General features: G+C 56.8%; 241 protein-coding genes, 1 tRNA gene, 2 pseudogenes and 1 riboswitch (1 of these 245 only partly in view). Of the genes and pseudogenes, 120 read left to right on the forward strand and 124 right to left on the reverse strand.

Features of this window, described 5'->3' with window-relative positions; all coding sequences use genetic code 11:
- Positions 1-8 precede the first annotated feature (8 nt).
- From ACR0MP_RS10875 to ACR0MP_RS10900, 6 genes are all read left to right on the forward strand, one after another.
- Positions 9-737, forward strand: a complete 729-nt coding sequence (locus ACR0MP_RS10875; RefSeq protein ID WP_170402672.1) for an ABC transporter ATP-binding protein — start codon at positions 9-11, stop codon at positions 735-737.
- A complete protein-coding gene (locus ACR0MP_RS10880; RefSeq protein ID WP_170402669.1) occupies positions 730-1,437 on the forward strand; it encodes a branched-chain amino acid ABC transporter ATP-binding protein in 708 nt (235 codons plus the stop codon). Before ACR0MP_RS10875 ends, ACR0MP_RS10880 begins: the two co-directional genes overlap by 8 nt.
- A 1-nt stretch (position 1,438) precedes the next feature.
- A complete protein-coding gene (locus ACR0MP_RS10885; protein ID WP_170402666.1) occupies positions 1,439-2,302 on the forward strand; it encodes a branched-chain amino acid ABC transporter permease in 864 nt (287 codons plus the stop codon).
- Positions 2,299-3,327, forward strand: coding sequence for a branched-chain amino acid ABC transporter permease (locus ACR0MP_RS10890; RefSeq protein WP_170402663.1), 1,029 nt, complete (start codon positions 2,299-2,301; stop codon positions 3,325-3,327). The genes ACR0MP_RS10885 and ACR0MP_RS10890 overlap by 4 nt, the downstream gene beginning before the upstream one ends.
- Positions 3,328-3,331: 4 nt before the next feature.
- The gene (gene kce / locus ACR0MP_RS10895; RefSeq protein ID WP_170402660.1) at positions 3,332-4,270 is read left to right on the forward strand and encodes a 3,5-dioxohexanoate:acetyl-CoA acetone transferase; all 939 of its coding nucleotides are present in this window, start codon (positions 3,332-3,334) and stop codon (positions 4,268-4,270) included.
- A gap of 75 nt (positions 4,271-4,345) precedes the next feature.
- On the forward strand, positions 4,346-5,290 hold the full coding sequence (locus ACR0MP_RS10900) for a YHYH protein (protein WP_170402656.1): 945 nt from the start codon (positions 4,346-4,348) through the stop codon (positions 5,288-5,290).
- Between the two features lie 45 nt (positions 5,291-5,335).
- On the opposite strand, the pseudogene ACR0MP_RS10905 reads toward ACR0MP_RS10900, so the two are convergent.
- The 3 genes and pseudogenes from ACR0MP_RS10905 to ACR0MP_RS10915 all read right to left on the reverse strand — a co-directional run.
- Positions 5,336-5,440 (reverse strand): annotated as a pseudogene (locus tag ACR0MP_RS10905) (nuclear transport factor 2 family protein); the annotation flags it as partial.
- Between the two features lie 138 nt (positions 5,441-5,578).
- Positions 5,579-5,755: a hypothetical protein gene (locus tag ACR0MP_RS10910; protein ID WP_170402653.1), complete on the reverse strand. Its 177-nt coding sequence runs from the start codon at positions 5,753-5,755 to the stop codon at positions 5,579-5,581.
- 257 nt (positions 5,756-6,012) lie between these two features.
- A complete protein-coding gene (locus ACR0MP_RS10915) occupies positions 6,013-6,654 on the reverse strand; it encodes a TetR family transcriptional regulator C-terminal domain-containing protein (protein WP_170402650.1) in 642 nt (213 codons plus the stop codon).
- Positions 6,655-6,844: 190 nt separating this feature from the next.
- On the opposite strand from ACR0MP_RS10915, the gene ACR0MP_RS10920 reads away from it, so the two are divergent.
- The 7 genes from ACR0MP_RS10920 (at position 6,845) to ACR0MP_RS10950 (ending at position 15,650) form a co-directional block, all read left to right on the forward strand.
- Complete coding sequence (locus ACR0MP_RS10920) at positions 6,845-7,708, forward strand: ABC transporter permease (RefSeq protein WP_170402647.1); 864 nt, start codon at positions 6,845-6,847, stop codon at positions 7,706-7,708.
- Positions 7,705-8,499, forward strand: a complete 795-nt coding sequence (locus ACR0MP_RS10925) for an ABC transporter permease (protein WP_480886766.1) — start codon at positions 7,705-7,707, stop codon at positions 8,497-8,499. The genes ACR0MP_RS10920 and ACR0MP_RS10925 overlap by 4 nt, the downstream gene beginning before the upstream one ends.
- A 20-nt stretch (positions 8,500-8,519) precedes the next feature.
- Positions 8,520-9,614 carry an ABC transporter ATP-binding protein gene (locus tag ACR0MP_RS10930; protein ID WP_480886767.1) on the forward strand — a complete coding sequence of 365 codons (1,095 nt, stop codon included), beginning with the start codon at positions 8,520-8,522 and terminating at the stop codon, positions 9,612-9,614.
- A 17-nt stretch (positions 9,615-9,631) separates the two neighbouring features.
- Positions 9,632-10,687: an extracellular solute-binding protein gene (locus ACR0MP_RS10935; protein WP_170402638.1), complete on the forward strand. Its 1,056-nt coding sequence runs from the start codon at positions 9,632-9,634 to the stop codon at positions 10,685-10,687.
- Positions 10,688-10,781: 94 nt separating this feature from the next.
- The gene (locus ACR0MP_RS10940) at positions 10,782-12,848 is read left to right on the forward strand and encodes an oxidoreductase (RefSeq protein ID WP_480886768.1); all 2,067 of its coding nucleotides are present in this window, start codon (positions 10,782-10,784) and stop codon (positions 12,846-12,848) included.
- 8 nt (positions 12,849-12,856) lie between these two features.
- Positions 12,857-14,056, forward strand: a complete 1,200-nt coding sequence (locus ACR0MP_RS10945; protein ID WP_480886770.1) for an aromatic ring-hydroxylating oxygenase subunit alpha — start codon at positions 12,857-12,859, stop codon at positions 14,054-14,056.
- 25 nt (positions 14,057-14,081) lie between these two features.
- The gene (locus ACR0MP_RS10950; RefSeq protein WP_170402627.1) at positions 14,082-15,650 is read left to right on the forward strand and encodes a trimethylamine methyltransferase family protein; all 1,569 of its coding nucleotides are present in this window, start codon (positions 14,082-14,084) and stop codon (positions 15,648-15,650) included.
- Between the two features lie 36 nt (positions 15,651-15,686).
- On the opposite strand, the gene ACR0MP_RS10955 is transcribed toward ACR0MP_RS10950, so the two are convergent.
- Positions 15,687-17,081, reverse strand: a complete 1,395-nt coding sequence (locus tag ACR0MP_RS10955) for an aminotransferase (RefSeq protein ID WP_480886772.1) — start codon at positions 17,079-17,081, stop codon at positions 15,687-15,689.
- Positions 17,082-17,271: 190 nt separating this feature from the next.
- On the opposite strand from ACR0MP_RS10955, the gene ACR0MP_RS10960 reads away from it, so the two are divergent.
- Positions 17,272-17,874, forward strand: a complete 603-nt coding sequence (locus ACR0MP_RS10960) for a TetR family transcriptional regulator C-terminal domain-containing protein (RefSeq protein WP_480886901.1) — start codon at positions 17,272-17,274, stop codon at positions 17,872-17,874.
- A 17-nt stretch (positions 17,875-17,891) separates the two neighbouring features.
- On the opposite strand, the gene ACR0MP_RS10965 is transcribed toward ACR0MP_RS10960, so the two are convergent.
- The 8 genes from ACR0MP_RS10965 to ACR0MP_RS11000 all read right to left on the reverse strand — a co-directional run bounded on the left by ACR0MP_RS10965 (position 17,892) and on the right by ACR0MP_RS11000 (position 24,684).
- Positions 17,892-19,703 (reverse strand): BCCT family transporter, encoded by a 1,812-nt coding sequence (locus ACR0MP_RS10965; RefSeq protein WP_480886773.1) that lies wholly within the window; start codon positions 19,701-19,703, stop codon positions 17,892-17,894.
- A 352-nt stretch (positions 19,704-20,055) separates the two neighbouring features.
- Complete coding sequence (locus ACR0MP_RS10970; RefSeq protein WP_170402615.1) at positions 20,056-20,223, reverse strand: hypothetical protein; 168 nt, start codon at positions 20,221-20,223, stop codon at positions 20,056-20,058.
- Between the two features lie 52 nt (positions 20,224-20,275).
- Positions 20,276-20,521, reverse strand: a complete 246-nt coding sequence (locus tag ACR0MP_RS10975; RefSeq protein WP_170402612.1) for a hypothetical protein — start codon at positions 20,519-20,521, stop codon at positions 20,276-20,278.
- 8 nt (positions 20,522-20,529) lie between these two features.
- Positions 20,530-20,781: a transaldolase family protein gene (locus ACR0MP_RS10980; protein ID WP_480761543.1), complete on the reverse strand. Its 252-nt coding sequence runs from the start codon at positions 20,779-20,781 to the stop codon at positions 20,530-20,532.
- A 245-nt stretch (positions 20,782-21,026) separates the two neighbouring features.
- The gene (locus ACR0MP_RS10985; protein ID WP_480886776.1) at positions 21,027-21,698 is read right to left on the reverse strand and encodes a nucleoside/nucleotide kinase family protein; all 672 of its coding nucleotides are present in this window, start codon (positions 21,696-21,698) and stop codon (positions 21,027-21,029) included.
- Complete coding sequence (locus ACR0MP_RS10990; RefSeq protein WP_170402609.1) at positions 21,695-22,477, reverse strand: ATP-binding cassette domain-containing protein; 783 nt, start codon at positions 22,475-22,477, stop codon at positions 21,695-21,697. Before ACR0MP_RS10990 ends, ACR0MP_RS10985 begins: the two co-directional genes overlap by 4 nt.
- The gene (locus tag ACR0MP_RS10995) at positions 22,477-23,547 is read right to left on the reverse strand and encodes an ABC transporter permease (RefSeq protein ID WP_170392953.1); all 1,071 of its coding nucleotides are present in this window, start codon (positions 23,545-23,547) and stop codon (positions 22,477-22,479) included. The genes ACR0MP_RS10990 and ACR0MP_RS10995 overlap by 1 nt, the downstream gene beginning before the upstream one ends.
- Positions 23,548-23,664: 117 nt before the next feature.
- The gene (locus tag ACR0MP_RS11000; RefSeq protein ID WP_170392952.1) at positions 23,665-24,684 is read right to left on the reverse strand and encodes a sugar ABC transporter substrate-binding protein; all 1,020 of its coding nucleotides are present in this window, start codon (positions 24,682-24,684) and stop codon (positions 23,665-23,667) included.
- 186 nt (positions 24,685-24,870) lie between these two features.
- On the opposite strand from ACR0MP_RS11000, the gene ACR0MP_RS11005 reads away from it, so the two are divergent.
- Together ACR0MP_RS11005 and ACR0MP_RS11010 are read left to right on the forward strand one after the other, a co-directional pair.
- A complete protein-coding gene (locus ACR0MP_RS11005; protein ID WP_480886903.1) occupies positions 24,871-26,070 on the forward strand; it encodes an ROK family transcriptional regulator in 1,200 nt (399 codons plus the stop codon).
- Between the two features lie 47 nt (positions 26,071-26,117).
- A complete protein-coding gene (locus ACR0MP_RS11010; RefSeq protein ID WP_170402606.1) occupies positions 26,118-26,387 on the forward strand; it encodes an HlyU family transcriptional regulator in 270 nt (89 codons plus the stop codon).
- Between the two features lie 199 nt (positions 26,388-26,586).
- Here the strand turns inward: ACR0MP_RS11010 and ACR0MP_RS11015 are convergent, their stop codons facing one another.
- Positions 26,587-26,835 (reverse strand): hypothetical protein, encoded by a 249-nt coding sequence (locus ACR0MP_RS11015; protein WP_480886777.1) that lies wholly within the window; start codon positions 26,833-26,835, stop codon positions 26,587-26,589.
- 439 nt (positions 26,836-27,274) lie between these two features.
- Positions 27,275-28,414: an AraC family transcriptional regulator gene (locus tag ACR0MP_RS11020; protein WP_480886779.1), complete on the reverse strand. Its 1,140-nt coding sequence runs from the start codon at positions 28,412-28,414 to the stop codon at positions 27,275-27,277.
- Between ACR0MP_RS11020 and ACR0MP_RS11025 the strand changes: the two genes are divergently transcribed.
- The gene (locus ACR0MP_RS11025) at positions 28,408-29,235 is read left to right on the forward strand and encodes an NmrA family NAD(P)-binding protein (protein ID WP_170402603.1); all 828 of its coding nucleotides are present in this window, start codon (positions 28,408-28,410) and stop codon (positions 29,233-29,235) included. The two genes, ACR0MP_RS11020 and ACR0MP_RS11025, sit on opposite strands and share 7 nt — an antisense overlap.
- A gap of 28 nt (positions 29,236-29,263) precedes the next feature.
- Positions 29,264-29,698, forward strand: coding sequence for a DUF4345 domain-containing protein (locus ACR0MP_RS11030; RefSeq protein WP_170402600.1), 435 nt, complete (start codon positions 29,264-29,266; stop codon positions 29,696-29,698).
- Positions 29,699-29,797: 99 nt separating this feature from the next.
- Here ACR0MP_RS11030 and ACR0MP_RS11035 read toward each other — a convergent pair whose 3' ends face one another.
- Together ACR0MP_RS11035 and ACR0MP_RS11040 are read right to left on the reverse strand one after the other, a co-directional pair.
- Positions 29,798-30,289 carry an ATP-binding protein gene (locus tag ACR0MP_RS11035; protein WP_170402597.1) on the reverse strand — a complete coding sequence of 164 codons (492 nt, stop codon included), beginning with the start codon at positions 30,287-30,289 and terminating at the stop codon, positions 29,798-29,800.
- A 16-nt stretch (positions 30,290-30,305) separates the two neighbouring features.
- The gene (locus ACR0MP_RS11040) at positions 30,306-31,205 is read right to left on the reverse strand and encodes a LysR family transcriptional regulator (RefSeq protein WP_223117795.1); all 900 of its coding nucleotides are present in this window, start codon (positions 31,203-31,205) and stop codon (positions 30,306-30,308) included.
- A 96-nt stretch (positions 31,206-31,301) separates the two neighbouring features.
- Between ACR0MP_RS11040 and ACR0MP_RS11045 the strand changes: the two genes are divergently transcribed.
- Positions 31,302-31,979: a class I SAM-dependent methyltransferase gene (locus ACR0MP_RS11045; protein WP_480893749.1), complete on the forward strand. Its 678-nt coding sequence runs from the start codon at positions 31,302-31,304 to the stop codon at positions 31,977-31,979.
- Between the two features lie 398 nt (positions 31,980-32,377).
- Positions 32,378-32,734, forward strand: a pseudogene (locus ACR0MP_RS11050) (TRAP transporter large permease subunit); the annotation flags it as partial.
- A 438-nt stretch (positions 32,735-33,172) separates the two neighbouring features.
- Here ACR0MP_RS11050 and ureG read toward each other — a convergent pair.
- The 9 genes from ureG to ACR0MP_RS11095 form a co-directional block, all read right to left on the reverse strand.
- Complete coding sequence (gene ureG, locus ACR0MP_RS11055; RefSeq protein WP_170392791.1) at positions 33,173-33,802, reverse strand: urease accessory protein UreG; 630 nt, start codon at positions 33,800-33,802, stop codon at positions 33,173-33,175.
- Positions 33,799-34,452 (reverse strand): urease accessory protein UreF, encoded by a 654-nt coding sequence (locus ACR0MP_RS11060; RefSeq protein WP_480886782.1) that lies wholly within the window; start codon positions 34,450-34,452, stop codon positions 33,799-33,801. Before ACR0MP_RS11060 ends, ureG begins: the two co-directional genes overlap by 4 nt.
- Entirely contained in the window at positions 34,436-34,888 is a 453-nt protein-coding gene (gene ureE, locus ACR0MP_RS11065; RefSeq protein ID WP_170402584.1) for an urease accessory protein UreE, read from the reverse strand. The genes ACR0MP_RS11060 and ureE overlap by 17 nt, the downstream gene beginning before the upstream one ends.
- 28 nt (positions 34,889-34,916) lie before the next feature.
- Positions 34,917-35,141, reverse strand: coding sequence for a hypothetical protein (locus tag ACR0MP_RS11070; protein WP_480886784.1), 225 nt, complete (start codon positions 35,139-35,141; stop codon positions 34,917-34,919).
- Positions 35,142-35,262: 121 nt separating this feature from the next.
- Positions 35,263-36,972 (reverse strand): urease subunit alpha, encoded by a 1,710-nt coding sequence (gene ureC, locus ACR0MP_RS11075; RefSeq protein ID WP_170402581.1) that lies wholly within the window; start codon positions 36,970-36,972, stop codon positions 35,263-35,265.
- Positions 36,972-37,277, reverse strand: coding sequence for an urease subunit beta (locus ACR0MP_RS11080; protein ID WP_170402578.1), 306 nt, complete (start codon positions 37,275-37,277; stop codon positions 36,972-36,974). The genes ureC and ACR0MP_RS11080 overlap by 1 nt, the downstream gene beginning before the upstream one ends.
- Positions 37,274-37,435, reverse strand: a complete 162-nt coding sequence (locus ACR0MP_RS11085) for a peptidase M23 (protein WP_170392785.1) — start codon at positions 37,433-37,435, stop codon at positions 37,274-37,276. Before ACR0MP_RS11085 ends, ACR0MP_RS11080 begins: the two co-directional genes overlap by 4 nt.
- A 14-nt stretch (positions 37,436-37,449) precedes the next feature.
- Complete coding sequence (locus ACR0MP_RS11090) at positions 37,450-37,752, reverse strand: urease subunit gamma (RefSeq protein WP_170402575.1); 303 nt, start codon at positions 37,750-37,752, stop codon at positions 37,450-37,452.
- Between the two features lies 1 nt (position 37,753).
- Positions 37,754-38,521: an urease accessory protein UreD gene (locus ACR0MP_RS11095; RefSeq protein WP_480886785.1), complete on the reverse strand. Its 768-nt coding sequence runs from the start codon at positions 38,519-38,521 to the stop codon at positions 37,754-37,756.
- 443 nt (positions 38,522-38,964) lie between these two features.
- On the opposite strand from ACR0MP_RS11095, the gene urtA reads away from it, so the two are divergent.
- The 7 genes from urtA to ACR0MP_RS11130 all read left to right on the forward strand — a co-directional run bounded on the left by urtA (position 38,965) and on the right by ACR0MP_RS11130 (position 46,184).
- Entirely contained in the window at positions 38,965-40,245 is a 1,281-nt protein-coding gene (gene urtA / locus ACR0MP_RS11100; protein ID WP_170392782.1) for an urea ABC transporter substrate-binding protein, read from the forward strand.
- Positions 40,246-40,308: 63 nt separating this feature from the next.
- Positions 40,309-42,261 carry an urea ABC transporter permease subunit UrtB gene (gene urtB, locus ACR0MP_RS11105; protein ID WP_480886787.1) on the forward strand — a complete coding sequence of 651 codons (1,953 nt, stop codon included), beginning with the start codon at positions 40,309-40,311 and terminating at the stop codon, positions 42,259-42,261.
- 3 nt (positions 42,262-42,264) lie between these two features.
- Positions 42,265-43,494 (forward strand): urea ABC transporter permease subunit UrtC, encoded by a 1,230-nt coding sequence (urtC, locus tag ACR0MP_RS11110; RefSeq protein WP_170402569.1) that lies wholly within the window; start codon positions 42,265-42,267, stop codon positions 43,492-43,494.
- Positions 43,491-44,231 carry an urea ABC transporter ATP-binding protein UrtD gene (urtD, locus tag ACR0MP_RS11115; RefSeq protein WP_170402565.1) on the forward strand — a complete coding sequence of 247 codons (741 nt, stop codon included), beginning with the start codon at positions 43,491-43,493 and terminating at the stop codon, positions 44,229-44,231. Before urtC ends, urtD begins: the two co-directional genes overlap by 4 nt.
- A gap of 3 nt (positions 44,232-44,234) precedes the next feature.
- On the forward strand, positions 44,235-44,930 hold the full coding sequence (gene urtE / locus ACR0MP_RS11120; protein ID WP_480886788.1) for an urea ABC transporter ATP-binding subunit UrtE: 696 nt from the start codon (positions 44,235-44,237) through the stop codon (positions 44,928-44,930).
- A 304-nt stretch (positions 44,931-45,234) separates the two neighbouring features.
- Complete coding sequence (locus ACR0MP_RS11125; RefSeq protein WP_480893751.1) at positions 45,235-45,678, forward strand: hypothetical protein; 444 nt, start codon at positions 45,235-45,237, stop codon at positions 45,676-45,678.
- A gap of 65 nt (positions 45,679-45,743) precedes the next feature.
- Positions 45,744-46,184, forward strand: a complete 441-nt coding sequence (locus tag ACR0MP_RS11130; RefSeq protein ID WP_480886791.1) for a hypothetical protein — start codon at positions 45,744-45,746, stop codon at positions 46,182-46,184.
- A gap of 331 nt (positions 46,185-46,515) precedes the next feature.
- Here ACR0MP_RS11130 and ACR0MP_RS11135 read toward each other — a convergent pair whose 3' ends face one another.
- Genes ACR0MP_RS11135 through ACR0MP_RS11150 form a run of 4 tightly spaced genes read right to left on the reverse strand, consistent with a single transcriptional unit; the run spans position 46,516 to position 52,381 of the window.
- Entirely contained in the window at positions 46,516-48,033 is a 1,518-nt protein-coding gene (locus tag ACR0MP_RS11135) for an ABC transporter permease (protein ID WP_480886792.1), read from the reverse strand.
- Between the two features lie 10 nt (positions 48,034-48,043).
- Positions 48,044-49,093, reverse strand: coding sequence for a quaternary amine ABC transporter ATP-binding protein (locus ACR0MP_RS11140; RefSeq protein WP_170392768.1), 1,050 nt, complete (start codon positions 49,091-49,093; stop codon positions 48,044-48,046).
- 58 nt (positions 49,094-49,151) lie between these two features.
- Positions 49,152-50,120 carry an ABC transporter substrate-binding protein gene (locus tag ACR0MP_RS11145; protein ID WP_170392767.1) on the reverse strand — a complete coding sequence of 323 codons (969 nt, stop codon included), beginning with the start codon at positions 50,118-50,120 and terminating at the stop codon, positions 49,152-49,154.
- 35 nt (positions 50,121-50,155) lie between these two features.
- A complete protein-coding gene (locus tag ACR0MP_RS11150; protein WP_480886794.1) occupies positions 50,156-52,381 on the reverse strand; it encodes a DUF1989 domain-containing protein in 2,226 nt (741 codons plus the stop codon).
- 203 nt (positions 52,382-52,584) lie between these two features.
- Between ACR0MP_RS11150 and ACR0MP_RS11155 the strand changes: the two genes are divergently transcribed.
- Entirely contained in the window at positions 52,585-53,595 is a 1,011-nt protein-coding gene (locus tag ACR0MP_RS11155) for a LacI family DNA-binding transcriptional regulator (RefSeq protein ID WP_170402546.1), read from the forward strand.
- A gap of 737 nt (positions 53,596-54,332) precedes the next feature.
- Here the strand turns inward: ACR0MP_RS11155 and ACR0MP_RS11160 are convergent.
- Positions 54,333-55,181 carry a LysR family transcriptional regulator gene (locus ACR0MP_RS11160; protein WP_170402543.1) on the reverse strand — a complete coding sequence of 283 codons (849 nt, stop codon included), beginning with the start codon at positions 55,179-55,181 and terminating at the stop codon, positions 54,333-54,335.
- An 86-nt stretch (positions 55,182-55,267) separates the two neighbouring features.
- On the opposite strand from ACR0MP_RS11160, the gene ACR0MP_RS11165 reads away from it, so the two are divergent.
- The 4 genes from ACR0MP_RS11165 to ACR0MP_RS11180 all read left to right on the forward strand — a co-directional run bounded on the left by ACR0MP_RS11165 (position 55,268) and on the right by ACR0MP_RS11180 (position 58,654).
- Complete coding sequence (locus ACR0MP_RS11165) at positions 55,268-55,735, forward strand: cytochrome c (RefSeq protein ID WP_170402540.1); 468 nt, start codon at positions 55,268-55,270, stop codon at positions 55,733-55,735.
- A gap of 13 nt (positions 55,736-55,748) precedes the next feature.
- Entirely contained in the window at positions 55,749-56,657 is a 909-nt protein-coding gene (locus ACR0MP_RS11170; protein ID WP_480886796.1) for a c-type cytochrome, read from the forward strand.
- A 158-nt stretch (positions 56,658-56,815) separates the two neighbouring features.
- Positions 56,816-57,697, forward strand: a complete 882-nt coding sequence (locus ACR0MP_RS11175) for a cation diffusion facilitator family transporter (RefSeq protein ID WP_480761513.1) — start codon at positions 56,816-56,818, stop codon at positions 57,695-57,697.
- Positions 57,698-57,856: 159 nt separating this feature from the next.
- The gene (locus ACR0MP_RS11180) at positions 57,857-58,654 is read left to right on the forward strand and encodes a hypothetical protein (protein ID WP_480886797.1); all 798 of its coding nucleotides are present in this window, start codon (positions 57,857-57,859) and stop codon (positions 58,652-58,654) included.
- Between the two features lie 76 nt (positions 58,655-58,730).
- Here the strand turns inward: ACR0MP_RS11180 and ACR0MP_RS11185 are convergent, their stop codons facing one another.
- From ACR0MP_RS11185 to ACR0MP_RS11195, 3 genes are all read right to left on the reverse strand, one after another.
- Entirely contained in the window at positions 58,731-59,378 is a 648-nt protein-coding gene (locus ACR0MP_RS11185; protein WP_480886799.1) for a response regulator, read from the reverse strand.
- Positions 59,375-60,640: a sensor histidine kinase gene (locus ACR0MP_RS11190; RefSeq protein WP_480886801.1), complete on the reverse strand. Its 1,266-nt coding sequence runs from the start codon at positions 60,638-60,640 to the stop codon at positions 59,375-59,377. Before ACR0MP_RS11190 ends, ACR0MP_RS11185 begins: the two co-directional genes overlap by 4 nt.
- A gap of 241 nt (positions 60,641-60,881) precedes the next feature.
- Positions 60,882-61,280 (reverse strand): MerR family DNA-binding protein, encoded by a 399-nt coding sequence (locus ACR0MP_RS11195; RefSeq protein ID WP_480600888.1) that lies wholly within the window; start codon positions 61,278-61,280, stop codon positions 60,882-60,884.
- Positions 61,281-61,379: 99 nt separating this feature from the next.
- On the opposite strand from ACR0MP_RS11195, the gene ACR0MP_RS11200 reads away from it, so the two are divergent.
- A complete protein-coding gene (locus ACR0MP_RS11200) occupies positions 61,380-61,703 on the forward strand; it encodes a hypothetical protein (RefSeq protein ID WP_480886802.1) in 324 nt (107 codons plus the stop codon).
- A 4-nt stretch (positions 61,704-61,707) separates the two neighbouring features.
- The gene (locus tag ACR0MP_RS11205) at positions 61,708-61,959 is read left to right on the forward strand and encodes a GDCCVxC domain-containing (seleno)protein (RefSeq protein ID WP_480886804.1); all 252 of its coding nucleotides are present in this window, start codon (positions 61,708-61,710) and stop codon (positions 61,957-61,959) included.
- Positions 61,960-62,158: 199 nt separating this feature from the next.
- On the opposite strand, the gene mntR is transcribed toward ACR0MP_RS11205, so the two are convergent.
- The gene (gene mntR, locus ACR0MP_RS11210; RefSeq protein ID WP_170565619.1) at positions 62,159-62,611 is read right to left on the reverse strand and encodes a manganese-binding transcriptional regulator MntR; all 453 of its coding nucleotides are present in this window, start codon (positions 62,609-62,611) and stop codon (positions 62,159-62,161) included.
- A gap of 234 nt (positions 62,612-62,845) precedes the next feature.
- Here mntR and ACR0MP_RS11215 point away from each other — a divergent pair, with 234 nt between their 5' ends.
- From ACR0MP_RS11215 to phnE, 4 genes are read left to right on the forward strand one after another with little or no spacing between them, the layout of a single operon-like run.
- Complete coding sequence (locus tag ACR0MP_RS11215; protein ID WP_480893754.1) at positions 62,846-64,582, forward strand: cytochrome c peroxidase; 1,737 nt, start codon at positions 62,846-62,848, stop codon at positions 64,580-64,582.
- Positions 64,582-65,442 (forward strand): phosphate/phosphite/phosphonate ABC transporter substrate-binding protein, encoded by an 861-nt coding sequence (locus ACR0MP_RS11220; RefSeq protein WP_170663588.1) that lies wholly within the window; start codon positions 64,582-64,584, stop codon positions 65,440-65,442. Before ACR0MP_RS11215 ends, ACR0MP_RS11220 begins: the two co-directional genes overlap by 1 nt.
- Positions 65,439-66,209 carry a phosphonate ABC transporter ATP-binding protein gene (locus tag ACR0MP_RS11225; protein ID WP_480814386.1) on the forward strand — a complete coding sequence of 257 codons (771 nt, stop codon included), beginning with the start codon at positions 65,439-65,441 and terminating at the stop codon, positions 66,207-66,209. Before ACR0MP_RS11220 ends, ACR0MP_RS11225 begins: the two co-directional genes overlap by 4 nt.
- Positions 66,209-66,952 (forward strand): phosphonate ABC transporter, permease protein PhnE, encoded by a 744-nt coding sequence (gene phnE / locus ACR0MP_RS11230; protein WP_480761502.1) that lies wholly within the window; start codon positions 66,209-66,211, stop codon positions 66,950-66,952. Before ACR0MP_RS11225 ends, phnE begins: the two co-directional genes overlap by 1 nt.
- A gap of 7 nt (positions 66,953-66,959) precedes the next feature.
- On the opposite strand, the gene ACR0MP_RS11235 is transcribed toward phnE, so the two are convergent.
- Positions 66,960-67,709 carry a transglutaminase-like domain-containing protein gene (locus tag ACR0MP_RS11235; protein ID WP_480886807.1) on the reverse strand — a complete coding sequence of 250 codons (750 nt, stop codon included), beginning with the start codon at positions 67,707-67,709 and terminating at the stop codon, positions 66,960-66,962.
- A gap of 97 nt (positions 67,710-67,806) precedes the next feature.
- Positions 67,807-68,235, reverse strand: coding sequence for a MerR family transcriptional regulator (locus ACR0MP_RS11240; RefSeq protein ID WP_480886808.1), 429 nt, complete (start codon positions 68,233-68,235; stop codon positions 67,807-67,809).
- A gap of 177 nt (positions 68,236-68,412) precedes the next feature.
- On the opposite strand from ACR0MP_RS11240, the gene ACR0MP_RS11245 reads away from it, so the two are divergent.
- The 8 genes from ACR0MP_RS11245 to ACR0MP_RS11280 all read left to right on the forward strand — a co-directional run bounded on the left by ACR0MP_RS11245 (position 68,413) and on the right by ACR0MP_RS11280 (position 74,771).
- Positions 68,413-69,012, forward strand: a complete 600-nt coding sequence (locus tag ACR0MP_RS11245; protein ID WP_480886810.1) for an SCO family protein — start codon at positions 68,413-68,415, stop codon at positions 69,010-69,012.
- Between the two features lie 5 nt (positions 69,013-69,017).
- Positions 69,018-69,440 carry a disulfide bond formation protein B gene (locus tag ACR0MP_RS11250; RefSeq protein WP_480886811.1) on the forward strand — a complete coding sequence of 141 codons (423 nt, stop codon included), beginning with the start codon at positions 69,018-69,020 and terminating at the stop codon, positions 69,438-69,440.
- A complete protein-coding gene (locus tag ACR0MP_RS11255; protein ID WP_170516106.1) occupies positions 69,437-70,096 on the forward strand; it encodes a thioredoxin domain-containing protein in 660 nt (219 codons plus the stop codon). Before ACR0MP_RS11250 ends, ACR0MP_RS11255 begins: the two co-directional genes overlap by 4 nt.
- Before the next feature lie 18 nt (positions 70,097-70,114).
- A complete protein-coding gene (locus ACR0MP_RS11260) occupies positions 70,115-70,594 on the forward strand; it encodes a copper chaperone PCu(A)C (protein ID WP_480886813.1) in 480 nt (159 codons plus the stop codon).
- Positions 70,594-71,220 (forward strand): SCO family protein, encoded by a 627-nt coding sequence (locus ACR0MP_RS11265; protein WP_480886815.1) that lies wholly within the window; start codon positions 70,594-70,596, stop codon positions 71,218-71,220. Before ACR0MP_RS11260 ends, ACR0MP_RS11265 begins: the two co-directional genes overlap by 1 nt.
- The gene (locus tag ACR0MP_RS11270) at positions 71,217-72,584 is read left to right on the forward strand and encodes a peptidoglycan DD-metalloendopeptidase family protein (protein WP_480886816.1); all 1,368 of its coding nucleotides are present in this window, start codon (positions 71,217-71,219) and stop codon (positions 72,582-72,584) included. Before ACR0MP_RS11265 ends, ACR0MP_RS11270 begins: the two co-directional genes overlap by 4 nt.
- Positions 72,585-72,684: 100 nt before the next feature.
- Positions 72,685-72,852: a hypothetical protein gene (locus tag ACR0MP_RS11275; RefSeq protein ID WP_480436033.1), complete on the forward strand. Its 168-nt coding sequence runs from the start codon at positions 72,685-72,687 to the stop codon at positions 72,850-72,852.
- 23 nt (positions 72,853-72,875) lie between these two features.
- On the forward strand, positions 72,876-74,771 hold the full coding sequence (locus ACR0MP_RS11280; RefSeq protein ID WP_480886820.1) for a penicillin acylase family protein: 1,896 nt from the start codon (positions 72,876-72,878) through the stop codon (positions 74,769-74,771).
- A gap of 193 nt (positions 74,772-74,964) precedes the next feature.
- On the opposite strand, the gene ACR0MP_RS11285 is transcribed toward ACR0MP_RS11280, so the two are convergent.
- Complete coding sequence (locus tag ACR0MP_RS11285; protein ID WP_480886821.1) at positions 74,965-77,307, reverse strand: heavy metal translocating P-type ATPase; 2,343 nt, start codon at positions 77,305-77,307, stop codon at positions 74,965-74,967.
- A gap of 186 nt (positions 77,308-77,493) precedes the next feature.
- On the opposite strand from ACR0MP_RS11285, the gene ACR0MP_RS11290 reads away from it, so the two are divergent.
- Positions 77,494-77,766: a hypothetical protein gene (locus ACR0MP_RS11290; RefSeq protein WP_170392939.1), complete on the forward strand. Its 273-nt coding sequence runs from the start codon at positions 77,494-77,496 to the stop codon at positions 77,764-77,766.
- A gap of 41 nt (positions 77,767-77,807) precedes the next feature.
- Here ACR0MP_RS11290 and ACR0MP_RS11295 read toward each other — a convergent pair whose 3' ends face one another.
- Positions 77,808-78,470, reverse strand: a complete 663-nt coding sequence (locus tag ACR0MP_RS11295; protein WP_480886822.1) for a L,D-transpeptidase — start codon at positions 78,468-78,470, stop codon at positions 77,808-77,810.
- 215 nt (positions 78,471-78,685) lie between these two features.
- A riboswitch (cobalamin riboswitch) is annotated at positions 78,686-78,898 on the forward strand.
- 76 nt (positions 78,899-78,974) lie between these two features.
- On the opposite strand from ACR0MP_RS11295, the gene ACR0MP_RS11300 reads away from it, so the two are divergent.
- Complete coding sequence (locus ACR0MP_RS11300; protein WP_170392744.1) at positions 78,975-79,658, forward strand: energy-coupling factor ABC transporter permease; 684 nt, start codon at positions 78,975-78,977, stop codon at positions 79,656-79,658.
- A gap of 105 nt (positions 79,659-79,763) precedes the next feature.
- Here the strand turns inward: ACR0MP_RS11300 and ACR0MP_RS11305 are convergent, their stop codons facing one another.
- The 11 genes from ACR0MP_RS11305 to ACR0MP_RS11355 all read right to left on the reverse strand — a co-directional run bounded on the left by ACR0MP_RS11305 (position 79,764) and on the right by ACR0MP_RS11355 (position 92,572).
- Positions 79,764-80,387, reverse strand: coding sequence for a transglutaminase-like cysteine peptidase (locus ACR0MP_RS11305; RefSeq protein WP_255611833.1), 624 nt, complete (start codon positions 80,385-80,387; stop codon positions 79,764-79,766).
- 504 nt (positions 80,388-80,891) lie between these two features.
- The gene (locus ACR0MP_RS11310) at positions 80,892-82,313 is read right to left on the reverse strand and encodes an AMP-binding protein (RefSeq protein WP_480886824.1); all 1,422 of its coding nucleotides are present in this window, start codon (positions 82,311-82,313) and stop codon (positions 80,892-80,894) included.
- Positions 82,306-83,151 carry a hypothetical protein gene (locus ACR0MP_RS11315; protein ID WP_480886825.1) on the reverse strand — a complete coding sequence of 282 codons (846 nt, stop codon included), beginning with the start codon at positions 83,149-83,151 and terminating at the stop codon, positions 82,306-82,308. Before ACR0MP_RS11315 ends, ACR0MP_RS11310 begins: the two co-directional genes overlap by 8 nt.
- Positions 83,148-84,479 (reverse strand): hypothetical protein, encoded by a 1,332-nt coding sequence (locus ACR0MP_RS11320; protein WP_480886827.1) that lies wholly within the window; start codon positions 84,477-84,479, stop codon positions 83,148-83,150. Before ACR0MP_RS11320 ends, ACR0MP_RS11315 begins: the two co-directional genes overlap by 4 nt.
- On the reverse strand, positions 84,476-85,576 hold the full coding sequence (locus ACR0MP_RS11325; RefSeq protein ID WP_170565315.1) for a DUF3419 family protein: 1,101 nt from the start codon (positions 85,574-85,576) through the stop codon (positions 84,476-84,478). The genes ACR0MP_RS11320 and ACR0MP_RS11325 overlap by 4 nt, the downstream gene beginning before the upstream one ends.
- Entirely contained in the window at positions 85,569-87,845 is a 2,277-nt protein-coding gene (locus ACR0MP_RS11330; protein ID WP_480893756.1) for a PEP/pyruvate-binding domain-containing protein, read from the reverse strand. Before ACR0MP_RS11330 ends, ACR0MP_RS11325 begins: the two co-directional genes overlap by 8 nt.
- Positions 87,829-88,026 carry a hypothetical protein gene (locus tag ACR0MP_RS11335; protein WP_480893758.1) on the reverse strand — a complete coding sequence of 66 codons (198 nt, stop codon included), beginning with the start codon at positions 88,024-88,026 and terminating at the stop codon, positions 87,829-87,831. Before ACR0MP_RS11335 ends, ACR0MP_RS11330 begins: the two co-directional genes overlap by 17 nt.
- Entirely contained in the window at positions 88,023-88,934 is a 912-nt protein-coding gene (locus tag ACR0MP_RS11340) for a UbiA family prenyltransferase (RefSeq protein WP_480886831.1), read from the reverse strand. Before ACR0MP_RS11340 ends, ACR0MP_RS11335 begins: the two co-directional genes overlap by 4 nt.
- Positions 88,931-90,169, reverse strand: a complete 1,239-nt coding sequence (locus tag ACR0MP_RS11345; RefSeq protein WP_480562557.1) for a hydroxymethylglutaryl-CoA reductase — start codon at positions 90,167-90,169, stop codon at positions 88,931-88,933. The genes ACR0MP_RS11340 and ACR0MP_RS11345 overlap by 4 nt, the downstream gene beginning before the upstream one ends.
- A gap of 370 nt (positions 90,170-90,539) precedes the next feature.
- Positions 90,540-91,907, reverse strand: a complete 1,368-nt coding sequence (locus ACR0MP_RS11350) for a sensor histidine kinase (RefSeq protein ID WP_480886833.1) — start codon at positions 91,905-91,907, stop codon at positions 90,540-90,542.
- A complete protein-coding gene (locus ACR0MP_RS11355) occupies positions 91,904-92,572 on the reverse strand; it encodes a response regulator transcription factor (protein WP_170736999.1) in 669 nt (222 codons plus the stop codon). The genes ACR0MP_RS11350 and ACR0MP_RS11355 overlap by 4 nt, the downstream gene beginning before the upstream one ends.
- 139 nt (positions 92,573-92,711) lie before the next feature.
- Between ACR0MP_RS11355 and ACR0MP_RS11360 the strand changes: the two genes are divergently transcribed.
- From ACR0MP_RS11360 to ACR0MP_RS11380, 5 genes are all read left to right on the forward strand, one after another.
- Entirely contained in the window at positions 92,712-93,800 is a 1,089-nt protein-coding gene (locus ACR0MP_RS11360) for a type 2 periplasmic-binding domain-containing protein (RefSeq protein WP_170402506.1), read from the forward strand.
- A 79-nt stretch (positions 93,801-93,879) separates the two neighbouring features.
- Complete coding sequence (locus tag ACR0MP_RS11365) at positions 93,880-95,910, forward strand: tripartite tricarboxylate transporter permease (protein ID WP_170402503.1); 2,031 nt, start codon at positions 93,880-93,882, stop codon at positions 95,908-95,910.
- Positions 95,911-96,002: 92 nt separating this feature from the next.
- The gene (locus ACR0MP_RS11370; RefSeq protein WP_480886836.1) at positions 96,003-97,091 is read left to right on the forward strand and encodes a 4-oxalomesaconate tautomerase; all 1,089 of its coding nucleotides are present in this window, start codon (positions 96,003-96,005) and stop codon (positions 97,089-97,091) included.
- Between the two features lie 51 nt (positions 97,092-97,142).
- Complete coding sequence (locus ACR0MP_RS11375; protein WP_170513062.1) at positions 97,143-97,379, forward strand: hypothetical protein; 237 nt, start codon at positions 97,143-97,145, stop codon at positions 97,377-97,379.
- Complete coding sequence (locus ACR0MP_RS11380; RefSeq protein WP_170402496.1) at positions 97,376-98,356, forward strand: D-2-hydroxyacid dehydrogenase family protein; 981 nt, start codon at positions 97,376-97,378, stop codon at positions 98,354-98,356. The genes ACR0MP_RS11375 and ACR0MP_RS11380 overlap by 4 nt, the downstream gene beginning before the upstream one ends.
- Here the strand turns inward: ACR0MP_RS11380 and ACR0MP_RS11385 are convergent.
- On the reverse strand, positions 98,325-99,389 hold the full coding sequence (locus tag ACR0MP_RS11385; RefSeq protein ID WP_170402494.1) for an AbrB family transcriptional regulator: 1,065 nt from the start codon (positions 99,387-99,389) through the stop codon (positions 98,325-98,327). The two genes, ACR0MP_RS11380 and ACR0MP_RS11385, sit on opposite strands and share 32 nt — an antisense overlap.
- Positions 99,390-99,467: 78 nt before the next feature.
- On the opposite strand from ACR0MP_RS11385, the gene ACR0MP_RS11390 reads away from it, so the two are divergent.
- Genes ACR0MP_RS11390 through tcuB form a run of 3 tightly spaced genes read left to right on the forward strand, consistent with a single transcriptional unit; the run spans position 99,468 to position 102,614 of the window.
- Positions 99,468-100,148 (forward strand): GntR family transcriptional regulator, encoded by a 681-nt coding sequence (locus ACR0MP_RS11390; RefSeq protein WP_170392730.1) that lies wholly within the window; start codon positions 99,468-99,470, stop codon positions 100,146-100,148.
- Positions 100,149-100,159: 11 nt separating this feature from the next.
- Positions 100,160-101,554, forward strand: coding sequence for an FAD-dependent tricarballylate dehydrogenase TcuA (gene tcuA, locus ACR0MP_RS11395; protein WP_170818920.1), 1,395 nt, complete (start codon positions 100,160-100,162; stop codon positions 101,552-101,554).
- Entirely contained in the window at positions 101,544-102,614 is a 1,071-nt protein-coding gene (tcuB, locus tag ACR0MP_RS11400; RefSeq protein ID WP_480886838.1) for a tricarballylate utilization 4Fe-4S protein TcuB, read from the forward strand. Before tcuA ends, tcuB begins: the two co-directional genes overlap by 11 nt.
- 226 nt (positions 102,615-102,840) lie before the next feature.
- Here the strand turns inward: tcuB and ACR0MP_RS11405 are convergent, their stop codons facing one another.
- Positions 102,841-105,933, reverse strand: coding sequence for a hypothetical protein (locus ACR0MP_RS11405; RefSeq protein WP_480886840.1), 3,093 nt, complete (start codon positions 105,931-105,933; stop codon positions 102,841-102,843).
- A 375-nt stretch (positions 105,934-106,308) separates the two neighbouring features.
- Here ACR0MP_RS11405 and ACR0MP_RS11410 point away from each other — a divergent pair, with 375 nt between their 5' ends.
- Both ACR0MP_RS11410 and ACR0MP_RS11415 read left to right on the forward strand, forming a co-directional pair.
- Complete coding sequence (locus ACR0MP_RS11410; RefSeq protein WP_170402481.1) at positions 106,309-106,608, forward strand: hypothetical protein; 300 nt, start codon at positions 106,309-106,311, stop codon at positions 106,606-106,608.
- Complete coding sequence (locus ACR0MP_RS11415) at positions 106,605-107,639, forward strand: hypothetical protein (RefSeq protein ID WP_170402479.1); 1,035 nt, start codon at positions 106,605-106,607, stop codon at positions 107,637-107,639. The genes ACR0MP_RS11410 and ACR0MP_RS11415 overlap by 4 nt, the downstream gene beginning before the upstream one ends.
- Positions 107,640-107,845: 206 nt before the next feature.
- On the opposite strand, the gene ACR0MP_RS11420 is transcribed toward ACR0MP_RS11415, so the two are convergent.
- On the reverse strand, positions 107,846-108,748 hold the full coding sequence (locus ACR0MP_RS11420) for a LysR substrate-binding domain-containing protein (protein ID WP_170402476.1): 903 nt from the start codon (positions 108,746-108,748) through the stop codon (positions 107,846-107,848).
- Between the two features lie 181 nt (positions 108,749-108,929).
- On the opposite strand from ACR0MP_RS11420, the gene ugpB reads away from it, so the two are divergent.
- The 5 genes from ugpB to ACR0MP_RS11445 all read left to right on the forward strand — a co-directional run bounded on the left by ugpB (position 108,930) and on the right by ACR0MP_RS11445 (position 114,046).
- A complete protein-coding gene (gene ugpB / locus ACR0MP_RS11425; RefSeq protein ID WP_480886842.1) occupies positions 108,930-110,240 on the forward strand; it encodes a sn-glycerol-3-phosphate ABC transporter substrate-binding protein UgpB in 1,311 nt (436 codons plus the stop codon).
- Between the two features lie 61 nt (positions 110,241-110,301).
- Entirely contained in the window at positions 110,302-111,183 is an 882-nt protein-coding gene (gene ugpA / locus ACR0MP_RS11430; RefSeq protein WP_155150415.1) for a sn-glycerol-3-phosphate ABC transporter permease UgpA, read from the forward strand.
- 20 nt (positions 111,184-111,203) lie between these two features.
- On the forward strand, positions 111,204-112,040 hold the full coding sequence (gene ugpE / locus ACR0MP_RS11435) for a sn-glycerol-3-phosphate ABC transporter permease UgpE (protein WP_170392936.1): 837 nt from the start codon (positions 111,204-111,206) through the stop codon (positions 112,038-112,040).
- 3 nt (positions 112,041-112,043) lie between these two features.
- Complete coding sequence (gene ugpC, locus ACR0MP_RS11440) at positions 112,044-113,099, forward strand: sn-glycerol-3-phosphate ABC transporter ATP-binding protein UgpC (RefSeq protein WP_170736936.1); 1,056 nt, start codon at positions 112,044-112,046, stop codon at positions 113,097-113,099.
- Positions 113,099-114,046: a glycerophosphodiester phosphodiesterase family protein gene (locus tag ACR0MP_RS11445; RefSeq protein WP_480886844.1), complete on the forward strand. Its 948-nt coding sequence runs from the start codon at positions 113,099-113,101 to the stop codon at positions 114,044-114,046. Before ugpC ends, ACR0MP_RS11445 begins: the two co-directional genes overlap by 1 nt.
- A 592-nt stretch (positions 114,047-114,638) precedes the next feature.
- Here ACR0MP_RS11445 and ACR0MP_RS11450 read toward each other — a convergent pair.
- The 19 genes from ACR0MP_RS11450 to ACR0MP_RS11540 all read right to left on the reverse strand — a co-directional run bounded on the left by ACR0MP_RS11450 (position 114,639) and on the right by ACR0MP_RS11540 (position 135,204).
- On the reverse strand, positions 114,639-115,280 hold the full coding sequence (locus ACR0MP_RS11450; protein WP_480886847.1) for a hypothetical protein: 642 nt from the start codon (positions 115,278-115,280) through the stop codon (positions 114,639-114,641).
- A gap of 66 nt (positions 115,281-115,346) precedes the next feature.
- Complete coding sequence (locus ACR0MP_RS11455) at positions 115,347-116,528, reverse strand: DUF6538 domain-containing protein (RefSeq protein ID WP_480886849.1); 1,182 nt, start codon at positions 116,526-116,528, stop codon at positions 115,347-115,349.
- Between the two features lie 63 nt (positions 116,529-116,591).
- Positions 116,592-116,666 (reverse strand) — tRNA-Phe (locus ACR0MP_RS11460).
- A gap of 79 nt (positions 116,667-116,745) precedes the next feature.
- Positions 116,746-116,928: a DNA gyrase inhibitor YacG gene (locus tag ACR0MP_RS11465; protein WP_170513305.1), complete on the reverse strand. Its 183-nt coding sequence runs from the start codon at positions 116,926-116,928 to the stop codon at positions 116,746-116,748.
- On the reverse strand, positions 116,925-117,947 hold the full coding sequence (locus ACR0MP_RS11470; protein WP_480886851.1) for a ribonuclease E/G: 1,023 nt from the start codon (positions 117,945-117,947) through the stop codon (positions 116,925-116,927). The genes ACR0MP_RS11465 and ACR0MP_RS11470 overlap by 4 nt, the downstream gene beginning before the upstream one ends.
- Complete coding sequence (locus tag ACR0MP_RS11475; RefSeq protein WP_170513311.1) at positions 117,944-118,522, reverse strand: Maf family protein; 579 nt, start codon at positions 118,520-118,522, stop codon at positions 117,944-117,946. The genes ACR0MP_RS11470 and ACR0MP_RS11475 overlap by 4 nt, the downstream gene beginning before the upstream one ends.
- Positions 118,523-118,532: 10 nt before the next feature.
- Positions 118,533-118,751 carry a translation initiation factor IF-1 gene (gene infA, locus ACR0MP_RS11480; RefSeq protein ID WP_005978431.1) on the reverse strand — a complete coding sequence of 73 codons (219 nt, stop codon included), beginning with the start codon at positions 118,749-118,751 and terminating at the stop codon, positions 118,533-118,535.
- Positions 118,752-118,841: 90 nt separating this feature from the next.
- Positions 118,842-119,717: a carbon-nitrogen hydrolase family protein gene (locus ACR0MP_RS11485; protein WP_170392700.1), complete on the reverse strand. Its 876-nt coding sequence runs from the start codon at positions 119,715-119,717 to the stop codon at positions 118,842-118,844.
- 704 nt (positions 119,718-120,421) lie between these two features.
- Complete coding sequence (locus tag ACR0MP_RS11490) at positions 120,422-120,976, reverse strand: DUF333 domain-containing protein (protein ID WP_170402456.1); 555 nt, start codon at positions 120,974-120,976, stop codon at positions 120,422-120,424.
- Positions 120,977-121,062: 86 nt separating this feature from the next.
- Complete coding sequence (locus tag ACR0MP_RS11495; protein ID WP_170508569.1) at positions 121,063-121,407, reverse strand: DUF427 domain-containing protein; 345 nt, start codon at positions 121,405-121,407, stop codon at positions 121,063-121,065.
- Positions 121,408-121,470: 63 nt separating this feature from the next.
- Positions 121,471-123,261 carry an aminopeptidase P family protein gene (locus ACR0MP_RS11500; protein WP_480886853.1) on the reverse strand — a complete coding sequence of 597 codons (1,791 nt, stop codon included), beginning with the start codon at positions 123,259-123,261 and terminating at the stop codon, positions 121,471-121,473.
- A gap of 77 nt (positions 123,262-123,338) precedes the next feature.
- A complete protein-coding gene (locus ACR0MP_RS11505) occupies positions 123,339-124,505 on the reverse strand; it encodes an alpha/beta hydrolase (protein WP_170736941.1) in 1,167 nt (388 codons plus the stop codon).
- Between the two features lie 265 nt (positions 124,506-124,770).
- Positions 124,771-126,648, reverse strand: a complete 1,878-nt coding sequence (gene cobT / locus ACR0MP_RS11510) for a cobaltochelatase subunit CobT (RefSeq protein ID WP_170736943.1) — start codon at positions 126,646-126,648, stop codon at positions 124,771-124,773.
- Positions 126,649-126,769: 121 nt separating this feature from the next.
- Positions 126,770-127,756, reverse strand: coding sequence for a cobaltochelatase subunit CobS (gene cobS, locus ACR0MP_RS11515; protein WP_010437533.1), 987 nt, complete (start codon positions 127,754-127,756; stop codon positions 126,770-126,772).
- Between the two features lie 145 nt (positions 127,757-127,901).
- Positions 127,902-131,249, reverse strand: a complete 3,348-nt coding sequence (locus ACR0MP_RS11520; protein ID WP_170402447.1) for an error-prone DNA polymerase — start codon at positions 131,247-131,249, stop codon at positions 127,902-127,904.
- Positions 131,246-132,721, reverse strand: coding sequence for a Y-family DNA polymerase (locus tag ACR0MP_RS11525; protein ID WP_170402444.1), 1,476 nt, complete (start codon positions 132,719-132,721; stop codon positions 131,246-131,248). Before ACR0MP_RS11525 ends, ACR0MP_RS11520 begins: the two co-directional genes overlap by 4 nt.
- A 101-nt stretch (positions 132,722-132,822) precedes the next feature.
- Complete coding sequence (locus ACR0MP_RS11530) at positions 132,823-133,554, reverse strand: amino acid ABC transporter ATP-binding protein (RefSeq protein ID WP_170402441.1); 732 nt, start codon at positions 133,552-133,554, stop codon at positions 132,823-132,825.
- Positions 133,554-134,387 (reverse strand): amino acid ABC transporter permease, encoded by an 834-nt coding sequence (locus ACR0MP_RS11535; RefSeq protein WP_010437538.1) that lies wholly within the window; start codon positions 134,385-134,387, stop codon positions 133,554-133,556. The genes ACR0MP_RS11530 and ACR0MP_RS11535 overlap by 1 nt, the downstream gene beginning before the upstream one ends.
- Position 134,388: 1 nt before the next feature.
- Positions 134,389-135,204: an ABC transporter substrate-binding protein gene (locus tag ACR0MP_RS11540; protein ID WP_170402438.1), complete on the reverse strand. Its 816-nt coding sequence runs from the start codon at positions 135,202-135,204 to the stop codon at positions 134,389-134,391.
- A 72-nt stretch (positions 135,205-135,276) separates the two neighbouring features.
- On the opposite strand from ACR0MP_RS11540, the gene ACR0MP_RS11545 reads away from it, so the two are divergent.
- On the forward strand, positions 135,277-136,086 hold the full coding sequence (locus ACR0MP_RS11545; RefSeq protein ID WP_480886857.1) for a CHAP domain-containing protein: 810 nt from the start codon (positions 135,277-135,279) through the stop codon (positions 136,084-136,086).
- A gap of 170 nt (positions 136,087-136,256) precedes the next feature.
- On the opposite strand, the gene ACR0MP_RS11550 is transcribed toward ACR0MP_RS11545, so the two are convergent.
- Together ACR0MP_RS11550 and ACR0MP_RS11555 are read right to left on the reverse strand one after the other, a co-directional pair.
- Entirely contained in the window at positions 136,257-136,682 is a 426-nt protein-coding gene (locus ACR0MP_RS11550; RefSeq protein WP_223116959.1) for a GFA family protein, read from the reverse strand.
- Positions 136,683-136,923: 241 nt separating this feature from the next.
- Complete coding sequence (locus tag ACR0MP_RS11555) at positions 136,924-138,315, reverse strand: aminotransferase class III-fold pyridoxal phosphate-dependent enzyme (RefSeq protein ID WP_170402433.1); 1,392 nt, start codon at positions 138,313-138,315, stop codon at positions 136,924-136,926.
- Between the two features lie 221 nt (positions 138,316-138,536).
- Here ACR0MP_RS11555 and ACR0MP_RS11560 point away from each other — a divergent pair, with 221 nt between their 5' ends.
- A complete protein-coding gene (locus ACR0MP_RS11560; protein ID WP_170402431.1) occupies positions 138,537-140,165 on the forward strand; it encodes an acyl-CoA synthetase in 1,629 nt (542 codons plus the stop codon).
- Here ACR0MP_RS11560 and ACR0MP_RS11565 read toward each other — a convergent pair.
- The 6 genes from ACR0MP_RS11565 to ACR0MP_RS11590 form a co-directional block, all read right to left on the reverse strand.
- A complete protein-coding gene (locus ACR0MP_RS11565) occupies positions 140,162-140,494 on the reverse strand; it encodes a DOPA 4,5-dioxygenase family protein (RefSeq protein WP_170402428.1) in 333 nt (110 codons plus the stop codon). The genes ACR0MP_RS11560 and ACR0MP_RS11565 overlap by 4 nt on opposite strands.
- 88 nt (positions 140,495-140,582) lie before the next feature.
- The gene (maiA, locus tag ACR0MP_RS11570) at positions 140,583-141,221 is read right to left on the reverse strand and encodes a maleylacetoacetate isomerase (RefSeq protein ID WP_170402426.1); all 639 of its coding nucleotides are present in this window, start codon (positions 141,219-141,221) and stop codon (positions 140,583-140,585) included.
- Between the two features lie 7 nt (positions 141,222-141,228).
- Positions 141,229-141,771, reverse strand: a complete 543-nt coding sequence (locus tag ACR0MP_RS11575; protein ID WP_170392683.1) for a VOC family protein — start codon at positions 141,769-141,771, stop codon at positions 141,229-141,231.
- 4 nt (positions 141,772-141,775) lie between these two features.
- Positions 141,776-141,973, reverse strand: coding sequence for a DUF2783 domain-containing protein (locus ACR0MP_RS11580; RefSeq protein ID WP_170392682.1), 198 nt, complete (start codon positions 141,971-141,973; stop codon positions 141,776-141,778).
- A 5-nt stretch (positions 141,974-141,978) separates the two neighbouring features.
- Positions 141,979-143,589, reverse strand: a complete 1,611-nt coding sequence (locus ACR0MP_RS11585) for an FAD-dependent oxidoreductase (protein ID WP_480886861.1) — start codon at positions 143,587-143,589, stop codon at positions 141,979-141,981.
- A gap of 134 nt (positions 143,590-143,723) precedes the next feature.
- Entirely contained in the window at positions 143,724-144,674 is a 951-nt protein-coding gene (locus ACR0MP_RS11590; protein WP_480886864.1) for an MBL fold metallo-hydrolase, read from the reverse strand.
- Between the two features lie 52 nt (positions 144,675-144,726).
- Here ACR0MP_RS11590 and ACR0MP_RS11595 point away from each other — a divergent pair, with 52 nt between their 5' ends.
- Positions 144,727-145,290 (forward strand): DUF2585 domain-containing protein, encoded by a 564-nt coding sequence (locus tag ACR0MP_RS11595; RefSeq protein WP_480567474.1) that lies wholly within the window; start codon positions 144,727-144,729, stop codon positions 145,288-145,290.
- Between the two features lie 20 nt (positions 145,291-145,310).
- On the opposite strand, the gene fahA is transcribed toward ACR0MP_RS11595, so the two are convergent.
- Together fahA and ACR0MP_RS11605 are read right to left on the reverse strand one after the other, a co-directional pair.
- Positions 145,311-146,570, reverse strand: coding sequence for a fumarylacetoacetase (fahA, locus tag ACR0MP_RS11600; protein ID WP_480886866.1), 1,260 nt, complete (start codon positions 146,568-146,570; stop codon positions 145,311-145,313).
- Positions 146,571-146,592: 22 nt separating this feature from the next.
- Entirely contained in the window at positions 146,593-147,216 is a 624-nt protein-coding gene (locus ACR0MP_RS11605; RefSeq protein WP_170736950.1) for a LysE family translocator, read from the reverse strand.
- A gap of 65 nt (positions 147,217-147,281) precedes the next feature.
- Between ACR0MP_RS11605 and ACR0MP_RS11610 the strand changes: the two genes are divergently transcribed.
- Together ACR0MP_RS11610 and ACR0MP_RS11615 are read left to right on the forward strand one after the other, a co-directional pair.
- Positions 147,282-147,734 (forward strand): MarR family winged helix-turn-helix transcriptional regulator, encoded by a 453-nt coding sequence (locus ACR0MP_RS11610; RefSeq protein WP_170392676.1) that lies wholly within the window; start codon positions 147,282-147,284, stop codon positions 147,732-147,734.
- 62 nt (positions 147,735-147,796) lie between these two features.
- Positions 147,797-149,032: an adenylate/guanylate cyclase domain-containing protein gene (locus ACR0MP_RS11615; protein ID WP_170392675.1), complete on the forward strand. Its 1,236-nt coding sequence runs from the start codon at positions 147,797-147,799 to the stop codon at positions 149,030-149,032.
- A 132-nt stretch (positions 149,033-149,164) separates the two neighbouring features.
- On the opposite strand, the gene ACR0MP_RS11620 is transcribed toward ACR0MP_RS11615, so the two are convergent.
- Positions 149,165-149,974 (reverse strand): division plane positioning ATPase MipZ, encoded by an 810-nt coding sequence (locus ACR0MP_RS11620; RefSeq protein WP_170402416.1) that lies wholly within the window; start codon positions 149,972-149,974, stop codon positions 149,165-149,167.
- Between the two features lie 218 nt (positions 149,975-150,192).
- On the opposite strand from ACR0MP_RS11620, the gene ACR0MP_RS11625 reads away from it, so the two are divergent.
- From ACR0MP_RS11625 to ACR0MP_RS11635, 3 genes are all read left to right on the forward strand, one after another.
- On the forward strand, positions 150,193-151,080 hold the full coding sequence (locus tag ACR0MP_RS11625; RefSeq protein WP_480886868.1) for an AEC family transporter: 888 nt from the start codon (positions 150,193-150,195) through the stop codon (positions 151,078-151,080).
- 118 nt (positions 151,081-151,198) lie between these two features.
- Positions 151,199-152,788: an MFS transporter gene (locus tag ACR0MP_RS11630; RefSeq protein WP_480886870.1), complete on the forward strand. Its 1,590-nt coding sequence runs from the start codon at positions 151,199-151,201 to the stop codon at positions 152,786-152,788.
- 51 nt (positions 152,789-152,839) lie between these two features.
- A complete protein-coding gene (locus tag ACR0MP_RS11635; RefSeq protein ID WP_480886871.1) occupies positions 152,840-153,391 on the forward strand; it encodes an SOS response-associated peptidase in 552 nt (183 codons plus the stop codon).
- Between the two features lie 211 nt (positions 153,392-153,602).
- Here ACR0MP_RS11635 and rpmE read toward each other — a convergent pair whose 3' ends face one another.
- Together rpmE and rplS are read right to left on the reverse strand one after the other, a co-directional pair.
- Positions 153,603-153,824, reverse strand: coding sequence for a 50S ribosomal protein L31 (rpmE, locus tag ACR0MP_RS11640; protein ID WP_170392669.1), 222 nt, complete (start codon positions 153,822-153,824; stop codon positions 153,603-153,605).
- Between the two features lie 11 nt (positions 153,825-153,835).
- A complete protein-coding gene (gene rplS / locus ACR0MP_RS11645) occupies positions 153,836-154,219 on the reverse strand; it encodes a 50S ribosomal protein L19 (protein ID WP_170328369.1) in 384 nt (127 codons plus the stop codon).
- A 370-nt stretch (positions 154,220-154,589) separates the two neighbouring features.
- Between rplS and ACR0MP_RS11650 the strand changes: the two genes are divergently transcribed.
- Complete coding sequence (locus ACR0MP_RS11650) at positions 154,590-155,390, forward strand: glycoside hydrolase family 25 protein (protein WP_170402409.1); 801 nt, start codon at positions 154,590-154,592, stop codon at positions 155,388-155,390.
- A gap of 2 nt (positions 155,391-155,392) precedes the next feature.
- Here the strand turns inward: ACR0MP_RS11650 and trmD are convergent, their stop codons facing one another.
- The 12 genes from trmD to ACR0MP_RS11710 all read right to left on the reverse strand — a co-directional run bounded on the left by trmD (position 155,393) and on the right by ACR0MP_RS11710 (position 162,851).
- Positions 155,393-156,196, reverse strand: a complete 804-nt coding sequence (trmD, locus tag ACR0MP_RS11655) for a tRNA (guanosine(37)-N1)-methyltransferase TrmD (RefSeq protein WP_170392667.1) — start codon at positions 156,194-156,196, stop codon at positions 155,393-155,395.
- The gene (locus ACR0MP_RS11660) at positions 156,193-157,008 is read right to left on the reverse strand and encodes a hypothetical protein (RefSeq protein ID WP_170425117.1); all 816 of its coding nucleotides are present in this window, start codon (positions 157,006-157,008) and stop codon (positions 156,193-156,195) included. The genes trmD and ACR0MP_RS11660 overlap by 4 nt, the downstream gene beginning before the upstream one ends.
- Positions 157,008-157,511, reverse strand: a complete 504-nt coding sequence (gene rimM / locus ACR0MP_RS11665) for a ribosome maturation factor RimM (RefSeq protein ID WP_170392665.1) — start codon at positions 157,509-157,511, stop codon at positions 157,008-157,010. The genes ACR0MP_RS11660 and rimM overlap by 1 nt, the downstream gene beginning before the upstream one ends.
- Complete coding sequence (locus ACR0MP_RS11670) at positions 157,504-157,650, reverse strand: hypothetical protein (RefSeq protein WP_170392664.1); 147 nt, start codon at positions 157,648-157,650, stop codon at positions 157,504-157,506. Before ACR0MP_RS11670 ends, rimM begins: the two co-directional genes overlap by 8 nt.
- 2 nt (positions 157,651-157,652) lie before the next feature.
- Positions 157,653-158,288 (reverse strand): 5,6-dimethylbenzimidazole synthase, encoded by a 636-nt coding sequence (bluB, locus tag ACR0MP_RS11675; protein ID WP_170402403.1) that lies wholly within the window; start codon positions 158,286-158,288, stop codon positions 157,653-157,655.
- A gap of 12 nt (positions 158,289-158,300) precedes the next feature.
- Positions 158,301-158,690, reverse strand: a complete 390-nt coding sequence (gene rpsP, locus ACR0MP_RS11680; protein ID WP_010437590.1) for a 30S ribosomal protein S16 — start codon at positions 158,688-158,690, stop codon at positions 158,301-158,303.
- 42 nt (positions 158,691-158,732) lie between these two features.
- Positions 158,733-159,029, reverse strand: a complete 297-nt coding sequence (locus tag ACR0MP_RS11685) for a chorismate mutase (RefSeq protein ID WP_170392662.1) — start codon at positions 159,027-159,029, stop codon at positions 158,733-158,735.
- Entirely contained in the window at positions 159,026-159,565 is a 540-nt protein-coding gene (locus tag ACR0MP_RS11690) for a GNAT family N-acetyltransferase (RefSeq protein ID WP_170513361.1), read from the reverse strand. Before ACR0MP_RS11690 ends, ACR0MP_RS11685 begins: the two co-directional genes overlap by 4 nt.
- Complete coding sequence (locus tag ACR0MP_RS11695) at positions 159,562-160,113, reverse strand: GNAT family N-acetyltransferase (RefSeq protein ID WP_170402397.1); 552 nt, start codon at positions 160,111-160,113, stop codon at positions 159,562-159,564. The genes ACR0MP_RS11690 and ACR0MP_RS11695 overlap by 4 nt, the downstream gene beginning before the upstream one ends.
- Positions 160,110-160,622, reverse strand: coding sequence for a GNAT family N-acetyltransferase (locus ACR0MP_RS11700; protein WP_170402394.1), 513 nt, complete (start codon positions 160,620-160,622; stop codon positions 160,110-160,112). Before ACR0MP_RS11700 ends, ACR0MP_RS11695 begins: the two co-directional genes overlap by 4 nt.
- A 41-nt stretch (positions 160,623-160,663) precedes the next feature.
- Positions 160,664-162,172 carry a signal recognition particle protein gene (gene ffh, locus ACR0MP_RS11705; RefSeq protein ID WP_480886875.1) on the reverse strand — a complete coding sequence of 503 codons (1,509 nt, stop codon included), beginning with the start codon at positions 162,170-162,172 and terminating at the stop codon, positions 160,664-160,666.
- Between the two features lie 160 nt (positions 162,173-162,332).
- The gene (locus tag ACR0MP_RS11710) at positions 162,333-162,851 is read right to left on the reverse strand and encodes a hypothetical protein (RefSeq protein WP_170402388.1); all 519 of its coding nucleotides are present in this window, start codon (positions 162,849-162,851) and stop codon (positions 162,333-162,335) included.
- A gap of 89 nt (positions 162,852-162,940) precedes the next feature.
- On the opposite strand from ACR0MP_RS11710, the gene ACR0MP_RS11715 reads away from it, so the two are divergent.
- On the forward strand, positions 162,941-163,471 hold the full coding sequence (locus tag ACR0MP_RS11715; RefSeq protein WP_170402384.1) for a prolyl-tRNA synthetase associated domain-containing protein: 531 nt from the start codon (positions 162,941-162,943) through the stop codon (positions 163,469-163,471).
- Here ACR0MP_RS11715 and ACR0MP_RS11720 read toward each other — a convergent pair whose 3' ends face one another.
- Positions 163,472-164,212, reverse strand: coding sequence for an aspartate/glutamate racemase family protein (locus ACR0MP_RS11720; RefSeq protein ID WP_170402380.1), 741 nt, complete (start codon positions 164,210-164,212; stop codon positions 163,472-163,474).
- 64 nt (positions 164,213-164,276) lie between these two features.
- Positions 164,277-164,858: an NAD(P)H-dependent oxidoreductase gene (locus tag ACR0MP_RS11725; protein ID WP_170402377.1), complete on the reverse strand. Its 582-nt coding sequence runs from the start codon at positions 164,856-164,858 to the stop codon at positions 164,277-164,279.
- 120 nt (positions 164,859-164,978) lie between these two features.
- Between ACR0MP_RS11725 and ACR0MP_RS11730 the strand changes: the two genes are divergently transcribed.
- From ACR0MP_RS11730 to ACR0MP_RS11745, 4 genes are all read left to right on the forward strand, one after another.
- Positions 164,979-165,857 (forward strand): LysR family transcriptional regulator, encoded by an 879-nt coding sequence (locus ACR0MP_RS11730; protein ID WP_480886877.1) that lies wholly within the window; start codon positions 164,979-164,981, stop codon positions 165,855-165,857.
- Positions 165,854-166,765, forward strand: coding sequence for a DMT family transporter (locus tag ACR0MP_RS11735; protein WP_170392652.1), 912 nt, complete (start codon positions 165,854-165,856; stop codon positions 166,763-166,765). Before ACR0MP_RS11730 ends, ACR0MP_RS11735 begins: the two co-directional genes overlap by 4 nt.
- Positions 166,766-166,822: 57 nt before the next feature.
- Entirely contained in the window at positions 166,823-167,101 is a 279-nt protein-coding gene (locus tag ACR0MP_RS11740; RefSeq protein ID WP_170402368.1) for a hypothetical protein, read from the forward strand.
- Positions 167,102-167,182: 81 nt separating this feature from the next.
- Positions 167,183-167,596 carry a universal stress protein gene (locus ACR0MP_RS11745; RefSeq protein WP_480886879.1) on the forward strand — a complete coding sequence of 138 codons (414 nt, stop codon included), beginning with the start codon at positions 167,183-167,185 and terminating at the stop codon, positions 167,594-167,596.
- On the opposite strand, the gene ACR0MP_RS11750 is transcribed toward ACR0MP_RS11745, so the two are convergent.
- Positions 167,593-167,925, reverse strand: coding sequence for an ArsR/SmtB family transcription factor (locus ACR0MP_RS11750; protein ID WP_170392649.1), 333 nt, complete (start codon positions 167,923-167,925; stop codon positions 167,593-167,595). The genes ACR0MP_RS11745 and ACR0MP_RS11750 overlap by 4 nt on opposite strands.
- 231 nt (positions 167,926-168,156) lie before the next feature.
- Here ACR0MP_RS11750 and ACR0MP_RS11755 point away from each other — a divergent pair, with 231 nt between their 5' ends.
- The 5 genes from ACR0MP_RS11755 to ACR0MP_RS11775 all read left to right on the forward strand — a co-directional run bounded on the left by ACR0MP_RS11755 (position 168,157) and on the right by ACR0MP_RS11775 (position 170,727).
- Complete coding sequence (locus ACR0MP_RS11755) at positions 168,157-168,489, forward strand: AtpZ/AtpI family protein (RefSeq protein ID WP_170392648.1); 333 nt, start codon at positions 168,157-168,159, stop codon at positions 168,487-168,489.
- Between the two features lie 2 nt (positions 168,490-168,491).
- Entirely contained in the window at positions 168,492-169,250 is a 759-nt protein-coding gene (locus tag ACR0MP_RS11760) for a F0F1 ATP synthase subunit A (protein WP_170392647.1), read from the forward strand.
- 48 nt (positions 169,251-169,298) lie between these two features.
- A complete protein-coding gene (locus ACR0MP_RS11765; RefSeq protein ID WP_005981269.1) occupies positions 169,299-169,523 on the forward strand; it encodes a F0F1 ATP synthase subunit C in 225 nt (74 codons plus the stop codon).
- 86 nt (positions 169,524-169,609) lie between these two features.
- Entirely contained in the window at positions 169,610-170,161 is a 552-nt protein-coding gene (locus ACR0MP_RS11770) for a F0F1 ATP synthase subunit B' (RefSeq protein ID WP_170402362.1), read from the forward strand.
- Between the two features lie 5 nt (positions 170,162-170,166).
- A complete protein-coding gene (locus ACR0MP_RS11775; RefSeq protein WP_480886881.1) occupies positions 170,167-170,727 on the forward strand; it encodes a F0F1 ATP synthase subunit B in 561 nt (186 codons plus the stop codon).
- Between the two features lie 81 nt (positions 170,728-170,808).
- On the opposite strand, the gene ACR0MP_RS11780 is transcribed toward ACR0MP_RS11775, so the two are convergent.
- Positions 170,809-171,579, reverse strand: a complete 771-nt coding sequence (locus ACR0MP_RS11780; RefSeq protein WP_170392644.1) for a FadR/GntR family transcriptional regulator — start codon at positions 171,577-171,579, stop codon at positions 170,809-170,811.
- Between the two features lie 151 nt (positions 171,580-171,730).
- Between ACR0MP_RS11780 and ACR0MP_RS11785 the strand changes: the two genes are divergently transcribed.
- The 5 genes from ACR0MP_RS11785 to ACR0MP_RS11805 all read left to right on the forward strand — a co-directional run bounded on the left by ACR0MP_RS11785 (position 171,731) and on the right by ACR0MP_RS11805 (position 178,293).
- On the forward strand, positions 171,731-172,924 hold the full coding sequence (locus ACR0MP_RS11785; protein ID WP_480886882.1) for an aminotransferase-like domain-containing protein: 1,194 nt from the start codon (positions 171,731-171,733) through the stop codon (positions 172,922-172,924).
- Positions 172,925-172,969: 45 nt separating this feature from the next.
- Positions 172,970-173,365, forward strand: a complete 396-nt coding sequence (locus tag ACR0MP_RS11790) for a hypothetical protein (RefSeq protein WP_170392642.1) — start codon at positions 172,970-172,972, stop codon at positions 173,363-173,365.
- Between the two features lie 141 nt (positions 173,366-173,506).
- Entirely contained in the window at positions 173,507-176,962 is a 3,456-nt protein-coding gene (locus ACR0MP_RS11795) for a chromosome segregation SMC family protein (protein WP_170402353.1), read from the forward strand.
- Positions 176,963-177,016: 54 nt separating this feature from the next.
- On the forward strand, positions 177,017-177,370 hold the full coding sequence (locus ACR0MP_RS11800) for a hypothetical protein (protein WP_170392640.1): 354 nt from the start codon (positions 177,017-177,019) through the stop codon (positions 177,368-177,370).
- A 125-nt stretch (positions 177,371-177,495) separates the two neighbouring features.
- Positions 177,496-178,293 carry a class II glutamine amidotransferase gene (locus tag ACR0MP_RS11805; RefSeq protein ID WP_480886883.1) on the forward strand — a complete coding sequence of 266 codons (798 nt, stop codon included), beginning with the start codon at positions 177,496-177,498 and terminating at the stop codon, positions 178,291-178,293.
- A 10-nt stretch (positions 178,294-178,303) separates the two neighbouring features.
- On the opposite strand, the gene ACR0MP_RS11810 is transcribed toward ACR0MP_RS11805, so the two are convergent.
- The 3 genes from ACR0MP_RS11810 to cobD are packed head-to-tail and all read right to left on the reverse strand — an operon-like array spanning position 178,304 to position 181,362.
- Positions 178,304-179,467, reverse strand: a complete 1,164-nt coding sequence (locus ACR0MP_RS11810) for a lytic murein transglycosylase (protein WP_480886885.1) — start codon at positions 179,465-179,467, stop codon at positions 178,304-178,306.
- A 12-nt stretch (positions 179,468-179,479) separates the two neighbouring features.
- Positions 179,480-180,400, reverse strand: a complete 921-nt coding sequence (gene cbiB / locus ACR0MP_RS11815) for an adenosylcobinamide-phosphate synthase CbiB (protein WP_170736969.1) — start codon at positions 180,398-180,400, stop codon at positions 179,480-179,482.
- Positions 180,397-181,362: a threonine-phosphate decarboxylase CobD gene (gene cobD, locus ACR0MP_RS11820; RefSeq protein ID WP_480886907.1), complete on the reverse strand. Its 966-nt coding sequence runs from the start codon at positions 181,360-181,362 to the stop codon at positions 180,397-180,399. The genes cbiB and cobD overlap by 4 nt, the downstream gene beginning before the upstream one ends.
- A 181-nt stretch (positions 181,363-181,543) precedes the next feature.
- On the opposite strand from cobD, the gene ACR0MP_RS11825 reads away from it, so the two are divergent.
- Entirely contained in the window at positions 181,544-181,906 is a 363-nt protein-coding gene (locus ACR0MP_RS11825; RefSeq protein ID WP_008756687.1) for a response regulator transcription factor, read from the forward strand.
- Here the strand turns inward: ACR0MP_RS11825 and ACR0MP_RS11830 are convergent.
- Entirely contained in the window at positions 181,888-182,877 is a 990-nt protein-coding gene (locus tag ACR0MP_RS11830) for a glutathione S-transferase family protein (protein ID WP_170392636.1), read from the reverse strand. The two genes, ACR0MP_RS11825 and ACR0MP_RS11830, sit on opposite strands and share 19 nt — an antisense overlap.
- A 212-nt stretch (positions 182,878-183,089) precedes the next feature.
- Here ACR0MP_RS11830 and ACR0MP_RS11835 point away from each other — a divergent pair, with 212 nt between their 5' ends.
- Positions 183,090-183,443, forward strand: coding sequence for a hypothetical protein (locus ACR0MP_RS11835; protein WP_170513411.1), 354 nt, complete (start codon positions 183,090-183,092; stop codon positions 183,441-183,443).
- Between the two features lie 90 nt (positions 183,444-183,533).
- Here ACR0MP_RS11835 and ACR0MP_RS11840 read toward each other — a convergent pair whose 3' ends face one another.
- Both ACR0MP_RS11840 and ACR0MP_RS11845 read right to left on the reverse strand, forming a co-directional pair.
- Positions 183,534-184,232, reverse strand: coding sequence for a fumarylacetoacetate hydrolase family protein (locus ACR0MP_RS11840; RefSeq protein ID WP_170609756.1), 699 nt, complete (start codon positions 184,230-184,232; stop codon positions 183,534-183,536).
- A gap of 30 nt (positions 184,233-184,262) precedes the next feature.
- On the reverse strand, positions 184,263-185,435 hold the full coding sequence (locus tag ACR0MP_RS11845; protein ID WP_480886890.1) for a MalY/PatB family protein: 1,173 nt from the start codon (positions 185,433-185,435) through the stop codon (positions 184,263-184,265).
- Positions 185,436-185,529: 94 nt separating this feature from the next.
- Here ACR0MP_RS11845 and def (ACR0MP_RS11850) point away from each other — a divergent pair, with 94 nt between their 5' ends.
- The 6 genes from def (ACR0MP_RS11850) to speB all read left to right on the forward strand — a co-directional run bounded on the left by def (ACR0MP_RS11850) (position 185,530) and on the right by speB (position 188,842).
- Positions 185,530-186,048, forward strand: a complete 519-nt coding sequence (gene def / locus ACR0MP_RS11850) for a peptide deformylase (RefSeq protein ID WP_170392632.1) — start codon at positions 185,530-185,532, stop codon at positions 186,046-186,048.
- Complete coding sequence (gene def, locus ACR0MP_RS11855) at positions 186,045-186,539, forward strand: peptide deformylase (protein WP_170402334.1); 495 nt, start codon at positions 186,045-186,047, stop codon at positions 186,537-186,539. The genes def (ACR0MP_RS11850) and def (ACR0MP_RS11855) overlap by 4 nt, the downstream gene beginning before the upstream one ends.
- A gap of 23 nt (positions 186,540-186,562) precedes the next feature.
- Positions 186,563-187,477, forward strand: coding sequence for a methionyl-tRNA formyltransferase (gene fmt, locus ACR0MP_RS11860; protein ID WP_480886892.1), 915 nt, complete (start codon positions 186,563-186,565; stop codon positions 187,475-187,477).
- Between the two features lie 6 nt (positions 187,478-187,483).
- A complete protein-coding gene (locus ACR0MP_RS11865) occupies positions 187,484-187,720 on the forward strand; it encodes a hypothetical protein (RefSeq protein ID WP_170392629.1) in 237 nt (78 codons plus the stop codon).
- 1 nt (position 187,721) lies between these two features.
- Positions 187,722-187,958: a GlsB/YeaQ/YmgE family stress response membrane protein gene (locus tag ACR0MP_RS11870; protein ID WP_480886894.1), complete on the forward strand. Its 237-nt coding sequence runs from the start codon at positions 187,722-187,724 to the stop codon at positions 187,956-187,958.
- A 62-nt stretch (positions 187,959-188,020) separates the two neighbouring features.
- Positions 188,021-188,842: an agmatinase gene (gene speB / locus ACR0MP_RS11875; RefSeq protein WP_480886896.1), complete on the forward strand. Its 822-nt coding sequence runs from the start codon at positions 188,021-188,023 to the stop codon at positions 188,840-188,842.
- Here speB and ACR0MP_RS11880 read toward each other — a convergent pair.
- The 7 genes from ACR0MP_RS11880 to ACR0MP_RS11910 form a co-directional block, all read right to left on the reverse strand.
- On the reverse strand, positions 188,839-189,438 hold the full coding sequence (locus ACR0MP_RS11880; protein WP_170392626.1) for a COG3904 family protein: 600 nt from the start codon (positions 189,436-189,438) through the stop codon (positions 188,839-188,841). The two genes, speB and ACR0MP_RS11880, sit on opposite strands and share 4 nt — an antisense overlap.
- 24 nt (positions 189,439-189,462) lie before the next feature.
- On the reverse strand, positions 189,463-190,086 hold the full coding sequence (locus ACR0MP_RS11885) for a trimeric intracellular cation channel family protein (RefSeq protein WP_170392625.1): 624 nt from the start codon (positions 190,084-190,086) through the stop codon (positions 189,463-189,465).
- Positions 190,083-190,550: a ribonuclease HI gene (gene rnhA / locus ACR0MP_RS11890; RefSeq protein WP_170733738.1), complete on the reverse strand. Its 468-nt coding sequence runs from the start codon at positions 190,548-190,550 to the stop codon at positions 190,083-190,085. Before rnhA ends, ACR0MP_RS11885 begins: the two co-directional genes overlap by 4 nt.
- Positions 190,543-191,130: a class I SAM-dependent methyltransferase gene (locus ACR0MP_RS11895; RefSeq protein ID WP_170402322.1), complete on the reverse strand. Its 588-nt coding sequence runs from the start codon at positions 191,128-191,130 to the stop codon at positions 190,543-190,545. The genes rnhA and ACR0MP_RS11895 overlap by 8 nt, the downstream gene beginning before the upstream one ends.
- On the reverse strand, positions 191,127-191,579 hold the full coding sequence (locus ACR0MP_RS11900) for a DUF3429 domain-containing protein (RefSeq protein ID WP_170402319.1): 453 nt from the start codon (positions 191,577-191,579) through the stop codon (positions 191,127-191,129). The genes ACR0MP_RS11895 and ACR0MP_RS11900 overlap by 4 nt, the downstream gene beginning before the upstream one ends.
- The gene (gene ispH / locus ACR0MP_RS11905) at positions 191,576-192,526 is read right to left on the reverse strand and encodes a 4-hydroxy-3-methylbut-2-enyl diphosphate reductase (protein WP_170402316.1); all 951 of its coding nucleotides are present in this window, start codon (positions 192,524-192,526) and stop codon (positions 191,576-191,578) included. Before ispH ends, ACR0MP_RS11900 begins: the two co-directional genes overlap by 4 nt.
- A 202-nt stretch (positions 192,527-192,728) precedes the next feature.
- The gene (locus tag ACR0MP_RS11910) at positions 192,729-193,304 is read right to left on the reverse strand and encodes a LabA-like NYN domain-containing protein (protein WP_039541714.1); all 576 of its coding nucleotides are present in this window, start codon (positions 193,302-193,304) and stop codon (positions 192,729-192,731) included.
- 126 nt (positions 193,305-193,430) lie between these two features.
- On the opposite strand from ACR0MP_RS11910, the gene folK reads away from it, so the two are divergent.
- The 15 genes from folK (at position 193,431) to ACR0MP_RS11985 (ending at position 204,451) form a co-directional block, all read left to right on the forward strand.
- Positions 193,431-194,012, forward strand: a complete 582-nt coding sequence (folK, locus tag ACR0MP_RS11915; protein ID WP_170402313.1) for a 2-amino-4-hydroxy-6-hydroxymethyldihydropteridine diphosphokinase — start codon at positions 193,431-193,433, stop codon at positions 194,010-194,012.
- 94 nt (positions 194,013-194,106) lie between these two features.
- Positions 194,107-194,460 carry a DNA-directed RNA polymerase subunit omega gene (gene rpoZ / locus ACR0MP_RS11920; protein ID WP_010437681.1) on the forward strand — a complete coding sequence of 118 codons (354 nt, stop codon included), beginning with the start codon at positions 194,107-194,109 and terminating at the stop codon, positions 194,458-194,460.
- A gap of 25 nt (positions 194,461-194,485) precedes the next feature.
- Positions 194,486-196,618 (forward strand): RelA/SpoT family protein, encoded by a 2,133-nt coding sequence (locus tag ACR0MP_RS11925; protein ID WP_170402310.1) that lies wholly within the window; start codon positions 194,486-194,488, stop codon positions 196,616-196,618.
- Positions 196,619-196,634: 16 nt separating this feature from the next.
- Positions 196,635-197,333, forward strand: coding sequence for a DUF2062 domain-containing protein (locus tag ACR0MP_RS11930; RefSeq protein WP_170392618.1), 699 nt, complete (start codon positions 196,635-196,637; stop codon positions 197,331-197,333).
- Entirely contained in the window at positions 197,326-198,072 is a 747-nt protein-coding gene (locus tag ACR0MP_RS11935) for a pyridoxine 5'-phosphate synthase (protein ID WP_170392617.1), read from the forward strand. Before ACR0MP_RS11930 ends, ACR0MP_RS11935 begins: the two co-directional genes overlap by 8 nt.
- A complete protein-coding gene (locus ACR0MP_RS11940) occupies positions 198,069-198,692 on the forward strand; it encodes a LysE family translocator (RefSeq protein WP_170425202.1) in 624 nt (207 codons plus the stop codon). The genes ACR0MP_RS11935 and ACR0MP_RS11940 overlap by 4 nt, the downstream gene beginning before the upstream one ends.
- Before the next feature lie 16 nt (positions 198,693-198,708).
- Positions 198,709-199,035 (forward strand): Dabb family protein, encoded by a 327-nt coding sequence (locus tag ACR0MP_RS11945; RefSeq protein ID WP_170392615.1) that lies wholly within the window; start codon positions 198,709-198,711, stop codon positions 199,033-199,035.
- 16 nt (positions 199,036-199,051) lie between these two features.
- Positions 199,052-200,029, forward strand: a complete 978-nt coding sequence (locus ACR0MP_RS11950; protein WP_170402304.1) for an NADPH:quinone reductase — start codon at positions 199,052-199,054, stop codon at positions 200,027-200,029.
- A 1-nt stretch (position 200,030) separates the two neighbouring features.
- Entirely contained in the window at positions 200,031-200,450 is a 420-nt protein-coding gene (gene acpS / locus ACR0MP_RS11955; RefSeq protein ID WP_170392613.1) for a holo-ACP synthase, read from the forward strand.
- 59 nt (positions 200,451-200,509) lie between these two features.
- A complete protein-coding gene (lepB, locus tag ACR0MP_RS11960; protein ID WP_480734721.1) occupies positions 200,510-201,349 on the forward strand; it encodes a signal peptidase I in 840 nt (279 codons plus the stop codon).
- On the forward strand, positions 201,346-202,023 hold the full coding sequence (gene rnc, locus ACR0MP_RS11965) for a ribonuclease III (protein ID WP_170392611.1): 678 nt from the start codon (positions 201,346-201,348) through the stop codon (positions 202,021-202,023). Before lepB ends, rnc begins: the two co-directional genes overlap by 4 nt.
- Positions 202,024-202,042: 19 nt before the next feature.
- A complete protein-coding gene (locus tag ACR0MP_RS11970) occupies positions 202,043-202,555 on the forward strand; it encodes an N-acetyltransferase family protein (RefSeq protein ID WP_480887953.1) in 513 nt (170 codons plus the stop codon).
- Between the two features lie 168 nt (positions 202,556-202,723).
- A complete protein-coding gene (era, locus tag ACR0MP_RS11975; protein ID WP_170392609.1) occupies positions 202,724-203,632 on the forward strand; it encodes a GTPase Era in 909 nt (302 codons plus the stop codon).
- Positions 203,633-203,687: 55 nt separating this feature from the next.
- The gene (locus tag ACR0MP_RS11980) at positions 203,688-204,017 is read left to right on the forward strand and encodes a DUF1491 family protein (RefSeq protein ID WP_170402292.1); all 330 of its coding nucleotides are present in this window, start codon (positions 203,688-203,690) and stop codon (positions 204,015-204,017) included.
- A gap of 110 nt (positions 204,018-204,127) precedes the next feature.
- Positions 204,128-204,451, forward strand: a complete 324-nt coding sequence (locus ACR0MP_RS11985) for a SemiSWEET transporter (RefSeq protein ID WP_480887951.1) — start codon at positions 204,128-204,130, stop codon at positions 204,449-204,451.
- Between the two features lie 9 nt (positions 204,452-204,460).
- Here ACR0MP_RS11985 and ACR0MP_RS11990 read toward each other — a convergent pair whose 3' ends face one another.
- Positions 204,461-204,850, reverse strand: coding sequence for a VOC family protein (locus ACR0MP_RS11990; protein ID WP_170402289.1), 390 nt, complete (start codon positions 204,848-204,850; stop codon positions 204,461-204,463).
- A gap of 168 nt (positions 204,851-205,018) precedes the next feature.
- Between ACR0MP_RS11990 and recO the strand changes: the two genes are divergently transcribed.
- Positions 205,019-205,744 (forward strand): DNA repair protein RecO, encoded by a 726-nt coding sequence (recO, locus tag ACR0MP_RS11995; protein WP_170392605.1) that lies wholly within the window; start codon positions 205,019-205,021, stop codon positions 205,742-205,744.
- Here recO and ACR0MP_RS12000 read toward each other — a convergent pair.
- From ACR0MP_RS12000 to ACR0MP_RS12010, 3 genes are all read right to left on the reverse strand, one after another.
- Entirely contained in the window at positions 205,728-206,120 is a 393-nt protein-coding gene (locus tag ACR0MP_RS12000; RefSeq protein ID WP_170402286.1) for an META domain-containing protein, read from the reverse strand. The two genes, recO and ACR0MP_RS12000, sit on opposite strands and share 17 nt — an antisense overlap.
- A gap of 12 nt (positions 206,121-206,132) precedes the next feature.
- Positions 206,133-206,675: a hypothetical protein gene (locus tag ACR0MP_RS12005; protein WP_170402284.1), complete on the reverse strand. Its 543-nt coding sequence runs from the start codon at positions 206,673-206,675 to the stop codon at positions 206,133-206,135.
- A 216-nt stretch (positions 206,676-206,891) separates the two neighbouring features.
- On the reverse strand, positions 206,892-208,583 hold the full coding sequence (locus ACR0MP_RS12010; protein WP_170609732.1) for an acyl-CoA dehydrogenase family protein: 1,692 nt from the start codon (positions 208,581-208,583) through the stop codon (positions 206,892-206,894).
- Positions 208,584-208,727: 144 nt separating this feature from the next.
- On the opposite strand from ACR0MP_RS12010, the gene ACR0MP_RS12015 reads away from it, so the two are divergent.
- On the forward strand, positions 208,728-209,492 hold the full coding sequence (locus ACR0MP_RS12015) for a sulfite exporter TauE/SafE family protein (protein ID WP_170662871.1): 765 nt from the start codon (positions 208,728-208,730) through the stop codon (positions 209,490-209,492).
- On the opposite strand, the gene ACR0MP_RS12020 is transcribed toward ACR0MP_RS12015, so the two are convergent.
- The 3 genes from ACR0MP_RS12020 to ACR0MP_RS12030 form a co-directional block, all read right to left on the reverse strand.
- The gene (locus tag ACR0MP_RS12020; protein ID WP_255611805.1) at positions 209,489-210,031 is read right to left on the reverse strand and encodes a hypothetical protein; all 543 of its coding nucleotides are present in this window, start codon (positions 210,029-210,031) and stop codon (positions 209,489-209,491) included. The genes ACR0MP_RS12015 and ACR0MP_RS12020 overlap by 4 nt on opposite strands.
- 32 nt (positions 210,032-210,063) lie before the next feature.
- Complete coding sequence (locus ACR0MP_RS12025) at positions 210,064-210,354, reverse strand: hypothetical protein (RefSeq protein ID WP_170392600.1); 291 nt, start codon at positions 210,352-210,354, stop codon at positions 210,064-210,066.
- A 322-nt stretch (positions 210,355-210,676) separates the two neighbouring features.
- On the reverse strand, positions 210,677-212,275 hold the full coding sequence (locus tag ACR0MP_RS12030; RefSeq protein WP_480887950.1) for a phosphoenolpyruvate carboxykinase: 1,599 nt from the start codon (positions 212,273-212,275) through the stop codon (positions 210,677-210,679).
- 344 nt (positions 212,276-212,619) lie between these two features.
- On the opposite strand from ACR0MP_RS12030, the gene ACR0MP_RS12035 reads away from it, so the two are divergent.
- From ACR0MP_RS12035 to ACR0MP_RS12065, 7 genes are read left to right on the forward strand one after another with little or no spacing between them, the layout of a single operon-like run.
- Entirely contained in the window at positions 212,620-213,324 is a 705-nt protein-coding gene (locus tag ACR0MP_RS12035; protein WP_170392598.1) for a response regulator transcription factor, read from the forward strand.
- A gap of 32 nt (positions 213,325-213,356) precedes the next feature.
- Entirely contained in the window at positions 213,357-215,066 is a 1,710-nt protein-coding gene (locus tag ACR0MP_RS12040) for a sensor histidine kinase (RefSeq protein WP_170402267.1), read from the forward strand.
- A 3-nt stretch (positions 215,067-215,069) separates the two neighbouring features.
- Positions 215,070-215,540, forward strand: coding sequence for an HPr kinase/phosphorylase (locus ACR0MP_RS12045; RefSeq protein WP_480887949.1), 471 nt, complete (start codon positions 215,070-215,072; stop codon positions 215,538-215,540).
- On the forward strand, positions 215,537-216,418 hold the full coding sequence (gene rapZ, locus ACR0MP_RS12050; RefSeq protein WP_480454360.1) for an RNase adapter RapZ: 882 nt from the start codon (positions 215,537-215,539) through the stop codon (positions 216,416-216,418). The genes ACR0MP_RS12045 and rapZ overlap by 4 nt, the downstream gene beginning before the upstream one ends.
- Complete coding sequence (locus ACR0MP_RS12055) at positions 216,415-216,807, forward strand: PTS sugar transporter subunit IIA (RefSeq protein WP_170392594.1); 393 nt, start codon at positions 216,415-216,417, stop codon at positions 216,805-216,807. The genes rapZ and ACR0MP_RS12055 overlap by 4 nt, the downstream gene beginning before the upstream one ends.
- A gap of 16 nt (positions 216,808-216,823) precedes the next feature.
- Positions 216,824-217,093 carry an HPr family phosphocarrier protein gene (locus ACR0MP_RS12060; protein ID WP_170392593.1) on the forward strand — a complete coding sequence of 90 codons (270 nt, stop codon included), beginning with the start codon at positions 216,824-216,826 and terminating at the stop codon, positions 217,091-217,093.
- A gap of 34 nt (positions 217,094-217,127) precedes the next feature.
- Positions 217,128-218,027: a lysophospholipid acyltransferase family protein gene (locus ACR0MP_RS12065; RefSeq protein ID WP_480887947.1), complete on the forward strand. Its 900-nt coding sequence runs from the start codon at positions 217,128-217,130 to the stop codon at positions 218,025-218,027.
- 79 nt (positions 218,028-218,106) lie between these two features.
- On the opposite strand, the gene ACR0MP_RS12070 is transcribed toward ACR0MP_RS12065, so the two are convergent.
- Entirely contained in the window at positions 218,107-218,982 is an 876-nt protein-coding gene (locus tag ACR0MP_RS12070) for a 3-hydroxybutyryl-CoA dehydrogenase (protein WP_170392931.1), read from the reverse strand.
- Between the two features lie 163 nt (positions 218,983-219,145).
- Here ACR0MP_RS12070 and ACR0MP_RS12075 point away from each other — a divergent pair, with 163 nt between their 5' ends.
- The gene (locus ACR0MP_RS12075; protein WP_480887945.1) at positions 219,146-219,964 is read left to right on the forward strand and encodes a DUF6473 family protein; all 819 of its coding nucleotides are present in this window, start codon (positions 219,146-219,148) and stop codon (positions 219,962-219,964) included.
- 63 nt (positions 219,965-220,027) lie between these two features.
- Here ACR0MP_RS12075 and ACR0MP_RS12080 read toward each other — a convergent pair whose 3' ends face one another.
- The 3 genes from ACR0MP_RS12080 to ACR0MP_RS12090 form a co-directional block, all read right to left on the reverse strand.
- Positions 220,028-220,957: an electron transfer flavoprotein subunit alpha/FixB family protein gene (locus ACR0MP_RS12080; RefSeq protein ID WP_170402252.1), complete on the reverse strand. Its 930-nt coding sequence runs from the start codon at positions 220,955-220,957 to the stop codon at positions 220,028-220,030.
- Positions 220,957-221,715, reverse strand: coding sequence for an electron transfer flavoprotein subunit beta/FixA family protein (locus ACR0MP_RS12085; protein WP_170392589.1), 759 nt, complete (start codon positions 221,713-221,715; stop codon positions 220,957-220,959). Before ACR0MP_RS12085 ends, ACR0MP_RS12080 begins: the two co-directional genes overlap by 1 nt.
- Before the next feature lie 185 nt (positions 221,716-221,900).
- A protein-coding gene (locus ACR0MP_RS12090) for a cob(I)yrinic acid a,c-diamide adenosyltransferase (protein ID WP_480887943.1) crosses the window boundary here: on the reverse strand, positions 221,901-222,130 show its end. The gene runs 343 nt beyond the window's last position; the window shows 230 of its 573 coding nt (coding positions 344-573); the start codon falls outside the window, past its right edge — the gene reads right to left on this strand; its stop codon occupies positions 221,901-221,903.

Here is a 222,130-nt window from a genome sequence, read left to right on the forward strand (position 1 = left end):
AGAGACGCATGACGACGATCTTGAAACTCCAGGACCTGAGCAAGGCATTTGGCGCAGTCACTGTCGCCGATGCTATGAGCTATGAAGTCCAACAAGGCGAAGCGCTTGGGGTAATCGGCCCCAATGGTGCCGGCAAAACCTCGATGTTCAATCTGATCACTGGGACGCTCAAATCAAATTCCGGGGTGATAGAATTCAGTGGGCAGAACGTTACGAAATGGAGCGCGGCAAAGCGCAGCCATGCTGGTATTGCACGTTCTTTTCAGGTCCCGCAGCCATTTTCGGGAATGACCGTTTTTGAGAACGCGATGATCGCCGCCACGCAATCAGCTGGCATGCGTGGGCATCAGGCAGAACGGTTTTGTCTGGAAGTTCTGGACCAGACAGAGCTGCTGCCCAAGGCAAACGTTCTTGCCGGAAGCTTGACATTGCTGGAACGGAAACGCCTGGAACTGACACGTGCTTTGTGTGCCAAGCCCAAACTGCTGTTGCTCGATGAGATTGCAGGTGGTTTGACCGAAGCCGAGTGCAAGTCACTGGTTCAGACCATCAAAGATATCCATGCCTCTGGCGTTACCATCATTTGGATCGAACATGTCGTTCATGCGCTGCTGGCCGTTGTTGACCGCCTGATCGTTATCGACTTTGGCAAGAAGATCGCCGAGGGAGAGCCGCAGGCAATCATGGAAAGCGCCGAAGTCAAAGAAATCTATCTGGGGATCGAAGCTGATGCCTGATCCGATCCTCCAGACACGCGGTTTGAATTCTTACTATGGTGATTTCCAAGCGCTTTATGAGGTCGATCTGGACGTCGGCGAGGGCGAGGTTCTGGCCATCATCGGTGCGAACGGTGCAGGCAAGACAACCCTGATGCGTTCCATCACCGGGTTGCTTGCGAACCAACCGGAGCAGATCCAATACAGGGGCAGGGACATCAGCTGCCTTCGCGCAGATGAAGTCGCCGAATTAGGTCTGGCGATGGTGCCCGAAGGTCGTCAGCTGTTTCCGTCTTTATCGGTCAAAGAAAACCTAATGATCGGTGCTCAGGTTGGGCGCAAAGGTCCCTGGGATCTGCAAGCTGTCTACGACCTGTTTCCAATCCTGGATGAGCGCAAAGATCAGGCCTCAACATCGCTTTCCGGAGGTCAGCAGCAGATGGTCGCCATCGGGCGCGCGTTGATGGCCAATCCCGATCTGCTCCTCTTCGACGAAATCAGCCTCGGGCTGGCCCCGATCATCATCAAAGACATCTACGAAGCGCTGCCCGGCATCATCGGCGAGGGCATGAGCGCAATCATCGTCGAACAGGACATAACCAAGGCACTGTCGGTTTCAAGCCGGGTCTACTGTCTGCAAGAGGGGCGCGTTTCGCTAGAAAGTGCGTCCGACACCGTTTCGCGCGAAGACATTTCGCGCGCGTATTTCGGGATCGAATAATATGGAATGGCTGAACGCTATCGTGCAGGGAACTTTGCTGGGTGGGCTATACGCGCTGTTTGCCGCAGGTCTGTCGTTGATTTTTGGAGTCATGCGGCTCGTCAATATTGCTCATGGCGATTTGATTGTGCTGGCCGCGTACCTAGGGCTGACCGTGACGACCGCGACGGGGATGCATCCGATGGCCGCATTGGTGATCGTTGTTCCCGCTATGGCGGCAATCGGTTATGCCCTTCAACGCGGCCTGCTGAACCAAACTCTGGGCGACGATATTCTTCCACCGCTGCTTGTGACCTTTGGGCTTAGTGTAATTATCCAGAACGGGTTGCTGGAGGTCTACACCGCTGATCCGCAAGACCTTGATGCTGGTGCACTCGAAACTGCCAGCGTCGCAGTTGGAGGGTTGACGCTTGGCATCCTGCCGCTCTTGACCTTCGGGATCGCTGTTGCGGTGATCTGGGGGCTGCAATGGACTTTCTATCACACCGCACTCGGTCGTGCATTTCGAGCTGTGTCCGATAACCAAGACATCGCACAGCTTATGGGCCTCAATCGTCGGCACATCTTTGGACTGGCCATGGCGCTGGCCCTCGGCGTGACAGCAATCGCCGGTATTCTGCTTGGCATTCGGACAAGCTTTGACCCGTCCATCGGAGGCGGTCGCCTGATTTTTGGCTTTGAGGCTGTCATTATCGGTGGGCTTGGCAACCTTTGGGGCACGCTCATTGGTGGCGTCATTCTTGGTGTCGCGCAAACCATCGGAGCCAAGATTGATCCGGGCTGGCAAGTGCTGGCCGGCCATATTGCTTTCCTTGTCATTCTTGCCGTTCGTCCGAACGGCCTGTTCCCGAGGGTTTCCGGATGAATCTGCAAGAATATTCGGTTTCCCGTTCTTCGAAACCAGCCCGCGTTGCTGCGATCCTGGCCGCGATCAGCTTGCTTGTTTTAATTGCAGCCCCTTGGTGGGCAGGTCGCGCGGACATGCGCCTGATGGGTGAACTTTTCCTCTACCTATCCCTCGCCACCCTTTGGAACCTCATGGCGGGTTACGCTGGTCTCGTGTCGGTCGGTCAGCAGGCCTATGTCGGCATCGGTGGCTATATGCTGTTTGCACTGACGATGCTGGGCGGTTTGCATCCATTGGTTGCCATCGCAGCCGCAGGGGTCCTGGGAGCGTTGATCTCGATCCCGGTCGCCGTCCTGATCTTCAGGCTTCGGGGGGCATATTTTGCAATAGGCACCTGGGTCATCGCTGAAGTCTTCCGGCTGAGCTTCGCGCAAATCTCAGCGCTTGGTGGAGGGTCAGGATCTTCGCTGCCCGTTGCCATCGTGAAATCACTGGCGTCCGGGCGCGCGATGCGTGAGGCGCTGAGCTATTGGCTGGCACTCGGGGCCGCCGTGCTGGTTGTAACCGCCGTGTATCTCTTCCTGCGTTCGCGCCAAGGTTTGGCGTTGACGGCAATTCGGGACAACGAACTGGCCGCCGGTAGCCTTGGCATCGATATCTGGCGAACGAAGTTCATAGTGTACGTCGTCACGTCGGCATTCACGGCGATGATCGGCGCGCTGATCTTCTTGCAAAAGCTGCGCATATCGCCGGATGCGGCGTTCAGCGTCAATGATTGGACTGCCTTCGTCATCTTCATCGTAGTGATCGGCGGCATCGGTACCATCGAAGGACCGATCATCGGCACACTCGTCTTCTTTGCGCTGCGCGAAACGCTGGCCGACCTAGGAATAACTTACCTGATCGTTCTCGGCGTGGTCGCAATTGTCGTCATGCTCAAGGCACCAAAAGGCATCTGGGGCGCGATCCGTAGCCGCTATGATCTGCAACTTTTCCCGCTGGGCTATCGCGTAAAGCGCATCGGGCAATCCAAGGAAAACTGAATCCATGGCTCGTCAGAAAAAAACGATCATCACATGCGCTGTAACAGGAGCAATCCACACGCCCACCATGTCAGAGGCGCTGCCATACACTTATGATGACATCGCGAGGCAGGCGATCGAAGCCGCCGTGGCCGGTGCGTCGATCCTACACCTGCATGCCCGAAACCCTGAGGACGGGTCGCCATCGGTTGAACCTAATGACTTTGCGCCATTCCTGCCGCGCATAAAACAGGCCTCCGACGCGGTTGTGAACCTATCGACCGGTGGATCGCTGACATTATCCATTCAAGACCGGATCAACCCGGCCAAGACTTTCAGCCCCGAGATGTGCTCGATGAATATGGGTTCGATGAACTTCTCGTTTCATCCGCTGGCTCACCGATATGGCGATGACGATTGGAAGTTTGATTGGGAGAAGGACTATGTCGCGAACTCCGATCAGAACATCTTTCGCAATACGTTCCGGGACATTCGCGAGGCGGCGGAAACGCTTGCGCCGCACGACATCAAGTTCGAACATGAATGCTACGATGTGGGCCACTTGTATAACCTGAAATTCTGCATGGATATCGGGCTGTTTAAGGCACCCATTTTCATTCAGTTCATCTTTGGCATTCTCGGGGGCATTGGACCCGAAGTCGACAATCTGATCTTCATGAAACGTACTGCCGACCGGCTGTTCGGTGACGACTATCGGTGGTCGGTCTTGGGAGCAGGTGGAGCACAGATGTCCCTTGCCACGACGGCAAGCCAGATGGGTGGTAACCTTCGGGTCGGTCTTGAAGACAGTCTATTTATCTCTCGTGGAAAACTGGCCGAATGCAACGCTCAGCAAGTCGTTAAAATCCGACGTATTGTAGAAGATTTGGGCAGTCAGGTCGCGACCCCTGATGAAGCAAGGGAAATTCTGGACTTGAAAGGCGGAGACCGCGTCGCTTTCTGAAGGTAGGATGACCAATGACTACTTTCTTCGACCAACATTTTTTTGGAGTTTACGAAAGCCCAAGGAGTTTGAGCCATGCGATTGAAAGTTCTGACATTCAGTGCGCTTCTGACAGGATTTACGGCGGTTCAGGCTCATGCGCAAAACGCAGCTCGGGACATTACCAATCTCTTGCTCAGCAACCGATCAGCAGATTGCGCGGACTATGCTGGCGTGTATTCCGCTTCAGTGGAAGACGTCACCCGCCAGCAACATTTTAACTCCGAACTCGAAATCTCGGCAGATAGTCAGCAGTGTACTCTTAAGACCAATGGCATTCCTAACCATGATTTCAACGGGCCTACAGCCAACTTCGCCAACGATGTAAAGGAATTGTCAGGCACTTTTCGGGTTCCCAGAAATCCAGAAAAAGCCCCCAAACAAACTGCACTGTCGCAACGGAGTTATGATGCCATTTTGTTGAATGGCGTGCCGGTCGATTTGCTCTCGGCCGGGTGTTATCGCCCAAGCGGGCCGCGAGCAGACAAGAATGGCAACGTTTTGGCGGGGTGTCGAGACACGGATCCTTGGCTGCTCGATCCCCCGTCCTACGATCAGTATTTTGGTGTGGATCTTCACAATGCCCACGCCCAGCCCGACGGAAGGTATCATTACCATTCCAATCCAAATGCTCTGTTTTTGGATCACGACCTTGATAAGCCGTCACCAGTTATTGGCTTCGCAGCTGACGGCTTTCCGATCTACGGGACGATATTCAAAGACAGCGATGGCAAAATTAGACCGGCGATCTCTGGCTATGAACTTAAAACCACGCCGAGACCCGCTCCGCCTAAAGGGCCGGGTGGCACTCCGGACGGGACATACATCGACGACTACGAGTTCACCGGGGCTGGCGACCTGGATGAGTGCAATGGCATGATTGTGGATGGTGAGTATGGATACTATGTCACTACAAGCTATCCATGGGTGCTGAACTGTTTGGTCGGACAACCTGACCAGTCATTTGACAAAAGGCGGTGAGTTGTCTTGGCTCTTCCAATCACCGAAAGTCTATTAGAGTCAAGTTTACAAGCTCTCAAAAACTTTGATGGCGCCATCTGATTTGTCTGTGTGGTGATGGGCAATCGTCCAACTGCCCCCAATACGGCGAAATACGTTTGTGGCTCTGTGTGCGACTTCGACCCGTTTGCTTCAAGGGAGGAAAGTCCCTTTTTCTAACCCAACTTCATAAACAAAGTGACCAAATGTGAAGATGATGCGTTCCTTCATTTCAACCATCCCACATTCAAAAAATTCTGCGGCATTCTTCTATGCAATCCAAATAGCATCCAAGCCCACTTCGCTCCTACCATTGGGGCGCATCGCTGTAACGCCATGGCTAAGTAACCATACGCTGCTCATTGGTCTCGGATTCTTGTTGAACACGCTATTCAGCGCCGAACAAATTTCTTCAGACGCAGCAAGAATTTCGTCGTTTTGTGCCATGAACCTTCTCAGAAACTCAATTTGGCTAACCGCCACGTTAGTTGGTTCGAGACGACCGTGTTCCTGAGACCGCTGTTGGTGATGGCAGTTAGGTCAACGTCAAGGCCACGGCCGGAAGATCGTACGCGGCTTTTTTGCTGAATGTTACAGCCTGTTCGAATGAACATTATGTGCCACTTCCATGTATCCATCTCGCTGGTTGAAAGACTTATACTATCCACTTCTAAAGTGGCCAGAAAGAAAGCTTGTCGCAAGTTTTACTCAAACAAAAGGGCCCCTTGTAGGTCAAAGTGTTTCGGGAACATTGCGTGCAGAAATCGAAAAACAATTCTCATTGCTTCGTCGCGATCGAATGAATCCGGGTGGAGTAGGTAATCTGTCCACATGCCTTCCAGCATTGCGAGTGTGCCGTGCGTAGCATCCCTAGCAACTTGATTAGGGTGTTCGGTTCCAGCTTCTTTCGCAATTCGAGCGAAAGCGTTGAAAACCAGATTACGAAGCTTAGCGTCGCGGGTATCTGAAAACGCAGCGATTGCCGCTCTGTTTCGGGCCTCGCCTCGAAACGCGTACCAAATGGAAACATTTTTCTTATTGAGAATGGCTTCACTCAAGTCGCCCCGAACAATCATCTCAATATGTTCTTGTCCGGTTTGCCCAGTCGTTTCCAACAGGTCATAAATTCCATTGTAGTATTGTTCGGATGAATAGCGGGCCGCTTCGTCAACCAAATTGTCTTTACCGCCAAAATGAAGGTGAATCATGCCGCGGGACAGTTCGGCGCGTTGAATGATTTCGCTGACGGAAGTCTCGGAAATCCCTTTTTCTGCAACCGAGTCGAGTACTGCCTCGATCAGGGAAAGGCGGTTTCGCTCGCGTATTTCTTGTCGTCTTCCAGTCATTGGATCAGGCGGCTCTGTTTGTTTTCAGTCTCTTGCGGTGTCTTCTAATGGCCAGTGTGAAATTGGCCATCCCCAGTTGCGAAATTATCAGTTGACACAGCTAGTCCAAAAATTCCAGATTTAAATGGACAATTGTCCATTTTGTGATCGACATTGTCGTGCCACCGAAAACGAAGCTCAGCAGGGAAGCATGGCCGGAGTACTACGAAGTGAAACGGGCAAGGGCCTGGCACTGAGCGCGCCTGCGACGCTCTATGTCGGCCTGCTCGTGGCTGTTCCACTTTGCATTCTTGTCGCCTACAGCTTTTGGACCCAGACCTATGTCGAGATTGACCGCACACTGACCTGGGCGAATTACCAAGAGGCGTTTACCGACCCGCTGGTTCGACATCTGATGGTCCGGTCGGTCGCGATTGCGGGGGCAGTGACATTGGCGACGGTCGGTCTGGCCTATCCGATTGCCTACTTCATCGCATTTCGGACGCAGAAAAAAACCCTCTGGCTATTGCTGATTACCATCCCGTTTTGGAGCAGCTACCTGCTGCGGGTGTTCAGCTGGAAATTGATCCTTGGCTTCAATGGGGTGATGAACTCAGCATTGATTTCGCTGGGGCTGATAGAGGAGCCGCTTACATTCCTGCTCTACAATGAATTCGCCGTTGTCCTTACACTTGCACATGCCTGGGCGCCGTTTGCGATCCTGCCGATTTATGTGTCGCTGCAAAAGATCGACCGCAGCCTCTTGGAGGCCGCAACCGATTTAGGGTGCAGCAAGTTGGAACGGTTTGTGCGCGTAACTTTGCCCCTGACGGCGCCAGGGATCATCGCCGCTTGCTTGATCATATTCATCCCCACGGTTGGCGACTATGTCACGCCAGCCCTGGTCGGCGGTTCGCAGGGAAAAATGGTGGCCAATTTGATCCAGGTTCAGTTTGGCGCGGCCAATAATTGGCCATTGGGTGCAACCCTGTCCCTGCTTGCAATGCTTTCGGTCGGTTGCGTCGCAATCCTGTTTGTGGTGGTCGTCACCGCACTGGGGCGGAGGATCAGATGACCAAGGCTATTCGTATCCCATGGTTGCTTGTTTACGCGAACGCCTATCTGGTGTTTCTGTACCTGCCAGTTCTGCTCTTGCCGCTGTTTTCATTTAATGACGGAACCATCGTGGCTTTCCCGCTAAAGGGGTTCACGTTGAAGTGGTACGCGCAGTTGGGTCAGCAAGACACGTTGCTGCAGGCGATGGTCAATTCGCTGATCGTCGGCAGTGTGACTGCCTTGATGGCGACGTCTCTGGGCCTGTTCGCCGCGCGCGCCTATGTCCGGTACCGTTTCAAAGGACGGGAGTTCTCCGAAGGTCTGGTCATGCTCCCGCTGGTCGTGCCCGGTATCATTGTCGCCAGCTCGATGCTGGTTCTGTTCATCAGTATCGGTTTGAAGCCATCGCTGACAACGGTGATCCTTGGGCATGTGTTCGTGGCACTGCCCTTCTCCGTGTCGATCATGAAATCTGCATTTGACGATTTCGACCAGTCTTTGGAGGAGGCCGCGTTCGACCTTGGTGAAAGCGTCGTGGGTACGTTTCGGCGTGTTACCTTGCCAATCGTCGCGCCCGGCATCATCGCCAGCCTGCTGGTGACGTTCACCGTGTCGTTTGATGAATTTGTCCTGGCCTTTTTCCTATCCGGGAACAGCCCGACATTGCCGGTCTATATCTGGAGCCAGATCCGCTTTCCGGCAAAATTGCCCAACACGTTGGCGCTGGGGTCGCTGCTTTTACTGTCTTCAGTCCTGCTGCTGTTGATTGCCGAATACTTCCGCCGCCGTTCCATCCAATCCTCTGATTGAAGCCAAAGGAAACGAGTAAGATGAGCGAACAGAACATCATCGAAATTCAGGGCGTCGAAAAACGCTTTGGTTCCTTTGTGGCTGTGTCTGATCTGAACCTGACCTTGAAAGAGGGTGAGTTCTTTTCGCTGCTTGGGCCTTCGGGCTGCGGTAAGACAACAGCGTTGCGCATTATTGCAGGTTTTCAAGATCACGAAGAAGGCGAGATCCGAATCGATGGTCGAACGATGGGAGAGGTGCCTGCCAACAAGCGCCCCACCAATATGGTGTTCCAAAGCTACGCGATCTTTCCGCACCTGAATGTCGGCGACAATGTTGGTTTTGGATTACGCAAGACAAAGCTCTCGCGGAAGGAAATCAAAGAACGCGTGGCCGAGGCGCTTGAGATGGTTGAGCTTGGCGGATTGCAGGACCGCAAGGCCAATGAGTTATCCGGTGGTCAGCGGCAACGTGTGGCGCTCGCTCGTGCGCTTGTCATGCGACCGAAGGTTTTGCTGCTGGATGAGCCTTTATCAGCGCTGGACAAAAATCTGCGCGAAGCGATGCAGTTGGAAATGCGCCGTCTGCAGCAGAAGCTTGGAATTACCTTCGTGATGGTCACGCATGATCAATACGAGGCGATGACCATGTCCGATCGGATCGGCGTCATGTTCGCTGGACAGCTCAAGCAAGTGGATAAGCCTGAGGTTCTGTATTCCCAACCTTGTAACCGGGAAGTGGCCTCTTTCATCGGCGGAATGAACTTTCTCGATGCCGAGGTAACGGCAGAGAACCCTGAAGCGCTGGAAGTCAACGTTCAGGGCTTTGGGCAGATGACGATCGGAGTGAACCCAAATGTTCAGGTGCATGACAAAGAACTTCTTGTCGGCGTTCGGCCTGAGCAATTGGAAATCAGTGCGGAAAAACCGGATGGGTACGATGCTCTTGTTCAAGGCGAGGTCTCGGACGTCGCCTTCTATGGTGAGAGCGTCCACTACTATGTGCGCGTCGATCGTCTGAAAGAAAGCATCGCCGTCGCAGTGCCAAACTATTTTCACACAGTCGATCACAACCGCGGCGACACCGTCTGGCTTGGCGTTCAAAGCGCCTCGGTGATCGACTTGGGCAAACGCTAGTCTTTGGGAGGAGACAAATGAGTAAAACAGCATCACTTACGGCAGCAGTAGTTGGCATCTTTACCGCCAGCCAAGCGCTAGCAAATGCCGCTGATCTGACCGTTTTTGACTGGTCCGGATACGAGGATCAGGGCTTCTACGGCGACTATGTCGAAAAGTACGGCGGCGCGCCCAGCTATACTTATTTCGGCAGCGTGGAAGAGGCGTTTACCAAGCTTCAGTCCGGGTTTGAAGCCGATTTGGCTCATCCCTGCACGGACGCTCTGAGAAAATGGGTGGCGGCGGATATGCTCAAGCCGATCGACACCAACAAGCTAGAGAACTGGGACAAGTTGATGCCCAAGATCAAAGAGGTCGACGGCATCACGATTGACGGGCAGACCTACATGGTGCCTTTCGAATGGGGCAACACCGGCCTGATCTATCGCACCGATATGATTTCGGCGGACGATGTTTCACTGCAATTACTTGCCGATCCCGCCTATCAGGGTAAAGTTGCCATTCCAGACGCCGCCTCCAGTGCCTTTGCAATGGCGGCACTGGCAACCGGCGCCTCCAGCTATACCGACATGAGCGACGAGGAATTCCAGAAAGCTGCAGATTATCTGCGCGCGATTCATCCGAACGTACGCTTTTATTGGTCTGACGCCGGCCAACTGGATCAGGCAATTGCCAGCGGTGAGGTCACGTTGGGTTGGGGATGGAACCAATCGGAACTGAACCTGATCTGGAACGAAACGCCAGCGGCCATGATGCGTGATGTGGACAAAGGTATCGCAACTTGGGTCTGCGGTTATGTGCATCTGAAATCTGCAAAACAGTCGGATGAGCAAGTCTATGACATGCTGAACGCGCTCAGCTCTGCCGCAAGCGGTAAATACATCATCGAAAGCTGGGGATACGCACACGCCAACGAGGACGCGTTTGCCCAAGCTGACCCGGAACTGATCGAAACCTACGGGTTCTCGGATGTGGACAGCTTCTTTGAAGGCAGCCTTTTCTTTGACGCTGTTAACCCCGAGTTGGAGGCCAAGATGTTGAAGGAATTCGAGCGCATCAAAGCTGGCTTCTAAAGGCACTCTTACAACACAGCCGGGAATGGTGGGGACGTAGGAAACCTTCCATTCCCACGAAACTAATTCCGATTTTCTTGGAGGAAGCGCGGTAATGTCAGGCGCTGACGGATATTCTGTTCTCTTCGAACCGGTTCAGATCGGGCCAGTAACGGCTCGTAACCGGTTCTACCAAGTGCCCCACTGCAATGGTTTGGGTCATTTGCGACCTCAGGCCGAAGCTGCCATGCGGGCGATGAAAGCCGAGGGCGGTTGGGCGGTTGTATCCACTCAGGAGGCTGAGATTCATCCGACTTCGGATTTGTCTCCTTATTCTGAAAACCGAATTTGGGACGATCAGGATATTCCAGCACTGCGTCTAATAACCGACTCAATTCATGAGAAGGGCTCGCTTGCGGCAATCCAATTGGCGCATAACGGTCACCATGCCCAAAACCACCTGACCCGTGCGCCCTTGCTGGCCCCATCAGAACTTGTCCTGCAGACCCCATACCCGAAACAGGCCAGAGCCATGGACAAGTCGGATATTCGTGAGTTCCGCAAGTGGCATCGCGCTGCGGCTCGTCGCTCGCGCGAAGCCGGGTTCGACATTGTGTATGTCTATGCCGGGCATCACATGACATTGCCTCATCATTTTCTGCTGCCACAGTTCAATGATCGGACGGATGAATATGGAGGTTCGTTGGAGAACCGGGTGCGACTGACCTACGAGCTTCTGGAAGAAACCAAGGAGGAGGTTGGAGACAATTGCGCCATTGCCTTGCGGTTTGCGGTTGATGAAATGCTTGGGTCAGACGGCATGCAAGCGCAGGAAGAAGGCCGTGCTGTAGTCGAATTTCTGGCCGAGCTTCCAGACCTTTGGGATGTTAACGTAGCGGATTGGAGCAACGATTCTGCGACGACCCGGTTCGAGCCCCGCGACGGCTTTCAAACCTCATATATCGAATTTGTGAAACAAGTGACCTCTAAGCCTGTTGTCGGCGTCGGGCGTCTAACGTCTCCGGACTTGATGGCGTCACTGGTCAGGAAGGGTATCCTTGATTTTATCGGCGCGGCGCGACCATCCATCGCTGATCCGTTTCTGCCCAACAAGATCAAGGAAGGTCGCATCGAAGAAATCCGCGAATGCATTGGTTGTAACATCTGTGTTTCATCCGATTCTCTCGGCGTCCCCATACGCTGCACACAAAACCCGACTATGGGCGAAGAGTGGCGGAGGAAATGGCATCCTGAGATCATTGAGCGTCGGGTAGAAGAGGAAGCTGCGCTCGTTGTCGGCAGTGGACCAGCCGGGCTTGAATGCGCCATGCAATTGGCGCGTCGGGGCTACGAGGTAACTCTGGCGGAAGCAAAGCAAGAGCTTGGCGGCCGCGTGTTGCAGGAAGCTAGCCTGATCGGGCTATCCGCCTGGAAGCGCGTGACAGATCACAGAATTTACGACCTGCAACAACGCGGGAACGTTCATCTGTTCACCGACAGCCGACTGTCAGCCAGTGAGGTCGTCGAACTGGGTATTACGAACGTCTTTGTTGCAACGGGCGCAAAATGGCGACGAGACGGGCGCGGAAAATCTGCATTCCACGGTGTGTCAATCGATTCAGGTTCTCAGGTTTTCACTCCGGATGATGTTATGGCCGGGGTCATGCTGCAGGACGGCCCCATTTTGGTCTACGATGATGATCAAGCCTATCTCGGTGGAGTCTTGGCGGATCATTTGGCTCAGGCCGGGCGAGAGGTTTTCTTTGTGACGCCGGCCTCAATAGTTTCGCCGTTTACCGAATTGACGTTGGAGCAGACTAAAGTGCAACGCAGTCTGTTGGAAAAAGGCGTTCACCTAAATCTGTCCCAGACTTTGGTCGATGTCGCGCCAGGTCAGGCGACATTGCAGTGCGTCTACACGGGGCGAGAGAATTTCATTGAATGCGGCTCCGTCGTTCTGGTGACGCAACGAATGCGAGAAACCGCCCTTTACGACAAGCTTTGCGGGTTGAATGAAAGTCCGCTGCGTACGTTGGAATTAATCGGAGATGCCGCGAACCCGGGCTTGATCGCGGACGCTGTATACTCGGGTCACATGGCTGCTCGAAATTTCGAACGTAACGCGGACGACATCGACCGTGAATTCTTCCGCCGGGAAATCGTTTCCCTTGAATCTGCATGAGGTGCGCAATGCCAAAAGATGACTTGCAAGTAATGCGCGACTTGATGGACGCGCAACGGGAGGGGTTCGCCTTGCCTCGACACTTCTATACGTCTCAAGCAGTATACGAGAACGATATCGACGCGTTCTGGAACCGTAACTGGATCTGGGTCGGCCACGTTAGTCAGGTCGTTGAACCGGGCGACTATTTCCTGTTCGACTATGGGCCCGAGTCCATCATTGTCGTTCGGGATCGTGAGGGCGAGGTGCGAGCGCATTTGAACGTATGTCGCCACCGAGGATCGCGGGTTTGCATTGAACAACAAGGCAAGGTGCGCAACTTCATATGCCCTTATCATGCATGGACTTTTGACCTGAACGGCAAGCTACGAAACGGGCGATCGATGGGACAGGACTTTGACCCTAGCCAGTACGGGTTGTTCCCTGTTCAGGTGAAGATTTTTCAGAGCCTGATCTTTGTCTGCGCCACAGAAGATGCTCCGCCGCTGGATGCTGCCCTGGAAAGGCTGACCCCGCTTTCGAAGCCGTTCGATTTTGAAAACCTGAAAGTCGCGCACGAGGCATCATACCCGGTTCCGGCGAACTGGAAACTGGCCCTTGAGAACTACTTGGAATGCTATCACTGCGCGCCGTCCCATCAGGACTATTCGCGTAGCCATTCCCTGAAAGATCCAGCCCAGGTTCTGGAGTTTAGCGGGGCATTGAATGAACGGATGAAAGAAGCCGGAGTGCCCACCGAGGAACTTGATCTGACAGGAGAAAATGCGGACGCGCCGGGCGCAGATGTTTATTGGCGGCGCTACCCTTTGTTCCCCGGCTATGTGACCGGCAGCAAGGATGGAGCGCCTCTGGCGCCGCCTTTGGGCGAACTGAAATCCCACGATGGCGGAGCAACTGATCTGGGGATCGGCACACTGAACTACTTCCTCGTCTATGCAGATCACATGGTCGGGTATCGCTTCGTCCCTCGCGCGCTGCAGGAAACGGATATTCAGATCGTTTGGTACGTACGCGGAGGCGCTGAAGAGGGTCGCGACTATGACAAGGATACTCTGACATGGCTTTGGCATGTCACGTCGCTCGATGACGAGCGGATCATACGACACAATCAGGAAGGCGTGAACTCGCACCATTTCGTCCCAGGGCCGTTGTCCGAGATGGAGTGGAGCATCCCCGGGTTTTATCGCAATTACTTCAGCATGATCTGACACGCTCAGAATTCGGAGAAATACTATGACAGAGTTGACGAAGCGCAGATCAAGACGGCGCGGGGGTGGGCGTGAAGCACGTGCAGCTGTGCGAACCAGCAACGTCGCCTCGCAAGCAATCTGGCCGGGCATTTCGGGTGGGCGGTACAAGCCCCTTTCAGACGCTGACATGTCGCGCATTCATGAAGCCGCTCTTGGCATTCTGGAGCGTACGGGTGTCGGTGATCCAACGCAGGAAGTTCTTGATCTCGTGCTGCCCAAAGGGGCGATGGTGAACGAGCATGGTAGGTTGTGCTTCCCTCGCGCGTTGATGGAAGACCTTTTGGCGAAGGCTGCCAGCGAGTTCTATGTCCACGCACGCGGCTCGCGAGCCGGTAAGGACGACATGCACTGCACCAAGGACAAGGTGTATTACGCAAACTCCGGTACTGCTGTGACAACTTTCGACGCGGAGACTCGCAGTTTCCGGCCATCAACACTCAAGGACATTTACGACTTTACCCGATTGGTTGACCGGCTCGACAACATCCACATGACCGGTGATACGGTTCTGGCAACGGATGTGCCGCAGGACTACGAGCATGACATGAGCATGCTCTACGCCATTCTGGCGGGTAGCGAAAAACCATCTTGCCTGACGTTCCGTACTCGAGAGCACATTCAGGACGCGATTCATCTGTTCGATCTGGCATCAGGCGGGGAGGGCAAATTCTTCGAGAAACCCTCGGTCATTTTTGGCGGTTGTCCCATAGTGTCCCCGCTCCGGTTCGGGCGGGAAAATTTGGAGATCCTGATTGATACAGCGAAGATGGGGCTTGTCTGCGATTTGGCTGTTCCACCGCAAGCTGGGGCGACGTCGCCTGCGCCTCTGGCCGGGACTTTGGCGCAAGCCGTCGCCGAGACTCTATCTTGCGTCGCCATTGCCAACCTGATTAACCCGGGCACCCCCGTTGTCTTTGCAGCTTGGCCGTTTATTACCGATCTGCGCACTGGATCGTTTACAGGCGGCAGTGGTGAGCAGGCGTTGATATCCGCGGCAGCTATCCAAATGGGCAATTTCTACAACCTGCCGACCAGCGTCGGATGTGGTATGACGGATTCCAAAATCCCCGATGCGCAATATGGTCTAGAAAAAGCTCTGACATTCGCTTTGGCGGCTCATGCCGGTGCCAACCGGCTCTGCGAGTTTGGCGGAATGCTCGGCAGCCTGATGGGCTGTAGCTTTGAGTCGATGGTCATCGACAACGAAGCTGCGGGCATGATCTCACGGACGCTTCGCGGGATTGAGGTGAGTGATGAAACGCTTTCAGTCGACGTCATCCATGAATGCGCGATCAATCCCGGACATTTCCTCGGTAATACTCAGACATTGCAGTACATGGAAACCGAGTATGTCTACCCGACACTGATGGACCGCGAGCTGACTGATACTTGGGAGAAAGCGGGTCGTCAGGACATGTTCGAGCGTAGCCGATCCGTAGTGGATGACATTCTGTCCAATCACTACCCGAATTACTTTGGTAGCAAGGCGGACGAAGAGGTTCGGTCCAAGTTCCCGATCAAATTGCCCCGTGATGCAATGCGCGCTGGATAAGCGCTGCTGCAGGTAGGGCAGGCTTCGCGGTTGCTCCTATGTTCTGAATACGCCTTGGCGCGTCAGGTCGTCGGTTGCCAGCCGGATTCCTTTTTCAAGGATGTCAAACATCTCGTTCAACTCGCCCTCCGTGATGATCAGCGGAGGGGAGAACACACACATGTTGATGATGGGCCGCAGGATCAGCCCGTTTTCCTGGCAATGGTGATCAATCATAGCGCCAACCGACTTATCTAGATCCAATAAATTGTTAGCTTCGGCGTCCGCAACGCATTCAACGCATCCAACCAGCCCCACACCGCGGGCATCGCCGACCAGTGGCAAGTCGGCCAGAGCCTGTAGGCGCTCTTCAAAAAGCGGAGTGATTGCGCGGACATGTTCCAGAATGCGGTCGCGCTCCATGATTTCAATAGTTTTCAATCCCGCTGCCGCGCTCACTGGATGGCCCGAATAGGTGAAGCCGTTTGAAAAAGTAGCGTTCCGCCCGTGGTCTCCGCTCACATCTGCAATCAGCCGATCAGAGATGATGCACGCCCCCATAGGTACGTACCCGGACGTCATGCCTTTGGCGCAAGTGATGATGTCGGGTTGAATTCCAAAGACGTCTTCAGAAGCAAACCAGTGTCCAAGCCTCCCAAATCCGGTCACGACCTCGTCTGAAATATACAGGACATCGTATTTCTGGCAGATTTCCAGACAGCGCTGATGATATCCTTGTGGAGGCACAATGACGCCACCAGAGCACAAGATCGGTTCAGCGATGAAAGCAGCGACCTTGTCTGCGCCGGTCTGTAAGATCATGTTTTCCAGATCCGCTATTTTTTCGTCCAGAAAGTCGTCAACCGTCTGATCGGAGCGACGAGTATACGGATTAACATTCGGCAGGAAGCGCGTCAGCTGACTTGCCTGGTCCAGCCAACCTTTGTCACGCTCTTTTCCGGACACCGAGGCCGCCAGATACGTCGATCCGTGATAAGCTTTCTGCCGCGATATCACGATTTTCTTTTCAGGTTTTCCCAGCAGGTTATTGCGAAATTGCACAAACCGCAGAGCGCTATCCACGGCCGTTGAACCTCCTGTTGTAAAGAACACGTGGTTCAGGTCACCCGGGGTTCTCTGGGCAATTTCATGTGCCAACCGGGCCGGAGCCGAGTTGGCATTATTGAACGGCGAAAAATACGCCATCTCTTTCGCCTGCTGCGCCATCGCGTCGGCAATCTCGGTGTTTCCATAGCCCAATTGAATGCACCACATACCAGCAGGGCCGTCTATCAGGCGCTTTCCGTCCTCTGTCACGACGTGAACGCCATGACCGCTTTCGGCAAAGGTCCGTTCGTTTTGGCCCAGATGTGCCATGCCCTCCCACGGGTGCAGAAAGTTCTCGTTGTCCCAACTGCGTATGGATTGAAAGTCGGAGTTCGATAGGGTCATAGGCCACCGTGATGTAATATATATCACAAAATGAACAAGCATTCATTCAATGTCAATCCTTGAACCTCCGCTCTGTTAAATGCGAAAAGATCAAGAAAGCGCACCCCAGCAAAGGACAAGTAAAATTACTCTCGAGCCCGATACTCCAGCAAACGCACGGGAACTCAGCAGGTTGCAGAACCGAAATCAGTTGATCCAATCGGCTGCAGACGCCATCTATAAATACGGAATTCGCGGCACAACCGCGGCAAGAATCCAAGAGTTGTCGGGATTGTCGCAAGGGATGATAAACCTACACTTTGGCTCCAAGGAAAAGCTGCTGCTTGCGGTGGCTGAGGAACTGTCAGTCCGCTACGCGGGGCAGTGGAAGGCCATTGCAATCAATCCAGAGTTAGACCCGGCAGACAAGCTAATCTCTATCATTAAGGCAGATTTCGACCCCTTGGTCCTTAATGCGCGGGACGTTTCGATCTGGTTTTCCTTTCGGGCTGAAGCGCTCTCAAACCCAAACGTTTTTCCTTTCATCGACTCGCGAGACAAAGGTTTCCGCGCGATGATCCTGGAGCTGTTGGAACAAATAAAGGACGAAGGCGAGTACGAGGACATAGACGTCAAACTTGCAACAAACGCGTTGGTTGCTTTGTTGGAAGGGCTTTGGAACGACTACCATTTGCATTCGGATATCTTCAAACCCTCGGAGGCCTTGAAGATCTGCCTGTTTGTGCTGCAGTCGATATTTCCAAAACACTTTAGCAATAGTCGATCCGCGGGTGCAGGTGACTTAAGTGACTAGGAACTAACTTCGGTCAATCACGAATCCGTCTGTGTCTCATGGTGAAATCGACGCAAGTCGTTGATCATTGCTTTGGCCAAAGAGACGCACATAAGCAGTAAAACAACACTGAACGGCAGTGCCCCGATGATCATCGAATTGGTCAATGCCTCTAATCCACCGCCGCCCGCGACCAGCAGAGTTCCAATTACAAGGGTTAGAAGAACACCCCAGAGGATACGATGAAACAGGCCCGTGTCTTCAGACCCGCCGGACATGATCGTGTTCATCACAAGGATGCCAGAGTCGGCGGATGTGACAAGGAAGGTCATGGTTAACAAAATACACATGACTCTCACTACCGCGAGCAGGTCACCCGATATCATTTCCCCCAAGGTGACGAACAGTGTTGCCGTCGTTGATGCCGCAATGATTGATCCATTGGCATCTCCATTCAGTTCCAAATCGATGGCGGCCCCGCCCAGAATGGCCATCCATGCGAAACAAACCAGGGACGGGGTAATGACCGCACCAAGTATAAATTCGCGCACAGTCCGCCCTCTTGAGATACGCGCTAAGAAAAGTCCGACAAAGGGCGAAAACGCGATCCACCATGCCCAATAAAATGTAGTCCATCCGGCCTGCCATCCAAACAACCTTCCGCTTGTACCCGCGTTATAAACTGCAGTCTTGGTCGCATCAGAAAGACCGGCTGTTTCGTTGCTCAAACCCTCAAGAAAGGTTGCTTTTGTTCCCCATGGATCAGTTGCACCCGCAAAGAGTTCGCCGACAAAGGGTGCCGCTTCTGCAGGCAATACTGAGGCAAACTCGACTTCGGAAATCGGTCGAAAAGCTTGGAAGCTCAGAGGGACAAAATTTTTGATATAGTCAACCAGCGCTGTAGCATAGGTCGTCGCCGCAAACACGAATGAGCCATAAGCAATGAATACCACCAGCAATACCAGTGAAAAGAGAAGATTAATATTTGACAAGTATTTGACACCACGCCCGACGCCAGAGACGGCAGAGAGTGTCGACATAATCATAACAACGATCAACGCCGTTATTAGGCCGGCGGTTGACGGGATCATATTGGTTACTTCTTTCTCCACAAGCCAATTCGCTCCGGTAATTAGAAACGCACCATCCACCAATTGAGAAACGCCATAACCGATCGTTACCGCTACGCCGAGTATTGTCGCAACGACTCCGAGTATATCGATCACATGGCCTGCAACACTATTTGAATATTCTCCAAGCAACGGGGTCAGTGCGGTGCGGATTGTCAGCGGCATGCCTCTGGTAGATGCGTAGTAGGCAAGGCTAAGGCCGGTGACGACGTATATTGCCCAGGCGTGAAATCCGGTGTGCAAAAAAGTATAGCGGTAGGCTCCTTCAATCGCGTCTTCGCTTTTGGGCGTGACTTCCCCGGAAATAGTCAGTGGATTGGTTTCCCAAAGGCCAAGTGGTTCAGCGGTTGCATAGACCATTAGGCCCACGCCCAGACCCGCCCCAAACATCATCGAAAACCAAGAGAAGTTAGAAAATTCCGGTTTCTCATCTTCTAAACCCAGCCTCATTCGGCCGGTTGAAGGAATGAGCGCGATAAGGAAAAGGAAAAGTACAAACAATCCAACGGAAAGATTGTAGAATGTATTGAACTCGGACAGAATTCCTGACTTCCAAGATCGCAGTGTATCATTGGCTGATAGTGGCCAAACCAGCGCCCAGAGAACGAGTAGAGAAACCGAGAGTTTGCTTACCAGCGCAATCGGAAGGCAATACCCTTTGTAAAAGCCGGTCCGCCGAGTTCTTATTTTGAGGTCTGTGAAAGGTTCTTGAAGCGCCATGTTTTTCCGGTCTTACATAAATTGACTGCTTTGCTCGCCGCGCTGCCAGTCGCTGGGGTCCAGACTATTTTATTCTCAGCCTGAATAGGAGTGTGGTAGCGGGATCGATAGCTGAGAGGAAAAGCTTTTATTCGCAAACGGCAAAACCTATGCGGTTACTGAAAATTGAATGACCTAGAATCAAAGGTTTTGTCATTTGGCATCCAAAGTCGTTCTACTGGCGATAGCCCCTTCATTTTTTTTGTTATTTCGCTGTGTGATAATCGGTGAAGGCTATTAGTGGAATGCGATTAGATTGTGAACTGACGGGGAGCAGACACGGTAGAATATGGAAGGACAACGCCTGCTGTTGTCAAAGGAAGCCGAGGAGTCGCTTCGCCACTTCTATCACCGCTTCGAGATTTTCAGGTTGTAGCGCTAGATAACCCGTACCGCCTGCCGGGATTGCCCATTTGATCGCAGTATCGACAATTAGGTTGGCCTTTTTTAGGCACCAAGCAAAGCCCGTTTTCAAAGCCATGATCAACCTCTCGATGATCATTTGCAAGCGTGATGAGACGGGATCGTGCTTTTCAACTTCTTTCCTGGGATCTTGCAACGGCTCCCCAAAAAATCACTAATTCCTTCGCAATAGGCGAATCATCGAGCATTTCTGAAGGATTGTTTCCACCACTTCCGTGTCCGTTGGCCGTGGCTCGGCGAAGAGCGGTGTCGAGGCCACCGAAGCGCTTTGCTAAATCAAAGAAGGTCCGGGTCTTTTCGATTTCTGCAGCCACGGATTCTATGCCTGCTTCCCAAATCGCATCAGCTCCGTCCAAAATTAGTATCATCCAATCTGCCAAAAAAACGGAGACACATAGGTCGCGCCGGCCTTTGCTGCTAAAAGAGCCTGTTTTGGTGAAAAACAGAGCGTGATGTTCGTTCTGATGCTATTCCTTTTGAAATGGACGCATGCTTTGAGGTTATCCGGGGTCAGCGGAAGTGCGACAACGGCATTGTCTGCAATCGATGCAAGACGCTCTCCTTCGGCGATCATTCCAGCTGTATCCAATGCCGCGATTTCTGCAGAGACCGACATATGCGTCAGAGTGCAAATTTTTGCAGTGATTTCTCATAAATCGCGGCCGGATCTCGCAATCAGACCTGGATCGGTGGTGACGCCGTCAAGAAGTCCCAAGTCTATCAGGTCTTTGATTTCGCTTACTTCTGCAGTATCCGCAAAAAACTTCATGAGTTTTCCTCATGTGTGTGAACTAATTTTGGTTGCACGTGAATTCACCCAGAGGAGCTGCATCGACGGATGGCGGGGTCCAGGGCGTAAGTTCAGAACGCGTGGTGCGTCCCGAATTCGGTGTAGTTCTGGTTTAATCTTAGGTCGGCATTTCGACTAGCGCTGATGACGAGTTCTGCATTTGGCAGATCGTTCGCTATTGCGCGTTGCAGCGCGGTTTGCGGGTCAAATCCATGGCTGATCCAGCGGTTTTGCAGCCTGTTTTCAAGCTCTTCCAAAGTTGGGCTGACAAAAACCGTTGCAGCATAGACATCCGTTAGGTTTCTCCACGGGTCGCTGTCCATCAGAAGATAGTTACCCTCAACGACGACGACCGGAGTTGCCGGGTGAACCGCAATGGCGTTGGCAATAGCGAGGTCCATTGTGCGATCGAATTTGGGATGAAAGGACTCGTGGCGCGTAAATTGAAGCTCTCTGATTGCAGCGCAAAACCCGACCCCATCGAAAGTCTCTGGCGCGCCTTTTCTCGCCAGCAATCCACGCGTTTCCAGCACGCAGTTGTCCAAATGGTAACCATCCATTGGTACAAGTGTGGCTGACGGAACCGCCGAGCTCTGTTGAGTGTTCAGCGACTGCACAACGGCTTCCGCTAAGGTCGACTTTCCGGATGCGGGGGGGCCGGCGATTGCGATAATCGTCCGGACTCCAACTTGCCGCCGGGAGGAGATCAGGTCGCAAACGCGCTGTACGTCCTGCTCGATCACGCTGCGTCCTCTTTTGGGGGTTCCTTGGCACCGGTCATGAAGGCGACTGCATCGGACATCGTGTAATCCTTGGGATCAATTGTGCAGAGCCTTTTGCCCAACCGATGCACATGAATGCGGTCGGCAACCTCAAAAACATGAGGCATGTTGTGGCTGATCAGGATGATCGGAATGCCACGCGCACGCACGTCCTGGATCAGTTCAAGCACCTTGCGGCTTTCCTTGACGCCCAAAGCAGCCGTCGGTTCGTCCATGATGATAAACTTGGTTGCAAAGGCAGCGGCACGAGCAACGGCAACACCTTGGCGTTGGCCACCAGAGAGAGTCTCAACCGCCTGATTGATCGACTGTACAGTCATCAGCCCAAGCTCGGTCAGTTTTTCACGGGCAAACTTCTCCATCGCTGGACGGTCAAGCTTACGCATGTATTTACCCATGAACCCCTGCTTGCGGATTTCGCGCCCCATGAACATGTTGTCCGCAATCGAAAGGGCAGGAGACATCGCGAGCTGCTGATAGACAATCTCAATCCCCATATTCCGCGCATCGATCGGAGAGGTGAAGTTAACCTTTTTGCCCTCGATCAGAATCTCGCCTTCATCCGGGATTGTGGCGCCGCAGATCGCCTTCACGATGGATGATTTGCCCGCGCCGTTATCTCCGATCACTGCCAGGATTTCCCCCTGGCGCAGTTCAAAGTCGGAATGGTCGATGGCGGTAACGTGGCCATAGCGCTTTACGATCCCGCGGCCTTGGACGACTGGAGTTGAGTCTGACATTAGCCCGATACCTTTCTAATCCACTGGTCGACGGCAACTGCAGCGATAATGAGAAGTCCGATAAGTAAGAAGGTCCATTGTGCGTCTGCGCCCAGAAGCCTAAGCCCCAAAGTGAACACGCCAACAATCAGCGCGCCAAACAGCGATCCCAGGATGGATCCCCGCCCGCCAAACAAAGAGATGCCCCCGATCACAACCGCGGTGATGCTTTCGATATTGGCTAATTGACCGGATGTAGGTGAAACCGACCCGATGCGCCCGATCAAGGCCCAGCCCGCAAAGGCACAGATCAAACCGGATAACATATAAACTGACATCAGCGTTCTGTGCACGTTCACACCGGATAGTTCAGCCGCCTCAGGGTCATCCCCCACTGCATAGACATGCCGGCCCCAGGCCGTGTGTTTGAGCGCGTAAGCCAACACGAAAATCAGTACGAGCATGAATATCACGCCGACCGTAAAGGTCGCGCCACCGATGCTGAATTTGGTGCCAAAGAATTGCAGGAACGGGGCGTTGGCCTCGATATCCTGGCTGCGAATTGTTTCGTTTGCGGAATACAGGAAGTTTGTCGCCAGAACGATCTGCCACATGCCGAGCGTGACAATAAAGGGCGGCAGCTTTACGCGACTGACCAGCCAGCCATTAAGAGCCCCGATCAGCGTTCCCATTGCCAGCCCGCACATCACAGCAATGGGCACGGGGATACCGTAGCGGAAGGTGAACTGACCCATGATGACGGATGAAAACACCATGATCGCACCGACGCTCAAGTCGATGCCGGCGGTCAGAATGACAAGGCTTTGCGCTGCGGCCACGATGCCCACGATCTGAACCTGCTGCAGGATCAGCGTCATCGCAAAGGGTGAGAAGAATTTGGACCCCAGCAGCAGGCCGAAAATTACGATGGCGCCGACCAGAACGATCAACGGCACAAAGGAAGGGTTGACATGGAGAAGATGCTGCAACTTCCCCAGAACACCACGCCGGTGATCTTCAAATTCCGCTACGGTTTCTGACGCGTTGGCGGCGGTTTCGAATTCCTGGGCGTTTTGGTTTGCTTCAGACATCTCTCCCCCTTTTCGTGGCTGGCATCGCGTCCACGAAATCAGTTTACAGGAAGTTTAGGTTTGCTGGTGAAAGGATTGATGAGGCGCTGCGGCGCGCCTCACCTTGTAGGGCTGCCTTTAGCCCCAGCAGAGATCCAGGCCTTCTGCGACAGATAGCGACTCGACCCCATCAACCGGCTGGTCGGTGATGAGTGCCACACCCGTGTCATAGAAGTCTTTGCCGGGTGTGTTTTCGGGCTTCACGCCCTCTTCGGCCCATTTTTTCACGGCCTCAACCCCAAGCGAGGCCATCAATAGCGGGTATTGTTGGCTTGTCGCCCCGATCACACCGGCTTCGACGTTTTGGACGCCGGGGCACCCCCCGTCAACCGAAACGATCAGTACGTCGTTTTCACGCCCGATGGATTTCAGCGCCTCATATGCGCCCGCAGCAGCCGGTTCGTTGATCGTGTGAACAACGTTGATGGATGAATCCTTGGCCAGAAGATTTTCCATCGCGCGGCGCCCGCCTTCTTCATTACCGTCGGTCACGTCACTGCCAACCAGCCGCGCATCGGTTTCGTCACCGATGACATTTGGGTCCGCCAGGTCCACGCCGAACCCGTCGAGGAAACCCTGATTGCGCAGAACGTCCACTGTCGGCTGACTGACGTTCAGATCCAGCGTCGCGATCTTGGCATCGGCTGCGGCGTCGCCCATTTTGGCCTTAGCCCATTGACCGATCAGCAGACCGGCCTTGTAGTTGTCCGTCGCGAATGTCGCGTCCGCCGAGTCAATCGGGCTCAGCGGCGTATCCAGCGCAATGACCAGAACGCCTGCATCTCGCGCCTGTTTAACCGCAGGAACGATCGAGCTGGTGTCGGATGCCGTCAGCAGAATGCCTTTTGCGCCATCGAGAATACATGTCTCGATAGCCTGAACCTGAGTTTCATGGTCGCCATCGACCTTGCCGGCAAACGCCTTGAGCGTCATGCCCAGCTCTTCTGCCTTGGCGGTTGCGCCTTCCTTCATCTTAACGAAAAAGGGGTTGGTGTCGGTCTTGGTAATCAGGCAGACGGTTTCACCAGCCGCTTGCGCGGATGCAGCGGCCAAAGTCAGCGCAGTCGCGGATGCGGCGAGCTTGAGTAGATTTCTCATGTTGTCCTCCCAGAAAACTGTTGTGGCCCCGCGCGGAATAGCGACAAGGCGGGCCTCCATCCTCCAATGAAGGTCCCGTTCAAGAAACCGTGATTCTAGCCTCTGTGTCAATAAATAAATAAAGTTTATTTATTAATTTGCCCACGTATCTTTTCATAAGAAAACAAGGTGTTTATGTTTAAGGTTATGGAAAGAGAGGCGTTGAAAATACTAACCGGCGGGGTAAGCCAAAGCGGTGTTCGTGATCATAACGAACGCCTCATTCTGACGGTTTTACAACGGCATGGACCTGCTGCCGGGGCGGACGTCGCGCGGCTGACGGGCCTGTCACCCCAGACCGTGTCGATCATTCTGCGTAAGCTCGAAAAGGACGAGATTCTCAAACGTGGGACGCCGTTGAAGGGCAAAGTTGGGAAACCTTCGATCCCCATGGAGCTCAATCCCGAAGGCATTCTGTCGGTGGGAATGAAGATCGGTCGCCGCAGCGCCGATCTTCTTTTGATCGACTTCACCGGTAAGCCACGCCAACAGCTCTCGACGACTTATGACTACCCGCTACCCGAAGCAGTGTTCGGGTTTCTGGAGGTAGGATTGGAAGAGCTTCTGGCCAATGAACCCCAGAAACTTCGGGACCGTGTATGCGGGATTGGAATCGGAACACCGTTCGAGCTGTGGAAGTGGCACGACCTTTCTGGGCTTGCGGCTCAGAAATTCAGGTCCTGGAGAAACGTGAACTTCTTTTCCGAGGTGGCCAAGTTCAGCGAACTGCCGGTCTTTGTGGTCAATGATGCTACTGCCGCGTGTCACGCGGAGCACCTCTATGGCCGCGGGGCTGAGTATCGAGACTATTTTTATTTCTTCATAGGCTCAATGATTGGCGGAGGCGTTGCATTGAATGGCACCGTATTTGAGGGCAACCAAGGCAATGCCGGTGCCTTGGGTGCCATGCGAACGACGGGTCCTTTGGGTGAAAGCCAGCAACTGATTGACACTGCATCGCTGTTCCTGCTCGAGGACAGGTTGATAGAAGCGGGTGTTGATCCGGGAATTTTGTGGAAAAAGCCGCAGGACTGGAGCAGCATTTCGCGCTATGTCGAACCATGGATCGGTACCACCGCGCAGGAACTGGCCAAAGCTGCGCTGTCTATTTGCGCGGTCATCGACTTTGAGGCAATTTTTATCGACGGCGCATTCCCATCTGAAATACGGGAGGAGTTGGTCTCACGGGTTCGTCGTTACCTAGTCAACCAAGATAAACGCGGTTTGATTCCTCCGGCTGTAGAAGCTGCGGCTATTGGGGAAAACGCCCGCGGGATTGGGGCGGCAAGCAGCCCGATTTTCCGCCAGTTTCTATTGAACACTAATGCTGGGCTTTCTGGGATGTAGTCGAAATTCATAGGGGTCAAATTTCCCAAGTAGAAAGGAACCGCGTAATGTCAATCTTCTCAAAACTCTTTGGTGGCGGTGAAAAGTCGGAGCTGCAACCGGTCTCGTACAAAGGGTTCGACATCTTCCCCGTTTTGATTGCCGAGGGCGGAAAGTATCGCCTGTCGGCCCGTATCGAAAAAATCATCAACGGAGATCGTAAGACCTATGCGCTGATCCGGGCGGATGTCTTCGAAAGCCGGGATCAGGCCGAGAGCTTTAGCATCACCAAGGCGAAACAGGTGATTGACGAGCAAGGCGAGTGTATTTTCGGTTAAGGGAACTGTTGGCTATCATCCCTTTCCACGAGCGCTACGGCGTCAACGTCAAATCTCTCGGCCTTGCCCTCCATAATGCTGCGAGACATGTTTCCTCCCCAACTCTTGTCCAGACACCAAAGGCCAAACTACGAAACAAGAAGGTCCCGCAGGTGTTTTCTATGCAAAAAAAAGTGCACCTAAAAAAGTGCACCTACCGCTACTGGCAAATTGGCAGTTCTAGCGGCGGCTGCTTGGGCAGGGCCGCCCGCCATTGATTGATGATCGGTTGCAAAGTTCTTTTCGGCCAAAACTTGGGTGCGTCAATCGCCTTCAGACATGCTGCGTTCCAGTAGACGCCCGCGCGCGAAAGCGATTTTCCTTGCTCCACCGCTTTGGCAACCGCGTTAATGTCTTTTGATTCCGGGTAGATATAGAGCGTGGTCGGGTTTCCTTCGACAAGCTCCAAAATCTCTTTTGAAGCGGATTGCGACCAGGTTGTGCAGCCGTTGCTGCGCCCACCGACGTAGTTCACGAGCTTGCCGTAGGGGACATACAGACTTCTGATCGCAGGTGGGTTTAACCCCTTTGGAATAGACCGCAATTGCGATGTTTGCCGCTTTTAAACCGAACCATTCTATAGGCCGGGCTTGCTTGCCTTGCCTGTTTTGACGGTGCCCTTTCCATATGTACTTGTTTCATGGCGCGCAAAAAAGTGAACTCAATCTCTTTTCCTTTGCGTAAGCAAAGCGCACCATTGAAAGAAGAATGTCAAAAGACGGCGGAGTGCAGGAGTTACATCGCTATATGGTACGCGAGATAAATTGCCGCAGGTCGGCTTCGAGCCTGAAGCTGATCTCCTTAAGCACAAAGCTACCAACCTTGCTACAACACGTTTCTGTCTTCGTCTAATTGCCGCCTTGCACCTGGTATTGTAGTCTGCGGACTTTCCCTGGAGGCATGTTAAAAACCCGTTTGAATGCTTTGTTAAAAGAAGGTTCAGATAGGTACCCTATCTCAGCCACGATTTGCGAGATTGGTTGATCGGTAGCAATTAATCGTTCCCGCGCCAGATGCATTCGCCAAGTTGCGAGGTATTGTATTGCCGGCACACCGACGAGCTCGGTAAACCGTGCGGAAAATGCCGATCTGGACATACCTGCAACCTGTGCAAGAGACTCGACTGTCCAGTTTGCTGCGGGTGCGCGATGAATGGAAACAATGGTGCGGCCAATCTGTTGGTCTCTGGCGGCTTTCAGCCAACCTCGATTGGCGTCGGGCGCACTGTTCAACCATCGGCGAATAGCCTCGATGACAACCACATCGGCCAAGCGTGTAATCACTGTTTCACCGCCCGGTCGTAATTCACGCGCCTCTCTTGCAATGAATTGCAAAGTTGCTTGTAGCCAGCTCCCTGCATCCTCTTCCCACGGATCGATTTTCAGCACGTCGGGAAGCAAGGCCATCAACATGCCGCTGGCCGCGTGATCTATCCTGACGAGCCCGTACATGATTCCGGTCTCGGCTCCACCGCCGCCGTGCTCTAGTGTTTCGTAGAGCTCGGTCACCTTGCGTATGGGCAGTTCTTCCAGTTTCAAAAGTGGGGTGTCTTTTGAGCTGGAGAACCCAACTGGCGCGCCATTTGTCATCAGAACCAAGTCGCCTTTCTCGACTTCAAACGGCACATCTTCTCCGACCCTCATAAAGCAACGCCCGTGCGTAATGACCGCAAAGCTCAGTATTTCGGGGAAACCCGGTATAGAAACGCCCCAAGGCGCAGACATGCGCGACTGGCAATAGAATGTACCCGTCAGTTTCAGAAGATGAAGAATTTCCCCGAGCGGATCACCGATTGGCTGCGCCATTGCATGGGGGTCGGGAATATGGGGGTTGATCTGGCTCACTGCACCAGACTGTTCGATATTTCCCCAATTGTCCACAATTTTTGGATGAATGGATAAAAAGTCAGGACAATGCAGACTTCTTCGTCCTTCGTGCTTACCTATTTTGGGGTCATCGACTGATTTTACGGAGATGACCGATGACACAGCAAACCATTCTGGTACTTGGCGCAACAGGTAAAACCGGATCACGTATCGTGACGCGCCTTGAAGACAGGGGCCATGCAGTTCGGCGTGGATCGCGGAATAGCAAAACCCCATTTGATTGGGAAAAACCGCAGACATGGCCCGCAATCCTGGACGGTGTTTCTGCCGCCTATATTTCCTATTTTCCTGACATCGCCTTTCCGGGCGCGGTCGAGCAAGTTGCGGCCTTTTCGGCATTGGCTCGAGAAAAAGGACTGCAGCGACTTGTGCTGTTAACAGGTCGCGGAGAATTTCATGCCGAACGTGCCGAAGGGGTTGTTCGGAACTCCGGTGTGCCCTTTACGATCGTCCGTGCGGCGTGGTTTGCGCAAAACTACTCTGAAGGTGCATTGCTGGAGCCGGTAATGGCCGGTGTGTTGCCCATGCCCGCAGGTGACGTGCGTGAACCGATTATCGACGTGGACGACATTGCCGACGTTGCCGTCGCCGCCTTGACCGAGGAAGGACACACTGGCGAGCTGTATGAAGTTACAGGGCCGCGTCTCATGACATTTGCCGAAATGGCTGCCGAACTTTCACGCGCAATGGGCAGAACCGTGCAATATGTGCCGATTTCGTTTGAAGACTTCCATGCGGAAATCATCAACGCGAGCGGAGAGATGATTGCTGACGTGATTACTGACATAGCGAGGGAAACACTTGATGGTCGCAATGCGAACACTGCGGACGGTGTTCAACGTGCCTTGGGGAGAGCTCCGCGCGATTTCTCTGATTTTGCTGATGAAGCCGCAAAGTCTGGCGCTTGGACACAAGCTGCATGAGTCGGTCTGACGACAAAGGAACACAATCATGACGTTTGACGTAAAACGCAGGCTTGTCTTGGGGTTGGCGGGTCTTGTTGCAGCCACCCTGGGGCTGATCATCACGCTGGCCCCACTGGCCTTTTACTCCAGCTACGGCATTGATATTTCGCCGCAGCCGAACTTGATGAGCGAATTGCGCGCACCTGCTGCCAATCTGGCTGCACTTGGCCTGATCATCCTGTCGGGAGCGCTATACCAAAAGATGGCCCAGACATCAGCTTGGCTTGGAGCCGCCGTGTTCTTCGCCTTTGCCGCGGGGCGCGTGGTCAGCATTATGCTTGATGGACGACCATCGGACAGCATCCTTTCTGCTCTTGGGATAGAGATGGTACTTGGACTGATGTGTTTGTGGGCCGCGAGCAAAGGGCGGCTAACGAAAGCTGGCATGCACCTCATGTCGTCGCGTAAACTTCGGATTTGAGACACAGTGAAAGCTGCCTGAGTGCATTTGGCCATTCACCGATACAGAGTGGGTGGCCAAAATATCTGAGTGACTCCGCGAAATACTGAATGGCTGGCGCTACCGATTGTGAGTTATGACATTAAAACCTTCTTCGGGTGATGGTGCCTCGAAATACCTCGCTAAACGCCAATATTGAGCTTCCGTTGCTGCAAAGGCATGCGCACCTTCACTGTTGCGCTTGTGCAGCCGGCGCAGACAAACCTCATCCGGCAAGTCTAAAAAGTGAAGCTGGTGCGTCGCCGCAGTTTCTTCCAGCAGCTTGCGCATCCAGGCTCTGTTTTCAATTGTGTTCGCCGGAAAGTCGAGAATGACAGAAACCCCGGCCATCAGCAACGATGCGATGTGCCGCTCCATGACCGGCCGCAATTTCAAAGCGCAATTTACATAATCCTGCAGGGAGTTCATCTGGTCGCCGAATAGGACGCTAAGCCATTCATCTTCTGAAATGAGCACCGCCCCGCCGCTATTCGCAAGTCTCGCCGCCAGACCTGATTTTCCTGAGGCGACTTTACCACAAAGCAAGTGAAGCGTTGGTTGGACCTGTGACATAGGGTGAACTCCCGGACTACCTAATGGCCCCTGTGCTCAGTTGATCTGCAAGTTGATCAAACACCAACCTGATCCTTCGCGCAGTATGTAATTCCGAGTGCGTCGCCAGCCAAATCGGGAACTTAAACGGCTCTCGGTCGGGTAGCACGCGCTCCACACCTGGTGTCAAGGCAGCCACGTCATCCGACATTACACTGATGCCAAACCCTTGGCGCACCAGCTCCCAGGATACAATTCCGCTTTGCGAGCCAATCCGGAAACTCTTTCGAGTGACCTTAATGCCCGCCGGATCGAGAAAGCCGATCATCGTGTCAATGTCACCAAACCCCACGAAATCCAACTTCGCGAGCTCGTTTTCATTTTTCGGCCTTCCCAACTGATCAAGGTACGCAGGTGCTGCGTAAAAATGTGCCGTCGCCTCGGCGACAAGCTTTGCGGTCAGATCTGGTTGCGTCGGGCGTACATGTCGGATGGCGATATCAGCCTCACGTCTCTGTATGTCTCGTAAGTCATTGGCAGCTACGACGTCGATCTCAAGACGCGGTGCTGCAAGTCGGATCTTTTTCAGTATAGGCGGCAGCTGATAGGCAGACATCACATCTGACGCGGTGATCCTGACTTGCCCTTCGACAGTTTGCGACTGGCTTGTAGCAGTAAGGGAGATCCTGTGCGCGACATCCGCCATTTCTCTGACATGCAACAAAAGCTCGGCGCCAGCGGTCGTTAAACTAAGCGATTTACCAACTCTTTCGAACAGGGTGATCCCAAGCGCCAATTCCAGCGCCGCAACCTGACGACCGACAGTAGGTTGAGTTTGCTCGAGAACGCGCGCCGCTGCGGAAAACGAGCCTTCCTCAGCTGTCGCAAGAAAGGTCCGTACCTGATTCCAGTCGAAATTGATGGCATTCCAGTTCATGCATTTATGCATAACACTTCTACGAATTATGGCAATTTAATAAATGTGCGTATGGATGTATGGGATGCGACAACAAACTTGAAAGAGAGTAATAAAATGGCTGCTTTGTCCAAAGATGCCGCGTTCTGGAGCAGAATCTCGCGAAAGTATGCGGCGGACCCAATCCGGAACATGGAAGGGTATCTGAACACACTCGAACGTACGAAGTCGCACCTAAAAGCAGAAGACAGTGTACTGGAAATCGGTTGCGGGACGGGTTCAACCGCGCTGTTGCTTGCACCGCATGTCAACCATATCACAGCCTCGGATCTCGCTCCGGGCATGATCGAGATTGCCAACGAGAACCGTGCTAAAGAAGGATTGGAGAATGTCACTTTCAAGGTGGCCGAAGTTCTCGAGCACGATCCTGTTGAAGGTGGTTACGATGCGGTTCTGGCGCATAACCTGCTTCATCTCCTGCCTGATTTGGATCAAGCGCTAGAGCATATTGCCAAATTGACAAAATCCGGTGGTGTTTTCATATCCAAAACGGTGTGCGCGCCTGAGAATGGTGGGTTCAAGTATGCGATGATCAGTCGTGTCGCGATACCTATCATGCAGTTTTTTGGGAAAGCCCCATTTGTGAATTTCGTGTCTATGTCGATGCTTGATAGGAAAATTGAGCGCGCAGGCTTCAATATCCTGTATACTTCCGATCAAGCCTCGATGTTCCAGAGCCGTTATATTGTTGCGCAAAAAAACTTGAAGCAACCCTTCTCGCATCTTCGTTGCTAGGGGGATCTCTACGTCGTAAAGTCTACCACCTGTCAGACTCGAATGTACGAATGTATTTAGAGTTTGTTTCCAATTCACAAAAGCTACTTTGAGTGGCAGATTTATCCGCACAACCGACCATGGGAAGCGCTTTGATCTCGCTCGCGCAGCGAATGGCGGTTTCGGTGGAGCTGCACCGCAGCACTATCTGGCAAGATGAACGGCCGCCATTGGCCGAACCAAGAGTTTTCTAGCCCTTTTAGAATGCCCTTGAGGCGTATACGAAAAACATAAGGTGGTTGTGATGATTTTTTGAGTTTTCTCGGTCGGCCTGAATAATCAACGATCAGCTTTTCGCTCTCAAGCAGACGTAGCGCTGGTTCCCAGCGGATATTAGATGCTCAGGCTACTCTGATGACTACTTGGGTCTCGTCAACTTAATCCTGTTGAACGGTGGTCAGCTCATGGAACCCTCGGGCCTCTTGGTCATCGAGGCACCACTGGTGTTCCCGATTGCGATCGAGCTGGGTATCGATCCAATCCATCTGGGCGTCATCATGCTGGTCAAAATGGAGATCGGGATAATCACGCCTCCGATCGGGTTGAATCTCTTTTTTACCTCGGGCGTTGCCGGAATGCCGATGATGAGCGTAGTCAAAGCAGCCCTTCCGTTCCCGGCCATGCTGTTCGCCGTACTGATCATCGTTACCTATATTCCGTTCCTGTCTACATTCCTGCCCAATACGTTCATGGCACCGGAAATCATAACCCTGTGAAGCGGGATGCGGTGGTGGCATGTATCGTCGGCGTATTTTATTAGGAAAGTAGGATTTGTGTGACGATTGTGGTGATCCAGCGGTGCGACAATGCCAGAATTCTCGTTTAACAGAACGGCCATCACTCAACCTTAGATCGCTTCGCACAACACCGTTTCAGCGACGTTTGGTTTGCTATGGCGCTGCCAGTCATACTATGGTTGCGAATACTTGCCATTTGATGGGCTGGTTACTGATAGCTGGTATACGCAACAAGCGGGTCAAGGAAAGCGTTTTGCTTATGAATTTTGTCTATAATATGGTGGTGAATTTCTTTTTCAGTCAGCCAGTAATCAAAACCAAAATATTAAATCCAGACAAATGCGAAAATGACGTTCGTGTGTTCGGCTTCTCCATACGGCTTTGGGCATCGATGCCTTGGCTTCTTCGTCTCTGGGACTAATTCGCTTCCGAAATTCTTAAACCTCCGCCTTTCACAAGCAGATCCACAATTGCGTCGACCCCGCTTCTGTGACGAAGTGACGAAAACAAGAAGGGCCTTCCTTTACGCATCATTTTCGCATCACGTTCCATAACCTGCAGCGAAGCGCCAACATGCGGTGCAAGGTCGGTCTTGTTGATTACAAGGATGTCTGATTTCGTAATCGCCGGCCCGCCTTTCCTGGGTATTTCTTCGCCTGCAGCGACATCGATCACGTAGATGGTCAGATCCGCCAGTTCCGGGCTGAATGTGGCTGATAGATTGTCGCCTCCGCTTTCAATCAAAACAATATCGAGATCCGGATGACGTGTCTGCATCTCGGCGACGGCGGCCAAATTGATCGAGGCGTCTTCGCGAATTGCTGTATGCGGGCAACCGCCAGTTTCGACGCCGATGATCCTGTCCCGCGGCAGGACCTGCATGCGCATCAGCGCTTCGGCATCTTCCTGCGTATATATGTCGTTAGTAATAACTCCCACCGAACAGACATCGCGCAGCGCTTCAGACAAGGCGGCGGTCAAAGTGGTTTTTCCGGCTCCTACTGGGCCTCCAATACCTACGCGAAGCGGGCCGTTCATACTGGTCATGTGCGGAAAATCCTCGAATATTGTGTTTCGTGCTTCATGGCCGCAATGTCCCCCAAGAACGCGGTAGAGCTTAACTCATCCAGGCTCGCCTTTTTTGCCCTTTCAGCAATCTGGGCGCACAACGGTGTCAGCTGGCGGATCAACCGCTGCGCATCGGTCTGTCCCAGTGGTACAAGGCGCGTCGCACAGGCGACAAGGTTGCTTGCGAATGCTTGCAGAAACATCTTGGTCGTCAGCAGCAAGGGAAGGTTTTGAAGTCTTGCAGCCCGTCCAATTGAGACGGGGTAGTTGAATTGCCCAAGGTCCAATTCCCAGACACCTTTGGTGACATTTCCGAAGGCCTGTCCCAGCAATTCGGTTTCCATGAGCCTTTCGGATGTCGCACAAAAGGCGCGCGCCGCGATATCGACGTTGATCAGTTCTTCTTTGTCATGCGCGTTGAAGGCCGCCACAACGAACACGGCATCATTCCACCCAGAGCCATGTTCCAGCACATCTGAAATCCAGGCTTCAGTATCCCGAGAATTCGCGACAGTTCCCCCGTCAATCGCAGCTTCAAGCCCGTGAGAGTAGGCAAACCCCCCAACAGGATAGGCAGGGGACAACCATTGTGTCAGCGTCAGGATGTCGGCGTCAGTGGGTGTGGCCATGGGTCCTGCCGTGGCCATAGGCCCCGCCTTCGGGGGTGAATGGTTCATTCACCTCTCGCACTTTTGCTCCGATTTTAAGAAGCATATCACGGATGACGTGATCGACTTGGATCAACAGGCGAGTCTTTTCAATCTGACAAGGCGTGTGCCGATTGCCGATATGCCAGGCGATACGTGTCAGGTCCGGTGCTTTTACCTCCAGCAACACTTCCGGTGCTGCCTGTATTTCCACTTCGCGACCGTCGTCCAAAACCAACGCGCCACCGTGGTTCAGTGAGGTCGTTTGCGCGAGATCGATGAGAATCTGTTCGCCGCTTTCGCAGGTAAGAACCTTACGCCGCAAAAAACGGTTGTCGTAGGTCAACGAGAGACAGTCTGCCGGATCGCCATGCGTGTGATCCGAATACTGGCGCGCAGTGCAGAGCAGGGCGGTCATACCATCACCTCCTCTGCAGCGGGAATATTCAGAGCCAGATTGAGTCCGAGAACACTCGGTGCACGATCCGTTCGCGCGTCAGACCGCGGTTTTTCAACTCTTCGTCGTTGAGCGATTGCAGGAATTCGACTTGCCGGACGCGAGATTGAGCTTCGGCTACGCTGATCAGGGCCGAGTAAATTGACGACCCGATGGATACGATTAAACCGGCCAGCGAAAAGCGCGTGTTTGTATGTGTTGCTGAGTGTGCCATTTGGACCCTCGTAAACGTTGGTCCTCCCATGGGTTTTTATATCTGTCATATTGGCCTCACTTAGAAGTGCGTATTTGGTCATTGCTGCCTTGCACGCGCCGCAACGCAGCACATTTTTTGATCAGAATAAAAAATATCGTTGCGCCATCGGCAGCGTTTCGGCGGGTTGGCAAGTCAGCAATTCGCCATCCGCACGCACCTCGTAGGTTTCCGGGTCGACCTCGACATGCGGTGTCGCGTTGTTCAGCAGAAGATCCTGCTTGCCAATTTCTCGTGTGTTTTGGACGGCGACGGTTTGCTTTGCCAATCCCAGTGTATCACCGATCCCATCCGCATGGGCCGCCTGCGAGACAAATGTGATCGCCGAGTTTTCCACTGACCGTCCGTAAGCGCCAAACATCGGCCGACTATAAACCGGCTGCGGTGTAGGGATCGACGCGTTGGGATCGCCCATTTGCGCGCAGGCTATGGTGCCGCCCAGCAGAACCATCTCGGGCTTCACCCCGAAAAAGGCCGGGTTCCAAAGGACGAGGTCGGCGCGTTTGCCTTCCTCGATGCTCCCGATCTCGTGGCTGAGCCCATGGGCAATAGCAGGGTTGATCGTGTATTTGGCAATATAGCGGCGGACGCGAAAGTTGTCGTTCTCACCGGTTTCTTCGGGTAGACGTCCGCGCTGTTTTTTCATTTTGTCAGCGGTTTGCCAGGTGCGGATCAGAACTTCGCCTACGCGCCCCATGGCCTGACTGTCAGAAGCGATGATGCTGAAGGCGCCCATGTCATGCAGGATGTCCTCGGCCGCGATGGTTTCGCGCCGGATGCGGCTCTCGGCAAAGGCCACGTCCTCGGGGATGGACTTGTCGAGGTGATGACAGACCATCAGCATGTCCAGATGCTCTTCGACTGTGTTCACCGTGAAGGGTCGCGTCGGGTTGGTCGAGGACGGCAACACATGGTTCTCGCCACAGATCTTGATGATATCTGGGGCGTGGCCACCACCTGCACCCTCGGTGTGGAAGGCGTGGATTGTACGGCCTTTCATGGCCGCCACAGTGTTTTCGACAAAGCCGGATTCGTTCAGCGTATCGGTGTGGATCATCACCTGAACATCCATCGCGTCGGCCACCGACAGGCAACAGTCGATGGCAGCGGGGGTGGTGCCCCAATCCTCGTGCAGCTTCAGCGCACAGGCCCCGGCCTTAACCTGTTCTTCTAGCGCGGCAGGTAGCGAAGCGTTGCCCTTACCCGCAAAGGCCAGATTCATCGGGAAAGCATCCGCCGCCTGCAACATCCGCCCGATATGCCACGGACCGGGGGTGCAAGTGGTCGCCAAAGTGCCATGTGCCGGCCCGGTGCCACCGCCAAGCATGGTGGTCAGGCCGGAATGCAGCGCATCTTCGATCTGTTGCGGGCAGATGAAGTGAATATGACTGTCGAACCCACCTGCTGTTAAGATACGACCCTCGCCAGCAATGGCCTCGGTTCCGGGTCCTATGACGATGTCGACACCGGGTTGTGTATCGGGGTTTCCCGCCTTGCCGATCTTGGCGATCCGCCCGTCTTTCAGGCCAACGTCGGCCTTGTAGATGCCCGAGTGATCAACGATCAGAGCATTGGTGATGACCGTATCCACAGCGCCTTCGGCGCGCGTGGTCTGAGATTGCCCCATCCCGTCGCGGATTACCTTTCCGCCACCAAACTTGACCTCTTCGCCATAGCTGGCCAGATCACGTTCGACCTCGATCACAAGATCGGTGTCGGCCAGCCGCAGCTTATCCCCGGTGGTGGGACCGAACATCGCGGCGTAGTCTGAGCGCTTGATTTTTGTTGGCATCAGAGTGCCCCCATGACCTTTTGATTGAAGCCGTAGACCCTGCGCGCACCACTGATCGGGATCAGCGAAACTTCGCGGGCCTGCCCCGGTTCGAACCGCACAGCGGTGCCTGGCGCAATGTCCAGGCGCAGGCCACGCGCGGCAGTTCGGTCAAAGTCGAGCGCCGGGTTGGTTTCGGCGAAATGGTAGTGTGAGCCTACTTGAACCGGGCGGTCGCCGGTGTTGGCGACCATCAAAGTGATCGCATCAGTGTCGGGGTTCAGGGTAATTTCACCATCAGCCGGGAACAGCTCCCCGGGGATCATTTGTTCAGCTTTGTGATCAGCGCGACAGCAGCCAGCGCAACAACCGCCAGCCCAACCCCCATCGCCGCATAATCGGTGCCGTGCGCGTGGATATGCGTTCCATTATGGGCGGCTGCCGGGCCAGCGAAGATCAGGGCGGGGAAAAGCATGCGTGTCATATTGGTTTCCTTTTTCAGCGAATGGGGTTGTGGACGGTCACCAGCTTGGTGCCATCTGGAAAGGTGGCTTCGACCTGAACTTCGTGGATCATTTCGGGCACACCTTCCATGCATTGCTCTCGGGTGATCACCTCGGCCCCGGCTTGCATTATGTCAGCAACTGAACGCCCATCGCGTGCACCTTCGACCACGGCATCGGTGATCAGGGCGATCGCCTCGGGGTGGTTCAGTTTGACGCCGCGGTCCAGGCGTTTGCGGGCGACTTCGGCGGCCATGGCGACCAACAGTTTGTCTTTTTCGCGAGGGGTCAGGTTCATGTCAAAGCATCCAGCATCGAGGTAGCGTGTCTTTGTTCAACCGTCGCAAGATCGGCATCAATGTGCCACGGAGGGCAAAGCTGTTTTCGGCAAGAACACGAGCAACCAACAGGTCATTGCGGATCATAGTCGCACCTGCGGTGTCGGGCAGCATCTGACGAATGGCATTCAGATGGCCTTCGGCTGACTCCGATACAAAAACGATCAACGCCATCGCGCCCGCGCCGTTTGCAATATGCGGTTTGGACAGATGTTTGTGCCAATCACCCGAGAACTGGATCGCGTCAAGGAACACTTTTTTCCCTTGGAACCGTATCTCGATCCGATCGTTTAGGCGGATATCGGTCAGCGTCTCGCCCATCGCAATGCGGCCGAAGACCAGCGGCTCTACCATCAGCATCTCGGCATTTGGCGCCATCTCGATTTTCAGGCGTCGCTCCAGAGCGCTGCCATTGAACAGAATAGTCTCTTGCGGCAACCAGTTCAGCCGGGCTTCAGTCTCAACAGTCAGATGATTGGTAATCTGGCCACATTCTTGCGGCTTGGCCTTGTAGGCGCGCTCGCAGGCTTGTGTTGTCAAAGTCAGCGCCGTTCCTTTTGCTGCCTTACCGGAAAGTCGAAATGAGTCGCCTCCGGTTACGCCGCCTGCCGTGTTAAGAAGAACCGCGTCAAGATCAGGTGTGTTGGTTCTGGGGAACAGACATTTATAAGACCCGGACTGGCGAAACTTGTTCAGCACCGTCCTGTCACCCAATTGCTTGGTAATCAAACTGACGGCGCCTGCAGCGCGCGGTGGAATAGCACTGTGCGTGGGCAATATGGCTGCAACGTGGGTAATAGGGCACCTTTGGAGCTTTGATTAGTGCCACTTGTTTCTCTGTTGAAGGGGCGGAACACTAATCTACAGAGTCGAAATCTGCTTAATTCGACATCGCGCGGCTAAATTTTAGACAGCGACCTCGGTCTTGGATGAAAAAATAGGCGGATCGCGCCGATTTTCCGAATTGGGTTAAAGGTAAGTTGCCAAGCTTGCTGCGATGCAGAAACCGTATGGGTGCCACCGCGGAGATGACCCGGGGGTGTGTGACGGCTGCGCGAATTGGACCTCGAACACAACCGCCACACGGAACGCAACAACAGTTGCGGGGATCAGGTAGAAGAAGAGTGTGCCTTTGTGCAAGCCCTCTCTCCCGGCCCCGCCAGGAGGATCACATGAAATCGCTCAAATCCACACTCGCCGGATCGGCAGTATTTGCTGTCATGGCCACCGCCGCCTTGTCGACCGAAGACACTATCAAGGTTGGAGTGCTGCATTCGCTTTCCGGTACGATGGCGATCTCGGAAACGACGTTGAAAGACACCATGCTGATGCTGATTGACCAGCAAAACGCCAAGGGCGGTCTGTTGGGTAAACAGCTTGAAGCTGTCGTGGTCGACCCGGCCTCTGACTGGCCTCTGTTTGCCGAAAAAGCGCGTGAGCTGCTAACCGTCCACGAGGTGGATGTAATCTTTGGCAATTGGACTTCGGTGAGCCGCAAGTCGGTTCTGCCAGTGATCGAGGAACTAAACGGTCTTCTGTTCTATCCGGTCCAGTATGAGGGCGAAGAAAGCTCTAAAAACGTCTTTTATACCGGTGCTGCTCCGAACCAACAGGCCATCCCCGCCACGGACTATTTCCTGGAGGAACTGGGGGTCGAGAAATTCGCTCTGCTCGGCACAGACTATGTCTACCCCAGGACCACCAACAATATCTTGGAAAGCTATCTGAAGCAAAAAGGTATCGCGGAAGCAGATATCTTCGTTAATTACACGCCTTTCGGCCATTCCGACTGGTCCAAGATCGTGGCGGACGTGGTCGCGCTGGGCGCGGATGGTAAAAAAGTCGGTGTGATCTCGACCATCAATGGTGACGCCAATATTGGTTTTTACAAGGAACTGGCAGCGGCTGGTGTTTCGGCAGATGACATTCCGGTCGTGGCCTTCTCGGTCGGTGAGGAAGAACTGTCCGGTTTGGACACCACCAACCTCGTCGGTCACCTCGCCGCTTGGAACTACTTCCAGTCGGCGGATACTGAGGCCAACGCGGAATTTGTGGACACCTGGAAAGCCACCATGGGTGATGAACGTGTGACCAATGACCCGATGGAGGCGCATTACATCGGCTTCAACATGTGGGTAAACGCCGCGACCGAGGCCGGTTCGACCGAAGTCGATGCCGTGCGCGCCGCGATGTATGGGCAGGAATTCCCGAACCTGACCGGAGGCACCGCTGTGATGCTGCCGAACCATCACCTCGCGAAACCGGTTCTGATCGGTGAAATTCAGGAAGACGGTCAGTTCGATATCATCAGCGAAACCGACGTCGTGCCGGGTGACGCCTGGACCGACTTCCTGCCGGAGTCGGCTGTGCTCGTCTCCGATTGGAAAGAGCTGGGTTGCGGTATGTACAACACCGAGACCAAGACCTGCGTTCAGACCCTGTCGAACTACTAACCGACACGCAAGGCGGGTTTGTTTGCCCGCCTTGCTAAAATAAAGACATTCGGGTTTCACCACATGGTACGACTTTTCCTTGCGGGCCTCGCAATCCTGTGCGCCTGCCTGACTGCCAACGCTCAAGAGGTCGGTCTACAACCGATCCTGCAAGAGCATCAGGAGATCATCGCCAAAAGCTCGCGCAAGACGATCAAACCGGCGATTGATGCGATTGCATCAAGCGGCTTGCCTCAGGCGCAAGTGATGCTTGAGACATGGGCAGCCAAGAACATGTGGATGCGCAAGTCGGACGGTCTGTTCTTTTCTGGCCAGAAAGGAGAGGGGCGGTCGTATGAATTGACCGACTTCGATACCGGAGAAGTCGTCGGTACATTTGAGAAATCCGAGCTTAGGCAGCTGAAGCCCAACAGCGGTATCCGCGCGATGATCGGGACCGCTCTGGTCCAGTTTCAATTGACCGATCCGGATCGCGCAAAACGTCTGGCCGCATTGCAATCCATCCAACGTGATCCCGAAAGTGCACTCTTGGAGCCACTTCGCGCTTCGATAGGGGATGAACCCGAAGCAGAGTTGAAGGCGCAAAAGCAGCGGCTGGAACGGTTGCTGACGATTGGTTTTGACGAAGATACCGCAGCCCGCGTGGCGGCGATCAAAGAAATGTCCGGCGATCTGGGCGTAGACGTTCGTGCGGCTCTGAACCCGTTGCTCGTCACTGCCCGCCAAGCCGCTACCGAATTGCCCCAGGACCTGAACGTCGCCGTTATTCTTGAAGCGGGCTCAGACGCCTTAACGTCTGACGAAGCATATGACTTGCTCGTTGCAGGAAACCTGGCCGCACCGCGTGTTTCGGCGGAAGATATCAGATCGGCACTGGCGGCCAATATAGAAGGTGGTCGTGTAGGTGGTACTCCCGTCGCACAGCTGAATTCAGATGCAATGCGCGCGCGTGCGTATAACTCTCTGGCAGAGGCGGGGACTGTGCCAGCCTTGGTCACGAAGGCGGATGTCAACGCCGCAGTTAACACGCATGTATTCTTCGAAACCTACAGTGAGCCATCTGCCGAGGTCACTGAAGCAGCAGAGAAAGCCCTGCAACAGATCGAACTGAAGGTCGGCCTGAGCCAAACACTCGACCTGACGCTGGACGCGATCTCACTGGCGTCGATCTATTTCCTCGCCGCCATCGGTCTGGCCATCACCTTCGGCGTGATGGGCGTGATCAACATGGCCCATGGCGAGTTCATCATGATGGGTGCTTATACCGGCTACGTGGTGCAGCAGATTATCCCTGATCATACGCTTTCGATCATGGTTGCTATTCCAATGGCTTTTGCCGTCACCTTCGCGATGGGCGTCGCTATGGAGCGGTTGGTGATCCGCTGGCTTTACGCTCGCCCGTTAGAGACGTTGCTGGCGACGTTCGGCATCTCAATTGCCCTACAGCAACTGGCCAAGAACATCTTTGGCACGCAGGCGCGCCCGCTGACTGCTCCAGGTTGGTTGGATGGTTCGTGGATGCTGAATGACGTGGTTTCAATCAGCTACATCCGCATTGCGATCTTCGTTCTGGCGCTTATTTTTCTGGGACTTTTCCTCTACATCATCAAGCGGACGAGGCTAGGGCTTGAGATGCGTGCAGTAACGCAGAACTCGCGCATGGCGGCGTCAATGGGGATTAATCCCGGGCGAGTGAATATGCTGACCTTTGGGCTTGGCTCCGGCATTGCCGGCATCGCCGGGGTCGCGATTGGCCTATTCGCCAAGGTCACGTCCGATCTGGGCAGCGACTATATCGTGCAAAGTTTCATGACAGTGGTTGTGGGTGGTGTTGGTAACATCTGGGGCGCGCTTGCAGGTGCGGGCATGATCGGCTTCTTGCAGAAGGGGATCGAGTGGATGAACCCGTCGAACACCCTCGCGGCCCAAACCTACATGATCATCTTCATCATCATTTTCATCCAGTTTCGGCCGCGGGGCATTATCGCCCTCAAGGGTCGCGCGGCGGGGGATTGAGCCATGGAACGCAGCTTTATCGCCAAGAACCCATCCGTGCTGGTCTTTCTTGCCATCCTGTCCCTGTTCACCCTGAGCGTAACCATCCTGTCCGAGGGATTCGGGATCGGTGTAATCTCGACCAGTTTCGTCAAAACGCTGGGCAAAACCCTGTGCCTTTGCCTGATCGCAGTGGCGATGGATCTGGTCTGGGGCTTCACCGGCATCCTGTCACTGGGTCACTTCGCCTTCTTCGGGCTGGGGGGCTACATGATCGGCATGTGGCTGATGTACGAACGCACCCGCCTGATCGTGGTCGACTCGCTGGCACAGGCCGAAATTCCACCGACGTCGTCCGAAGTGGTGGACGCGATTGGAACACAAGTCTTTGGCGTTGTCGGATCGTCGGAGTTTCCGTTGATCTGGGCGTTCTCCCACAGCCTGACCCTGCAACTGATCCTGGTTGTGCTGGTCCCGGGTCTGTTGGCGCTGGTCTTCGGATGGTTGGCTTTCCGGAGCCGTGTCACCGGTGTATACCTATCGATCCTGACACAGGCGATGACGTTGGCACTGGCCCTGTATCTGTTTCAGAACGACAGCGGGTTGCGTGGGAACAACGGCTTGTCCGGCCTGCAGAACCTGCCAGGTGTCACCGCCTCGCAGGACGTGGTGTCGATCTGGTTCCTCTGGGCCTCGGCGCTGGCCTTGGGTCTGGGCTATATGCTGGCAGCCTGGATCGTGTCAGGAAAGTTCGGCTCGGTCATCCGCGGCATTCGCGATAACGAGGCACGGGTGCGCTTCCTTGGCTATTCAGTCGAGGTATTCAAGCTGGCCGTCTTCACCCTGACTGCTTGTATCGCAGCCATTGCCGGCGCGCTTTATTACCCGCAAGCAGGCATCATCAATCCCGAGGAAATGGCCCCTATCGCCTCGATCTATTTGGCCGTCTGGGTCGCCATCGGTGGACGAGGCCGATTGTATGGCGCGGTAATTGGTGCAGCTTTTGTCAGTCTTCTGAGCACGTGGTTCACGGGCGGACAGGCCCCGGATATTCCGCTTGGATTTTACACGATCAAATGGGTCGACTGGTGGCAGGTGCTATTGGGCATAACTTTTGTGTTGGTTACGCTGTTCGCCCCGCAGGGTATCGGAGGATTGTTCGACTTGTGGACCGACAGCCGCCACCCGGACAGGCATGGGGCAAATCTGGGACCGGATGACGGCGCTCTGCGCGAGAAGGAGTCCATCGAATGAGCACTTTGCTTGAGGTTAGCGGCGTTTCGGTCACTTTCGATGGTTTCCGTGCTATCAACAACTTGTCGTTTCAGATCGGCGAGGCCGAGCTTCGCGCCGTGATCGGCCCAAACGGGGCAGGCAAGACCACGTTCATGGACATCATTACAGGTAAAACCCGGCCCGATGAAGGACGTGTCATCTGGGGGGAGAAATCGGTATCTTTGTTGGGGCTGTCCGAGGCAAAGATCGCGCAGGCTGGGATCGGAAGGAAGTTTCAGAAACCCACGGTTTTCGAAGACCAGACCGTGCAGGAAAACCTGTTGATGGCGCTTCAGAACAAACGTGGCTGGCTTCACGTGCTTTTCTATCGAACCTCCACTGAAGATTTGCAAAAAGTTGAAGATCTGGCTGTCGAAATCGGTCTGAATCAGAATCTAAGCCGCAAAGCTGGTGAATTGAGCCACGGTCAAAAGCAGTGGCTGGAAATTGGTATGCTGCTGGCTCAGGAGCCACGACTTTTGCTCGTGGACGAACCTGCCGCTGGCATGACACCGCAGGAGCGCGAACACACCACCGACTTGCTGGTACAAGCCGCCAGAACCCGTGCCGTTGTCGTGGTGGAACACGATATGGAATTTGTCCGACGCCTGAATTGCAAAGTCACGGTTCTACACGAAGGGTCCGCCTTGGCTGAAGGCAGTCTTGATCACGTGACATCTAACCAGGACGTCATCGACGTATATCTAGGGCGCTAAACAATGCTGAAGCTAACAGAACTGACTTTGCATTATGGGCATTCGCAAATCCTCAACGGGATTTCCATGGAAGCCAGACAAGGTGAAGTGACTTGCGTCATGGGGACCAATGGTGTCGGAAAAACCAGCCTTATGAAAGCAATATCAGGTACGCATCCGCGATCGGGCGGCAGTTTGGAACTGGACGGGGAAATTCTGGGCGTCCTGCCTGCTCATCAAATGGCGTGGAAAGGTGTGGCCTATGTCCCACAAGGTCGTGAGATAATTCCTTTGCTCACAGTTCGCGAAAATCTTGAAACGGGGTATGCCTGTCTGCCTGCCAGCGAACATTTCATTCCAGGTGATATATTTGATATGTTCCCGGTCCTCAAACAGATGCAAAACCGTCGCGGAGGTGACCTTTCTGGCGGTCAGCAGCAACAGCTGGCGATTGCACGGGCATTGATAACACGACCACGCCTGCTTCTGTTGGACGAGCCGACCGAAGGTATTCAGCCCAACATCATCCAACAGATAGGCGAAGTCATCCGACACCTCAGAACCACGAGAGGAATAGCAATCATTCTAGTGGAGCAATACTTTGACTTTGCCTATGAACTTGCCGACAGATTTATCGCGTTGCGACGAGGAGAAGTCATAATCAACGGCACCAGGGAAGACGTGACACGCGATGAGTTGCTGCAGGCTGTAACAGTCTAGTGCTGATACTTGAAATTGGTTTCGGAACTGAAGGATGAAATCCAAAATTTTGCTTAGTCTAAGCCCAGGAAATAGTTTGTTCCTCTGAACACGTTCGATTGAAACTGTATTTTCTTCTGAAACCCCGTCGTTCGGTGTCTCCTGCGTAGAAGAGCAAGTGCTTTTGATCAGATGACGGACTTCACATCGCGCTGAAGTGCGACATGGACGCTTTCCCAACTTGCACTGCAATTAGGGCACCTGACTGATAACTACTATAGAGGATCCGGCTACAGCGGTCCTCAGGGTCTGAGTGCAGGATTTTATGCGCGAAAACTATCCGCTGCAGGCCGGCGCAAGAATGGTTAGTGCTGAAATCACAGCGCCCAAATTGATCACGCTTGAACGGGTACGGGAGTTGCATGGGGTCGGCGAGGTTCGGGTGCGAGGTATTCTCGCCCATCTTCGTGGTCAAAACGCGAGCGACCTGTCAAACATGAACGATGTCAGCCATGAGAATCTGGCTGCCGTGCTCGACTTCTGGTCTGGCTTGCAGCATATCAAATCCACTGCAGTCCAGCTGAATATCCATCCGGTCTCGGTTAAGGCACTGATCCGGCATAACGTTCTGGAATCCTATCGTTTTGGAACGTCTCTGCGCTATGTGCCTTCATCCTGGGTACAAACCCTGCTGACTGGGCTTGAAGGCCTACGCATTGCATCCGTCATAGGTTGCTTCTCTCGGAGTACAGCCGACAAAGCAAGGTAGCCCTGGCTCGCCTTGTCGCCGATTGGGCAGCAGGTCGACTGACCAGCGTTTGGCGAGACCCGGACATGGATGGGTTGGCTGGATTTCTGATCGACTGCGATGAGATCTTGGAAAAATCGGAGCGCGTGTTCTCCGGCGATCTGTCGCTTACGGATGAGGCGGCACGCATGAGTATTAGTGTTAGGTCAATCCGGCTATTGCGGGAAGTTGGATACCTTAAGCAGATAGAACTGCGAAACCCGGACATGCAGCACTACCGTTGCTACATCACTGAAGAGAGTATTCAGGCTTTTGAAAATTACTATGTAACGATGGGCCGAATTGCGCGGCAGTTTGAGATAGCAGCGGTCCATTTGGGTCCGACACTGAACCGAAGGGAAATTCAGACGATCACCTGTGAAGCCGGTTTTGTTCGGGTGTACCCGAAAGAGACACTAGATGTTGTTCGGAAACTGACGATGGGGGGAAAGCGTCAAACCAAGCTGAGTGTCTCAACGACTGTTTGAACCAATAAATGCAGGAGGCTGAGCAAAGTTGATGCTCCTTCGCACATGCTCATCAATAATAGTGGTGGGGTTCGCGATCATCGGGCCCGACAAGGTTTTCTGGATCAGCGTTTTTCAGGATGCTACGAGTCGGCGCATTGGATTTGCGTCTAGTCGGTCGCGTGTGAAAAACGATTTCGTGACGGTGGGACCACTTGCCGAGCCACCAGATTTCATCCGGGTCTTTTTTTGAGACGAGGTTCAAACACAGGTGTGATCAGTGCCCGCCACCTACTGGCTTTGAAAACACACTTAGAACTTCAGTCGGATGATCGTGCGTTTGCCACAATTGTTATTTTCTTCCGGCCACAATCCGATCCAAGATTAACGCGCAGAACAAGATTGCCAAACCGGCCAGAATTCCTTGTCCCGCCGCTGCGTATTGCAGTGCCTCTAGCACGTCCTCGCCCAAACCCTTGGCGCCGATCAGCGAGGCGACTACAACCATTGCCAGAGACATCAGGATAGTCTGGTTCACACCTGCCATGATGGTCTTGTGCGCCAAGGGTAGGTCTACCCGCCATAGCAGGTAACGAGGCGTTGCTCCAAAGGCCAACGCGGCTTCCCGCACAGTTTCAGGGACTTGCTGCAGGCCAAGTACGGTAAAGCGGATTACCGGAGGGCTACCGAAAATCATGGTTGCAACTACGCCCGCAGGCTTTCCAGATCCAATAAAAGCCACCACCGGGATCAAGTAGACGAAGGAGGGCATTGACTGCATGAAATCTAGAATGGGCCGCACGATAGCAAAAGCACGTGGGCGACGGGCGCAATAGATACCCAATGGAATGCCCAGCGTGATCGAAATCAGCGCCGCGGCGCCCAACAGGGCGATTGTAGTCATCGCCTTTTCCCAAAAATCCAGCAGGCCTAGATAGGCCAGCGCGGCTCCGGTGAAGATCGCCACACGGGGACCAGCCGACAGGTAAGCCAGCATGATGATCACCAAAGCTACGACCGGCCAGGGGGTATCGACCAGCACAACCTCGATCCAGTCCAGCAGGGTGCGCATCCCATAGGTCAGACCATCAAAGAAGCCGCGCCCGGTTGTCTTGGTCCACTCGAACACCGCTTGCACACCATCGCCTACGTTCAGACGCCAGTCCCGGTTGGTTGGGAAGGTCTTGAGCACAGCCACCGCGTCCGGTTGTGCAAATTTGATCATAGACAGGATCACCACCACAACGGTCAACGCCGTCGCCACAATCAGCCGAGAGATAGACCAGCCGTGGGCTACACTTGGGTCTGAACGCCAGCGCGCGAATTGACCTTCAAGCGTCCAGTTGGCCAGCGAAGCAGCTAAAAACTTGACTGCCAGCAGAAGGGCGATCCCAATGATCAGATACGTGACACCGGTAGAGTCCGCTGTGCGTGCGGCCTCCTGCGCGCCAGCCAGAGCTCCTTCGAGTGATTCCGCCGCGCGTTTCAACGACTCCAACGTGGCCGACCCGGATTGCTCCGCCGCTGCAATCTGCTGTCGACGCAGCTCCAGTGTCTGCTCGATCTGTACCGCCCGCTCGCGGAACTCGCGCCCAAGATCACCAAACAAACCCAGACCGATCTGGATGTAGGCCAGCGTTTCCAGAACCAAAGACCCGAGAAACCACGACCACAGCCCGCGTGCACCAAACCAGATCGGCCCGAGGATTGCTGCAGCTGTGTTTAATGTAAAGCGATAGCCTGGGGCCTGCATCATATAGGCGAAGGTCTTCTGGTAATAGGCGTTCCCCTGACCGACAAAATCTCCTATTAGCCCATTCAGGCGGTCGGCGGTTTCCGGTTGGATCTGTTGCGTATCAACATGTTTCATATCGTTGCCCTTACGCCTGACTGTCCTGAATCGCGCGGATCAAACCCGCACGGTTAATAACACCTACCGTCTTGCCATCCTGCGTCACAGCTACGACTCCATGTCCGTCCACGCAGAGGTTCATCAGGTCGGACAGATCCATATCTGGGTGAGCCTCTTTGGCATCCTCCGGGAGTTCGCCGTGATGCGCCTCGAACTCATCGACCGGTTTCATGACCGCATGGGCGAAGATCATATTGAGTTTCGAAATCCCCGCCACAAAGTCGGCCACATAGTCGTCGGCGGGGTTGAGTATGATCTCTTCCGGCGTGCCGATCTGCACGATGCGCCCGTCCTTCATGATCGCGATGCGGTGGCCGATGCGGATTGCTTCATCCAGGTCGTGGGTGATAAACATCGTGGTTTTGTTCAGCTTGTGACTGAGGTCCATGAACTGATCCTGCAACTGCTTGCGGATTAGCGGGTCTAGGGCCGAGAACGGCTCATCCATCAAAAGGATTTCAGGGTCTGCAGCGATTGCACGGGCCAGTCCCACGCGTTGTTGCATACCGCCTGACAGCTCATGTGCGTATTTGTCTTCCCAACCGTTCAGTTCAACCAGCTCCAGCACCCGGTCCGCTTCTTCCCAGCGGCGTGCTTTCCCGGTTCCGCGAATTTCGAGCGGCATTGCTACATTGTCGCGGACTGTGCGGTGAGGCATCAGGCCAAAGTTCTGGAACACCATCGCAACGCGCCGGTTACGCAGATCGCGCAGACCTTCATCGTTTAGGCCCATCACATCCTCGCCATCCAGATAGATATGGCCGTCAGTGGGCTCCAGCAGACGGTTCACATGACGCACAAGGGTCGATTTACCCGAACCCGACAGGCCCATGACGCAGAACAGCTCGCCCCGTTCGATCTCAAAGCTGGCATCAGCCACGCCGACAACGCAGTTGAAGCGTTCCAGCACCTCAGCCTTGCTCAGGCCCTCGCTGTGGATAGCGTTCAAAGCCTCCTGCGAGCGTGTACCGAAAACTTTCCACACGCCTTTTGCGTCGATTGCTATTTCCGCTGTCATATTGGCCCCATTGGAATTGTGTTGGTTCGCGCCCCCGATAGTCAGGGGCGCATGGGCTTTAGTTGGTCGTCAGTCCCAGCCAACCGTCGACGATATCGCCGTTGGCGGCGATCCATTCGGCTACGACTTCATCCGTGTCACGGCCCTTGACTACGACTTCATAAGTCAGACCGCTTAGCTCTCCCGCATCCATGTCGATATTGGCAAGGAAAGAGGCCGCTGCCGGGTTGCGCTGTTCCAGCGATTTCGAATGCGCTACTGTCACGGTTTTGACCGGTTCACCCGTGCTGACATGGGATTTGTTATACCAATCGGCATCCTGATCGGGCTGAACCATCTTGTAGGTGGCCGCGTCGTGCTCGGGCTCTTCCAGAATGGTCACATCATATAAGGCGTGCACGTAGTGTGGCGCGTAGCAGTAGAAGGCCGCGCCTTTTTTCTGGTCGATCTGATCTTTCAGACGGGAATAGAACACGGTTTCGTCTTCGGTGGTCGGCGTCAGAAATGTCTCGATCCCATAATCTCGCACCCGCACCTTGAACGTGTTAGTCGAGGCCCAGCCCGAGGCACCAACCCAGACCTCACCCATGCCGTCGCCATCGGAGTCAAACAGCTCTTGCGCGACGGGTGTCGCCAGGTCGTAGATCGAACGGATGTTGTGATCTTCGACCATGTAGTTTGGCACGCAAATCCCAGCGCGGCCTTCGTAACTGCCTGAGGACAAACCTACGGTGCCTTTCTGATCGACATATTCATCCGTAAAGGACGACTGGTTCGGCAGCCAAACATCCGGGTGTACGTCGATGTCACCACGACCGCCATCCATGGCGGCAAAGATCACCGCGTTTGCTCCGGGGGCATAGCCAGCTTCTCCACCCAAGCGGGTCTCAATGATCTGGCCGATCACACGGCTCATTATTTTGGCACCGGGCCAGCTGGGCTCGCCCACCATAACCTTTTCTTGTGCCATCGCCGTTGTTGCGCCGAAAGCAAAGGTCAAGGTTGCAATAAGTTTCAGTTTTTTCATGTACTTTCTCCCGTTGCGTTGAGTTGCATGCGCCTTCAGGCGCGCGCCCGCTTACGTTGCGGGTCTATGAATGGAATATCCGAGACGGTGGCGCGCAGGCGTTTCATCCGCCCGTCGAGTTGACCGATCTCAAGTTGAGTGCCGTTTTCCGCGTGTTCGATGGATAACCGTGCCATTGCGATTGCGTGTTCCAGCGTCGGTGATCGGGTGGCAGACGTTACCACTCCTACTTGCCGTTCACCTGTATAGACGGGTGCACCGTGCGCTGGCACATCATCGCATCCGATTAAAAGCCCTTTAAGCGCCCGACGTGGCTCGCGCAGGTTGCGTTCCAGTGCGGCTTTTCCAGTGAATTCGGTTTTTGTCAGATCGACGGCGAAGCCAAGACCAGCCTCAAAGGCATCGACACCCGGCGCAAATTCGGCATTGGCCGCGGCCAGCCCTGCCTCTATCCGGATGATGTCCAGGGCGGCCGAGCCCATTGGCGTGATCCCAAACTCTTCCCCAGCCGCCATCACCGCATCCCAGATCGCAACGGCGTCGGATTTGGAACAGAAGACCTCATACCCCAACTCACCGGTATACCCCGAGCGTGACAGCATAAACGGCGCACCCTCGCGGTCACGTAGCCGCGCGACGGTGACGCCGAACCATTTCAGATGATCCAAGCCTGGCACATGCGGTTGCGTAAAGGCGATCTTGCGTAGCAGTTCGCGCGACTTTGGCCCTTGAATGGCCAGGTTGGGCATTGCTCCACGCAGCGCATGGATCCGCACTTGCAGGCCACGCGCATCGGCCAGTTCTTGCAACGCGCGCCCGCTTTCCTCGGTGCCGCAACACCAACGGAAGATTTCGGGCGCAAGTCGGAACAGGGTGCCATCGTCGATCACCGAGCCGCTCTCGTCACACATCAATGTATAAGACCCGCGCCAGACCGGTAGCTTCGCCACATTGCGCGTGGTGGCCAATTGCATCAGAGCCTCGGCATCCGGGCCGACAATATCGAATTTGCGAAGCCCGCTCATGTCCTGAACAGTCACCGCCTCGCGACAGGCCCAGTATTCACCCAACGTGCCGTGGGCAGGGTAACTGACGGGCGCCCATAGGTCGCGCGCAGGTGCGAAATGCTGGGTTAACGGGGCCAGACGGTCGTGAAAGGCCGACTCCTGACTGATCGACATGGGCGCGTCTTCCTTTTCACGATAGGCAACCGCACGGCGGATGGGCGTTTTGGGGCGGTAGATGCGTACATGCACATCGGTCGGGTTCCAGCCATTGATGGGATCAATGTCGTCCGGGCAGGCGGTCGAGACGCAAACCAGATCCTCAAGCGCGCGCATGGCGACATAGTCACCGGGACGCGAGTAGGATTCCTCGGTTAGTATGTGATGGTTCGTCGGGTCGATCCATGTATTCCAGAAGAAGTTGATTGCAGGCCACGCAGCCCGCTGTGAAACGCCGTAAGGGGCCAAGGCGTTTGACATATTATCCGAACAGTTCAGATGGCCGGGGAACCCTCGCTCTTCATACCCGCGAGCGGTACAGGCTAGTCCGAATGTGTCATGCCGACCGCAGGTATCCTGCACTACGTTCAACAGCGGGCGCATGTCACGATCAAAGAACTTGTCCAGCAAGCCGGGGCCGGGATAGGCACGGCGCACCATCGACCGAGTGGCAGTTGAATCGATCATCCATTCCTGGCCACGATCCAGCCCATCAGTTCGCAGCGCCATGAAGTCAGAACACTGCTGGCCTTCAATGTCGATGATTTGAACAAATTCTCCAGCCTTCAGTTCATAGGCCAGAGCGCTACCGCGTTGCACGGTGAATTCGTCCCGTGTATCACCCAGCAAAGGTGGCAAAGGCGGCCCTTTGACCATTGCTGGTTTGTGCAAGACTGTGATGTTCCCGGTCGCACTGCCTTCAATCAACCCTGTGACCGCGGTTGTACGGATCACCCAGACAGTAACCGTGTGGTCTGCGCGGAGAATCAGCGGCTCGGGTATATGGTCCAGCCTGTGACAGGGAACCTGCCGACTGCCGCCATGCGCCGTAACCCAAGTCAGGAGCTGTGTACTATCAAAATCGTCCCATTTGACGTGCCCGGTTGCTGTCAAACTCAGCGCCGCCAGTCCCGACTTTCCATCATTGGTGAACGCCACAACATCCAGTGCTTGCTTTGGACCAACCCCTTCTATCGAAAGCAAATCACCGTGCTTTACGACCAGTCGAACAGCCTCACGTGCGGTAAGGATGTGCATGCGGGTGTCAGAAGCGTTCTGAAACCCAGGAAACAGGCGGCCAGGGCTGTCAAACCCCGAGTTGGTAAACGCGTGTAAGACGGATGACCCCTGCATATCGCTGCTGAATTCCCAGAATGTAACTAGTTACAGAGGTTGATGAAACTAGTTACATATGTCAACTCTTTACTCAGAAATCCGCGAAATGGACACCAAATCCTACGATGCAAAAAGCCCCAGAGCCTAAAAAACGCGCAAATCTCAGAGATGTAGCAAAGGCTGCGGGCGTGTCTGTCGCGACGGTGTCGCGCGTGTTGAACGAACCGAGTGTGGTTAAGAAAGATACTCTGGAAAAAGTTCAAGCCACCATCGCTGACCTCAAATTTGTCCCAAGTGCGGCCGCGCGCGCGATCAACTCCGGACGCACTAGATTTGTCGGCGCATTGGTCCCAACTCTGGACAACGCAATCTTTGCCCGCTTTCTTGCGGCGCTAGAGCGCAAGCTGTCGGACCACCAATTGTCACTGATCGTAGCAACCACCGAGGCAAATCTGGATATCGAAGCCAAGAAAGCCAAAAGCCTGCTGGATATCGGAGCTGAGGGGCTGATTATCACCGGAGCCACACACAATGCCGCGCTGCTCGATCTGATCGAGCGCACTATGTTGCCAACAATCATTACGTCTTTCTTTGACCCCGAAAACCCGTTGCCGACCATCGGGTATGATAACGCAGCCGCGGCGCAACTTGCATTGCAGCACCTTGCAGATCTCGGACATCGGGACATTGCTGTCGTACATGGCCCGGTTCACGACAATGATCGCACACGAGCTCGCCTTGCAGGCATTACAACCTTTCCCTTCGCTGGAAATCTTTCAACCTTCGAAACCGAGATCAGCCATCAGGGCGGAGTAGACGTTGCAAAACACCTCGGCGGTCTAAACACCAAGCCAGATGCAATTTTATGCCTATCTGACGTCGTTGCGCTTGGGGTTTTGCTTGGTCTTCAAGCGCAAAACATCGGCGTCCCGGACCAGATTTCTATGATGGGCGTTGACGACCTTCCAATTTCGTCCGTGACCGTTCCGCCACTGACAAGCGTGCATCTACCTGTTTCTAAGATGGGTGAACGAGCAGCAGACGCGCTAGCCGATTGGATCGCTACTGATCAGGCGCCCAAATCCGAAGAGCTCGCCACACGACTCGTTGTTCGGGGCTCTACAAAACGAATTTAGACGACCTGGGCATCACGATTTGCGAAACGAACAACGCTATTGATGATGCCGAAGGCCTAGTGCGGGCTCTGATCGCCAGTCGGCACAAACCACGGTGGATGTTAGCGAGAAGCACATTTGCTCATTAGTCGAGACGCAGCGAATACCTGATCAATTCTAAGAAGGGCGCTGACTTACCGGAAAGGCTTTGACTTGCGAATGTTTGTGTCTGTACCCCTCTGAGGAAAAATAACATATAAAATCAGTAAGTTAAGCTCTATCGAATAGCAAAGCTATGTGTCTCCCCACATTCCTGTTGTTTAAGGTCAAGCGAACCTGACCTAACCGTCATAGTTGGACCAGACAAGCGGTGGACGTTCGACATCAGAAGGCGCCCCCAATGTTACACATTAGTTGAATTTGACATTTGCTTCATAAACTAACCCACCGCCCCCAGTTCATGCTCCGACGGACTGTTTGGTTTGATCTGACTTCCCTTTCGGAAAATCAGAGCTGATTTGTAGGTCAGGCAGCGAAGCTGCCTCGGGGGCGAGGCAATGCTATTCGGCAATAGTGCTGCAGCCCACAGACGCAAGCTGAGGACACGGTTTTATCCAATCGGGTTGCCTTAGAGGTCAGCCGCGTCTTTTGCGACGTTCGTAACCGTAATGATCGCGCGCTTCCTGCCGCTGGACGAAACCCTTGAAGGCCTGAAAGCGTACAGTCCGCCTGAGCGAGGGCGCGACTTCCCGTTGTTCTCAGCGGCAGAGTGTTTTGTCGGCTATGCGATCAACCAAAGCTCGTTGTACAATGGCAAACCTCGGAGTGTGTGCTATTTCATCAAGTGTCGCGACCCACAGTGGAACATCAATTCCAGGATCCATCTCGCTCGATAGCTGAAGCCGAGGGTCCGCGTTCCCGATGAACAAGGGCAGAAACGCTCTGCCCACCCCGGATGCAGCCATCTGCTGAAGCACTAAGAAGCTATCCGCTCCGTTCGTCATTTCATCCGCACTGACATGATCGGCCAGCCATTTTGCTGGAAGAGAACGACTCAACGCCCCATCAAGCCGCAACCATTTTCGATTGGTGCCGCCGTCGTCGAAAACTCCAAATGACAGCGTACCTGCGCGCTCCCCAACAAGCCCTTCTTCAAGTTTTATGGAGGGTCTTACGGCGATGTCCGCAGTTAATCTCGACAAATCATGATGGCTGTTGCCGCTCAATAAAGTCAGCTCCAAGCCAGGGTACAACTGGGATATCTCTTTAAGTATCTGGGGCAAGACAAGCTGACAAAGGCTGTCAGTTGACGCGATACGTACGTGACCTACTGGAGACCGGTTTGCTCCTACAAGCGCGCGCTCGACCGATAGCACCGCATCTTCGACGCTTTCCATAGCCGACAGAACTGCTCTGGCCTCGGGCAGGGCGGAGTATCCCGAAGGGCTTTTCTGGAAAATCACACAGCTATTGCGCTCTTCGAATGCGGCTACCCTTCGCAACACAGTCGCATGCGTGACGCCCAGTGCCGCTGCCGCTGCATTGAGTGAGCCGTATTTGCTTACGGCGAGCGCGTACCGAATATCATCCCAGTTTTCGTTGTTCATAAATTAACAAGTGACGACCAATAACAAACAATTACAAGAAAAATTGTTCAAGCTAACATTCGGAGCATTAAACAGGGAGACACATCATGAAGAAGAAGTTCTCAGTATTCGCGGCAGGTCTTTTGTCATTGGCCGCCATTGGCACAGCCATCGCCCAAGAAAGTGAAAACCCGGCTGTGAAAGCTCGTACCTCAATCATGCAACTCTATGCCTTCAACCTTGGTACACTGGGCGGAATGGCTAAGGGAGAGGTCGATTATGACGCCGAGGCCGCAACTCGGGCCGCGAATAATCTTGTTGTACTGACACAAATCGATCAATCCGCGATGTGGCCCCAGGGATCTGACAATGTGTCCGATCCGACCACCCGTGCATTGCCTGCGATCTGGGAGAACTTCCCTGACGTGGGTGCAAAAGGGCAGGCCATGGCAGACGCCGCTGTTGCGATGCAGGCTGCGGCAGGTCAAGATGTTGATGCCCTGAAAGCAGCGATGGGCGATCTGGGCGGAAGCTGTTCGGCATGTCACAAAGCATACAGAGCTCCAAAGAACTGATTGGGCACTAACGGTGCGGCGCTTTCTTTTCTTTGTCGCAATCGTCATTGTGTTGGTCGGGTTGGCCGGTTTGGTGCTGACCCGACCTCAACGAATGGAACAATCACGACTCGACGGTTTGAACCCAGATCTTGCCAGAGGTGAAATCGTGTTCCACGCGGCAGGATGCGCATCCTGTCATTCAGCGCCGGATGCGGTCGGTGAAGACAAGCTCGCGCTGGCTGGTGGTCGCCGGTTTGAGACGGAATTCGGCACGTTCATTGCCCCCAACATTTCCAGTGACCCGGAAACTGGTATCGGATCCTGGTCTGCCCTGGATCTGGCCAATGCCTTGATCCATGGAACCGGACCCGAAGGGCAGCACTATTTCCCAGCGTTTCCCTATACCTCTTACGCCAACATGTCGGCCGAAGACGTGGTTTCGCTACACGCATTCCTCGGCACGCTGCCAGCGGCCGCAACCGAAAGTGTTGCACATGAAGTAGGTTTTCCTTTCAGCGTTCGGCGCGGACTGGGGGGATGGAAGCTCTTGTTCATGTCATCAGGCTGGGTGGTCGAAGGTGATCTGACCGACCAACAAAAACATGGCAGGTATTTGGTCGAGGCGCTGGGTCATTGCGCTGAATGCCATACCCCGCGAAATGGTTTAGGGGGCCTGAAACGAGACCTTTGGCTGACGGGTGCACCAAATCCAAACGGGAAAGGTCGTATCCCCGGCTTAACCTCAGACCAGCTTGATTGGTCAGAGGCAGACATTGCCGAATACTTAAAATCTGGCTTTACACCAGACTATGACAGTGCGGGTGGTGAGATGGTGGACGTCATCGAGAACACCTCACGGCTGACGGATGAGGACCATTTGGCGATTGCAGCCTATCTCAAGGCTGTTCCTGTTTCGTCGACCGGGCTTTCATCCGAATAACAGTCGTTTGGCGCCACGCAGCGGCGACCAGATGCTGTCGCCAATAGGATGCCGTAAGACCTATTCCCTTTTCGCCAAACACCTGTTTTACGTTTTGAACATCGGAGCTCACCAATCACCCGAGTTTCTGTTCATAATTGACTGAGGGTCGCGACCAAATGACACAAAAAATCGCTCTTTGGTCTATCCCGATATCCATTGCGGTACTGGCCCTGAAACTGTTGGCTTGGTGGCTGACAGGTTCGGTGGCTTTGTTGTCAGACGCAATGGAATCAACCGTGAATGTTGTCGCGGCTTTGTTGGCGTATTTCGCAGTTCGGGTTGCCAATAAGCCCCCTGACCAAAACCACCCCTTTGGTCACAAAAAAGCGGAGTATCTTTCAGCCGTGGTTGAGGGCGCGCTGATTGTGTTAGCGGCGTTCTTGATCATCAGAGAAGCTGTACTGGTGCTCCCGAACCCGCATCTTGAGGATGCGCCGCTGCTTGGAATTGCCGTCAATATCGTTGCAACGGGTGTGAACGGTGCATGGGCCTACCTCTTGCTTAGGACAGGTAGGCGCGAGGGATCGCCCGCCTTGGAAGCGAGCTCCCGCCACATTTTTACGGATGTTATGACTTCTGTTGGTGTCGTCGCAGGACTGATACTAGCGCTTGTCACCGGCTGGTTGATCCTTGACCCGATCCTGGCAATTCTTGTTGCGCTGAACATCTTGTGGGAGGGTTGGAAAGTTATTCGGGCATCCGTCGATGGCCTGATGGATGTGAGCCTGTCGGAACATGACTTGCAGACTGTTTCTAATGCAATCGAAGCAAACCTCGGCACAGCCTTAGAGTATCATGACCTAAAAGGGCGCAGATCCGCGAATGTTATCTTTGTAGAGTTTCACCTTGTTGTGGACGGCACAATGCCAGTCAGCGCAGCGCACGATATATGTAACGACATAGAGGAAGAACTAGAGTGTCTGTACCCGGGTTCCGTCTTTGTCATTCACCTCGAACCTGATGACGAGTTGAAAGGCGACGGGGTTAATCCCCACTGAACTGCTCATTTGGTTCTGCAAAGAATCTATTGGTTTGACTGATCTGATTAAGACGTTCGGCTTGAAATTCGTCAGACCTAAGCCCGATGTGGGAAAGTCGGGCCGGTAGTAGCCTGTCTCCAATGTCATGAAGCGTGACGATCAAAATTGGAGGTGAAATTGAAAATTCAAAGAAAGCTGGGTCAACTTCTAAGTACCGCGGCGTTGGCTTCGTTGATTGCCGCGACGCCTTATGTGCCAACCTTTGATGACGATGGCCGCCTACATTTTGAACCGTCATATGCCTTTGCCAAAAGCGGCAAAGGGAAAGACGGGGATGATCGTGACGATGACCGGGATGATGATCGTGACGATGACAGGGATGATGATCGCGACGACGATCGGGATGATAACTCGGGGTCGGGTAATAGCGGCCGTGGTGGCGACCGAGATGATGATCGTGATGACGATAGAGACGATGATGATGACGATAATGACGATGATGACTCCAAACGCTCCAATAAGGGCAGCGGAAAGAAGGATAAGTCTAATTCAGGGGGCAAATCGTCGGGTTCGGCTGGGATAACAAAGGTCGAAACGAACGCCAACGGCATTGAGGTGCGTTACTCGGACGGAACCAAGGAAGAGATCGAAAACGGGCGGTATGAGAGAAAGAATGCTCAGAACCGAACTGTTGAGGAGCGCGCCGCGACCGGCGCTGATGTTTCAAGGCTTCGGTCCTTGGCGAATGGTATCTCAATCGACAATGTACGCTCATCTGGACAAGGTGGCACTGCTGGAAGTCGACCCACGAAAATCGAACGCCAAGGCAACAATATCGAAGTGAATTATGCCAATGGTTGGAAAGAGGAGATCGAGTTTGGGCGTTACGAGTTGAAAGACCCTTACAACCGAACTGTTGTTGAAAGAAACGCAACGGCCTCTGATCGCCGGAGGTTACAGTCGGTCGCCAACTGAGCTGCAATTCCAGTCGATAATCCGTTGGCGGCTTCTTTTTGGTGAGGGGCCGCCACCGTCGCCAAAGAGACCGCAGCTATTCTCCCTTGTTCCAAACATCATGTGCAATGAGCGCGGCCTCTACCCGATTTCGCGCATGAAGCTTGGACAGAACTGCGGTCATGTAGTGCTTCACGGTCTTTTCCTGGAGGTTTAACTCGTCAGCGATTTCACGATTACTCAGTCCTTTGGCCACACGTCTCAGTATTTCTTCCTCACGATGTGTAAGGTCATCTAGAATGCTGCTGTTAACAGACATGCCGGTGTCAGCGTTGATTTGAAGAAGTACCCGCGAGGCCAAGCCAGGAGAAACGAACCCTTCACCTGCGGCGATGCTGCGTAAAGAAGCGGTTAGTTCGCTCGCGGTTACTCCCTTCACAATGTACCCAATCGCACCCGCCTCCAAGGCGTCCGCGACATCGCCGCTGTTCTCTGAGACCGTCAAGATTGCAATGACGGGTGGATTTGCCATTGCCGCGATTTTACGTGTCGCGCTTATCCCGCCACCGGGCATCGAGAGGTCAAGAATAGCTATGTCCGGCTGATGCGTGCCGACCAGCGATACTGCCTCTTCAGCACTGGACCCAGCGGCTAAAACTTCGAAGCCATCTGCTTCATCCAACGTGCGTTGCAAACCATCCCTGAATATCGGGTGATCATCGGCTATTACGACAGATGTAGTCATGATGTGCCTAACTTTCTGGGAAATAGTGTCATAGCTATGGTGGTGCCTTCGCCCGGTCTCGATGCGACGTCGAACCTGCCACCAATACTCTCGACCCGATCTCGCAAGCCCATAAGCCCCTGGCCACCATCGTCTCGCAACGCGGTTTCTTCTGACCTGTCAAATCCTGGTCCGTCGTCTGTGATCTTTACAACTATGCGGTCGTTCTGCGCCTCAGCGATAACAGTGCACTTGGAAGCTGGAGCATATCTAGCGGCATTGGAAAGCGTTTCCTGGAGGAACCGAAAAACGCACAGTTTGTCGGACAATGACAACTCTGGGGCCTGGCTGCCCAGGAATGAAATATCCGGTCGCAACGGGCTGTGTTCGGCGTGATCCTCTACGGCTCTCTTCACAACATCGACGAGTGACAGGCTATCGATATCTGGCGCGGACAGCCCTCGCGAAATTGCACGAATTTCAGCCAGCGATTTTTGCAAAGACTGCTGAATTTCCACTGCCTCTTTAGGCCTTTCCGACTCTTTGGAAAACGCCGCCTCCAGTCTAAGGGCGGCGAGCGACAGGTATTGCGCAGGGCCATCATGTAGCTCAGCTCCAAGATTCTTGAGGAACCGATCTGTTTGCGTGGTATATCTTTCTGACGCCTCGACCACACGCGACCGCAGCAGCGCATTCTGCTCAGCCATCTTCTCACTTTCTTTCAACCGCTGTTTAAGAAGAGACCCCTGTCGTCGAATTGTTTTGTCGCCAATTGCGACAATGGAATACAGAACAATAGTACTTGCCAGAAATGCGGAGCCGACGACCAACCAACTTGTTCGCCTAGCCTTGGCTAAGTCTAACTCAAGCTGGTCAGCTCTTTCGTAGAACTCCGCAACTGCGATGATTTCGCCGGACCAGAGTTCGCGGATGGGGCTGTAAACTTCAAGCAGTGGTATCCCCAATGCCGCCTCGGCGGCGCTCTCGGCATGATCAAGCTCTTCGAAAGAGCCGGAGATATCTCCGCTCCACGCTCGCCTTAAATCATCCGTTGGCTTGAAACGGTTTCCTATGATGTCTGTATCCGAGGCATGCGCAATCACACCGCCTTGCTTCCAGAATTTGTAGGAAACGATACGGTCAAGCATTGGCTGGGTCATGAAAATCTCATCCAGCGCCAGGCTCGCCTGCTCAGAAAGGCGGTCGCCATGTGCCAATTCCTGGCTGAGCGGGGAAACTACGCTTTCCATATACAGCGCTGCGGAGTTGGCGGAGTTTTGCACGACTGCGTTCTGAATTCGATTAGACACCCAGACCCCAACGATTGCGGTAGCAGTACCCATCACGAAGATACTTGCCGCAAGAAAGACTCGCGACAACGACCAATTGCCAATCGTCAGGTCAGTTACTTTCGCTCTCATCGTGAAATCGACTATGAACTACAATCTGTTACCGCACCACAGACCTTGGTCTGAGGTGATCTGGCTAAATCTCAGACCCTGAGTTTCCGCCCAGTGTCCAGAGTCAGATATCATCCATCGTTCGCAGACTTTGCAGCATCGGGCAGTGCACGTTACCACTATCACAATTGGCGGTAAGCTCACTCAAGGCACGCTCCAGACGTCTGAGCTCATCAATCTTGCTTCGAACGCTGGCAATATGCGCCTCGGCCAGCTCTTTCACCGACCGGCAGTCTTCGGCACTTCCTTCTGACAGCTCTAAAAGCGCCTTTGCGTCTGGGAGAGGAAATCCCAGGTCGCGGCACCTCTTCAAAAATCGAAGTCTTCCCACATCGCTTGCTGCATAGAGGCGACGATTGTTCAGAGCTCGCACAGGTCTTGGTACGATACCTTCGCGTTCGTAGTAGCGGATGGTTTCTATGCCAACCCCGGATTGCCGGGAAGCCTCACCTATCGCAATCATGTGAAGTGCCTCCACTTGATCCTGTAGTTACTACAGGAGTTATACGCTCTTAGTACCGGTGCTTCAACACAATCAAATCGAGCATCTCGGGAGCAAAAGATGAAGAAATACGTGAACCTCAGCTACTTGGGATCGGTTTCAGCTCTGGGCGTCGCAACATGCTGTGTTCTTCCAATGGCCATGATGTTGTTAGGCTTGGGCGCCAGTTGGTTGGCAGTATTCGGAAAAATAGCGGCGGCAAGCTACTGTGTTCTCGCCGTCTCAACAGCGCTGGTCGCGGTTTCATGGTCCGTAGCGCATCGAAACGGGACGTTGGCAAATCTGAAATGGTGGCTTTTCGGAAGCACGGCGACTACCGCGTTGGCATGGGTCATCGTGTTCAATGAGGCTCAAATCAACAACTATCTAATCATGCGGATGTGAGACAATGACAAATCAAACTGTGGTGCTCAATAGCATTTTGACCTGCCCTTGGTGTGGGCACGTTGAAACCGAGAAAATGCCAACTGACTCGTGCCAGTGGTTTTATGAATGCAAATCATGCGAGGCAGTTTTGAAACCGTTGGAGGGCGATTGCTGTGTCTTTTGTTCCTACGCAACTGTACCGTGTCCGCCAATTCAGTTGGGGGATAGCTGCTGTAGTAAGGCCACTGCGGCTAAAGGTTTCGATCCCCAATGAAAAAAAATGAGCTAGACCGATTTTTACCTTGGCCGCTTGGGAAAAGATTCAATCACTAAATCCGCTCATTTTTCGCTTTTCAGATGCGACAAGTGTTCGTGCGGGGCTAGTGTAACGGCCCAACAAAGGTTTAAGTGGTCTTAGTCTTTCTAAAACTAAGAGTGTCAGAATTCGCCAGCACAACTAAGGTTTTTAGTTTCTACTTTGTTTCCTCAGTCCGCCCAACGAACCCTTTAAAAACTGCAAGGGTCTCTTCGCTTACATGATGCTCAATACCTTCAGCATCATGCTCTGCGACTTCCTTTGAAACACCCAAGGCGATCAGGAAATCCACGACAATTCGGTGACGCCTTCTACAGGCTTCCGCCAATTGACGCCCGGCATCGGTCAGTTGAAGTGAGCGGTAGGGAATTTGTTCTATGAAACCTTCTCGTTTCAAACGGGCCAAATTCTTCGAAACCGTAGGTTGGGTTACGCCCAACCGCTCGGCTATTTCGACCGGGCGCGCCGTGCCATTCTGATGGATCAACTCCGCAATAAGTTCAACGTAGTCCTCAACCATTTCGCTTTGGTGCGCCTGTCGTACAGCCTCAAACCCGCTCGCCTGGGTATCAATACTACGATCTGAATCTTGCGGTGTCGTTTCAGTCATCGGCTCACGATTAGGTCGTTAATCCAGTCACTAGTGTATGCACCTGAAAGCCGAACTTGACAATGAGCATGCCTTCATCAATAAATTAGACAAGGCTAACTTTAATAGACAGTGCTATTGAAATATCTGATAGCGTCCACACTTCTTTGTGCATTGCCAGTGATCGCGGATGCCACGGCGATTGAAGAATCTCCTTGGGCTCCGCGCGCTGCCGCGTATCGACTGACCTTGTTCATGGGAAATCTAACCCCGGTTCCCTGGGATGAAATTGAGAGGAGTTGGACCTCGCCCGCACCTGGCAGTGGCATTCAGGTCGCTCCATTGTCACGCGTTTCCGACAACGAGGCGCTTGCGATCAACCAAGCTATGCAAGCCGAAGATCTCCAGGCGCTGTTCGAAGCAAGCACAATTGCCATTGCTGAAGGAATCCTGCGCCATCTGGATGTCGCAAAGACCGCGTTGGGTCAGCCTGAAGCGGCACGCGAGGTTGCACAAGCGGCAGCTCTGTTCCGCGCATTCGAAGATGGTATCAAGGCTGCGGATGCGTCGGCGGCTCGCGATCTGGGCCGGGCATGGCTGGTTCTGAGCTCCACCCTTGGCAGCGCAGGAGTACTGGGCAATGGTGCACAAACGGTGGATGTCGACCAATTTGCGGAGGCTCAGGCCATTGTCGCTGCCTATATTCGTGCCAACTATCTGCCATCCGAGTATGCCCAACGCGACAAGTTAACACCGCTGCCTGAAACAGTTGTGCTTTCCGGCGAACAAATCACAATGCCCGCCACGCTGCCGCCAGGGTCGAACATCGGAGATCAGGCGCAGCTGCCGCGGCTGGTTCTTCAGTTTGAAGAGGCGGGTGAGGATGAAGCCAATCTACCGCTGGTGGCCTATGGCGATATGCTGTTCGATAGCCCTGAAATCTTCGGCGGCCCGGCGCGCGAGTTAGGCATCGCCTGCTCGACCTGCCACAACCGCTCCGACGTGAACCGGGATTTCTTCATTCCGGGCCTTTCATCCCATCCGGGTGGGATGGATGTGGACGGATCGTTCTTCAATCCAATGTTCAATGTCCGGACCGATGATCACTTGGACACGCCTTCCATGCGTGGCATCCGCTTTACCGCACCTTATGGCCGCGACGGGCGCGAACCCAGCCTGCGCCGGTTCATCCGAAATGTGATTGTGACCGAATTCGCGGGAAAGGAGCCAACGCCGTTTCAACTGGATGCGCTGGAAGCCTATGTCAAACAGTTCGACTTTCTTCCCAACCCTAAGATCGATCGGTCCGGCAAGCTGACCGATCTGGCGTCAGACGCCGCCAAGCGCGGGGAGGTGCTATTCAACACCAAATTTGCAGGACTTGGTGACAAGTCCTGCGCTTCGTGTCACACGCCTGACCGTCAGTTCCGCGATGGTCTGACCTACGACATCGGCAGCGCTGAACCACCATTCCCCGGCGGCACGGCTTCTGCGTTCGAAACCCCGACGCTGCGCAACGTCAATTTCACTGCACCTTACATGCGTGACGGATCGCTGCCGACGCTGGCCAGCGTTGTTGACTGGTTCAATGATACCAAAAATTTGGGTTTGGACGAAGCACAGCGCGCAGATCTGACGGCCTACGTCGAAGCTGTTGGAGACGGTGAAGACCCCTATCAAGTATTCGAGGGTCGCAACAGCGTATTCCGCTTGTCCTGGGAAGAGCTGACGACATTCGCCAGCACGCTCGATACCCTGCTGCCGATGCAGGATGCCGAAAACATAGCGGTTCTGATCGACACGGTAGCTCCTGATCTGGCGGCGGATGCCAGTGTCATGGTCAATCAGAACGCCAAGCCCGAAATCTACGAATTCGCCGCGATCCTGCGAGCGGTTGGCGATGCCAGCGCCGAAGGAAACTGGACCGAAGCCACCCGCCAGTGGGAACTGTTCAAGGCCATGCAGGCCGAAATTGACGAGAGGATGTTCTGATGTTGTCGCGCCGCAATTTTCTGGTCGCTGCAGCCGCATCTGCAGCCCTGCCCGTAATGGCTGCAACTGACCGGGGGCTGAAGCTGGCCTTCATCCCGCAGGAGAACCCCGAAAAGCTATTGGGTGACATCAACGTCATCACCGGCTGGCTTTCAGAGCAGATGGGCGTCCCGGTCACGGGGTTTGTCACGTTCGACCACGCTGCCGCCGTTGAGGCGCTGCGCAACGGTGATGCCGATATCTCGTTCATGGGAGCGTTGCCCTTTGTGTTGGCCGAAGACCAGATCGGCGCCGTACCGCTGTTGTCTGAGGTATATCGCGGGCAACCCAGCTATTCGGGCCGGGTCTTCGTGCGGCGTGACAGCGGAATCGAAACGCTGGCCGATCTCCGGGGACGTGACATCGCCTTTTCCGATCCGGTCTCGGAATCCGGTTACATCTATCCGCTTGATCTGTTTGTGCGCGCCGGGCTGTTCTCGGGCACGGGCGATGCCGACAGCTTTTTCGGGCAGAAATTCTTTGCCGGTGGTTACCAGCAGGCGATGCAGGCCATGGCCAATGGGCTGGTCGATGCGGCGGGTGCGAGCCAGTATGCCGATCTCTATCTGACCCCGGATCAGCAGGCCGAGGTCAAGGTGCTGGCGGAATCAGAACAAATTCCCAGCCACGCAATCATTGCCCGCCCTGATCTGGACACCGGACTGCAGGCAAAGTTCATTGAAACCATGCTGCGCCTCAACGATAGTGAGAACCGTTACCTACTGGCTTACCTCTATGGCCCGGATGGCTATCTTCCTGCTGATCCGTCGGTTTACGAAGGCGTGCGCGAGACTGCGCGGCGCTATGGGTTTCTGAAATGAACCCTATAGTTTCACTCAACGCGGTATCGCAGCACTTTGCCAGTGCGGCAGCTCTTTCAGATGTTTCGCTGTCGGTGCAGCCCGGTGAAAGCGTCGCGCTACTGGGTCCTTCGGGTGCGGGCAAATCAACGTTGCTGGCGTTGTTGGATGGTCGTTTGAGTGGATGGCAGGGCGAGGCACAGGTGCTGGGCAAGCCACTTTTGGCAACAGGAATTCCATCCCGCGAGGACCGTGCCAATACTGGCTTTGTCTTCCAGGAATTCGCCCTGGTTGATCGGCAGAGTGTTTATCAGAATGTGATGAACGGCCGGATGGGCCGGATGAATATCTGGTCCTCACTCTGGGGTCGGTTCCGGGAAGAGGACCATATGTGCGTGACACGGGCGCTTCAGGATACGGGGCTGTCCGATCTGGCAAGCCGCCGTGCCGATCAGTTGTCGGGTGGACAACGGCAGCGCGTTGCGATTGCCAGATGTCTGGCACAAGAGCCCGAGTTGATCCTTGCGGATGAGCCCGTTAGCAATTTGGATCCTGCTCACGCCGAACGCATTCTGAGCTTGATCACCAGCTCTGCACGTAGCCGCGAAATCGGCGTCATTTTCAGCTCGCATCAGCCCGACCTGTCACGCCGCTTTGCTGAGCGCATCATAGGCCTGCGAGATGGCGTGGTATTGTTCGACAAACCGTCGGCTCAGTTGACCAGCGGGGACATCGATGAACTGTATCACGGTGCCGGTGTCACATCGGGGCTGCGTGTAGTCAGTTGATGGGCCGATCTGTCATTTGGGTCATGCTGGCACTGGCGATCCTATGGTCGCTGACCAGCGGGGATATGGGATTGGGCAAGCTGCCAGGCGCGGGCCCCCGTCTGGCAGAGTTTCTGGGGCGCATGATCCCACCTGACCTGTCCGTTTGGCGCGAGGTTCTGACGGGGCTGGCCGAAACACTGAGGATCGCCATTCTGGGAACACTGTTCGCTGTGATCCTGTCGGCGGGACTGGCCGTTCTGGCCTCTGAAACTATGGTGCCAGCAGCGATCTGGCGTCCCGTCCGTGCCTTGCTTGCGGTTATCCGGTCGATCCCACTGATCCTGGTCGCTATGCTAATGGTGGGCGCTGTTGGGTTGGGCCCGCTTCCCGGTATACTGGCAATCACATTTCACGCGACCGGCATGTTGGCAAAGTTCTATGCGGAAGCCATCGACAATGTTGCCACCGCTCCTGTGGCGGCGCTTGAAAGCGCAGGGGCCAACAGAATTCAACAGTTGCGTTGGGCAATCTGGCCGCAGATGGCGCCTGTAATCGTGCGCGATACCGTATTTCGGTTTGAGCTAAATCTGCGCGAAAGCCTGATACTGGGTATTGTCGGTGCCGGTGGCATCGGGTTGTATGTACAAACCTACGTACGGTCGTTTCAGTATGAAAAGGCTGCGACCGTGACGTTGGCAATCATCGTTTTGGTTTTATTGTCAGAGGCACTGAATACGGCCTTGCAAAAGCGCTTCAGTTGAAGCCCCGCTATGCATTTCCGTGTGTATGCGTGGCGGCCATTCGAGCCTTCAGCTTCCCATTGCGCAGGGAACGTACGCGCGCGTTCATCCAGTGACGGAATACGAAGCGATAAAGCCAACCCCGAATGCTGCCGAAACTTTGCGCATGATCAGCATAGAACGTATCCGGACTATCAAAAACGCCAAAATCCTTCACGATTCCGGTTTTCTGAATGTACGTGTCACGACCTTCCCATTCGACCTGAGGGGTGCTCAAACAACGGGTACCCGCCCCATAACCGCACAGGCTTTCTGTTTCTGCAAAGTTATGCTGCAAGGCCTCCAGGTATGGCTGATCCAGAATAAATCCTTCGAGGTTGACCCAACGACCGTCTACTTCGACTTCGACCCACGAATGCAAGATTTCTTCTGGCGCCAGCGGATAAATCAATTCGGGGACCACACCCCTCTGCAGCTCTTTGTGGATCATAAAGCCATGCAAACGGCATCGAATACCGCTGCCGCGAAACAGTGCCATCAAAAGAGTGCCCTTGGTATTGCATTGCCCAAAGCCGTTAGCGAGCACCTCTGAAGCCGGGATTTCGTCAGCACGGTTGTAACCAAAGGCAATCTCGTTACGCACGAAATCATAAATAGCGCCAATTCGATCCGAGACAGGCAGATCGGGCCAGCGCCGTTCCTTTATGAGCCCCAAAATTGCGGGTGTTTCAAAATCAAGCAGAGATGTGGCGGTTAGCAACGGGTTTCGGTTCAGCATTTGGTCTCTCGTCGAATCAACTCAGAAAGACTTGTAATTGCTACAGTGACTGTAGCTTCAAGAGGCTATTTCCAGTTCGCAACAACGCTGCCCAGGGTTACGCGCCGATGTCTTTGTGATCAGTAAGACATTCGGAGTGATCGCGTAGAACTTCGAGTACACGACAATCCGAAGTGTTGCCGCCACTGCATTCATGCACCATGCGCTCCAGCTCGGTCCGCAACGCTTCTAGCCGCGCCATTCTTTGCTCAATCTGTTTGAGTTGCCGGCGCGCAATACTGTCGGCTTCATGACATGGGCGATCCGGATCGTCGGACAAATCAAGCAGTTCGCGTATCGCCTCAAGCGAAAACCCCAATTGGCGGGCGTGACGGATAAAAGCCAGGCGATCCAGTTCGGTATGGCCATAACGCCGCTGGCCACCTTCGGTGCGCCCCGGTTCCGGCATAAGTCCGATCTGCTCGTAGTAGCGGATCGTCTGAACCTTGGTTCCGGTCTTTTTTCCAAGCGTTCCGATCGTCAGCATCTGGGTCTCCTTACAAAGCTACAGCTTATGTAGGCTCGGGTCGACGCCGCACAATAGCACCTTCCAGACGTTGGACCTGTGACACCCAGCCGCAGGCTCAAAATCCCCTTTGAACCTCTAGCAGGTAGAGGGTGTACATGCCGTTCTGAACCAAGAATCACAGGCGGACGGCTAACTTTGAAACTGACCGTATTTCAAAAAATCTTATGGGTACTGGCTGGTGTCGCAACGGCGGCATTTGCCTATCTGATGCTGTGGTCAGAATATAGACCTGCGCGGATTGAGGAGGGGTCTGTCCCGTTCGAAGCCAGGTTCGAACTGACAGATCACTCTGGCGTTGTTCGTACTCAGAACGACTTTGCAGGCAAGTGGATGTTGGTGTTTTTCGGGTTCACCAACTGCCCGGACGTATGCCCGACAACACTGTCTGAGGTAGCAGCAGTGCAGGAAGGGCTGGGAAGCCAATCAAACCAAGTGCAACCTATCTTCGTATCCATTGACCCCGAACGCGACACCCCGGCAGTCCTGGCCGAGTATGTACCACTTTTCGATGCGGGGATCATTGGGCTTACAGGCACGCCGGAACAGATTGCGGAGACGTCCAAGACCTTTCCGATTTTCTACGAACGGATCGAACAAGCCACTGCGCCGGACGGTTATACGATGGGGCATACCTCTCATCTGTTTCTGTTCAACAAGGACGCTGGATTCGTTCAGTCCTGGTCATATGGCACGCCAGCAGAAGAAATTCTTGCGGATTTGAAACAAAGACTTTGAGCACCATGTCCCGGTTTTCCAAAGATACACTTCTTGGCCTGGTCTGGGCGATTGCCCTGGTTGCGTCTCTTTCTGTTCTGTTCATTGGAGAGATCCTGGGGCAGACGCCCTGTGTGCTGTGCTGGTTCCAGCGCGCGTTCATGTTCCCATTGGCGATCGTACTGGGGCTTGGCCTGTGGTGGCAGGACCAGAACGTGGGCCGATACGGGATAGCACTGGCATTGGGGGGCGCTGCTGTCGCCTTGTGGCATATGGGCCTGTATGCTGGTCTAATCCCCGAAAAAATCCAACCATGCTCGGCCAGTGGTCCGTCCTGCACGGACGCAAATCAAACTGTTTTGGGCATCCCGATTCCGCTGATGGCGCTCGTTTCATTCGCGCTAATCGGCGTTCTGTGCGCCCTTTCACTCAAGGAGAAACAAGTATGAACAGACGTGGCCTGATTTTGTCCGTTCTCGCATTCGGTGGTGCCGGATTCGGAGCCGCTTCCTGGTACGTGAACCGTCCGGCTGCTTCAGGCAACACCGAGCCTGTTGCACCCGAAATCGCTGAAACACTTATCCGTTCCTACTCGCCTGTTCTCGGCCCAAAGGACGCACCGGTTACAATTGTCGAATTTTTCGATCCGGCTTGTGAAGCCTGCCGTGCCTTTCATCCGGTCGTGAAGGACATCATGGCACAGCATGGAGACGCCGTGCGCGTTGTGATCCGGTACACCCCTTTCCATGGCGAAGGCTCAGAGGAGGCGATCCGCGTGCTTGAAGCGGCACGCATGCAGGGGGTCTTTGAACCGGTACTGGAAGCCGTGTTGCGAGAGCAGCCCAAATGGGCCGCGCATGGTGCGCCTGAGCCTGGTCTTATTATTCGAATTGCAGCAGCGGCGGGACTGGATGCCGAGGCAGCGCAGGCACAAATGCTTGCGCCCCAGACAGTTGGTGTTCTCAATCAGGATCGCGCTGATGTGGAAGCGGTCGGTATACGGCAAACTCCGACATTTTTCGTCAATGGCAAATCTCTGGATCCGTTTGGTGAGGCTGAATTGAGACGCCTGGTCGCTGCAGAAGTTGCAGCACTGCAAAGCTGAGCAGTAGCGAGAGGTACTATGAGACTCACTGCAAAAAATACACTTCTGGCAGGTGTGCTTGCCGCATTCGGCACCACTGCCATTCTATCGGCACCTGTACTGGCAGGGGGCGGCGATGTTGTCGTTGAAGATGCCTGGTCGCGCGCTTCAATTGGCACCAACCGACCTGGCGTCGCTTACATGACGATCCGCAACACCGGCAATGAGGCCGTCACGCTGACGTCTATCCACACCGATCTTGCGATGATGCCCGAGATCCATCAGACATCGACCAATGCAGAGGGCGTCAGTTCCATGGCACCAGCTGGCGAGCTGGAAATTGCGCCGGGTGGTTCCGTAGCGCTTGAGCCGGGCGGGCTCCACGCTATGCTCATGCGGCTGCAACGCCCTATGACCGAAGGCGAGAGTTTTGCGCTGACTCTGATCTTTGCCGATGGCGCAGAAAAGACTGTCAACGTACCGATATTTGGTATTGCTGCGCGAGGCCCTGGGAACTGATGCAACGGCGACGCGTTCTCACATTTGGGGCTGCTGGGCTTGGTGCAATCGGGCTGACACTCTTTGCCGGATGGTGGCAAGTGGATGGGCCGGGAGCGGCTCAATCTGATCGCCTTCGTCCCCTTGCGTTGTCAGACATGAACTTTCGCATGGTTGATCACGAAGGGACCACCGTCACCCCGCAATCGCTCGTCGGACGTGCAACAATGGTGTTCTTCGGCTTTACCTACTGCCCGGATGTTTGCCCGACGACACTTTCGGATATTTCCCTCTGGCTGGATGATCTGGGCAATGACGCGGATGAATTGAACGTCGTGTTCATAACCGTAGACCCTGAAAGAGACACAGTCGAATCTATGGCCGACTATGTCAGCTACTTTCATCCCGCTGTCCGTGGGTGGGTCGGCGTTTCGGACCAAATCGCTCAGGCCGCAGACGATTTTCGCGCCACTTATGAAAAAGTTCCAATGGAAGATGGCGACTATACAATGAACCACACTGCAAGTGTATTTCTGTTTAGCCCCACAGGCGAATTTGTCAGCACCATCGACTATCATGAGCAGAGAGAATTCGCTGTGCCCAAGATCCGTCGTGCTTTGAAAAGTGGAGCGGATAAAACATCATGAACGCACGGTTTCTAGCAACCTCGGCAATCGCGATCAGAAGCGTCTCAATTGCTTCGATCGTGTTCATTGCCTCGAACCGGTCTGAAATGACGGCGCCTGCGCCCACGGTCTTTCCGGTGCCCAAGCTTCCTGCGGAACCGCAGATCACATCGGCTCAGTTGCTGAACGTACCATCAGCAGAACTCGCTCCAAGCCCCGTTTCGTTTCGACCTGCTCAACCGGAACCCATTCAGGCAGAGGAACCTTTGCCACCTGTTGAACCGCCTTCACGGACATGGACGCGCGAACTTGCGTTGGGTGACACGCTCGACAGTTTGCTGTCTAAAGCCGGGATCAACGCAACCGATCGGGCCGAAATCGCACTTGCGCTTGGCGCTGAATATGATTTGCAGCGTTTGCGCCCAGGCCACTCGATAACAGTCGTTACAGCCGCAGCGGATCAACCGCAGAGCGTGGAGCTTGCGGTGGAAGATGGCGTAAGAATCGAGGTGATACTTAGCGAAACGTTGTCCACGCGCGTGGTCTCACCAGAACCCAACACCGTCATTCTGGCCCGCAAAATAGAGATCGAAACTTCGATTTCAAATGCGCTGAGTAGCGCAAAGATCCCGGTTCGTTTTGCGGTGGATCTGGCGCAGATGCTGAGCGGGACAGTGGATTTTCGGAGGGACCTGACAGGTGGTGAAGCTCTCCGTCTTCTCTGGCGCGAAAAGAGCATCGATGGCGAGAGAACAGGCCAGCCAGATCTCATTTTTGCGGCGCTGGAAGTTGATGACCAACTTTATGAAATAGCATGGCCAGATGCCGAAAATGGCCGCGCCACAATCTATGTCGATGGTGAGCTTCTTCGCGTCTTCTCGCAGCCAGTCGAGGGCGCGCGCCTGAGTTCAGTCTTTGGTCGGCGGAAGCACCCGGTCTACGGAAATGTTCGGATGCATACAGGTGTCGATTTTGCTGCCGCACGTGGTACTCCGGTGCATGCGACGGCCCCGGGCCGCGTGTCTTATATTGGTTGGCGCGGGGGGTATGGGCGTGTGGTCGAAATCGCTCATGGATCGGACACGGTCACGCGATACACGCATCTTAGCGCAACCGCCGATGGTCTGACCAAAGGTCAGCGCGTGGAGGCGGGCCAGGTGGTTGGTCGTGTCGGGTCGACCGGCACCGCAACCGGCCCAAATCTTCATTATGAAGTATTGGTCGACGGGCGTCCGACAGACCCGCTATCTGACGATCGACTTGCTGCCGCTGCGAATGACAAGGTAGAAAACGAAGCAGCGCAAAAGCGATTAAGTATTGCACGGGCACAGCTTGAGAAGCAGCTGGGCGATCTCACTGCCAAGAAACGCGAAGCTAACTCGTGAGAGTTCTTTCAGAACGCCTCCAGACGCGCGGCTATCAGTTTGACGGTTTGAACGCCTGAAGTGAACTGCACCGCAAATGAACAAAATCAGAGGATGTAAGATGATGGCAATCGCGGGTGCCTTGGTTGGCGCCGTTTGGGGTGGGGTCCTGGCAAAGCGCCGGAATGGCAACAGCCTTGATATTCTTCAGTATGCTGCAGGATACGCCATCGTTTGTGGCCTGATTGCATTCTTTCTGTCGATCGCAGTTGTGCGTCTGGTGTCCTAGGCTGATCCGATTGGTGGTTGAAATTGAAAGCGCTGCTCAGGATCGTGCTTGGGTTGGTTCTGGCAGCCCTGTTCATCACTACTGTCTGTTTAAGCACGGCTACATATCTCATGCTGGCTTCTCTTCCGGACTATGAGGAAGATTTTAGGTTAGAGGGTTTGAAAGATTCTGTGGACGTCCTGAGGGACTCTATGGCGATCCCACATATCTCGGCTTCATCCCCGTCCGATGCCTATTTTGCACTTGGTTTCGTTCATGCGCAGGATCGATTGGGTCAGATGTTAAGGGAACGGCGGTCCGCTTCGGGCAAAGTGCCGGTTCCGCGATATCGCGATATGGATCCAGTTTTGTCCGAAATGCTGATTGCCTATGCAGCTGGCGTCAATGCCTGGATCGGGGAGGTGTCAAAAGACCGGCGTGGCCGGGGGGCACCAGAACTGTTGTTGTACGATGAAAAGACCATCATGGCCTGGCGGCCAGAGGATAGTCTCAGAATAACTCAACAGTTTCTAGACAATCTGCGGGAGACAGAGAGTGGCGGCGCGTCAATTCCAGGCGACAGACCGAAAACACCTGGATTGATCATGAACACGCCAAAAGCTCGGCTGGGAGCCTGGGCATTGACCAGTGAACGAACGGTTTCCAATTCCCCAATTCTCGCGATCGAGACTAGCGGGCCGCTTTCGCTCCCATCAACCTGGTACATGGCTGATCTTCAATTTCCCTCGGGGGCAGTAGCAGGGGTGACTTTGCCCGGCGTTCCGTTCGTTGTTCTGGGTCGTTCAAATGACGTTGCTTGGGCCTTGGACTCAAATGCCGGGCAACCTGAATTGCAAAACGGCACATCCGAACGGGTAGATAGCGATATCTTTTTAAAAACTCTTTACCGACTGACACAGGTAGTCACCGCAAAAGACGCCGTGAAGTTGATCTCTGAAATGCCTCTGTTCGGGTTGGAGACCGTCGTTATTGACAAAGAAGACGTCATGACCTGGCCGGGCATCTCCGATGAAGATGCAATCCTGCTTCGGCAGCAACGGCTCACAGAACTTGATGCGCGCCAACGCGTTTTTTCAGTTGATGGTGTTATGGCGGTACAACAAGATACCGTTAGTTCAGCAGCGCGTAGCTTGTTGCCTCTGATGGCAGCGGACTTGTGGCGTTCTGCACCCATGATCCCCGCAACCGACGACCCGCTCGATGGAATCCGACAGGATGCCTTGAACCGCTTGGCTGAATGGAACGGTGAAATGGATCGTTTTTCGCCGGAGCCATTGATATTCTGGGCATGGGCGCGTGCTTTGCAACGCCGATTTCTACAGGATGAATTTCCTGCGGCGCGTGATTTGTGGACCAATCCGAATCCATATTTTCTTGCCGCGGTTCTTTCAAATAGAGAAGAGGCCGCGATGTGGTGTGACAATCGCACCTCAACTCGTGTCGAAACCTGCGACGAGTGGATCGTTCTCGCACTCGACGATGCGCTCGTCTGGATAACCGAGCGCTACGGTCCCGACCTTTCTTCGTGGAGCTGGGGATCTGAACACGTTGTGAATCTGGATTGGTCTGCGGTTAGCCCAGCCGGATTCCTCAATGGGTTGTTATCTGTGCGGGAACCGAAGTCCGGAGGACCTTATTCATTGCTCTCGTCTCAATTCGGGATGTCTGACGAAAAACCGTTTGCAACAAATATCGGCACGAATTTTCAGGCCGTCATGTCTGTTTCAGAAGACAAAGGCTTCTTTTTCCTGACACCATCCGGGCAGTCGGGACACCCGCTTTCGCGGTTCTACAAGAACTTGTTTTCTTCATGGATGCGCGGTGATTACAGGATGATGGCAATGGATCTGGCAGTAGCAGAGGGTGGGGCAGTGGGGCGATCCAAACTAACCCCCCTCATTCAGGATGAAGTTGACTGATTAAAGTGCGGCTCCGGGAAGCCAGATCAGTGTCAATGTGCCCTCATCTTCAGGATGAAATGCCATACAAGATCCAAGACTGATTGATACATCGGGCACCACGCCACAGTGATAGATTGTGAAAATCGGCTGTGGGATGCTGATTTCAGTGGGCATCCCACAGCACACGCGATCTTAGGTGCCGCGCGCCTGATTACTGCCCATGCGCCAATTCAGCATTTTCACCTGGCGTTCCAACGGTTTCTGTTCCTGTTGAGTGTATGTTACCCTCCGAGGCTTTCAGAAGCCGCAAGGCGTTAGCCACGACCAGCAAGGACACTCCGACATCTGCGGCGATTGCACCCCACATTGATGCCAATCCAAAACCGGTAAGGGTCACAAACAGTGCTTTGGTCGCAAGTGAGAAGCCGATGTTCTGACGGATGATCGACATGGTTCGACGTGAATGATCGATCAGCCAGGGTACTTTGCCGATGTCATCAGTCATCAGAGCAATGTCTGCAGTCTCAATAGCAGCATCAGATCCAACTGCACCCATCGCAACTGCATAATGTGCCCGAGCCATCGCAGGCGCGTCGTTGACGCCATCGCCGATCATCGCAACCATCTCGTGCTGTTCTGCCAGTTCCTCAATCGCAGCGACTTTGTCCTCCGGCAGAAGTTGGGCCCGGACTTCGTCGATGCCGACTTCGGCTGCTACCGCTCTCGCTGTTTGTTCGTTGTCACCAGTCAGCATGATGATTGACTTCACGCCCTGCGCATGAAGCTGGGCTACGATGCTTCGGGCTTCGGGTCGAATGCGGTCCCGCAGCTCAAGCAAACCGGTTAACCCGTTCTCATCCCCGACAACAACAAGTGTGCTTCCCGCGCTCTCGATTTGGTTGCGCAACTCGGCAGGGATGGACGCGCCAAAGCCTTTCTCGACAGCGAAGCGGTCAGAGCCAAGCCAGATATCTCCACGCTCGGTACGGCCTTCCAGACCACGACCGGGAACGGTTCGGATGTCTTCAGCCGCCGATATCGAAATGTCGGTCTGTTCTGCCTTGGTCAAAATGGCGCGGGCCAGCGGGTGTGAAGACCGAACCTCAAGGCTGGCAGCGCTCGCCAACAGCTCCTGCTCGGATGCGGCGCCCAGCGGATAGACATTGGCCACTTCAGGCTCACCCATGGTGATCGTGCCTGTCTTGTCCATGGCCAGTGCGGTGGTACGCCCGGGGGCCTCGATATATGCGCCGCCCTTAATCAGAACCCCAGCCCGGGCCGAAGCGGTCAAAGCCGCAACGATTGAAACCGGTGTGGAAATTACGAGCGCACAGGGGCAGGCGATAACCAGCAGAACAAGCGCATTGTAAAACCAGAAGCCCCACGATGCGCCAAATGCAAGCGGCGGGATCAGGGCGATGGCCACTGCGACGACCATAACGATGGGCGTATAGATCCGCGCAAATTTTGTAACCCACTGCTCAACCGGCGCGCGGCGCGCATGAGCATCACCGACCATCCGGATGATCTTGGCAAGCACGGTGTCTGACGCTGTTTTCGTCGCACGTATTTTGAGGGTGCCTTCACCATTGATTGTGCCGGCATAGACCTCATCACCCAGCTCTTTGGGAATCAGCGCGCTTTCACCCGTGATTGGAGCCTGGTCAACGGCACCGGCCCCTTCGATGACTTCTCTGTCAAGTGGAATGCGATCCCCACCTCGAACGATGAAGCTGTCACCGACAAAGACATCCGCCGCCGGGACCGTTGCCTCAGAACCGTCAGCACGAACCAGCCGAACCGTCGGGGGGGCCAGATCAAGCAGCGCGGACACCGCGTTCCGAGCACGTCCGACACTCCAGCTTTCCAGATAAAGAGAGAGCGAAAAGAAAAATGCTACAGTTGCCGCTTCAAAAAACTCACCCAGAGCGATGGCACCGGCGACGGCAACAACCATCAAAAGGTTCATATCAGGCGAAAGTCGACGCGCCGAAGACCAGGCCTTAGGGGACACCAGCCAGACGCCAAACAAGATCGCGACTGCGAACAAAGCTGCCTCGGGCAAAGGCATCGGAACCTCACCATGTCCCGAGAACAGCCCGAGCGCACCGCCCATGCCGGTTTCGAAAATGTGCCAGCCAAAACCTGCTGCCCAAAACCCTCCGCTAAGAGTGGTGAACCGCCGCTGACGTGCAATATGCGCCGCCTGGTCCTGGGCGGCATTTCCGTCATCCCATGGTTTGGCGGTCATACCAGTACTCGCAACCAGCAGCATGACATCTTCGTCAGATAACTTGGAAGCACTTTCAAGAAGCGTCATCCGACCGTTGATCACATCAAATGCAAGATGCTCTTCGCCACCTGCTTTCGGGCCGACGACACGGTTCAGGATCGCCACCTCTTCGGCGCAATCAAGGCCAGAGACCTGAAAGCTTCTACCACCTTCAGGAATTGGACCGGCGGGGGCGATGTCGCCACACCCGCCGCTACCGCATGCGTGGTGACCATGTTTGTTTTCGTGGCCATGGTCGTGGCTATGGGTATCGGATGACATGATTGGACCTCAAGAATCTCTATGGTCCTTTGTAAATAGTTCCTACAGTAACTAGAGCTTCAATACCTTTTGTATTCTTTTTATCCGGGTTCTTTGCCTGCGATATTGTTAGTTCATTTCGTCTTGCGGGCCGGCCGTGTGGATGCAATCTAATTGCAGATGACGCAAAAAATTTGGAACAGATCAATGCAGAAACGGATCGCAATTACCATCACGTTAGTCTCGATTACGGCTGGTTGCTCAGCCCAGTTCACCGGGGCCAAAAGCAAAGCACTTGAACCAGGCAACGTGCCAGATTCGGTCGTAGCGCTGGCAGGGCCGGCGCAGGATTTGACCACAGCGCGCCTCCTGCCCGAAGACAATTGCTTTTGGTATGAGCACAGCGGACCCGTCGAGACGACATTGGTACCATTGCGCGCGACGAATGGCGCTCCGATCTGCATTGCGCGCGACGCCTGATCGAAATGAGGGCAGCGACGTCCATGTACGCTGCCCAATATTCATGAGCGGGCTGTGACGCTATCTTCGGCAGAGTATAGGAAAGCGGTCGAGCCGGTTTTCACGTTTGGGTAGAGGTCATTGATATGGGCCATGATCATTCTCACACATCCGGAACTTGCGCGACCGCCGATGCTTCTTGGCTCAGGCGTGCCGTGAATTCTGAGATATGTGTCTCGGTCTCCAACGTATAGATAAAGGGCACGAGAGCCGAGAGCATTATTCGGCCCGGGCTCCATGCCATTCCGGAATTCCGCGTATTCGGGGTTGCGCTCGATCATTGAAGCGGTTGGTGTCCAGTGTGGCCATTCGACCTTTCGGCGGATAACATAGGTGCCGGGCTCGTAAAGGTTCCCGCGCGCGATCGCTACGCCATAGCGCATTGCGGTCCCGCCTTCTTCGATATGGTAGAGATAGCGCGCGACGGCATCCACATGGATGTCACCTGGAACCAAACCATCATTTGCCGCGACGCGTCTTGGTAAAAAACGGTCATGAACACCCCACGGATTTGAGGTCATTGGATCGTAACCAATTGGCGTGACCTGACTGTCCCAATAGGTCTTCTGCGATACGGTTGGCCAGGTTTTGGCGATCAATGGACTGGCCGCAGACGCCGAGAACAGCGCTGTGGTGGATTGAATGAAATGGCGCCTTGTAAGCATAGGTCTCGTCCTGGTTCACAAGTTTAACGTATTTGGATCGCACTATCGCGAATTAATTCGAATCTTAAAGCCTCTAGCAGCTAGAGCTTCAAGAGGTTTCAGGTAACGCTTGGATTACCCAGTTGATCACGTGACCGGTTGCGTGAATCCTGCTTCGGTCGAGTTTACATTGGAATAGGTCGCAAAGACAATTGACACAGGCGAAGCCGCCATTGTAGCGGTGATTTGTTTTCGGTTCCTGATGGCGGAAGCCAAAAGGATTAAAAGGGAATACGGTTCGGTGTTTTCAATGGCGCCAATTCCGTAACTGCCCCCGCAACTGTGAGCGGAGAGCGATGCCAAGACACCACTGGTTCGTAATGGAACCGGGAAGGTTGGCGGAGCGAGCACCCGCGAGTCAGGAGACCTGCCGTAAAGCGCCGGGCTATGCCCAGACTGAACCTGTCGGCCTTACGGTCGATTCAACCTGACAAGCCGCCGGGTGAGGCGGTAGGGAGAAAGAACATGCATATCGAACCGGGCATCGTGAATGGTGCCAAAATCGCGCTTTCCTATGTTACCGCCGCAGGTGCGGCTACTTACGCAGCGAAAGAAACGTTTTCCACATTGCGAGCGAATGGACCTGCATCTTTTGTTATGCGCTCGGTGCTCGCCACCGTTGGGGTTTTCCTTTTCTTCGAAGTCCTGCCGCATTTCCCGGTTGGTGTCTCTGAAGTCCACTTCATCCTGGGGTCGACGCTGTTTCTGCTTCTCGGTGCTGCACCCGCGGCTTTTGGATTGGCAGCTGGTCTCCTGATTCAGGGTGTGTTTTTTGCCCCGTTCGATCTTCCGCAGTACTTCATCAACCTGACCACTCTGCTGGTGCCGCTATTTGCGCTACAAGCACTGGCCAGCCGCATCATCGCACCCGGCACAGCATATGTTGACCTCAAATATGGCCAAGCTCTTGCCCTAAGTGCGACGTATCAGGGAGGAGTAGTCGCATGGGTTGGGTTCTGGGCCTTCTACGGCCAGGGTTTCGGCGCAGAAACCATGGCGTCGGTTCTGTCCTTTGGCGGTGCTTATATGCTGGTAATTGTCATTGAGCCGATTGCTGATCTGGCAGTGCTTGCGGCAGCCAAGGCGATGCGCGGTTTGAACAGTACAGGTCTGGTGACTCCGCGTTTGTACAACGCTGCGAAAGCTTGACCAAAGTTTGAAGCGGTGTCCTAAACTTGGGTTGCCGCGAAACAACCAGTAGCCGCAGGACCAAAATTTTATTGTGGCGCGTCTCGAGGGCGCGCCACATTGTTTTTAGCCGCTAGAAACCTGTACCCAACGATCAGGGTGATTTGGGTCCTGTATTCGTAGGAAAAGATACCTCGTTTCCTTCCACGATTTGATCCTGTTAGTGACATTGTCCAGAATCAAATCGCCTTCACTCGAGCGATAAACCAAAACTGCATGGCCACTGCGATTGGTGTCTAAGACAGTTGCAATAAGTAGCTTCGTAGGATCCAAGCCGTTCTGCATTAGTTCAAACTTCTTTTGCAAAGCGAAATCTTCGCAATCCCCTGACCCCTGCATTGGTAGCGTCCAGTATTCCTTTGTCCCGTATTGGTTTTGATCCGAAACGGCGCGGATCCTCCGATTGACGCGCAAGTTAATCGCTTTAACGATCTGTTTCTCCTGCGCTTCTGGCAGACCAGAAGTACGAGTATTCGCGCACGCCCACGAATAATCTTTGCAGAGTGATTTGGCGCCCGATGGCGCCTGAACCTCTCTATCTAGTTTGATCCAGGGAAGCTCAGAAGCTTGCAATGAAGCGGCGGAGACAAGGTAGCTGCATATGATACAGGCCAACGATAGATAAACTGGTAACCGTTCCGAAAGTTTTTTCTGAGCGGAAGTAGGTTTTGTCATATCTGCTTTCCCCATACTCGTTTCTCCTGGGTATCTGAAGCTACCGAGCCAAGAGAACTCTATTTCAATCTTTTATGTTCATCGACGCATTACAACAGCTTATTCAATTTAAAATGCAGAGCAGCAAAGTTCGCGAGCGCGCAGTTATTAGTCGTGATTGTGTGCGTGAGCTTAATTGAGATTCTTGCAGCAGCATAGAAGAAAGCCGGCTAGTAGTTCTGGGTTAGAAACGCTTGAGGTTTGGGACGGATTTGGATGACGCGTCAAGCCGAACATCTTTGTGCAATGACATGGGTATCAACCGTTCGCCGGGGCGCACCCTAACAGTGTATCTGCGATTATATGTTTCATGCGGCCAGATGTAACTGGCAATTGCAGATTTCCCCTTACCAAGGTGTGCAGGTTTTGATTGGAAATTCTAAAACAATGACTTCGTCGCTACACTCAGTCCTCTGTTAACGCGCACAGCGACGGGAGCGATGAGTTGGGCAGGCTCAGTGGCCTACGAGCCATATTGCGTCAGGTTTCTATTATGCGTGTAAGTTTCGTACGATCGACTTTGGAGGCATGACGCTTGTCCATAGGAATGTGCTTAATCGAAATCACATTTGGAACGTCAAAACCAAGCGCAGATTTAGTCCAATCGTCGATGTGATCCGCGGAACCTTGGACGCAAAGTGTGGGGCCTGCTTTGGTATTGACGAGCGCGCATCGATCTACACCTGGCCATCGCTGTGCCGCGACTTCGATAGCAAAGGGGAAGAGCGTACCTGAAAAGACTTCAATTTCGGACCCGACGCGCCCCCATAACCATAAACGCCCGTCATCATCCAGCGCGCCAGCGTCACCGGTCCGGTGCCAAATGACGTCACCTTCCTTGATTTTGTTGTTCTTTGAGTGGGTCGGGTTCAAATACCCGTCATTCACATGTGCGCCGGCGACCTGAATTTCATTGTCGCGGATGCGGAGCGTGATTTCGGGCACCGGGTATCCCACAAGAAGACCCCTTCCAACAGCCATGTCGCGGTGATCCTTCACCGTGATATCCGCGGCGTCAAGATGGGCAATCGGTTCAGCCTCGGTCGACCCATAGACGCACACAACTGACAGGCTGTGCCGGGTTCTCAACGCCTCGACAAGACTCGGAAACACCGGACCGCCGCCGGTAAACACCGTGTGCAACGGACCGGTATCGTCGGATTGAACCAGTTTTTCACATAGCGATGGTGGGATGAGGGCCCGGGTGATCTGTTGCGTTTGGAGCCAGCTTTCCAACTGCACAGTCGACAGGCGGTCCGGCTTGCTGAACCTCCAGTTGGGTAGAACACTTGTGCGCCCGGCCGCCAGATTGATCAGGGTGAACACCGGAAAGGCCACCAGATCGCGCTCGGCCTTGCGGCTGTCGAGGAGGGGTGCGATGGCATCGTACTGCGCCATCAAAAACGCGTGCGAGCGCGGAATGGCTTTGGGCTGGCCAGTTGTACCAGAGGTAAAGGAAATAAGGGCGATATCGTCCGGTTGTACCTTTTGCGCCACCGGGTTGCTACGGCTTTTACCAGGCGTCAGCAGGGGCAGGGCCCAGAGATCCGGAACCAGAAACTTCAGCAAAGAATACGCACCCGCTGCACAGAACGCTTTTGGCTTCGTTGTTCGGGCGGCGTGGCGCAGACCGGCCAGCCCTAAGGCTGGCTCTGGTAAGACAACGGTTGCGCCAAGGGTCCAAAGCGCAGCCAGACTCGCATATAGGTCCGCGTTGACAGGCATGGCCAACAACACGCGATCACCTGACTGGATACCCTTGTCCTGCCACCGACCTGCCAAGTGCTGAACGCGCGTGTGCAGGGTTTGAAAGGTGATCTCGCGGCCATTGCCGTCCACTATGGCTGTCCGGTCAGGAACCCGTTTAACCGCCGCGGCGAATTGGGACAGCAGGTCAGCCATTCAGCTTCCGTCCAAGCAAAGTATAGCGCCGGAATATTGTCGCGCCTTCCGCTGCACTGCGCTCGGCGGAGGTGTTGTCATCATGGATCAGCGCATGAATGGCGGTTTCGTACCCCATCCTGAACGCCGCCTTGTGAAACCGGTGAGCCAGATGCCGTCCGGCGCCCGGTTCGAGACTTGCATAGGTCTTGAGGATTGCGGATGCCGGATTGGGGCCTTCGGCATAATTGGGAATGCCAAACAGAAACCCGGCCAAGTTCCCGTCATGGCGGCGCGCAAAAAGGATCAGGTCGGGCTTCATCATCGGCACAACTGGCATATACATGGCCAGAAAATCTGCCTCGGCAATCGGCTTGTAGAACGCGTTGTTTGAGAACGCACGGGTTGAAAGTTTGAAGACCTGACGAAACAGGGCCTCGGGGTCTGTTCCATCCCATTCTTCCACGACAAAACCATCGGTTACTGGCGGTGCTGATCCAGCGGCGGTCCGCAACGACACCCGGGCCGAAAAATACCGGCTGATCTCTGTAAATCCCGCCGACTGGAAAACCCTGGGCTCATGAAGTTTGTTGGTAGGCTCCATCAGGAACGGAGCGGACCCGTCGCTATCCGAGACGAACCGGTAACTGTGCCAGGTGTCGCCTGACATCGGCCCGATGATGCGGTTGCGGCCGGCGTCTTTCACCCTCTCGATCCCTTTGCACAGGATTTCGGCACCGGCTTCAGGCGTTTTGCAGGAAAAATCGCCGAAGGTCGCGGCGCGCGCGCCGTCCCAGATCGGACCGTTCAGATAAACGGTCAGCTTTGCATCCGCCGTTCTGATGAACTCTTTGGTCATGAAAAAACTCCGGCAAAGAACCCAGCACTTAGCGATCCAGCAACGATCCAAACGTAGTAAAGCAACGGCGGCGCGAGGGCCAACAGCGTCAGCCTGAGCACCCTATCTTTTTCGAACCAATGTGGTCGGAGCAACGGCGCTGCGGCTGAACAAGCTAATAAGAACAGGGCCAGCACCGTCAGCGGTTCAGCCCAGTTCGACTGTTCAGAATTCTGGGAAACAGCCCAAGTTCGAATGAAATAAAGGACAGCGGCAGCAAGTGGTATAACAACAGGAATGGGACGCAGCGCCATAGCAGTGAGCCCCATAGCTAACCCCATCGCACTGAGCCCAAAAAAGGAAACTGCATCCCATCCCGTTGCATTTCCCACCGCAAGCCAACCAAATCCCAAAAGCCCCAAGGCGGCTATGATATCCAGATCGGGGTACTTACTGTCACAAGGAGAAGCGGTACGCGCCCAGCCATGTGCGGCAAGAACCATGATCGGCAGTACTGTGTTCTGCAATTTTGCGGCGGCCAGCAGCAAAAAAACCGCGACAACATACACACGGGTCGCATGTTTGGTCAGGCCCAGTTTGGTTCCCACCACGCCAAAACTGGCAAGGGCGGCAAAGAACATGGCGGCCAACAGGGCGAGCTCTGCCAAAGAGCTGAAATAGTGGCCGTTTAGGAAAATCAACAAGCCAAGCGGCAGGAAAAGGTTGTCAAACCCGCGCCAGCTTTGTGCTTCGACCAATGTGCCAAAAGCCGCAACCATAAGGCACAACATCATGATGTTAGATGGCGGGAGTTTCGATAAGAACAAGAAGCAGATGATCGCAACCAATAGCGTTACGACAAAAAACACCACGGACCCTTCTAAGCTCTTGTCGCCATCTTCTACCACGTAGCGTTTGGTTCCATACGTAGTCCCGGCAAGCGCAGCGGCTGCATCCGCCAGTGTTAGAACGGCGATTGGCAGGATGTAGAACAGCGTGTTTTCCCCGGCTAGCAGAAAGCATAGCCCAACTGACAGGGCGAGCAGAAAGTCGCCGTAGGACGTACGATCCACACCATGCAAAGTTGCACCCAGACCCGACGAAAAACGAGGCAGGCGCAGCACCAGCATCACCAGGATTGTGGCCGCAATCAGCATGTAAACCGGCCAGCGATCGGGAAACAACCAGGGCAGCAGCAACGCAAAGAGGCCGGTGCTGACATGCATAAGCTTGCGCTGCACTTCGGGTTTCAGGCCCGCTGTATTGGCCAGATTGCGTATGACCATCATTACGCCGACCAGAGCCAGCACCGACCCCGCCGCCAGCAGAATCTGCCCAATAACAGTCACGGTTGAAACTCTTCGACGACGAAATCCGAATAGAAGAATGCCATGTCGCGGGCCTTCTGCTGTGTTTCGATGTCGGTCAGGGTTTCAACCTTGTTTCTGAATTCCGGCGGAACCCTCCGGGGTGCCATCATGTTCCAATAGACTAGTCGGGCATTTGGCTCCGCAGCGGTCAGGATCGACCCGTAAACCTGATGGAAGGTCTCGGGCGACATGTACTCGAAGATGTCGGACAGGTTGAATCCTTTGGCTTTTTCGTCGGTCGACACAAAAGCCTCAAGCGATCCAAGGCGGATGTCGAAACGATCCAACCGGGATCGGATTGTCTCATAATGCTCGGGACGCCACGCCATTGGCAGCGCGTCGCCATGATCGCCTTTGAGAATCCAGTGCAGATAGGGATTTTGCGAGGGATCGGTGGTGACTCCCGCATGACGGATGCGGCGGGAGACATGTTGGGCCGGGCTACCCTCTACATGGTCGAAAAACGCACTGTCCCGGCCCATGCGACCCATGACGAGGCGAGAGAAGAAGATGTTCAGCAAAAGACGCCATCGCACCGTGTTGAACCGCGTGTCGAAGAATGTCAGTCGCTCTTCGGGCGAGCGGGGAACAAACACTGCGTCGATGGTTCGGCGTGAATGCACAAGAGGCAGTAGCCAAGTTCGAAAGATGCGAAAATAGCGCTCGAACTTGCCGACGCCACCGATGCCGTGTTTTTCGACATCCGTGATCAGAGTCCGCCAGAAAGCGCGCGTTTCGGCATCTGTGGCTTCCAAAACCTGGTTCAGCAATGCGCCCCGTCGGGTACTTCGCCGCGAGCCGGTGAGTTCAATGAATTCGGGATGGGTCAGCACTTTATAGGCCGCGATCCTGAGCTTAAGGCAGGCGATCTGGGCCGGTGAAAGATCCAGAACGACAATGCGCGCGGGATCGAGTGTCAGCATTGCCAGCGCATTATCCCCGGCAGAGCAGATGGAGACCAATGTCTTGCCCGCACAATCGCCCAGGGCGGAGGTGAGAACATCCGCGTCTTCCCACAGTTGGGCATAGCGGATATGGTCGAAATCCGCCTTTTTCTCAATCTCACTGCTATCCATCGCACCGCTCCACCGCGCCGCTTGCCCCGTCGACCCGGATCATCTCACCATCTTCGATCCAGTTGGTTGCGCCTTTCAAGCCAACCACGCAGGGGATACCCAGTTCGCGTGCGACAATCGCAGAATGTGACAACAGAGACCCCCGTTCGACGACGATGGCGGATGCGTTCGAGAATACGGCGATCCAGCCCGGATCGGTGTGGCGCGCCACGAGTATATCTCCGGGGTTTAAGGCCTCGGTGCGCGGGTCGCGGATCACGCGCGCGCGCGCCTTGATCTGACCTGCAGAACAACCTGTGCCGTGCTTCATCCGTGCAGTGTCCGCCTCCGCTTCTGCGTTCTCGGACCAAACCGGGGCGATGGCGGGGCCACGGATTTCGATGCGTTCCGGCGGATCTGGGCGTCGGGACGAGGCTTCGACTTCCAGTTTGCGCTGCGCAACGATGCCTTTCAGATCAGGTGACAGGCTATAACCTTCGACTGCTCCGAGAACTTCATGTGTTGTCAGGAAGAATACATCCTTTGGCGATGAAAGCAGGTCACGGGCAGCGAATTCGCGGCCGATGCCCAGAAACACGCGCCGCGCATAACCAAATATGCGCGTGCGTTCAAAGCGCAGGTTTTCACGGTCGCGCACCCGCGCCTTGGTCCAGCCTAAAATCCATTTGGCGAAGTGCCGTTTGAGTGGGTTTGACGGAAACAGAGCCTTCCAGTCCGGTTCATCGCCGTCCTGACGCCCGGAAGGTGGACGTTCAGCGCTGGCTGCAATGGCCAGCAACAGACTGCTCGGGTCATCGCGTAACGGAACGCTTTCCAGCTTGAGCTCTTCCGTACACCGGTCGCCGAACTTCTCAAGATACGCATCAACCTCGGCTTCGATTTGCCGGTGTTCTGACAAAACCGACAGATGTGCATTGGCCTTCAAAGGAGCGGCAAGCCCTGCCTGCCGAACCAACTCTCCCATCCGGGCGATGCGTTGCGCGGGTTCCGCCGAAACGATATCACCTTGCCCGATCATGAGGTCGTTGTGCAGGCTCAACCCGGCCTCGCCCAGCCACTTTTGCAGCAGGTTGCGCGAGCCGCCAAAGGCAATCATGCACAAGAAATCGTTGATCAGCGGGGCATCCCACCGATCCAGCAGAGTGCTTTCAATGCGCCGGTATTCCGCGGCCAGTTGGGTCGCGTTAGAGGCATCCACGTTCAGCCCCGTCTGTAATATGTCGTTCAGCCTGCGGTAAAAATCACGCCGGGTCTGCGGTAGGCGGATGGCCTGCCAGATCAGGCCGCCCGCAACCTTGGCCAGTTTCGCGTACTCCACGACTTTGCGCCAGCCGGTGGTGGGGGGTGGGGCAAGAGCATCCGTGACCTCACGCGGCATCGGTTCAGAAACGCCCATCATCGTTTCCATATAGTCGCGGTTCAGTGAAAACCCGGGCAACAGTGCCAGCGCGCGATACCAGTTGATCAGATTGTAATAGGCGCGCCCGTCCACCCGCCCCAGTAAATTGTCAAACACAGTGGGGTTCAGCGCGACCGTGTGCCGGGACACGCCCAGCAGCCTAACGAAAGCTCGATATACCTGAGAATACACGTGCAGGGCAAACGAATAAGTCAGCGGACTGACGATGCCCGGATAGCTTTCGACGATATTGGAATTGTCGAAAATGGTAAGCGTCTGATCTTCGAGCGGGGCAGGGCGCAGGGCCGTGGTGATCGGGCGGGCCTGCAGAATATGCAGCCCTTGCGCATCAATGGCCCATTCGATGTCCTGAGGAGAAACGAATAGCACCTCGGCCTTTCGGGCGAGGGCTGCGATGGATCGCGCCTCCGAGACGGTCAAATGTGCAGGGGCGTCAGGAGCGCTTTCCGGTACGCCATCTGCATCGATGACCCAGTCTTCTCCGTCCGCTTCCCCCGACACAAGCTGCTCTGCAAGCCCGTCAATCGCTGAGATCACGACCACATCGCGCCGGCCACTGACCGGATCGGCGGAAAAGGCGACACCGGCCGCTTTGGCATCGATCATGCGTTGCACGATGATTGCGGGGGCCTCGGCCTCGCCACCGGATTTGACCGCGCGGTAGGTTTCGACCGTTGATGAGAAACCGGATTGCCAAACCTGCTTGGCCGCCGCGATCACACTCTTGCCGGGAACATTCAGGACCGTTGCGAACTGTCCTGCATGGCTGTGGTCCACGCCATCTTCGGACTGGCCAGAACTGCGTACCGCGTAAGGCCCGGACCCGAGTGTTTCAAGCGCGGTGGACACAGCCAGTCGCAGGCCTTTTTTGCGCGATCGGGCCCGATTGCCCCATACGAAACGCGTCATTTGTGATGACAAAGAATGCGGGCGGGGAAAACCCGTGCTGTGTCAGATGCGACAGGGCTGCCGCTTTGCCTCCAACCACAGAGATGTCATTGGCATCCATTTGGTCGACGATGAAAGTCATGCTACGGCTCCGATCAGGTAGGGTAGGAAACCAGCCGTGGCATAACAGAAAAATACCCACAGACCGGAAACAGTGTCCATCCTGTTCTGTGCTTTCTCAGTGGGTGTCTGACTGTAGTGGAATACAGCAACCCCGCAGGGAACCAGCGCTAGTGCGCCGATCAGGGCGCTTGGCCAGCCAACTCCGGTGGCGTTTCCTGTGCCGGCGAGAAGCGCGTAGGATAACAGAACGCAGCCGATCCAGATAAGTCCTGCTAGGCGCGGACCCCATAGGGAGGAATAGGTGTCGACCCCTTCAATCTCGTTTTCGGGCGCCCACAATTTCCGCCCGATCTCAAGGACGCAGCCATTCACAAAGGACAACGCCAGGAACAGCCATAGTGAGGGTGCCGCGCCGCCTGCCGGCAGCCATTCGAGGCCAGTCAGCAATAGATCGATCAAGGGCATGATTGCCATATGGCTGAGCAGGTACAGAACCGGCCGGGCCTTCAGCCAGGCCGGGACACCGAATTCAATTGTCATCGCAGCGAGCCAGATCCAAACCGCGCCCAACAGCCACAAAACCGACGGGTGCCAGAACCGGGCAACCGCAAGTGCAATTGGAATGGTCAGTAAGCCCAAGCTCAAAACTTCGCCTGGTGAGACCAATCCGCGTGGGATCGGCCTGTCGGGCCGGTAACGTCGGTCATCCTCGGCGTCCTTGAACTCGTCACAGACCCGCATCTGGAAGAACAGCGCCATGGCCAGCACAAAACCGGCGGCAAAGGCAGGCCACTCGGGCAAAGGGCGGTCTGCCAGACGGGCAGACACACAAATGCTGGCCGAGGAAAACACCAGCAGCAGGGGGACGGTTTTCTTAAGCGGAAAGCGCTCGGATTGGTAAATCCAAAATCGGTTCTGAAAGCTCATCTGTGGCGGGCCAGACTCTCATGGGCGCGGGTGAAATGACCGGCAGCAATCGCGGCGACAATGGAGATTTCGCCGCATAAGCACGTGGCCGCAGCAACTTCGGCTAAAGCCGTGCCACACCCGCTGCCCCGTAGACCGAGTATGTTCAGCGCTGCTGCCTGGCTTGGCAAACCGGTTCCGCCGCCGACCGAGCCGACAAGGATATTCGGAAGCGTGACCGAGCAGAATAGATCGCCGCCCCTAGGTTCCATACGCGTGACGCCCATTGCACTTTCGGCAACGCAGGCCGCGTCCTGTCCGGTTGCGATATAGAACGCAGCCAGCCCGTTGGCATAATGCGCCTGTGCGCCAAACTGGCCAGACAAATGTGCGCCCAGATTGGCGACACGGCCATAGTCCAGCATCGCCTCGACCGTCGTTCCCAGTGTCTTTTCGACAATCTCAGCCGGAAGCGTAACCGAGGCGCTGACTTTCCGCCCGCGCCCCGTCACCAACCCCAGCGCCGAGGCCTTTTTGTCGCCCGAGAAATTACCTTCGACATACCAGTTCTCAATCGCAACAGGACAGCTATCCGCGATTGCATGGCAAAGGGCGTCGGTGGCGATGGTCACCATGTTCTGACCTGCAGCATCACCAGTGGTATAGCGGCAAATCAGGAAAACGACGTTGGTGTCAATGAATGGCTCCAGCGATACAAGCTTGCCATGACGGGTCGTCGCTTCGGCCGCAGATTTGAGCCTGTCAACATTGGTCACCACCCAATCCACAAATTGCCCCGCTCTTAGCAGGCTATCGAACACAAAGGCCGGGGTCCGCAGCACGCCTTCGTATAAAACAGCGGTACTGATACCGCCCGACCGAGTGGCGGCGTAGGCGCCCCGGGCATAAGATGCGACCAGCGCTGCCTCGGTTGTTGCGAGGGGGACATGAAAGTCGCCGTTGGCGTTCATTCCGTTCAGGCGTAAGGGGCCAATAACCCCGACTGGAAGCTTAACCGTCCCGATGAAATTCTCGATATTGGCGCCATAGGTTTCGGCATCTTCGATAGCCGCCAAATCTGCAATTTGTGCCTGATCCTTGTCGCTGGCCGTTGGTTTCAACTTTTCCCAGAATCGTGCGACCATCTCCTTGGTCGGCTTGCGAGATGGGCGTAAGGTTGAAAACTCTGCATCGCTTGGCGCCATCTGCTGAGGTATCTGGTCAGCATCAAATCGTGCTTTTATGCGTTGAAGCATTTCCCGGACATGAAACGGAATTACCAATAGCGCGCTCCAATAGATTTTCTGTGCAACGCTGTTGCAACCAAAAACCGCTGCGAGGCAAGTTATCAGTCGTTTGATCGAAATCCAGTCAAATGTTCATCGATCAAGTGTTTGATCCCAAAGGGTCTCGCATTTGTCGCAGTTGAAATTACCGGTAGGCCTGAGGACGATGATCTTGGCACGACACGCATCGCCAATGCGGGCCCCCAACTCGCGCGGGGCCGGCACGTTTAGTGAACATCTCAGTCGCAGCAAAAAGGACGCGGAAAACCTACATTCGCAGCAATTTTAAATAATGTATTTCAATCCTGATAGGGGCCGGATTTGTCAAAAACGAAACAATTTAAAGGATTATCGGAAGCTCAAACGTAACGCTCGCTCCTCTTTCGACCTGGTTGATTAAGACTGATCCTTCGTGGCGCTGGGCAACCGCAGAGACGATTGACAAACCCAGGCCACTGCCTTCGGAATATTCCAACTGGGAGAACCGACTAAATGCAGCTTCGCTTTGGTCGGGCGAAAGGCCAGCGCCGTCATCAGCGACAGTAAGCCCAACGTTTCCGCCGTCAGAACGCAGCACGACTGAAATGCGGCTCAGTTTAGCGCCACCGTGCTTAACAGCATTGTCTAACAGGTTCTTTAGAGCTTCAGTTAGAAACACCCGATCACCTGATACTATGACCGCCGTCTCGGGCATAGTGACATCAAACTCGATGCCTTTTGCAAGAATGTGAACTCCCATTTCTGCGCAGGCTTCTTCGACAACCGAGCGGAAATCAATTTCAACCATTTGATCTTGGTGCGTCGGTTGCCTGAGCCGTTCAAGTGATAGCAGTTGTTCAGCGACTGTTGCTGAGTTCTTTGCCGCTGCGACAAGCTCGATGATGCGTTTATCGCGGTCTTCATCGGTATTCGCATCTCGAAGCGCTTCGGCCATCGACTGAACGGCGGCCGCAGGGTTCCGTAGCTGATGTGCGGCTTCGGATATGAACACCTGATGGGCATTGATACTTTTTTCCACCTGTCCAAAGAGTCGGTTCAAGGTTTTGACGACACCTTGAACTTCGACCGGTACAGGGCGTTTGATCTCACTCAGGTCATCTGGGGAGCGCAGGTCGATTGCGTCCTGTAAATCCAGGAGGGGCCGCAGGCCGCGAGCAACTCCGAACCATACCACAAATGCCAGAGTGGCAAGTAGGATTCCCATGAGAATTCCTGCGCGGATTGACAGCTCATTTGCAAACGCGTTGCGATCCGCCATACGTTGCCAAACTGTGACCGTCGCATCTCCTATCAAATTTTCTATGGTCACACGTTCTGTCAGCTTAAGAACTCGCACCGGCTCGTCGCGATAGAGTGCTTCGAAAAACTGCGGCCTGTTCGCCTCTTGAGCAGACGGGTTCGCGGGTGCCGGAGGGTATGCATAGCCAGTCACGTAGATGCCACCCGGGCCCGTAACATGATAAAAGATCTCTCCGCCCGACGCGTCGCGGATCAAGCTGCGCGTGGTGGGCGAAAGTGCGTCACCTCCTGAAATCGCGACATCTCGTGAAATTGCAAGACCGGCAGATAGCAGGCTGTCGTCGAACAGCTCCTGAGCCGTTTCCTGGGCAATCATAAAGCGCCAAAGCCCAAGAAGGATCGCAAGCAACACCAAGGGTGTCAGGATAAGAATGAAGAGTCGTAGCCTGAGGGAGCCGTGCCTGATCACTTCTGCACCTCAAGAAGGTACCCCAGACCGCGCGCTGTCTTGATCTTAATGCCGAGAGGCTGAAGGCGTTTTCGTAACCGCGACACATGAGGTTCAACGGCTGAGTCATCGACATCGGCCCCAACGCCATAGACATAATCTGTGAGTTGGCTTTTAGGAACAATTCTGCCCCGACGCTCCAACAGGCATTCAAGCACCGCTATTTCCCGCCGTGGTATATCCATGACTTCGCCCTGAACACTAACCTGACGCGATGCGCGGTCGAATTCGAGGCTACCGATGCTCTCCCGCGCTCCGTAGTCAAGTTCTTTGCGCCGAGAAAGTGCTCGGACGCGTGCTTCTAACTCGTCCATTTCGAAGGGTTTGACCAGATAGTCATCTGCGCCCATATCCAAACCGGTCACCCGGTCGCTTGTTTCGGTGCGCGCTGTTAGCAGGATCACGGGCGCACTGTCACCACGTTCGCGAAGCGACCTCAGGATGTCCAACCCTGACCGGCCGGGTAGGTTGATATCCAAAACGATCAAATCCGCGCCTTCTTGTTGAAGGTAAAGGTCGGCCGCATCTCCGTCAGTCAGTATATCTGCCGCATGACCTCGGTCACGAAGGCGATAAGCAATGGCATTGGCGAGTGGCTCATTGTCCTCGACTATGACGATCCGCATCGGGTCTCCCGCAAGTTTCGCGCAAGGTTGGCGCTCCATGATTGCCAGATGGGAGGGGGAATCAACCCCACAGTTCTATTTGCGATCACGGTAGCGCCGGGGGCGATGACGTGATTGTCTGGTCAACAGGGAGGAACCAATGACCATTTCCAACTTCACCCGTCGCGCCGTCGTGGGGCTGATCGCCGCCGCCGGTATCGCTGCACCTGCCGCTGCCGAGGTTGATTTCTCTGGCAAGACCATCGAATGGGTCATCCCGTTCTCGGAAACGGGTGGTTCGGCGAAATGGGCCAACTTCTTTGCGCCGCTTCTGTCCGAAGCTCTTCCGGGTCAACCGACCGTGGTCGTGAAATTTATGCCAGGTGCTGGTTCGACCAAAGGCGCAAACTGGTTCCAGGAACAAAGCCACGATGATGGAACCTTGTTGTTCGGCACTTCCGGTTCAACTCAATTCCCTTATCTGCTGAGCGATCCGCGCGTGCGTTATGAATACAACGACTGGATCCCGGTTATGGCGTCCGGGACGGGTGGTGTCGCCTATCTGAACGCAGAAGATGGTGCCAAGTTTGATGGCTCCGCAAATGCGTTGAAAGACACGAACTTCATCTACGGCTCGCAGGGCGCAACGCGTCTGGATCTCGTGCCGCTGTTGGCATGGCAAATGCTGGGTATGAACGTTGAGCCAGTCTTCGGCATCAAAGGCCGTGGCGATGGTCGTCTGATGTTCGAACGTGGCGAAGCTAACATCGACTATCAGACCTCATCCGGCTATTTGGGTGGATCCGCCCCGCTGGTTGAGGCCGGTCAGGCTGTGCCGATGATGACCTGGGGGGCGCTGGATGCCGATGGAAACATCGTCCGCGACCCGACCTTCCCTGATATTCCAACCTTCAAAGAGGTTTGCGAGGCAACGGATGGTTGTGAAACCAGTGGCGAGGCGTGGGACGCTTGGAAAGCGTTCTTTGTCGCGGGTTTCCCGGTTCAGAAGTTGGCTTTTCTGCCTGGTGATACACCACAGGAAGTGGTCGACGCCTACACCGCAGCGTTTCAGGCTGTGACCGAGCGCGGCGACTTTGCTGATATTTCGTCCAAACGCGTCGGTAAGTACCCGGTATTTGTGGGCGACGGTTCCAAGGCGGCGCTGCAAACCGCGACAAACGTCGACGACAATGCCAAAGGCTACGTTCTGAACTGGCTCAAAGAAGCCTACGGTGTCGAGCTGAACTAAACCCACACACCACAGCGCGCACCCCAATGTCGGGTGCGCGCTTTTTCAAACACAAGACAGTATATGAAAGGCGGCCGCTATGGAGGTTTTCGCCACCGCTCTTCCTGCGCTCAATGATGCGTGGGGTTTGATCCTGCAACCTATCGTACTGGGATATCTTGTTCTCGGTGTCGTTATGGGACTGGCCGTAGGTGTTTTCCCGGGACTTGGCGGTATTGCCGGTTTGTCCCTGTTGCTGCCTTTCATGTTCGGGATGGACCCAATCCTTGGTTTGGCGCTGATGATCGGGATGGTCGCCGTTGTTCCGACCTCTGACACCTTTGCTTCTGTTCTTATGGGGATCCCCGGCAGTTCCGCCTCTCAGGCAACTGTCCTGGACGGCTTCCCAATGGCGAAGAAGGGTGAGGCTGCGCGGGCACTATCTGCCGCGTTCGCTTCATCGCTGTTTGGCGGTTTGGTCGGCGCAACCTTCCTAACAATGTTCATTCTGGTCGCGCGGCCCATCGTTCTGGCGTTTGGTCTACCAGAGATGCTGATGATCACCATCCTCGGCCTTTCCATGGTTGCCATTCTGGCTGGGCGCATCCCCTTAAAGGGCGTCGCAGCTGCTGGGCTTGGGTTGATGGTTGGCACAATTGGTGAGGCGGACGCTGGCGGTTCGCTCCGTATGGCAACCTATGACATTCCGTATCTGACAGATGGTTTGAAGCTGGTCATCGTTGGATTGGGCATCTTTGCCGTTCCCGAAATCGTCTCGCTGCTGCGGCAGGATCGATCGATTGCCAAAGGGGCTTCGCTGGGGGCGGGTTGGCTGGACGGCGTCAAAGACTGGGCCGCGAATATCTGGCTGTCTGTTCGCTGCTCGATCATCGGGGTGGTCGTTGGCGTCATTCCCGGCCTAGGCGGTTCGGTCGTCGACTGGATCGCTTACGGCCATTCGGTTCAATCGACCAAAGATAAAAGCAACTTCGGCAAGGGCGAAGTGCGTGGCGTCATCGGGCCGGAAAGCTCAAACAACGCCAAGGAAGGCGGCGGGCTGGTGCCTACGCTACTGTTCGGCATTCCCGGCTCGGGCTCGATGGCGATCTTCATCGGCGCAGTGGCTCTGTTGGGGTCTGGCGACATCGAGGTCGGTCCAAGCATGCTCAAGGACAATCTCGACATCACCTATTCGATCGTTTGGCTTTTGGCGCTTGCTAACGTCGTGGGCACCATCCTGTGCATCGCGGCTTCCGGAGGCATCGCTAAGCTGACAACGATCCGCTTCACCTATCTGGCACCTTTCCTGTTCATGCTGATCAGCTTTGCAGCCTTCCAGTCCGGTCAGAACTTCGAAGACCTTCTGGCGCTGTTCGTGATCGGCCTGATCGGGATCTTTCTGCGCCGGTTCGATTGGTCGCGCCCTGCCTTTCTTATTGGGTTCGTGCTGTCGAACCCGGTTGAGAAGTTTACCAATCAGGCGTTCCAGATTGCCTCATTCCGGTTCCGCAAAAGCTTCGGTGAGGGCATGGAGTATGTCTTCAGCCCGATCGTGATTGTTCTGATCTTGGTCACTGTGGCTTCGGTCATTTTAGGAATTCGGCAGGCTAAGATGATCATGGCCGAAGGTGAAGTCCAGTCTGGCAGCAAGCGCGCGCCGTTGATCTTCCTGCTGGTGATCATGGCCTACCTAATCGCGGCATTGATCAACGCCAACATGATCCCAGACTACAACATGACCGACAAGATCATCCCGTTGGTGATCGGCAGTGTGTCCTTGTTCTGCTGCGTGATCCTGCTGATCCAGATGATGCGGAGACCCGAGGGTGATGCAATCTTTGCCGATAAGGAAATTGCCGGTGAAGATGCGAGCGCTCCGCATGGGCTTTGGTCGACGTTGGCGTGGTTTGCAGGTCTTATCGCGGCAACGTGGGTTGTTGGTTTCATCCTAGCCCTGATCGGGTTTCTGATTGCCTTCTTCCGCATTCGAGCCGGTTCAAGCTGGCAGATGACGCTGATCCTGACAGCCTGCGGCATCGGTTTCATGTGCATCATGGCAGGCGCTCTGAACCGGGATTTCCCACCGGGACTGTTGCAAGACATGGTGAGCCTGCCATGGCCACTGAAATGAATGCTCCACTGAGGTCCGGCCTGCGAAGCAGACAGGTCGGACAAAGCTGAAAACACAACAGTTTTTGACGGTTTGTAGAGGAGGGGTTCGAGATGACCCAGACAGCAATCCCGTATATTTTTATGCGTGGCGGCACTTCGCGGGGCCCCTATTTTCGTCGCTCTGACCTGCCCGTGGATATGGACACGTTGGCTGATGTGCTGGTCGCTGCCCTAGGGGCTGGGCAGGCGTTTAACATTGACGGAATCGGTGGCGGTACTGCTGTGACGACCAAGGTAGCCATGTTATCTGTCAGCGATGATGAATGGGCCGATATCGATTATTTCTTCGCGCAGGTTTCGGTTGAGGAAAAGCTGGTCGACTTCAAGCCAACTTGTGGAAACATTCTTTCCGGCGTCGCTCCGGCCGCAATTGAAATGGGTTTGTTTCAGCCTCAAGGCGATGAGACCGTGGTCCGGATACGCGCAGTTAATACGGGTGCGCGAGTGGTTGCCAAAGTGCAGACCCCGGGTGGTGAACTGGCCTATGAGGGCGATGCCGAGATTGCCGGAGTTCCTGGGCAATCTGCACCGGTACAACTGAGTTTTATGGGAGTTGTGGGTTCGGCAACGGGTGCATTTCTGCCCACCGGAAATCTGCGCGATACGGTGCAAGGGGTCGAACTGACCTGTATGGATGTCGCGATGCCTATGGCTATGGCCCGCGCCACCGATTTTGGACTAACTGGGTATGAAAGCGCGGAAGAACTGGACGCCAAACGCTCTTTCTTTGCCCAGATGGAGGCAGTTCGGATCGAAGCCGGGGAACTGATGGGTATGGGGGATGTATCGAAATCGGTAACCCCCAAATTCGGGCTGTTGGCACCAGCCAAAGAGGGCGGAACCCTTGCAGTTCGGTATTTCATGCCATGGAAAACTCACCCGACAATGGCCGTTACGGGTGCGCAGTGCATGGCGTCTTGTGCTTTGACGCCCGGAACCGTCGCTGATGGGTTGTTGGACCGACCTAAGGCAAGCCCGGCTGAAGTTGTGCTGGAACACGCTTCTGGGAAGATTGATGTGCTGGTGGACTTCTCGAATGACGGGGACTTCAACGTAAACTCTGCTGGTCTGGTGCGGACTGCGCGAAAGCTTGCAGATGGGCATGTTTACATACCCGGATCTGTGTGGAGCGGCAGTTGAAACTGGGATCTCCGTTATGTATACTAAGGTATACAATATGAAGGTGCCACGATGAACAATTATTCTGAATGCCTCGATATTGCGCGTCAGGAACTCAGGCTGGCGCAGTCGGTCCTGCGGCGGGATATTGCAGAATACCCGACGCCGATCGCCGGGTGCGATGAGCAGTTCAACCATTTGCTGGATCAAAGCGAGCGGGTCCGCAATGCGCTTGCAGCACTCGATACGCTGCATTTTGTGCCGACGCCAAGAAAACTGAACACCGGGCAGGGTTTGGAAAGTCGATGAAGGTTCACATTCTGGATGATTGGTTTGATACTCTGCAGGGCTTGCCTTGTTTTGGAAAGCTATCCGACCATGAAGTGAAGATCTGGACAGATCATGTCGAGGATACCGATGAATTGGCAGCACGGTTGCAGAAGGCCGAAGCGTTGGTTCTGTTTCGCGAACGCACCAAAGTTACCCGCGAGTTGATCGAAAAGCTGCCGAACCTGAGATTGATAAGTCAGCGCAGCGTGTATCCGCACGTTGATGTGCAGGCATGCTCGGACAACGGTGTTCTGCTGTGTTCGAACATGCATGGTGGAACGCCTTCATATGCTGCAGCCGAACTCACTTGGGCGCTGATCATGGCTGGGATGCGCGATTTACCGGCGCAGATGGCCTCGGTCAAAGCGGGGCGGTGGCAGGCCGGAGTTGGCAAGACGCTGAGAGGGCGGCAGCTGGGACTGTACGGCTATGGCCGTATCGCACGCGTTGTCGCGGGCTACGCCGAGGCATTTGGAATGAATGTAGTCTGGTGGTCCTCAGATGAAGGCCGGGTTCGGGCGCAGGCAGATGGTGTTCAGGTCGCCGCGAACCGCGAAGCTTTCTTTGCCAACAGCGATGTTGTCTCGATCCATGTTCGCCTAAAGCCAGGCACAAACGGCATCATTACTGCGTCAGACTTCGCGCACATGAAGCCGGGATCACTGTTTGTGAATACATCTCGTGCTGGCCTTATTGCAAAAGGGGCATTGCTTGGGGCGCTGAATGCCGGTCATCCCGGGAAGGCCGCAATCGATGTCTTCGATTCCGAACCCCTCAATGATCCGAAAGACCCCTTGCTTTCGCATCCAAATCTGATTGCGACGCCGCATATCGGCTTTGTGACCGAGGATGAGTTCGATCTGCAATTTTCGGACATTTTCGATCAAGTGAACGCCTATGCTGCAGGCGCTCCGGTTCACATGATCAACCCCGAGGTTTGGACCAGCGCAGGATAAGGTTGGCCGCTATCGGCGCACCGATGATTACCAACACGATCCTTGTCAGATGATGCGTGATCACAAAGCCCAGATCCGCGCCTGAGACGATGGCCAGAACTGTCATTTCTGCCTGCCCGCCGGGGGCAAAGGCTAAAAATGCCTCGACCGGTTGGCCCAGCCCCAAGGTGGTGACAACGGCAGTGAAAGCGGCCGCCAGAACGGCGAGGACAATGACATAGGCGAAGCCCGCCGCCACCACACGGCGTAGTTCGACCCATGTGACACCTACGAATTTCACGCCGATACCGCAGCCGATAAAGAACTGAGCTGCAAGGATGGCCTCGCGAGGCGGTCGGGTGTGAATGAAGTCGCCCAGTGACAACGCAGCCGTCAGGATCATTGGCCCTAGAATCGACGCTCCGAACAAGCCGATCCGCTCACCGCCTTTCCAGCCGACAAAGGCAGCAAGAACCATCAGCGCCAATTCATGTATCGGCAGGTTGCGCGCGGGCTCTCCGATTGGGTTGGTGAGTTGGGCGTCGTAAAACACCGTAAGAAACAGAGGGGCCAGCGTTACAACAATCAGAACGCGGGTTCCGTGGATCAGGGACAGCGTTCGCGGGTTAGCGCCAGCCTCGGCCCCGAAGATGATCATATCCTGCAATCCGCCGGGCATGGCTGCGTAAAACGCGGTCGTGGTATCAAAGCCCCAGACCTTGCGGAAGAATGGCACTCCGACCAGCGCGATCAGCAGGATAAAGAACGGGATCAGTGCAATCGACGCTGCCATCTTCGGCAGTTCTGCAAATAGGGCTGGGGTAATCGAAGCCCCTACAGCCACGCCGAGTATGGTGCGCGCCGCAATCGAGACCTGACCAAAGCCTTCCATTGGAGCATGAGCCAGAGCCGCGATCAGACACGCGCTCATCGGGCCGAACAGAAAAGGCAATGGCAGATCCAACGCCCAGAATAGCCCTGTGCCAAGAAGTGCCAAGCCCAGTGTTAGGGCCCGCTTCGCTAGGAGAGAAGGTGTTTTGTTCTGGGTGGGCAAAGTGCAGCTTCCGACTATATTGACTCACTATGTATCCAAATGTATACAATTGGACTCAAGAAGACAAGTGAGCACGCGATGACCATTCAGGACGACCCCTTACAGCCTGGCCCGCAAGGCAATTCGGCGTATCAACGCCTGTTGGATGAGATTCGCGAGGGCACCCTTCTGCCCGGCGAGCGCCTGCGCGAGATTGAGCTGTCTGAACGGTTGGGTGTCAGCCGAACACCGGTGCGCGAGGCGATCCGGCAGCTGGAGACCGACGGCCTGGTCACGCATGTACCGCGGCAGGGCGCGACCGTCCGCAGTCTGGATTACGCCGAGGTGATGGAACTCTATGAGATGCGCGCAGTGCTCGAGGGCACTGCGGCCCGTCTAGCAGCGCGTGCGGCGTCGGATGTCGAATTGGACGAGTTGGACGTTTTGAATGATCGCTTGGCCGAGGCTGGCACAGGTCCAGACGCGGCTCGGATCAACCGGATATTTCATGCCACACTTTTGGATGCAGCCAAGAACCGTTTTCTCGCGAAATCCATGTTGTCCTTGCAGAAGGCGCTGCTGATCCTTGGGCCGTCGCAATTGTTGGACGGAGATCGGGCCGAAGCGGCAGTCGCTGAACATCGGCGTATCATGGCCGCGCTGAAGGCACGTGATGGCGCGGCGGCCGAGACAGAAATGCGCGGGCATATTCAGGCCGCACAACGAATGCGTATCCGGGCGTTGCAGGAACGCGATCGGACAACCGACGAAAATCACTAGGTAGACAGGATATGGCCACCCAAAAGGAAGCTTACGATATCGCTGTGATCGGTGGCGGGAACGCTGCTTTATGCGCCGCGATAACCGCCGCCGAAGCCGGTGCCCGCGTTCTGATACTGGAAACCGCGCCAAAACCCTATCGCGGAGGAAACTCGCGCCATACGCGCAATTTTCGCTGCATGCATGGTGGCCCTTTGGGCCCGTTGATCGAAGAGTATAGCGAAGACGAATATCTCGCGGACTTGATGAAGGTCACCGGCGGCAAAACTGACGAGCATCTGGCCCGCCTTGCGATCCGCACTTCCGAGGAATGCCTGCCATGGATGGAAGAGCACGGTGTCAGGTTTCAACCCTCTCTTTCCGGAACACTTTCTTTGGCACGGACAAATGCCTTTTTTATGGGAGGCGGGAAGTCTCTGGTGAATGCTTATTACCGAACTGCGGCGGGTTTGGGTATCGATGTTTTGTATGAAGCCGCCGTCACGCATTTGGAGCTGAACGGGGATCGGATCGAATGGGTCGACTATACCTATGAAGGTCAAAACCACCGGATAATGCCAAAGGCAGTCATCGTCGCCTCGGGCGGGTTTCAGGCCGATACGGATTGGCTGACCCGTGCATGGGGTGAGCCTGCAAAAAACTTTCTGATCCGAGGCACTCCTTATAACCGAGGCGTGGTCCTGGCTGATCTTCTGGATCAAGGCGTCGAGAGTGTTGGCGACCCGACCCAATGCCACGCCGTTGCTATCGATGGGCGTGCACCGAAATTTGACGGTGGTATTGTCACCCGTCTGGATTGTGTGCCGTTTTCGATCGTCGTGAACAAGGATGCCGAGCGCTTCTACGATGAGGGCGAGGATGTCTGGCCCAAGCGCTATGCAATCTGGGGGCGCTTGGTGGCAGCCCAACCAGATCAAGTTGGCTATGTGATCATCGACGCCAATTCGTTGAATCTGTTCATGCCGTCGGTGTTTCCACCGCTGAAGGCAGATACGTTGGAAGAACTGGCCGGGATGATGGGCCTGCCTGCCGAAAAGTTGACCGCAACAATCGCTGAATTCAACGCCGCCTGCGGAGACACCAGCGCCTTTCATCCGACAGAGCTGGACGGCGTTTCAACATCTGGCTTGAACCCGCCCAAGACCAACTGGGCGCGTCCGATCACCGAGCCGCCATTTTACGGTTATTCGCTGCGTACGGGCGTAACCTTCACCTATTTGGGCCTCAAAGTCGACGACGCCGCGCAATGTTCGAGCGCCGACGGCAAGATCAAAAACATGTGGGCGGCTGGCGAAACCATGGCGGGCTCGATCCTTGGGCAAGGCTATCTAGCCGGTTTCGGCATGACCATCGGAACCGTCTTTGGACGCATCGCAGGACGTGAGGCCGCCGCTTATGCAAATTGAATTGATACAGGAAGCCCGCCGTCAGGCTGAAATTTGCAACGCCTGCCGCTATTGCGAGGGCTATTGCTCGGTCTTTCCGTCGCTTCATGCGGAACGCGCGTTCTCGGATGGGGACATCACGCAACTGGCCAACCTGTGCCACAACTGCCGCGGCTGCTACTACGCCTGCCAGTACACAGTCCCGCACGAGTTCGACCTGAATTTGCCGAAGGCTCTGGCCGAGGTGCGGAGGGACAGCTGGGAAAGCTTCGCATGGCCGCAGCCGTTGGCGCGCCGATTTCACACCCATGGCGGGGCGATTGCGCTGGCACTTGTGGTCGGATTTGCCCTGTTGTTCTGGGCAATTCGCGCGATAGGTTCCAGCGGAGGGGACGGGTTTTATGCCGTTCTGTCGCATAATGCGATTGTTGCGATTTTTGCTCCGGCATTCTTGCTGCCACTCTTTAGCATTGCCATCAGCCTAAGGCGCTATTGGGCCGAGGTGGGGGGAAAACCCATCAAAATGGCGGACCTGCTGGCCGCCTTCAAACGAGCGGGTAAAATGCAGGATCTTGCCGCAGGTCATGGTGAAGGCTGTAATTTTGAAGACGAAGACCGGTTCAGTCAGGCGCGACGTCATATTCACCACGCGATCATGTATGGCTTCCTGCTTTGCTTCGCGTCGACCTCGATTGCAACGGTTATGCATTATGGCTTTGGAATGCATGCGCCGTACGGGTTCTGGTCTTTGCCCAAACTATTCGGAATCTCCGGCGGTGTGTTGTTGACAGTGGGTTGCTGCGCCATGGCAATTCTCAAGCAAAGGTCCGATCGCAATCTCGGTGATGCTTCGGCATGGGGCGGCGATATCGGTTTCATCCTGTTGCTGGGATTCGTCGGTTTTAGCGGACTTGCTCTTTACGCTTTCGGATCAACGGCTTTGATGCCCGCGTTGCTTGCTATTCATCTTGGATCGGTCCTGACATTCTTCCTGCTAACGCCCTACACCAAGATGGCCCACGGTTTCTATCGGCTTGCTGCTCTTATCAAAGATGCGCAACGGAAAAGAGATAGTTACTAGGCTGCGGCGACCCTGTCGCCCCTTGGGAAGCGGTAGAAAAGTATACTTAAATCGCAGCTTGAGGTCTGACTTTGGGATCAGACAGGGCGGTCCCACCTTGGTGTCGTTGAAGCAAATTGCCCTCCTGTATGTAGAGCGCAATCACGATCATGATTCAGCCTAGCGACCGGCACCTCTAGATCGCGCAGCCCGGGCCGATAATGGCCCGGGCCACCCCCAGTTTGCTTTAGCTGGCCAGGCCGCAGGAGGAAGAGTCGCTGTTGTTGGTGGTGTCTGTTTCCGTCACACCATCGGCCGGATTGGCATTGACGGTGATCTTGAAGGGGATCTGCTCGCCACCTTTGACCTCGTCCGGGAATTCGAGCGATAGCGTGGTCTCATCCCCGTTTGGCCCCAGTGCTGGTGTCGGCAGATCGACCACCACGCCGCTCTGGAAGAAATCGACCCGCGTGGTCGAAGGCCCGGCAGCCCCTGCACCAATGTTACGCACGATGATCCTCAACTTGCGCGGCTCCTCACAATACCAAGCCGGGAAGGGCGGCGGGCCGGGCGGGAAGGGCTGCACCGGGATCAGGTCCGGCTTGTCCTCGGGTGGGGGCGGCGGCGGAGGTGGCGGTGGCGGGGGCGGTACCTTTTTGATCAGCCGAGGCACGACCGGTTCGACATCGATGGTTTCCACTTCGCCTTCACCATGGGCGGCGGTGTAGACCGCGACCACGTCCAGCGGTGTTTCGCTGTCGATAAAGACAAACCCTTTTAAGAAACAGCATTCGGCCACCCGCAGGTGTCGTGCCACATCTTCGCAATCGATCTCCATCGATTCCCAGGGACCGAGTTTGTTCTTCGTTCTGGCCGAGACATTGCCCGGTTTTTCGTTTGGCAAGGCCGACGACACCCGTTTACGAAAACGCACAGCATCGCCGCTGCCGTTTCCGATGTTGATTGCTGTGTGATAGCGGCCCTGGGACAAAATGCGGCCCTTGGAACAGCCGCAGACGAACTTGACGGCGTAACGATAGGTCATCTTCGTTTCTTCCTCCTCGCAGCAAGGGGTGTCATCTTCGGCGCGGTTCACCTCCATTCGGCGAAGGGCGACGTTGTTGTCACCAAGCGCCAGTCGATCGACAGGCAGACTGCCTGCGATCGTTTCGACATTGCTGCGGTCTTCTGGCGTATCCACGCTGGCAAGAATGTATTCCTCGCACAGGTCCTCGGGGCACCATGGGATCGGGCCGACGATCACTTCGTCGCCACAATGCACTGATTGGCCGATAGGTTCGCCTACGATAAGCGGATCCCAGTCATCCGGCCATGTGGTGCCCTTGCCTTCCGTCGCGCGGGCTAGTGACAAAGTCACTGATTGGGCTGGGTAGTTGCCGCGATTGCCGATCCGGACATACAGATAATTCTCGACGCAGCGGCGCGGAGTCTCGTGGTCGGTGCCGCCGTCAGGGCGGTGCCGATTCCAGATGCCGGGAGCATTGTTGCCCGGTTGGTGCCAAGGGTATTCACCCTGCCGTCCGTCATCAATGAAGACGTCAACATCAGGCGGGGATCCGTTGTAGAGCGCCTGTTTCTCAAAGCCCCAGCGTACCACTTTGTGTGCCCAGCCTCCGGCTGCACCGTCGAATTGAGCAGTGTTCTCGTCTGATTCCTGTAAGGCGCGGGAAAAACCTTCGACTGTGTTGGGCACGATCCCGGCCAAAAGCGGCACCGCCTGCAGGATCAGATAGATCGTGTAGCGGCTGGCATGCAGCCTGTCGTCTAGTTCTGTGGAATCACCTCCGAGAGATCGATAGATTCGGCCCAAAGTAGTGGCATTGATCTCGGTTGACCGATATCCGCCCACGTCCATCGTGCCACCCCAGCCCCAACCCGAGGCGACCGACCGATCCCATCGCCGGGTGATCAGGTTGCTGAAGGGGAAGGTGCGGAAACGATCCGGCGCGATACCCTGCGGATCGTAAAGTATTGCCGCCAGCGCGTCACCAAAGCCATGACAAAAGCCGAAATTAGGCCAATTGAGATGATCCCACAGCACCGCATGCCCGAATTCATGCGCCGATACGCGCGAGTCTGTGGCCATGCCGACTGTGGAGCCATTTGCCGCAAGCGCATAACGAAAGCGTAGTACACCATTGCCTATGGCATTGCCTGGCGCCTGAGCATTCACCGGTCCTGCAATGGGATTGAACCAGCGGTGATCAACATCCACTGGGAAGGTCACCCCGTCGAAATAGCTGGGCAGATCGAAGCCCAAAGACTGGACGAAGCGATACAGGAAATCATGGTTGTAGTACGCACAGACCGCCGCGAAATCGTCGCTGTCGGCGGGATAATCAAAGATCGATGCGGCACCGGCGTTTTCAGTCGGTGGGGCGATGTTCGGTGTGTCGAGATCCCGTACCGCCACCAATTCGCCGCTTAGTTCCACCGGTGCGCCTCCGCCCGGTAATATCAACCGTTCCAGCGCCACCAGTTCGCGTTGCGCATCCAAAAGCGCAACCGGGGCCGTCGGATCAAGCTCTGAATCTCCTGAAAGTGATATCGGGTCGTCTGTGAAGACGTAGCCCGAAACACACCCCACCAATGGCCGGATGTAAAGCACCGCGCCGGTCTCCCAATCGACCAATGCTCGCCAGTTCAGCTCTCCGTAGTCGGGAATTTTGCAGCCAAAATGCACAAGGCTTACGAAACGCCATTCGCCGTCCTTGATGCCCTTTGGCACACGACCAATCTCTGGCAGCGGGGTTAACTCGGCCCCTTCGATCTCGCCCGGTTCTTTGTGTGGCAGGCGATGTTCTGCGTCGTAGCGATAGACAAAGTCCCGGGTGTCATTAACCTTGAATTTTGTGAACTTGGCCCCTTTCACAGCTTCGCGCAGAACCGTGCCAGCTTGTTTGTCGCGGCCAGCAGGCGGAGTAGGGGCGTTGCTGAGTTCGATATCGGCAGCAACACTTGAGGACGAACCGGTGACCACATTGTCTGGGCCGGCCATGCGTAGTGTCAGACCGCGCTCCCAGACCGGAACACCGTGATGGGTCTGACGAAAGGTGTAGACCAGAAAAGACTGTACTGCCTTGGCTTCTTCCAGCCGTAGCTTGCTGCCCTCCTCGCGATTGTACTTGCCTGAAACACTCTCGCCGAGCCTGTCAAGAAAATCAGGCTTTATCCGGTAAAGCCCCGCCACTTCGGCGGCATAAGCCTGCGCCACATCCAGCGCACTGTTTCCTTTAGAACGCCCTCGAAGAGGGTCGCCATGATGCTGAAGTCCAATGATCGCGCCGTCTGGCGCGCGTTCAAATACTGTTTCGGGCATGTTTGCCTCCGTTCAAAAGCAATCTGAAACGCTGGCCCAGAGGCCCCGGATCGCCCGGCCGAACGGCAAAGAAAAAGAACTTGTTGTAATAAAAAAGAATAACGTAGCGCGATGGCCGGAGAGACCCAGCGGCGATCCTGCCAACAAATCTATCGTAACATTTATTGCCGATTCCCGCAAAAATCTGCCCGCTAAGCCGGAAGGCGCGATCACCTTTGTTTTGCTATCGCCGCTCACCCGAGGCTCTCGGTCAATGCGGAGCTGTAGGTGCAGGTATGCAACGGCTAGCGCCTTACAACTGGCATCGAATTTGCAAAGCCATTGCGGATGTAATCACTGTGTTGCTGAAGAAGAGGGTCATCAGACTAGGAAGCCATGAATATCCTCTACGCGGACATTCACATTGATGGCCTAGAATGGTGCGACCGGATTTTCGGGAAATACCGTCCTATCGCACCGCTGCATTGCCTGACCAGTCGTTCGCGACAACGCTTGGCATTTTGGGCGCTATTAGAAATGGTGGCGCGGAATTGCGAGCGCGGCGAGATGAGTTTTCCGCATTCCTGTTGCATAAGCTACATCAGCTTTGTTTGGGCATACCCAAGCAACCATCTTGGGTTGGTGCACAAAGATGGTAACCTGATCTGCAAGACGATTGCAGGAGAAATGCCATGAACAATTCGTCGCAGCTTTGGGGCACCATGTCAGTGCGCGATCATCTTCGACCGAGCGCTTTCGTCGCCGAGTTGGTGCTTTTCGAGACACTGGTGATCCCCCGGCCACCGCAAGGAGCGACTTGGCCTGCAAAATGGAACCCGGTGCGCCAGGGCAAGATACTAAGCTGGATTCCCAGAGATCGTTTGATGGAGGTTTCCTGGGACAACGCGCACCACTTGGAGTGGAAAAAACGAAAGATCGCTACGGACGCCGAAATGGATGTGGTCGATCTTCAGCAACAGCCCGGATTCGAAGCAGCGCAAAAGGAAGAGGATTTCGATGCGCCTGCGTTTCACCTAACCCGTCGGGTTCTTCAGGATTTCGTGGATGCCAAACGGAACCGGGCGCTAATCAAGGGAATACCTCTCACCGAGGTCGCAGTTATCCCGGCCTATGATGGCCCTCAGGCTTTCCTTGATGACACTCCAGAGCAGGAACCTTTGCTGCGCGCGTTTGGTTGGGAATTTCTGGTTCCACATCACGAAACTGCTGAGGGCAAGACACGCTCTCATCAAGATCAGATCAAGGCCGCGCTTGATCTTTGCGCAATGCCTGAGGTGCAGGAACACCGCAACGCCTTGCGTGCCTGGACATCGGTCGAAGCTTTGAGAGGAACCAGCAAACAAGAGGCGCGCGAGCGCATGGAGACGCTGGTTAAGGCCTACGCAAAGGCTGTTGCAGCCACCAAAATACCAGTCAGATTGAAATGGGGCGCGGGCATCGCTGAATTCATTGGTGCGATCGCAGCTCTGTCCATCAATCCTGCCTTCGCACTGCTCGGACCGGCGATCAAATTGGGCGAAACAGCAGTCGAGCCCCGTGTTGAAAAGGCGGCAGAGAATCCTGATGCCATAAAACCCGCAGGATTAATCCATGCCATGCGAGAAGAGTTCACAAATGCTCAGGTCGCACACCTGAACTTTGACGACGCTCAGCGGACCAGGATCGAAGATCACTGGCCCAACGGGTCGCCATATCTATTCCTTTAGCGAATGATAAGAATCCCATCATCAACACATAGACATACGCATTGGGCGTATTCACTGGTCATGGCTGAATGGGTGTGGATCGCTTTGGTGCTGGATCCGGATGATGCCCAGAGGTCTCAAAACTCTGATGTTTCTTATGCAGAAAGGGGTAGGTGATTTGTCGGCAGCGCAAAGGCTCTTTCATGTGCCGTGGTTTTTTGACGGGCTCATTGGGCTTTGAACGGTTTTAAGCTTTCTTGAAACTGTTCGATGAATTCGAGTGTCACTAGTGACGGTTGTTTCAATATTGGGCGCACAAGCGATAGTGTATGTGGAAGCAATGGCTTGAACGGCCTATAGCTCAATCCACGCGTTGAATACTGGATGGCGTCCAACTCGCTTACCACGGAAACTCCGACACCTTTTAGTGCCAACTCACAAGCTGCGGTGAACTGCCTGACTTCGATGTGGGAATTCAACTCTACGTTGGCGTTCTGAAACGCTTTGGAAAGCCGCCCAAAAAAGTCGCTGTCGCGTCGTGTATGTATAATTTTAGCCGTTGTAATATCCGCTGGTGTCACCTCAGAGAGGCTTTCCAATTCATGCCCGGTGGGAAACACGCAAACTGTGCGGACATTGATGTTTCTGCTTTCAACGGCCGGGTGACCGTTAAAGCTGTCCGTGATCCCGAAATCATACTGCTCACCTATCATCCACTCGAGAATCCGTTCCGGTCGGTCTGGTTCAATCGTCAGGGTGACGCCGGGCCGATCCTGCAAAAACTTGGCGACGACATCGGGAAGATGACTTGTGGCGAACCCCGGTAAGCAAGCGACGCGGATGTGACCCGCTTTGCGCTGTGTGATGTCCTGACTGACATCCGAGATTTGCTTCATCAATTCCAGAACGCGCTCTACGCTGGGTTGCAGATATCGTACCTCCTGCGACGGCACCAAGCGACCTTCGCGGCGATCAAAAAGCTGAAAGCCAAGTGATTTTTCCAAATCAGAAAGCAGTCTGCTGACTGCGGGCTGACTTATCCCAAGATCCGTTGCCGCAGCAGTGACCGACCCATTGGTGGAAACGGCCATGAGCGCTTCCAATTGCCGGATCCGCAAAGTTTGACTCATATTTTGAACCTGGTTCGTTGTTTCCCTGGTTGGTTTATAATGTAATGTTATGTTTTTCTCAAAAATTAAATGCTTGAATTATAAAATTGTAACGTTAACGTCGTGAAATCGTCATGTGTGCTGATTACGCGTTGCGGTCGGTATTCAACGAAGCATCAACCCCTGATGCATGGGAGGAATCATGAAAAAGAATTTTCTAGGCGCTCTCGCCTTAACAACTGCTCTGTCGCCGGTGGCGGCTATGGCGCAAACCGAAATTCAGTTCTGGCATGCCTTCACCGGTCGACTAGGCGATCTTGTGAAGGCTCAGGTTGAAGAGTTCAATGCCAGCCAAGATGAGTTCACTGTAGTAGAAAGCCATAAAGGCAACTATTCGGAAACCTTGAATGCGGGTATTGCTGCTTTCCGAGCAGGTGAACAACCACATATCCTGATGGTTTTCGAAGTAGGCACGGCAACGATGATGTCGGCCGAAGGGGCTATCAAACCCGTGTATGAAGTGATGGCTGAAAGCGGTGCATCATTCGATCCTGATGCCTACATTGGTGCCGTCAAAGGCTACTATACGACCACTGACGGGGACATGCTGTCGCTGCCCTTCAACTCGTCCACACCCGTTCTCTGGGTCAATCGCGATGCTATGGAAGCGGCGGGTGTTGACCCTGACACGGATTTGTCGACCTGGGAAAAGGTTGGTGACGTTCTTGACCAGCTTAAGGCTGGGGGTGAAGACTGTCCGCTGGTCACTGCTTGGCAAAGCTGGATTCACCTTGAGAACCTTTCGGCCTATCACGACGTCCCATTCGCATCGAAGGACAATGGATTTGCCGGTCTTGATACCGAACTGATGTTGAATGGACCGACGCAGGTGGCGCACCTGACCGCGATGGGTGACTGGGCCAAAGATGGTAAATTCATCTATACCGGCCGCAGAAACGAAGGTGGCGCGAACTTCCGGGCAGGTGAATGCGCGCTATTCACCGAAAGTTCGGCAGGCTATGCCGGCATTAGCTCTGAGGCTGAGTTCGAATTCGACGTGCGCCCGTTGCCCTATTGGGAGGCGGTCGTAAGCGAGCCGCAAAACACCATTATTGGTGGCGCTTCGCTTTGGGTGATGGAGGGTCACGATCCTGAAGAATACAAAGGTGTCGGTGAATTCCTGAGCTTCCTTTCGTCTTCGGACGTTCAGGCGAACTGGCATCAGAACACAGGGTATCTTCCAATCACCGCCGAAGCTGGCGTCGCGACCCGAAATGCTGGTTTCTATGAAGAAAACCCAGGTACTGACATTGCTGTCATACAGATGACCGCCAAAGATCCGACTGCGAATTCGAAGGGTCTGCGTCTGGGGTCGTTTGACCAGATTCGCGGCATCATCGACGAAGAGCTCGAGGCTGTCTGGTCCGGTGAAAAGACCGCTCAGGAAGCAATGGACAGTGCGAAAGAACGCGGCGATGCCCTGCTGCGCCGGTTCGAGTCTGCCAATCAATAAGTCCTAATTTGATGCGGGCCTGTTTCGGGCCCGCATCTTCTTTATTCGGTGGTTTATCGGGATGGAAAAACGCGTCACCTTTCGCGGCTGGCTTCTGCCATTGGCGCTGATCGCCCCGCAGGTCATCATCTCCGCTGTCTTCTTCTTCTATCCGGCCGGGCAGGCGGTGTGGCAGTCCCTGTTCATTCCTGACCCATTTGGGCTGTCGTCCCAATTTGTTGGATTGGGTAACTTTGAATTCCTGCTGAGCGATAAATTCTACCGTGCTTCTTTCGTGACGACGGCGGTGTTTTCGACGCTCGTCACGCTGTGTTCAATGATCCCGGCGTTGTTTCTGGCGGTCATAGCGGACCGCCTGATCAAAGGATCGGGTGTTTACCGGACGCTGCTGATCTGGCCCTACGCCGTTGCCCCCGCTGTTGCAGGCGTGCTGTGGCTGTTCATGTTCAACACGCGTGTTGGTGTCGTGTCGTGGTACCTCGGCCAGCTTGGTTATGACTGGAACCACGTTCTGAACGGCACCGAGGCCATGGGCCTGGTGGTTGTAGCCTCAGCCTGGGGGCGTATCAGCTATAACTTCTTGTTCTTCTTCGCAGCGCTGCAGTCGGTCCCAAGATCGGTGATCGAGGCTGCGGCAATTGACGGCGCGCGCTTCTGGCGCCGGTTCTTCACAATCGTGCTGCCGCTTTTGTCACCAACCGCGTTCTTCCTGTTAGTGGTGAATGTTGTCTATGCATTCTTTGAGACCTTTGGCGTCATCCACACGATCACTGGCGGTGGCCCACAGCAGGCGACGACCATTCTAGTCTACAAAGTCTTCTCAGATGGGTTCGTTGGACAAGATCTCGGTTCGTCCTCCGCTCAGTCCGTCATCCTGCTTATTGTCGTTGGTCTGCTGACCGTCATCCAATTCAAATACGTGGAAAAAAGGGTGCACTACTGATGGCAGCCCAACAACACGGAATGGTCGAAAAACGTGGAATGGGGATCTGGTTGACCCATGCCATGATGATCCTTGGCGTCTTAATCATCTTTTTCCCGATCTGGCTGGCGTTCGTGGCATCGACTGTGACCCAGCCGGAAATCGTTTCGCCGCCCATGCCCATTCTTCCCGGCGATCAATTCTGGGAAAACTATAAGGCCGCGCTGTTCTCCGGTGTGAACGTCCCAGTCGCCACAATGTTGTTCAACAGTCTTGTGATGGCCATCGGAATCGCAGTGGGCAAGATCATAATTTCGCTGCTGTCAGCTTTTGCGATCGTCTATTTCCGTTTTCCCGGGCGAACGACGTTCTTTTGGCTGATCTTCCTAACGCTGATGCTTCCGGTCGAGGTTCGTATTGTGCCGACGTTCGAAGTCGTCGCCGGGTTCGGCATGCTCAACAGCTACTATGGGCTGATCTTCCCCTTAATCGCCTCGGCCACGGCAACGTTCCTGTTCCGGCAGTTCTTTCTGACGATCCCGGATGAACTGGCCGAAGCTGCACGCGTCGATGGTGCCCGCCCGATGCGGTTCTTCATTGATATCGTGGTCCCCATGAGCCGAACGAATATCGCGGCGCTGTTCGTGATCCTTTTTATCTACGGGTGGAATCAATATCTCTGGCCGCTGCTCATCACTACCGATCCTGAAATGAACACCATCGTGATGGGTATCAAACAGATGTTCCCATCCGGCGACGACGTAGCGGAATGGCCCGTCATCATGGCCACTTCGATTTTGGCAATGATCCCGCCGGTCATCGTGGTGGTGTCGATGCAAAAGCTCTTTGTCCGCGGCCTTGTCGATAGCGAGAAGTAAGAAATGGCAACAGTAACCCTTGAGAATGTCAAAAAGAGCTTTGGCCCGACGGACGTTATCCACGGCATCGATATAGATATCGCGGACGGTGAGTTCATCGTAATCGTTGGACCCTCGGGCTGCGGGAAGTCCACGCTGTTGCGGATGGTTGCCGGCCTGGAAACCGTGACATCCGGTGAAATCCGGATTGGAGAAGAACGAGCCAACGACAAAGAGCCGATGGATCGCGATATCGCGATGGTATTCCAGAATTACGCGCTCTACCCACATATGTCGGTGCGCCAGAACATGGGGTATGGGCTGAAAATCGCGGGGCTTCCAAAGAACCAGATTGACCAGAAGGTGACCGAGGCCGCCAAACTGTTGCAGCTGGAAGCTTTGTTGGACCGCAAACCCCGGCAGCTTTCAGGCGGTCAACGCCAAAGGGTGGCAATGGGGCGGGCAATTGTTCGCGAGCCGGCGGTTTTCCTGTTTGATGAACCACTCTCAAATCTTGATGCCAAGCTGCGTGTTCAGATGCGTTTAGAAATCCGCGAGCTTCAGGAAAAGTTAGGAATTACATCGCTTTACGTGACTCACGATCAGGTCGAAGCGATGACGATGGCAGACAGGATGATCGTGATGAACGGAGGCATCGCTGAGCAGATTGGGACGCCATTGGAGGTATATGAAACACCAGGAACCCTTTTCGCGGCTCAGTTTATTGGTAGCCCTGCAATGAATATCTTTGATGCTCAGCGTGAAAACGGAACGGTTAAGATAGGGGGCTTAGAGATTGGCCCATCCACGGGGCCTGATACCCCACTAAAGCTTGGAATCCGACCAGAGCATCTGTTTCTGGACGACAATGGTCCGTTGGAAGCCGCTATTCAGATGGCGGAACCGCTAGGCGCAAACACCTTATTGCATGGCCAGCTCACGGATGCAGGCGACGCGATTACGATAAGTCTTCCGGGTGTCCACCCAATCGAAGGCCGGCATCCGAGCATGCGGTTCTCAGTTGCCTCAGAGCACATGCATCTGTTTGACCATTCATCCGGCAAGAGGTTGGAAGGCTGATGGTCTTTCCACAGGTTGAAGCCTTTCGTGGTGGCAAAAACCTGATCCGGGTTGTGGGGCATCGAGGTGCGCGGGGTGTGCTGCCCGAAAACAGTATGATTGGCTTTGACTTTTCGCTCTCTATCGGCGTCCCGCTGCTTGAGTTTGATGTTGTCCTGACGGCCGATGACGTACCGGTCATAACCCACAACCATCGGCTGCACGCTCCTAGCTTTCGTGACGCAAATGGCCTGTTTCTAACCGGAGAAGAGCCGAAGGTCTCGTCATTGACGTTCGAGCAAATCCAGCAATTTGACATCGGGCGGTTGGATGGTCACTCGGCTTATGGCCAACGGTTTCCGGACCAAGCTCAACTGGATGGCATCCGTGTTCCAAAGTTGCAGGATTTGCTGGATTTGGTTGATGATCCAAAATATGGCGACGCCTATTTGATGCTCGAACTGAAGTCGGATCCGGATTTGGCTCACGATGCGCTTAATAGGAGGAAATTTGTCGAGCGGGTTCTTCAAGAAGTACGCGACAAAGGATTGTCTTCGCGCGCGGTGCTCCACAGTTTTGATTGGAACCTGTTGGAGGAGTGTCAGCGGCAGGCTCCTGACATGCCGTCTTCCTACCTGACGCAGCTTCCGGAAAACGCGGCGGATGTTGGTGAGGATTCCTCGAAAGCGGTTTGCCCTGACTTTCGTGGTCGTCGTGATGAAATTCCAAATTTGGTCAAGCAAGCTGGCGGTTCGCTTTGGTGCCCATACTACACGGATGTAACGGATGAAAATGTGGCGCGCGCAAAAGAACTGGGCCTATGTGTTGCCGTTTGGACGGTCAATGAGCACGAAGAAATAGACAGGATGATCGACCTGCGCGTGGATGCAATTGTATCTGATTATCCTGGGCGGGTTCAAAGGCATCTGTCGGATTTGGGCATGAGGTGGAGTGTCGATTGCCGGTGAGCACCGCGCCACAAAAGCTGACGCCGTTCATGTTCTTTTCAGTTGCAGTTGGGAAGGATCAGACACTTCAACTAGCTTAAATCTGAAAAAGCACCATCGCTTAAAGTGCCGTGCAATTGACAGGTAGCCGATAAGACTGGAAGAACTGTCGAGCATTTATCTCCTAGAAGAACCTGAGCCCTCGACAGGCGAAGTAGTGACCGAAACTGCACTCGCGCCATGACACTTGGGTGATGTTTTGGGGTCAAATACCTCAAGGGCTAACTATCTATACCACTGCAGTGATTTACCCCCGTAGGTCCTGCGGGGGATTTCGGGGTACTGCAGAACTTTTCCTACCCCTAAGCCATCACCGTAGACCATACCGTAGACCCGCTGGTGCCTGTTGACCTCAGCTAAGCTGCCGGGATAGCCCTTGTTTTGCTGACGGGAGACCTGACAAGGGTGCCTGTAACGGGAATAGAACACTGCCCCCGGGCACCATTCCCAACAGGTAAGCGATTGTTTCTCTTCAGCTTTTACTTCTGATAGCTGGAGGCGTAGATCATGCCGGAGGGTTTCTTTCGAGAGCACGAGTTAGAAGCCCGCGTTCTCAAAGCGAAATCTCCATTGGGATGCCGTAACCTGCCTGCAGCGCCATCTGCGCTATGCCAGAATTCTCGACCTCAAATCCATGTCGTCGAAAGGGATCGACGAGACTTCCGAATGCGGCCGTCAGTGTTATCTTGTTTGCGCCACGTTCCTGAGCGATCAGTCGGCAGTTTTCCACGAATGCCTCGAATAGCTGCAAGCTTTCGTGAGATTGATCATCGTCGGATGCAACTCCTGCTCTTCGCAGAAGCGGGTTGAGTAGTCGAACGTCACCAATGTGAATTCTGTTGGGAAACAGATGCGCTACAAGTGCTTGAATTGCCGGATCCTCCAGCGGGGCGCTGTCCACGCTTCCCACTGTATAGTCAATATCGAAGATAACCCTTTGGCCGAGAGCTTGAGCAACATATTTGAGCAGGTTAGGTTCTCCGTTCTCTATGTGTTTAGCTAAAGTCATCGGGTCCAACGGAAATTGGCCTGATGTCATCGCAACATGCCAGGTTGCAAGGCCCAACTCGTGCATAGTATTGGGCTTCATTCTTACAATCTCTTTGATCTGAGATTGGCCGTAAGACTGAAACTGCACGTCTGGAACGAGATGCATGATAGCATCCCTTGGCATGGCATCCGTAAGGTCGGTCATCAAAATCTCCTGAAGAAACGTAGGTGAGCAGCTAACGTCCATTGGTGGCAGAAATTGGGCGTTCATTCATGTTTTATCGATTAACTTCATCCACTTATACAGAACCTCCAAAGGGTATCCTTGCCCATAAGCCTGCCCGACACCTTCGGTCTGCCAACCACCGATCTGGTCAACAATGTCTGAAGGGCATTCCACCGACCTCATGCGATCTCGCAACGAATGGCGGAAACCGTGCATGGTGAAGCTCTGAGCCGTGTGTTGCTTCAACCATTTGTTTAGCGCTGCGCTTGCAGAGTTAGCATTTGTAGCGCCCTTCTTGTTATAACGCGGGAAGGCGAACTTACTGTCCCGGACTTCTGTCACAATGCGTCCCGCGGCCCAGAGCGAGGCCCCCACAAGTGGAACATTCCTTGAGCTACAAGCGGTCTTGAGACGACGCCAAGGATGCTCCTGCACGACGACATGAGGCATAGGAGACTCAAGGCGGATGTCTTCAACAAGGAGACCAGCGGCTTCCGCGAGTCGCATCCCAGTATCCGACACCAATGCAACCAACCAGCGAAGATCGTCGTCCTCACCACGACACAGCGACTGTAGCGACTTGATAGTTTCAATAGGCAGAGGCTGACGATCCACAACGCCCGCTTGTCGATCGTAGTAAACGCCCGCGAACGGATTGTTGACGGCGATACCAATTTCGGCTGCCACGAAGTTGAAGACAGATCGCACGGTGCCGAAGACCCGGGTGATGCTGCTTCCCGCAAGACCCTTGGTGACCAATGCGTCTCTGAAGCAGTTCGCATCCGCTCGTGTGTAAGCGATTAGATCTTTGTCGCCGCAGGCATCGATAACATACCCGCAGGCTCGCTCTGCGGCTCGATGGAAAGTGATCGGGCGATTATTGCCTTTCAGGCGGATGTAGATCGACACAGCTTCGCTGAGTTTGACGTAGCCACCTGAGGCTTCATCTGAGGACCGATTCCCATGCGTAGTGGCCTTCCCGCCCAACCGAAGCAGATGCTTCCCAGGTAAATCAACGTCCCGGATTCGGAGATGATACCAGTGCTCGTCGAGCCGCTGTGCCGCACGTTGTGCCCTCGAAGTGGCCACGATGGCCGACCTCGTGCGAAGCGAATACATGATACGGCTTGCGTTATAGTGGTGAGAAAGGTCGCTCGGGACCCGTCGTGAAAAATAGAAGATGCCCTGTTTTACAAATGTGTACGGGGCAGATTTGGTCTCCGGCATGATCTACGCCTCCAGCTATCAGAAGTAAAAGCTGAAGAGAAACAATCGCTTACCTGTTGGGAATGGTGCCCGGGGGCGGAATCGAACCACCGACACGAGGATTTTCAATCCACTGCTCTACCCCTGAGCTACCCGGGCACGGGAATGGCGTTTGCCATTGGGTGGAGGCCTTCTATGACTTGCCACAGGCAGTGTCCAGAGGCTTTTTGACATTTTTTCAATGCGGGCGAGACGTGGGGCTTTCGGTTGGTTCCGAGGTCGTCTCGGCGTCTTCTTCACGTTGCGATGGCACCGCATAAGAACCGTTTAGCCATTTTGCCAGATCGATATCCGCGCAGCGTTTGGAGCAGAATGGTCGAAAGGCCTGCTGGGTATCTTCTCCGCAGATCGGGCAGCTCATTTCAGGATCTCCGTCAATGGGATACGACCACGTTTGCGCTGTAGTTCGAAATGGCCAAGCGGGGTCCAACCGGCCAGGATCGTCTCGTCAGGATCGGACTTGAATGCCGACCGCAAGGCCGATTCGAAACCCCTCCGGTCTTTCTTGGGCATCGGTGCAAGGTCCAGAGTGATCTGCCCCCCCAACCCGCGCACGCGCAGGGCGCGCGGCAGGGCTTTGGCGCAGGCGAAGTTAGCTTTGGTTCCCGCCGCGAGAGATGTGTCGGCGCCGGTGTTCACATCCACCGCAACCAGCGCGCGGGTCGGTTGGATATAGAGGTGTCCTCCACCGGGAAGCGTTTCGGAAATCCCCTTTGCTGTATCGAGCGCATCAACGACACCGTGGTCCTCAAATCCGCCGGATGCGGTCACGACCTCTGCCGGGTCCGTCCAATCACGCCAGGCCAGGATATGCGGACCATCGCCCTCGCCCAGCAATTCTGGTTCACTGCCCGTATCAACCAATACCTGCTCGGCAAGTGCCAACATGGCTGAGATATCTTCAGCGATTTCATCTGCATCCGCCGTCTGACAGCACGAGCGCAGGATCAGGCCGTGCGTGCTGTTTCCCATTTGCTCATGCGCGATTTCGAGAAGTTGGTCGCGCGTATCTTCATCACGGATACGGCGCGAGATGTTCAGGCCGGGCGCGTCAGGTGTCACGATCGCAAAGCGGCTTTTGAACAAAATACGGTTCGAGACGGGTATGGCTTTGCCGGGCTCGGCATATCCAGTCACCTGCACCAGTAGCAAAGCACCGGGTGCCAACCCTTTGACTTGCCTCAGAAAAGCCGGGCCGTCGGGTGTGGTGAGAAACATGCCGCCCTGACCTTTGACCGGGCGATCGGCGCGGGCGCGGTAGATCGTACCTGGCGCAGGGGCATCTGTGGCGATCAGGAAATCGTCGAGAACACCATCCACCATCAGAGCTGCAGCTTCGCGTCCCTGAATATGATCCAGAATGATGGTACGACCCTTCATGATACCTCGCGATATAAGGGATAGCCGATGCCTTGCAGCAGTGCAGCAGTTTCGGACAGGGGTAGGCCGACGATACCGGTGAACGAGCCTGAAATCCACGGGATGAACGCACCGGCAGGGCCTTGTATTGCATAGGCTCCGGCCTTGCCCTGCCAGTCATCCGTCGCAAGATAGGCATTGATTTCGCTGTCGGACAGACGTTTCATCTTTACCTGAGAAACCACGTCACGCTGGAGGATTTTATCCCCGCGCCGCACAGCGACCGAAGTGATCACCCGATGGCGTCGGCCGGACAGGGCGTGCAGAAACTCAGCAGCTTGTCCCGCGTCTTCGGGTTTGCCAAGAATGCGGCGACCCAGTGCGACCGTTGTGTCAGCACATAAGGTGATATCATCGCTATCAGCTTGAACAGCCTGAACTTTTTGCCGGGTGATGCGGCTACAATAGGGGGTCGGCAGTTCGCCATTCAGCGGCGTTTCATCGATATCCGGCGGACGGATCGCATCGGGCCGAACGCCAAGCTGCGCCAGCAGGTCCAGCCGCCGCGGGCTGCCCGATCCGAGGATAAACGCCATGTACGAAGCGTTACTTGAAGCGATAGTTGATCCGACCCTTGGTCAGATCATATGGGGTCATTTCGACCTGAACTTTGTCGCCGGCCAGAACACGGATGCGGTTCTTGCGCATCTTGCCTGCCGTGTGTGCGATGATCTCATGGCCGTTTTCCAGCTCGACCCGAAACGTCGCATTAGGCAGGAGTTCCTTCACGACACCGGGAAATTCGAGCGTATCTTCCTTGGCCATGTTGTCTCCATCATTAGGTTGCACCTGCAGAATCTGCAGATCGTGCGCTTAAATGAGCCTATTTCGGCCTTATTTCAAGGGCGAAGTCACCTAAAGGGGTGATATTGTGACTGAATCGACCCGAGCGTCTTGCTCGGTCCAGTGCGTGCGGTTCAATACCCACCCGTCTGCGCGGACGTTTGCAATTGTGGACAGGTCGGCCTCGGCATAGGTCCAGCCGGCGGTATTCAGCGTGCCCTCGGCAAGCACTCCCGTCGGTGGGAACCCGATATCGGGCGGGCCAAACACGCCACCCATGCCGGTATTCATGTCGACTGCTTCGGACCATTCATTGCCGCCAACTAACGATGACATTACCGTAACACATTGATTTTCAAGGGCACGAGACATGGCACCGATCCGCACACGCCAATACCCGGACAGGGCTTCGGTGCAGGATGGAACGAGGATCAAATCGGCCTCGCTCAGGGCCCGACCCAAGAGAGGGAATTCACTGTCATAGCAGATCAGAACGCCGATTTTACCCAATGCGGTATCAAACAGTTTCAACGGACCGCCCGGGGCGATGTCCCAGGCCTCGCGTTCAAACCGTGTCATGATCTGCTTGTCCTGATGATCGAGACGACCGTCAGGAGCGTAGAACACTGCGCGGTTCACCGGGCGCCCTGGTCCGTCGATGACCGGGGCGGAAGCCCCCAGAATGTATGTGTTGTACATCTTTGCAAGGCGCGAATGCACAACTTGTACATCTTCCATCCGGTCGGAAACCGCCCGGATTGAGCGTTCGAGATCACCGGCCACCTTAGGGCCGTCGAGCGTCGACAACTCCATTGCGCCGTATTCGGGAAAGACCAGAAGGTCGGCACCTTGTCCCGCGGCCTCGGAAACCCATGCCTCAAGCTTGTCTTCATATTGAGCCCAACTATCGAGCCAATCGAGGTCGTAGGCGGCGGTGGCGATTTTCATTCCCAAGTCCTATGTCTGGTCGCTGCGCGACACTAGAACAGCAGATCGTCCAGGGCTACTGCAATCGCGGCGCGGGTGGTTCTGAAACCTATGTTGCGACTTACTGTTTCGAGGCGGGTGTGTGTTTATTGGCAGGCTTTCTCGGCCGCCGGTGCAGAGATTGCATCGAATGGCTGATCAGAGGTCGTTTTGACCTATCGAAGAACCTGAACGAAACAGGCAAGGAACTCCACCTCGGGCATCAACTTTGCAACTTCTTCAAGCGCGCGAAGGGGTAGTTTTACATCAAGAACATTGGCCCCGGGGATATCGACTCACAGAAACAAGGCGTTGTCATTTGTAACGGCACCGAGCACCAAGGATGCGGTCTGAAGGGCAAATCCGGAGATCAGGTATGTCGTCGATCCGGTCGGTCAGGCTGGTTTGTGCAATCCCGAAAAAGCGGTGAAATGCCCTGTCCAGACTTTCGTGAATCTCGAACCCTTCATCGAAAGCGAGGAAGGCAAATCCTAGTGAAATCTACAGCCAGATGATGTGCTTCCGTCGCAGGAAAACCTGAAAATTAGCCAAGGCGACTTAATGGACGCGATCAGGCTGTCGCAAAACGGTCACTAACACGCGCTCTGATCGTCGATAAACTGCGGCTCAATCGGGGCTTCAGGTTCATTTTGGGTGTGGATGTCGGGCTTGATTATCGGAACGGATCACTCGGGATTTTCCGCACGGAATAGGGCCCATGCGTCCTGCGAGGTGCCGTCCGGCTTGGTGCATATACCCACCTGACCCGAACCAGTGTCTTTGATCTTGTAGCTGCCGCCGATCTCAAGGCAGTAGGCTGCTGCTGGGTTCACCACCTGATGCGTTTTTCCATGTGCCTTGCGGTACAGCTCCCATGCATCGGCGGACGTACCGTCGCTCAGTGCGCAGCGAGACGTGGTCAGGTCATATTCGCCTCCAATTGAGCCACAGTACACGGCGGCGGGATTTGCAAGGCCGACCGGCTTGCTGCCATCCGCGCCCGCATGGTGTTCGCGAAAATAGGTCCAGGCATCGATCCGGGTGCCGTCGGGCAATTGGCAGATACCGCTCTGACCGTCCGGACCGTCATGTATACCGTAGAGCCCGCCTTGCGCGATGCAATATGTTGCCGCGGGATTGGCCAGACCGGTGTTGGCAGAGCTTGCGGCGGGCAGGGCCATTGAAAAGGCCATCGTCAGGGCCGCAATCGGGCCTGCGGAATTCAATAGACGCTTTGTCATGGTCACCTCGCAACATTGTGGACAGGGCAGGTTCTGAGGATCTTCGCCGTTTTGCAGATCGATCCGGTCCTGCACGGATACTGGGATCAGAGTTGTTCCACCTTGATCGAGTCTGCGGGATAAAAGGCCAAGTGATCCTTGATTTCGGCCACCGCGTCGATCGGGTTTTCATAACTCCAAGCGGCGTTTTCGGTGACTGAGGATTTGTTTACGATCGAGAAATGCGTGGCGTCTCCCTTGCCTGCGCATTGGGTGACTTTGTTGGTCCGATCCAGAAAGGCCATCGCAATGTCCGCACGCGGGAAGTAGATAACCGGCTCTTTGTCGCCTTCCAGAAGTTCCAGCGCGTTGTTGGTTTCACCCAAAATCGCGCCGCCTGAACGGACGCTCCATTTGCCCGGTGCTTTGCGGATCGTGATGGTGTCTGTCATTCCTGTTCCTTCCCTCGTCGTGTCAGGGCTTCTCCTCTGCCCAAACTATGTAACAATCCGGTGTCAGACCGGTGCGGTTGTGGCATCCAACCACAGTTGAGCGGCGTCGCCCAGCCTTGGCCGGACTTTTTCCGCCACGTCGCGGTGATAGGCGTTCAGCCAAGCACGTTCCTCTCGTGTCAGCATTTCGACTACAATCAAACGCCTGTCGATTGGGACATAAGTCAGCGTACGCCAGTTCAGCATGGCGCGTTCATCGTCACCGCTGGGCAGGTTTGGGGCCTCTTCCACTACGACAAGGTTCTCAAGCCGGATGCCAAAAGCATCCTCGCGGTAATATCCCGGCTCGTTCGACAGGATCATACCCGGCTCAAGCGGGACATGGCTGACCCGAGACAGGCGCTGAGGGCCTTCATGCACGCTGAGATAGGTACCGACCCCATGACCGACCCCATGGTTGAAATCCTGCCCGGCCAGCCACAGCGGCAGCCGCGCTACGCATTCGATATCGCGTCCTGCCAAGCCAACAGGCCAGCGTAGCATCGACATGGCGATCATGCCTTTGAGGACGCGTGTAAAGCAGGCCTTTTCCTCATTCCCAACATCGCCGATTGCAATTGTGCGGGTGATATCGGTGGTGCCGTCCAGATATTGCCCACCGCTGTCCAACACCAGCAGGTGACCGTTTTCCAGCCTGCTGTCGGTTTCCTCGGTCACGCGATAATGCATGATGGCCCCGTTCGGCCCGGTGCCCGCGATGGTGTCGAATGAGATATCCTGCAGCGCGTTGTCCCGGCGACGGCTTTCTTCCAGCCGCGTTACTACCTGTGTCTCGGTCAGGGTGCCGGGCTTCTGCGTGTCCAGCCAACACAGCAGTTCGATCACCGCTGCGGCATCTCGCAGATGTGCCTCGGCCGTGCCTGCGATTTCGGCCGGGTTCTTGCGGGCTTTGGGCAGGGCGCAGGGATCGCCGCCATCGACCATACGGTCCCCCAACGCATCCGCTATGATCTGCGGAACCGTTCCCGGATCGACCTGTACCTTGCCTTCAAGTGCCTCAACCGCTGTCAGGAACGCGTCGGGTTGGTGTTGGGTGACCTGCGGGCCCAGATGATCCCCGATCCCGGTCAGTTTGGCAGCGGCCATGAACAGATCCACCCGCCCATCACCGTGCAGGATGGCAAAGCCATGGGCCACAGGGTTGTATGCGATGTCCGCGCCGCGAATGTTCAACAGCCACATGATCGAATCCGGCAAGGTGATCACCGCTGCCGCGCGATCTGCGCTCTGCAGTTCACTCGCGAGGCGCTTGATTTTGCTCTCGGCGCTTTCACCTGCAAATTCAATCGGATGTGCCCTGACAGGATTCATCGGAGGGTCGGGTTGATCCGCCCAAATTCGGTCTACAAGGTTATCACAGCGCACCAGTTCGACGCCGCTGCCTTCAAGCTCTTTCTGCGCAGCAGAAATCTGTCCTGCAGCGTGGAGCCACGGATCAAACCCGACTTTGCCGCCATTTGGCAATTGCTCTTTCAACCACGCGCTCAGGCTGACATCTGGCCATGGGACCGGAGCGTAATCCTGTGCGACCTGGGCCTTTACCTGAGTGCGATAGCGCCCGTCGATGAAAACCCCGGCGATGTCCGTGAGCGCCGCGCAAAACCCCGCAGAACCGGTGAATCCGGTAAGCCACGCCAGCCTTTCGTCCCGAGGGGCCACATATTCACCCTGATGCGCATCCGCACGCGGGATCAGGAAGCCCTGCAGGCCTTCGCGCGCCAGCTCGTCCCGCAAAGCGGCCAGTCGTGGTGGGCCTTGCTCGGGGCGTGCGGTCACTTCGAAACTCTGGAACATGGGCGGCCTCATTCGTCGGTCTTGCTGCGCGCAAACCTGCGGCCTGCGGTAGGAAATGTCCAGCGCCCCGGCGCACACTATTCTTCTGTCTCAAGAAAGCGTTGAATGGCCTGGATATACGGGTTGTAGGCCTCATTTCCAGGCAATGGTATCTGGTTGCCGGTCTCAAGGATCACGAGCGAGGCATTGGGGATTCCAGCCGCCAGTTTGCGCGCCTCGGACAGGGGGTGAACGGCTGTGTGCCGCCCGTGCAGAACCAGCGTGGGGCATTGCACCATCGGAAGAAGTTGCAGCACCGAGGTGCTATTGGCGATGTCACGGTAGTGAAGTCTTTCCTCGCTTGAATAAAGTGTCTGCAATTCATTGACCATGTGCCGAACGCTATCCAGCGGACCTTCTGGAAAATAGCTGAATTCAGCGCCCATAGCATAGCCGCTGCCCGGCGTGTTCCAGCCTTCCGCGATCAGTGACCGGATCGAGTCGGGTTGTTTGGTGTCTTCTCGGTAATCTCGCCCTTCAGCCCATCCGCCGGAGACAACCAGCTTGTCAATCCGCTCGGGGTGTCTTGCGGCGAAGTGTAGGGCAGGGAAGGTGCCGCCCATTTCACCGAGAATGGAAAAGCGGTCAAACCCCGCTGCATTCACGACGGTCAGGATTTCTTCTATTCTGCGGTCATACACTGCCTGATGGTCGATGTTTGAGCTGACGTCATTGTCCTTGTTGTAGCGTAACAGGCGGAAACGGTTTGCCATGTCCTGTAACCGGGTACGCTCGGACGGGATGCGCCATTCCGCCTCCAGATCGTGCACGACCGAACCGATGCGCAGCACCGGCAACCCATCACCGGAAAGCGTGTATGGAACAGCGCGGCCCTTCGCACCGCGCGCGTAACGCAGCCGTTGCGTATGGTTGTCTACGCCTGAATCGGTGTCGGCGTCACAGGTCACATCCGCCGCCATTTGCAACCCGCGCCGTACGACTGTCCGAATGATCCGCTGCGCTTTGCCATCATCGCCGACTGCTTTACGCGCCGCTGCGATACGTGCGCTGATGGTAGAATCCGAGACAAAGCGGCCACTCCATACCCGCGCGATGATCTCGTCTCGGGGCACCAGCTTACCTGGGTGCTGGGCCAAGAGGACCAACAGATCGAATACCTGAGGTTCGATTGCGACGGGCTCACCCCGGCGGGTCAGGACGTGTCGATCCACATCCAGAATACAGTCTGCAAACTCATAGCGCATGGGGCAAATACACTCCGTTTCTCGCGGAACGACAAGGTTCAACAACAATCTCAAGGGTTTCTAGGGCGTATCTCAGGACCAGCTACAAGCAGGCCGGGCAGGGTTGGGACACTATCCAAGCAGATAAACAGGAGAACGAATAATGTTCCTGCCCTTCGATATAGCGCTTATGCGCTATCCGTTGCGCCACCATAAGCAAAGTCGCCTTCAGCGGTGCAAAAACTGGCTTGGATGGCACTAAGTCTGCACTGTCGAAGCAGGGCCGTCAACTGGCCCGCTTCATCCCCATCACGCGCGCGCGGGCGCGCGGGTCGCTGTCGAACAGTGCGGCCAACTGCTCGGTCATAGCACCTGCAAGCTGCTCGACATCGGTGATCGTGACGGCGCGGTCATAATAGCGCGTCACGTCATGGCCGATCCCGATGGCCAGCAATTCCACTATCTTGCGTTTTTCCACCATCGCAATCACGTCGCGCAGGTGTTTTTCCAGATAGTTCGCCGGGTTCACGCTGAGCGTTGAATCATCGACCGGAGCGCCATCCGAGATCACCATTAGGATCTTGCGGGCCTCACGCCGCGCGAGCATCCGGCGATGCGCCCATTCCAGCGCCTCACCGTCGATGTTTTCCTTCAGCAGGCCCTCTTTCATCATCAGCCCTAGATTGGGTCGCGCGCGACGCCATGGGGCATCGGCGCCTTTGTAGATGATGTGGCGCAGATCGTTCAGACGCCCCGGTTGCTGCGGGCGGCCATCGTTCAGCCACGCCTCGCGCGCCTGACCGCCTTTCCAGGCCCGGGTGGTAAAGCCCAGGATCTCGACCTTGACGTTGCAACGTTCCAGCGTCCGCGCCAGGACATCTGCACAGATCGCGGCAATCGAGATCGGACGCCCGCGCATCGAGCCGGAATTGTCCAGAAGCAGCGTCACCACTGTATCGCGGAATTCGGTATCTTTTTCGACCTTGAAGCTTAGCGGCGTGGTCGGGTTGGCCACGACGCGCGCCAGACGTCCGGCATCCAGAATGCCTTCCTCGCGGTCGAACTCCCAAGACCGGTTCTGCTGTGCCTGCAAGCGACGCTGCAGCTTGTTGGCCAGACGGCTCACTGCGCCTTTCAGCGGTTCAAGCTGCTGGTCAAGGTACGCCCGCAGGCGTTCCAGCTCGGCCGGTTCGGCCAGATCTTCAGCTGCGATCTCTTCGTCGTGGGTGTTCAGATAGACCTTGTAATCCGGGTCCGCCTCGGACGCAGGTGGCGGGGCAGGCGGTTCTAGCGGAGCCTCGCCCTCGGGCATTTCAGCCTCATCGCCCATCTCATCCTCGGCCATCTCGTCCATCGAGACCTGAGCCTGAGACTGGTCCTGCTGTTCTTCCTGAGTTTGCTCAGGCGTCGCGTCGGCGTCCTGTTCGTCCTGATCATCCTGCCCGGTGCTGTCGGGATCGGGCTGCTCTTCGGCGTCTTCTTCGGCCTGATCTTCCTGTTCGTCGTCCAGTTCATCCGGGTCATCACCCAGCTGATCGCCGTAACCCAGATCTTTGATCATCTGTCTGGCGAATTTGGCAAATTCGGCCTGGTCCGAGAGGATTTCGTCAAGATTTTCCAGCGTCCCGCCGGCCTGTTCCTCGATAAATCCGCGCCACAGGTTCATGACATTCTCGGCGGCAGGCGGCATGTCGCGGCCCGTGGCCAGATGCCGGATCAGATAGCCCGCCGCCACAGCCAATGGCGCATCCGCAGGCTGTTTGCACTGATCATAGCCGCGCCGGATCGCCTCATGCCCGATCTTGACGTCGATATTCGACGCGGTGCCGGGCATGTCCCGCGCACCCATCGCCTCGCACCGTGCGGTCTCCATCGCCTCATAGAGATCCCGCGCCATATCACCCGGAGGGGCATATCGCGCATGGGTCGCGTCATCATGATATTTGCGTTGTAAAGCTAACGCGTCTGCCGTCCCGCGCGCCAAAAGAACCTCTTCGCGCGTCATCCGGCGTGAGACCTGCGGCAAACGCATCGACTCGCCCGACAGGCCCGATGGATCAACAGTGTAGCTCACCGACAATTCGGGGTCGTCGGCCATAACTTTAGTAGCCTCGGCCAGAGCCTTCTTGAACGGATCAGCAGGATTGTCGTTCTTCTGCACCATGTTCAATCGCCCTTTGTGTTGCAGTGACCCGCCGCATCAATGCGAAACCGGATCCCCCTTCATCTGGCCAAAAATACCTCCGCCGGAGGCATTGCGCCCCGGAGGGCGCAATTCATATTGCTTAGCCCAAGCTCGCGCTCGCCGCGCTTTCCGGCAGTTCCTCATCAAAGCAGCGCTGATAGAACTCAGCAACCGTCTGGCGCTCTAGCTCGTCACATTTGTTCAGGAACGACAGGCGGAAGGCATAGCCGATGTTGCGGAAGATTTCTGCGTTTTGGGCCCAGTTGATCACGGTCCGGGGGCTCATGACGGTCGACAGATCGCCGTTCATGAAGGCGGTCCGGGTTAGGTCGGCGACGGTGACCATCTGGCTGACGGTCTTGCGGCCCTCGGCGGTGTTGTAATGCGGCGCTTTCGACAGAACGATCATCGTCTCGGCATCGTGGCTGAGATAGTTCAGTGTCGAAACCAGCGACCAGCGGTCCATCTGCGCCTGGTTGATCTGCTGTGTACCGTGATAGAGGCCGGTGGTGTCGCCCAGACCCACAGTGTTGGCGGTCGCAAACAGGCGGAAGTTCGGGTTCGGTGTGATGATCTCGTTCTGGTCCAGCAAGGTCAGTTTGCCGTCATGCTCCAGCACGCGCTGGATCACGAACATCACATCCGCACGGCCCGCGTCGTATTCGTCGAAGACGATGGCAACGGGGTTGCGCAGCGCCCAGGGCAGGATGCCTTCGTGGAATTCAGTGACCTGCTTGCCGTCGCGCAGTTTGATCGCGTCCTTACCAATCAGGTCGATCCGGCTGATATGGCTGTCGAGGTTCACGCGCACGGCAGGCCAGTTCAGACGGGCGGCAACCTGTTCGATATGGGTCGATTTCCCGGTGCCGTGATAGCCCTGAATCATCACCCGGCGGTTATGGGTAAAGCCCGCAAGAATCGCCAGCGTGGTTTCGGGATCGAACTTGTAGGTCGGATCGATCACCGGCACGCGGTCGCTGCGTTCGGCAAAGCCTTTGACTGCCATATCGCTGTCAATGCCAAACACCTCACGAACCGAAATGTCCTCGGTGGGTTTTGCGTTGATGTCGATCGATCCGTCAGCCATGCGCCTTGTCCTTATCCTTTGGCCCGTTCACCGGGTTTGAACCCGTGTGTGGTGCAACATATTGCGGGCAAGGGCAAGGGAAAGAGGTGACCGGATCACGTTAGCCAGATGTTTCTTTGAAACTGGCCTTATGCTGGCGCGGGTTCTAGTGAAAATCCCGGCTTGGGAACAGACGCTTGGCCTGTTCGCGCGGATGGCGGGCGCTTGGGCCGTTCTGCCGGGCGCGCGGGGTGTCATCCGCTTGCGGTTGGGTGATGCCGATGGCCTCATCCAGCGGATGCCCAAGCTCGGACAGTTTATGCGACATATCGGTGATTTCCTGCGCGATCAGATGCACGACGATCCCCTCGCGCTGCAGATACCCGCGGACCTGCAGCAACCGCCCGCCCATCACGATGCGGCGAAAGCGTTCATAGACCTTGGGCCAGACAACCACATTGCTGACCCCGGTTTCATCTTCAAGCGTCAGAAAGATCACGCCCGAGGCGGTTCCCGGCCGTTGGCGTGTGATCACCAGCCCGCAGACGCTGTAGCGGCCCAGCGGGATGTCCTGCAGCGTGGCATGCGGCACAAGGCCGGGGATGGATGGGCGCAACAGCTCCATCGGGTGCGAGCGTAGGGTCAGACGGGTCGAGACGTAGTCTTCGACAACCTCCTCGCCCAGATGCATCACCGGCAGGTTGACCTGCGGCTCATTGATGCTTTCGCCATCGATAGGGTCATTGAACAGCGGCAGGGCGGTTCGGCTGCGGATGGCTTTGACATGCCACAGGGCGTCGCGCCGGGTCAGGTCCATGCCGGAGAACGCATCTGCCTCGGCCAGACGGGTCAGAACATCCGGGCGCAGCCCTGCGCGCAGCCACAGCGTTTCGGGGTCCGGATAGCCATTGCCCCGCGCAGCCACGATCCAATCTGCGTCCTCCTGCTTGAACCCTTTGATCTGGCGAAAGCCCAGCCGCAGGGCCAGCGCCCCATCGGCGCGGCGTTCCAGCAGATTGTCCCAGGTCGAGGCGTTTACGCAGACTGGGCGGATCTCGACCCCATGCTCGCGCGCGTCGCGCACGATCTGGGCGGGGGCATAAAACCCCATGGGCTGTGAATTCAGCAGCGCGCAGGCAAAGATCGCCGGGTGGTGGCATTTCATCCAGGCCGAGACATAGGCCAGCATCGCAAAAGCCGCCGCATGGCTTTCGGGAAAGCCGTAATCGGCAAAGCCTTCGATCTGGCCAAAGCAGCGGTCGGCGACCTCGGGCGTATAGCCGTTGTTCAGCATCCCCGCGATGAACTTGTCACGATATGTGCCAATGGTCCCCATGCGCCGGAACGAGGCCAGCGAGCGGCGCAGGTGGTCGGCCTCTTCCGCCGAAAACCCTGCACCAACCACGGCGATTTGCAGGGCCTGTTCCTGAAACAGCGGCACGCCCAGCGTGCGCCGTGTCACCTCTTCCAAAGCGGGGCCGAAGGGTTCGGACTTTTCCAGCCCGTTGCGCCGCCGGATATAGGGCTGCACCATATCGCCCTGAATGGGGCCGGGGCGGACGATGGCAACCTCGATCACCAGATCGTAGAATTCGCGCGGCCTCATCCGGGGCAGGAAATTCATCTGCGCCCGGCTTTCGACCTGAAACACGCCCACCGCATCAGCGGCGCAGAGCATGTCGTAGGTCGCCGTGTCCTCTTGCGGGACGGTGGCGATGCTGAGGGTTTCGCTGTTGTGCTGTTGCATCAGGTCAAACGCCTTGCGGATACAGCTGAGCATCCCCAGCCCCAATACATCCACCTTCAGAATGCCAAGCGCGTCGATGTCATCCTTGTCCCATTCGATCACGGTGCGGTCTTCCATCGCGGCGTTTTCGATCGGGCATAGCTCATCCAGCCGCCCTTTGGTGATGACGAACCCGCCCACATGCTGCGACAGGTGGCGGGGGAAGCCGATGATCTCGCCAATCAGGCGAACCGTCTGCATCAGGCGCCGGTCTTTGAGGTCGAGGCCCAGTTCCTGCAGCCGCTCGGCATCAACGCCGCCATTGCTCATCCCCCAGATCTGGCCGGACAGGCCCGCGGTCACGTCCTGAGACAGGCCCATCACCTTGCCCACCTCGCGGATTGCCGCGCGAGATCGGAAATGGATGACCGTGGCACAGAGGCCCGCGCGGTGGCGGCCATATTGCTCGTAAATCCATTGGATCACCTCTTCGCGCCGCTCGTGTTCGAAATCCACATCGATATCCGGCGGCTCACCCCGGTATTTCGAGACAAAACGCTCGAACACCATGGCGATCATGTCGGGGCTGACATCGGTGATGCCCAGCAGATAACACAGGATCGAATTGGCGGCCGAGCCGCGCCCCTGACACAGAATGCCTTGCGAGCGGGCGAATTGCACAATGTCATGCACGGTCAGGAAATAGGTCGGGAAATCCAGATCCGCGACCAGCGCCAGCTCTTTCTGCATCAATTGCAGCGCACGCTCGGGTGGGCCACCCGGATAGCGCCGTTTCAACCCCTCGCGCGCCAGACGTTCCAGTCGCGCCAGCGGGGTCTCGGTACTGGCGATCTCGTCGGGGTATTCATAAGACAGCTCGCTCAGGTCAAAGCTGCAGCGGTCGGCGATTTCCAGTGTGCGGCGCAGCGCGCCGGGGTGGTCCTGAAACAGCCGGGCCATATCCGCATAGCTTTTTAGCCGCCGTTCCGCATTGGGCAGGGCGCGGGTGCCGATCTGGTCAATCGTGATGTGTTCGCGCATGCAGGTCAGCACATCGGCCAGTTGGCGGCGGTTGCCACGGTGCATCAGCACATCGCCTACCGCCACCATGGGGGCCGAGGCCCGCAGCGCCGCCTGCGCACAGGCCGCCAGATAGGCCCGGTCACTGCCGTCATAACGCGGCACGGCCCCCAGAAACACCGCATTGGGGAACTGCCGCCGGACGGTCTGAATGTCGGGGATGGCCTGTTTCAACCCTGCCTGAGGCAGCGCGATTAGGATCATCCCCTGACAGGCCGCCAGCATGTCCTGCAGGTCCAGATGACAGTCGCCTTTCTCGGCCCGTCGCTTGCCCAGCGTCAGCAGCCGAGTCAGCCGCTGATAGGCGGCGCGGTCGCGGGGCAGGGCCAGCCAGTGCACCGCGCTGTCGCGCAGAACCAGACGGCAGCCGACGATCAGCTTGGGCAGAGCGGGCACATCTGGTTTGTCGATCGGCTGCACATGCCCGACCTCTTGCCGGGATGAGGAATCGAGCCGGTGTTGCGAGCGGATTTGAACTGCGCCTTCCGCCTCGCGCCGCAGTTCTTTCAACGCGCTCCAGCCCCGGACCACCCCGGCCAGAGAGTTCCGGTCGGTGATCGCGATGGCCTTCAGGCCCAGCTCTGCCGCGCGGGTCACCAGCTCTTCTGGGTGCGAGGCCCCGGTCAGGAAGGTGAAATTGGTGGTCACGCCCAGCTCGGCATAGCCAGGGTCCTGCGCGTGTGAGCTGGGCGGGTTCGGTTTGGTCATGCGAATTCCCCATGCACGAACCATCCCGGATTTTGCGGGGTGTAATACAGCCACAATCGCCGCCCCTGCCGGGTTTCAATCTGCCAGTAATCGCGCAGGCCCGTGCGCCAGTTCTCATCCTCCAGCCACCATTCGGGGCAGATGCGTTCGGGGCCGGTTGAGCGGCCTGTGGTCAGCGACATGCGCCGCCAGCGAAAGCGGCGCGGCGGGTGTGGGCCTGATCCGGCGATGGGTTCCGGCGGAAACAGCTGCAGGGGGCGAGGGCGCAGGGCGACCCAACCGCCTGCAGGGTCGGAATAGGCGGCGGGCGAGATGATGAAGCTGCGTTCGGGGATATGGCTTTGCGCGGGCAGCAGGCGGTGGACCTGTTCCAACCCGATGCGGGTGCCGATGCGGGTGATCAGGTCATCCAGTTGATCTTTGCCCCGGCTTGCGGCGCGGCTGATCTGGCGCACCGGCAGGGGTTCCACCAGCGTGGCCTCGAGCCGCAGTTGATCGACGCCAAAGCCTGCATCCACCTCGGCCAGTCCACGCTCGAACAGGGGCAGGATGCGATATGGATCACGCAGAGGCCGGGCCAGCCGCAGTTCGACCTGCTGATGATCCTGATCCACCCGGCGCAAGGTCATGCACAGCTTGCGCGCGCCCATCTCCTGCGCTTTCAGCTTGTCGCAGAGCCGTTCCAGCAGCCGTTCCGCCCCGGCCATCATGTCGGACAACAGCCCAATGGGCTCGGGCAGGGTCATGCGCACGCCGTAATGGGGCGGATCGGCCAGCGGGGTAATCTGTTCGGGCTGATCCCCCAAGGCCTGATCCAGCCGCATCAGTACCTCGGGGCCAAAGCGGCGTGTCAGCGGCGCGCGCGGGGTTTGCGCCAGTTCGCCAATCCGGCGCAGTCCCAGCCGTTGCAGCGCGACCGAGGTATCCTCATCCAGCCGCAGCGCGGCCACCGGCAGGGCGCGGATGGCCTTCAGCGTATCTTGGGTTGCGACCCCCTCGCCATAATGTGCCAAGGCCCAGGCCGCGCCGCGTGTCGGGGCCAGACCGATCTGCACCGTCAGCCCGGCCCGGGCCAGACGCCTGCGCATGTCGGTCAGCATCATCTCTTCCCCGCCCGCAAGATGCGCCGATCCTGTGATGTCCAGAACCAGCCCATCCTCACCTTCCAGCCCGACCCAGGGGCAATAGCGCGTGGCCCAGCGGCGCAGGGCGTGCAGAAACCGTTGATCTCCTTGCGGGTCGGCGGGATGGCTTTGCAGATCGGGGCAAAAGGCGCGGGCATCGGAATAGGGCATGCCGCTGTGCAGGCCCTGCCGCTGGGCCTGTACATTCAGGCAATACACCCGGTTTGCATTGTTCTGTTTCAGCGTCAGAACAAACGGCCCATCGACCGGGCGCACACGCAAAGCCCGGTCACTTGCCAGCCGGGGAAACCAGAGTGAAACGATGCGGCGCTGCATCCCGCCGAACATATAAAACCCCCAAATGTTCTACATTTGTTCTTATATGTTCTTTACCCTCAAAGAGTCGAGTCCTTGAGGGTCAGATTGTCAGGGATTCAGAACCCAGGCGCTTACTTCAACGCCCGCGCCAAAAAGGCTTGTGTGGTCTGGTGCGAAGGGTGGTCAAACACCGCTTCGGGCGGGCCTTCTTCGATGATCCGACCGCTGTCGAGGAAACAGATCTTGTCGGCGGCCTCGCGGGCAAAGCCCATTTCATGCGTGGCCATCATCATCGTCATGCCCTGTTTCTTAAGCATCAGCAGAACATCCAGCACCTCGCCCACAAGTTGGGGATCGAGGGCCGAGGTGATTTCATCAAACAGCATGACCTCAGGCTGCATGGCCAAGGCGCGTACGATGGCGACGCGCTGCTGCTGCCCGCCCGACAATTGGTCGGGATAGTTGTGCATCCGGTCGGCCAGTCCGAACCGGGCAAACAGCGCTTCGACCTCGGGCTGCAATTCAGCGCGCGTCAGCCCACGCACCCGGCGGGGCGCGAGCATGACATTCTCAAGCGCGGTCATATGCGGAAACAGGTTGAAGCTCTGGAACACGATCCCGATCCGGGCACGCACCGATTGCGGGTTCAGACCAGGGATCGAGATATCCTCGCCATCCAGAAAGATCGCGCCGTCTTCGATGGGTTCCAGCAGGTTGATACAACGCAGCAGAGTCGACTTGCCCGACCCGGATGCGCCGATTAAGCAAACCATTTGGCCCTCATCAACGGTGAGATTAATCCCTTCACAGACCGTGCGGTCGCCAAAGCGTTTCACCACGCCCTGAAGTTCCAGTTTGGGCATCAGCGCCTCTCTCGCATTTGGCGGGCCATCAGGTGATCGGCGTAGCGTGTGGCGGGGATGGTGACGATCAGGAAGATGATCGCGGCCCCCACATAGGGGGTGAAATTCGCCAGTAGCGATTTGAATACCCCCGCCTGACGGAAGATCTCGACCGGGCCGATAAAGCTGAGCAGAGAGACATCCTTTTGCAGCGCAATCAGCATGTTCATCTGTGAGGGCACCACGTTGCGGATCGCCTGCGGCAACACCACGTCGCGCATCACTTGCCGTTCCGACAGACCCAGCGACAATGCGGCGGCGCGCTGGCTGTGGTGGACGCTGTCGATGCCTGAGCGGAAGATTTCAGCCACATAGGCCGAGTAAGTCAGGATCAGCGCCAGCGAGCCCCATATGTAAGGCGAATTCCACGGGCGCGGCAGGCCGAGCCCCGGAATGCCGAAGCCGATCAGATAGACCGTCAGGATCACTGGCACGCCGCGGAAAATGTCGGTGAACGCCGCGCCAAAGATGCGCAGCGGAAACAGGGCGGGGGATTTGGCATCCCGCGCCAAGGCAATCAACAGGCCAAGCACGGCGATCGCCGGTGCGGACCACAAAAAGATCATCACGTTGATCCGAAACGCCTCAAGCAGTTTCGGGAAGGTTTTGACAAGCGTCTCGCCGTTAAAAAAGCTTTGCTGAACCTTCGACCAGCCCGGCGCGAGCGGCACCAGAAAGTAGATCGCGGCCACAACAGTGACCGTGCTAATCGTGGCGATCACCAACGAGCGTCGACGTTGGTGCGCCTCATACCGTTCGCGGCGGGTCATCCCCGCCGCCTTATGATCTGCCATGTTACTTGATCAGAGGGACACCAGTGGTGTCCTGCAGCCATACGGCTTCGATTTCGGCCAGTTTGCCGTTAGCTGCCAGTGCCGCCAGCGCCTCGTCCACGCAGGCTTTCAGAGGGTTGCCTTCTTCCATCAGCATGCCGAAATGATCCGGATTGTCATTTTCATCCGCCGGGAACTGACCGATGACCTTTGAGCCTTCGATCATCACCGCGCTGAGGAACAGGGCGGTGGGCAGATCGAACAGGGCCGCATCAATCTGGTTGGCCGACATGGCAGCGTTAACGTCAGCATTGTCGCCATACAGCAACGGGTCGCTGTCGGGCTGGATGATGCTTGCCAGTTTCGGCACCGCCGTGGTCGAGCCAACGGCCCCCCATTGCAGGCCTTTCAGCGCTTCAAGCGTCGGGGCAGTGTCGGTCGAATTGGGGCTGACCAGAACTGCCATCGGGGCGGTGTAGTAAGGGGTAGAGAAATCGACCACCTGATCCCGTTCAGGCGTGATCGAATATTGCTGCATGTTGACGTCAAATTCCTTGGCGCCGGGCTGGATCGCCTCGTCGAAGGACGAGCGGACCCAAACGACATCATCAGCTGCGAACCCCATTTCTTCAGCCACGGCATAAGCAACGGCTGCCTCGAACCCTTCGCCGCTTTCTGGCGCGTCGTCGATCACCCACGGATAGTAGGCCGGGTTGCCCGTTGCGATGGTGAATTTGCCGTCTGTCAGCGTTTTGCCAGCAGCGCATTGTTCTTGCGCATAGGCCGCTGTTGACAAAAACAGAATTGAAGTTGCCGCGATCGAGAGTGTCTTGGACATCCGATACAAACCTCCTGTTGGATTGGGTTGCGGTCAAAGTAATTCTGCCTAACCCGACTGTCCAGCGGATGCTTGATCGTCGACCTGCGGGACGGGTTGGCGTTCATGTGTCCGATGCCTTGTGCCGGCCTCTTGGCCTGCCAGGAATCCCAGGGACGGCACAGGGAGGAAACCTGTTGCATAAGTGACCGCACGCTCGGCCAACGGCCGGAATGCGGCGCAGGAACTGGCAATATTCTGCCGGGGAGCAGCTGGGCTCTTTTCTTTTTCCTAAAGATATTATTAAAACTGCTTCACCACTCAAACCGGCAAAGAACCTTCTTGCAGTACAACGCACGCAATACTGATACGATCTGGTCGCGCCTGCCCGGCGTCGCGCGAATTGCCGTTGTTTTGGGACTTTTCAGTCTGATCTCGGCCTGTGCCAAAAATCCGAATGAGGTGGACTTGGATCCCGAACGTCAGGCCATGGCGTTGCAAGAGGTCTCAAGAAAACATGCGCTGGGACAAAGAGTGTGGTGCGTGCCCTACGCACGAAATCTCAGCGGCATCGAAATTCGTGGCAACGCCAAGGATTGGTGGGGCAAGGCCCGCAATGGGTTTGACCGGGGTAATGAACCGGAGGTCGGTGCGGTGATGTCGTTTCGGGCCACCAGAGGGATGCCCCTGGGACATGTGGCTGTCGTGTCCGATATTGTCACCGAGCGGGAAGTCATTGTGAACCACGCAAACTGGCTCCGGAATAAGGTGTCGTTGCAGATGGGCGTGAGGGACGTGTCCAAAAACAATGATTGGACGCTTGTCCGGGTTGAAAGCCGGCCGGGCAGTTACGGCAGTTCGTACCCGGTGAACGGGTTTATCTATCCGAATTTTGGTGAGTAATCTGAGCTCTCCGCGCCCCGGCCGGTAGCTGGTACGGTGAAGCCGAGCGTCCGACGTGCCGCTGTCATCCGTGCGCGTGTGTTCGGTGGCGGGTATGTTTACATTGACACATGATCAATGACTGCAGGGCAGCGCAAAGCAGCCACTTGAAAACCAGGTGGCTTCCTCATCTAACGATATCCGTCTGGGTCGTTAGGGGTGTGTAGCAATGTGCCTTCAAACGCGTCGAGATCATCAGTCATTTGCAGCCAAGGCAATTTGCTTTGCTTGTTGACGTGAAAAGTCGGTTTGAAATCTTCCGGGTTTTCGAGCGACGCTGCGTAAAGGTGCATACCACCCGGATAATGATCGGCTTCAAATCCAATAGGTGATCCGCACGTCCCGCAAAAGTGCCTGAAAACGCCTTTGGAACTTTCATAAGTGCCGGGTTTATCGCCGGTCCACTCAAAGTTCTCTATCGGCACGCCTAACCAGGCAACCACCGGCGCGGCACAATTCCGACGGCAATCATCGCAGTGGCAATAGCATGCCCATGTTTGACTGCCCTGGTAGGCCCAGCTCGTTCTTTTACACAGACAATACCCGTGCGTCGCCATTCGATTTCCCTCCCAAACTCCTGAAACATAGGACGCAGGTAAGTTTTGAGATGGATATTTTGGGACGTTTCATCAGCAGAAAACGTCGGCGCTCAGGGCCAATTTGGACTCTTTCCCGCCATTTGAATGAAAATTGAGTATCTTTGGCATCAGCTCATACGCTTGGCTGATGTCCTCATGAAAAGAAACCCGCCGAAATTTGGCGGGTTTCATGTGGTTCAATGGTAGTTCGTTGCCTAGATCAGCCGAACACACGCCCCAGCGCGCCGTCTACGGCGTCGGTGATCTGATCGATGTCGTCCGCTGTCGCGATCAGCGCCGGTGAGAAGCACAGCGTGTTGTTGCGGCTGGGGATCGAGCGGTTGGTGGCACCGATGATGACGCCCTGCGCCATACAATCTGCGACAACGGCCTGAACGCGCTTTTCGTCCATCGGATCCTTGGTGGTCCGATCGGTTACTAGCTCGGCGCCAAGGAACAGACCCTTGCCGCGCACGTCGCCGATGACTTTGTGCTTTTCCATCAGCGCCTGCAGGTTGCCCATCATGCGATCACCCATGTCGACGCAGTTCTGCAGCAGGTTTTCATCCTGAATGATGCGCATGTTTTCAACCGCTGCCGCCGGACCGGCAGTGCAGCCGCCAAAGGTCGAGATATCACGGAAATAGTTCATCGGGTCTGCCGCGTCGTCTTTGAACATGTCAAAGACTTCCTCGGTGGTGACCATGCAGGCGATCGCGGCATAACCCGAGGCAACGCCCTTGGCCATGGTCACGAAGTCCGGCTTGATGCCGTACTGCTGATAGCCGAACCACGTGCCGGTCCGACCTACGCCGCAGACAACCTCGTCAATGTGCAGCAGGATGTCGTATTTCTTGCAGATCTCCTGCACGCGGGGCCAATAGCCTTCAGGCGCTTCGATGACGCCACCGCCTGCGGTCACGGGCTCAAGGCACAGGGCGCCAACGGTGTCGGGGCCTTCGCGCAGGATGACCTCTTCGATCTGATCTGCAGCCCATTCGCCAAAGTTCTCTTCAGGTGCGCCGTCCAGCTCGTGCTTGCGGTACTCCATGCAGTGAGGCACGCGCACGAAATCGGGTGCAAAGGGACCGTACTGCGCGGTGCGCTCGTCCTGACCACCTGCCGACATGGTCGCCAGGGTGGAGCCGTGATAGTCGCGGTCGCGATACAGGATCTTGGTTTTCTTGCCGCCATATTTCTTGTGCGCGATCTGGCGGATCATCTTGAATGCCTTCTCGTTCGCCTCAGAACCTGAGTTGGTGTAGTACACGCGGCTCATGCCCGGCATCTTTTCGATCAGCATTTCCGCGAAATTCGAACCGGGGATCGAGCCTGCGGTGTTGGCGAAGTAGCACAGCTTCATCAGCTGGTCATAAACCGCCTTACAGATAGATTCGCGGCCATAGCCCACGTTCACGGTCCAGACACCGCCTGATACGGCATCCAAGTGCTCTTTGCCCTTTTGGTCCCACACGCGCATGCCTTTGCCTTCGACAATGATACGGGGATCGTTGGTCTCAAACGGCTTGTGCTGGATCAGGTGATGCCAGAGGTGGGCGCGGTCGGCTTCGACGACGCGGGAAAGATCGTTTTCGTTGAACGTGCCGTCCATGACATGTCCTTTCAAAAGTGGGGCGCGCGGGGAATCAGTAGGTCCCGGCGGGCGCAAAGTGACGTGATACTGCAGATCAACGCGAATGGTGCGCGTGAAGTAGGGCCAGATTAGCCCATAGGATATCTCCAGTGTAGCTCAAACGCGTATTAATACGGGTTTGTTATGACGTAAACTTTGTGCTCAATACGACAATCTGACGAGTTTGGGAGGATCGCCGGATGACAGCCACACCTATCTACCAGCAACATCTGGATAAAACCCCGGCGAATTTCACGCCGTTGTCTCCGCTGAGCTATCTTGAGCGGACGGCGGCAGTGTATCCGGATTACCCATCCGTTGTGTATGGCGAGCGCCGGTATAGCTGGGCAGAAACCTATGCGCGGAGCCGACGTCTGGCCAGCGCGCTGACTACGCATGGCGTAGGCGTGGGCGATACAGTCTCGATCATCGCGGCCAATATCCCCGAGCTGTATGAGGCGCATTTTGGCGTGCCCATGGCAGGGGCGGTGCTGAACGCGATCAACACGCGGTTGGATGCGCCGATCATCGCCTTCATTCTGAACCATGCCGAAGCCAAGGTTCTGCTGGTCGATCCCGAGTTTTCAGGCGTCGTGAAACAGGCGTTAGGACAGGTGGATCACAACATTCTGGTGATCGACATCGAAGACGCCAGTATTGACGGTGGCGAGCGATTGGGAGATCTGACCTATGAGGGTCTGCTGGCCGAGGGTGATCCGGAGTTCGACTGGTCTTTGCCCGAAGACGAATGGGATGCGATCACGCTGAACTATACCTCGGGCACCACCGGCAACCCCAAGGGTGTAGTCTATCACCACCGCGGCGCGGCGCTGAACGCGACGTCGAACATTCTGACATGGGGGATGCCGCAGCATTCGGTCTATCTGTGGACCTTGCCGATGTTCCACTGCAACGGCTGGTGCTTTCCGTGGACGATGGCGGCCAATGCGGGCACCTCCGTCTGCCTGCGCGCCGTACGGGACGAACCGATCTATCGCGCCTTCCGAGAAGAGGGCGTAACTCATTTCTGCGGCGCGCCGATCGTGCTGAACATGCTGGCCAATGCACCGGATCACCTCAAGGATTTCACGCAGCAGATTAAGGCGATGACCGCTGGCGCTCCACCGCCGGCCAAGGTGATCGAAGCGATGGAAGGGATGGGTGTCGAGGTTACCCATGTCTATGGGTTGACCGAGACTTATGGTCCATCCGTCGTCTGCGCCTGGAAGGACGAATGGAACGACAAGGGTGCAGAGGACCGCGCCGCGCTCAAGGTGCGTCAGGGTGTGAAATACGTGGCATTGTCTGGCTTGATGGTCGCAGACCCGGAAACCATGGAGCCTGTGCCCTCGGATGGCGAAACCATGGGTGAGATATTCATGCAGGGCAACATTGTCATGAAGGGCTATCTCAAGAACGCCGAGGCGACCGACAAAGCCTTCAAAGGCGGGTGGTTTGCCTCGGGCGATCTGGGCGTGATGCACCCGGATGGCTACATCGCGCTGAAGGATCGGTCCAAGGACATCATCATCTCGGGCGGCGAGAATATTTCATCGGTCGAGGTTGAGGATACGCTTTATAAACACCCGGCTGTTATGGAGGCAGCGGTGGTGGCCCGCCCGGATGAGAAATGGGGTGAAACGCCGTGTGCATTTGTTGAATTGAAACCGCAGGCAGAGGCGAATGAGGCGGAGATCATCGCTTTCTGCCGGGATCATATGGCCCATTTCAAAGCACCCAAGACGGTTGTGTTTGGGGCGTTGCCCAAGACGTCGACGGGGAAGATTCAGAAGTTCATCCTGCGCGACCGGGCGCGTGAATTGGCTTAATCGAAGATCGACAGATCAAGTGGCAGCATCTCGCCCATCCAGATAGCGCGATCCCGGTGATCAGCCAAGTGATCGCCGGTTTCTGGATGCGTAAAGATGGTCAGCCCTTGCCGGTTCAGGATCAGCCAGGGAAAGACCTGATCAAAGGCTTCGGCTGGAAAGCCCAGCTGGCAACTCCATCGCGGATGCGGGCCAACATTGCGCGCATGCATGTGGCCCATCTGGACAGCGGGAAACAGACGCGCGGCCTCTTCACAGACCTGCCGTGCCGTGTCCTGAGTGTCGGCGTCGAAATAGACATGGGCGTGGTAGCCGGTGATCTTGGGCATGGGGTTCTCCATCTGTAGTTGCATAGAAACCTAAGGACGGCGCGAGGATTTGTGCACCCGCACCGCCACACAGACTCTGTGCGCCGGTTCAGAGCGGAGCGTGCAGGTCAGGATGGGCTGCGGCAAAGGCCGAATGCTCGGCGCAGACGGCCTCGACTGCTGTCAGGCGTGGCATATCGGATAGATCAACTTCCCACCGGCGCGCATTATAAAGCTGTGGTATCAGGCAGATATCGGCCAGACCCGGCGTTTCACCGGTGCAGAACGGGGATTGATCAAAGCCGCCCAGCAGCGATTCAAACGCGAGCAGACCCGGCCGGATGAAGTGACGCATCCAGTCGCCGGGCATGTCGCCTGCACCTTGGGTGAGCGCGGTGGCATGTTTGGCAACCGACAGATTGCAGACCGGATGGATATCCACCGCGATACTGTGCGCCAATGCCCGCGCCGCGGCTCGCTTGGCCGGATCGGTTGGCAGCAGACCCAGTTCGCGGGTCTCATCCAGATAATCGATGATCGCCAGCGATTGGGTCAACCGAACCCCATCGATATCCAGCACCGGGACCAGACCTTGCGGGTTGCGGTCCAAATGATCCGGGGCGCGATGCGCCCCGTTCACCAGATCCACGACGACCGGGCGGTAGGTGATCCCAGCCAGATTCAGTGCAATCCGCACCCGGTAACTGGCGGACGAACGCCAGTAATCAAACAGAACCACTTCGGACATACGATGGTTAGCCTTTGCTTAGTTCCTTGGCATGCAGCCAGTCGGCATGCTGAGGGGCTCGTTTGGTGCGCGACCATTCTTCGAGCATATCCCATTTGACCGAATCCAGCCGGGCCAGCATGGCCTCTTCCTCGGGGTCGGGGCAAGCCAGTTCCACCCGGTGACCGTTCGGATCGAAGAAATAGATCGAATGAAAGATCGAATGATCCGTGACACCCAGAACCTCGACGCCGTTGGCTTCGAGATGGTCCTTGAATGCGATCAGCTCATCACGGTCCTTCACCTTGAATGCGATGTGCTGCACCCAAATCGGCGTGTTGGGATCGCGCCCCATTTCCGGCTTGGTAGGCAGCTCAAAAAACGCCAGCACATTGCCATTTCCGGCATCCAGAAACAGGTGCATGTAGGGATCAGGTTCATGGGTGGAGGGCACATGGTCTTCGGCAATCGCCAGAATGAAATCCATGTTCAGCATCTTGCCATACCATTCAACGGTCTCTTTCGCGTCCTTGCAGCGATAGGCGACGTGGTGAATCTGTTCGATTTTCATGGGCTTACTCCTGTTTCAGGGCTGCGGCGTCCAACGCCTGCTTCAGCACCGCGTTGTCGCCGATGTGGTTTGCAAGAACCAGCACAAGGCGCGCGTTGAACGCATCGCTTTCGGCTTTCTCAAGCCCTTCATGGGCGGCCACCAGATCGGCATAGAAATCGTCTGCCTGGGTCAGATTGGATGAGAGGATCAGATCAGCCATGTCGCTTACTCCTTGCCTGTGGCGCGGCGCACCGCGTGCCGGAATGCATTTTCTTCGTAGGTGTCGCGGCGGGCGGCCACGTGCTGATCGGGACGGATCAGATAGACCGCTCCGCTGGCATCGCCCAGATAGCGGCGCTTCAGCGTCAGGGTCGGGTCGTCTTTGACCGAGAGTGCCAGGCGTTTGACGATGATGCCATCGACCTCGATCTCATCTGGTGCATCGGCGTCGATGGTCAGCAGCGTGAACTGTCCAGCCAGTTTAGGCAGTAGAAAGCCATCACCCAAAGGCGCATCGGGACAGGACGCTCCGGGACGCGTCTGCGTCGGCCCGTTCAACGCATCCGCCGAATTCAGCGACGAGCCGTCATAGACGCAAGGTACGCTCAAGCGGCCAGAATTTACCATCGGGCGGGCGAAGTCATAGTGCTCGCTCAAGTCCAGCACCGCGTCGCGCAGGATGCGGGACATCTGCGATTTCGGGGTGATGAAATCGGTCGAGCGGGTCGAGTTCAGGATGTTTTCGTCCGCACCGTGAATGCGTTCCTGATCGTAGCTGTCCAGCAAAGATTCAGGTGCGCTGCCATCGATCACCAGTTTCAGTTTCCAGCACAGGTTGTCGGTATCCTGCACGCCCGAGTTTGCGCCCCGTGCGCCAAACGGGCTGACCTGATGGGCACTGTCACCGGCAAAGATCACGCGGCCATGGCGGAATTGCTCCATCCGGCGGCACTGGAAGGTGTAGATGCTGACCCATTCCAGCTCGAAATTTACCTCCTCGCCCAGCATGGCCTTGAGGCGCGGGATCACGTTTTCCGGGCGCTTTTCGCGTTCCTTGTCGATATCCCATCCCAGCTGCAGATCGATGCGCCAGACGCCATCGGGTTGTTTATGCAGCAACGCAGATTGGCCTTTGTTGAACGGCGGATCGAACCAGAACCAGCGTTCCGAGGGGAAATCGGCCTCCATAATCACATCAGCGATCAGGAAGTTGTCTTCGAACACGCGGCCGACAAAATCCTTACCCATCATTGCGCGCATGGGTGAGCCCGCGCCGTCGCAGGCGATGACCCAATCCGCCTCGATGGTGTATGAACCCTCAGGCGTTTCGACCTCAAGCTTGACGTGATCGGGGTGGGTTCCAACGGCTTCGACCTTGTTGCGGCCCCGGATTTCGATCGGCGCGCCATGCGCTTGCAATTCGCGGACGCGGTCGACCAGAAACTGCTCGAAATAGTATTGCTGCAGGTTGATGAAGGCCGGGCGCTTATCGCCGCTGTCGGGCTGCAGGTCGAACTCATAAACCTGACGCTCGTCGAAGAATACCTTGCCTTTGTTCCAGAGAACGCCCTTGTCCACCATCGGCTGCCCGCAGCCCAGTCGATCAAGAATTTCCAGCGGACGTTTGGCAAAACAGATGGCGCGGCTGCCGAAGCTGACCTTGTCGTTGTCGTCCAGCACCAGCACCTCGACCCCTTGCTGGGCCAGATCGATGGCGGCGGCCAGACCCACCGGACCAGCCCCGACAACGATGACCTTGTGGCGCACGGGCGCGGGCGCGGATTGGTCCGGGCTGGCCTCGTAGGCATAAAGTGGAACTTCAAAAATCTTGTTCACTCTCTCTCTCCCATTTCTGGCGCATCGGGCGCACCTCATCTGTTCTCCGGCACGGTTGCGCCGGAGGGCTTGCGTTAGAGTTTCACCGTCAAATCCGGGCCGCCACGATCTGGATCAAATTCGGCCCGGAATTCTTAGCCCTGCAGGGCCTCCCACATCTCCAGATCGCGCTGGGCGGTCCAGACCCGGGGCGTGTCGATGCCGCGCGCCTCGTCATAGGCGCGGGCAACATTGAACGGCAGGCAGTGTTCATAGATCGCATAGTCGGCGAATTTCGGATCGCATTCGGCGCGGACCGCGTCCCATGCTTCTTTCAGCGAACCGCCACGCGCCGCGACCTTTGCTGCCGGGCGGTAGGTGCTTTCCACGAAATCGCGGGTGTTTTCGATGGCCGCATTGACCATGTCTTTACCGACCAGAGCGTCGCCGCGCCCCGGAGCGATAGCGTCCACGTCGAACCACTTGATCTCATCCAGCGTGTCGCCCCAATCGCCGAAATGCCCGTCGCCGCAATAGCAGGCCGAGTGGTATTCGACGATGTCGCCCGTGAACATAACGTTCTGATCTGGCACGTGGATGACGATATCGCCTGCCGTATGGGCGCGGCCCAGATGCATCAGGTCGATCCGGCGGTTGCCCAGATAAACGGTCATCGTGTCGCTGAAGGTGGTGGTGGGCCATGTGAGGCCGGGGATGCTCTCATGCCCTTCAAACAAGCGGGGGAAGCGTTGGAATTCACTGTCCCAGTCTTCCTGACCACGCTCAACAACCATGGCCCGCGCCATATCCGACATCAGAATCTGTTGCGCGCCAAAAGCGCTGGCGCCCAGCACACGAACCGCGTGGTAATGCGTCAGCGCCACATGGGTGATCGGCTTGTCAGTCACCGACCGCACGCATTCGATCACTTTGTTGGCCAGACGCGGCGTCGCCTGCGCCTCGACAATCATCACGCTGTCATCGCCGATGATCACGCCCGAGTTTGGATCGCCCTCGGCGGTGAAGGCATACAGCCCTTCGCCCACCTCGGTGAAGCTGATTTTCTTTTCCGACATGTCCCCCTGGGACGCAAATGCCTTGGCCATATCAGTGATTTCCCTTCTGGACAGCGACTGGCTTTGATGATGTTGTCGCCATATGTTTGAACGTCGATTTTTGCCTTATTGGGCAACCGCTTGTGTTGTCATCGCCTGTGCCATCATCCTGCTGTGGATGGGGCGCGAACCGATTTGCAAATGCGGTTTTGTCAAGCTGTGGCATGGTGAAACCTTCAGTTCCGAAAGCTCGCAGCATCTGACCGATTGGTACACGCCCAGCCACATCATTCATGGTTTCCTTTTCTACGGCCTTCTGTGGCTGGTGGCGCGCCGCCTTGCCGTTGGCTGGCGGTTGTTCATCGCTACCCTGATCGAAGTCGCGTGGGAGATTTCCGAGAACACCAATGCCGTGATCGAACATTACCGCGCGGTTACGATCTCGCTGGATTACTACGGCGACAGTGTCGTCAACTCGATCGCCGATATTGGCGCGATGATGCTGGGGTTCTGGTTGGCGCGTCGCCTGCCGATCTGGATGACGGTCACCATTGCGCTGGGATTCGAGATCCTGACCACCACGCTGATCCGCGATGGTCTGACGCTGAACGTGCTGATGCTGCTTTATCCCATCGAGGCCGTTAAGGACTGGCAGAGCGCGCTCTGAATATGCGGACTGGACCTGCATCAATCTCTGGCGAATGGATTTTCGAGTGCGGGCAGCACAGTGCCGGTGCAATCGCCGAACCCGATGGTATAGCCGTCGCCCTTGGCTGCGCCGGTCAGGGTCAGCGTGTCGCCGTTCTCGATGAAGGTGCGGGTCTCGCCTGTGTCCAGCGTCAGTGGCTCTTTCCCGCCCCAGCTGAGTTCCAGAAGTGATCCGCGCTCTGGCTTGTTCGGCCCCGAAATGGTGCCGGACCCCAACAGGTCGCCCGTGTTCATCGGACACCCAGACGTCGAGTGATGCGCTAACTGCTGCGCCGCCGAGTAGTACATCTCGTGATAATTGGTTCGTGCGATGGTCGTGGCGTCTTTATTCTCGGGCGCCATCGTCACGGCCAAATCGATGTCATAGAGCATCGGGCCGCAATCCTTCAGGTGGTCCAGCAGGGCAAACTCACGATCGGGCGTATCGCAGCGGAACGGTTCCAGCGCCGCTTTGGTCACGATCCACGGGCTGATCGAGGTCGCGGTCGCCTTGGCCTGAAATGGCCCCAGCGGCTGGTATTCCCAGGCCTGAATATCGCGTGCGGACCAGTCGTTTAGCAGGACATAGCCAAAGATGTTGTCATCGGCTTCCTGCACTGAAATTGGGCCGTCAGACGGTGTGCCCACGATTGCACCCATCTCTAGTTCGATATCAAATCGACGGCTGGGCAGGAAAGCAGGCAGGTCCTGATCGGGCGATTTCAACTGACCCCAGGGGCGACGGATATCCGTGCCTGAAACGACAACAGACGACGCGCGGCCGTTATAGCCAATGGGGATGTGCAGCCAGTTCGGCGGCAACGCGTTTTCCGGGCCGCGGAACATGGTGCCCACGTTCTGGGCATGGTGGCGGCCCGCGTAGAAATCGGTGTACTCGCTGACGGCAAAGGGCATGTGCATCTCGGCCTCGTCCTGCGGGATCAGCAGACCTTCAATCTTGTGCTGTTCGTCCGAATCTTCAGCCAATAGCGTAGATAGGCGGTCGCGCAATGCAGCCCATACGGCAGGGCCTTCTTCCATCAGCGGATTCCAGAAGGGCAGATCGAACAGCGGCTCATCCGAAAGCGCGATTAATCCATCAGCTTCGGCAGCAGTCATGTCGAAGATCATGTCGCCGATGGCAACGCCGCAGCGGGGCTCGGTGGTTTCGGTCGAGAACACGCCATAAGGCAGGTTGTTCAGCGGGAAGGGGTGGTCGGCGGAATTGGCTGATGCGACCCAGGATTTCTTCAAAGGCATATTGCGTCCTTATGTCTTTCGGTTACGAGGCGGCGCGCAGGGATTTGAAGCCCAGCAGGGCTGCCGCCAATATCATGAAGCTGCCACCGATCCGGTCGAGCCAAAGTCTTGCCGGCCCCTGCAGGCGCCGGGCCAGCCAACTGGCAGTGGAGCCATAGGCCATCAGAAACAACCCGTCTATGATCAGATATGTGGCCGAGAGGATGGCGAATTGCGGCCAGAATGGCAGCGCGCCATCGATGAACAGCGGAAACAGAGCGGCGAAGAACACCACCGCCTTGGGATTCGCGGCAGAGGTGATGAAGCCCTGCATCCAGAGCGCCTTGCGGCTGGCACGTGGCGCATCGTTGGTTTCGGCAACGCGTGCCTTCACGATTTGCTTGACGCCGAGATAGACCAGATAGGCCACGCCCAACCACTTGATCACGGTAAAGGCGGTCCCGGACGTGGCGATCAGGGCAGCCAGACCCAGACCGGCGGCCAACATTTGAAAGAAATTGGCCGTCAAATCACCCGCAGCGGTAAAAAAACCTCGCCGCAGCCCATTGGTTGCCGAGTTCGACAGCATCAGCAACTGGCTTGGCCCCGGTGTGCTCATCAGCAGCAACACCGTCGCCACATAGGTGATCCAGATATCAAAACTCATCTCGTCTCCGGTGATCCTTCAACTTGTCACTTGTCGAATAATAGTTGATTTTGTAACTAACAAGGATGACCCAGCCTAAAAATGACCAAAAAGATGAGTTTGATTTGCGAAATTTCCTGCCGTTCCTGTTGAATCAGGCGGCCGAGGAAAGTTCGCTTGAGTTTCAGCGCGTTTACAAGGATCGCTACGGAATGCTGCGCACCGAATGGCGGGTGCTGTTTCATCTTGGCAATCATGGTGAGATGACCGCACGCGACATTGTTGAGCGTGCCAAAATCCACAAAACCAAGGTCAGCCGTGCGGTCAGCCGATTGCAACAGCGCCGATATTTGCAAAGGTTGCGGGATGAAAATGACCGGCGGGTTGAGCGGCTATCGCTGACCTCGGCTGGCCAAAAGGTTTATCGCGAGTTAAGCGGTATCGCGCAGGATTATGATCAGAAACTGGCATCGCGTTTCACCACGGGTGAGGCCGCTTTGCTGCGCATGATGCTGCGACGTCTGGCCGGAATGGATTAGGGTACTGGTAATCCGGTACAGCTGCCCCCAGATCAACGTCATAACGGACACAGGAACGACACATGACAGCGCCGGATTCCCCAACGGCAAAATCCCATGATCTGATAGATTGGTTGGTGACCCGTGGCCTGGAAGGGGCCGACAAACAAGAACTTTTGGACGGGTATTGCACCCGTTTGGTTGATCTTGGTGTTCCCTTGATGCGCTTTCATGCGGCGCAACCGGCCTTGCATCCCGTCTATGGCGGAACGGGCTATAGCTGGTACCGCAGCAAAGGAAGTAATCTGGAAACCTTCGAGTATTCCGAAGAGCCCAGTGAAGTTTGGACACAAAGTCCGCTATATGCCGTATTGCACGAAGATATCGATGCTATCCGTGAACGGCTGGTCGACCAGAACGAACCCAGCCGCTTTCCTCTGCTAAACGAGTTGCGGGAAAACGGAGCCACGGACTATTACGCGACTGGCATCAGCTTTGATGTGCCGGCTCAACGCAATCCCTATGATGCGAAAGAGGCAATCGACGGCGTCTTGATGTCCTGGTCCAGCAATGCGCCGGAAGGATTCTGCGACGATGATCTGGATGTGATCAATACGGCGCTACCGCATCTGGGGCTGGCTCTGAAGTCAGCCTCGAACGCGCGGGTGTCGAAAGATTTGATGCGGGTTTATCTGGGGCGCGATGCCGGTCGTCGGGTCTTGTCCGGTGAAATCCGTCGCGGGTCACTGCAGCAGATTGATGCGGTGATCTGGAACTTCGATCTGGAAGGGTTCACCAGCCTGTCGGAAGAGATGCCAGGGATCGAAGTCATAGATATGCTGAATGACTACCTGGGTGTGGTGGTCGATGTTGTTCATCAATGCGAAGGCAACATCCTGAAGTTCATGGGCGACGGTGTCATGGCGATGTTTGATGTCGGCGAGATCGATGCCGATGCCCGCGCCGCGCTGGCTGCGGCGACCATGCTGCAAGAGCGCATGGCCGAATTGAACACTCAGCGGAGTTCACGGGGGCAACCGGTTTCGAACTATACGCTGGCATTGCACTCTGGTGAGATCCTCTATGGAAACATCGGCTCCGAAAGTCGGCTGGATTTCACGGTAATTGGTCCGGCGGTCAACCAGACGTCCAGAATTGCGGGGATGCATCGGTCGCTGGGGCAGCGCATCCTGATTTCCGACGATGTAGCCCGCGCGGCCCATCCCTGCGATCAGGATCTGATCTCGGTCGGTCGCTATATGTTGCGGGGCGTGGCAGAGCCGAAAGAGCTGTTTACGATTTACAGAACGGCGGGCTAACCGATCACTGACACCTGTGCCAACGCGTGCGACTGCTGCTGCGCACGATTTCATAGAATGAAATCGATCCGGAAACTTTTAAATTTTCCGGGGTCTTGGGCGGATATGTTGGGTAATTCGAGCTGTGGTCGCTCAGAAATCGATCTCAACACCCGGCAAGCTCAGTTCCTTCATCATGTCGCGCAGTTCCTGGCGTGCGGCGATGTTGGAGATATTGAGCTGCTTGACCCCGATATCCTTGAGGTCCAGCAAAGTCAGTCCGCGCGGGAACAACTCGCGGAAAATCACTCGCTCGGAAAAGCCCGAGGCGACGCGGAAGCCGATGCGCTGTGACAGCATCTCGATCGCGCGTTGCATCTTTTCCTTGTTGACCATGCGCTGGGTGCCGACCCGGTTGCGGACGACGACCCAGTCGATCGGTTTCAGCCCAGCTTGGGCGCGCAGTTGGCGGGCATTCCAGACCATCTCGGAATAGACTGAGGGGCCAAGGATTCTCTCACCTTTGGAATCGATCCGCGCCAGCAGGTCAAAATCGATGAAACTGTCGTTCAGCGGTGTAATCAGCGTATCGGCCAGCGAATGTGCAACCTGGCTGAGTCGAGTGTGCGAACCGGGGCAGTCGATCAGGATGAAATCGCTATCGCTTTCCAGTTCGGCCACGGCGGCCGAAAGGCGGTGGTCATAGATGTTTTCACCGGGTTGCAGAGCGCTGGCGTCAATCTCGGGCAGGTCGTGGTGGCGTGGGCTGGGCAGAGACAGGTCCGAGCCGTTCAGGAAGTTCAAGCGGTTCTCGAAATAACGACCCAGACTGCGCTGCCGCAGGTCAAGATCGAGTGTGCTGACCTTGTGCCCCAGCCGTGCCAATGCAGTGGCCACATGCATCGACACGGTTGATTTGCCTGCGCCGCCCTTTTCGTTCCCGACCACAATGATATGTGCCATGCCTGTATTCCCAAGTCCCGCCGTGTTTGCCTACACGTTGTTGGTAGCCACTATATGTTGTGTAGGCCGGGAAGGGAAGAACCTCGGGCCGTCTTGGGCGCTATTATCAGGCCTCAAATTGGAAAAGTGCTTGGTACTTGGGGGTTAGGGTAAATCCTTGCCAAACACACACCCCTGTTTCACTGTCCATCCTATGGATTTGTGATCGAGGGCAGCCATTGGATCATCTGTTTCTGAACGTTTTGAACGTGGTTCTGCCTGTCCTGATTTGCGCTGGAATCGGTTACGCTCTGGCTGTGATCAGGGCCCCTTATGACAACAAGGTTATTGGCGGGATCGTCTCGCGGGTCGGGTATCCGACGCTAATAATCTCGCACCTTTCAACCACCCAGATTGCGGTCGGCACCTTTCTTGATGTCATGATGGCCGCCGCTTTGGCGATTGCAGGTTTTGGGCTGTTGGGGCTTGTCGCGCTCAAACTGATGCGGCTGCCGGTGCGGGCATTTCTGACGCCACTGATGCATGGCAATGTCGGCAATATCGGCCTGCCCATTACCCTTTTGGCGCTGGGCGATGCGGGTATGGCCTATACGATGGCATTTGTGGTGGTTGTGCTGATCAGTATCTTCACGATCGGCATGTGGATTCCGGCCGGAGAATTCTCGCCCAAGAAACTGGCGACTTCGCCGATTATTTACGCGGTCGCACTGTCGCTGGTGTTGATGGCGACGGGCACCAGCCTGCCGCAACCGGTGGCCAAATCCTTTGATATTCTGGGTGGGCTCTCGATCCCGCTGATGTTGCTGACGCTGGGCCACACGCTGGCGACCCTGCGGATCAAAAGCCTTGGCCGAGCCGTTTTGCTGACAGCGCTGCACCTTCTGATGGCTGCGGTGATTGCCAGCGCGTTGGTCTGGAGCTTCGGCTTCACCGGGGCTGAGCGGGGCGCGGTGATCCTGTGCTGTTTGATGCCATCCTCTGTCGCGACCTATTTGTTTATCGATCAGCATGCGCCGGAATACGGACCCGATGTGGCCGGGTTCATTCTGGTTTCGACTCTGTCCACGATCCTGGTGCTGCCATTGGCGCTGTCCTACTGGATCTAATAGGCGCTGGGCGCGCAGCGCGCTAAAAACAGTATCTATCAGCAAAAAACCGTTTAATAATAGGCACAACACGGTGCCCGAAGGGCCAGCGCGCTATTCCTGAACGGGGGACAGGCAGATGCCAAAAGACGTCACTGAGGACACATCCGGCGCGGGAGGGGCACGTCTGGTTCTGGTGATGACCGCGCTGTGCATGATGGTTGTTGGCTTCAACACAACCGCCGTTGCGACGATCCTGCCAAATCTGAAGGCCGAGTTCGATCTGTCACCTTCCAGCCTGCAATGGGTGATGGCGATCTATACGGTGGTTAGCGCGACCCTCGTCACCATCGTCAGCCGACTTGGCGATATCACCGGCAAGATGGGCGTCTTCTTTGCTGGAATGATCGTGTTCGGTCTTGGCTCGGCCCTTGTGTTGTTTTCGCAGGATGCAGCCATGTTGCTGGCAGGCCGCGGGGCCCAAGGTGCCGGGGCGGCAGCGCTGTTTGGCACCTCGCTTTCGCTGCTGACTGCCGCCACGCCCGAGGAACAACGGGCCAGCGTCACCGGTGCCTGGGGCGCGATCGTCGGGCTGGCAATTGGTGTTGGTCCGATCGTTGGCGGCGCGTTTGCGCATTACCTCAGCTGGCGGGGCGTGTTTGCCACCGATCTGGCGCTGCTGATCGTGGCCTTTGCGGTCGGGTTGCGGGTCAGCAAAGAGCATTACGTCCCCGACACCCGTCTTGCAGGCGCAAAGTTCGATCTTGCGGGTGCAGTCGCATTGGTCCTGCTGCTTGGCCCGCTATCCTTCGCGCTCAGCAACGGGGAAAGCCACGGATGGGCCACAAGATCGACCCTGATCCCGCTTGCCGTGTCGGCTGTAGCGGTGATTGCACTGATCATCACCTCGCGCCGCAGCGCGGACCCTCTGATCGAGCTGCGCTACTTCCGCCACCCCCGTTATTTCATGGCGGCGGCAGGGATGTTCATTACCGGCTTCGCGCTGTTCAGCTTTTTCGTCTATTTCAACGTCTTCGTGCAATCGCCAGATGCGTTTGGCCTGTCCGCTGTTGGGGCGGGGGTGGCGATCCTGCCGCTGAGCCTCAGTATGTTCGTCGTGTCTGTGGTGGCTCCGCGTTTTCTTGCACCTTACAGTTTTCGATGGCCGGTGATCCTGGGCATGGGGTTCATGACCTGTGGGTTCATGCTGTTGACGACAACGACGAACACAACAGGCATGGGTGCGATTTGGTGGAAGCTGGTGATTATCGGGATCGGGCTTGGCATCGGTTTTTCGTTATTGCCGCGTCTCGGGCTGCGCTTGTTGCCGGAAGAACATATGGGGCAGGGCTCGGGCGTAGTGAATGCGTTCCTTTATTTTGGGGCCACGCTTGGTGCGGTTGTCGGCGGGTTGGCTGAAGCGATCACCACCCGGCGCGGCCTGACCGAAGTGATCAACGCCTTGCCCACCGGGTCCGAGCAACGGGCCGACCTGGCCCATGCACTGACACATGGCACCGCCAGTCAGGTGCAGCAGCTTATAGCGGCGCTTGATCCGACCACGGGCGAAGCGTTGGCGCGCGCCTTACGAGATCTGCAGGATGATGCATTTAACAGTGCCATGCTTGTCGCCGCTATCGCTGCGCTTTTGGGGATGATCCTGGCTGCCGTAATGCTGCGAGGCCCCGTGCCTCCACCGCACAGCGCGGTTGATCTGACAAGGGACTGATCGTCGGTGGGGCCACTTGTGACCGGCACCCAATCGGCCTAGACTTTTGCCATGTGTGGAAAATTTGCAGCCGGTCACCTGACACAGCGGGAAATGCTGGCAATTACCGAGTATTTTCTCTACGGCAAGGTCTCGCCTGATCTGCCCGAACAGCTGCCTTCGGGTGGGTACAATGTGTCTCCGACCAATCGGGTTGGCATGGTCCGTTGGGACGGCGACCGGGCCGAGCTGGCGACGGCGCGCTGGCAGATCAAGGACCCGCGCAGCAAGAAGCCGATGATCAATTCGAAGATCGAAAATGTCAGCTTCTGGCAGCAATACTGGAACAAGGGGCGCTGTCTTATTCCGGCGCTGGGATATTACGAGTGGCCCAAGGACCAGGGCCATGATTGCCCGGTCTACATCACGGTTCAGCGCAATGCCCCGGTGATGTTTTTTGCGGGGTTTTACAGGACTGATGACAGCAGCCATAGCTGCACTATCCTGACCCGGACACCCAGCCCGCAGATCGCGCATATTCACAACCGCATGCCAGTGATCCTGACCCCGGATGAGATCGAAAACTGGCTATCAGGCGTCACGACCGCGCAAGAGGCGCAGTAGTCGTTGGGCACGCAGTACGAAGGCCGGTTTGAATATTACACCGTCAAACCCATCAAACGCGGAGCTGAGGGCGAAGATATGATTGAGCCTTACACGCCCCCGGTCCAGACCGGGTTTGATTTCTGAAACAGCCGCAAAGTGCAGTGGCGCAATTCCAAAACAAAAAAGGCCGCCCAAATGGACGGCCTTTCGCATTTCAACCAGGTCGGGATTAGAAGCCCAGACCTTCGTATTTCTTCTTGAACTTCGACACGCGGCCGCCTGCGTCCATCAGGCGCGACGAACCACCGGTCCATGCGGGGTGCACGGAAGGGTCGATTTCCAGAGCCAACTGGTCGCCTTCGCTGCCCCAGGTGGATTTCATCTGAACCACAGAGCCATCGGTCATTTTGACGTTGATGACGTGATAATCGGGATGGATGTCTTTTTTCATCTTTCCGCTCCTTACGCCTCGGCGCCAGCCTTGGGCTTGTAGTTGGTGACTTCTGCGATACGCGCGGATTTACCACGGCGCGAGCGCAGGTAGTAAAGTTTGGCGCGACGAACGCGGCCACGGCGGACAACGGTGATGCTGTCGATATTGGTCGAATGCAGCGGGAACACACGCTCCACGCCTTCGCCAAACGAAATCTTGCGAACGGTGAACGAACCGGCGATGCCGCTGCCACCTTTGCGCGCGATGCAGACGCCTTCATAGTTCTGCACACGGGTACGCGACCCTTCGGTCACTTTAAAGCCGACACGGATGGTGTCACCGGCTTTGAAATCGGGGATGTCTTTCCCCAGGGCGGCAATCTGTTCCGCCTCAAGCTGTGCGATTAGGTCCATCGCAGTTACTCCTATATGCTCGCGGTTGGTCCACGAAGTTTGGGCACGGCCTGAGAGCTCTTGGTCTTCACCGGGTCCTGCGTACAGCCCGCCAGAGGTCAGATCGAATGTTCCTTTTGGTCCGGTCCGCCCTGTCGCGCCGTGGCCGAAGAAAGCCGGGCGTCACGTCAGGATGCAAACCAAAACACCGGAGTCGCGTAACGCCACACCGGATTGGGCTGCTTTACGGGCTTTGTGGGCGAGGATCAAGCCTTATTCTTGGTGAAACAGGTGAGTTTTTGCCACCCGTCAAATCCACCGTTGCCTTGTTCACCAGATCAGGCATTCTGGGGTTAATTATAAGAGCAGATATTTGATACAGGATCATAAGATGCGCAAAGCACTTCTGCTGGCCGTTATGGCGCTTGCACTTGTCTCATGTGGTCGCCGCGGCCCGCAACCTCAGGCGGTTGAGCCGCAGGCCTTCGCGGACACGACCCCGCCTTCGATCATCTACCCCGCCTTTGGTGACGCTGACCCGCACCCTTGGGAAGGTCGCCACCCCGGCCAGTACCCCGTGCACGGGCTGGATGTCTCGCGTTGGCAGGGGCCGATTGATTGGCGCACCGCGCAGAAGAACGGTGTCAGCTTTGCCTTCATCAAAGCCACCGAGGGCGGAGATTTTACCGACCCGATGTTCGACGAGCACCGACGCGGCGCACAAGCTGCCGGAGTGCCGTGGGGGGCCTATCACTATTACTATTTCTGCCGACCGGCCCAAGAACAGGCGCGTTGGTTCATCCAGAACGTGCCCAAAGGGGCCGACCTGCCGCATGTGCTGGATATGGAATGGACGCCCCATTCCAAAACCTGCACCCTGCGCCCTGATGGCCGAACCGTTCGGGCCGAGGCGCAGCGGTTCCTTGATATTCTCGAGCGCCACTATGGCCGACGCCCGATTGTCTACACGACGGTAGATTTCTACGGCGACACCGATATCGGACGACTTCCCAAAACCGAGTTCTGGCTGCGCTCGGTCGCGGGCCACCCGCGCAACGTTTATCCAGGCTCGGTCTGGCGGTTCTGGCAATACACCGGCACCGGGCTGGTGCCGGGGGTTCAGGGTAAGGTGGACATCAACACCTTCAACGGCACGCCGGAAACCTGGGCGTTGTGGAAGGCAACCCGTTAGTCTTAGCCCTTATCTTCTGATTTTCGATAGGCGTCCCACAGATCGGGCCGCCGTTCGCGGGTGATCTGTTCCGACATTTCATGACGCCAATCCGCAATGCGTCCATGGTGGCCTGACATCAGGATCTCGGGGATCGGGCGGCCTTTCCAGTCGGCGGGGCGGGTGTATTGCGGATGCTCCAATAAGCCAGAGGAAAAGCTCTCCTCCTCGGCTGAGGCCTGGTTGCCCAGAACGCCCGGGATCAGCCGCACGGTGGCGTCGATCAGGGCCTGTGCGGCGATTTCACCCCCGGTCATGACAAAATCACCCAAGCTGATCTCTTGCACGCCGTAATGTTCCAGCACCCGCTCATCGACGCCTTCGAAACGACCACATAGCAGTGTCATGCCATCGCAGCGAGCCAGGTTTTGCATCATTTTCTGATCCATCCGACGCCCACGCGGGCTGAGGTAGATCAACGGCCAGTTGCCCCGGATGCCCGCCATCGTATGCTCAATGGCCTCACCCAGCACATCGGCACGCAGCACCATGCCCGCACCGCCGCCCGCAGGGGTGTCATCCACATTGCGGTGCTTGCCGATCCCGAATTGGCGCAAATCCACAGTTTCCAACTGCCATAGCCCTTCTTGCAGGGCCTTGCCGGTCAGGCTTTCGCCCAGAACACCCGGGAAGGCAGATGGGAACAACGTGATAATCTTGGCCTTCCACACCCCGTGCAGATCGGGCGTCGGCGTCATCAACTCGCGCGGCTTCAACGTTGGACGGATGGCTTTGCGGCCATGGGACTTTCCGGGTTTATCTGTCATCTCGAGCCGATCAGATCGTTCTGGGTGCTTTGAACCAAAGCCGTCTTTTGATCGATCAGCGCAGCATCGTCCAGATCGGATCGGTTCATTTCCAGCATCTGCTGCAAGACATCCTCGGGCAGGCGTGGGTTTGATCGGGTCGGGCCTACCAATTCGGCGGCTTTGTCCGCAGGCAGGTCAAGGAATTCAGCAAAAGTGCTTCCAAGCCCATGTCGCTGGCCCTGCAGGTCTTCCAGCCATTCGGTGCGGACCGAGACCGAGGGCAAACGGTCGCGCACAGCCGCAGCAGCAATCTGAGGCGACGGCACCGGTTCAAGCCGGGCGCGAAAGGTCTCAAAATCCTGAATCAGGCGCGATCGTTGCAGATCATGCGCCCACAGGCTGCGCAGCCAGCTTCCCCGTTGGCGCAGCGAGTAGTAGATCGTTATATGCACCTCTTCCCCGGCAAATCGGTCGCGGATCAGGCCGACAAGGCACGAGGCGAGCTCGGGCGCGGCCTCATATCCTACCGCGACATTGCGGCTGGGGCGCAGGCCCGAGAAATTCTCTTCGCTCAGAACCAGCCCACGTTTCTGGCCGAATTCCAGCGAATTCAGAAAGTGCCGCATCTGATCCTTGAAATCGCTCATCGCGCCGGGTGTGCCGTAGACGGAATAGCGCGTGGCGGCCTCGGACAAGCCGGTTTTCCGGGTCCGATAGGGCAGGACCAACGCATGGTGCGGCCAGATCAGTGACCGGTTTTCGAACAGAAAGGACTGTGCCGCCGTCGTCCCGGTCTTGTGCAGACCCAGATGCAGCAACACGCGGCGCATTACAGCAGGCCCTCAGGCGGATCAGCGATGATGCGGCCCTTGTCCAGATCAACGGTCGGAACGGATTCGAGTGTAAACGGCAGCAGCACGGTGGCCTTTAAGCCCGGCCCATGCAGTTCCAACAGATCCGCCGCACCGTGATTTTGCACCGATTTCACTCGGCCCAGCAGCGTGCCGCCGGTGTCATAAACCTCAAGCCCGATAAGGTCGGTGTGGTAAAACTCATCATCCGGCAGCGACGGCAATTGATCGCGCCGCGCATAAAGGCGCAGGCCATTCAGCGCATCCGCCGCTTCCTTCGTCTCAATGCCACCCAGCCGAGCGGCAAAGCCGTTCTTGATCGCGCGGGTCAGGACTACGGGATAGCGCTCTTTACCTTCTTCGTCTGTCAGCGGCGAATAGCCTTCGATATCCTCGGGGACGGCACAGAAACTTTTCAGCCGCACCTCGCCGCGCACCCCATACGAGCCCGCGATGCTGCCTACGCAGATCAGATCACTCATTTCGACCATCCGTCACACATAGCCCGTCCCGCCATTGTCCGATCACCTCGCACGCCTCGCGCTGGTTCGAGCGTTCGAAGAATACGCCCACAATAAATGCGATCGCCAGCAGGATGGGAAGACGTAACAATCCGAACATGTCTAGCGCACCTCGATGGGCAGAGAGGTGTCTCTGCATTCCCAGCCGACCTGCTCCAGTTCCGGCGTATCGGATTGGGCCTCGGGCCAGCCCAAGCAGAAATATCCGATCAACCGCCAGTCCTCGGGGACATCCAGATCGCGCACCATCTGGTCCGGGTCGAGGATCGAGACCCAACCCAGCCCCAGCCCTTCTGCCCGTAAGGCAAGCCAGAACAGGGTGATGGCAGAGACCACAGAATAGCGCCGCATCTCGGGCATAGTACCTGCGCCCAGACCTTGACCCTTGTCGGTGGCATCGTCGCAGAACACGGCCAGCTGCACCGGAGCTTCTTTCATCCCGGACAGTTTCAGCTGGCTGTACAGCTGCGCCTTTTCGCCGGAATACCCGCTCAGCGCCCGCTCGTTGGCCGCTTGGAAATTCTTCAGCGCCGCGTCGCGCGCGGCCTGACTTTCGATGCGGATCACGCGCCAGGGTTCGCTGAGCCCAACAGAAGGGGCCAGTCGAAACGCGTCGAGGCAGCGCGTAAGCACTGCCTCGTCAATTGCATCGGTGCGAAACCGGCGCACATCACGCCGGAGCCGCATCAACAGATCGAACTGCGTGCGAAAATCGTCGGAAAAGGCCTGATCCTGCACGCGCCCGACTGCTTATTCTTCTGCAGCAGCTTCTTCAGCCGGTGCAGCAGCCGCTTCGGCAGCTTCAGCAGCCTTGGCAGCTTTCTCTTCCGCGCGTTCCTGAGCTTTCTTGCCCGGAGTGCCCTTGTTGGGGTTGTTGCGCTCGGCCTTGTCACGGGCGCCGGCAGCTTCCAGCATGCGTGCGATCCGGTCGGTGGGCTGTGCGCCCTGATCCAGCCAGTACTGGATGCGCTCCATGTTCATTTTCACGCGCTCTTCGCTGTCTTTCGGCAGCAGCGGGTTGTAGGTGCCCAGTTTTTCGATGAAACGACCATCGCGCGGCATACGGCTATCAGCCGCAACAATGCGATAGAAGGGACGCTTTTTCGAGCCGCCGCGGGCGAGACGAATTTTCATTGCCATGGTGGTATCTCCTTTGAATGGCGTATCCGGTGCTAGACCGGCTTAGTTCTGGTGTTTCTTGTGGTGTCGGATGACTTCCTGAATGATGAAATTCAGAAAAGCCTTGGCGAAATCGGGGTCCAGATCGGCCTCTTTCGCCAGGTCTTCTAACCGTGCGATCTGCGCAGCCTCGCGCGACGGATCGGACGGGGGAAGGTCGTGTGCGGCCTTGAGCTTGCCAACGGCCTGCGTGTGCTTGAACCGCTCGCCCAGCGTATAGACCAGGATCGCATCCAGCCGGTCGATGCTTTCTCGATGGTCTTTCAACAGCGCAGCAGCCTGTGTCACGGGGTTGTTCATTGGCCGGTCCTTTCGGTGGTCAAATCAATCTGCGGATGACGCCAGATCTGAGCGTGCTTGCCCAAAAGCTCGGCTCTCTCAATCTCCAGCGTTGCGCCCAGCCGTTCGGCCAGCGCGCGCGAGCGATCATTGGCATGGGCGATGTAGGAAATCACACCGTTCAGCCCCTGATGCCGCGCTGCATAGTCGCGTGCAGCCGCGGCGGCCTCAAAGCCCAGACCTTTGCCTTCGGCCTCTGCCATCAGCGTCCAGCCCAGCTCGGGCTCGGCCCAGCCGGGTACGTAGATCATGCCTGCCCATCCCACGAATGCGCCGCTGGCCTTTTCAGTCAAATGCCACAGACCATAACCGCGCAGCGCCCAATGACCCAATCTGTTCGAAAGAGAGCTCCAGCTTCCAAGCGCGTCCTTGGGACCACCAACCATATGGCTGCGCTCGGTCGCGTAGAACGCGGTCATCGCAGGAAGATCGTCCAGATGCGGCGCGCGAAGGATCAGGCGATCGGTTTCGACGGTGGGTATAGTGAACGAGGTCATGCGTATGCCTCCACGCCACCGTTTACCAGATCGGCAGGCGCCGAATGACGCCAGACCTGCATCGCCCCGAAAGCCGGGTGTTCGAACATATATTCAAACTGCGCGCCCAGCCGTTCCGCGACAGCCTTGCTGCCCAGATTATCCGGATCGATCAGCGAGATTGCGGTTTCCCAGCCCAGCACGTCGTAGGCATGTGCACGTGCAGCCAGTGCCGCTTCGGTCGCATAACCCTTGCCGGTGGCGTGGTTCATAAGGGTCCAGCCAATTTCGGGCTCGGGCCAGCCGTGAGGGTTCCACAAGCCAACATGGCCTACATAGGTGCCCGTGTCTTTTTCCTCGACACCCCAGAAGCCATATCCCCGCATCGCCCAGTGGCCTAACAGCATCGCAACAGCGCGCCAAGTCTCATCCGGGCGTTTCGGGCCGCCGACGAATTTCGAGGCGTCGCTGGCAAAAAACTCTGCCTCAGCCTCAAAATCGGCCTCGCAAGGGGCCCGCATGATCAGGCGTTCGGTTTCCAGCGTTGGTATGGCCATGGCAAGTGTCATGCCTGCACCTCGCCGTATCGCCAGACATGCTGGGTTGGACTAAAGGCGCTTTCGGCAACGGCGTCGCGCGTTGCACCCAGACGCTGTGCCAATGCGTTCGAACGAGCGTTGGATTGCGAAACGTAGCTTACGAACTGGCCGGATCCGAGCAGATCAAGCCCAAAATCGCGAACGGCGCTGCACGCTTCGGTCGCGTAACCTTGCATGCGGAACTTGCTATCGAACATATAGCCAAGCTCGGGCTCGTGATCGTCCCATTCGAGGCCCAGAATGACGAAGCCAATGACCTGATCGTCGTCTTTAAACGTGACGGTGAACAAGCCGTGACCATGCAAAAGCCAGCCTGATGTGTAGTAGGAAAACTCAGTCCAGGCGTCTCGCTCGGTATCGCCAAAGCTGTCCTTGCAGATCGATGTCCACACCGGCAGGTCGTCCAGAGTGGGTGCACGCAGAACCAGCCGCCGGGTCTCAATGACCGGCAGGGCCGCGCGATACTGCGCTGCTGCCATCGCCGCCTTTCCGGACGGGGGCTGGGTGCAGCGTGCTGACGTCACTTTTTCTTTCCAAAACCGCTCAACCCCGGGGGCAGGCCCATGCCGCCACCCAGTCCGGGCAGACCGCCGGGCATCTTACCGCCCATCGCTTTGGCGGCTTGTTCCAGCGCCTTGGGGTCCATGCCCGCAGCCATTTCCTCGGGGCTTGGGCCACCTTTGCCGAACATGCCTTTCATGGCCTGTTTCAGCATCTTGCCTTTGCCCATTTTGACCATCTTTTTCATCATGTCGGACATCTGCCGGTGCATCTTGAGCAGCTTGTTGAGATCGCTGACCTCCATACCCGAACCGGCGGCGATGCGTTTCTTGCGGCTGGCTTGCAGCAGTTGCGGGTTGGCGCGTTCGCGTTTGGTCATCGACTGGATCAGCGCGATTTGCTGGCGCAGGATTTTATCGTCCAGACCGGCCTGATCCATCTGCTTGGCCATCTTGTTCATGCCCGGCATCATGCCCATCATGCCCTGCATGCCGCCCATCTGGATCATCTGCTCTAGCTGCATTTTCAGGTCGTTCATGTTGAACTGACCTTTGACCATGCGCTTCATCATGCGCTCGGTCTGTTCCATCTCCATCGTTTCCTGGGCTTTTTCGACCAGAGCGACGATGTCGCCCATGCCCAGAATACGACCGGCGATCCGGTCCGGCTCGAAGGTTTCGAGCGCGTCCATCTTCTCGCCCAGACCAACAAAGCGGATCGGCTTGCCGGTGACCGCGCGCATCGACAGCGCCGCACCGCCGCGCCCGTCACCGTCCATACGGGTCAGGACCACGCCCGAGATGCCGACCTTGGCATCAAACTCTTCGGCCACTTCAACAGCGACCTGACCGGTCAGGCCGTCGACCACCAGCAGCGTCTCGCGCGGGTCGACCACGTTACGAACCTGCTCGACCTCGTCCATCAGGACTTCGTCGATATGCAGACGGCCCGCGGTGTCGAGCATATAGACGTCATAGCCGCCCAGCGTTGCCTGTTGCTTGGCGCGCTTGGCGATATCAACCGGCGTCTGACCGGGTACGATCGGCAGCGTATCTACACCAACCTGCGTGCCCAGAACCGCAAGCTGATCCATCGCCGCTGGGCGATAGACGTCGAGCGAGGCCATCAGGACCTTCTTGCCCTCTTTCTCTTTCAGGCGTTTCGCCAGCTTACCGGTGGTGGTTGTCTTACCGGAACCCTGCAGGCCGACCATCAGGATCGGGGCAGGCGGGTTGTCGATCTTCAGCGCGCCGGGGTCTTCTTCGCCACGCAGTGTATCAACCAACGCGTCGTGCACGATCTTGACGACCTGCTGGCCGGGCGTGATCGATTTGGTGACAGCTTGACCGGTCGCCTGTTCCTGTACTTTCTTGACGAACTCGCGCGCCACCGGCAGCGAGACGTCAGCCTCAAGCAGGGCAACGCGGACTTCGCGCAGGGCGGTTTTCACGTCTTCTTCAGACAGGGCACCCTGTTTGGTCAGCCGGTCAAAGACGCCGGAAAGGCGTTCGGATAGATTTTCAAACATGCCTTCGGCCTCCTTAGCCGGTTATCTGGTGGCGTGCCCTAGATAGGACGCGTCGGTTAAATGCACAAACGCCCCCACGGGCGAAACTCGCTGGTGGGGGGCGATCCCTGAACGACTCAAGGGACCGGAAGATCAAGCGCTTCCGGATGTTGGTGGCGACTTAGGCCGATTGGCTGGCAGAGTCAACCTTGCGCGCCGGAAGCCAGTCATTGATCGCATCAACCAGCCGATGCGCGCCGCGCCCGCTGGAATAAGCCTCGACAATGGGATGCCGTCCGGCGCTCATGCCCTCATCCAGTATTAGGACAGGGCGATAGAGGGTCGATGTGCCATTGTCACTACGTGAGGTCGTGCTTTCGGTTTCCGCGTGCGAGAGGTTCGACAGCTCATGTTCCACCGCATCATATCCAAATACGGACTGTCTGCGGATCAGGATGCTGTTTTTGTTACGATCCAGTATGACCTGCACGCGGCGGACGAAGGCGCAAAATGCACCAAAACCCATGCCTCCGCCGAATAGTGCGAAGAAAATGCCGAACAAGATACCCTCGCCACCTTCACTGGCCAAGAAGACGCCCGCGCCGACAAATGCCAGAATGAAGAAAACCAGCGTGATGCCGATGAACCATGGCGTATTGGACAGGATCAGTTGGCTCGGAGTGTTACGCGTGACTTTCATGGCGGCACGCTAGCACCGAATGCCGCGCCTGTCGTGGCTTGAATTTACCTGTCGGTTGGGCGATGAGCGCGCCATACGAGGAGGTTCCCATGGACGCATCATCTGTCTTTCAGGATACGTTGCCGCTCAGCTCGGATGCGCTTTTGGCGCAGTTGGATGAATGGGGGCTGCCCTATCGGTTGCATACTCATATCCCGCTGCGCACCGTTGAGGATGCCAAAGGGGTGGAGTGCCAGTTCATGGTGCCGGGTGAAAACACACTGCGGCTTAAGAACCTGTATCTGCGCGACAAGAAAAAGCGGAACTATCTGGTGACGCTGGAACAGAGCCGCGAGATCGACCTCAAGGCGCTGGGCGCGGAGTTGGGGGTTGGCAACCTGTCCTTCGGCTCGGCGGATCGGCTGTTCCAGAACCTCGGCATCCGCCCTGGCGCGGTCAGTCCGCTGGCGATGATCAACGGCGTTGAGAACAACGTTAAGTTCTTTATGGACGCCGCCGCGCAACAGGCCGATGTCATCAACATGCACCCTTTGGTCAACGACCGAACCGTCGTTTTGTCGCGCGAAGACCTGATGGTGTTCTTTGATAAGATCGGGTGCGAGATAAACTGGCTGCCGTGATCACCCCTCAAGCGCTTCGTTCAATGCGGCAGCGACATGGGCGGCAGAGGGGTTGACGAACAGGTGACCGTCCGCCTCGAACACCGGATCGTCCAGATGATCGGGGAAGGCCAGAGGCAACTCGGTACAGGCCAGCAAGATCGCGGTTCCGGGTGTGGCGTGTTTGTTGCAGAAGGCCAGCAGGCGCGCATGTGCTGTGTCGGATGCGCCGCCGTAGAAATCACTGTCGATCATCGCCTGCATCTCGGCGATCTCGGGCTCGGGCAGGCGTGTGTTTGCCGTGATACCCTCGGCGGCCAGCCGGTCGGCATAGTTTGTGGCCTGCATGGTGACTGCGGTTCCAAGGACCAAAGCATTGGTGGCGCCGGTCAAGGCGGTCGCGTCGGCGGTTGCGTCAAAAATGCTGAGAATAGGCATGGAGACGCCTTCGCGGATCGCGTGAAGCCGCGCGTGTGGCGTATTGGAGGCGATGATGCCGAAATCGCAGCCTGAGTGTTCCAAAATCAGCAGCGCTTCGCGGAACACCGCGTCGAAAGCGGCCCAGCTGTCTTCGTGACCGGCCACGCCGCGCAAGGCGCGGGTTTTGGCTTGGGTGACGGATTCGATGGTCATGGGTGGGATGGGCAGCGGCGATCCGTGGCCGCGCTCAGCAAAATACCGACCCGCGCCTTCAGCGATCGCCCGGTAGTAGTCGACAGTTGAGGCCCAGCCAACACCGCCCAATATTCCAATCTTTTTCATGTGAAACGCCCAGTCTGCCGATTTGCCTCGGCGCAGACTGGACGGTTCAAGGGGGTCAGGTCAATCAGGCCGCCAGTTCGGTGACAGCTTTCTGCGCATTGGACAGGGTTGTTTCGGGGTCCAGTGCCATGCGATCTGCGGCGATGACCTCGACATCATGGATGCCGATGAAGCCCAGAACATGGCGCGCATAGGTGGTGGCAAAGTCGATTTCGGAGCCCACCGCCGTACCGCCCGATGCAACAGCAAGGATGGCGCGTTTGCCTTCCAGCAGACCTTTCGGTCCTTCTTCGGAATAGGAAAATGTCAGACCGGCACGGGCGACCAGATCAATCCAGGCCTTGAACGCCGCCGGGACCGAGAAGTTGTAGATCGGCAGGCCGATGACGATCGTGTCGGCCTTTTGTAACTCGGACACCAATTCGTCCGACAGGGCCAGCAGGTCTTTCTGTACCGCGTCACGCTGGTCGGCGGGGGTGAAATTGGCGCCGATCCAGTCTTCGGTCAGCAGGGGCAGGGGGGTGGCCAGATCGCGGCGGATGATGCGGCTGGCGTTCAGGTGGCGAACCACGCGGTCGGACAGATCGCGGGTGGCAGATCCAGTGCGGCGGGCCGAGGCGTCGATATGCAGGATGGTTTTGGTCATTTCTGGGCGTCCTTTGTTGCGGAATTAGCTTCTGTTGCCCCAATATGGCTGTTGCGTGCATGAACAAAACTCGGATATATCAACAAGCATTGTTAGAATTTGCACATTGGATCAGATGCAATGGACAATTGGGATGAAGTGAGAACCGCCTATCAGGTGGCGCGCATAGGAACGGTCAGCGGCGCGGCGGATGTGCTGGGTGTGCACCACGCCACCGTGATCCGCCATATCGATGCGATCGAGGCACGGTTGGGCGTCAAACTATTCCAGCGTCACGCGCGTGGGTACACACCAACCGAAGCGGGTGAGGACTTGTTGCGGGTCGCGCAGGCAACCGAAGATCAATTCAACCAGTTGGTTGGTCGCATGAAGGGGCGCGGAGACGATGTCTCGGGCGAGATCGTGGTCACCTCACTGGCCTCACTGGCCCCGCTCATCGTACCGACGCTGACCGAGTTCCAGCAGACCCACCCGGGATTGATTGTGCGCTATCTGACCGGCGACCGCCTGTTCCGGTTGGAATATGGCGAGGCGCATGTGGCGATCCGCGCCGGGGCCGCGCCGGATCAACCGGACAATGTGGTGCAGCCGTTCATTCCACAAGAGGTCGGACTATTCGCCAGCAAGGCCTATCTCGCGCGCCACGGCAAACCCGCAAACGTTGCAGAGTTCGCCAATCACTACTTCGTGGGCAATGATGATGAAAGCAGCCGCGCGCCGTTTTCCCGCTGGCTGCGTGCCAACGCGCCGGAGCAGGCGATCACTTTCCGCTGCACCAATAATTTCTGTATGCGAGAGGCTGTTCTGGCCGGTGCAGGCATCGGCTTTATGGCCCGTTGGGAGGCCGCGCGCGATCCCGATCTGGTCGAGGTGATGGCACCGTTGCCCGAGTGGTCTGGCAAGCTGTGGCTGGTGACGCATGTGGATCTGCACCGGACCACTAAGGTGCAGGCTTTCCTATCCTTCCTGAAAGATCAATCCAAGGGCTGGCTGCCGTGACACCGCAGGCGCGCGGCCATCTGGCCATGCTGACATTCTCGGCTTTGGTGGCGGGCAGTTTCTCGCTTGGCTCAATGGCGGCAAATGAGATCGCACCGTCGGCGATCACGGCAGCGCGCTTTGCGATTGCGGCGGTTGTGATCGGCATCGCTGCGATTGCCACAACGGGCATTCCGCGCAGCGCGGCTCGGGCACCATGGCGCTATCTGGTTCTTGGCGGATTGTTCGGAGCCTACTTTGTCCTGATGTTCTACGGATTGAAAACCGCTCCCCCGGTCAGCGCGGCAGCGGTCTTTACGCTGACCCCGGTCATGTCGGCGCTGGCCGGGTGGGTGCTGCTGCGCCAGATCACCACCCCACGCATGGCGCTGGCCCTGACGGTCGGTGCAGTCGGTGCGCTGTGGGTGATCTTTAGAGCGGATTGGCAAGCCTTTCAGGTCTTCGAGATCGGAGGCGGCGAGATCATCTATTTCTGGGGTTGCGCCGCGCACGCCGTCTATACGCCGATGATACGGCGATTGAACCGGGGCGAGCCTGCGGTGGTGTTCACCTTCGGTACGTTGGTTGCGGGGTGTTTGATCCTGACGGTCTGGGGCTGGTCCGATATCCGTGCAGTAGATTGGGGCAACCTTCCCGGGATTGTCTGGGTGACGCTGCTTTACATCTCGTTGTTTGCGACCGCCGCCAGTTTTGTACTGGTTCAGTTTGCAGCCCTGCGTTTGCCCGCGGCAAAGGTCATGGCCTACACTTACCTGACACCCAGCTGGGTGATCCTGTGGGAAATCGCTTTGGGACGACCAGCGCCGACAGCGTTGGTGTTGGTTGGTGCCGGGCTCACCGCTGTTGCGCTGTTGTTGCTGCTGAAAGGAGAAGACGCGCCTGCAAATACTCCGGTGCGCTCGAATTGAAGCTTGTGATTTCTACCTGATGTGGCAGCCTGTCTGTCACCACCAAGGAGCTGGGCCATGAAAACACTGTCACTTATTCCCGCATTGCTGGCGCTGTCCGCCTGTGCCCCCGGTAGCGCGAAAGACGCTGCAGAGGCGGACCTGCAAGCCAGCTGCGAAGCTCTGGTGGGCGCCGAAACCGGCACAGGGCCTGATGGTGTCAAAGCGATGTCTACCCAGTCCAGCCCGACAGGCTCGGTCACCAGCGTATTCGTGGCAGGGGCCGAGGCTCCGTGGCTCTGTCGTGCCGACCCAACGGGGGTTGTGACCGGGGTGGAATATAGCCGCGAGGGCTGAGCCTGCCGTTTGGATCGTCCCGACGGGTCAGACTGGCGAACTGCCCGGTTCGACATATCTCAGGATCAGGAGGACGCCAATATGTTCAAACACATCATGGTCCCGGTCGACCTGCACTTGCCGCCCGAGGTCAAGAAAGCCACCGAGGTTGCGGCGCAATTGGCCAAATGGCAGGGCGCAAAAGTGACCATCGTCAGCGTCACCGGCCCGCAGCCTGGGGATAGCCACCTGACAACAGACGCGATCAAACAAGAATTGCTGACCTGCGCCAATGAAATCGCGATGCAAAGCGGGGCGCAGGTGGACACACGCAACATTCATTCGGTTGATGTCGCGGTCGAGATCGACAAGGACCTGACCCACGCAGCAGAGGAAATGGGGGCCGATCTGATTGTTGTGGGAACCCACGCACCCCGGATCACAGACTATATCCTGTCCAGCCACGCGGGATATCTGACCAAACACGCCAGCATGTCGGTCTTAGTTGTGCGTTAGGCCTCATCCGGGGGCAGTTCAACTTCAAGAAACCGCTCGAACGCATCCAGATTGACCGGTTCGAACTGTCCGAACCCCTGCATCCAAACCGAGGCCGCACGAAGCGCGTCGGGTTCAAGTTTGCACCACTTCACCCGTCCGCGTTTTTCCTGAGAAATCAGACCTGCTTTGGTCAGGATCACCAGATGCTTTGAAATCGCGGCCAGCGACATTTCGAACGGTTCGGCCACGTCGGTGACGGCCATGTCATCTTCCAGCAGCATCGCTAAGATGGCGCGGCGGGTGGGATCGGCGAGGGCTGCGAAGACAGTGTCGAGGTCGTTGGACATGGTTCCGCTGAACCATAGCCTGTGAGTTTGGTCAACCATTTGGTTGAATATGCGGATTCAGGCTTATCCGCCCGGTCAGCGAACTATACGCCATCGGCAGGTTTCACGCGGTCTGTGATTTTAATATAAAAATCATATACTTATCGCCGTTCATGCTGCGACTTCATTGCCGTTGACTCTGCGCCCTCAGCCCCTTAGCACCCTACCCAAGACTGTGCGAGGGAAACGCCCGTGACCGAAGATGACCAAAAGCAGCGTATGGCGCAGCTGGAGGCCAAGATCGAAGCGGCGAAAAAGGCCAAAGCGCCGAAACCTCGTGCGGATGCTGACGTATCCGGAGGCGAGCTTGCCTGGAGGATGGTCATCGAAATGGTTTCCGGTCTGGGGATCGGATTTGGCATCGGATACGGGCTGGACAGCCTGCTCGGGACGATCCCGATCTTTCTGGTGCTGTTCACATTGCTGGGCCTTGTCGCGGGCGTGAAGGTTATGCTCCGCAGCGCGAAAGAGGTTCAAGAGAAACAAGCGGCCGCAAGCGCGACCGAGAAGGACGAGAGGGACTGAACGTGGCAACCGAGACCACCGCAGAAAAAGGCAGCAGCCTGGCTTTCCATCCAATGGACCAGTTTATCGTCAAGCCGTTGTTCGGCGACGGTGCGATTGCCTGGTACACGCCCACCAACGTGACCCTGTGGCTGTTCCTGGCGATTGCGGCGATCTTTGCCCTGCTGGTTCTCAGCACGTCCAAGCGCGCCATTGTTCCGACGCGGATGCAGTCGGTGGCCGAGCTGGCCTATGGTTTCATCTACAAGATGCTGGAAGACATCTGCGGCAAGGAAGGCGTCAAGTACTTCCCCTATGTCATGACCCTGTTCATGTTCATCGTCTGCGCGAACTTCCTGGGCATGTTGCCCATGTCCTTCACCACCACATCGCATTTCGCCGTGACCATCCCGCTGGCGCTGGCCGTGTTCCTGACCGTGACCGTTTTGGGTTTCGTCAAGAACGGCGCTGCGTTCCTGGGCTTGTTCTGGGTCTCCAGCGCGCCGCTGGCGCTGCGCCCTGTTCTGGCGATTATTGAGCTGATCTCGTACTTCGTGCGCCCGGTCAGCCACTCCATTCGTCTTGCCGGTAACGTCATGGCAGGCCACGCGGTTATCAAGGTGTTCGCAGGCTTTGCCGCGATTGCCGTGATCTCGCCCGTGTCGGTTCTGGCGATCACCGCAATGTATGGCCTTGAGGTCCTCGTGTCCTTCATTCAGGCCTACGTCTTCACCATTCTGACCTGTGTGTATCTGAAAGATGCGCTGCATCCGTCGCACTAAGGTCCGAACCCCCAACATCGAAACTTCCAAATCGTAAGGAGAATTCTCATGGAAGGCGATCTCGCACACATCGGCGCAGGCCTGGCAGCAATCGGTTCCGGCGCAGCCGCAATCGGGGTGGGCAACGTTGCAGGCAACTTCCTGGCCGGCGCCCTGCGCAACCCTTCGGCGGCTGCTTCGCAGACCGCAACCCTGTTCATCGGTATCGCGTTCGCAGAAGCGCTGGGCATCTTCGCATTCCTGGTCTCGCTGCTGCTGATGTTCGCCGTATAATCTGCGGAACCTGATCCTTACGCGCAGGTGGGCCCAAGCCATAGCGGCCCATCTGTTGTAAAGACAACGTTCCGACGGAGGACATCATGGCGACTGAACCCATTGCTGAAGAAGTAGTAGGCACATGCGTTGATTCCAGCGGCTACGCCGTCGGGATGCCGCAGCTCTGCTTCGATTGGTTCCCCAACCAGATTTTCTGGCTGGTCATCACGCTGGTCGTCATCTTTCTGGTCCTGTCCCGCGTGGCTCTGCCCCGCATCGCGGCAATCCTGGCTGAACGCCAGGGGACCATTACAAATGACCTGGCTGCGGCCGAAGATCTGAAGGCCAAAGCGGTCGAGGCCGAAGAGGCCTATAACAAAGCGCTGGCCGATGCCCGTTCTGAGGCTCAGCGTATCGCAGCGGAAGCCCGCGCCGAAATCCAGGCCGGTCTGGATGACGCGATTGCCAAGGCGGATGCGGAAATCGCTGCAAAGGCGGCTGAATCGGAAAAGGCAATTGCCGAAATCCGTGCAGGTGCGCTGGAAAGCATTCAAGTGGTTGCCAAGGATACGGCGGCTGAACTGGTCACAGCACTGGGCGGCGAGGCGGATGCCAAAGCCATCAACAGTGCAGTAGATGCGCAGACGAAAGGATAAGTGACATGCGGAACACTCTTGCCCTTATCCTGACCGTTGGTGCCGCCAGCCCCGCGCTGGCCGCAAGCGGCCCGTTCTTCTCGCTTGCCAACACTGACTTTGTCGTCACTCTGGGCTTCATCGTCTTTATCGCGGTCCTGTTCTACTTCAAGGTCCCCGGTATGATTGGTGGTGCGCTGGACAATCGCGCCGAAGGTATTCAAGCCGAGCTGGACGAAGCCCGCGCCCTGCATGAAGAAGCACGCAGCCTGTTGGCCTCGTACGAGCGCAAGCAGCGCGAAGTTCAGGGTCAGGCCGATGCTATCGTTGCCGCGGCCAAAGAAGATGCGGCTTTGGCGGCAGAACAGGCCAAGGTGGATCTGGAAAAATCCATTGCGCGCCGTTTGTCCGCTGCGCAGGATCAGATTGCATCGGCTGAGGCATCTGCCGTCAAGGAAGTCCGCGATCAGGCCATCACCGTAGCGGTTTCGGCAGCCAACGCCGTGCTGGCCAAACAGATGACCGCAACGCAGGCGAACAAGCTGATCGATGCATCCATCGCGGATGTGGGTGAAAAGCTACACTGATCGCCTGGATCATATGATTTGAAAAACCCGAGGGCTTCAGGCTCTCGGGTTTTTTCTTTTCGTGGCTTCCAGTTTGAAGGATCAGACCTCTCCAGTCTCGTGCTTCAAACGCTGTTGCGCGATCTCTTCATTGCGCAGGGCCTTCTGCTGATCGGCCATGCAGCTTTTGACAAAGTTCAGATGATCCTCGACCGCCTTCCGTGCCCCTTTCGGGTCGCGGTCCTGCAGGGCTGTGTTGATGGCGCGGTGCTGGTCCAGAATTGCGTCGCGGGTGGTGCGTTGCTGGAACATGATCTGTCGGTTGTAGAATACGCCCTGCCGCAGCAGATCGAACATCGACCGCATCATATGCAGCATCACCACGTTATGACTGGCCTCGATGATCGCCATATGGAACTGGGCGTCCAGATGCGCCTCTTCTTCGGCTGCATTGCGGGCGTGGGCGTCTTCCATCTTGTCCAGTATGGTCTGCACCACCTTCAGATCGCTGCCCGAGCCCATGCGGGCGGCACGCTCAGCCGCTAGACCCTCCATGTCACGCCGGAATGAGAGATAGTCGAACACTGCCTCGTCGTGATTGCCGAACAACCGGATCAAAGCTGGCGCGAAGGCCGAGCCCAGAACCTCGGCCACATAGATGCCCGATCCGGCCTTGGCAGTCAGCAATCCCTGCTCCTGGAGGTCCGAGATTGCCTCGCGCAGCGACGGGCGCGACACGCCCATCCGCTCGGCCAGCTCCCGTTCTGAGGGCAGGCGTTCTCCGGGGCGCAGAATGCCGCGCAGGATCAGCAGTTCGATCTGGCGCACAACAGCCAGTGACAGTTTTTCGGTTTGAACTTTTTGAAAAGGCATCTGGCTACCACTTGGAATTGGTCAAATCACTTGACCACGTTTGTAAGGGGCGTTCAAGTCGCTCACAGAGGTTGAAACATTAGGTCAGAATTATTGACATAAGGGGCGCATTGCCTAATCTGCGACCCAAGGGCGGAGGAGGCCCCCTACGATGGATCAGCTCTACGCCACCCGAACCGCTCGGATGAAGGCTTCCGAAATCCGCGAATTGCTGAAACTGCTGGGCGAGCCCGGTATCATTTCCTTCGCAGGCGGTATTCCCGACCCCGCTTTGTTTCCAGCAGAGGCTTTCGCCGAAGCGTTTCAAAATGCGCTTAGCCCAGATCAACAGGCGCAGGCGCTGCAATATTCGGTCAGCGAGGGCTATGCCCCGCTGCGTGAATGGCTGGCCGACCATATGCGTGGGATCGGCGTTACGTGCGGCATCGACAACATCCTGATCACCTCAGGCTCGCAGCAAGCGCTGGATTACTTGGGTAAGTTGTTCTTGTCACCGGGTGATACTGCGTTGGTTGGGTGGCCCACATATCTGGGCGCGCTCAATGCGTTTGACGCTTATGAGCCGCGCTTTGACCAGCTTAGCATCAATGGCAATCGTGGGGCTGCCGAATACCAGGCCGCCGCCGGCAACAGCCCGATCAAATTCGCTTATCTCTCCGCCGATTTTGCAAATCCGACTGGTGAGACGGTCGATCTGCGGGGCAGGGAGGCGCTGCTCGATCTGACAGATGAATTGGATTGCGCAGTGATCGAGGACGGAGCCTATCAGGCGCTGCGCTATGACGGCGATCCGATCCCTCCGATCCTCGCGTTAGAACAGGCGCGCAAGGGATCGATCGAGAACTGCCGGACGATCTATTGCGGCAGCTTCTCGAAAACTCTTTCACCGGGGTTGCGGCTGGGTTGGGTGGTTGCAGCAAAACCGGTGATCTCGCAATTGGTGCTGCTGAAACAGGCGGCTGATCTGCATTCTTCTACGATCAACCAGATGGCGGTGTATCAGGTGGCACGGGATCGCTTTGACACTCATGTCCCCATACTGCGCCAGACCTATGCCGCGCGCCGCGATGCGATGCTTGAGGCGCTCAAAGAGCACATGCCCAATGGCGTCGACTGGACCCGATCCGAGGGCGGCATGTTCATTTGGGTCACTCTGCCCAAGGGAATGAACGGCGCCGACCTGCTGGCGAGGGCGCTGGAAACGGTCAAGTTGGCCTTTGTCCCCGGTCAGGCCTTCTATCCCTACGACACCGGGTCGAATACCATTCGACTGAGTTTCTCCAACTCGGATGAGGACACGATCCGCGAGGGTATACGCCGGTTAGGAGAAGTGTTGCGCGCCTGAACCGGGGAAAGGTTTCATTAACCATATTGTCGCTAATAAAGCAGTATGATCCGCGTGCTCGCTTTCCTTTGCCTCGCCGCCTGCTCGGGTGGTACACCCTATTTTCGCGACTTGCCCGCAACGCGCGTCGCGGTGAATGGCAGTATCTTCGACGTCCGCGTCCGCAATGAACTGGCCGAGGCCGTCCGCGTGAACCCGCAATACGCGCCGCGTCTGGGTCCGATCCGTGACCGGGCCGCGCTGGCCATGGCGCAGGTCTCGGGCTGTCCGCTTCTGGACGTTCTTGGCGATGCGGCCGTCACTGTGGGCGTGCTGGGCTGCGACCAGGAACTGGGGGAAAAACTGATTTTCGGCGCACTCCTTCGCCGTCCCTATGAATGCGTTGATTACGGATATTACGAAGACTACGGATATCAGGTCTTTGAATGCTCGCCTTACTGAGATACGCGAGACTCCGCGTAGTTTTGCCAAGATGTTGTGGATAACTTGGTCCAATCTCCCATATCCTGCGCAATCACGTTGACACCTCCCCCATCCGTTGCGCAGACTTCTTACCCATAGGAATCATACCAAGAGCAGCCATTGCGCTTTAGCAAACTCAAACTGACCGGCTTCAAAAGCTTCGTGGACCCGACCGATCTGATCATCGCGGACGGGCTGACCGGAGTGGTTGGTCCGAATGGCTGCGGCAAGTCCAATCTGCTGGAAGCGTTGCGCTGGGTGATGGGTGAAAACCGTCCCAAATCCATGCGCGGTGGCGCGATGGAGGATGTGATCTTTGCGGGCGCTGCCACTCGGCCTGCGCGCAACTTTGCCGAGGTGGTCCTGACGATGGACAACTCGGAACGTTTGGCGCCATCCGGCTTCAACGACAGCGACCAGTTGGAAATTGTCCGCCGCATCACCCGCGATGTGGGCAGTGCCTACAAGACCAACGGCAAGGACGTGCGCGCCCGCGACGTTCAAATGCTGTTCGCGGACGCCTCGACCGGTGCGCATTCGCCTGCGCTGGTGGGGCAAAACCGCATTGCCGAACTGATCAACGCCAAACCCCGCGCACGACGTCGCATTCTGGAAGAGGCCGCCGGCATCTCCGGGCTTTATCAACGCCGCCACGAGGCAGAACTGAAACTGAAAGGCACCGAGGCCAACCTGACCCGCGTGGATGACGTGCTGGAACAATTGGGCGGGCAGTTGGCACAACTCGCCCGTCAGGCCCGGCAGGCGGCGCGGTATCGCGAGATCGGCGAGCTGTTGCGTCAGGCCGAAGGGATGCTGCTATATCGCCGTTGGAAAGAGGCCGACATGGCCCGTCAGGCGGCCGAGGAAAAGCTACGCGACCGGATCACCGAAGCCTCTCGCGCCGAGGCATCCGCCCGTGAATCCGCCGCCAAACGCGCCGAGATCGAGGAAACCCTACCGCCCTTGCGTGAGGAAGAGGCCATCGCTGCCGCCGTCCTGCAGCGCCAGCAGGTGCAGCGCGATCAGCTGTCGGATCAGGAAACCCGCGCACGCCAGACGATTGAGACTCTGACCAACCGTATCCAGCAATTGGGCAACGACATCGAACGCGAATCCGGTCTGAACCGGGACGCGGGTGAGATGATCGAACGGCTCGAATGGGAGGCCCGCGAGCTTGCCAAAGCCGCCGATGGCTATGACGAAAAGGTCGCTGAAGCTGCAGAAGTTGCGCGCGAGGCCGCGTCGGTGTTGCAGGATCGCGAAGATCACCTGTCGCAGGAAACCGAAGACATGGCCCGTCTGGTGGCCCGCCACCAATCGGCGCAACGACTGGTTGAAGATAGCCGCAAGACACTGGCTCGTTCCGAGGGCGAAGAAGAAAAGGCCCGCGCCGCCGTGGACGAGGCGCGCAATGCCCTTTCCCGCGCCAGCGAGGCGTTCGAGACCGCGCAGGAGGGTGAGGAAGAAGCCCGCGAAGCTGCTGAGGCAGCGGAAGAAGCACTGGCTGCCGCAGACGAGCTGCGCAACGATACGCAGGCGCGTGAGGCGGAAGCCCGCGCCAAACGCTCCGAGGCCGAGGGTGAACTGGGCGCGATAAGGGCCGAGACCACCGCGCTGGCCAAGCTGGTCGAACGCGACACGGCTGAGGGTGGGCAAGTGCTCGACATGCTGCGGGTGGCAACGGGCTTTGAAAAGGCATTGGGGGCTGCGCTGGCGGATGACCTGCGTGCACCGTTGGTCGAGGGCGACGGACCTTCAGGTTGGGTGCAGGTAGCGGGCTATGACAGCGACCAGCCCTTGCCCGACGGGGCCGAGCCGCTGGCGTTGCATGTGTCCGGCCCCGACCGCCTAAGTCGCCGTATTGCGCAGATCGGTCTGGTCGATGCGGATCAGGGCGCGCGCCTGCAGGCGTCGTTGAAACCGGGTCAACGCTTGGTCTCACGCTCGGGAGATTTGTGGCGCTGGGACGGATTCCGCGCCTGGGCCGAGGATGCACCAAGCGCTGCCGCCCTGCGACTGGAACAGCTCAACAAGCTGGAAGCGCTGAAACAGGAACTGACACGCACCGAGGCACAAGCCGACGGCGCGCGCGCCGCGCATGAAGCGCTGTCGCAGCAACTGGCCGACGTCACCGAAGCCGACCGCCGCGCCCGCGAGGCCCGCCGTGCCGCGGATCAGCGCATGGCGGAAACCGCGCGGATGCTCAGCCGGGCTGAGGCGGATCGAAATCTGGCGCAGGGCAAGCTGGAAACACTGACACTCGCGGTCGACCGTCATAAGGAAGACGCCATGTCCGCCCGTGCACAACTGCGTGAGGCTGAAGGCGCGTTGACTGGCCTGGGCGATCTCGACAGCGCCCGCGCGCAGGTCGAGGACATCAAGCAGACGGTCGAGGCGGCGCGGATCACCATGCTGACCCACCGCTCAACGCATGATGAATTGCGCCGCGAGGGCGAGGCGCGCACCCGGCGCACGCAGGAGGTGACTAAGGACCTCAGCGGTTGGCGGCATCGTCTGGAAACGGCGGAAAAGCGGATATCGGAACTGGCCGAACGCAAGGAAAGCTCGGAAGAAGAACTGACCGAGGCGATGGCGGCCCCCAGCGAAATCGCCGAGGCACGGGAAGAACTGAACGAGCTGATCGAAACCGCTGAGGCTCGGCGCGCCGAAGCCGCCGACAAGTTGGCCGAGGCCGAGACCCAGCAGCGCGAGGTGGTTCTTGCCGAGCGCGAAGCCGAACGTCTGGCCTCGGAGGCGCGCGAAAGCCGCGCGGCGGCTGAGGCGCGTTGCGACGCCGCCAAGGAAAGCGTAGTCGCCGCAGCAGAACGCATTGCCGAGGATCAGCAACTGACGCCGAACCAGCTGCTGAACCAACTGGACGTGAACCCTGACCAGATGCCCGCCGCCGACGCACTTGAAGCCGAAGTGAACCGCCACAAGCGTCAGCGCGACGCCATGGGCGCAGTGAACCTACGGGCTGAAGAGGACAGCAAAGAAGTTCAGGAAGAATTCGACACGCTGAACGGCGAAAAGGCCGATCTGGAAGAGGCGATCAAGGCCCTGCGCAGCGGCATCGCCAGCCTCAACCGCGAGGGTCGCGAACGCCTGCTGACCGCGTTCGAGCAGGTGAATTCCAACTTCGCCATGCTGTTCAAGCACCTGTTTGGTGGCGGTGAGGCCAATCTGGTCATGGTCGAAAGCGACGATCCGCTGGATGCGGGCCTTGAGATCATGTGCCAGCCGCCGGGCAAAAAGCTCTCGACTCTCAGCCTGCTTTCGGGCGGCGAACAGACCCTGACCGCGACGGCGTTGATCTTTGGCGTGTTCCTTGCCAACCCCGCCCCGATCTGTGTGCTGGACGAGGTCGACGCCCCGCTGGACGATGCCAACGTCACCCGCTTCTGCGACTTGCTGGACGAGATGTGCCGCCAGACTGATACGCGTTTCCTGATCATCACCCACCACGCGGTGACCATGGCGCGGATGGATCGGCTGTTCGGTGTGACGATGCAGGAACAGGGTGTCAGCCAACTGGTTTCGGTCGATCTGAAAAAGGCCGAGCAGATGGTCGCTTGATCGATCACTGCAACGTTATGAGCCATCGCCCGTGTATGAGGGTAGGCTAGCATCATGATCCGATATTTCACCCTCGCATTGCTCGCGGCAAACCCCCTCTGGGCTGCCGAATGGCCCACGAAACCCGGTGACGTCCCCTTGACGCCAGAAGAATTGGAGGCTTTGGCCGGTCGTACTCTCACTTTCTACGACGACGGCCAGTCCAAATACTCGGCTGGAGGGGCCTATTCTTATACCTATGCCAGCGGAGAATCCGCCTTTGGCACCTATTCCATCGCCGGGGACGGCAGTGTTTGCATCGCGTATCGCAATGGGTTCAGCCGATGCGACCTATATGTCCGCAGTGGTGAGCGGTTGATCCTGATCGACGAGAAAGGCGATCGCTATCCGGTCAGAGCGAGTAATTGATCTGTTTTTCCCGATCAGTTGGTAAATTTGATAGAGCCTTTGAGTAAAAACGGAAGAAAACGGGATAATCATCGTCAAATCAAGTTGTAGAATGCCCTGGATCGAAAAACTGATGGGGATGCCAAATGTGCCGTTTTTTGGCTTGGGTTGGGGAGCAGCGATATCTGGATGAATTGATCCAGGAGCAAGAGCAATCGCTTGTCATCCAAAGCCGCAACGCGTTGATCGGGAAGACACCAATCAATGCCGATGGGTTTGGACTGGCCTGGTATTCTGATCGCGAAACGCCTTGTTTCTACAAGGACACTCATCCCGCATGGTCCGATGCAAATCTCAAACAACTGGCTCATCACACACGATCACGACTGTTTTTGGCCCATGTAAGAGCGTCGACAGGCACTGCGACCTCGCGCAACAACTGTCACCCATTTGGATTTGGCAAATGGAGCTTCATGCACAATGGCCAGGCTGGAGGGCATGACCAAATCCGGCAGCAGCTCGATGCTATGATCCCGGCACATTTATACGGGCACCGAATGGGTGGGACAGAAAGTGAAGCGATCTTTTTGATTGCTCATGGCGAAGGTCTGGATTCAAATCCGATCGAGGCAATGGCACGGGCCGTGGGGCGGGTGGAAGCGCTGTCCCGACAATGCGGATCGTCGCCTTATATGCGGTTTGCTGCGTGCTGGTCAGACGGCAAGCGTGTATTTGCGGCGCGCTATGCGTCTGATCGTTATGCACCCAGCCTGCATTACCGAACCTCAGAAGACGGGATAGTGATATCGTCCGAACCGCTTGATGCAGACAGTGACGGCTGGGTTGAAATACAGCCCAATACCGCCATCGTCACAGAAGGCTCGCTGGTATCTATCCATGCGTTTGATCCGTCAGTGAAACGTGAACCTGCAAAGGTTGCCTAGGCGCTGACCCTTATAGCTGCTTCAGCAGCTGTGTCGTTGGCCACGCATCCGCTGGCAAACCCAGACGCAATTGTTCAGCCTGCACAGCCGCACGGGTTCCGGCCCCAAGGATGCCGTCGATCTTGCCTACATCATAACCCCGTGCCTGTAGCTTGCTCTGCAACTGCTTCATCTGTGCGCCCGTCAGCCCCGGCGCGGGGTTGCCTGCGTCGTAGATCTGCGCGCCTTCCAGCCGTGTGCCGAAATAGGCGGCGGTCAGGACGTAAACGAAGCTCTGGTTCCATTCGAAATAGACATCAAAATTCGGGTAAGCCAGAAAGGCGGGTCCTTTATGCCCTTGTGGCAGGATCAGCGAGGCAGACAGATTTGCCAAAGACCCACTGCGCGCCTGCACGCCCATCGCCTGCCATTCGGACACCGAGCGGGGCTTGCCGGGGCCAGAGAGAGACCAGTCCATCTGCGCGGGCACGGTGACCTCTTGCAGCCATGGCTGACCCGGTTGCCAACCAAGATGCGACAGCATCTTGGCCCCGGACATCAGTGCATCCGGTGCCGAGGTTTTGAGCGAAACCTTGCCGTCTCCGTCCCCATCCACGCCGTTTTCCAGAATGTCGCGGGGCAGCATCTGGACCATGCCGATTTCACCGGCCCAAGCCCCGGTGGTGCGGGCGGGGTCAAAATTGCCCTGGCTGTACAGCTCGATCGCGGCGAAAATCTGCGGGCGGAACAACTCGGGGCGGCGGCAGTCGTGGGCCAGCGTCACCAGCGCGTTGCGAGTGTTGAAATCGCCTTGAAAGGACCCGTAGTCGGTCTCGAACGCCCAAAATGCCAGTAGCACACCCCGCGAAATGCCGTATTCCTGCTCAATCCGGTCAAACACCGCGTCGTATTTGCCCGACATGGCCTTGCCCCGGTCGATCCGGTTCTGTGAAATCAGGCGCCGCGAGAAGTCGATGAATGGTTTCTGGAATACGCCCTGCGCGCGGTCGGCTTTCAGAACGGCTCCGTCCTGCTGAACGCCCTTGAAAAAGCTGTTGACGGTGGATTTGTCGTAACCCTGCTGAATGGCTTCGGCTTTCAGCCCTTTGACGAAGGTATTGAACCCGCCGCCGCATTGGGCAAGCGCGGGCGAGGCGAAGAGGGCGGCGGCAATAAGGCCGGAAAGGAAACGCATGGGTCTGATCCGTCAGAATATGAAGTTGAACCCAACCCACACCGACACGAGCCCAAGCGCAAGCCCCCATACCTGCCAGAGCATGTCTGATGCGCGAAAAACCTCCGCCGCGTCGATATTCTGCCGCGCATTCCCGTTCACCCAGGCGAGATCCCGCATCTGCCCGTCATAGCTGCGCGGTCCTGCCAGCGCGATATCAAGCGCACGTGCCATCGCGGCCTCGGGCCAGCCTGCGTTGGGTGAGATATGGCGGCGTGCATCCTCAACCATCTCTCCCCAGCGCGACCATTGGCTGGACAGTGCCACGATCATTACAAAGGTCAGGCGTGCCGGGACAAGGTTCAGCAAATCATCCAGCCGCGCTGCTGCCCAGCCGAAGGCGCGGTATTTGTCGTTGCGATAACCGATCATACTGTCGGCGGTGTTGACGACCTTGTAAACCAGAAGCCCCGGCAGACCTGCGACCAGAAACCAGAAGGCTGGGGCAATCACCCCGTCGCTCAAGTTTTCGGCGGCGCTTTCGATGGCCGAGCGCGCCACCTGCGCCTCGGTCATATCTCGCGTATCGCGCGAGACAATCATGGCGACCTGCGCGCGCCCTTCGGCAAGCGAGGTCAACAGGCCTTCGCCAACTGCGCGAACATGGGTGATCAGGGATTTCTGGGCCAGAAGGATGGCGCAGACCACGATCTCGACGATCGGACCAAGCAGCTCCAGCAACCGGCCAAGGATGAGTGCCACCGCAACCAGGATGAGCACCGTCGCAACCCCTTTGAGGCGGCGATACGCCCCATGGTTCAGCCGGTTGTCCAGCCAGCCAATCGCGTTGCCAATCAGTACGGCAGGGTGGCGAATCCGCGACCACAGCCAATCCGGCTCACCCAATGCTGCGTCCAGACACATAGCGCAGACCAATAGGAACGCGGTGCTCACAGCGCTGCTTCCAACCGGGCCCAACCATCTGCTGGCGGTAATCCAAGGCGCAGGTAGGTCCGGGAATAGGGGAAAATACGGCTCCAGATATGCGCCCGCGCCAATCGGTCTTGCCAGGCGGTCGCGTCATCAACGTCGTAGAGGCGGAACAGGCTGGTGCCGCCAATCAGCCGCGCACCTTTGGCCGCTAAAAGCTGATCCAACCGTGTTGCTTCATTTGCCAGACGCATGCGCGTTTCATCAGCCCATTTTACATCGTGCAACGCTTGCGCGCCGATCCGCAGTGCCGGGCCGGATACGGCCCATGGTCCGGTCAGGTCGTTCAATCGTGCAATCAGATCGGGATGGCCAATTGCAAAACCCAGTCGCAACCCGGCCAACCCCCAAAATTTGCCAAAGCTCTTCAGCACCACGATGCCGGGCCGCTGGGCCAGATGAATCAGCGAGGCTTCGGGCGTTACGTCGCAGAAGCTTTCATCGATCACCGTCAGCGGCGCGTCGACATCCGCGTCCTGCCAGATGCGCCCATCGGGATTGTTGGGGTGTACGATGACACGTGCCTGAGCCGGGCCGCTCTCGTGCACCGTCCACCCCTGAGCGGTGAATGCAGCGGCATGTTCGTTATAAGTGGGCATCGTGATCTGCACGCGACCGGCTTTGGTCAGCGCGGGCACGCGGGCAATCACCGCAGAGGCACCAGGCGATGGCAGAATCTCGGCCCCATCAGGCACGTTCCAAAACACCCGCGCCGCGTCCGAGAGGCGTTCGAACGCGCCATGATCCGGCAGTTCCTTCCAGTCCGGAGGCTGCAGGCCCGAGACCTCATAAGCATGCGGATTGATCCCCGTGGACAGATCGATCCAGTCTGCGCGCGTGCCCCCAAACCGCGTCATCGCGCCATCCAGCCCTCCGCCATGATCGCGCGCAGCCCGAGGGTTCAATCTGTCATCCTGTCCAACCATCTGCCCCAGCCGGAATCGCCTATTTCTCATGCTTCAAGCGGATTTTTGCCGTTCTTACAAGCGAATCCGCCCGATCACGGCGCTGTGCGGGCCTTGTTAACACTTTGTTAAGGAAATCGCGTGATCACGGACAACAGGGGTCGGCACCACTCACCCATATCACGTGCCGAGGTTGTTGCAAATGAAAGTACTGATTGTTGAGAGTAACCCCGATCTAGGTCGGGTCTGGCAGCGGCATCTGCAAAGGCAGGAGGCCGAAGTCACGCTGGTCGAAACGCAAGAGGCCGCGATCCTGGCACTGTATGGTACCGCATTCGATATCATCGTGCTGGATCTGGTTCTGGAAACCGGCAGCGCCTTGGCGGTTGCCGATTTCGCAAGCTATCGCAGGCCCGAGGCGCGAGTGATCTTCGTCACCAACACCACATTCTTCTCGGACGGATCAATCTTTGCCCATAGCGCCAATGCCTGCGCCTATGTCCAAAGCTCGACCCCGCCCGAGGATCTGGCGGCCATGGTCGAACACTACGCGGCGGGGCGCTGATCCCGCCCATGGGGTTCTGAATAGTCCAACGTTGGATTCACCGGAATAATTCGGTGCGGATTGATGCTGTCATGGCTGAAGTGATAGTGGCGCACGATGTGGTTCATGTTCACAGACTGCGCCACGCCGGGCCATTGATATAGCTCCCGCGTAAAGGCCCAGAGGTTCGGGTAGTCCACCAACCGACGCTTGTTGCACTTGAAATGTAAATGATAAACCGGGTCGAACCGGATCAATGTGGTGAACAGGCGCCAGTCGGCCTCGGTCACGCGGTCACCCATAAGATAGCGGTTCCGGGCCAGACGATCCTCAAGCCAGTCCAGCGTGTCGAACAGAGGGCCAACCGCGGCGTCATAAGCTTCTTGCGAGGTGGCAAAGCCGGATTTGTAGACCCCGTTATTGACATCGGAATAGATGCGCGCGTTGACCTCTTCGATCTCGTCCCGCATTGCCTCGGGCCAGTAGTCGTCTGTGTTGCCGGTGATCCCGTTGAAAGCCGAGTTGAACATGCGGATGATTTCCGAGCTTTCGTTCGACACGATCGTTTTCTCAACTTTGTCCCACAGGATCGGAACCGTAACGCGGCCCGAATAGTGAGGGTCGGCACGGGTGTAGATTTGATGGGCAAATTCTGATCCGAACAGTTTGTCGCCGGTCGCGCCATGGTCGTCGGTCTCAAAGGTCCAACCTTTATCCAGCATATCCGGATGCACGACCGAGACCGAGATGTGGTCGCTCAGCCCTTTCAACTCACGAAAGATCAGTGTGCGGTGCGCCCAAGGGCAGGCGTGCGAGACATAAAGGTGATAGCGCCCCGATTCCGCCTCGAACCCGCCGCGCCCCGAGGGGCCGGGCGCGCCATCGGCGGTGATCCAGTTGCGAAACTGTGCGGCCGAGCGTTTGAACGCCCCGCCTGTGGATTTGGTGTCATACCAGGTGTCATGCCATTCGCCGTCGACAAGCAGGCCCATCGTTATTCCTTTCGCATTGCGATTGGGTCAAAGATAGGCCGTCTTGCGCCACGATCCTATTTCACCGGGCGCGCATCAGGCCTGCATGCGCGCACAGGTGGGGTGCGGTGTCTGGGCACCAGAACCGCAATGCCAAAACTTATGTGACGCCGTTCACTGGATTTTTACAGGAATCGCGTCAGACTAATGAGTGTTAAGGGGGGAAGTTTATTATGAGTACCTATGTTTCCAAGGAAATTCGCGCCGAATTGGATGCGGCCCGAATCGCTACCCTCAAGAAATCCAGCCGTTTGCGGGTGGAGGTTGGCGACAATAGCTTCAAAATTTTGACATTGTGGAAGGATGGTTTCACCGTCGAGGCCGAAACCACGCCACGCCTGCGTGGGCTCGTCGATATCTATGACGGTGCCAATCACATGTATCAGTGCCTGATCATCGCAGATGAAGAAGCGGTGGGTGAGATGCGCTATGAGTTCAAGCGCAGCACCGTGGCAGCCGACAAGGCCCCGCTGGATTTCTACCGCGCCCCGGATGCACCGATCGCATTGCTCGAAAACCGCGACTGACGCGCGCACCGTTTGACCTTTGGCACCGACGCGCCACCGGCGCTCGGGCGGCAATGGTGCCACGAGATTCTCGGTATCAGGCCGGACGGTTTAGTCGGAGGCCGTCAGGGTCAGGTGCACAGGAGCCAAACCATCGATGCCGCCTTCAATTCGGTCTCCGGCGACCACAGGCCCGACCCCGGCGGGTGTGCCGGTCAGGATCAGATCGCCGGGGCGCAAATGGTAGAAACCCGATAGATGGGAGATCAGTTCATCGATCTTCCAGACCAGCTCTGACAATGTGGCGTCTTGTACGACCCGCTCATTGACGCTCAGATAGATGCGCTTGTCATCAGATGGGCTCCAGTCATCGGCGCGGGTCAGCGGAGCGAAGACCGCGCCGTTTTCCACATCCTTGCCCAGATCCCAGGGGCGCTGCTTGTTGCGCTCACGAATCTGCAAGTCGCGGCGCGTCATGTCCAAGGCACAGCCGTAGCCAAAGATCGCGGCTTGGGCCTGCGCGGCCGTGGCCTGAAAAACCGGCTTGCCGATGGCAACGGCCAGTTCCATTTCATGATGATAATCCTCAGTCCCTGCCGGATACGGCACATGCGCTCCGGTCAAAACCGCGTTGGGCGCGGATTTGGTGAAGTAAAACGGCGCCTGACGATCCACCTCATGCCCCATCTCGGCAGCGTGGGCGGCATAGTTGCGGCCCACGCAAAAAATCCGCCCGATCGGATAGGTCGCCTGTTCCCCCTGCACCGGGATGCTTGGGATGTCCGGAAGCGTAAAAAGGTGGTTGGGCATGACGTGCCTCCGATTATTTGTGAACGGGGTTCATTGTAAATCGCCAAAGGCTGTCTTCAATCGCGCACAGGCTTCTTCAACCCGCTCGCGTTGGGTGGCCAGATTGAAGCGCTCGAAGGTTTCTCCACCGGTGCCAAAACCGGGGCCTGAGGATGTCGCGATCCGCGCATCTTCGCGTAGGCGGCGGACAAACTCATCGTGGCTCATACCCGTGCCCGAAAAATCGACCCATGCCAGATAGGTCGCCTGCAGAGGCATCGACCACAGGCCCGGTATCTCGGCGATGGCAGCATCAAACAGCTTCCGGTTCGCGTCCAGGTGGGCAATTTGTTCATCGACCCATTTTGCACCTTCCGGCGAATAGGCGGCAGAGATCATCGCCACACCCAACGCACTGGGGTCATAGTCCAGCGTGGTGATCCGGTGCCGCATCTCGGCCCGCAGCTTGGCGTCGGGAATGATCATGTTGCCGGTACGCTGACCGGCGATGTTGAATGTTTTCGACGCCGCGGTCAGTGTCACCGTCCACGGGCGCGCGTCGGGGGCGGCCGTATCCATCGGTACGAAGGTATTGCCCGGATAAACCAGATCATGGTGAATCTCGTCCGACACAAGGATCAGCCCGTTGCGCTCCGCAAACGCCGCTACAGCGCGCAGTTCATCCGGCGTCCAGACCCGACCTGACGGGTTCTGCGGCGAGCACCACAGCAGCAGCTTTTCTGATCCGTCCAACCGCGACTGCGCATCGTCCAGATCAAGCCCATAGCTGTCGCCATCGCGCACCAGCGGGCATTCCACCACGCGGCGGCCGGATTTGTTCACCTTATGGGCAAACTCATGGTAGACGGGCGTGAAGATCACGACGCCATCTCCCGGTTCACTCCAAACATCCAGACACAGGGCAATCGCATTGCCCAACCCTTGCGAGGTCAGAATCCAATCGGTGTCGATCTCCCAGTTGTGGCGTGTCTTCATCCACCACTGGATTGCATTCAGATAATCCGGGTGCATCCATGAATATCCAAACGCGCCATGATCGGCCGCTTCCCGCAACGCCTCGATCACGCAAGGGGCCGTGGCATAGTCGGAATCAGCCGTCCACATGGCCAGCCCATCCTCGGGGGCGACACCGTAAAGCTGCTCCATCTTGTCCCATTTTGAAGAGTTGGTGCCCCGGCGGTCGATCAGGTCGTTGAAAGTCATGTCATCTCCATCTGTCGAGGCGAAAGCTAACCACAAATCCATAAGGTGCAAGGGGGCCGTTGCGGAGGCGGGCGCGATGGCCTAAATCAGCCCCATGAAACGCAATATCCTGATCCACCCCGATCCCCGCCTGAAAAAGGTCTGCGCGCCGGTGGCCGACATCACCGACGATCTGCGCAAACTGGCCGATGACATGCTGGAGACGATGTATGACGCGCCCGGCATTGGCCTTGCTGCGCCGCAGATCGGTGTGCTCGACCGGCTGATCGTGGTGGACTGCGTCAAAGAAGAAGGTGAGGCCCCACGCCCACTGGTGATGTTCAACCCCGAGGTCATCGCCTCCTCGGACGAGACCAACGTTTACGAAGAAGGCTGCCTGTCGATCCCTGAGCAATATGCCGAAGTCACGCGCCCGAAGACGGTTGATGTCACCTGGCTGGACCGTGACGGTAATCTGCAGCAGGAAACCTTTGATGATCTCTGGGCGACTTGTGTGCAGCATGAGATCGACCATCTGAACGGGAAGCTCTTCATCGACTATCTCAAACCGCTCAAGCGTCAGATGATCACGCGCAAAATGCAGAAGCTCAAGCGCGAAAAGGCCCGTACATGACGGTGCGGACCTGCCTGCCGTGGCCCGACAAGCGCCTGCGCACCAAGGCCGAGGATGTCACGGAAATCACCGACGACATCCGCACCATCTGGGATGACATGATCGATACGATGGAGGCGATGCCCGGCGTTGGCCTCGCTGCGCCGCAGATCGGAGTGATGCTGCGGCTGGCTGTCGTGGATGGCTCGACCCAGCGGGGCAAAGCTGTGCGACTGGCCAACCCCGAGATTCTGCATAGCTCGGTTGAGCTGCGTGAACATGACGAGGCCAGCCCGAACTTGCCCGGCGTGTCCGCCAAGGTGAAGCGGCCACGCGCAGTGACTGTGAAATTTCTCAACGAACAGGGCCAGATCGACCGCCGCGATTTCGTCGGCATCGAAGCCACCAGCGTGCAGCACCAGATCGACCACCTGAACGGGCGGATGTATTTTGACCGCCTCAGCAAGGTCAAACGCGACATGCTGCTGCGCAAAGCACAGAAGATGGGGTGAAACCCCATCCTACGGAGGGACGGATGCGTATCATCTTCATGGGAACGCCAGATTTCTCGGTGCCGGTGCTGGATGCGCTGGTCCGTGCCGAACACGAAATCGCCGCCGTCTATTGCCAACCGCCACGCCCCGCCGGTCGCGGTAAAAAAGACCGTCCAACCCCGGTGCACGCGCGTGCCTTGGCGCTGGGCTTAGACGTTCGCCACCCCACCTCGCTGAAATCGCCCGAAGAACAGGCCAGCTTTGCAGCGCTGAATGCCGATATCGCAGTCGTCGTCGCCTATGGCCTGATCCTGCCACAACCTATTCTGGACGCGCCAACCCATGGCTGCCTGAACATTCACGCCAGCCTGCTTCCACGCTGGCGTGGGGCCGCGCCTATACACCGCGCGATCATGGCAGGCGATGCGCAAACCGGTGTTTGTATCATGCAGATGGAGGCCGGGTTGGATACAGGCCCCGTTCTGCTGCGCGAGGCCACAGAGATCGGGATTGAGGAAACCACGGCGCAACTCCATGACCGCCTGTCGGGCATGGGTGCGGCGCTGATCGTTGAGGCGCTGAACACGCTGCCGAGCCTGACCCCCGAACCGCAGCCCGAGGTCGGCGTAACCTACGCCGCCAAGATCGACAAATCCGAGGCGCGGATCGACTGGTCGGCCCTCGCGTCCGAAGTCGACAGAAAAATCCGCGGTCTCTCCCCGTTCCCCGGCGCATGGACCGAGGTCGAGGGTCACCGGATCAAGCTGCTCGCCTCGCGGCTGGCCGAAGGGCAGGGCACGCCCGGCGAGGCACTGGATGACCACCTGTGCGTGGCCTGTGGCGAAGGCGCGGTTGAGCTGCTGCGCTTGCAACGGGCAGGCAAGGGCGCGCAGGATAGGGAAACTTTTCTGCGGGGATGGCCCATGCCGGCCGGGACCCGCCTGTCATCGGAGTAGGCGTACATGATCATGATCATGATGGGCACGGTCGTGATTGCCGGGATCGTAGGCTATCTGTCTGAACAGACTGGCTTTACCCATAACGGCTATCTGCAATCGATCATCATCTGCGTGGGTGGTGCTTTCCTGTTCTATTTCGTGCGCATCATGTTCGGCATCAGCTTTGGCCCGCCGGGGTTGGACGCGGTGCTGTCCTCGATCGGTGCGCTGATCATCGTGCCCACGCATTGGAGGAAATGATATGCCGATCATCGCCCTGATCATCGTCGGAGCCGCTGCAGGTTTCCTCGCCACCCGCCTAATGCGGATCGAGGCCGACATTCCAACCACCATGCTGATCGGCATCGTCGGCGCTTTGGTGGGCGGTTTGGTACTGCGCACGCTCATCACTGTGATAGGCTGGCTCTCAGGGTTTATCGGCGCCGTTCTGGGGGCGCTCTTGGTGATCTGGATCTGGCAGACATATATCCGCCGTTGATCGCTTGACCCGACCGTGATCTGCGACCAATGTCCCGTCAATTCTTTGTTGAAAGGCCTCTCATGTCGCATGATCTGACCGCCGGAGACGTCGCGCTGATGGGCGTGCCGTTGGACCTGCATTCCTCATTCCTGCAAGGCCCCGCGTTTGCCCCGGGTCGCATCCGCGAGGCGTTGCATTCCGGCGCGGCCAACCTGACCGCCGAGGATGGCACTGATCTGGGCGCAACCGACCGCTTCAAAGACACCGGCGATCTGGATGTGTTCGAGATGATGGGGCAGGAACCCATCGACCGGATCGAGGCAGGGGCCGCCGCCCGGATCGAAGCCGGTGCACGATTATTGTCGTTGGGGGGCGATCACTCGGTCGCCTATCCGCTGATCAAGGCCCACGCGGACCGGTATGAGGGGCTGAATGTCTTGCATATCGACAGCCACCCCGACCTCTATGACAGTCAGCAGATCGGCCCGCTGGGCCATGGCTGCCCGTTTGCCCGCGTGATGGAAACCGGCAAGATCAACCGTCTGGTGCAGGTCGGGATCCGCACCATGAACATGCACCAACAGGAACAGGCTGACAAGTTCGGGGTCGAGGTGATCGACATGCGCAACTGGAGCCCCGATCTTGAGATCAGCTTTGATGGCCCGGTTTACCTGTCACTGGACCTAGATGCGCTGGACCCGGCCTTTGCCCCCGGGGTGTCGCATCACGAACCCGGCGGGCTAAGCACGCGCGAGGTGATCGACCTGATCCACCGGTTCAAAGGCCAGTTGATCGGCGCGGATATTGTCGAGTTGAACCCGCACCGCGACCCCTATGGCATGACCGCCATGGTGGCGGCGAAATTCGTCAAGGAAATCGGCGCGCGACTGCTGACGCACTAACGTTCGTCGCAGATTGCGGCAGTGCCAAGGCGAGGGGCGGACCGTGTAGTCATGTCGAACCGGTTCGCTTCGGACGCCGTCATCCAGTGCATCTCTTCCTCGGATGCTGCATCCAGCGTGAACCAGTAGAAGTCGGGATCGACGCCGATATCTTCGAAATAGTTCAAATACCGGTCATGCTCGGGGTGATCTTCGGGTAGCTCCGCAGCGACATAGCCGCCGCCGCCCCAGCTGTGTACGCCTACGCAGGCGCCGGGTTCCAGCACGCGTCGGTTACCCGCTAGAAACAAATCGGTGCCGCCCGAGGCCACCAGCCCGTTTGACGGAACCACCGTGTCGAACCCTTCCTCACGCACTACGCGACTGAAGACCACATTCGAGTCATCATCGACCGAACCTTCGATATTTTGCAGCACCAGCGTCTTGATCTCGGGGTTCTCGTCCATCACTTCTTCAAACGCGCTGAGCGTTGTGTGGTCGATCGTTCCGGACGCGACGATCTGATTGCCCACTGCTGTGAAGCTCACCGGGGCGTATTGCTCTGCGCATGCCGTTAGCAGCAGTGCCGTGGCCAGAAACGAAAGTCTGTAGGTCATCGCGATCTCTTGTCCGTTTCTACCCTATTGCCGAGGCGGTCGGGCCTTGTAAACCGGCAACTGCCAACCGAACAGCAGAGATCCGGCGCGCAACGCCCAGCAAATCAATGCACATAAGCCCAATGCCAGCAGGCCTTCCAGCCCGAGGCGGGTGGCAAACACAGCGGTCAAGGCTCCGATAAAGGCGCAGGATACATAAAGCTCACCCTGTTTCAGTACCAGCGGCACCTCGTTGCACACCACGTCACGCATCAAGCCGCCCAAACAGCCCGTGGTCACCCCCATCAGCACTACGATGATACCGGATTGATCCAACGACAACGCTGCACCCGTGCCAGCAGCGACCGCGATGGACAGGGCGAAACTGTCCAACCAGACCAGCCAATTATACCGGCTTTCGACCAGATGAGCGGTAAAAAATACCAGCACCGCAGCGCCGCAAGCGATCAGGATATAAGCGGGCTGACCGACCCAGAAGATCGGATGTCGGTCCAGCAGCAAGTCGCGTACGGTACCACCGCCCACTGCCGTCAGACAGGCGATGAAGGCAAACCCGACCAGATCAAGCTGCGCTCGGCTGGCCACCAGCGCACCGGTCAGCGCAAAGACCAAAACCGAGGCGTAATCCAGCAGGGCAAGCCCGCTCACGCCTGCGCCTTCTTAGGTTTGAATGGGGCCATGCCGGCGCGCGCCAGTTCGTCGGCCTTTTCATTCTCCGGGTGGCCCGCATGGCCCTTGACCCATTCCCATGTCACCTGATGCCGCTCTTGCGCCTCATCCAGCCGCTGCCACAGATCGACATTTTTGACCGGCTTCTTGTTCGACGTCTTCCAGCCGTTCCGCTTCCACCCGAAAATCCATCCCGTAACGCCGTTCTTCACATAAGCGCTGTCGGTGACGATAGTCAGTTTCGAGGGCCGCTCCAGCGTCTCCAAAGCACTGATTGCAGCCAGCAGTTCCATCCGGTTGTTGGTTGTCTCGGCTTCGCCTCCGCTCAGCTCGCGTTCTTTCAGGATGGTCTCGCCATCCATCGCGCGCAGCAGTACGCCCCAGCCGCCGGGGCCGGGATTTCCGGAACAGGCACCATCGGTATATGCAAAGAGATCAGGCATGAGCGAATACCAGAATGAACCCGTCGTAAGACCCGGCCAAACCCTTCCCCATTCCCTGCACGGTACGATCAATGGTGAAACCTGCCGAGGTCAGGGCGTCCTTGATCTGGGTCTCTGAATAATAGGTATAGTAACGGTCCAAATCATCGCGATGCTCGCCCGTGCCCAGCTTCATTCCCAGAAACAGCTGCCCGCCCGGCTTCAGTGCGGTGTGGATCGCGTCCAGATGACGCGGGAAATCGACGCGCGGGGCGTGCAGCAGGCAGAAACTGGCATAGACGCCGTCATACTCTGCCACCTCGGTGACGTCTTCGAAGGTGCCAAGGTGGGCGTCAACACCGTTGCTCCGCGCATGTTCAACAAAGGCAGGGGTTGCATCCAGCGCCCGTACCTTCAGCCCTTGCCGCATCAAAAACGCGCTGTCTGATCCGGGACCCGAGCCCAGATCCAGCACATATCCACCCTCGCGGACCGCATCTACAAAAGCCTGACGCGCCTCTAGCTGCTCGGCGGGCAGGGGGATCCTTAGGTAATCCGCAACGCGATCCGTGTAGGCCTTGATGGTCCGTTCATCACTCACAGGTAAACTCCCACAGCAAGACAGGTCAGCACGACAGCGGTTAGCAGGACGCGCAGCCGCATCCACCAGACCGGGGTCAACCGCCAATATGAGAACATGGCGTCCAGCAAAAGCAAGCCCGCAAACCCATACATCAGGTTGGTGCCCGCATTCACCGGACCGCCGCCGGTCGTGAAAAATGCCCAAAGTGCAGGCAACACCGACAAAGTGTAACAGGCCGCAGCTTTGCTGCCTGAGGTTTTGGTGGCGAAGCCCCACAGCACGCCCGACATGAAACTCAGGATCACCGAGCCATAGAATAGCTGAATATACGGCCCCACGAAGCGCGACCCCAGCGTCTGCCGACCCCAATCGTTCAAATCACCGTTCAGATAAGTCAGCGCGCCCCAGACAAACGGGATCAGCCCAGTCAAACCAAGGAATAACGGCGCGCGGGGGATGCCGCTCATGCTGGTTCCCGCAATACGCGGGGAACTTTGAACTCGACATTCTCGACAGCGGTTTCGACCAGCTCGACGGTGACATCGTAGTGGTCGCGGAATGCATCGATCACCTCGTTCACCAGCACCTCGGGCGCGGATGCCCCGGCGCTAACCGCAATGCTGGAAATTCCTTCCAGCGCACGCCAGTCGATCTCGGTCGCGCGCTGCACCAGCTGCGCATAACTGCATCCGGCGCGCGAGGCGACCTCGACCAGACGACGTGAATTCGATGAGTTCGGCGCACCCACCACCAGCAAGGCATCGGCTTTCGGAGCGACGGCTTTCACCGCTTCCTGCCGGTTGGTGGTGGCATAACAAATGTCTTCCTTGTGCGGCCCGACGATGGCGGGGAAGCGGGCCTCAAGCGCGGCAATAATGTCCTTGGTGTCATCCACCGATAGGGTTGTCTGGGTGACAAAGGCCAGCTTTTCGGGGTTACGCACAGCGACCTGCGCCACATCTTCGACCGTTTCAACCAGCAGCACCTCGCCCTCGGGCAGTTGCCCCATGGTGCCGATGGTTTCGGGGTGGCCCTTGTGACCAATCATGATCATCTGCAGCCCGGCATCCGCGTGGCGCTGCGCTTCGACATGCACCTTGGATACAAGCGGGCAGGTGGCGTCGACATATATCATCTCGCGCTGGGCTGCTGTGGCGGGTACCGATTTGGGTACACCGTGGGCCGAGAAGATCACGGGGCGATCATCAGGGCATTCGTCCAGCTCCTCGACAAACACGGCACCCTTGGCGCGCAGACCGTCGACGACGAATTTGTTGTGAACGATCTCATGGCGCACATAGACAGGCGCCCCCCATTTTTGAAGGGCCATTTCCACAATCTTGATGGCACGGTCCACACCGGCGCAGAACCCGCGCGGGGCGGCCAGATATAATGTCAGCGGCGGCTTTGTCATTCGGCGATCTCCTGGACCGAACACCTAGGTCTTTTCATTGCCATGGTCCAGACAGCACTGCGTCATTTCACTGACATGAATCGCTGTTAGCACAAGGGTGTTTTCAGCACCTATACCTTTAAAGTCGCGCGGCCAGGGCTTCTGGCCCTGGCCGCGCATATTCTTGCCAACCCCCATTGGTGAGTGGTGGGGTTTGGTGGGGTCAGTGCCCGCCTGCAGCTGCGACGCTGCGGGGTTCAGTCGGCATCTCGCGCGGAGGGCGGCCGATCACGTCGCGCAGATCCTCCAACTCGATGAAGTTATCGGCCTGGCGGCGCAGTTCGTCCGAGATCATCGGCGGCTGGCTACGGATGGTCGAAACAACGGAAACACGTACGCCCTGCCGTTGCAGGCTTGCGATCAGCGGGCGGAAATCCCCATCGCCCGAAAACAGTACGATATGATCAACGCGTGGTGCCAGTTCCATGGCATCGACGGTAAGCTCGATATCCATGTTTCCCTTGACCTTCCGACGCCCCATGCTGTCGGTGTATTCCTTGGCCGGTTTGGTGACCATGGTGAAGCCATTATAGTGCAGCCAGTCCACCAGAGGCCGGATCGGGGAATACTCGTCATTTTCCAGTAGCGCTGTGTAGTAGAAAGCTCTAAGCAGTTTGCCTCTGCGCATAAATTCCTGACGCAGCAACTTGTAGTCGATGTCAAACCCCAGTGCTTTGGCGGCTGCATAAAGATTCGAGCCGTCGATGAACAGCGCTAGCCGTTCGTCCTTGTAAAACATAAAATGGTCCTTCCGGTATAAGCCACCGCACCGTGAGCTCCGTGAGTGATAAAGTAATAGGTCAGTGCAATGGTGTCCTTAAAATAGGTGTTTTAGGCTTTATCGCAAGTATTCTCTGGTCCGAATATGGGGTCTGAAGTGGACAAAACCTTGTCAAAAGCGGTCATTGCCCTAGGGGCAAATCTCAGTCTGAGAGGTTGTGGGCCCAAGGTGACACTTGAGCGGTCGCTGATCGCGATGGCCGAGGCGGGCTTGGTGATTCGCAAGACAAGCCAGTTTTTTGCCACCCCATGCTTTCCGGCAGGGGCAGGGCCGGACTATGTCAACGCAGCGGTTTTGATCGAATCGGACCTCACGCCACAGGGTGTTCTGGACCTGCTGCACCGCATCGAACATGATTTTGAGCGCGCCCGTGAACAGCGTTGGGGCATGCGCACTCTGGACCTCGATCTGGTCTGTTGGGATGAACTTGTGCTGCCGGATGACGCCGAATTTCAGCGCTGGCTGACCCTTCCCCCCGAAGATCAAACCAAATCTGCGCCGGAACACCTTATCCTGCCCCATCCGCGCTTGCAGGACCGCGCTTTTGTGCTTGTTCCCATGATGGATGTCGCCCCCGATTGGCGCCATCCCGTTCTGGACCGGACAGTGACGCAGATGGTTGCAGCCTTGCCGCCCGATGAGGTGGCAGAGGTCAAGCCTCTGTGATCCTCGCATTTGCGGCATTTCTTGCTTGTCAAGGCGGGGATTCGCGCTTAGATAAACCCCTTCCTGCCACGGATTCATTTACGGAGAGCGCCCCATGGCCCGCGTTACGGTCGAAGATTGTGTAGACAAGGTCCCGAACCGGTTCGAACTGGTGATGCTTGCAGCCCACCGGGCGCGCGAGATTTCTGCTGGTGGCCCGATCACCGTTGACCGCGATAACGACAAGAACCCTGTCGTCTCGCTACGCGAAATCGCCGACGAAACCCAAAGCGCTGATGAGCTGCGCGAGCGTCTTATCGAAGCTAACCAGACCCAGATCGAGGTTGATGAGCCCGAAGAAGATCAGATGGCCCTGCTGATGGGTGCGGAATCTGACAAGCCTGCGGATGACGACATGTCGGAAGAAAAGCTCCTGCGCGCTCTGATGGAGGCCCAGGGCCAGGGGTAACCCAAGCGACAAAGGTGCGGACCGGATGATTTCAGAAGAAGACCTGATTGCGCTGGTCCGCAATTACAATCCCAAGACAAATGCCGACCGCATCGAAAGGGCCTATGAATTTGGGCAACAGATGCATGAAGGCCAGTTCCGCCATTCCGGCGAGCCCTATTTCTCTCATCCCGTTGCAGTTGCCGCCATCCTGACTGAACAGCGTCTGGATGATGCAACCATTATAACGGCCCTGTTGCACGACACGATCGAAGACACCAAAGCCAGTTATGGCAAGGTCACCGAACTGTTCGGGGATGAGGTCGCCAAGTTGGTCGATGGCGTCACCAAGCTGACCAACCTGCAGCTGTCCAGCCGTGAGACCAAACAGGCCGAGAATTTCCGCAAGCTGTTCATGGCCATGTCCAAGGACCTTCGGGTTATTCTGGTCAAACTCGCCGACCGCCTGCACAACATGCGCACGATCAAGGCGATGCGCCCTGAAAAGCAGGTGCAAAAAGCGCGTGAGACAATGGATATTTACGCGCCGCTTGCGGGCCGGATGGGGATGCAATGGATGCGCGAGGAACTCGAAGACCTTGCTTTCCGCGTCCTGAACCCCGAAGGCCGCCAATCGATCATCCGCCGTTTTATCACTCTGCAACGCGAAACCGGCGACGTGATCCATCGCATCACCGGCGACATGCGGCACGAATTGGAAAAGGTGGGCATTGAAGCCGAAGTCTTTGGTCGCGCCAAGAAACCCTATTCGATCTGGCGCAAGATGCAGGAAAAGGATCAGGGTTTCTCACGTCTGTCCGACATCTACGGGTTCCGCATCATCACCCAGACCGAAGAAGACTGCTATCGCACACTCGGTGCCATCCACCAGCGCTGGCGCGCCGTGCCAGGGCGATTCAAGGACTATATCAGCCAGCCGAAATCGAACGGTTATCGCTCGATCCACACAACGGTTTCGGGGCGCGACGGCAAACGGGTCGAGGTCCAGATCCGCACTCGTCAGATGCACGATGTGGCCGAAACCGGCGTTGCAGCGCACTGGTCCTATCGCGACGGTGTGCGGTCCGAAAACCCCTTTGCGGTTGACCCGGCAAAGTGGATCGCAAACCTGACCGAGCAATTCGACAGTGAGGATGATCATGAGGATTTCCTCGAAGCTGTGAAGCTCGAGATGTATTCGGACCAGGTGTTCTGCTTCACCCCCAAGGGCGATGTGGTGAAACTGCCGCGTGGGGCGACGCCGATTGATTTTGCTTACGCAATCCACACCCGCATTGGTCATGCCTGCGTGGGGGCCAAGGTTGATGGCATTCGTGTGCCGCTCTGGACCCGGCTCAAGAACGGTCAATCGGTGGACATCATCACCGCCGATGGCCAGAGCCCGCAGGTCACTTGGCTTGAGATCGCGGTTACCGGCAAAGCCCGCACCTCGATCCGCCGCGCGTTGCGCGAGGTCGACCGGGAACGCTTCATCAAGCTGGGTAAGGAACTGGCCCGCGCCGGGTTCGAAAACCTGGGCCGCAAAGCCACCGACAAGGCGCTGGAAACCGCTGCCAAACACCTGCGTTTAAAAGATCGGGACGAGTTGCTGGCCCGTCTGGGCAGTGCCGAATTGACCGCCCATGAGGTGGTCGAAGCGGTATATCCCGAACTCACCAAGGATGATGGCGACGCGATCTCGCCCCGTCGCGCTGTGATCGGGCTTGAACCGGGCCAGAAATTCGATCGTGCCCCCTGTTGCCAGCCACTGCCGGGCGAGCGCATCGTCGGAATTACATATCGCGGCAAGGGTGTTGTCGTGCACGCCATCGACTGCGATCGCCTGACCGAGTTTGAAAATGAACCCGAGCGCTGGGTTGATCTGCACTGGCATTCGGGCACCCACCCCGCCGTCTATGGCGCGACGCTGGATTTGACCATCGGCAATGATGCCGGGGTGCTGGGGCGTATTTGCACATTGATCGGCGAGAAAAAGGCCAATATCTCGAACCTCGAATTTGTCGACCGCAAACCGGATTTTTATCGGCTGATGATCAATGTCGAACTTCGCGATCTTGAACAGCTGCATTCGCTGATGCTGATGCTCGAGGCTGAAAGCGACGTTGCTGCGGTCGAACGGTACCGGGAAAGTGCGAAACCCGCCGTTGCGGCTGGCTGAGAAGGGGTGATCACGAGTGGTTTTCAAGCGCCGAGATCGCCGCTCGCCTGTCCAAGTCGCGTCAGAGTTCGTCTATCCGCGCGGCGGATGGACCCGTGCCTTTCACTATGTCAAACATCGGGTTCGGCGCCTGCCTGACAGCCCGGAACGCATCGCGCGTGGCATCGGGGCAGGGGTGTTTGCCTCGTTCACGCCTTTCTATGGCTTGCATTTCCTGGTCGCCGCCGTGCTGGCGCGGCTGCTGAACGGCAACATTCTTGCCGCGCTCAGCGGCACGTTCTTTGGCAATCCCCTGACCTATGTGCCGATCGCGGTCATAAGCCTGCAAACCGGGCATTTCCTGCTGGGGACCAAGTTCCGCAAAGACGATACCGATGGGTTGATGGGGAAATTTGCGGATGCGATGGGCGATCTCAAGGACAATTGCATCGCTATGTTCACCCATCGCGAGGCGGACTGGCACGGGCTTAGCCGGTTCTATGACGATGTGTTCTTTCCTTATATGATCGGCGGGGTCATTCCAGGCATCGTGGCCGGAGTGATCTGCGCCTATCTTAGCCTGCCGCTTATCCGTACTTATCAGCAACGCCGCCGCGCCAGAATCAAAGCGAAGTTTGAACAAATTAAACGCCTTGCTCAGGCAGAGGCTGACGTTCCCCCGACAAAACCACTAGGCTCGACCTCAGGGACAATGAAGGATTCGAAAGATGTCTGACAACCGTTTGCGTCTGGGCGTGAATATCGACCACGTAGCCACCGTGCGGAATGCGCGCGGCGGGGCCTATCCGGACCCACTACGCGCCGCCCGGATCGCGGAAGAGGCCGGGGCCGACGGCATCACAGCACATCTGCGCGAAGATCGCCGCCACATCTCGGACGCCGATATCGACGGGTTGATGGAGATCCTGTCGGTGCCGCTCAACTTCGAGATGGCCGCAACGGACGAGATGCAGAAAATCGCTCTGCGCCACAAGCCGCACGCCGTCTGCATCGTTCCCGAAAAGCGCGAGGAACGCACAACCGAAGGGGGGTTAGAAGTCGCGCGCGAGGAAAATAAGCTGGCCCATTTCATTGCGCCCTTGCGCGATGTGGGCTGCCGCGTGTCCATCTTCATCGCCGCCGACCAGCGCCAGATCGACGCCGCCCACCGCATCGGGGCTGAGGTGATCGAACTGCACACCGGTGCCTATTGCGATTTCCACGCCGAAGGCAAACTGGACGACGCCGCGCGCGAACTGGAAGCCCTGCGCGAGATGTCCGCCTATGCCCATTCGCTGGGTCTTGAAGTTCATGCGGGTCACGGGCTGACTTACGACACCGTGCAACCGGTGGCGGCCTTCCCTGAAGTGCGAGAGCTGAATATCGGCCACTTCCTGATCGGCGAGGCCATCTTTCGCGGCCTCACCCCTGCGGTTCACGAAATGCGCCGCCTGATGGACGAGGCGCGGGCATGATCACACCAGGCTTTGTGGCGATCTGGTTTGCATGGCTCATGGCCGGGGGCTCTCCGGGCCCTGCCACCATGGGCATCGCCGGAACCGCCATGAACGAAGGCCGCACCGCCGGTCTGGCCTTTGCGCTGGGCATCTGCGCCGGGTCCGCCGCGTGGGGCATCGCCGCCGCACTGGGGCTGTCGGCGATCATGCTGGCCAATGTCTGGGTGTTCGAGGTGATCCGCTATATCGGCGTCGCTTATCTGGGCTGGCTGGCGCTCAAGGCGCTACGTCGCGCGCTGACTTCGGATGAAGTGGCGCTGGGCAATCCGGTCACCGGCTCATTGGGTACGATATTTGCCAAAGGTGCGGCAATCCACCTGACCAACCCCAAGGCGATCCTCAGCTGGGGCTCGATCTACGCCATAGTTGCGCCAAATGACGCCAGCCTTGCTATGCTGCTGGGTTATTTCGCCATGCTTTATGCGGGTTCACTGCTGATCTTCATCGGCTACGCCTTCTTGTTTTCGTCTGCGCGCATGGTCAACGCCTATCGCCGCGCCCGCCGCTGGTTTGATTTTGCCTTCGCGGGTTTCTTTGGCGTGGCCAGCTACAAGATTCTCACGGTGCGCCTGTCATGACCTCTGAGGTGCAAGGATGATCCGCCATTGCGTGATGCTGCGACTCAAGCCTGATCACGACACCGCAGAGCTTGCCGCTGTGATGGATGGGCTGGGCGTGGTCGCAGACCGTTTGTCTGGCTGCGGTGGCTTCATCCACGGCCCCAACCGCGATTTTGAGGCAAAATCCCCAAGCTATCCCTACGGCTTCACGCTGGATTTCGCGGCTCAGGCCGACCTACAGCGCTACGCCAGTGACGAAACCCACCAGCAACTTGGCGCACGGCTTGTCGCGCTGTGCGTGGATGGGGCCGAGGGCGTCTTGGTGTTCGATCTGGAAACGCCCGACGCGGCTGACCAATAGGAGACGAGGGACTGTCATGAAAGCAATCACCTATCGCGGATTTGGTGCGGCGGCGGATGTCCTTGAGTTGGTCGACCTGCCCACGCCCAACCCCGGCCCAGGCGACGTTCTTGTCCGGGTCCACGCCAGCGGCATCAACCCCTCAGACGTCAAGCTGCGCGGCGGCGCGCGCCCTGGCGCTGTGATGCAATACCCTATGGTTGTTCCCCACTCGGACGGGGCCGGAGTGATTGAGGCCGTAGGCGAAGGGGTCGATCCCGCGCGCGTCGGCGAACGTGTCTGGATCTGGAACGGCCAATGGCAACGCGCTTTTGGCACTGGGGCCGAATACATTGCGCTACCCTCCGAACAGGCCGTATTCCTTCCAGATACGACCGGCTTCGCCGAGGGCGCGTGTTTTGGTATCCCCGCCTTGACTGCATGGTACGCGCTCTATTGTGACGGACCGATCACTGACCAGACTGTGCTTGTGACCGGCGGCGCAGGCACGGTCGGACGCTACGCCTGCCAGATGGCCGCACTGGGCGGCGCACGCGTTATCACAACGGTCAGTTCAGATGAAAAAGCCGCCCATTCCGGCGCGTCCGAATGGATCAACTACCGCACGCAAGACGTGGCCGAGGCGGCGATGGACATGACCAACGGCGCAGGCATAGACCGCATTGTCGAGGTTGATTTCGCCGCCAACCAACCCGCTTCCCTTTCTATGATCCGCCCCGGTGGCACCATCGCCAGCTATGCCTCGGCTTCACAAATGAAGCCCGAACTGGATTTCTATGGCTTCATGTTCAAGAACATCCGCCTGCATATGCTGATCGTCTACCAACTCGACGCCGCGGCCCGCCGTCGCGGCGAGGCGCAGTTGGGCCAGTGGCTGGAACAAGGCGCATTGTCCCACGCCGTCGTCCCCGGCGGAGGGCTGATGGATGCGGCAAATGCACACGCAATGGTTGAGGCGGGGCAAAAGCTCGGGACCGTTGTGTTGGAGGTCTGACATGATCCTCGGCATCGGCACCGACCTCGCGAATATTGATCGCATTCAGGGCACGCTCGACCGGTTCGGCGACCGCTTCCGTAACCGTGTCTTCACTGAAACCGAACAGCGCAAGGCTGAGCGTCGCGCCGATACTGCGGGCACCTACGCCAAACGCTGGGCCGCGAAAGAGGCGTGCTCGAAGGCGTTAGGCACCGGCCTGCGGATGGGGATCGCGTGGAAGGACATGGCGGTGACCAACCTGCGCACAGGCCAGCCCGTTATGCATGTCACCGGCTGGGCCGCAGAGCGACTGAAAGAAATGACTCCCGAAGGCCACGAGGCGATCATCCACGTCACCCTGACCGATGATCACCCCTGGGCGCAGGCCTTTGTGGTGATCGAGGCCCGCCCGCTTCAAGAAGCGCCCGCGCAGCCTTGACTTGCCCCCAACTGACCCGCATGTAGCACCCCAACCACGCAGAGACTGGAGAGAGCAGTATGGCCGAGGAAGCCAAATCCGGAAACGCCATTTGGGAGACGATCAAAACCATCGTCTATGCCCTGCTGATCGCGGGCATTTTCCGCACCCTGTTCTTTCAGCCGTTCTGGATTCCTTCCGGGTCGATGAAGCAAACCCTACTGATCGGGGATTTCCTCTTCGTCAACAAGATGGCCTATGGCTATTCCTATGCCTCGTGCCCCAGCCTTATCATCCCCAGCGTTGGCCTCAACATCGATGCCGAAGACATCTGTGGCTGGATGCAGAGCGATGACAACTCGCGTCTGATCGGCGGCGACCCTGATCGCGGCGATGTCATCGTCTTCCGCCATCCGGTGACAGGGCGCGACTATATCAAGCGACTGATCGGCCTGCCGGGTGATCGTATCCAGATTCGTGGAGGCCAAATCATCCTCAACGACACTCCTGTGCCGCAGCAACCCGATGGTGTGTTCACCGAAGTTGCTGAACCGCAGGGCCCACAAGGCCTGCGCCCGCGCTGTTCCAACGGTCCCGTCGGGATCGGCGGTGTTTGCGAAAAGAACCGCCTGATCGAGACCCTGCCAAATGGCGTGTCCTACGACGTGCTGAACATCGGCAATCAGGGCTCCGACAATACCGGTGTCTATACCGTACCCGAGGGCCACTATTTCTTCATGGGCGACAACCGCGACAACTCGGCCGACAGCCGCTTACCGCAATCCGCTGGTGGCGTGGGCTATGTACCTTACGAAAACCTGATCGGTCGCGCCGACCGGATCATGTTCTCCTCCGCAGGTCGCTCGATGCTGTTCTTCTGGACATGGCGCGGTGACCGCTTCTTCAAGGCGGTCAATTGAAGCTATCGGCTGAGATAAAGGCGTTCCAGCAGCGCTTGGGGTATGAGTTTTCCGACCCTGAACTGCTGGTGCGCGCGCTGACCCACGGCTCGGTGTCTTCTGCCACGCGCCCCGACAATCAGCGTCTTGAATTTTTGGGCGACCGCGTCCTGGGCCTCGTCATGGCCACTGCTTTGCTTGAGGCCGACAAGAAAGCTTCCGAAGGCCAACTGGCCCCCCGTTTCAACGCGCTGGTGCGCAAGGAAGCCTGCGCCGATGTGGCCCGCCAGATTGATCTGGGTGCGGTGCTGAAACTGGGCCGGTCCGAGATGCTGTCCGGAGGTCGTCGCAAGCAGGCCTTGCTGGGCGACGCGATGGAGGCGGTCATCGCGGCCATTTACCGCGACGCAGGGTTCGAGGCTGCCCGAGACGTGATCCTCGCCCTCTGGGGCGATCGCATCCACAAGGTCGAGGCCGACGCCCGCGATGCAAAAACCGCCCTGCAGGAATGGGCACAGGCCCGCGGCCAGAAACCACCCAGCTATGTCGAGGTCAAACGCACCGGCCCTGACCATGCCCCGATCTTCACGATCGCCGCTCGTCTGCAGAATGGTACCGAAGCTCAGGCCACCGCAGGCTCCAAGCGACAGGCCGAACAGGCAGCGGCAAAGGCGTTGTTGGAACAGTTGTCTTGATCCGTTTTGCGGCCAGATCATGAAGATCAGACCCGCCCAGAAATCCGATGCCGCCAGCCTCGCCGCCTTGTCGATTGAGGTCTGGATCGGAACATATCTAAAGCGTGGTGTGAACGCCTTCTTTGCCGAGTTCGCACTGTCCGAGTTCACGACCGCCCGGTTCGAAGCCATATTGGAGGACGGCCAAGACCTCTTGATGGTTTCCGAAAACGAAGACGGGATCGACGGATATATTCGGCTTGCGGAAAATCGCATCGCACCTGTGGACGGGCTTTCTGACCTAGAAATCGTGACGTTCTATGTCCAGCACCGCCATCAAGGTAAAGGCATCGGCTCAGCGCTGCTCGACATCGCGATTGACTACATGCGTGAAAAAGGGCGCCCGTCGATTTGGCTGACAACCAATTCCGAGAACACGCCCGCAATCAACTTCTATCTAGCCAAAGGGTTCCGGCAGGTCGGAGTCACAGATTTTCGGATCGGGGACCAAGCCTATCCGAACCAAGTTCTGGCGTTGAACACTACAACCTGATCGCGCGATCAAGCCCGGCCAATGCCGGCACCGGCCGACCGGGCAGCGTCGCCCTATGGGCCGCAGACTGGCCTTCGCTCACTGATATCCGCAATGCGACAAATCCCTCTGGCCCGTCCGCGCATTCTGCTATAGGGGTGCGCACTTGCAAACAGGATCGCAGGACACATGAGCACACGCGCCGGATTTATCGCCCTGATCGGAGAGCCCAACGCAGGCAAATCCACCCTTCTGAACCGCATGGTCGGGGCCAAGGTCTCGATCGTGACGCATAAGGTGCAAACCACCCGTGCTCGCATCCGTGGCGTGGCGATGGAGGGCGATGCGCAACTGGTCTTTGTCGACACGCCGGGCCTCTTCAAACCACGCCGCCGTCTGGACCGTGCCATGGTCGCCGCCGCTTGGGGCGGGGCTGCGGATGCGGATGTGGTCGTGCTGATGATCGAGGCGCATCGCGGTATCACCGAAGGTGTCGAGCGCATCCTCGAAGGCCTGGAAGAGATCGGGCAGGGCCGCACCATCGCACTTGCGATCAACAAGATCGACAAGGTGCCCTCGGAAAAGCTGCTGGCGCTGACCAGTGACCTGAATGCGCGTTATCCCTTTGCCGAGACCTTCATGATCTCGGCCGAAAAAGGCCACGGTGTCGACGATTTGCGCAAATGGCTGGCCTCGGAACTGCCCGAAGGCCCGTGGCTCTATCCAGAAGACCAGATTGCGGATCTGCCTCTGCGCATGATCGCGGCTGAGATGACGCGCGAGAAACTGACCCTGCGCCTGCATCAGGAATTGCCTTACCAGCTGACCGTCGAAACCGAGAACTGGGAAGAGCGCAAGGACGGCTCGGCCAAGATCGATCAGGTCATCTATGTCATGCGTGATGGCCACAAAGGGATCGTGCTGGGCAAACGTGGTGAGACCATAAAGGCCGTCAGTCAGGCGGCGCGTGCCGAGCTGGAAGAGTTTTTGGACCGCAAGATTCACCTGTTCTTGCAGGTGAAAGTCCGGCCAAACTGGCTGGAGGAGTCCGAGCGCTACTCGGAAATGGGTCTGGATTTCAAAGACGGCAACGCATGACCCGGGCCAAGAATTTTCGTCGAAAATTCTCAACCCCTACGGAAAGGTCAGAACCATGACCCGGCTGACAGCTGAATTCTGGGTGCATGCCTATCTGGCGCGGCTGCGGTTTCAGGAAATACCGGCTTTTGTTGTGGCGCATGGGGATGACACCGCTGGGGCGGTGCTTATCAAACTCAACACACTCAACGGGCGGGCCGCAGCCTTTCAGCGCAGTTTTGATCTGATGAGCGGCGAGCGCAAATGGGTGGAGCTCTCATCCGGCGAAGAGGCAGACGTAGATGCCGCCATCACCCGCCAACGCAGTTTTGACCCCGACCTTTGGGTGATCGAGGTGGAAGACCGCCAAGGCAGGCACCTGCTGGGTGAAGAAGGTCTGGACTAACCCGCGCCAAATGATCTTGGACGTACGGCGCAAAGCGACTATTTTGCTTTGCAACCGGCTGAATGAAACGGCCCAATCTTCCGAGGGCCGCAGGAACAGGAGGGGGTTGAGTGACTGAAACGCTTGCCCAGAAACTGGAAAACTCAAATCTCGGTCACTGGATGCAGCGGTTCGAGGGGTTCATGGTCTTCATCGGCGTCGTTGGCCCCTTCGCCACGCTTCCACAACTGATTAAGCTTTATTTCACCCACTCCGAACACGCGACCGGACAGTCGCTGCTGTCCTGGTCTCTGTATGCTGGGCTGTCGTTTTTGTGGTTCGCCTATGGGCTGGTGGTGGGCAAGTTGCCCATCTATGTGGGCAACGGTATCTCAATGGTGCTGAACCTGCTGATGGTTATCGGCATTCTGATTCACGCAGGTATGACGTTCTAGGGCGCGCGATCAGCCTGCATCGCTAAAATAGACAAAGCTCATCTTGTTGCCATCAGGATCGCGCGCATAAGCGCCATAGAAGTTCGGGCCATATTGAGGTCGATCTCCGGGATCACCTTCATTTGTTCCGCCATTGGCAAGAGCCTCCGCATGCACCTCGCGAACTTCCGCTTCGCTTTCGCAGAGCAAGCCAACCATGTTGCCGTTTCCAACCGTCGCGGCCTCTTTGTCAAAGGGCGTCGCGACCCACATGGACCCACCGCCCCGCAGCTCGTAACAAACAGCGTGGGGCATATATTCAGCAATAACCTTGCCGCCGATTTTGGGCACAACCGCATCGTAAAAGCTTCGCGCTTTGACGACATCATTTGAACCGATCATGACATAGTTAAGTGACATTTCTTAAATTCCTCCGTGTAGAACATAAAGTGAACACTATTGCGTGAACAGATGTCACGCAACGTGTTTTTGGTGTTCCACAGGGTCAACCTAACGCGTTTCTACCTTGAACCTGCAACGGCCATAAGATTTCCTGCGTATATATCTGGTGACCTAACGAGGCCAAACTTGGACTGGCGTGATCACGGCATTCTTCTGACCTCTCGCCGTCATGGTGAGACAGCGGCGATCATCGAGGTCTTTACCGAAGCCCATGGTCGTCACGCCGGCATTGTGCGCGGAGGCACCAGCCGCAAGATCGCCCCGATCCTGCAACCCGGCGCGCAACTGGACGTGCTTTGGCGCGCGCGGCTCGAAGAACATCTTGGCACCTTTCAGGTCGAACCCCTGCGTTCGCGCGCTGCAGCGGCGTTTTCAGGGCGGCTGGCGCTCGCCGGATTAAATGCGGTGGTGGCGCTGCTGTCCTTTTGCCTGCCCGAACGCGAGCCTCATCCGGCGATCTATCAGCAAACAGAACAGTTGATGGACCTGCTGGGTCAGGATGAGGTCTGGCCACTGGCCTATCTGCGCTGGGAACTGGCGCTGCTGGAAGAGCTGGGCTTTGGCTTGGATCTTTCGGCCTGCGCAGTGACAGGGGCGACCGAGGGGTTGGTCTATGTCTCTCCGAAAACCGGCCGCGCGGTCAGTGCGGCGGGGGCAGGGGACTGGGCCGATAAGCTGCTGCCTTTGCCCCCCTGCCTGCGCGGCGAAGGCGCGGCTCCGGATACCGAGATTGCTGAAGCCTTACGCACAACCGGGTATTTTCTGGAAAACCATCTGGCTCCGTCGCTGGGTCATACGCCGTTGCCGGACGCACGCGCGCGATTTGTGGCGCAGTTTACTCGGCGGCTTTGAACACCATTTCGTGCCCGTCCTCATTGCGCAGGATCAGCACATCGCCGGACACCTCGGACTGGGTCATCGCCATCAGTGCGGCGAAATAAAACCCCTCGGCTTCAAGCCCGGCGCAAGCCGCGCGGGTGGCGACAAGATCGGTGATCTCAAACCACGGGTAGGGTGCATTCAGTGTACCTGAATAAGTGTTGCACGGGGCATTGCCCTCAATCCGACCCTCTTCGGGGAATCGCAAAAGGGCGCTGGCCTCAAAAGGCTGCCCGTCGATCTCTTGCAAAGCCCATGTCTGATCCGCTGCGCCATAGGCGGCGACAGTCTCATCCTTGTCGCATTGGAACAGGGTCAAAAGGGGCAGGAACAAGGCCAGACGTAACATCGCAATATCCTGTCAGTAGGGGTTCACACCGCTGATTAACTCTTCGCGCACTTCAAGGCGGGGGCGCCAGTTGTATTTGGTGTCCTCGCGCACCTGATCCCAGTAAAGCACCCCGCTGTTGCGCCACGGGTCAAGGATGATGCCTTCATACATTGAATCTCCCTTAGCGCTGATCAGAGCCGAATGGTGGATGATCCGGAACGCAGTTGGAGGCGACGTGGCCCAGTGCAGGTCCAGCGTGCGAAAGTTCTCTTGCTTCAAACGCGTGGTCATGGCCTGCGCCCAATCATTGCACAGACCTTTTTCGCGAAATCCGTTGATGACCTTTGCGTTGTGGATGATGGCTGGATCGGTGACGTTCCAGTCCTGTTTCAGTTGATTGGAATAGGCATAAGATATCTCCGCTGCACGCCGCGCCTCGGCAGGGTCAACCTTGGGGTCAAGCTGCTGGATCGCTTGTGCCAACTGGTCCACATCATCGGGCCCGGTGTTTGGTGCCATGGCGCATCCGGCAAGGGCCATGCAGGTGGCCAAAACTGCGATGATGATCTTCACGCTCGATTCTCCTGTGGCCAGCTTGGGCGCTGGGTTTGGTTGACGCCCTTTACCCGATTTCTGCGCTCGATCCGAGGGGGAAGTTTCGCCCATTAAGCCCTGAAACCGAGTTGTACAACTCGGAAGAAATAGGCCTGAAGGTCCGTACAACACGGAAGAAAAAGAAAACCCGGCGCAAGGCCGGGTTCAGTTGGGGAAACCGCGTCGCTTCGGGCGTCAGCCCAGCAATCGACGCGCGATGACTTGCGCCTGTATTTCTGCGGCGCCTTCAAAGATATTTAGGATGCGCGCGTCACAAAGCACGCGGCTAATTTTGTATTCCAGAGCGAAGCCGTTGCCGCCATGAATCTGCAGCCCGTTATCCGCCGCAGCCCAAGCAACTCGAGCGCCCAGCAGCTTGGCCATCCCGGCCTCAAGGTCGCAACGTTGACCGTGATCTTTTTCCCAAGCAGAATAATAAGTTAGCTGTCGCGCGATCATGATCTCGACCGCCATCATCGCCAGCTTGCCCGAGACGCGAGGGAAATTGATCAGAGATTTGCCGAACTGCTTGCGGTCTTGTGCATATTGCATGGCAATGTCCAAAGCACTCTGCGCTACGCCGATGGCGCGGGCAGCCGTTTGGATGCGGGCAGACTCGAAGGTTTCCATTAACTGCTTGAAACCTTTGCCTTCTTCGCCGCCCAGCAGGTTTTCGCCCTTCACTTCGAAGCCGTCAAATCCCAGCTCGTATTCCTTCATGCCACGATAACCCAACACCTCAATCTCACCACCAGTCATGCCGGGCGTGGGGAAAGGGTTCTCGTCGGTTCCAGGTGTCTTCTCAGCCAGGAACATGGACAGCCCACGGTGATCGGTACTGTCGGGATTAGTCCGCGCCAACAAGGTCATCACATGGGTGCGCGCCGCGTGTGTGATCCATGTTTTATTTCCTGTTATCTTATAGTTACCATCTTCACCCTTGACGGCCCGCGTGCGCAGGCTGCCCAAATCCGATCCGGTATTGGGTTCAGTGAAAACAGCGGTTGGCAGGATCTCGGCGCTGGCCAGTTTTGGCAGCCAGTTGGCCTTTTGTTCATCCGTACCGCCCGCGATGATCAGTTCTGCGGCGATTTCGGACCGTGTGCCCAGAGAACCCACACCGATGTACCCGCGCGAAAGCTCTTCCGAGACCACACACATTGAGGCTTTGGATAGGCCGAACCCGCCGAATTCTTCGGGGATGGTCAGACCGAACACGCCCATCTCGGCCAGTTCCTCGATAATCTCGATTGGGATCAGTTCGTCCTTCAGGTGCCATTCGTGGGCATTAGGCTCAACCTTTTCAACGGCATAGCGGCGAAACTGGTCTCGGATCATCTCCAGTTCTTCGTCCAGACCAGACGCACCAAACATGGTGGCACCGGACTGGTCCTGCATCAACTCAACCAGACGCGTGCGCGCGGCCTGAGAGTTGGCTTGCGCCATCAGTGTCTGCACTTCGCTGCATTGGAATCCCGACAGAGCATCCCAGCCAAGGCCAAGATCCTGCAAACGTACAACCTCGCCCTGGTTCATCGGAATACCACCGGCGATCTGATGCAAGTATTCCCCAAAGGCGATCTGATGCAACAGCTGCTCCATCTCGCCGAATTTTCCCTCGGTCTGAAGCGCCTCGGCCCAGCGCTGCATCTGCTGCAGCGACTGGTGGTATGTGGCCAGCCAAGCCAGCCCATGGGCGGCTGTCTGATTGGCCTCGATCAGTGCGCCCGATATTCGCCCTTCGCTAGTCACCTGCGCGCGAACCGATTCGACCGCCTTATCGAACACCGCTTGAACGCCGGGCAGGGCGGCTGCGCTGAGTGTTAGAAGATCGGGCAAAACCGCTGGCTGCGTCATGTTCGTCACATCCTGTCCGTCATGGGCCATGAATCACGTCCTCTGCTGGGTTGTCTGGTCATATCATGCTGCACATGCAGCGCAACAAAAATACGCAAATCATCCATAAAAAGTTCAAAAATTGCTTAGTGACTTTTGCAGTGCAGAAATTTTTTGGACTGGTATGAAGGGTCGATGGGACTGTTTTCACTTATGTCGCCGCAGGATTTCTGTCTGGCTTTGGTCGTTGCCTTCGTCGCGGGCTGGGTCAAAGGCATGGTCGGTTTTGCCATGCCAATGGTGCTTGTTTCTGGTCTTAGCATGATGCTGCCGCCTGAGCTGGCGCTGGCAGGTCTAATCTTGCCCACGCTGGTGACCAATGGGGTGCAGGCCTTGCGGGAAGGTTTACCTGCGGCGGTGGCGTCAGTTCGAAAGTTCAAGGTATTTCTGAGCGTTGGACTGGTCTGTCTATTGGCCAGCGCGCAGCTGATCAACATCCTGTCGCCCAAGGCATTTTTGCTGATCTTAGGCGCACCAGTTTCGTTCTTTGCTCTGATGCAACTACTGGGGCTGAAACTGACGCTGCAAGCGCCCTCAATGCGGGTTGAGGCTATGGTGGGTGCGGTGGCCGGTGCTGTCGGCGGCATCTCGGGCGTGTGGGGACCACCAACCGTGGCCTATCTGACAGCCTTGAATACACCGAAGAAGGATCAGATGCGGGTGCAGGGCGTGATATACGGTCTGGGCGCTGTGGCGCTTATTGTGGCGCATCTGGGTTCGGGTATTCTAAGGACTGACACAGCGGTGTTCTCAGCGCTGCTGATTATCCCTGCCTTGCTGGGAATGCGCGGCGGTCAGTTTCTGCAGGATCGTATCGATCAGGCACAGTTCCGCAAACTCACTCTGCTTGTACTGCTGATTGCAGGGCTGAACCTGCTGCGCAGGGGTCTTTTGGGTTAATTGCGTCTTTCAGCAAACCGAAAGGCGAAATAGAGGCCCAACATTAGGAAGAAAAGACCTGAGATATCACCGATCAGATAGGCGATATACTCGGCCGTTGCGCTGCCGAAGGCCATGTTGGTGAGAACGGACACCAATACCGATGTGATGATTCCAACGCCCATCACGCACAGCCAGCATGGCTTCCGATCGACGCGCGGAAACAAATCCCAGCCCAACGCCTTGCAGACATAAAAAACCGCTGGAACTGTGGTGACCGCGATAGTGATCGCCAGCAATCTGCTGGGCAGAAGAACATCCCAACCGCCCACAAGGGCAAAGACGATGGCAACGCCGGGCAACAGTGCGAATATCGCCCTCCATCCCAATAACCAGGCCGACAGGACCCGCACGCCGTGCGGCAGGAACAATAAGCTGGCATAGCTGGGGTATGCGGGAAAAAACACGTTCTGAAGCGGCATCAGCACCTGGAATGTTAGGAACGATGCAGCGACATAGGCCAAAGAGGCATAGAATGTTTCAGAGGCCCATCTGCGCACGGGGTCAGCCGATTACAGATCTGGGGTGGCGATCACCTGGGCGCATGAACCAGATACCGTCCGCGATTGGCGCTACCGCTTTGCGACAGATAACCCTTTTGAACCAGAGACTTCAGCGCGCGGAAAAATGTCGGGCGAGATACGCTTTTGACCAGCGTGTGTTCGATCAGACCAAAGGTGCGTACTTCGCGATCATCTTTCGACAGTTCTTCGGCGGCATAGTAGATGTCGCGCTCGACCGGTGAGAGTTCTTCCAGCCCAAGAGTGCGCTCCATGCTTTGCATCAATTTGCGCAGTTCGGTGAGTTTTGAGATTTCAGTCATTACTTGCCTATAGTTTCCGTGACGGACCGAGGCAGTTCGAAAGGCTGACCTTTGGAACACATCACGCCGACACCCATCCCCGTGTAGAAATAATCATTACCTTGTTGAACGGCCCGAGACATGATGTGAGTAAGCTAGCCCGGATCGCCCGATGTTCAAATTTAACAGAAGCCGCTGCCAAAGGACGCCGGGCTTCGAAGCGTCTTGGGTAAATTGCGATAGCGCATGTTGCACGTTATCGCAATGAACTTGTCTGTGTGCACACAAGGTGCCGAAGCGTAAGCTTTGGTGGGTCAGGGGCCATGATGGCCCCTGAATTCGATCAACCGATCGCGACAGCTTTGATGTCTTCGTCGATGAAGGGCAGGTACTGCTCGAAGTTTTCCGCGAACATGTGCACCAGCTTTTCCGCCTGTTTGTCGAACGCTTCCTGATCGTCCCAGGTTCGGCGCGGATCCAGCAAGACCTCGGGCACACCAGGGACAGAGACCGGCACATCGAAGCCGAAATTGGCGTCCTTGCGGAATTCCGCATCGGTCAGTGATCCTTCCAGCGCAGCCGTCAGCAGCGCGCGGGTGGCCTTGATTGGCATGCGGCTGCCCACGCCGTAGGCACCTCCAGTCCAACCAGTGTTGACCAACCAGCAGGTCGCGCCATGCTGAGCAATCTTATCGCGTAGAAGGTTGCCATAAGCCTCTGGGCGGCGTGGCATAAAGGGCGCGCCAAAGCAGGTCGAGAAGGTGGGCTGCGGTTCGGTCACGCCACGTTCGGTCCCGGCGACCTTCGAGGTAAAGCCGGAAAGGAAGTGATACATCGCCTGCGCAGGCGTCAACCGCGCGATCGGAGGCAAAACGCCGAACGCATCGCAGGTCAACATGATGATGTTCTTAGGGTGCCCACCCAATGCAGTTTTCGACGCGTTGGAGATGTATTCCAACGGGTAGGCGCAGCGCATATTCGCAGTCAGAGAGTCGTCGTTGAAATCCAGCTCTTTGGTCTCGGGATCAAAAACCATGTTCTCGATCACGGTGCCAAATTTCGAGGTGGTGGCGTAGATTTCTGGTTCGGCCTCGGCGTTCAGGTTGATGGTCTTGGCATAGCAACCACCTTCAAAGTTGAAGGTGCCTCGATCTGACCAACCGTGTTCGTCATCACCGATCAAGGTGCGCGACGGGTCGGCAGACAGGGTGGTCTTGCCGGTGCCGGACAGGCCGAAGAACACGGCGGTGTCGACCGGGTTGCCAACCGCGTGGTTAGCCGAGCAGTGCATCGGCATCACGCCTTTTTCGGGCAGCATATAGTTCAGCAGGGTGAAGACGGACTTCTTGTTCTCGCCGGCGTATTCGGTGCCGCCGATCAGGATCAGCTTGCGATCAAAGTTCAGTGCAATCACCGTTTCGCTGCGGCAGCCATGCTTTTTGGGGTCCGCATGGAAGCTGGGACAGTTGATGATGGTAAAGTTAGCCTTGAAATCATCCAGATCCTCACGATCCGGGCGGCGCAGCAGGTGGCGGATGAACAGGTTGTGCCACGCCAGCTCGGTTACCATGCGCACATTGATCGAGTAGCTGGGATCAGCCCCGCCCACGAGGTCCTGCACGAAGTAGTCGCGGCCTTTCATATGGGTCAGCATATCTTCATAGAGCGCGTCAAAACCTTCAGGGCTCATGGCGGCGTTGTTTTCCCACCAGATGCTGTCGGCAACACTGTCTGTCTTGACGACATGCTTGTCCTTGGGTGAGCGGCCAGTGAATTTGCCGGTGGTGACCAGAAAGGCGCCGCCATTGCCAAGGGTGCCTTCGCCGCGCTTCAGCGCTTCTTCGATCAGCGCCGGTTCCATGAAGTTGTAATAGACATTGCCCAGACCCTCGATGCCCTGATCTTCGAGGCGGAATTGCGGGTTAACCCGTCCAGATGTCATGTGTGTCTTCTCCTGTGGCGGCGCGAGGGCCTTGGGCCGGGTGCACCATTGGGGCGGATACCGGAAAGAGCCGGCGGTCAAGCGCCTCTTATCACGGTATTTTGGGACATGAACAGGAGGGTTGGGGGTAGTTAGCGCAACCAAGTTGAGGTTTAGCGCCATCACGATTTGTCTGCCGTAAATCAAGGCAGCTATTTGGGCGCAGCAAGGCAAATTTGCCGCATACCTGCCGCAAGAATGGCACGATTCGAGGTTACGAGTTGATTCGGTGGCTCAAAACCGCCAACAATGCCTTACAAAAAAGCGTATTATTGCGCGAGTGAGCAGGAATAGGGGTGAACCCGATGTCAAAGATTGCACTGGTGGACGACGACAGAAATATCCTGACGTCCGTGTCCATGACACTCGAAGCCGAAGGGTTTGAGGTCGAAACATACAACGATGGTCAGGCTGCGCTGGACGCTTTCAACAAAAAGCTGCCAGACATGGCCGTACTGGATATCAAGATGCCGCGGATGGACGGCATGGATCTGCTGCAAAGGCTGCGGCAGAAAACCCAGATGCCCGTGATCTTTCTGACCTCCAAAGATGACGAGATTGACGAGGTTCTGGGTCTGCGCATGGGTGCAGATGACTACGTCAAAAAACCATTCTCTCAGCGGCTGCTGGTCGAACGGATTCGCGCCTTGTTGCGCCGTCAGGAAGCGGTCGATGGTGATGTGACCAACGCGGCCTCGGGCGATACAAAAGTGATGGAGCGGGGTGAGCTGCGGATGGACCCGCTGCGCCACGCAGTCAGCTGGAAGGGCAATGATGTCTCGCTGACAGTTACCGAGTTTCTGCTGCTGCAGGCCTTGGCGCAACGTCCGGGCTTTGTCAAAAGCCGCGATCAGCTGATGGATGTGGCTTATGATGATCAGGTCTACGTGGATGACCGCACCATTGACAGCCATATCAAGCGTCTGCGTAAGAAGATGCGCGCCGCCGATCCCGAGTTTTCGGCGATAGAAACGCTGTACGGTATCGGGTATCGTTATAACGAAGAATAGGCGCGGCCGTTTTATTAAGCCGAAGGGGTCTCGTGCGCGATACTGAACAAGCCAACCAAGAGCACGACGCAGGCGTCGTTCTTGGGGATGACTGGGTCATCCCCCAAGACCCTGATGCTGCCGAGCTACAGGCCAAGCGTTCGCGACGAAACCTGTTTTCGCTGCGCTATTCGCCCCTGGCGCGCAGGATCATCACCTTCAACCTCATTGCCCTTGTCATTTTGGTGGCAGGGCTGCTGTATCTGGACGACACGCGAAAAGAACGGGTTCAACAGACCGCGCAGAACCTGGTCGGTGATGCGCAACTTGTAAGCAACGTTTTTGAAACCCAGCTGCGTCAACCCTCTGCCAATGGTGCAAGGACATTAGATGTCCGCGACACGCTGGCAGGCCTCAGCTTGCCCGAAGGCGGTGAGGTCTTTGTATATGACGGCACTGGCACTCTGATTGGTTGGACACGCGGAGCGCCCATGGCTGACAAATTGCCCAGCCTTTTGCATCTGGACGCCGACAGCGCCGCTGGAAGCACTTTGATCAGCGACGCATTGAACGCGGTTTGGAATGGTGTTTCTGCGATCTTTAGCGGTTCTTCCGAAAGCGAGGCTCCGACGCTGGCGCAACGGGTGCAGGAAATGATCCCGCAAGCGCTGAACGGCGGATTGCAAGTACAGGCCGTGCACGACGATAAAGGCAAGACGGTGATTGTCGCCGTGGCCCCGATCCTATTGGACGATACGCCTGTGGGTGCCGTTGCTATGGCGGGCCCGGCGGGCGAGATCGATGCGCTGGCCCGCAAGGAGCAAGAGCGGATCCTGCAGATGTTTGTGGTGGCACTGCTGGTCTCGATCGGTCTGAGCCTCGTTTTGGCCTCAACGATTGCCAATCCTCTTGCTGATCTGGCCGCCGCTGCCGAGATGGGCAAGGACCGCGGAGCCGGAGTGAACCCCGGACGTATCCGCATCCCGGATCTCAGTGCGCGCCCGGATGAAATCGGCCGTCTGAGCCAGGCTTTGCGCGGGATGGTCACGGCGCTTTATAACCGCATTGACGCGAACGAACAATTTGCGGCCGATGTCGCGCATGAGATCAAGAACCCGTTGGCCAGCCTGCAATCCGCCGTGGGCACCATGCGCATGGTCAAACGCGATGATCAGCGCGAAAAGCTATTGGGCGTGATTGAGCATGATGTGCGGCGATTGGATCGACTGGTCAGCGATATCTCGAACGCATCGCGGCTGGACGCGGAACTGGTGAAAGAAGAAGAGCAGCCCTTTGACCTGCTCAATCTGCTTGGCAATATCAGTCAGTTTCTGGGTGAAGATGCCCGTTCGAAAGGCATCGAATATATCACTGACCTTCCCTCGGACCCCATCGTGGTCAACGGGCTCGAGGCGCGTCTGGCGCAGGTCTTTGTCAACCTGATCACCAATGCGATTTCGTTCTGCGAGGACAAAGACGCCATCCGGGTCTGGGTCCGCCGTCGTGACAACCGCGTGCTCGTGGTGGTTGAAGACACCGGTCCCGGCATTCCTGATCAGGCGCTGACCAAGATCTTCAAGCGTTTCTACTCCGAACGCCCCGAAGAGCATTTCGGCAACAATTCGGGCCTTGGATTGGCGATTTCGAAACAAATCGTCGAGGCGCATGGTGGTGTGATCTGGGCAGAAAACATCCGTCCGACCGAAGCCGATATCACCTCGGACCCGCTAGGTGCGCGGTTTGTTGTCGGGCTTCCCGTCTAGGTTATGAGCACCACCCCACTTTCTGAGATAGCGGGTCAAGGGTCGGCCTGCATTCATGGGACCTGTGTTGTGGTTCAGGAAAAAGGCTTATTGATCATTGGCGCCTCGGGTACGGGCAAATCTTCTTTGGCGCTACAGATGATGGCGCTTGGGGCGCAGCTTGTCGCGGATGACCGGGTCGAATTGACCGGAAAGGCCGATCACGTGATGGCAGCTGGACTTCCGCAGATCCGCGGCCTGATTGAAGCGCGCGGCATCGGGTTACTGCGAGCTGAAGCCGCGAGGCCGGTCCGATTGGCATTTGTTGTGGATATGGACCAACCCGAGCCCGCGCGATTACCTGAACCCGCTGAAATTCTTGTGTTGAAGCAAACTGTTCCCTTGCTTCGCGGGGCTGACGTGCCCAATTTGGCTGCAGGACTTATTCAACTTGTGAAAATGGGGCGCGTAGCCCCGGAATGGCCGAATACATGACAGCACAACAGCGCGTCGTTCTGATAACAGGTCCTTCCGGTGCAGGGCGATCGACCGCAATTCATGTGCTTGAAGATCTGGGGTTCGAGGCGATTGACAACCTGCCGATGGGGTTGCTGGCTCGCCTCGTCGACAATTCGGAGCCTGCGCGCCCTATGGCTTTGGGTATAGACGCGCGCAACCGCGATTTTTCAACCACCGGGTTTATCGAACTTGCCGCCAAACTGGGCCGGATGGAGAATGTCGACCTGACGATCCTCTATCTGGATTGCCGGGACGAGGTGCTGCTGCGTCGCTTCTCGGAGACCCGCCGCCGTCACCCGGTTGCGACTGATGCCAGCCCGGAAACCGGCATTTGTCAGGAAAAGGAACTGTTAGCCCCAATTCGCGAGTTTGCCGACACGCTGATCGACACCAGCGCGTTGAATGTGCATCAGCTGCGGGAAGAGGTCGAACGCTGGTTCGCCCCAAAGGGCGGGCGGCATCTGGCGGTGTCGATCGAATCCTTCTCGTACAAGCGGGGCTTGCCGCGCGGTTTGGACATGGTGTTCGATTGCCGGTTTCTGGCCAATCCATACTGGCGGCCTGAACTGCGGGATGCGGATGGTCGAAACTCGGATGTGGCGGCCTATGTTCAATCAGATGCAAACTATGGCGTCTTCTTTGACCGGGTGGTCGACCTGCTGATCGAACTGCTTCCGGCCTTCCGTGAGGAAGGCAAAGCGCACCTTTCAGTTGCATTTGGGTGCACCGGAGGGCAGCACCGCTCGGTCGCGGTGGCTGAAGCAGTTGCAAAGGCCCTTGCAGAAGGGGGGCAGCAGGTGGCAATTAGGCATCGCGAAATGGAACGACGCGCGATGAATGTGAGGCCGGAGTGATCGGGATCGTTATTGTTGCACATGGTGGGTTGGCTCAGGAGTATCTTGCGGCCACGCAGCATGTGGTTGGAAAGCAACCCGGACTGGTGGCCATCCCGATAGAAGCCGACCATGATCGCGAAGCGAAACAAGTTGAAATCTGCCGCGCGGCGGACGAGGTCGATATGGGCGATGGCGTCGTTGTGGTGACCGATCTGTTTGGCGGCAGCCCCTCGAATCTGAGCCTGCGCGCATGTGCGCCACAAGACCGGCGAATCCTTTACGGGGCCAACCTTCCCATGCTGATCAAACTGGCCAAAAGTCGCCACTTGCCACTGGCCGAGGCCGTGCGTTTGGCTTTGGAAGCTGGACGAAAGTACATCAATGCGCAAAATGTGACATTGGATTGACACCGGATAGATTCATATGACGACCAAGAGTTTGAAAATTATCAATGAAAAGGGCCTTCACGCCCGCGCTTCTGCCAAGCTGGTCGAGGTGGTCGAAGGCTTTGATGCGCGCGCCGAGGTGTCACGAGACGGGCTTTCTGCCTCGGGCGACAGTATCATGGGCCTTTTGATGTTGGCAGCGTCGCGCGGAAGCACTATTGACGTCGAGACGTCCGGCCCGGATGCTGAGGCGTTGGCAGAGGCTTTGGAAACATTGGTGAACGATAAGTTCGGCGAAGGGTTCTGACAGCCACGACACCAAGGACGGAAAGACAAGGCAATTGGCGGAAACCACGCACGATACCAAGACAGGTCCTGTAGTGGATCACGACACCGATCAGGGTGAAATCTACGACCGCAGAACCCTGACCTACGCCAACTCGTTTGACGATGCCTGGACGTCTACGGCCATTCGCGCCATCGAATGGTGCACAGGCAAGCTGACCATCTTGCGCATGGTCAACAAGTTCGAGAAGCAGAACGATCGCTATCGAGGTCAGAAGTTCTGGGGCGGTGCGCTCAAGACCATGGGTATCGAGCTGACAACCCCAGCCGAACAGATCGCCCGCATCCCAAAAGAAGGCCCCGTAGTGGTCGTCGCGAACCATCCGCACGGCATGGTTGATGGCATGATCTTCGCTGAACTCATCGGCCGGGTCCGCAGTGACTATCGCATCCTGACCCGCTCAGTCCTGACCGGGTTGGATGAAGCTGCGACCTCATTCATGATCCCGGTGCCGTTCCCGCATGATCCTGAAGCGCAGGCCAAGATGCTCGAGATGCGCAGCAAGACGATGAAACATCTGGCAGATGGGGGCGTTGTCGCGTTATTCCCGTCAGGTGTTGTGATGTCTTCGGATGATTGGTTCGGACCAGCCATCGAGCGGGAGTGGAATGTCTTCACCGCGAAGATGATCCGTAGGTCGGGTGCCAAGGTCGTGCCGATCTTCTTCCCTGGCAGCAACTCGCGCTGGTATCAAATTGCCAACCGGATATCGCCCATCCTGCGCCAGGGCCTACTGCTGCACGAAATCGTCCGATCCTGCAACAGGCCCCAGTCGCCGGTGATCGGTGACCCGATTTCGGATAAAGACATGGACCTGCTGGAACGCGACCCCCGCGGTTTCATGGCATGGCTCCGTGATCACACCATGGCGCTGGGCAAGACGCTCAAATCCTGATCCGCCCCTTCATCTGGCCAAAAATATCTCGGGAGTGAATTGAGCCATAGGCACAAGAGAGGGCTGGCCCTCTCAGATTCTACCGTGTGGGTACCGGAACCTCGCCTCGATAATCATAAAACCCGCGTTCGGTTTTGCGTCCCAGCCATCCGGCTTCGACATATTTCGTCAACAGCGGGCAGGGACGATACTTGGTGTCTGCCAGTCCGTCATGTAACACGTTCATGATCGCCAGACAGGTATCCAAGCCGATGAAGTCCGCCAGTTCCAATGGGCCCATAGGGTGGTTTGCGCCCAGTTTCATCGATTGGTCAATGGACTGCACATTCCCGACACCTTCATACAATGTGTAAACCGCCTCATTGATCATGGGCATCAGAATGCGATTCACGATAAAGGCCGGAAAATCTTCGGCGCTGGCTGAGGTTTTGCCAAGCCGGTCCACTACGGCTTTACAGGAGTTAAAGGTTGCTTCATCGGTGGCGATGCCCCGGATCAACTCGACGAGCTGCATCACAGGGACCGGGTTCATGAAGTGGAATCCCATGAAACGTTCGGGCCGGTCGGTGCGGCTGGCCAGCCGGGTAATTGAGATCGACGAAGTGTTCGATGTCAGGATCGTATGTGGCTGTAGGTGCGGCAACAGGTCTTCAAAGATTGCCTGTTTCACCGTTTCCCGCTCGGTCGCGGCTTCGATTACAAGATCGGTCTGCCCCAAATCCGGCAGATTCAGCGTCGTTGTGATCCGACCCAACGCGGATTTCACTGCATCATCCGAGATTTTGCCGCGCGACGCTTGACGCGCCAGGTTGGTTTCAATGGTTGCCATCGCGCTGTTTAGCGCGTCCTGGCTGACATCGTTCAGTAGAACATCATACTCTGCCAACGCCATAACATGAGCAATCCCGTTACCCATCTGTCCAGCGCCGATCACTCCGACTGATTTTACGTCCATTTGTTCGATGCCCTTGTTCGCAGAATACGGCGACATTATCGGCAGTTCCCTATGGGCGGCAAGGGGACGGGGACAGTCAATTTCGCTTCAAATGCGCGCATTAGGACTTTCTCAAGACTTGCGGCGGCAAAATGGCGGTTGGGTGAATATTTGGGTGAGTGTGATGAGCTATCAATCGATCAATGCGGTCCATTCCGCGGAAACGACGTGCGAATATGAAAATTCGAAACTACGTTTCAGGGGCCCTCAAAGGGCGTTGAACAACCCCTATGTGGCATGTTTGGGGGGCGAAGAGACTTTTGGCCGTTTCGTGGAAACCCCCTTTCCCAATGAGTTGGAACGTCGTCTGGATCGTCGATGCCTCAACCTTGGCAGCCTGTTCTGCGGTGTCGAAGCGTTGACGCAGGACAAAGGGCTACTGGAGATCGCAAACCGATCTGATATCTGCGTCCTGCAGTTACCCGGCATGCTGGGGCTATCGAACCGATTCTACCGGGTGCACCCACGACGCAATGACCGTTTCGTTTCGCCAAATGCCGATCTGGTTGCGCTGTATCCCGAAGAAGATTTTACGGATGTCCATTTTGTACAGCACTTGCTGACCCGCCTGTCGGCACGCTCGGATGCCCGTATTGAACTTGTGGAACAAGAGTTGCGCAATGTCTGGATCGAAAAGCTCGGCAAGTTTCTTGCAGAAGTAGGCCCGCCCGTCCTGCTTTTGCATCTGCAAGTGGAGAGAAGCGATTTGGATTCGACACCGGGTGACGGCTTTGCAATCAACCCCGAGATGATTGAGCCTTTGAGACCCCATTGTACGGATATTTTGTCCTTGCAGGTTCAGGTGTCCGGCGTATCCGATGAGCTTGAAGACATGTTGTTTGGCACCCTGCAACAACCGATTGCCGAGCATATGATCGGCCCAGCCACACATCGCAATATCGCTGGCTCACTTGCCCAAGTGATCAACGACCTGGGCGTATAAACAGCAAAGGCCCGCCAGTGGCGGGCCTTCTAAGATTTTTCGTCGAGAAATCTTTGTCTGAAATCAGCCGAGTTTTTCGGTGAGTTCCGGGACGGCCTGGAACAGGTCTGCGACCAGACCGAAGTCTGCGACCTGGAAGATCGGCGCTTCTTCGTCCTTGTTGATCGCAACGATGACCTTGGAGTCCTTCATGCCCGCCAGGTGCTGGATCGCACCCGAGATGCCGACTGCAACATACAGGTCAGGGGCAACAACTTTACCGGTCTGACCCACCTGCCAGTCGTTCGGGGCGTAGCCCGAGTCAACTGCGGCGCGTGAGGCACCAACGGCGGCTCCCAGCTTATCGGCCAGGCCTTCGATCAGTTTGAAGTCGTCTTCCGAGCCAACACCACGGCCACCCGAAACAACAACACCAGCCGAAGTCAGTTCAGGACGGTCGCTTTCAGCAACCTTGTCCTCGACCCACGACGACAGGCCGGGGTTTTCGCCGACCGAGATGGTCTCGACCGCCGCCGAACCACCTTCGCCCGCCGCATCGAAGCTGGCGGTCCGGATGGTCACGACTTTCTTGGCGTCGTTCGATTTCACGGTCTGGATCGCGTTACCCGCATAGATCGGACGCTCGAAAGTGGTGGCATCGACCACGCCGGACGCGTCCGAGATCACCATCACGTCCAGCAGGGCTGCAACGCGCGGCATCACGTTCTTGGCGTCGGTGGTGGCAGGGGCAACGATATGCTCGTACCCATCGGCCAGCCCCACGATCAGGGCTGCGGTCGATTCCGCCAGGCGATGACCCAGCGAGGCGTCTTCGGCCACCAGAACCTTGGATACGCCATCGATCTTGGCAGCGGCCTCACCAGCAGCAGCGGCAGAACCACCTGCGGCCAGAACGGTGATGTCGCCCAGCGATTTGACAGCCGCTACGGTCTTGGCGGTGGCGTCAACCGACAGCTCACCATTGTTAACCTCTGCGAGAAGAAGAACAGCCATTATACAGCCCCCGCTTCTTTGAGTTTCTCGACCAGCTCATCAACCGAGCCCACGATGATACCAGCAGCACGTGCCGGCGGCTCTTCGGTCTTGACGACTTCCAGACGCGGAGTGACGTCGACGCCATAGTCGGCGGCGGTTTTCTCATCCAGCGGCTTTTTCTTCGCTTTCATGATGTTCGGCAGCGACGCATAGCGCGGCTCGTTCAGGCGCAGGTCGACGGTCACGATGGTTGGCATTTTGACGGAGATGGTCTGCAGACCGCCGTCAACCTCACGGGTGATCTTGGCAGTGTCGCCTTCGATGTCCAGTTCGGACGCGAAAGTGCCTTGGCTCCAGCCCAGCAGGGCTGACAGCATCTGACCGGTGGCGTTCATGTCATTGTCGATCGCCTGCTTGCCCGCCAGAACGATGCCCGGCTGCTCTTCTTCGACAACTTTGGCGAGGATCTTGGCAACGGCAAGCGGTTCGATGTCCTGATGCACGTCATCCGCCGCGACAACCAGAATGGCACGGTCGGCGCCCATGGCCAGTGCGGTCCGCAGGGTTTCCTGCGACTGTTTCACACCGATCGAAACGGCAACAACCTCATCGGCCTTGCCCGCCTCTTTCAGGCGGATCGCCTCTTCCACGGCAATTTCGTCGAACGGGTTCATCGACATTTTTACATTGGCGAGATCAACGCCGCTGCCATCCGCTTTCACACGAACTTTCACGTTGTAGTCAATCACGCGCTTGACAGGCACGAGTACCTTCATTTTTGCGTATGCTCCTTACAAAAACGGCAAGCCGCGCAGCGACTCCACCAATGCTCTCGCTGGCTTAGATAGCGGGTCGTGATGTTCTGCGACAGAGCAAAATCGTCACGTCATGGTTTCGAGACGTCGCGTTTTGTCATTTTTTGGACCAGAAACGAAATTTAGTTTCCCGACGGCAGGCGCGATCACCGGTTTGCGCCGGGAATCCAGAGCACATCATCGTGCCCGCCGTTGTTGGCACAGCGCGCGGCGACAAAGAACCAATCGCTCAGGCGGTTGAGGTATTTGACAGCCACCTCATTGACCGGTTCTATGTTTGTCAGCTCAACCGCCAACCGCTCGGCCCGGCGCGAAACTGTTCTGCACACATGCAGATGCGCGGCCAAACGTGAGCCACCGGGTAGGATGAAACTGC

The sequence above is a fragment of the Ruegeria sp. K3 genome (assembly GCF_056531845.1).

Excerpts from the sequence above, each read along its gene's own strand:
- ACR0MP_RS10875 (WP_170402672.1), top strand. The coding sequence starts at position 9 with ATGACGACGATCTTGAAACTCCAGGACCTGAGCAAGGCATTTGGCGCA.
- ACR0MP_RS10880 (WP_170402669.1), top strand. The coding sequence starts at position 730 with ATGCCTGATCCGATCCTCCAGACACGCGGTTTGAATTCTTACTATGGT.
- ACR0MP_RS10885 (WP_170402666.1), top strand. The coding sequence starts at position 1,439 with ATGGAATGGCTGAACGCTATCGTGCAGGGAACTTTGCTGGGTGGGCTA.
- ACR0MP_RS10890 (WP_170402663.1), top strand. The coding sequence starts at position 2,299 with ATGAATCTGCAAGAATATTCGGTTTCCCGTTCTTCGAAACCAGCCCGC.
- kce (WP_170402660.1), top strand. The coding sequence starts at position 3,332 with ATGGCTCGTCAGAAAAAAACGATCATCACATGCGCTGTAACAGGAGCA.
- ACR0MP_RS10900 (WP_170402656.1), top strand. The coding sequence starts at position 4,346 with ATGCGATTGAAAGTTCTGACATTCAGTGCGCTTCTGACAGGATTTACG.
- ACR0MP_RS10910 (WP_170402653.1), bottom strand. The coding sequence starts at position 5,755 with ATGGCACAAAACGACGAAATTCTTGCTGCGTCTGAAGAAATTTGTTCG.
- ACR0MP_RS10915 (WP_170402650.1), bottom strand. The coding sequence starts at position 6,654 with ATGACTGGAAGACGACAAGAAATACGCGAGCGAAACCGCCTTTCCCTG.
- ACR0MP_RS10920 (WP_170402647.1), top strand. The coding sequence starts at position 6,845 with ATGGCCGGAGTACTACGAAGTGAAACGGGCAAGGGCCTGGCACTGAGC.
- ACR0MP_RS10925 (WP_480886766.1), top strand. The coding sequence starts at position 7,705 with ATGACCAAGGCTATTCGTATCCCATGGTTGCTTGTTTACGCGAACGCC.
- ACR0MP_RS10930 (WP_480886767.1), top strand. The coding sequence starts at position 8,520 with ATGAGCGAACAGAACATCATCGAAATTCAGGGCGTCGAAAAACGCTTT.
- ACR0MP_RS10935 (WP_170402638.1), top strand. The coding sequence starts at position 9,632 with ATGAGTAAAACAGCATCACTTACGGCAGCAGTAGTTGGCATCTTTACC.
- ACR0MP_RS10940 (WP_480886768.1), top strand. The coding sequence starts at position 10,782 with ATGTCAGGCGCTGACGGATATTCTGTTCTCTTCGAACCGGTTCAGATC.
- ACR0MP_RS10945 (WP_480886770.1), top strand. The coding sequence starts at position 12,857 with ATGCCAAAAGATGACTTGCAAGTAATGCGCGACTTGATGGACGCGCAA.
- ACR0MP_RS10950 (WP_170402627.1), top strand. The coding sequence starts at position 14,082 with ATGACAGAGTTGACGAAGCGCAGATCAAGACGGCGCGGGGGTGGGCGT.
- ACR0MP_RS10955 (WP_480886772.1), bottom strand. The coding sequence starts at position 17,081 with ATGACCCTATCGAACTCCGACTTTCAATCCATACGCAGTTGGGACAAC.
- ACR0MP_RS10965 (WP_480886773.1), bottom strand. The coding sequence starts at position 19,703 with ATGGCGCTTCAAGAACCTTTCACAGACCTCAAAATAAGAACTCGGCGG.
- ACR0MP_RS10970 (WP_170402615.1), bottom strand. The coding sequence starts at position 20,223 with ATGGCTTTGAAAACGGGCTTTGCTTGGTGCCTAAAAAAGGCCAACCTA.
- ACR0MP_RS10980 (WP_480761543.1), bottom strand. The coding sequence starts at position 20,781 with ATGTCGGTCTCTGCAGAAATCGCGGCATTGGATACAGCTGGAATGATC.
- ACR0MP_RS10990 (WP_170402609.1), bottom strand. The coding sequence starts at position 22,477 with ATGTCAGACTCAACTCCAGTCGTCCAAGGCCGCGGGATCGTAAAGCGC.
- ACR0MP_RS10995 (WP_170392953.1), bottom strand. The coding sequence starts at position 23,547 with ATGTCTGAAGCAAACCAAAACGCCCAGGAATTCGAAACCGCCGCCAAC.
- ACR0MP_RS11000 (WP_170392952.1), bottom strand. The coding sequence starts at position 24,684 with ATGAGAAATCTACTCAAGCTCGCCGCATCCGCGACTGCGCTGACTTTG.
- ACR0MP_RS11005 (WP_480886903.1), top strand. The coding sequence starts at position 24,871 with ATGGAAAGAGAGGCGTTGAAAATACTAACCGGCGGGGTAAGCCAAAGC.
- ACR0MP_RS11010 (WP_170402606.1), top strand. The coding sequence starts at position 26,118 with ATGTCAATCTTCTCAAAACTCTTTGGTGGCGGTGAAAAGTCGGAGCTG.
- ACR0MP_RS11025 (WP_170402603.1), top strand. The coding sequence starts at position 28,408 with ATGACACAGCAAACCATTCTGGTACTTGGCGCAACAGGTAAAACCGGA.
- ACR0MP_RS11030 (WP_170402600.1), top strand. The coding sequence starts at position 29,264 with ATGACGTTTGACGTAAAACGCAGGCTTGTCTTGGGGTTGGCGGGTCTT.
- ACR0MP_RS11035 (WP_170402597.1), bottom strand. The coding sequence starts at position 30,289 with ATGTCACAGGTCCAACCAACGCTTCACTTGCTTTGTGGTAAAGTCGCC.
- ACR0MP_RS11040 (WP_223117795.1), bottom strand. The coding sequence starts at position 31,205 with ATGAACTGGAATGCCATCAATTTCGACTGGAATCAGGTACGGACCTTT.
- ACR0MP_RS11045 (WP_480893749.1), top strand. The coding sequence starts at position 31,302 with ATGGCTGCTTTGTCCAAAGATGCCGCGTTCTGGAGCAGAATCTCGCGA.
- ureG (WP_170392791.1), bottom strand. The coding sequence starts at position 33,802 with ATGACCAGTATGAACGGCCCGCTTCGCGTAGGTATTGGAGGCCCAGTA.
- ACR0MP_RS11060 (WP_480886782.1), bottom strand. The coding sequence starts at position 34,452 with ATGGCCACACCCACTGACGCCGACATCCTGACGCTGACACAATGGTTG.
- ureE (WP_170402584.1), bottom strand. The coding sequence starts at position 34,888 with ATGACCGCCCTGCTCTGCACTGCGCGCCAGTATTCGGATCACACGCAT.
- ACR0MP_RS11070 (WP_480886784.1), bottom strand. The coding sequence starts at position 35,141 with ATGGCACACTCAGCAACACATACAAACACGCGCTTTTCGCTGGCCGGT.
- ureC (WP_170402581.1), bottom strand. The coding sequence starts at position 36,972 with ATGCCAACAAAAATCAAGCGCTCAGACTACGCCGCGATGTTCGGTCCC.
- ACR0MP_RS11080 (WP_170402578.1), bottom strand. The coding sequence starts at position 37,277 with ATGATCCCCGGGGAGCTGTTCCCGGCTGATGGTGAAATTACCCTGAAC.
- ACR0MP_RS11085 (WP_170392785.1), bottom strand. The coding sequence starts at position 37,435 with ATGACACGCATGCTTTTCCCCGCCCTGATCTTCGCTGGCCCGGCAGCC.
- ACR0MP_RS11090 (WP_170402575.1), bottom strand. The coding sequence starts at position 37,752 with ATGAACCTGACCCCTCGCGAAAAAGACAAACTGTTGGTCGCCATGGCC.
- urtA (WP_170392782.1), top strand. The coding sequence starts at position 38,965 with ATGAAATCGCTCAAATCCACACTCGCCGGATCGGCAGTATTTGCTGTC.
- urtB (WP_480886787.1), top strand. The coding sequence starts at position 40,309 with ATGGTACGACTTTTCCTTGCGGGCCTCGCAATCCTGTGCGCCTGCCTG.
- urtC (WP_170402569.1), top strand. The coding sequence starts at position 42,265 with ATGGAACGCAGCTTTATCGCCAAGAACCCATCCGTGCTGGTCTTTCTT.
- urtD (WP_170402565.1), top strand. The coding sequence starts at position 43,491 with ATGAGCACTTTGCTTGAGGTTAGCGGCGTTTCGGTCACTTTCGATGGT.
- urtE (WP_480886788.1), top strand. The coding sequence starts at position 44,235 with ATGCTGAAGCTAACAGAACTGACTTTGCATTATGGGCATTCGCAAATC.
- ACR0MP_RS11125 (WP_480893751.1), top strand. The coding sequence starts at position 45,235 with ATGCGCGAAAACTATCCGCTGCAGGCCGGCGCAAGAATGGTTAGTGCT.
- ACR0MP_RS11130 (WP_480886791.1), top strand. The coding sequence starts at position 45,744 with ATGGATGGGTTGGCTGGATTTCTGATCGACTGCGATGAGATCTTGGAA.
- ACR0MP_RS11135 (WP_480886792.1), bottom strand. The coding sequence starts at position 48,033 with ATGAAACATGTTGATACGCAACAGATCCAACCGGAAACCGCCGACCGC.
- ACR0MP_RS11140 (WP_170392768.1), bottom strand. The coding sequence starts at position 49,093 with ATGACAGCGGAAATAGCAATCGACGCAAAAGGCGTGTGGAAAGTTTTC.
- ACR0MP_RS11145 (WP_170392767.1), bottom strand. The coding sequence starts at position 50,120 with ATGAAAAAACTGAAACTTATTGCAACCTTGACCTTTGCTTTCGGCGCA.
- ACR0MP_RS11150 (WP_480886794.1), bottom strand. The coding sequence starts at position 52,381 with ATGCACATCCTTACCGCACGTGAGGCTGTTCGACTGGTCGTAAAGCAC.
- ACR0MP_RS11155 (WP_170402546.1), top strand. The coding sequence starts at position 52,585 with ATGCAAAAAGCCCCAGAGCCTAAAAAACGCGCAAATCTCAGAGATGTA.
- ACR0MP_RS11160 (WP_170402543.1), bottom strand. The coding sequence starts at position 55,181 with ATGAACAACGAAAACTGGGATGATATTCGGTACGCGCTCGCCGTAAGC.
- ACR0MP_RS11165 (WP_170402540.1), top strand. The coding sequence starts at position 55,268 with ATGAAGAAGAAGTTCTCAGTATTCGCGGCAGGTCTTTTGTCATTGGCC.
- ACR0MP_RS11175 (WP_480761513.1), top strand. The coding sequence starts at position 56,816 with ATGACACAAAAAATCGCTCTTTGGTCTATCCCGATATCCATTGCGGTA.
- ACR0MP_RS11185 (WP_480886799.1), bottom strand. The coding sequence starts at position 59,378 with ATGACTACATCTGTCGTAATAGCCGATGATCACCCGATATTCAGGGAT.
- ACR0MP_RS11195 (WP_480600888.1), bottom strand. The coding sequence starts at position 61,280 with ATGATTGCGATAGGTGAGGCTTCCCGGCAATCCGGGGTTGGCATAGAA.
- ACR0MP_RS11200 (WP_480886802.1), top strand. The coding sequence starts at position 61,380 with ATGAAGAAATACGTGAACCTCAGCTACTTGGGATCGGTTTCAGCTCTG.
- ACR0MP_RS11205 (WP_480886804.1), top strand. The coding sequence starts at position 61,708 with ATGACAAATCAAACTGTGGTGCTCAATAGCATTTTGACCTGCCCTTGG.
- mntR (WP_170565619.1), bottom strand. The coding sequence starts at position 62,611 with ATGACTGAAACGACACCGCAAGATTCAGATCGTAGTATTGATACCCAG.
- ACR0MP_RS11215 (WP_480893754.1), top strand. The coding sequence starts at position 62,846 with ATGGGAAATCTAACCCCGGTTCCCTGGGATGAAATTGAGAGGAGTTGG.
- ACR0MP_RS11220 (WP_170663588.1), top strand. The coding sequence starts at position 64,582 with ATGTTGTCGCGCCGCAATTTTCTGGTCGCTGCAGCCGCATCTGCAGCC.
- ACR0MP_RS11225 (WP_480814386.1), top strand. The coding sequence starts at position 65,439 with ATGAACCCTATAGTTTCACTCAACGCGGTATCGCAGCACTTTGCCAGT.
- phnE (WP_480761502.1), top strand. The coding sequence starts at position 66,209 with ATGGGCCGATCTGTCATTTGGGTCATGCTGGCACTGGCGATCCTATGG.
- ACR0MP_RS11235 (WP_480886807.1), bottom strand. The coding sequence starts at position 67,709 with ATGCTGAACCGAAACCCGTTGCTAACCGCCACATCTCTGCTTGATTTT.
- ACR0MP_RS11240 (WP_480886808.1), bottom strand. The coding sequence starts at position 68,235 with ATGCTGACGATCGGAACGCTTGGAAAAAAGACCGGAACCAAGGTTCAG.
- ACR0MP_RS11250 (WP_480886811.1), top strand. The coding sequence starts at position 69,018 with ATGTCCCGGTTTTCCAAAGATACACTTCTTGGCCTGGTCTGGGCGATT.
- ACR0MP_RS11255 (WP_170516106.1), top strand. The coding sequence starts at position 69,437 with ATGAACAGACGTGGCCTGATTTTGTCCGTTCTCGCATTCGGTGGTGCC.
- ACR0MP_RS11260 (WP_480886813.1), top strand. The coding sequence starts at position 70,115 with ATGAGACTCACTGCAAAAAATACACTTCTGGCAGGTGTGCTTGCCGCA.
- ACR0MP_RS11265 (WP_480886815.1), top strand. The coding sequence starts at position 70,594 with ATGCAACGGCGACGCGTTCTCACATTTGGGGCTGCTGGGCTTGGTGCA.
- ACR0MP_RS11270 (WP_480886816.1), top strand. The coding sequence starts at position 71,217 with ATGAACGCACGGTTTCTAGCAACCTCGGCAATCGCGATCAGAAGCGTC.
- ACR0MP_RS11275 (WP_480436033.1), top strand. The coding sequence starts at position 72,685 with ATGATGGCAATCGCGGGTGCCTTGGTTGGCGCCGTTTGGGGTGGGGTC.
- ACR0MP_RS11285 (WP_480886821.1), bottom strand. The coding sequence starts at position 77,307 with ATGTCATCCGATACCCATAGCCACGACCATGGCCACGAAAACAAACAT.
- ACR0MP_RS11290 (WP_170392939.1), top strand. The coding sequence starts at position 77,494 with ATGCAGAAACGGATCGCAATTACCATCACGTTAGTCTCGATTACGGCT.
- ACR0MP_RS11295 (WP_480886822.1), bottom strand. The coding sequence starts at position 78,470 with ATGCTTACAAGGCGCCATTTCATTCAATCCACCACAGCGCTGTTCTCG.
- ACR0MP_RS11300 (WP_170392744.1), top strand. The coding sequence starts at position 78,975 with ATGCATATCGAACCGGGCATCGTGAATGGTGCCAAAATCGCGCTTTCC.
- ACR0MP_RS11305 (WP_255611833.1), bottom strand. The coding sequence starts at position 80,387 with ATGGGGAAAGCAGATATGACAAAACCTACTTCCGCTCAGAAAAAACTT.
- ACR0MP_RS11310 (WP_480886824.1), bottom strand. The coding sequence starts at position 82,313 with ATGGCTGACCTGCTGTCCCAATTCGCCGCGGCGGTTAAACGGGTTCCT.
- ACR0MP_RS11315 (WP_480886825.1), bottom strand. The coding sequence starts at position 83,151 with ATGACCAAAGAGTTCATCAGAACGGCGGATGCAAAGCTGACCGTTTAT.
- ACR0MP_RS11325 (WP_170565315.1), bottom strand. The coding sequence starts at position 85,576 with ATGGATAGCAGTGAGATTGAGAAAAAGGCGGATTTCGACCATATCCGC.
- ACR0MP_RS11335 (WP_480893758.1), bottom strand. The coding sequence starts at position 88,026 with ATGACTTTCATCGTCGACCAAATGGATGCCAATGACATCTCTGTGGTT.
- ACR0MP_RS11340 (WP_480886831.1), bottom strand. The coding sequence starts at position 88,934 with ATGAGCTTTCAGAACCGATTTTGGATTTACCAATCCGAGCGCTTTCCG.
- ACR0MP_RS11345 (WP_480562557.1), bottom strand. The coding sequence starts at position 90,169 with ATGCTTCAACGCATAAAAGCACGATTTGATGCTGACCAGATACCTCAG.
- ACR0MP_RS11355 (WP_170736999.1), bottom strand. The coding sequence starts at position 92,572 with ATGCGGATCGTCATAGTCGAGGACAATGAGCCACTCGCCAATGCCATT.
- ACR0MP_RS11360 (WP_170402506.1), top strand. The coding sequence starts at position 92,712 with ATGACCATTTCCAACTTCACCCGTCGCGCCGTCGTGGGGCTGATCGCC.
- ACR0MP_RS11365 (WP_170402503.1), top strand. The coding sequence starts at position 93,880 with ATGGAGGTTTTCGCCACCGCTCTTCCTGCGCTCAATGATGCGTGGGGT.
- ACR0MP_RS11370 (WP_480886836.1), top strand. The coding sequence starts at position 96,003 with ATGACCCAGACAGCAATCCCGTATATTTTTATGCGTGGCGGCACTTCG.
- ACR0MP_RS11375 (WP_170513062.1), top strand. The coding sequence starts at position 97,143 with ATGAACAATTATTCTGAATGCCTCGATATTGCGCGTCAGGAACTCAGG.
- ACR0MP_RS11380 (WP_170402496.1), top strand. The coding sequence starts at position 97,376 with ATGAAGGTTCACATTCTGGATGATTGGTTTGATACTCTGCAGGGCTTG.
- ACR0MP_RS11390 (WP_170392730.1), top strand. The coding sequence starts at position 99,468 with ATGACCATTCAGGACGACCCCTTACAGCCTGGCCCGCAAGGCAATTCG.
- tcuA (WP_170818920.1), top strand. The coding sequence starts at position 100,160 with ATGGCCACCCAAAAGGAAGCTTACGATATCGCTGTGATCGGTGGCGGG.
- tcuB (WP_480886838.1), top strand. The coding sequence starts at position 101,544 with ATGCAAATTGAATTGATACAGGAAGCCCGCCGTCAGGCTGAAATTTGC.
- ACR0MP_RS11405 (WP_480886840.1), bottom strand. The coding sequence starts at position 105,933 with ATGCCCGAAACAGTATTTGAACGCGCGCCAGACGGCGCGATCATTGGA.
- ACR0MP_RS11410 (WP_170402481.1), top strand. The coding sequence starts at position 106,309 with ATGAATATCCTCTACGCGGACATTCACATTGATGGCCTAGAATGGTGC.
- ACR0MP_RS11415 (WP_170402479.1), top strand. The coding sequence starts at position 106,605 with ATGAACAATTCGTCGCAGCTTTGGGGCACCATGTCAGTGCGCGATCAT.
- ACR0MP_RS11420 (WP_170402476.1), bottom strand. The coding sequence starts at position 108,748 with ATGAGTCAAACTTTGCGGATCCGGCAATTGGAAGCGCTCATGGCCGTT.
- ugpB (WP_480886842.1), top strand. The coding sequence starts at position 108,930 with ATGAAAAAGAATTTTCTAGGCGCTCTCGCCTTAACAACTGCTCTGTCG.
- ugpA (WP_155150415.1), top strand. The coding sequence starts at position 110,302 with ATGGAAAAACGCGTCACCTTTCGCGGCTGGCTTCTGCCATTGGCGCTG.
- ugpE (WP_170392936.1), top strand. The coding sequence starts at position 111,204 with ATGGTCGAAAAACGTGGAATGGGGATCTGGTTGACCCATGCCATGATG.
- ugpC (WP_170736936.1), top strand. The coding sequence starts at position 112,044 with ATGGCAACAGTAACCCTTGAGAATGTCAAAAAGAGCTTTGGCCCGACG.
- ACR0MP_RS11445 (WP_480886844.1), top strand. The coding sequence starts at position 113,099 with ATGGTCTTTCCACAGGTTGAAGCCTTTCGTGGTGGCAAAAACCTGATC.
- ACR0MP_RS11450 (WP_480886847.1), bottom strand. The coding sequence starts at position 115,280 with ATGACCGACCTTACGGATGCCATGCCAAGGGATGCTATCATGCATCTC.
- ACR0MP_RS11455 (WP_480886849.1), bottom strand. The coding sequence starts at position 116,528 with ATGCCGGAGACCAAATCTGCCCCGTACACATTTGTAAAACAGGGCATC.
- ACR0MP_RS11465 (WP_170513305.1), bottom strand. The coding sequence starts at position 116,928 with ATGAGCTGCCCGATCTGCGGAGAAGATACCCAGCAGGCCTTTCGACCA.
- ACR0MP_RS11470 (WP_480886851.1), bottom strand. The coding sequence starts at position 117,947 with ATGAAGGGTCGTACCATCATTCTGGATCATATTCAGGGACGCGAAGCT.
- ACR0MP_RS11475 (WP_170513311.1), bottom strand. The coding sequence starts at position 118,522 with ATGGCGTTTATCCTCGGATCGGGCAGCCCGCGGCGGCTGGACCTGCTG.
- infA (WP_005978431.1), bottom strand. The coding sequence starts at position 118,751 with ATGGCCAAGGAAGATACGCTCGAATTTCCCGGTGTCGTGAAGGAACTC.
- ACR0MP_RS11485 (WP_170392700.1), bottom strand. The coding sequence starts at position 119,717 with ATGAAAATCGCCACCGCCGCCTACGACCTCGATTGGCTCGATAGTTGG.
- ACR0MP_RS11490 (WP_170402456.1), bottom strand. The coding sequence starts at position 120,976 with ATGACAAAGCGTCTATTGAATTCCGCAGGCCCGATTGCGGCCCTGACG.
- ACR0MP_RS11495 (WP_170508569.1), bottom strand. The coding sequence starts at position 121,407 with ATGACAGACACCATCACGATCCGCAAAGCACCGGGCAAATGGAGCGTC.
- ACR0MP_RS11500 (WP_480886853.1), bottom strand. The coding sequence starts at position 123,261 with ATGTTCCAGAGTTTCGAAGTGACCGCACGCCCCGAGCAAGGCCCACCA.
- ACR0MP_RS11505 (WP_170736941.1), bottom strand. The coding sequence starts at position 124,505 with ATGCGCTATGAGTTTGCAGACTGTATTCTGGATGTGGATCGACACGTC.
- cobT (WP_170736943.1), bottom strand. The coding sequence starts at position 126,648 with ATGGTGCAGAAGAACGACAATCCTGCTGATCCGTTCAAGAAGGCTCTG.
- cobS (WP_010437533.1), bottom strand. The coding sequence starts at position 127,756 with ATGGCTGACGGATCGATCGACATCAACGCAAAACCCACCGAGGACATT.
- ACR0MP_RS11520 (WP_170402447.1), bottom strand. The coding sequence starts at position 131,249 with ATGACCAAACCGAACCCGCCCAGCTCACACGCGCAGGACCCTGGCTAT.
- ACR0MP_RS11525 (WP_170402444.1), bottom strand. The coding sequence starts at position 132,721 with ATGTTCGGCGGGATGCAGCGCCGCATCGTTTCACTCTGGTTTCCCCGG.
- ACR0MP_RS11530 (WP_170402441.1), bottom strand. The coding sequence starts at position 133,554 with ATGCCCAAACTGGAACTTCAGGGCGTGGTGAAACGCTTTGGCGACCGC.
- ACR0MP_RS11535 (WP_010437538.1), bottom strand. The coding sequence starts at position 134,387 with ATGGCAGATCATAAGGCGGCGGGGATGACCCGCCGCGAACGGTATGAG.
- ACR0MP_RS11540 (WP_170402438.1), bottom strand. The coding sequence starts at position 135,204 with ATGTCCAAGACACTCTCGATCGCGGCAACTTCAATTCTGTTTTTGTCA.
- ACR0MP_RS11550 (WP_223116959.1), bottom strand. The coding sequence starts at position 136,682 with ATGGCGACGCACGGGTATTGTCTGTGTAAAAGAACGAGCTGGGCCTAC.
- ACR0MP_RS11555 (WP_170402433.1), bottom strand. The coding sequence starts at position 138,315 with ATGGACGGCACGTTCAACGAAAACGATCTTTCCCGCGTCGTCGAAGCC.
- ACR0MP_RS11560 (WP_170402431.1), top strand. The coding sequence starts at position 138,537 with ATGACAGCCACACCTATCTACCAGCAACATCTGGATAAAACCCCGGCG.
- ACR0MP_RS11565 (WP_170402428.1), bottom strand. The coding sequence starts at position 140,494 with ATGCCCAAGATCACCGGCTACCACGCCCATGTCTATTTCGACGCCGAC.
- maiA (WP_170402426.1), bottom strand. The coding sequence starts at position 141,221 with ATGTCCGAAGTGGTTCTGTTTGATTACTGGCGTTCGTCCGCCAGTTAC.
- ACR0MP_RS11575 (WP_170392683.1), bottom strand. The coding sequence starts at position 141,771 with ATGAAAATCGAACAGATTCACCACGTCGCCTATCGCTGCAAGGACGCG.
- ACR0MP_RS11580 (WP_170392682.1), bottom strand. The coding sequence starts at position 141,973 with ATGGCTGATCTGATCCTCTCATCCAATCTGACCCAGGCAGACGATTTC.
- ACR0MP_RS11590 (WP_480886864.1), bottom strand. The coding sequence starts at position 144,674 with ATGGCCAAGGCATTTGCGTCCCAGGGGGACATGTCGGAAAAGAAAATC.
- ACR0MP_RS11595 (WP_480567474.1), top strand. The coding sequence starts at position 144,727 with ATGTTTGAACGTCGATTTTTGCCTTATTGGGCAACCGCTTGTGTTGTC.
- fahA (WP_480886866.1), bottom strand. The coding sequence starts at position 146,570 with ATGCCTTTGAAGAAATCCTGGGTCGCATCAGCCAATTCCGCCGACCAC.
- ACR0MP_RS11605 (WP_170736950.1), bottom strand. The coding sequence starts at position 147,216 with ATGAGTTTTGATATCTGGATCACCTATGTGGCGACGGTGTTGCTGCTG.
- ACR0MP_RS11610 (WP_170392676.1), top strand. The coding sequence starts at position 147,282 with ATGACCCAGCCTAAAAATGACCAAAAAGATGAGTTTGATTTGCGAAAT.
- ACR0MP_RS11615 (WP_170392675.1), top strand. The coding sequence starts at position 147,797 with ATGACAGCGCCGGATTCCCCAACGGCAAAATCCCATGATCTGATAGAT.
- ACR0MP_RS11620 (WP_170402416.1), bottom strand. The coding sequence starts at position 149,974 with ATGGCACATATCATTGTGGTCGGGAACGAAAAGGGCGGCGCAGGCAAA.
- ACR0MP_RS11630 (WP_480886870.1), top strand. The coding sequence starts at position 151,199 with ATGCCAAAAGACGTCACTGAGGACACATCCGGCGCGGGAGGGGCACGT.
- ACR0MP_RS11635 (WP_480886871.1), top strand. The coding sequence starts at position 152,840 with ATGTGTGGAAAATTTGCAGCCGGTCACCTGACACAGCGGGAAATGCTG.
- rpmE (WP_170392669.1), bottom strand. The coding sequence starts at position 153,824 with ATGAAAAAAGACATCCATCCCGATTATCACGTCATCAACGTCAAAATG.
- rplS (WP_170328369.1), bottom strand. The coding sequence starts at position 154,219 with ATGGACCTAATCGCACAGCTTGAGGCGGAACAGATTGCCGCCCTGGGG.
- ACR0MP_RS11650 (WP_170402409.1), top strand. The coding sequence starts at position 154,590 with ATGCGCAAAGCACTTCTGCTGGCCGTTATGGCGCTTGCACTTGTCTCA.
- trmD (WP_170392667.1), bottom strand. The coding sequence starts at position 156,196 with ATGACAGATAAACCCGGAAAGTCCCATGGCCGCAAAGCCATCCGTCCA.
- ACR0MP_RS11660 (WP_170425117.1), bottom strand. The coding sequence starts at position 157,008 with ATGCGCCGCGTGTTGCTGCATCTGGGTCTGCACAAGACCGGGACGACG.
- rimM (WP_170392665.1), bottom strand. The coding sequence starts at position 157,511 with ATGAGTGATCTGATCTGCGTAGGCAGCATCGCGGGCTCGTATGGGGTG.
- ACR0MP_RS11670 (WP_170392664.1), bottom strand. The coding sequence starts at position 157,650 with ATGTTCGGATTGTTACGTCTTCCCATCCTGCTGGCGATCGCATTTATT.
- rpsP (WP_010437590.1), bottom strand. The coding sequence starts at position 158,690 with ATGGCAATGAAAATTCGTCTCGCCCGCGGCGGCTCGAAAAAGCGTCCC.
- ACR0MP_RS11685 (WP_170392662.1), bottom strand. The coding sequence starts at position 159,029 with ATGAACAACCCCGTGACACAGGCTGCTGCGCTGTTGAAAGACCATCGA.
- ACR0MP_RS11690 (WP_170513361.1), bottom strand. The coding sequence starts at position 159,565 with ATGACCTCGTTCACTATACCCACCGTCGAAACCGATCGCCTGATCCTT.
- ACR0MP_RS11695 (WP_170402397.1), bottom strand. The coding sequence starts at position 160,113 with ATGACACTTGCCATGGCCATACCAACGCTGGAAACCGAACGCCTGATC.
- ACR0MP_RS11700 (WP_170402394.1), bottom strand. The coding sequence starts at position 160,622 with ATGGCAGCAGCGCAGTATCGCGCGGCCCTGCCGGTCATTGAGACCCGG.
- ffh (WP_480886875.1), bottom strand. The coding sequence starts at position 162,172 with ATGTTTGAAAATCTATCCGAACGCCTTTCCGGCGTCTTTGACCGGCTG.
- ACR0MP_RS11710 (WP_170402388.1), bottom strand. The coding sequence starts at position 162,851 with ATGAAAGTCACGCGTAACACTCCGAGCCAACTGATCCTGTCCAATACG.
- ACR0MP_RS11715 (WP_170402384.1), top strand. The coding sequence starts at position 162,941 with ATGGACGCATCATCTGTCTTTCAGGATACGTTGCCGCTCAGCTCGGAT.
- ACR0MP_RS11720 (WP_170402380.1), bottom strand. The coding sequence starts at position 164,212 with ATGAAAAAGATTGGAATATTGGGCGGTGTTGGCTGGGCCTCAACTGTC.
- ACR0MP_RS11725 (WP_170402377.1), bottom strand. The coding sequence starts at position 164,858 with ATGACCAAAACCATCCTGCATATCGACGCCTCGGCCCGCCGCACTGGA.
- ACR0MP_RS11730 (WP_480886877.1), top strand. The coding sequence starts at position 164,979 with ATGGACAATTGGGATGAAGTGAGAACCGCCTATCAGGTGGCGCGCATA.
- ACR0MP_RS11740 (WP_170402368.1), top strand. The coding sequence starts at position 166,823 with ATGAAAACACTGTCACTTATTCCCGCATTGCTGGCGCTGTCCGCCTGT.
- ACR0MP_RS11745 (WP_480886879.1), top strand. The coding sequence starts at position 167,183 with ATGTTCAAACACATCATGGTCCCGGTCGACCTGCACTTGCCGCCCGAG.
- ACR0MP_RS11750 (WP_170392649.1), bottom strand. The coding sequence starts at position 167,925 with ATGTCCAACGACCTCGACACTGTCTTCGCAGCCCTCGCCGATCCCACC.
- ACR0MP_RS11765 (WP_005981269.1), top strand. The coding sequence starts at position 169,299 with ATGGAAGGCGATCTCGCACACATCGGCGCAGGCCTGGCAGCAATCGGT.
- ACR0MP_RS11770 (WP_170402362.1), top strand. The coding sequence starts at position 169,610 with ATGGCGACTGAACCCATTGCTGAAGAAGTAGTAGGCACATGCGTTGAT.
- ACR0MP_RS11775 (WP_480886881.1), top strand. The coding sequence starts at position 170,167 with ATGCGGAACACTCTTGCCCTTATCCTGACCGTTGGTGCCGCCAGCCCC.
- ACR0MP_RS11780 (WP_170392644.1), bottom strand. The coding sequence starts at position 171,579 with ATGCCTTTTCAAAAAGTTCAAACCGAAAAACTGTCACTGGCTGTTGTG.
- ACR0MP_RS11785 (WP_480886882.1), top strand. The coding sequence starts at position 171,731 with ATGGATCAGCTCTACGCCACCCGAACCGCTCGGATGAAGGCTTCCGAA.
- ACR0MP_RS11790 (WP_170392642.1), top strand. The coding sequence starts at position 172,970 with ATGATCCGCGTGCTCGCTTTCCTTTGCCTCGCCGCCTGCTCGGGTGGT.
- ACR0MP_RS11800 (WP_170392640.1), top strand. The coding sequence starts at position 177,017 with ATGATCCGATATTTCACCCTCGCATTGCTCGCGGCAAACCCCCTCTGG.
- ACR0MP_RS11805 (WP_480886883.1), top strand. The coding sequence starts at position 177,496 with ATGTGCCGTTTTTTGGCTTGGGTTGGGGAGCAGCGATATCTGGATGAA.
- ACR0MP_RS11810 (WP_480886885.1), bottom strand. The coding sequence starts at position 179,467 with ATGCGTTTCCTTTCCGGCCTTATTGCCGCCGCCCTCTTCGCCTCGCCC.
- cobD (WP_480886907.1), bottom strand. The coding sequence starts at position 181,362 with ATGGTTGGACAGGATGACAGATTGAACCCTCGGGCTGCGCGCGATCAT.
- ACR0MP_RS11825 (WP_008756687.1), top strand. The coding sequence starts at position 181,544 with ATGAAAGTACTGATTGTTGAGAGTAACCCCGATCTAGGTCGGGTCTGG.
- ACR0MP_RS11830 (WP_170392636.1), bottom strand. The coding sequence starts at position 182,877 with ATGGGCCTGCTTGTCGACGGCGAATGGCATGACACCTGGTATGACACC.
- ACR0MP_RS11835 (WP_170513411.1), top strand. The coding sequence starts at position 183,090 with ATGAGTACCTATGTTTCCAAGGAAATTCGCGCCGAATTGGATGCGGCC.
- ACR0MP_RS11840 (WP_170609756.1), bottom strand. The coding sequence starts at position 184,232 with ATGCCCAACCACCTTTTTACGCTTCCGGACATCCCAAGCATCCCGGTG.
- ACR0MP_RS11845 (WP_480886890.1), bottom strand. The coding sequence starts at position 185,435 with ATGACTTTCAACGACCTGATCGACCGCCGGGGCACCAACTCTTCAAAA.
- def (WP_170392632.1), top strand. The coding sequence starts at position 185,530 with ATGAAACGCAATATCCTGATCCACCCCGATCCCCGCCTGAAAAAGGTC.
- def (WP_170402334.1), top strand. The coding sequence starts at position 186,045 with ATGACGGTGCGGACCTGCCTGCCGTGGCCCGACAAGCGCCTGCGCACC.
- fmt (WP_480886892.1), top strand. The coding sequence starts at position 186,563 with ATGCGTATCATCTTCATGGGAACGCCAGATTTCTCGGTGCCGGTGCTG.
- ACR0MP_RS11865 (WP_170392629.1), top strand. The coding sequence starts at position 187,484 with ATGATCATGATCATGATGGGCACGGTCGTGATTGCCGGGATCGTAGGC.
- ACR0MP_RS11870 (WP_480886894.1), top strand. The coding sequence starts at position 187,722 with ATGCCGATCATCGCCCTGATCATCGTCGGAGCCGCTGCAGGTTTCCTC.
- speB (WP_480886896.1), top strand. The coding sequence starts at position 188,021 with ATGTCGCATGATCTGACCGCCGGAGACGTCGCGCTGATGGGCGTGCCG.
- ACR0MP_RS11880 (WP_170392626.1), bottom strand. The coding sequence starts at position 189,438 with ATGACCTACAGACTTTCGTTTCTGGCCACGGCACTGCTGCTAACGGCA.
- rnhA (WP_170733738.1), bottom strand. The coding sequence starts at position 190,550 with ATGCCTGATCTCTTTGCATATACCGATGGTGCCTGTTCCGGAAATCCC.
- ACR0MP_RS11900 (WP_170402319.1), bottom strand. The coding sequence starts at position 191,579 with ATGAGCGGCATCCCCCGCGCGCCGTTATTCCTTGGTTTGACTGGGCTG.
- ispH (WP_170402316.1), bottom strand. The coding sequence starts at position 192,526 with ATGACAAAGCCGCCGCTGACATTATATCTGGCCGCCCCGCGCGGGTTC.
- ACR0MP_RS11910 (WP_039541714.1), bottom strand. The coding sequence starts at position 193,304 with ATGTTTTACAAGGACGAACGGCTAGCGCTGTTCATCGACGGCTCGAAT.
- folK (WP_170402313.1), top strand. The coding sequence starts at position 193,431 with ATGGGGTCTGAAGTGGACAAAACCTTGTCAAAAGCGGTCATTGCCCTA.
- rpoZ (WP_010437681.1), top strand. The coding sequence starts at position 194,107 with ATGGCCCGCGTTACGGTCGAAGATTGTGTAGACAAGGTCCCGAACCGG.
- ACR0MP_RS11925 (WP_170402310.1), top strand. The coding sequence starts at position 194,486 with ATGATTTCAGAAGAAGACCTGATTGCGCTGGTCCGCAATTACAATCCC.
- ACR0MP_RS11935 (WP_170392617.1), top strand. The coding sequence starts at position 197,326 with ATGTCTGACAACCGTTTGCGTCTGGGCGTGAATATCGACCACGTAGCC.
- ACR0MP_RS11940 (WP_170425202.1), top strand. The coding sequence starts at position 198,069 with ATGATCACACCAGGCTTTGTGGCGATCTGGTTTGCATGGCTCATGGCC.
- ACR0MP_RS11945 (WP_170392615.1), top strand. The coding sequence starts at position 198,709 with ATGATCCGCCATTGCGTGATGCTGCGACTCAAGCCTGATCACGACACC.
- ACR0MP_RS11950 (WP_170402304.1), top strand. The coding sequence starts at position 199,052 with ATGAAAGCAATCACCTATCGCGGATTTGGTGCGGCGGCGGATGTCCTT.
- acpS (WP_170392613.1), top strand. The coding sequence starts at position 200,031 with ATGATCCTCGGCATCGGCACCGACCTCGCGAATATTGATCGCATTCAG.
- lepB (WP_480734721.1), top strand. The coding sequence starts at position 200,510 with ATGGCCGAGGAAGCCAAATCCGGAAACGCCATTTGGGAGACGATCAAA.
- ACR0MP_RS11970 (WP_480887953.1), top strand. The coding sequence starts at position 202,043 with ATGAAGATCAGACCCGCCCAGAAATCCGATGCCGCCAGCCTCGCCGCC.
- era (WP_170392609.1), top strand. The coding sequence starts at position 202,724 with ATGAGCACACGCGCCGGATTTATCGCCCTGATCGGAGAGCCCAACGCA.
- ACR0MP_RS11980 (WP_170402292.1), top strand. The coding sequence starts at position 203,688 with ATGACCCGGCTGACAGCTGAATTCTGGGTGCATGCCTATCTGGCGCGG.
- ACR0MP_RS11990 (WP_170402289.1), bottom strand. The coding sequence starts at position 204,850 with ATGTCACTTAACTATGTCATGATCGGTTCAAATGATGTCGTCAAAGCG.
- ACR0MP_RS12000 (WP_170402286.1), bottom strand. The coding sequence starts at position 206,120 with ATGTTACGTCTGGCCTTGTTCCTGCCCCTTTTGACCCTGTTCCAATGC.
- ACR0MP_RS12010 (WP_170609732.1), bottom strand. The coding sequence starts at position 208,583 with ATGGCCCATGACGGACAGGATGTGACGAACATGACGCAGCCAGCGGTT.
- ACR0MP_RS12015 (WP_170662871.1), top strand. The coding sequence starts at position 208,728 with ATGGGACTGTTTTCACTTATGTCGCCGCAGGATTTCTGTCTGGCTTTG.
- ACR0MP_RS12025 (WP_170392600.1), bottom strand. The coding sequence starts at position 210,354 with ATGACTGAAATCTCAAAACTCACCGAACTGCGCAAATTGATGCAAAGC.
- ACR0MP_RS12030 (WP_480887950.1), bottom strand. The coding sequence starts at position 212,275 with ATGACATCTGGACGGGTTAACCCGCAATTCCGCCTCGAAGATCAGGGC.
- ACR0MP_RS12035 (WP_170392598.1), top strand. The coding sequence starts at position 212,620 with ATGTCAAAGATTGCACTGGTGGACGACGACAGAAATATCCTGACGTCC.
- ACR0MP_RS12045 (WP_480887949.1), top strand. The coding sequence starts at position 215,070 with ATGAGCACCACCCCACTTTCTGAGATAGCGGGTCAAGGGTCGGCCTGC.
- rapZ (WP_480454360.1), top strand. The coding sequence starts at position 215,537 with ATGACAGCACAACAGCGCGTCGTTCTGATAACAGGTCCTTCCGGTGCA.
- ACR0MP_RS12060 (WP_170392593.1), top strand. The coding sequence starts at position 216,824 with ATGACGACCAAGAGTTTGAAAATTATCAATGAAAAGGGCCTTCACGCC.
- ACR0MP_RS12070 (WP_170392931.1), bottom strand. The coding sequence starts at position 218,982 with ATGGACGTAAAATCAGTCGGAGTGATCGGCGCTGGACAGATGGGTAAC.
- ACR0MP_RS12075 (WP_480887945.1), top strand. The coding sequence starts at position 219,146 with ATGAGCTATCAATCGATCAATGCGGTCCATTCCGCGGAAACGACGTGC.
- ACR0MP_RS12080 (WP_170402252.1), bottom strand. The coding sequence starts at position 220,957 with ATGGCTGTTCTTCTTCTCGCAGAGGTTAACAATGGTGAGCTGTCGGTT.
- ACR0MP_RS12085 (WP_170392589.1), bottom strand. The coding sequence starts at position 221,715 with ATGAAGGTACTCGTGCCTGTCAAGCGCGTGATTGACTACAACGTGAAA.